This is a genomic window from Bradyrhizobium sp. 27S5, assembly GCF_037217225.1.
GTDB lineage: Bacteria > Pseudomonadota > Alphaproteobacteria > Rhizobiales > Xanthobacteraceae > Bradyrhizobium > Bradyrhizobium septentrionale.
The window spans coordinates 7,674,881-7,862,500 of record NZ_CP147714.1; the positions used below are offsets into that span (position 1 = coordinate 7,674,881).

Sequence of the window (187,620 nt, forward strand, 5' to 3'; positions counted from 1 at the left end):
TCTTATGATTTCAGGTCTTATTTATAAGCTATATCTTATTGTGTTTTGCCTTTGTAATAAGGCATACCTTATAGATTTGGCAACTAACTATATGCTATACCCTATCGTATGAAAGACGCCATCCGCCATCTCGACAGCCGCTTTACCACGCTCCGCGCGCTTTCGCATACACAGCGCCCTCCCAAGGGCTGGATTCGCGCGATCCGGGACGCGCTCGGTATGACGACAGCCCAGTATGCAAAGAGACTGGGCGTATCGCAGCCACGCATCGTGGAACTTGAAAAATCCGAGCAAGGCGGCAGTGTAACCCTCAATACGCTTCAACGCGCGGCTGAGGCCCTCGGCTGCCGGCTGGTCTATGTGCTTGTACCCGAGCGTCCCCTCGCAGAAGTTGTAGCCAAGCGAGCTGCCGAGGTCGCTGAGCGGCAATCACGAGCTATCGAGCAGACGATGCGGCTCGAGGACCAAGCTGTGGAGGACAGTCAGGCTGCCCGCGCGCTTCGGGAGCAAGCGATCGAGGATTTGTTGAAACGCCCCGCGCGTCTCTGGGATGACGAATGACTGATAGTGATCTGCACGCCGCCGACGATCACGCGACACCGCTGTCACCGGCAGAGCGTGAGGATCTCATCCCGACGCACATCACTTTGCGCAGCGAACTGAACGAACTTGAGCAGCAGAACATTGCTACGGCAAACCGGTGGGCGTTTGGACGCCGCAAGGTTGCGACGCGGGAAAGTTTTCTCAAGAGCTTGCATCGGCGCATGTTCGAACGTGTCTGGCGCTGGGCAGGCAAATTTCGAACGACGGAGCGCAATCTCGGCGTCGCGCCACACCTGATCGAAGTTTCGCTGCGCCAGGTGCTCGATGACGCGAGATTTTGGGTCGAGAACAACACCTATCCACCCGACGAACTTGCCGTTCGCTTCCATCACCGCCTGGTATCCGTACATCCGTTTCCAAACGGCAACGGCCGCTGGTCACGATTGGCTGCTGATGTGTTGATCGTGCAGCTTGGCGGCCAACGCTTCACATGGGGAGGCGCCGACTTACAGAATGCTGGCACCGCCCGTGCGACCTATATCGCTGCGCTTCGGGCTGCCGACAACCATGATCTCGGACCGCTCGTTGCTTTTGCGCGATCGTAAGGCCGTCCCGCAGGCTAGGCCGACCAGGCCCTAAAGCTTTGGATTGCGGAGCGGTCTCGCACCCCAGTCAGGCTCAAGCTCGAAAACCAGTTGATCGTCGTCCTCGTCCAGCCCTCCTTTTTCCAAGCGGGCCGTTTGAATGGTGCAGCCAGCTTTGAGCTGCTGTTCGAAACAATTGTCGCCCCGGAACGCATAATTCTGAAATTGTTCCTGGGTTATGCGACCAGCCAGTAGTTCGAGCACCATACGCGACGAGATACTGATCGACATGTTGAAACCTCCTTTTGTTGTGAAGGTAGTCCCGAGATAAATCCCCTTACCCTGCGGATCGAAGAGACCTTGCCTGTGCCAGGAACGCGCTTGGTACCCTTCAAGCTGTGGCTGCTGCAATCCTAGCGCGATGCGGTTGAGCCTCTCGTATTCGGCGTCTCGCTGCGCGGACGGCTCGCGTTCAAAGAGAGTCACTTTCCATTCAGGAGAATGGAGCCTGCTGGCATAAACGATCCCCAATTTCTGTACGGGGAGAATACGCAAACAAGGTCCACTCTGGAGCGTTGAAGAAAATAATTGATCACCTGTTCGCCGCTGACCTGAAAACCGCCAAGAGTTTCAGCTCGCGAAGCATGTAGCAACCCGCGTCACCCAAGAAAATGCACTTGAGTACACCGGCCTCTGACTTAGAAAGCTGGCGCTCCTTGGAACGCAGAGCGCTATAAACGAGATTATCTTCAATGTGATCGGCAACCGGAGGCATTGAGCAGAAGACACGTCCTTCGGGATGGACAAATTTGCGCCACTCAATAACGACGTCTATTTGTTCGTCGGTAAGCTGAAGGGTTTGAGGATGTGGCCAATCGGGTGCCGTAACCCAATCTTTCAATTTTTTCTCGAGGACGGCGGTAAGCTCAAAATCCTTTGTGACGCGACGGACACGGCGCAATTGACCTCCCTCACGTCTCCGCGCCTCCATAAAGCGGTAGTAGAGGTGAGACCCGGATTTCTTTCGCTGGCGATTACAAAAATGTCCGATCTTGTCAGCCGCTCGATTCATCAAGTCCTTTCCAGAAAACGTGTCGTCGGACACCGTCCTGATTTCAACGAGCGCAGGACCACGCGGAAATAGTGTGCGCGTGAATGCATCTGGCCGAGCGCTGGAATTTGCCAGGACCGGATCTATTTCGAGATCAGCGACCTGCTGAATGCTCCAAAGGAGGCTCAACTCAACTTCTGCCGCGAGCGCGTCCTTCGCGTTCTTGTGCTCCAACCTCGCCAGGAGATCGGCGGCCTTTTCCACGGTCAGGAGGGGCGCAAGATCGTTGAGCATCGCCTGCAAACGGCGACGTGCATAAACTGGCATGTTGTGTTCGGATCGCCTCTATAAAGCGAAAGATGTTAAGTGAGTCCTGCGTTGCGGTGAATATGCCCTCAAGGCGAGACCACTAGCTTTCTTAATTGGTCAATGAGGCGATAGACCGCGGCAAGCGCCGCGAGCGCGGTTGCCTTGTTGCAGGCCTCGCCCGACCGCAGCGCTCGGCCGGGATGGACAAGATTGCGCGCGTCTTTGGCAAGGCCTGCCTGTTGTTCCGTCGCGGCATCGATCACACCATTTGACGTAGCAAGGCTGATCAGGTCAGCGAGATGCATCTGATCGAGCGGCCGTTTTGGCGTGTTCGTAAGTGTGACCTGTTTTAACGCCCAGAGAAGAAGCGCTTCCAGGGCCGCACCGGCAAAAACGGTTGCCCCCATCCATTCGCGGGCGTTGAAGTCGGTCCACGCGGCGCGAATGCGATCCTCGATGCCAAGGCGAACATCGGTGTCCGCAATAAAGGGCAGTTCAGGCTCTGGCGGGGGCAGCTCGTCATGACAGTGCATCATGAGCCGGCGGATTCGCTCGACAGCGTCCTTGCCGCCGACATCTCGTGCAGGCCGAGTATCGCCAACGTTCCAGAGTGCAAGCGAAGTCGCAAGCACTGCGCGACATCGCGAATACTCTAGATAGTCCATCGTCGCCAGATCGACCAATTCGCTTGGAACTTGGTCGAGAAGACCTAGCAGCGCGTGGACTTCGGCGCGGTAAACATATGTGACGGCGCCGGCATCGACTTCGATTCGGCTGGCGCCGAACATGCCGTCAATGGCGCTTACGATCTGGCTCGGGACAACTTTTGGCATTGATGATCTGGAGGAGATGATCGGTTCTGCCCAACACCGCGCGAAGAAACAACGACAATCGCGTGAGCGTGCAGCAGCGGGCTTTCTATGTTATTGGCTTTATAAAGGATTCGTCTCTTCTTGGCACGAGGCCGGAAAACGACCACTAGAGTTTTGGGCGGCACGTGCGCGACGACTTCACCAAGCAAACCGTTACCCAGATTGCCAAGGGCGTCGCTTACCGCTGCTCGAATCCCGACTGCCGGCGACCGACTCTCGGCACCAATGCAGCCCAGGATGGGACAATCATCATAGGCGTGGCGGCACACATCTGCGCGGCCTCTCCCGGCGGCCCTCGCTACAATGCCGCCCAGGCGCCGGAGGCGCGGCGGAGCAAGGAAAACGGACTATGGCTTTGTCAGAATTGCGGGAGGTTGGTCGACGCCGATCCCAACCAGTTTACCGTTGAGCAATTGGTCAAATGGAAGTATGACGCGCAAGCACAGGCTTTCCGCGAGCTTGTCGCACCAAATGCAGCCGTTGCCGAGGAGGCTGCACGCGTCAGCGCGGCGATCGCGGCAGATGATCGACCTGTTGATGCCGCGTTCGACACGATATTCGAGAAGGTTCATGCTACCGCAATAACCGACCTTGCAACGCATAAGCGCGGGCCACTTTGGTCAGGTGCGACAGTTGAGCTCACTCTAAGGATAGACGGCGACAGCGCCGCACCATCTTTCAGCATCGGAAAATTGCCGCTGGCTATCGAGGTCGCGCCTGACGTGACGATCGTAGCGCCGCCTGGCACGGGCAAGACCACGACGCTCCTACAACTGGCCGGGCATGCGCTCACGGCCTATTCGATCGTCCCGCTGTATTTCAGGCTGGGTGATTGGTCCGCGGGATCAGCAGGGCTGCTTGCCAGCTTGCATCAACGCGCTGCTTTCCGGACGACGAGCGCCGACGAGATTGGCGCACTTGCCCAGCGCGGCCGACTTCTGCTGTTGCTCGACGGTTGGAACGAGCTTGCTCCCGACGCCCACAAGCGACTGCGTATCGAGATCGGGCAGATCCGTCGCGACTGGCCCGATTTGCGCATTATCGTCACGACGCGGCGGCAAGCACTCGATGTTCCGATATCCGGGCCACGGGTCGAGATCGAACCGCTGTCCGAGGATCAGCAGATTTCGATTGCGGACGCGCTTGATGGCGCTGCTGGCAGGAAGATGGTCGATAACGCATGGCGGACGCCAGGCGTTCGCGCGTTGATCGCGACGCCTTTGTACCTGTCTGCCCTGGTTAGCGGCGGCGCACAAGGCGCCATGCCGGATACCAAGGAAGCCGTGCTGCGCTCGTTCGTCCAGCAGCATGAGAAGGCGGGTGATCATGCCGAGGCCTTGCATTCGGCGCTGCTGGGATGCCACACGGAGATTCTGACGGAGCTGGCGAGTCATCTCAATGCTGTCGGCGCAACCACAATGTCCGAGGCCGATGCGCGCCGGATTGTGACCACCACGGCCGCCAGTCTGCGTGAGCAAGGTCAGATTGCCGCGCCGCTGGAGCCGGCTTCAGTTCTTGAAGCGTTGACAAGCCATCACACCTTGATGCGCTCCGGCGGCGGCATCGCGTTTCAACATCAGCAATTCCAGGAATGGTATGCCAGCCACAGGGTCACGGAGTTGATGCAGGCGGCCGCCAAGGGCGACGCCGGCGCCCGCGTGCGGCTGCGCGCCGCGATACTGGACCAGCCAACCTGGGAGGAATCCGTCTGGTTCGCGGCAGAACGGCTCTCACGCGAGAAGGGCGATGCCGAGATTGTTGCACATGCCGTGCACCTGGCCTTGCCTATTGATCCTATGTTGGCGGCCGAGATGATCTATCGCGCGGCATCAGCAGTGTGGGATCTCGTAGGCAGCGATATCATGTCGTTCGTGGCACGTTGGCACAGAGCCGAAAGGGTGGATCGTGCCGTGCGTTTCATGATCATGACGGGCCGCCCCGAATTCGCGCCGCAGATTTGGCCGCTCGCGTCGAGCAGCGACAGGCAAACACTGATCCCGACTTTACGCATCGCGCCGCGCTTTCGTCCAGGAGTCCTCGGTCCCGATGTGCAGCCGAAGGTCGCCGAGCTTCCCGAGGACACGCGGAAAGACCTGCTCGGGTTGATCGCCGGCGAGAGCGGCGTGGACGGAATGGATCTGGCGGTCGAACTGGCGAAGGTCGATCCGAGCCCAAAGGTCCAGGCGGATGTCGTCCAACATCTTCAGTTTCGGCTGGCCGAGCGCCATGTCGCGGCCTTGCTGTCAGTTGCACACGAAGAGACGTGGGAACTGGTCGCCAGGCGCGCCTACGCGGACGATATCCAGGACGCAGAGATCGCTGAGAAACTAAGCATCATTCGAATGGTGGCTCTTGAACAGGCGACTGAACCAACGGAGCGGCTGCGCCTTCTTCTTCAACAGCCCGCCGATGACTCTGGGCGCGATGCGGCGATCGCGGCCGCGATTGCCGACCCGCGGTTTCGAGTCAACGACCGGCAAAGTGGCTCACTGTATTTCGCGCAACAGCGTGCGCCGCAGGCGGTCTCGCAAGGGCTCCGTCAACGCCTGGAGGCTGGTCTTGAACTGCCATACCGCGCGACCGAGCTTCTTCTGAACTTGGATGTGACCGACGAGAGACCGATCGCCGACTCCATTCTCGATGCAAGCTGCGAGAATCGCGACCTCAATGCCGCTGCGATTATGGCTGGCCCAAAGACCATCGACGCACTGATCGAGAAATTTCTGGTGTGCGCACAAGCTTTGCGCGCGGCACCGAACGATCGCCCGCTCAGTGAGGAGCGCCGTCGTCTCGAGGATAGAATCCGCGGCACGCGCGCTCCCATTTTCGCAGCGGCCATCCTGCGGAAGGCGGATTCAGACGATCTCGGCGTCATTTTATCTCTGGCTTCGCTGGTCGCTGACCATGGGGCCGAGCACGAGGATCGCAAGGTGGCGCTGGCGATCGATCCGGTAACTAAGAACGCATGGATTAACCGTCTGCGACGCTGGGTCGACACCGTGATTGCAGCGCCGGCCGGAAGAAGACATGACCTTAACGAGGTATCGAACGCGATCGGGCGCTTGGGTTTGCCGGAACTCGTGCCCGACCTAAAGCGGCTGCTGGACGAAGATCTGTTACGCCTAAGAGTGGCGCGCGCTGGCTACATGGAAGCCAGAAGACGCGGCAATATCGAGGCGGCATCTGACGCAAGCACGCTCTATGACAATCAATATCGAGCCGCTTTTATCCGCATCGGCGGCGATGAAGTGGCCGCCGTTGCCACCCAGTATCTTGAAGACAGGGCGTTTGGTTTTTCGGCCGCGGTCGTTCTGAAATCGATTTCGGACCGGCAACTCAATGTGCCTGAGCCAGGCTGGCATCGTCGGTGGCCGTGGTTCGATGAAGTAGAGGCAGCACGCAAGGCTCGCGCGATATCGCCGAGACCGAAGCCATCGGATGCGCTCGCCAAGCCGATCTTCGCCGCGATAGATCGGTTGGCGAAGTCGGAGGCGAAAGAGGACCAAACGCTCGCAATCAGCTTGGCTCGCGTTGCGCTAAGCATGCCGCACGAGGATCATGATGAGCGCTGATCGCTCGTGTCTTGGGCTTGCCGCAGCCCTTGGCGGCCAAACAAACCCTCCTTGCCGCTATGGTTCTGGATGGACAGATCATTGATGCCGACCTCGTCATGGGCGCAATCGATCAATGGCTGGCCGCGGCGGGGAGTGATCCGACGACAGCGTGGCACAAGCGGCAAAATACTTGGGAAATCGAGCCGTGGCTTGAGCTGCTGCCATTCACGACACGTCCAGATGCCGTGTTCGATGGCTTGACAAAGGTCAAGGCATTCTACGGCCGCGACTGGACGCAACGGTGGGAACGCGTGTTAACCGCGGTAGCCGCCGTGCCGGATGCAGCGGGTATAGCTCTGCTAACGAGCCTTGCACGCGCGCACAAGGATATCGCCGACGAGCATGCGTGGATGCAGGCGATCCTCAACCGAGGCACTCTCGAGTCCGTGCTCCTCTACGTCGATCTGTTTATCGAGCGCATCTTGGGGACTGAACCTCACGGTGCCGACGCGTGGCATGTCGGCCGCCAATTGGCGAAATATGCGCAAAGCCTTCCTGAGCTGAAGCCTCATTTGAGGAGGCGGTACGAGACGGTTGGCAACGGTCTAGGCCGGACGATGCTGGAGCATTTCTTTGGCGAAGCGGCAAGCGACGAAGATCTTCTTGCCATGGTCAAGAAGTACGCTGCGAACAGCCAGGCCTATGATGGGCAGATGGCGCGTGCCGTAGAAGCCGTGGCGGTTGACAAGGTGCCTGTCGCCGAAGGCTCGAATTCGTACAGCATCTATCCTGCTCCGGTAGGAAGTTTGCGCAAGGCGCTCTTCGATCTGCTCAACGGTTCGCCGACGGAAGCGACCATCGCGAAAAGATGCCTGGAGGCCATCGACAAGCTTCGGGATGAACATGGTATCGCAGCCAACGATACGCGGCACCCCGACGTGATGTCCGAGCGGCCATGGCCGCCCGATGTAGAGATTTCTTAGCGCCGCGCTGCGTGGAGCCGCCGTGGGTGCTGGCCAGCTCAACAGCGGCCCTGCCTGCCTTCGACTGCGGTCACCGAGACCTGGATGCTTGCCACTAGACCTGCGCCATTCTTCAAATCACCCGCAAAACGCTGTGGGTTGCCGGGATAGTAGCAATGACTGCGGCGAGTGGAAACGCCAGAGACTCAAGAGTCTCGCCTGAGACTGATTTCAGATCGACAACTGCCGTTTGTGAGCCGTTCTGAGTTCCTCCGCTCCCTGACCATGTCCATTCTGCGACGCAAGTGTCAGGTTTTTTTCACGATTGTCGACGATCGAGACACTTACGGCGCGCATTGCTTCGAGCTCTACGGCGTTAGGACCTGGTTGGGGGGATTCTGGACCTACGTGATGGCGCACCAAGGTGCCCCGTCGTGGATGTCGCCGGTCGCCGTGAGCTTGGTACTCGCCGTCGTTTCCGTGCCCGCCAGCATTCTCGGCAACGAAGCCGCGCTGAAATTCGACCGCCACCGGGCCATCACGGCGGTGATGATCGCCTCCGCGTCGGGTGGCGGTGCTGATCGGTTTGAACGTCGGTGCGCCGGCGTGAGCTGTCGTTTCGAGAATGCGCTGACGTGCAGAAGTGCTTTTCCCCAGGTGGCAGCCTCGACCTGAGCCGCACTGCGATCACCGCACTGCCCGACAACCTGTCGGTCGGCGGCAACCTCTACCCGAACCAAATCGCGGTCACCTCAATTCCAAGCACGGCAAAGGTGAACGGCAAGGTCTACCGCATGAAAGCCGCCTAGCGAAATTGAAAGGCGCCTCCGGGCGCCTTTCTTCGTTGAGCAGCTTGCGGCGCAGCTAGCCGTGTCACTAGCCCGCCCAGCGGACTGACAGTCACGCACCGCGCCGCGAAGCGGGACGCAAGGCGATACGCGCCGCCCGGGCGGCTGGAGATGCTCCGGTCTTAGATTGACAAGTTAGGCGTGTACACCCATCTCCTGGAGCGACAATAGCCCTCAGGGAGCCGGGATGGCTTCGATCTATGCGCTATATTCCTGTCGTGACGGGGGAGTGCGGTACGTCGGATTGACGACCGGCACCACTGATCGGCGTTTCGACCAGCACCGCCGGGGGCCATACGACGGCATAGGCGTCGTGCGAAGCTGGATGCACGACGAATGGCGGGACGGCTTTCCGGTTCGCATCGCATTGCTGGAGCGGTGTGAATACAACGTCGTCGACGAACGCGAAACTCACTGGATCAACCTGTTCGACAATCTCTTGAACGAACGAAAATACTACCGGCCAAACCTGCCGGAGTCCTACAGAGCAAGGACGCCCAAAATCCCCAGCATCAATGCATACGTACGGAATCATAATTTCAACTCCGAGGGTAGACATGGTGTCCACTATCGGCACAGCATTGACATGTATTTTGTCCTCGTGCCGGATCGGCGCGAAGGCCTCCGCCCTTTGATTGGCGACGAGCTTCCCGGAGGGAGCCGACCGATGTGGTTTTCTGATCTGGCCCGGGCGCTCAACGCGCGCGACCGGTATCGCAGCTTTTTCCCAAAAGATCAGTGGCCGCGCGATCGACTATCCGTAGCAGCTTAGGCATTCTTAGCCGACCAAGGAACCTGTTCGCCGGTCGGCAGTAGCAGGGTTTGCTCGCCACCCAGCTCAATGTCGCGCTCATTCAACCCGGAAAACGGAGACCTTGCTTTCAGAGCTTCTATCGGCATTTGCAGTCGTGTCGTCATTAAGGAGCCCCATTTAGGTTCACGACCGCACTGTGATCGTCCTACTCTTCAGCTGCAATCGTCCAAAAGGGCAGCGCCGTCGCTACCTCTATCGCGCTTTGCCTGCGAGCCTTGTATTTTACCTTACCATCGACGAACTCGACCGGACCAAATACGGTGAACCAGTCCATGAGGGGGTGGGTGTCCATAATCGCAGGAACCGCGGCTATCAAACGATCAATGAGCCTGACATCGCCGTACTTCTCGACGTGCGCCAGCACAGAACACGCGACCTGATGCAGGTCCTGGCGCAACTCCATCAGCTCCGCGTTGAGCGCGCCAAAATCAAGCTTTTTGGGCAAGTCGCCGAGAGTGAACGGAGCGCCGAATTCCTGCTGCTGCACCCTCAGCAGACCCGTGTCTGTACGCCGGCGTTTGAAGTCGTCTATCAGCATCAGAATCGGTCGAGCATGGTTCATCTTTGTCACTTGGCTTCCCCCACCCTCACCAATCCGAGCCGGCCGCTGCTTTTTGGCGTAGTCATCGTAAAATCTTAAATGCGACAATGCGATTAACCCAGCTTTCGGAATCGATCGACCAATTGACCGTACCGAGCACCGTTTCCACCGGGAAAATGCTGACACCATGCAGCAAGGAATCGTTTTTCTAATTCCGGCCTCTTTTCACGCCGCAGAATGATGGCAATGCGCCAGGGATAGTACGGCGCGGGCACTTCACCCACCTTCAGATACCTGGCGAAGGACTCGGCAACGATGGCCGTCTGCTCGCCAAGATCGTTATCAATTGCTTTTAGATGATTTCGGAATTCGCCTTCATCCAGTGAAAGGAAGGCTGGTCCGGACGACGCTTGATTCCAGATTTCGCCGGTTGCAACCATTCGCTCGACCACAGCATGCTGGTTGGCGGACAAATCAGCGATCTCTTGACGGGACAGCGGAGGCATCTGCTCCATGCACTCGATCAGTACGAGCAGTGCATCGTAGTCGACTTCACTCGCCTTGGTTTCAGACGCGATGGAAGGCCCCTTCTCTCCTCCCAACGAGGGCACCTCTATGCTTCAAGCGCATTGATGACCCTCAGCGTCCGGCGCACATAGCCCTTGAGTTCGGTGTCGTCGATCTGATCCGGCGTGGTGTCGTTGTTATCTTCGTCGTGATGATACTCCGCCGAATAACCATTGATTTGATCGAGCTCGTCATAAAGCGCCGCAGCCGGGTGGGTTGCGCCGCCCTCCCGTATCTTGCGCACCATGTCACCCAGCCAGTCATTATCCTGAAAAGAGCTGGGGAACGTGGTCCGGCAATAGGCCTCAAGCACCACCCGCATTTTGCGCACTATATCCAGCAGATTGCCCGATCCGTTCGACACGAAGCTGCGCAGGTCGTCGGTATCGGTGAGAGTTCGGCCCTGGCATGCCCTCTCTATGTCGACCTCCGCCAGCTTCGTTCCGAGCGCCCGGTGATCCGACAGCATGAAGCAGATGCGTTCGGACGAGGGCGCCCTCGCCCAGAGCTGTTTGAGAAAGGTGGGTCGTGCGAAAGGACAATCAGCTGCTTGCAGGCGCGCGCCACCCGCATGATTTCATGGCCTGTCTGCCGGCGCCGGTACACGTCCTGGCTGGTGAAGGGATCATCGAAGACGACGATCTTGTTAGCCAAGTCGGCATCCTGCTCCAGACCGGCCAGGAAGAGCGATAGAGCCAGGGTCATCTTGTCCCCGGCACTCAGTGTATTCTTGAAGCTCGGCTGCGTTTCCGGGGTGCGGCTGCCACCAACATCAACGGGAGTACCGTTGATGACGAGCTGATACGAGGTGCTCGCTATCCCGCTTGGATAGCTATGGGTCGTTTGCGCGATCCTGAATCCGGCGTTGAACAGGTCGAGAAGCTCGTTGATGCGGTTCTGGTAAGGCGCAACGACAGTTCTTGTATGTTCGTTGAGTTCAGCCCGGATCGCGCCTCGTTCTTCATCAATGGCTGCCTTTTCCGCCACCAACCTGTTGTGTTCGTCGCACAGCGTCGAAACGGTCGGCGTATGGCGAGCCTTCACGGCCTGAAGATGACTTCGACGCTGCTTGGCCCCTTCGAGATCAGCCGTGCCGAGTTCCTGCTTCTTCGCGACGATCGTGGCATTCGCCCGCGCGATCTTTGCATTAAGTTCAGCCAGGTCCTCGAAAACCTTGCGATAGGCTTCAACGGCAGCTTCGCAAGTCGGCGGGACGTCAACCACCTCCAAGGGAGCGCGCGCCTTGCGATCAAGCAAGTCAAGCAGCTCTCGGCGAAGGTTTCGGACCGCGTCATCGAATGCCGGCGGCAGCTTGAGGCCGTCCCAGTCAAACGAAACGTATTCCTTCCAGAATTCGACGCCGGAATTGTTTCGCTCAGCCTTTGCGGCCTGGGTAGCGATGAAGCCTTCCCCAAAGTCCGACGTAATACGCTCGCGCAGAGCCGATACGTCGTTGTGCAGCCGAGCGTATTCGTCGCTGAAAACGGCGCGGAACGCTTTTACGAGCGGTAGCCCCGCGATCCCCTGCCCGCAAAAAGGACAGTCATCATTGGCGAAATTCAAGCCGGTCGACACCCAATTGCCGCCACCGTTCTTCATGTTGTGAGAGGCGAAGTGCTTTTCGATCATCCGCTCCGCATCATCAGCAATTCCATCAAGCGTTCGGCGCAGCGTTTCCCGTATTCCCGACGGAAACGTGTGAAGGTCGAACGTCGACAGTTCCGGGCGCGCAAGGATCGTGTCGATATGGGTAAGGGCTGCCACTTCGACTTCTTGCCTGTCAATCTCGGCGTCGATGTCCGCTTGAGGCTCCAGGTTCAGGAACGTCTCAAGTGACATTCCCGTGCCGAGATGAGGCTGCAAGCTCCTCGTTGAAGCAGAAATCTCGGTCGTTCGGGCGCGACTGTCTGCGGCAAGCTCGGAATCACGTTCGGCCAGCCCGACCCCGGCGCTTCCTACGATGATCCGGTAGAGGTTGCGCTTCTGGGCGACATCGACGACTTCACCGGCGTGAACGTTCTCTGCGACAAAGACGCCATCAAAGATGCTGAAGGAGGGTTTGGCTTCGCTCCAGCGCCCCCCATCGAACCGGATGACCCCGGTATCAAACAGAAGCTCGACCTTGCTGGCCTCCGTGATCCCGAGCGATTTTCGGCCGATGAGTTGATCGGGCTGCCCGGTGTGAAGGGAGCGTAGGACGGCACACAGCGTGCTTTTGCCAAACCCGTTGGCGCCCGAAATGAACGTATGCTTGAACAATTGTGGGTTTGGTGAACCCGCGGAATTACGAAACCGCCCGATATTCTTGATGGAAATAAACTTCGTCAGCATTCATGCCCCCTTGAATGCCCTGACTCTAGGTTGTAGCCGGGCGCAAATAAAGCCGAGCTATAACCTGCTCAACAATTTCCTTGAAGAGGACGAAAGGCTGAGGCCCTGCAGATGGCGAGCGGCTGCTGAACTACGTCCGCGTTTCTCCACTCAAAGCTTCGAGGCTACCCTCGACAACCTCAACCACCTTGGCTTTGGTCATCTCCTTCTGCGCCACGGCGATTCCCGCATTCATCATCGAAACCCCTAGCAGGCCCGCCGGAATGCCCTGGTTGACCATCATCGTGCCCTGCGCTGTCATGAACTGAGCGAGCACAGTCAGCGTTGCCGGATAAGCCGGGTGCCTCCGCCGCTCCTCGTCGATCAGCTGGAGCATGGCGTTCTCGGTGTAGTCTTGGATCGCTGCTCCCAACAGCGCGGCTATCAGGTTGTCGGTGGGAATCCCGCACTTTCTGAGTACATCAGCCATGTAGAGAAACTGCCGTTGCAGGGCTGCCGTCTTTTCCTGGCTGTCCAGGGCTTCCAGTTCCTTGATTGATGCAGACGTCGACATCACCGGAAACGGCACGTCTCTCAGTTCAAAATTGACACTCGGCATCGCTATCTCCTCGATGGAAACTGCAACTCGATGATCCTCGGCCAGTCCGTCATCTTTGGGCAACGCGTCTGTCCGCATACGAACGGCAGTGCCCTTTCGTCCACATGATCAAGCTCACTGAGGCGCGCAGCATCACGCCCTACAAGTGGTGGCTGCATCCGACCGAAGAACGCTAGGACTAAGCTCTTCAGAGCCGCCAGGATCTCCGCCGCCGAAAGGCTCGGCCCGACATGAAAAAAGGAGGCTGCATTATCCGCTCTTGCGCTGCTCGCAGGCGCTGGGCAAAGCCGGTCACGATATCTCGCGCAGGCAGCAATTGGGGCTGGCTGGAAGTCGCGAGCATAAAGTACTCGCGCGGCATTTGAACGACCACCGCATATCTTCCCGCGCGCCCGGGAAGCAAGCACCACGGTGCGTCTTTGGTGCCATCAGGAGCCACGTCTTCGCCGATCCCACGAAAATCGAAGATAACAGGAGCTGAGCTCTCAACCCAAAGCGGGGAAAAGCACTCTTCTGGGAAGTCCAGAAGGAAATACCCCTGATAGTCTGTGGTTCGCAGGTTGGCCTTGTTTTTCAGAAACCGGGAATAATCCCGTTGCAGGCGGGTGCCGTCGACGACCCAAACCATGTTGCCGTAAAAGCGCTCGCGCGCGGTCTGCTCTAGCGGGTTGAGGTGCGAATGTTGGAACTCGATGACCAGGCCATGCTCGGTCCGCACATCCGCGATGTGCTTCTCCCCAGATTGCCCGTCATGCTGGATGAACTCCTGCCACTCAGTGGGAAATTTGTTCTTCCAGGCCCGATGCCATTCGGTTTCGGGTTCTATCCAGGAATCGCAATTCCTAATGGCCTTATGCGCCCAATGAGGAATCCGTGCGAGGCGCACTTGGCTATCACGTAGCTTTCGCACCTTGGGCACGATCCAAGCCCTTGAGGAAAGGCCTCAACGCGTTGGCCATCTACCAGAGCGAATTTCATGTTTCACATCGCCTTTCAGTGATTGGTAGGGTGCACCTCACCGAACCTCTTTGGCTAGAGGAAACGATGACTGAAGACGGCGAAAGGCCGGAAACGAGCGAGCAATGACAGACATCTTCAAATTCTGGTCGATGATCGGCAAAGCCGACACGATCCATCCGCTGGACCGCCCGGTCTTTGCGCGCCTCAATGACTCGCACGGCTTTGATCTGAGGTGTCTGCCGGCCAAGTTCGGCGGGAAACTGCGGACGGCTCCGATTGTGCTGCTCTATCTGTCGCCCGGGTTCTCGGAAACCGACGTCAAGATCGCCAGATCGAAGGAAGGACAGGAGCGGTACGTCAAGCAGCGCACCGGTAGGCTCGGGTTCACCGACCATCACCCGGAAGCCGCCAGATGGCGCAGAGAGCGCCTGGCGTGGCTGGGCGAACCGGAAGTCATCAAGGACAGGTCGCCATCGCCAACATCGGGGCTTACCACTCGCGCACCTTCACCGATCATCATGTTCTCGCCGCCCTTCCCTCCAGCCGGGCAATGCTCGACTGGGCGCAATCAATCCTGTTTCCACAGGCAGAGCGGGGTGAGCGCATGGTCGTCTGCCTGAGGGCCGCTAATTTCTGGGGACTTGAAGCCGGGCGTCGGTATGGCAAGGCGCTGTTCGCGCCGCAGACGACGCGCAGCGGTCATATGCGACGAGGAAAACTGCGCGACGACATCGAGCGGACGGCCAGGCGCTACGTCTAGGGCCGGCACATTTCGAGCTGTTGCGTGATGGGGTTGGCGCGGAACGTGTAGTAGTGCGCCGCGTCACATACTTCGTTGCCGGTATTGTTGAGTGCCAGCGTGCCAGAGTATAGCGCGACAATCAGGATGAGAGCGGCGCGTCAATCAAGATGAGACGAGGCGGCCGAGTCAGGAGATAATTGACGCTGGCCGCCTACTTGGCAAGCGTTGATTGACGCTGCGCGACAATCAAGCGGCGCTGCCAGCGTCAATCACAGTCTTGTCGAGTTCGTTGGGGGTCGTGTGAACAGGTGGCCGGCCTGGACCGCGCTTGCGATCGAGGGCAACTTTTCGACGGTAACTTTCGACGTTCATCTCGAGGATCGTGGCGTGGTGGACCAAACGATCGATGGCAGCCAACGTCATTGCCTGGTCCGGGAAGATACGCCCCCATTCGCCAAATGGCTGATTGGCCGTGATCAGCAGCGAGCGTCGTTCGTAGCGGGCGGCGATCAACTCGAACAGCACACTGGTTTCCGCCTGATCCTTGCTCACATATGTGATGTCGTCGAGGATCAGGAGGTCATAGCGATCGAGTTTGGCGATCGCGGACTCCAGCGCCAGCTCGCGCCGCGCGACCTGCAGCCGTTGCACCAGATCAGTGGTGCGCGCGAAGAGAACGCGCCAACCGTTCTCGACGAGAGCCAGGCCGATCGCCGTGCCGAGATGGGTCTTGCCGCCGCCCGGTGGACCGAACAAGAGCAAATTGGCGCCGGCCTTCAACCAGGCGTCGCCAGCGGCGAGCGCCATCGCCTGTGCCTTTGATAGCATCGGCACGCTTTCGAAGTCGAAGGTGGCGAGCGTCTTGCCGGCGGGCAAACGCGCTTCCACCATGTGTCGCTCGATCCGACGGCGGGTGCGATCGGCCGCCTCGTGCTCGGCAAGGGCGGCGAGGAAGCGGGCGGCAGGCCACCCTTCCTTGTCCGACTGTGCGGCGAGCTTCGGCCAGATCGCCTTGACGCCCGGCAGGCGGAGCTCATTGAGAAGCAGCTCGACACGGGCAGCATCGACGGAGGTAGCGATACCGGTCATGCTGCCTCTCCCAGGTTCGAGCGGCCCGACATGACGCTGACGGAGGCGAGTTCATCGTAGACGTCGAGCGGCGCCAGCTTGACGGCGACACGCGGGATCGAGGCCGCCTCGGGTCGGAAGCGGTCGCGCAGCGCGGCAAGATCGGGTAACTGTCCGGCGTCCAGATCCATCGCGATCACCTCGGCGAGTTCTGCTTCGCAGGCGCGCTCGTGAGCCAGCGCCAGAAGCTCGACCGTCACCTTGCAGGCGCGCCGGTCATCACCATGCTCCCGCAAGGTCTCGAACAGACGTTTGTAAGCTGCACGCGGGAAGAGTTGGTCGCGATAAACGAGATTGAGGAGCGCCATCGGCTTGCGCCGCAGGGCATGGATGACGTGCCGGTAATCCACAACATGACCGCCCTGGCTCTCGGACACAGGCCGACCGCGCCGCAGCGTCACGACCGGCGTGACGCCAAGGAAGCATTCGAGCCGGTCGTCGAAGATGCGCACACGCAGGCGATGGCCGATCAATCTTGAAGGCACGGTGTAGAATACGCGCCGCAGGATGAAGCCGCCTGACGACGTCACCGGGATCACTTTCTCCTCGAAGTCGGTCGTGCGGCCTTTTGGCAGCGGCGCCAAGGCCTCCTTCTCGAGCGCGATCGGCTTGGCGAGGTTGGCGTTGCGCCGGCCGACAATCTCGTCGACAAAAGCCCGGTACGCATCGAGACTGGCGAACTCGCGCGTCCCCCGCAGCAACAGCGCATCTTCCAGTGCCCGCTTGAGATGGCCGTGCGCGCTCTCGATCGAGCCGTTCTCATGTGCGATGCCCGCATTGTTGCGCGTTGGCGCCATGCCATAGTGGCCCATCAGCCCGGCGTAGCGCTGCGTCAGATCCCCCCGTGCGTCGGCGGCCAGATTGCGGAATGCTGCCGACAGGCTGTCGCTGCGATGCTCCCGCGGCACGCCGCCAAGCGCCCACAGCGCGTTCTGCAAGCCCTCCGCCAGGGCGACGAAGCTTTCGCCGCCGAGCACGACATGGACATGCTCGAAGCCGGAGAACGCCAACCGGAAGTGATAGAGCCGGTGATCGAGCGGCTCACCCGCGATGGTAATACCGAGCGCGCTCACGTCGGTGAAGTCGGACAGACCCAGGCGGCCGGGCTCGTGCTGCTGGCGGAAGATCACGTCCTGTTCGGGGCCGTTGAGCGCCCGCCAGGCGTTGATGCGCCGCTCCAGCGTGCGGCGGATGTTCGGGTTCAAGTCATGATGCCGTCGGCGCAGCTCGTCCAGCACGCCGATCACGCGGATGCCGGGCGCAGCCTTCAGGATCGGAACGATCTCGGCGTCCCAATACTGCCCGAGCGGATCGGACCGGCGCCGGCCCCTCGGCGTCTTCTTCTGCGATGGCGGGCGACAATCGCCCTCGATTCGATACGCGCTTGCCTTCGAGAACCCCGCCTTGGCCGCGGCGGCCTCGGGGGACAGTGTCAGTCGGTACGTCATGTACAGCCTCATCTGGTGGTCGGTGATGTGGAGGCCAGGCAAGGCATCGATTCCCTCTTGTCGAGACGAACCAACAGCTTGCACCAGCCGCACCCGGCCGCCAGACGGGTCCAAAAACGCGCGACGCCGATGGGGACGGTCCTCCGGTCGGGCTGCGCCCTCCCTTCGGTCCGTCCCCATCGGCGCAGTCTCACCTTGATTGTCGCTGGAGTCTCACCCTGATCGCCGCCGCGCAGCCAGAGATTCGTACCGTCCCGCTCGTCTGCTCGGCTATCATGTTGACGCTGCCGCTGACGATGCGGTCGCCGGCGCTACCGGCGCCCGTGATGCTCACGCCGTTCACCGACTAGTAGCGCTGATGGTGCCGGAGACCTCGAGTGGGGCAGTGGGGCTGTATGTATTATTGCCAAAGCCGATGGCCGTGTAGCTGCTTAGAATACTCGTCCCAGAAACAACGAGGGTCGCCGAAGGTGAGCTGCTCGTGGTTCCCACCTCCATGCCGCCCGCAAACATGCCCAGACCGTCTGCACGGATCTTTGCTCTCAGGCTTCCAGCCGCAATACCTTCAAAGAAGACATTCGCGCTGCCAGTGGGATTATCGGTTAGTGCCTGGAACATGGCGCTTCCGTAAGAGTACCCCGCGCCGGATTGGCGGGCGGTGAAGAATGGGCCCCCGTAGGAGGAGGCGATGTGAGCAAAGCCGATGGTTGACGAGGTTGAACTCCCCAGCAGCGTAATTTGCAGCGGCGCCGCAGGAGCGGCCGTGCCGATGCCGACGTAGCCGTTCGTGCCGTTGATATAGAAAGCTGGGTTGCTCACCGAGTTGGTGTTGCTGGCCGTCGTCACCATCACGCTGCCACTGACATGAAGAGTCGCGCTGGGAATTGTATTAGAAGCAGTCCCCACGCCGAGATTACCACCCCCCGCGTTAATAACGAAGTGAGAGTTGGTGGTGCGGTTGATGTGGAAGATGCCATTTAGTCGGTCAATCCAGCCACCTTGCGAGTCGATTTTCCATATCCGTGAGTTGGTTGTATTCGCGAGAATAATTTGCGGCACTGCCACTCCATTTAAGTAAATTCCGGTAGTGCTGATAGTCCCAGTTGTGCTTATGCCGATGGTGACGAGGCCGCGGGCCGGATCAAACCAACCGGTATTGATGCCGCTCTGCGTAAGCGACACATAACCTGTGTCGCTTACGGCTAGCATCGAGGTCGTACCGCTGATGATGCGGTCGGTGCTCGCGGCGCCGACGTTGGTTAGGCCAGAGCCATCGCCAATAAACTTGCTTGCTGACAGATTGCCGCTGACGCTGACATCTCCGGCCGTGGTCAGGCTCGGCGCCCAGGTCGGGCAGCCAATGTCGCCCGGTCGCGAGTGGTCGCCAATACAAAGCCGGTTGGTATTGTTGCCTAGCGTCGAGGAGATGGTGGCTATGTTGCCCCAGTCCGCCGCCACGGCAGAGCCAGCCACAGAGGCCAGCAACAAACCGAGCAACATAGAGCGCATGCTCCACAATACGGCGTGACCGGCCAGGCTGTATCGCCAGCCGTCTAGTGACGAAACGCTGCTTCGGGGAGCGAGCCGTCTGCCAATCCGTTCGTGAAGCGATGTTCGGTGTAGGCCCGCCACTCGGCGGATGCTTCTGTCTTTAGACGCTCGAAAAAACTCACGATCTTTTCGCCTCGCTTGCCCCTCCATGAACGTCTTTGGCTCGCCGATAGCGCATTGCGAACCGGGTCCATGCGACCTTTACAGGCCGCCGCGTTCAGCCGGGGGAATTCGCTTGCCGTCAGTCGCTGGGCTGTCGGGACTGACTCGCGCCCACGTTATCACCGCCACAAATCGCGTAGGCCTCGGGAGCAAATTCGTCAGGTTGAGTGATGTCGCAAACCTATGACCCCGTCATTACGAATTTAGAACCAGACTGCGTTTCCGTCACCGCGGTAGCTACATGGTAGCTAGCAATCATGGGCTTCGGGCGAAGGCTAGGATAAGTCATTGATTTCGCTGGTACAGTTGGGTGGGCTCGAACCACCGACCTCCTGTTCCACAGACAGGCGCTCTAACCAACTGAGCTACAACTGCATCCTGACGCAACGCCCCAACCCGAAGGGGGGCGGCGATTTCGGGCGGAAACTAGGTGCAACGCCGCGCTTTGGCAAGGCTTTAACGCGGGCTTTCGGCCCGCATTTCACGCCGTTGGATAACCGATTTTCAAGCAAAAAGGCCCGGACCGCCTTGGCCCGGGCCTTTCGCTGGTCTCTTGCAAGCTAAGATCAGGCAGCCGGCTTGTAGAACTTCGAGGCGTTGGCCTTGATCGGCTCGGCGGCCTCAGCGGCGACTTTCTGGCCGAGCTCGGCCAGTTCCTTGGCCTGCGCGGTGTAGGTCTCGAACTGCTTGCGGGCTTGCGACGTCCACAGCTCGACCGCTTCGGTCGGCGACTTCACGCTGAACAGCTCCTGGGCGAAGTCGAGCGACGCGGTGGTGTTGGCCTTGAAGAACTCGATCAGCTTGGCCGAATACTCGCTGGCGCCCTTGCTCACCGAGGTGAACACGGCCTCGACGGTCGAATTGTGGGTCTCGGCGGCGTCCTTGAATTTGGCGTAGCTGTCGCGGGCCTGCAGCACGCCCTTTTCAGCGAACGCACGCATCTGCTCGGGGACCTCGAACGGGATGATCGAGGCGGAAAACGGATCGGACGGGTTGGTCATACGTGTAATCCTTCGCAACGGGTGAGTAGATGTGACCATTGCGGACGCCCCGGAGCCAAAGAGGCCGGGAGCGCTGAAATGGATCACGCTGCCTTCGATTCACGGGAGTGCCCTTTTTGTTGGGCCCGCCTAATAAACACCCATATCATGTCAATTTTGTGCAACGCAACGTAAGATCGTGTGCGACGCGTTATTTTTATGTGGCGGAATATAGGGGTACCGCGGCCGACCGAGGCTGGGTGCACCAAGGTCGGCTGCGGTCCAGCCGCCGTCAGTTCTCCGTCAGTTCTTGGGCTTGACCGCATCCATCGCGGCGCGGCTGACGGCCTGCCCCATCTCGCTGGCCTGCTCGGCGAGCGAGCGCATCTGGCCCTGCACATATTCGCTGTGCAGCCTCATGACCTCGTTGAGGTCGTTGGCCTTGAGCAGCGACTGGGCGTAGTCCAGCGACGACTGCACGTTCCTTTCCGCATAGGACAGCGCCTTGGCGGAAAGGTCCTTGGCGCCGGCCCGCATCTCCGCGTTGCGCTCCTCGATCTTGCCAGCGGTGTCCCTGGCGTTGGTCACGAACTGCTCGAACGCCTTGCGCGCCTGATCAAAGCTCGCCTCGGCCATCGATCGCATGTCCTTGGGGATTTCGAATTTGGGAATCTCGAAATGGTCACGCGCGTTGTCGCTCATGGTCGTTCTCCCTCGCTTGGTGATCGGCCCGCCGGTTGGCTCCGATGGCCTGCGGCAGGTTATATCGCGGACTGCAATCGCAGGTGTGACGCGGAGCCGCCCTGGTTCCGCAATCACGCACCGCGCAGCAGCCTCTGCCCGACAACGCCAAACGGCTGTGGATCGTTCAGCCAAGTTAACGTTATCCCGGCTTTGGCTGACGCACTCTCGCCGCGGACATGGACCTGCCGCCCCCCAGTTGCGATACTAACCTTCTGTTAAGGCTGTCGTCCTGCGGCTGCCGGCCCCTTCGGCAAAGCTAAGGAAGTAAGCCCAACCCATGCGGTCAAATCTGGCGTGATCAGCGACGCGGAATTCCAGATCCAGGCACTCGGCGATGTGAGGCTGATGGATCATGCGACGAGCGCCCAGCCGGCATGGCTGTGGTCGGCTGACGGCGCACGGATCCTGTGGGCCAATCCGGTCGGTGCGCAGGTATTCGGTGCCGCCAATGGCGCCGAATTGGCGAAGCGCGCCTTCGGCCCGGCCGATCCGCATCGTCGTCAGGTCGCCCGCCTCGGCCGCAGCCTCGCCGCGACCGGCGCTATCCGGCTGGAGCGGCTGCCTGGGTTCGGCGCAGCGCCCGGAATGCTTGCGACCTGCGGCTGCGCGCGGCTCGAGCTATCAGACGGCAGCCACGGCATCCTGGTTTCGGCGCTCAATGCCAGCGGCCGCGGCATGCCGCTCGCCGAGCGATTGCTGCGGCTGGTGCAGGGGCTCGACCGGCCGGCGGCCGCCTTCAACGGCGACGGATTGTTGATCGCAGCCAACGAGGCGGCGCGGCCTCTGCACGATCTCACCGAGGCCGGCCTCGATGCCGCGCGCGGCGAGGCGCTGGCGCAGGGCCGCGCGTCGGCCAGCGTCGCGATCGGCCGCGTCGTGCTGCAGCGGATCGGCCGCGGCGCGGATCGCGCATTGGTCGCGCTGATCAAGCCGGCGCCGCATCTCGCCGCAAAACCGGCGGCGCCGATCGTGCCCGAGCCGGTTGCGCCGGTGACAGCAGCACCGGAAACGCCAGCGCCCGCGGCGGCGACGGCGCAAGAGGCAGCGGCAGTGGAGCCGCCGCCAGCGCCGGCCGTTGTCGAACAACCTGTTGCGCAGGACGAAGCCGCCGCGCCGGCCAGCGAAGCGCCGGCCACCATCACGCTGTTCGATGCGCTGGATCCGCAGCCCGGAGAAGCAGCCACAGCCGAGCCGATCATCAGCGTGGCCGAATCCGAGCCCGCGGACGCCGCTCTATCTCTCGCCGCGCCAGAACAGGCGCACGCAGAGACAGCGCCCGTCGAGGCCGCGGCCTTCGACACAACGCCTGCTGAAACTCCCGCCGTCGAGGAGCCGCTGTCGGAAGCGCTCATCGAGATGCCCGCTGAAGCCCATGTCGAAGAGCCAGCGGATGTTGCAGCGTCTCCCGCGGCAGTAGAACAGGCGCCCGCAGAGCCCGCGCCCGACGAGACCGCGCATCCCGAGACCGCGCCGGACGAAACTCCCGCCATCGAGGAGCCACTGTCGGACGCGCTGATCGAAGTGCCCACCGGAGCGCAGATCAAACAGCCTGCGGATGTTGCGACGTCTCCCGCGCCAGCAGAACAGACGCACGTCGAGCCGGCGCCGGTCGTCGAGCCCGCGCATCTTGACACCGCGTCAGCCGACACTCCCGCCATCGAGGAGCCGCTGTCGGAAGCGCTGATCGAGGTGCCCAAGGCGCAGGTCGAAGAGCCTACGCCGGAGTCATCGCCCGATCTCGAAGCGACGGCAACTGCGCCGGCCGCCGCGATATCATCCCCGCCGGCCGATCACGCGCCCTCGCCCTATGCGATCGCGGATGCGCCCCTTCCGCCGCCCGCCGCCGAGCCGGAGCCCGCGACGCAGGCGGCGGTGAAGCCATCATGGCTCGACGAACCCTTGCCGGTACGGCGGCATCCGCTGCGCTTCATGTGGCAGATGGACCATGAGGCGCGCTTCTCGCTCGGCTCCGACGAATTCACCCGCCTGATCGGCCTGCACACTGCCGCCGGCTTCGGCCGGCTGTGGAGCGACATCGCCGCGAGCTTTGGCCTCGATCCCGAGGGCCGCGTCATGCAGGCGTTCGCCAGCCACGACACCTGGAGCGGCATCACGCTGCATTGGCCGGTCGACGGCGGCGGCCGGCTGCCGGTGGAACTGTCCGGCCTGCCGGTGTTCGACCGCAACCGGAATTTCGCCGGCTATCGCGGCTTTGGTGTGTGTCGCGACCTCGACGGGCTTGCGCGACTCGCAGCAATGCGCCGCTATGAGTTCTTCAGCGGCGCGATCGCGCCGCAATCCTTGTCGGCCGATGTCGCGCCTGCGCCGCGCACCGATGCGCCGCCCGGGCCCGCCGCCCCGCCGCATGACAATCCTCCGCCGCACGCGGAGCCGCCGCCCGACACGACCGCAGCCGCACCACCCGAGGAATTAACCGAGCCGACAGCAACAAAGACTTCACACCAAGCCGATCCGGATCACGCCGTGGAAACGAACGAGGAAACGCACGAAGTGCGTCACGACCCGCCACTGAACGTGGTGCAGTTCCGCCTCGCCGGCGACACAAGGCCGCCGTCGCTGACGCCGGTCGAGAACAACGCCTTCAACGAGCTCGCCCGCCAATTGTCGGCGCGGCTCGAGAGCGAGGCGGGGCTCACCGCGACAACGAATGAGAGCGCCGCCGCGGAGCCGGTTCCCGAGGAGCCCGACCCGACCGAGCCGCCACAGCAGGCGACGCCGCAGCAAGAGACGGTCGCGCAGCAAGCGCCGCCGACCGACCCGCAAAAGGCCAGCTGGCTCGCTGCGGCCGAGCCGGCGCCGCGCGCCGACTCCCGGCGCGACCGCGCGCTGCTCGATCTTTTGCCGGTCGGCATCCTGATCTACCGGCTCGACCGCCTGCTCTATGCCAACCACGCCTTCCTCACCCGCGTGGGCTATGACAGCCTGCATGCGCTGGAAGCAGCCGGCGGGCTCGACGCGCTCTATGTCGAGCCAGGCGTCTCGCAGGCGAGCAGCACCTCCGGCACCGGCACGCCGGTCACGATCTCGGCGAACCAGAACGGCGGCAACGACGCAGAGTCGGTATCTGCGGAAGCGCGGCTGCACACCATCACCTGGGACGATGATTCCGCGCTGGCGCTGATCTTCTCGCGCACGCTCGAGGAAGATGCCGCGGTCGCCGCCGCGCTGTCCGATCCCGAGCCGGCCGCTGCCGCGGAGCCGGTGCTGGCGCCGCCAGAGCCGCAGGCCGGCCACGCCGACGCCGAGGAGCTCGGCGCGATCCTCGACACCGCGGCCGAGGGCATCATCATGTTCGATGCCGAGGGCAACATCCATTCCTGCAACCGAAGCGCCGAGGCACTGTTCGGCTATGACGGCGACGAGTTCATCGCGCACAACCTCGCCGATTTGTTTGCGCCGGAGAGCCAGCACGGCATCCTCGACTATCTCGCCAGCGTGAAATCGGCCGGCGTCGCTAGCCTGCTCGACCACGGCCGTGAGACGCTCGGCCGCGTCCGCCAGGGCGGCATCATCCCGCTGTCGGTGACGATGGGCCGCACCCGCGCCGACGGGCCGAACTTCTTCGCCGTGTTCCGCGATCTCTCGCAGGCCAAGCGAAGCGAGGTCGAGCTGCGCGAGGCGCGACGGCTCGCCGAACGCGCGGGGAACGCCAAGACCGACATGCTGGCGCGGATCAGCCATGAGCTCCGCACCCCGCTCAACGCCATCATCGGCTTTTCCGAGGTGATGATCGGCGAACGGTTCGGCGCGCTCGGCAACGAGCGCTATGTCGAATACATGAAGGACATCCGCGCCTCCGGCGAGCGGGTGATCGCGATCGTCAACGACCTGCTCGACCTGTCGCGGATCGAGACCGGCAAGCTCGACCTCGCCTTCACCAACCAGAACCTCAACGAGATGGTGGAGAGCTGCGTCGCGGTGATGCAGCCGCAGGCCAACCGCGAACGCATCATCATCCGCACCTCGCTCGCGCACACGCTGCCGCCTGTGGTCGCCGACGCCCGCGCGCTGCGCCAGATTACGCTGAACCTGATCGGCAACTCGATCCATCTCGCCAATGCCGGCGGCCAGGTGATCGTCTCGACCGCGCTGTCGGATTTCGGCGAAGTGATGCTGCGCGTGCGCGACACCGGGCAGAGCCTCAACGACAACGAGGTCGCCGCCGCGCTCGAACCGTTCCGCGCGCCGACGCCGTCGGATCAGGCCGGCTCCGGCGGCGTCAGCCTGTCGCTGACCAAGGCGCTGGTCGAAGCCAACCGCGCCAAATTCCAGATCAAGACCGGCGGCCGCACCGGCACGCTGATCGAGATCGTGTTCTCCCACGCCACCGCAAGGGCGTGAGGGGGGCAAGTGCGTGCTGCTGAGGTCTTCAGCGCGCGTGTGACGCTTGTGTCTCTTGCCAGCTGCGTGAGGGACGCACCGACGGAAGGGTTCCCTCTCCCCTTGTGGGAGAGGGTTAGGGAGAGGGGCGCCACACGGCGTGCTCTCTCAGTTGGCAATTCAACGACACGAGCAGATTTGCGCGCGCGACGCTTCCGTCAAGCATCTCGCCCGGGGCCACCCCCCTCCCCACCCTCTCCCGCAAGGGGAGAGGGAGCCTGGCCAGCGTGCTCACCTCACTTCGTTTGAGCGGCGCGTCCGTCTGAATTCAGGTCGCGCCCGCACTCCGAGCAAGCGGCACGCACATATGACTTGCACGCCACTGCGAAGATCTGTCGCGCTTAACCGGCGCGGCACGGCATAAATCTTGCTGCAATTCAGATTGTTTGAAATTCATTGCCTTACCAATCCACCCCATTGTCCCAAGCATTTGGATTTGCCGGATGCGCTGCCTCGTCGTCGCCGACTTGCATTACTCGTTGCCGCAGTTCGACTGGCTGCTGGCGGCCGCGCCGCAATTCGATCTGGTGATCTTCGCGGGCGATGCGCTCAACCTCGGCTCGGCGGTCGATTTCCGCGCCCAGATCGTGGTCGTCACGAAATACCTGTCGCGTCTCGCCGGCCTCACGCGCGTGATCTTCTGCTCGGGCAATCATGACCTCGACGAGCGCAACGCAGAGGGCGAGAAGATCGCGCGATGGGTCGCCGGCATCAGGGAATCCGGCGTGGCCTGCGACGGCGACAATCTGACCATCGGCGATACGCTGTTCACGGTGTGCCCCTGGTGGGACGGCCCGCTGGTCAAGGCGCGGATCGACGACCAGCTGCGCGAGGCGGCCGCCATGCCGCACCGCCGCTGGGTCTGGGTGCATCATGCCCCGCCGGCGGATTCCCCGATCAGCTGGGGCGGCAAGCGCTTCTTCGGCGACGTCGAATTGCTGCGCTGGATCGAGCGCCATCACCCGGCGATGGTGATCTCGGGCCATGTGCATCAATCGCCGTTCATCCCGAGCGGCTCGTGGTTCGACCGCATCGGCACCACCTGGGTGTTCAATACCGGCCTGCAGCCCGGCCGGCCGCCGGTCTACATCGTGCTCGATCTCGCCCAGGACAAGGCTTTCTGGCTCGCCGCCGGCGACGCGCAGATCGTCGATCTCAACGCCCCCCTGCATCGGCCGGCAACGCCGCTGCACGAGGCGCCGGACTGGCTCACATCCTTGGATCGGATTGCCGATCCGAGCCTGGCGCGACCTGCATCGGCGGCAGGTTGATCATGCTCTGCAGCACCTCGCCGACCATCGCCAGATGGGTGCCGTGGTCGGCATATTGGTGCATCAGGTCGGCCAGATAGGTCGTGGCGACGTGCAGCCGTTGCGCCAGGAGCCGCGCGATCAGCAGCGCGACCGCAGGCTGCTCGCGCAGGAACGACGCCGCGTCGTCGAATTCATACAGGACGCAATCGGACGCCGTGCGCACCTTCGCGCTGTGCGGCCGGTCGAGCAGAACACTCATCTCGCCGAACACCGCGCCGGGCTCCTCGATCACGGCGACCAGACTGTCGCCCTTGACGACCTCGACCTTGCCCTCGAGCAGCACGAACAGGTGACCGGTCTTGCCGCCCTCCTCGATGAAAGCCGTGCCGGCCGGCAGGCTCCGCTGCGTTGCTCCGCTGCAGTGATCAAGGATCGCGCGCATCTGGCTTCGTCTCCGTGTCCGCCAGACTAGGCAGAGATGCCGTCGGGGTGAAACGGATTAGCTGGGCGTTCTGCCCAAATTGTCGGCAGGCCGCCGCGCGGGCGCGAGCGGCGGCGCGGTCACGCAGTGGGCGCAGCATGCTTGATCGCGAGAAAATCGCCGATCGTATCGAGGAACAGTTTTGGCGATTGCAGCTGCGGGACGTGCGCACATCCCGGAACGACCCTGAGCTCGGCCCGCGGCAGTCCGGCGGCCAATTCGTATGACATCGGCGGCGGCGTCGCCTCGTCGTATTCGCCGACCACCACAAGTGCCGGGACGGTCACGCGGCCGAGTTCGGCACGAAGATCGAGGCTCGCCAGCGCATCGCAGGCCGCGCAGAACACGTCGGGATCGGTGCGCAGGAAAGCCTCGCGGCGATCCTGCATCAGCGCCGGATGCTGTGCCTGGAAATCCGATGCGAACAGCCGGCGCATCGCAACGTCGGTGATCGCGGCGAGCCCCTTCTCGCGGGAGACCCTTGCCATGGTGCGAAACGCCTCGCGGCCCGGCTCGGAGAACGCAGCTCCGGTGTCGGCGAGGATCAGCCGGCTCACGAGCGCCGGGTGGCGGATCGCCATCTGCAGCGCGACGAACCCGCCATAGCCATTGCCAAGCACGATCGCCGGCATGCCATCAGCCGCATCGTGCACCGCCTCCGCCATCCGGTCGGCGATGGCAGCAAGGCCGCCTTCGACGGCGTCCGATCGGCCAAACCCCGGCAGTTCCGGCACGATGGTCCGAAACGACCGGGCAAGCTCCGGCACGATCGCATCGAAGCTCGCGCGGTCCGACAGCAGGGAGTGAAACAGGAGCAGCGGCGGCCCCTCGCCCGACTGGGCTGCGTTGACGGTGCGGTTGGCGAAAAGCCTGTCCATTGCCGGTCTCTTTCCAAATCGGGCCGAGGGCCTCGAGGCCCCTTTCGCGACGATTAATAAATCAAATCGGGCTGATTTCAAGCATTTTAGACTTGACGTGATATTTTACAGATTGCAATTTAATAGCAGGAGTCTTGAGAAGAATGATCCTTTTGCGCGACAATATCTACGAAAACCTGCGGTCTGATATTTTATCATGCCACTTCGCGCCGGGTGATGAAATGCGGGAGCAGGAACTGGCGGAGCGGTACGCCGTCAGCCGCCAACCGGTCCGGGACGCCCTGCTGCGGCTCGAGCGCGAGCATCTGGTGACGGTGCAGCCCCGCCAGGGCTACCGGGTCAATCCGATCTCGCTGTCCGACGCGCGAGACCTGCTGCGCTTTCGCCTAGCGCTCGAGCCGGCCTGCGTCGCCGAAGCGATCGAGAGTGCGCCAGACAGCATCCTGAAATCCCTCGATGAATTCCGCCGCTTCTCCGGCAGCCATGAGGACTTCATCGCCTACAATCGCGGCTTCCACTCCGCGCTGGCGCACGCATCGGGCAACCGCCGGATGGCGGCGACGCTCTGCGACCTGATCGGTCAGGCCGACCGGCTGGTGCGCGTCAGCGTCTCCAACCTGAAGGGCCACGATCCGGCGAAGCTCGTGGCCGAACACGTCGCCCTGATCGACGCCATGCAGCAGCGCGAGGCCCGCACCGCGGCCCGCATCATCAAGGCGCACATCGCCGCCACCGAAAAGCGGGTCCTGCCGGCGCTCAAGCGCAACGCCGTCATCGTCGAAGAGAGGTCATCATGAATATTCCGTCGAAGCCCGCGACGATCGAGGTCGAGATCCACGGCAATTTCATCGACGGACGCGAGGTCGAGGCCGGAAGCGGCGAGCTGCTGGACGTCCGTAATCCCGCGACCGGCGACGTCATCGCCCGGATCCCGAATTCGACCGCTGAAGACATCGACCGCGCGATGAAGAGCGCGCGCGCGGCGTTCGAAGGCGAGGCATGGGGCGGAATGGATACCCGCGCGCGTGCCCGGCTCGTCAACAGGCTCGCCGACGCGTTCGAAGCCAATCTCGATACGCTGTACCGGCTGGAGACGTTGAACAACGGACGGCCCGTCAACGAGACCCGCGCGCAGCTGTCGCGGCTGCCGGATTTCTTCCGCTATTTCGCTGGCGTGGCGCTGTCGCGTCGCGATTCCGTGATCCCGGTCGAAGGCTCCTATCTGAACTACACGCTGCGCACGCCGATCGGAATCGTCGCCAACTGCACGCCGTTCAATCATCCGCTGATGATCCTGTGCAAGTCGCTTGCCGTGGTGCTGGCGACCGGCTGCGTCACCGTGGTCAAACCGTCGGAATACACGCCACTGACGACGCTGAAGCTCGCCCAGATCTTCAGCGAGGCGGGCTTGCCTCCCGGCGTCTTCAACATCGTGCTTGGGTTGGGCCATAGCGCGGGCAAGATGCTGGCCGAGCACGGCGACATCAACAAGCTCGTGCTGACCGGCGGCACCGAGGCGGGCCGCATCGCGGGCAGCGCCGCGGCGAAGGTGTTCGCGCACCAGACCATGGAGCTCGGCGGCAAGACGCCGGTGATGATATTCGATGATTTCGACGTCGATCGCGCCGTCAACTACGCCGCATTCGGCGCCTTCATCGGCGCCGGACAGACCTGCGTTTGCGCGTCGCGCCACATCGTGCAGGCCTCGATCTACGACGAGTTCGTCGAAAAGCTGAAGGCCAAGACCCGCACCATCCGCATTGGCGATCCCTTCGATCCGAACACCCAGCTTGGGCCCGTGATCTCGGCGCGGCAGCGCGACCGCGTGCTCACCTATGCGCGCTATGGCCATGAAGACGGCGCGCGGCTGCTCACCGGCGGCGTCGCCGCCAAGGTCGCGGGTCACGACAACGGCTATTTCGTCGAGCCGACGGTGTTCGCAGACGTCAAATCCGACATGCGGATTTTCCAGGAGGAGGTGTTCGGTCCCTTCACCTCGGTGACGCCGTTCGAGGACGAGGCCGACGCGCTCCGGCTCGCCAACGACTCGCCGTTTGGCCTCGCCGCCGCGATTCGCACCCGCGACGTCGCGCGCGCCCATCGCGTCGCCGCCGCGGTCAAGGCCGGCATCGTCTGGATCAACGACCACCACCGGCTCGATCCGGCCTCGCCCTGGGGCGGCGTCGACGATTCCGGCATTGGCCGCGAATGCGGCACCGAGAGTTTTGACGACCATTTCAACACCAAGAGCGTGATGGTCGCGACCCACGAACAGCCGTTCGATTGGTACCGCGACACGGCCAGCCAGCGCCGTTTGAACTAGCCACAGTCAGGCAAGCGGCAACCGCCCCACAGATGGCGGGCCGCATCCACGAGGAAACAGTCAAGGGGAGAGCGTACATGTCGACATCGGTCAACGCGGGGAGCCGTCTCGATCGGCTGCCGATCGGACCATTCCATCGCCGCATCATGATCCTGATCGGGATCGGGATGTTCTTCGACGGCTTCGACATCTACATCGCCGGCACCGTGCTCGGCGTGACGCTGAAGACCGGGTTCTCGACGCTCGCCGAGAACGCCGCATTCATCTCCGCAACCTTCGTCGGCATGATGCTCGGATCGTTCGGCACCGGATTCCTCGGCGACCGTTACGGGCGGCGCTTCACCTACCAGTTCAATTTGCTGCTTTTTGGCATCGCGTCTCTGGCGGCGGCGTTTGCGCCGAGCATGGCTTTCCTGATTGCCTGCCGTTTCGTGATGGGCGTCGGTCTCGGCGCCGAGAACGTCGTCGGCTATTCCACGATGACCGAGTTCGTGCCGGCGCGCAGCCGCGGCAAATGGCTCGGCTTCACCGCCGTCTGCGTCGTGACCGGCCTGCCGGTGGCGCTGTTGGTGGCGTCCGTCGTCGTCCCGCTGTTTGGCTGGCGCGCGATGTTCGTGATGGGCGGCGTTGGCGCCTTGATCGTGTGGTACCTGCGCAAGTCGCTGCCGGAATCGCCGCGCTGGCTTGAGGCGGTGGGACGCACCGCCGAGGCCGAGGCGCTGATGCAGTCGATCGAGAAGGAGGCAGCGCAAGGCCGCCCCTTGCCGGCCCCGGCCGCGGCAACGAAGGCGCCGGTGTCGCCCGATCTCGCCACCCTGTTCACCGCGCCGCTGCTGTCGCGCATGATCGTCGGCTCGATCTGCCTGATCACCATCAATACGCTGCTCTACGGCTTCGTGACCTGGCTGCCGGTGTTCTTCATCAAGCAGGGCCTCTCGGTCGCGACCTCGTTCGGCTACTCGCTGCTGATGGCGCTCGGCGCGCCGATCGGCTCGGCGATCGGCGCCCTCACCGCCGACCGCTGGGGCCGCAAGCCCACGATCATCGGCGCGTCGCTGATCACGATCATCCTCGGCGTGATCTATCCGATGATCTCGGATCCATTCCTGCTGCCGGCGGTCGGCTTCGCGCTGACCGTGCCTATCTATGTTTTGGTCGCGCTGTTGTTCGGCATCTATATTCCCGAACTGTTCCCGACCGAGGTGCGGCTGCGGGCGTCCGGTATCGTCAATACGCTCGGCCGCGGCGCCACCATCGTGACGCCGTTCCTGGTCGTGATGCTGTTCGAAGCGCGCGGCGTCGCCGGTGTGATGGCTCTGATGATCGGGCTGCTCGTCGTGCAGATCATCACGGTGTGGGCGCTCGGCATCGAGCCGCGGCACCGCAGCCTCGAGGAGCTCAAGGGCGAGGAAGCGCCATCCGCGGTCCCGCAGGAAGCGTCGTGAAACGGTGGGTGCTCCTGCAGCCCACCGCATGATCGTCAAGCATTCCGGCGCCAGACCATGATCCGGAAAAGTGCGAAGCGGTTTTCCGAAAAGATCATGCTCAGACAAAGAGCGAAAGCGCGATGACGATTCAACCCAATCTCATCGCGCTTTAGGCCGGAATGCTTGAACCGAGATTACGCGCGACGAGCAATGCCGTATCGCTCTACGGCTTGATCTCCAGCGTTTGGCGTTTGCCGGCAGCGACGGAGAACGGCTTTTCCACCTTCTGGCCGTCGGCATAGGTCGCGACCGCGACGTTATCGCCGGCGCCGAGCGCGACATTGACGGCTGCGTCATAGGTCACCGAGACGCGCTTGCGCTCGTCATTGATGTCACGCTCGGTCGCGAGAATGCGAAGTTGCGTCCTCATCAACACCTGTCATCGCCCGGTTCGACCGGGCGATCCAGTACGCCGCGGCCTCTCGGCTCATGCAGCGGCGTCTCTGGAATACTGGATCACCCGCTTTCGCGGGTGATGACACTGAACAGGCTGTTTGACATGTGAATCGGAATCCCATTGTCGTCCTGGCGAAAGCCAGGACGACGGCGGTGTGTGTGGCCGCGCGCCGCCCCTCACATCCCGCGCGCAAATCTGCGGAAGCCCGGCGCGCCGGTCAGTGCCTCGAATGCGGTGTCGCGCTTCTCTTCGGCGAAGGAAAAACCGGCCTGGGCGTAGCAGCGCTCGGCCGCTTCGTTGCCGATCACGAACGAGATCGACGCCTGCCCAAAGCCCGCGGCCTTGCCGTCGGCGAGTGCGCGCCCGATCAAGGCCTGCACCAGGCCGCCGCCACGATGCGACGCTTCGGTTGCGACATGCTCGATCAGCCAGTCGCCCTCGTCGCCCTGAACCCAGCAATTGCGGGCATAACCGCCGCGCGCGACGATGGCGGCCGGATCGGCCCCGATCTGTGGCGCCACCTCCTCGATCGCGGCGCGGGCTGCGACGACGGTGCCGGAGGCGGGCAGCGCGCACAGCGCGGCGGCCGGCACGCCATCGACCTCGGCGATCAGGAAATGGGCGACGTGGTACCATGACCGCACCCGCGCAATGGCGAGCCGCGCCATGAAGTCGAGGCATTCCGGTTCGGGACGATCCAGCGCGATGTCGGTCCAGCCGCGCGACAACGGGCCGCGCTGCGCGGCCAGCACGATGCGGGCGATGAAGCCGGCGTCGGCGGATCGTGCGGGACGGATCGAGGATCGTCCCGCGCCGATCATCTCAGGTGTTCTTCAACGCGACGCGGAATTCGGCCTCGGTCTTGGCCTTGACCTCGTCGAGCGTGACGCCGTCGGCGAGCTCGATCAGCGCCATGCCGTCCTTGCCGTGCTTGTCGATGGTGAACACCGCAAGATCGGTGACCACCATGTCGACCACGCGCTCGCCGGTCAGCGGCAGGTTGCACTGCTTGAGCAGCTTCGCGCCGTCCTTGGCGGAATGCTCCATCACGACGACGACGCGCTTGACGCCGGCGACGAGGTCCATGGCACCGCCCATGCCCTTCACCATCTTGCCGGGGATCATCCAGTTGGCGAGGTCGCCATTCTGCGCCACCTGCATGGCGCCGAGGATCGACAAGTCGATATGGCCGCCGCGCACCATGCCGAAGGATTCGGCCGAGGAGAAATAGCTGGTCGAGGGCAGCTCGCTCACCGTCTGCTTGCCGGCGTTGATGAGGTCGGCGTCAACCTCGTCCTCATAGGGGAACGGGCCCATGCCGAGCATGCCGTTCTCGCTCTGCAGGCTGACGTCGATGCCGTCGGGGATGAAGTTCGAGACCAGCGTCGGAATGCCGATGCCGAGATTGACGTAATAGCCGTCGCGCAACTCCTTGGCGGCGCGGGCGGCCATCTGTTCACGGGTCCAGGCCATGAGGCTCTCCTGAAGAGTTATGTCTTAGTTGCGCATGATCTTGTCGGAAAACCGGTTCCCGCTTTTCCGGATCATGCGTTAGGCTGCGGGACGCGGGCGGGTGTTGCGGAATTCGATCCGCTTCTTGCCGGTCCCGACCTCGATGATGCGTTTGACGAAGATGCCGGGGGTGTGGATGTGGTCCGGGTCGATCTCGCCGGCCGGAACCAGATGCTCGACCTCGGCGACGGTGACCTTGGCGGCGGTCGCCATCATCGGGTTAAAGTTGCGCGCGGTCTTGCGGTAGACCAAATTGCCGGCGGTGTCGCCCTTCCAGGCGTGAACGATGGCGACGTCGGCGAACAGGCCGCGCTCCATGATGTACTTCTCGCCGTCGAATTCCTTCACTTCCTTGCCTTCGGCGATCAGCGTGCCGACGCCGGTCTTGGTGTAGAAGGCCGGGATGCCGGCGCCGCCGGCGCGGATGCGCTCGGCCAGCGTGCCCTGCGGATTGAACTCGAGCTCGAGCTCGCCGGCGAGATATTGCTGGGCGAACAGCTTGTTCTCGCCGACATAGGACGAGATCATCTTCTTGATCTGGCGTGTTTCCAGCAGCCGGCTGAGGCCGATGCCGTCGACGCCGGCATTGTTGGAGACGACCGTCAGCCCCTTCACGCCGGAGTCGCGGATCGCGTCCGACAGGGTTTCGGCAATGCCGCAGAGGCCGAAGCCCCCCGACATGATCATGATGCCGTCCTTGAGGAGACCATCGAGTGCCGATTTGGCGTCGGGATAAACCTTGTTCATGCAGCAAATACCTGATGGAGGGCGCGGAACGGCTGTGACCAGCGGATTATTAGGCGGAATCTTCGCAGCGCGTCAATCACGGCCCGTACGGCGACCGGCGGCCGCCCGCGGCAGCAACATGGCCTTGAAAGCGACAAGAAAACCCTTCAAGTTGCGTGGGTTGGCACCGGCTACCACTGCGCAGCCGGCAGTGTTCGACGGCGACCCGACAAAACTCAACCCGACCCGGATATGTCATTGACGATGGCCCAAGGAATTAAGCGCCTGGGGATGCCGATCGCGGCTCTTTTAGGCTTGGCGCTCGTCGGGCTGGTGGGAACGTCGTGGTTCCTCAACCGGGACGCGCTGCAGCGCGCGGTGGAAGCGCAGATTCGCGCCCTGACCGGGCTCGAACTGGTGGTCAACGGCCCGATCGATGTTTCGGTGTTTCCGGGCAGTTACGTCTCCTTTCATAATGTCGGACTGAAGGGCGCCGACACCATCGGTCCCGCCCTGCAGGTCGATGTGCTGACCGCCAATCTGCGCCTGCTGCCGCTGTTGCTGCGGCGGTTTGAGATTGCCGACGTCATGATGCTGCGCCCGCATATCCGTGTGGTCCGCGACGGCGCCGGCGAGAGCAACTGGACACCGTTCGTCGAGACCATCGCCAAGGCGATGACGCCCGGCGCCGAGAACCAGGTGTCGTTCTCCGAAATCCGGATCCAGGACGGCGAGCTGAATTACCAGGATGGGACCAACAACATCTCCGAGCAACTCGGCGATATCGATCTTTCGTTGGCTTGGCCCTCCATATCGCGATCCTTTGCCGCAACCGGCCAGTTCGACTGGCGCGGCGAGCGCGTCGACGGCTCGATCAGCGCCAGCGATTTCGTCGCGCTGCTGTCGGGCGACCGTTCCGGCCTCAAGGCCCGGCTCGCCAGCGCGCCGCTGAAGGTCGCATTCGACGGAATCGTTGCCAACCGCACCAGCCTGATGATGGAAGGCGTCGCCACCATGGACTCACCGTCGCTGCGCAACGCGTTGCGCTGGATGGGGCAGGCGCCGCCCGGCGGCGGTGGCGGGTTCGGCCGCTTCGCCCTGAAGGCCCGCGCCAATGTGGTCGGCGGCTCGGTCGCGCTCACCAATGTCAATGTCGAGCTCGACGGCAATGTCGCTGAGGGCGTGATGACCTATGCCAATAACGGCCGGCAGACGCTGCAGGCGACGCTTGCCGCCGGCAATCTCGATTTCACGCCCTACATTTCGACGTTCCGCCTTCTGGCCAGCGGCCAGCGCGACTGGAACAGGCAGCTGTTCGACCTGACCTCGCTGTCATCGACCGATCTCGACATGCGCCTGTCGGCCGCCAAGGTGACGGTCGGCCCGTCCAAGCTCGGCCGCACCGCGTTCGGCGCCAATCTGCGCGGCGGCGCGCTCGCACTCAGCGTCGGCGAGGCGCAGATGTATGGCGGCATCGCCAAGGGCTCGTTCGCGATCGCGCGCTCGGATGCGGTCGCCGACGTCAGGGCCCAGTTCCAGTTCACCGATGTCGACTTGCAGGCCTGCGCCAGCGAATTGTTCGGCATCAACAAGCTGTCCGGCCGCGGCAACCTCAACGTCTCGCTGACCGCCTCCGGCTCGAGCCCGTTCGGGCTTGCCTCATCGCTGGACGGCACCGCCACGCTGAACGGGCATGACGGCGCCATCGCCGGCTTCAATGTCGAGCAGCTGTTGAAGCGGCTGGAGAAGCGGCCGCTGTCCGGCGGCGGCAATTTCCGCTCCGGCTCGACGCCCTATGACAATCTCAGCATCTCGGTGAAATTCGCCGACGGCGTCGCCACCGCTGATGACATCCGGGTCGAGAGCCCCACCGCGAAGATCACGCTGACCGGCACCGCATCGGTGCCGTCGCGCGAATACGATCTCAAGGGCGTCGCCAGCCTGACCTCGACATCCGCCGGCGGCAACGCATTCGATCTGCCGTTCGTGATCCAGGGCCCGTGGGACGATCCGCTGATCTTCCCCGATCCGGAAAGCCTGATCCGCCGCTCGCCCGCATCCGCCCCGCTGCTCGATGCGGTGAAGGATCGCAAGACCCGCGACGCGGTGCGCTCGGTGATCGAGCGCTTCACCGGCGGTACCGCGCGGCAGCCGGCGGCGGATGCTGCGACCGGCGCGCCCGCCGGCGCACCGGCGACGGCAGCCGACAATGCGAAGTCGAACTGATCGATCCATTCACTTTCCGCATCGATGCACCGGGACTGATCCACGCCCTGCCGCGAGCCCCCTACAGAAGTCGTCGATGCGACATCTTTATCAGGTCACGGGCATGCGCTAGTGTTTTATCCAACCGGTTAAAAAACCGGCGCCATGAGGGAGAACAACGTGAGATCCAAGGTTATCGGTGCGCTATCACTCGCGGTCGCTGCGGTCGGTCTGTTCGCGGCCACGGCACCTGCTTTGGCCCAGGGCAAGACCATCACGGTCTGGTGGGGCAAGGGATTCTACAAGTCCGAAGACGACGCACTGCTCGAGACGATCAAGAAATTCGAAGCCAAGACCGGCATCAAGGTCGAACTGTCGCAATACGCGATCCAGGACATGATTCCGAAGACGGTCGCCGCGCTCGATTCTGGCACCGTGCCCGACGTCGCCTATTCCGACACTTACGATGTGCAGGCGCAGGGCAAGTGGACCTTCGAGGGCAAGCTCGAGGACCTCTCCGACATCATGCTGCCGATGAAGGACGCGTTCGCGCCGAACACGCTGGAAGCGGCCCTGCTCTACAATGACGTCACCAAGAAGAAATCCTATTACGGCTTCCCGCTGAAGCAGCAGAGCATGCACGTGCAGATCTGGGGCGACATGCTGGACAAGGCCGGCTTCAAGGCCGCCGACATCCCGACCAAGTGGGAGGATTACTGGACGTTCTGGTGCGACAAGGTGCAGCCGGCGATCCGCAAGGCGACCGGCCAGCGCACCTACGGCGTCGGCCAGCCGATGGGCGTGGAATCCACCGACTCGTTCCAGTCGTTCTACACCTTCATGGACGCCTATCACGTCAAGCTGGTCGACGACGATGGCAAGCTCCTGGTCGACGATCCCAAGGTGCGCGACGGTCTGATCCACGCGCTGAAGGATTACACCGACACCTACATCAAGGGCTGCACGCCGCCCTCCTCGACGACCTGGAAGGACCCCGACAACAACGTCGCCTTCCACAACAAGACGATCGTGATGACCCACAATTTCACGATCTCGATCGCGGCGAAGTGGTTCGAGGACTCCACCAACCCGGCGCTGACCGACGCGCAGCGCGCCGCCGGCAAGCAGGCCTATGAGCAGGACATCATCACGGCGTCCTTCCCGAAGGCGCCGGACGGCTCGACCATCAAGTACCGCTCCGACGTCAAGACCGGGCTGATCTTCGCCAACGCCAAGAACAAGGCTGAGGGCAAGCAGTTCATCGCGTTCCTGATGCAGGAAGACAATGTGCGGCCCTATGTCGAGGGCGCGCTTGGCCGCTGGTTCCCGGTGACCAAGGCAAGCCAGGCCAGCCCGTTCTGGCAGGCCGACCGGCATCGCAAGGCGGTGTGGAATCAGTTCACCGGCGGCACCGCGCCGTTCGACTTTACCAAGAACTGGAAGTTCACCATCCTGAACAACGAGAACGTTTGGGCCAAGGCCATGAATCGCGTGGTCAGCGAGAAGGTGCCGGTCGACAAGGCCGTCGACGAACTGATCGCCCGCATCAAGCAGGTCGCGGGTTGAGGCAGTGACGCCAACCGCTACCAAGCTGTCTCCGCGTCGTCCCGGCGAAAGCCGGGACCCATACGCCGAGGCAGTCATTTGGGAGCAGGCTGGTCGACGGCTTTCGCGCAACGGCTGGGCCCTGTGATTATGGGTCCCGGCTCCGTGCGCAACTGCGCACTAGGCCGGGACGACGACGTAGGCGATATCTCGTTCTTAGAGTAACCATATGGCGATCACACTCTCCGCATCCGACGTCCCCTCGCCGCCACTGTCGGCGCGGCTGTCGCCGCCGCAGATCTGGGGCATCGCGCTGCTCGCGCCCTATCTGCTCGTCTTCCTCGCCTTCGTGGTCTATCCGGTCTGCTACGGCCTGTGGCTGGCGCGCCATCCGTCGAGCTATGTCGCGCTCTATCACGACCCGATCTTCGCGCGTGCCGCCGTCAATACGCTGATCTTCCTGGTCATCGGCATCAACATCAAGATGCTGATCGCGCTGTTCCTGTCCGGTTTCTTCGCCCAGCAGCGGCCGTGGATCAGGTGGCTGTCGGTGATCTTCATCCTGCCCTGGGCGGTGCCGTCGATCCCGACCATTCTCTCCGTGCGCTTCATGCTCAATCCGGAATGGGGCGTGGTCAACCAGCTGATCTTCAAGTTCACCGGCGACGACGGCCCGAACTGGCTGAACGATCCAGCGGTCGCGCTCGCGATGGCGATCGGGGTGCACATCTGGAAGTCGCTGCCGTTCTGGACGCTGATCCTGCTGACCGGCCGGCTCGCCATCTCGCACGATCTGTACGAGGCATCCGACGTCGACGGCGCCAATTGGTGGCAGAAATTCCGCTACATCACCTGGCCCTCGATGCAGACGCTCTACATCACCTGCACGCTCCTCTCGATGATCTGGACGCTGGGCGACTTCAACAGCGTTTATCTGCTCACCGGCGGCGGGCCCGCCGACCTCACCCACGTGCTGTCGACGCTCGGCATCCGCTATCTCAGGCTCGACCAGCTCTCGCTGGCGATGGCCTCGATCGTCTGCGCGATGCCGTTCGTGCTGCCGCTGGTCTATTACATGATGAAACGGTTGTCGCGATGAAGCTGCCCACCCTCCGCGAAGTCGGCACCGAGGCCAAGCTGCTGTTGATCGGCATCCCGGTCTTCATCTGGACCATGATCCCGATCTACCACATGTTCGTGTTCGCGATCTCGCCGAAGGAGGACGCGTTCGCCGGCAAGCTGTGGCCGGCGCATCCGACGTTCCACAATTTCTCGATCGTGTTCCACCAGCAGCATTACTTCCTGCGCGACTTCTGGATCCAGTTCTGGAATTCGACCGTGATTGCGCTCGCGGTCGGCGCACTGACGCTGTTCGTCGCCACCGCCGCCGCCTTCTCGATTTCGCGGCTGCGCGTGCCGGGCGGCCGCGCGGTGATGAACCTGGCGCTGTTCACCTATTTCATCCCGGCGGCGTTCCTCGCCGTGCCGATGTACCGCACCATGGGCACCTACGGCCTGCTCAACAATCACTGGTCGCTGATTCTGGCGATGGTGACGATCGCCGCGCCCTACGCGATCTGGGTCTTGAAACAGGCCTCCGACAAGCTGCCGGTCGAGCTCGACGAGGCCGCGACGATGGACGGCGCCACCACGCTGCAGCTGTTCCGCCTGGTCTACGTGCCCTTGATGATGCCCTCGCTGGTCGCGGTCGGCACCTATGCGATCCTGCTCGCCTGGAACGAATATCTCTACGCGTTCCTCTTGCTGTCGAAGGACACCGACATCACCCTGCCGGTCGCGCTCGGCAACTTCCTCGCCGCCGACGATTCGCCGTGGGAGCTTCTGATGACCACCGGCTTCATCTACGCGCTGCCGCCGGCCGCGGTCTATTACGCCTTCAAGCGCTACATGGTGGGCGGGCTGACGGCAGGCGCCGTCAAGTCGTGACGCCTCACAGCGGCGCGGCGCTCTCGCCGCGCGCGCTCGACAGTTTCGAGGCGAACGAGGCGATCACGATGATCGCGGCAATCAGCGCGATCACCAGCGTGCAGATCGCGTTAATCTCGGGCTTCACGCCGAGCCGCACTTCCGAATAGATCCGGATCGGCAGCGTTGCCGAGCCGGGACCGGTGGTGAAGCTCGCGATCACGACGTCGTCGAGCGACAGCGTGAAGGCGAGCATCCAGCCGGCCACGATCGCCGGCACGATCAGCGGCAGCGTCACCAAGAGGAACGCGCGCACCGGATCGCAGCCGAGGTCCATCGCGGCTTCCTCCAGGCTGCGGTCGAGCGCGGTCAGGCGCGACTGTACCACGACGGTGACGAAGCACATCGTCAGCGTGGTATGGGCGATCGTGACGGTCCAGAAGCCGCGCTCGGCGTTGAGCGCCACGAACAGCAACAGCAGCGACAGGCCGGAGATCACCTCCGGCATGACCAGCGGCGAATACAGCATGCCGGAAAACAGCGCCCGGCCGCGGAACCGTTCGCCCCGCGCCAGCCCGATCGCCGCCAGCGTACCCAGCAATGTCGCCAGCGACGCCGACACCGCGGCGACCGACAGGCTCATCCAGGCCGCCTCCAGCATGGCGCGGTCGCTGAAGAACTCGTGGTACCAGCGCAGCGACCAGCCGCCCCACACCGTCACCAGCCGCGAGGCGTTGAACGAGTAGATCACGAGGATGACGATCGGCAGATAGAGGAACGCCAGCCCGAGCGCCAGCGACGTCATGTTGAACCGCGTCAGCCTGGTGACGGTGCCTGCCATCAGCGGTTGCTCTCGAGCTGGCGGCGCTGCAGGCGGTCGTAGAGCACGAGCGGTGGCACCAGCAAAAGCAGCAGCGCGACCGCCGCGGCGGAGGCCACCGGCCAGTCCTTGTTGGTGAAGAACTCGAGCCACAGCGTCTGCCCGATCATCAGCGAATTGGAACCGGCGAGCAGATCGGGGATCACGAACTCCCCAATAATGGGAATGAAGCAGAGCAGCGCGCCGGCGCCGACGCCCGGCAGCGACAGCGGGAACGTCACCAGCCAGAACGCCTGCCGCGGCGAGGCGCCGAGATCACCGGCGGCCTCCAGCAGCGACGCATCCATCTTCGACAGCGTGGCATAGAGCGGCAGGATCATGAACGGCAGATAGGAATAGACGATGCCGAGATACATCGCGCTGTCGGTCGACAGCCAGACCACCGGCGCGGACACGATATGCAGCGCCAGCAGGATCTGGTTGAGCAGACCGTCATGCTGCAGGATGTTGATCCAGGCATAGATGCGGATCAAAAACGAGGTCCAGAACGGCACGATGACCAGCATCATCGCCACGCCCTGCCAGCGCTGCGGCAGCCGCGCCATGCCATACGCGATGGGGTAGCCGATCACGAGCAGGATCAGCGTCGAGGTCACTGCGACGACGAGGCTGCGCAAATAGGACAGGATGTACAGATTGTCCTGCAGCAGCAGGCGGAAATTGTCGAACGACAATTGCGCGAACGCGGCGGCCAGCGCCGCGGGGCCCTCGGTGAAATCGAACACCGGCGTATAGGGCGGCTGCGCGATCGCGGTCTGCGACAGGCTGATCTTCAGCACGAAGCCGAACGGCACCAGGAAGAACAGCACCATCCAGAGATAGGGCGCGATTGCGGCAAGCCGCGCCGGCCGGGCGAAGATGCGGCGCGCGCTCATTGCTCGAGCACCAGGCAATCGTCGGCGGTGAACCACGCCACCACGCGCTGGCCGGCGAGATAGGCATCGACATCGAGCCGCGCTGTATTGGCCATCGACGAGCGCACCACCGCGCCCGTCTCCAGCTTCACCCGATAGCTCGTCACGCCACCGAGATAGTTGACGTCAACGACGACGCCCTCCAGCCGGTTGATCGCGTGAGAGCCGCCCTCATCCGTTGCTGGCGCGCGGCGCGACAGCTTCACCTTCTCGGGACGGATCGCGACGCTGACGGCCTCCTTGGTCACCGGCGGCCACAGCTCGCTGACCACGAGCCGGCCCGCCTCCGCGGTCGAGACCGTCAGGCGGCCATGCTCGCGGGCGGCGACCTGGCCGTCGAACAAATTGATGTCGCCGACGAACTCGGCGATCCAGCGCGAGGCCGGCGCCTCATAGAGATTGCGCGGGGTGGCGACCTGGACCAGACGGCCGGCATCCATCACGCCGATCCGGCCCGCCATCGTCATCGCCTCTTCCTGATCGTGGGTGACGATGATGAAGGTCATGCCGAGCCTGCGCTGCAGCTCCATCAGCTCTCCTTGCGTGCTTTCGCGCAGCTTCTTGTCGAGCGCGGCGAGCGGTTCGTCGAGCAGCAGCACCTGAGGGCGCCGCGCCAGCGAGCGCGCCAGCGCGACGCGCTGCCGCTGTCCGCCGGAGAGCTGGTCCGGCTTGCGCCTCTCGAGCCCCTCGAGCTTGACGAGCGCCATCATCTCCGCAACACGGGCCGCGATGTCGCGACGCGCCATGCCGGCGCGCTTCAGCCCGAACGCGATATTGTCGCGCACCGACAGATGCGGGAACAGCGCATAGTTCTGGAACATCATGTTGACGGGCCGCTCGTGCGGCAGCACCTGGGCGATGTCATTGCCGCCGAGCAGGATACGGCCCTCGTCCGGCGTCTCGAAGCCCGCGAGCATGCGGAGCAGCGTGGTCTTGCCGCAGCCGCTCGGGCCGAGCAGCGCGAAGAACTCGCCGGCGCGGATATCGAGCGAGAGCTGGTCGACCGCACGGAAATTGCCGAACGATTTGGCGACGCCCTCGATCCGCAGCAGCGGCATGTCCGAGACGGCCGGTTCAGGCAACGGCTTTGCCGCCTCCGCACTCGCTTCGCCTGATGTCACGTCCACCAGCCCCGATTCCCCGTAGGGTCCAATCCCGGCCGCAAGCTAGCGGCGGATCGCTGCCGGCTCAACCGCCTCACGGACATCTCCCGCAATATTGTCGGCTCCCATGCCTCTGCTAAACTTCGTAGTCAAATTCGGGAGGACAACCGATGATTCACGACCGTTATGGCCTGCCATTGACCACCGCTTCGGACCGCGCCGCCGCATATTATGTCGACGGCGTCGATCGCATGCTGGCGGCACTGCACGGCGCCGATGCGGCGTTCGATGCGGCGATCGCCGAGGACCCCGACTTCGCGTCGGCCCATATCGGGCGCGCCCGCGTGCACCAGCTGAACATGGAGGGGACCGCGGCCCGCGCCAAGGCCGCCGATGCAAGGCAGCTGGCCGCGGCCGCGAGCCCGCGCGAGCGCCGGCATATCGACATCATCGCCTCCGTGATCGAGGGCCAGGGCAAGAAGGCGATGACATCAGCCGAGCAGCATCTCACCGAATATCCGCGCGATGCGCAGGTGCTGTCTCTGCTGCTCGGCGCCTTCGGCCTCTATGCCTTCTCCGGCCGGCCCGACCACGACGCCGCGCGGCTTGCCATCTGCGAACGCTACGTCAGCGACTATGGCAATGACTGGTGGTTCCTGACCTATCTCGGCTGGTCGAAGACCGAGGCCGGCGATGTCGTCTCGGGCCGCGCCGTCACCGAGCGCGGCTATGCGCTGAAGCCGGAAAACGCCGGCGCCGCGCACGCCGTGGCCCATGCGCTGTTCGAACAGGGGGACGCAGCGGAAGGCCGTAGCTTCCTCTCCAGCTGGCTGCCGGCGAATGATCGCACCAGCTTCCTGCAGGGCCATCTCGCCTGGCACCTTGCCCTGATCGCGATCGAGGAAGGCGACGCCGACGGTGCGCTCGCCATCTACGAGCAGCACATCAAGCCGGCTGGCCGGCCCTATCCGCCGCTCAATATCTACACCGACACGGCCTCGCTGCTGTGGCGGCTGTCGGTCGCCGGCAAGACCGGCCTCGAGTCGCACTGGAAGGATGTCGCCGCCTATGGCGAGGGATATTTCCCGAAGGCCGGCGCGCATTTCGCCGATGTGCACCACGCGCTGGTCTCGGTCACGACCAACAATGACGCGCTCGAGGCGCGGCTGGCCGAGATGGCGGCGCGCGACGCCGACGGCAAACTGGCGCCCGGGCCTGCCGCGATCGGGCTCGGCCGGGGTGTCGCAGCCTTCGCCGCCGGCGACCATGAAAATGCCGTGCGCATCCTGGCGCCGTTGATGCCCGAGCTGGTGCGGATCGGCGGCAGCCATGCGCAACGCGAATTGTGGGAGGACACCTTCATCGTCGCGTGCCTGCGTGCCGGTCAGGGCCGGCAAGCGACAGGCCTGATCTCGGAGCGGCTGCATCGCCGCCCGTCCCAGCGCGACCTCGCATGGGCGCAGGAGGCGGCAAGGCAATAGCCGCTGTTGCGGTTGGTGACTGTCTGGTCGCCTGTTCCCGGATTTCGCTGCGCTCCATTCGGGCTACGCTGTCGCGCCGGCCGGGAGCTGTTCTCCTTCCCCCCGAAAGGGGGAAGGTCGGGATGGGGGTCGGCCACAAGCGACACCGGTTGTCACTGAGGCAGGATTCCCACCCGCTTTGCTCTGGCGAGCAAAGCGACCTCCCCTTTGCAAGGGGAGGTTTGAGAGTTGCGCTCAATCCACCTTCGCCATGAACGCCGCGAGCGCGTCGCGATCGGCTGGCGCCATGGTCAGCCCGAGCTTCGAGCGCCGCCACAGCACATCGTCGGGAAAGCGCGCCCATTCCTTGCGCATGAGGTAGCGCACCTCCGCGCCGGTGAGCTCAGCACCGAAGGCCGGGCCGAGATCGGCCTTGTCCCTGGCATCTCCGAGAACGTCCTTGACGTTCAACCCATAGGCGGCCACCAGCCGCCGCGCCTGTGCCTCGCCGAGAAAGCGCCAGCGGTCGCGGGCGATGTCGACCTCGGTCTCAAAGCGTTGCCAGACGAATTCGCCGCCCGGCAGCGGCGCGGTCGCGGTCCAGCGCGGCGTCATCGGATAGAACCGCGTGAACTCGGAGACCGCCCGCTCGGCGCGGCGCCGCGAGGTGGTGACGTCGCCGCCGAAGATCGTGAGCAGCGGCGCCTTGCCGCGCCTGAGATCGAGCGACGCGGCCCCGTCGCTGGCGCGCCGGTGCGCTGACGCGACAACGGAGTTGGCGCCGGAGACCGTTCGCAGCACATCGACCGGCGCGATCTGTTCGCGAAAGTAGCGATTGGCTGCGTCGCAGAGATAGGCCACCTCTCGCACGCCCATCGCGACAATAGCCGGATCCCCCTTGAAGGGATGGCTGACGCTGCCGATCAGGGTGAAGTCGCGCTCATAGGGACTGGCGAAGATCCGTTGCCCGTCGCTGTTCTGGAACGCATAGACGTTGTCGCAGTCGAACAGGCGGCGCACCACGATCTGGGAGATCTGCACCGTCGCAAGCGGTGGCGCCGGCACGCGCAACACGGTGTCGGCGACGGAAGCGGTCCAGGCGCCGGTCGCGTTGACCAGCGACCGCGCCGTGATCACCCGGCGATAGCCGCGGTCGATCGCGACCAGCCGCCAGGTCTCGCCACGCTCGGCCCGGGTCAGGCGCGCGCCGCTGCGGATATCGGCGCCGCGCGCCGCGGCATCGACGGCGGTGAGCACCACGAGCCGGGAATCGTCAACGACGCAATCGGAATACTCGAACGCGGTTCCGAACGGCCGCTTCAGCGCATTGCCAACCGGATGATGGGTGACGTCGAGCGTCGCCGAGCGCGGCAGGCCGCTGCGCGAGGCGAGACGCTCGTAGAGCAGCAGCAACGACCGCAATTGCCACAGCGGCCGCTCCTCGGCATGCGCCGGGATCGCGAAGCGCGCCGGCCGCACCAGATGCGGCGCAATGCGCAGCAACACGTCGCGTTCCCTGAGCGCGCGACGGACGCGGAAGAACTCGCGCCGCTCCAGCCCCGCGAGATCGCCGTGGACCAGCCGCGGCGAGGCCTGCGACGCGCCGGAGCCGAGATCGCCCTGCTCCAGCAGGATCACGCGCAGGCCGCGGCCGGCCGCATCACGCGCAATGCTCGTGCCGTTCAGGCCACCGCCGACGATCGCGAGATCATAGTCCGCCATGCGCAACGCCCATCGCACTTCAATGCGAACGGAGTATGTGCTCGCACAAAAAAGGCGTCAGCTTGCGCCGACCGAGGCGAAGAAGTGTTCGGGGCGATCGACCTCGATCAGCTTCTTGCCTTCGATCACCCAGAACCGGTTGGCGACCGTCCGCACGAACTGGCGGTCGTGCGACACTAGGAGGCAGCTGGCCTGCTGTTCCATCAGTTCGTCCTCCAGCGTCTCCTGGCCCTCGATGTCGAGGTGGCTGGTCGGCTCGTCGAGCAGATAGAAGTTCGGCTGAGTGAGCCGCAGCACCAGCATGCCGAGGCGCGCCTTCTGCCCGCCCGATAGCCGCCCGATCGGACGGCTTTGCATCTCGATCGAGAGCCCGGCGCCGGCGAGCAGACCGCGTGCACGCTGGTCGCCAACCTCGAAGCGCCGCGTCAGCATGCGCATCGGCGTGTCGCTAACGACGAGATCGGCCAGCACCTGGTCGCAATAGCCGAGCACGAGCGACTCCGTGGCACGAATCTCGGCGATTGCCACCTCGGAGGTCTCGATCGCCAGCCGCAACGCCGCGACGAACCTGGTCTTGCCCGCGCCGTTCGGTCCGAGCAGCGCGATGCGATCGCCTTTGCAGATGAACTGCTGCCCGGTCCGGAACAGCGGCCTGCCGTCGGGCGCGGCGATCATGGCGTTATTCAGCCTGATCAGCACCTTGGCATGGGTGTCGCGGTTGGCGAGCCGGATGGTTCCGGCCGACCGTTCCAGATGCGCCGGCTTCGCCGTCTCCTCCAGTCTCTCGGCGCGCTGCTTCAGTTGCTTGGTCTTTGACAGCAGAAGGTCGCTGCCCGAATTGATGCCGAGGTTGTTCAGCTTCGCGGCCTGCTGCCGCAGCTGCCGCACGGTCTTCATGTCGCGCTGAAAGCGCCGCTCGTCCGAGGCATCGAATTCGTCGAGCGCGGCGCGCGCCGGCGTGTAGGGCAACGAGAACAGCTGCGACCGCTCCGGGCGCAGGAACAGCGTCCGGTTGGTGGTCGCATCGAGAAAGGCGCGGTCGTGGCTTGCGATCACCACCGGCATCTCGCGCGGCAGCGTGTTCAGCCAAGCCTCGAGCCGGCCGATCTTGGCGAGGTCGAGATGGTTGGTCGGCTCGTCGAGCAGCAGCACATCCGGCTCGGTCACCAGCACGCGGGCGAGCAGCGCAAGCCGCAGCCAGCCGCCGCTCAGTTGCTTCAGCGGCCTCGCCCACAGCTCCTCGGGCACGTCGAGCGACTGCAAGGCGACATCGACCCGCCAGCCCTCGCCCGCGCGTTGCTCGGCGGGCAGCGCCCCAAGCACTGCGACATGGAACGGCGCATCCAATAGCCTTGCCGGCGCATCCTGCTCGACATGGCCGATGGTCAGTCCGCGCGCGCGGGTGATATCGCCCTCGTTGGGCTCCATCGTGTCAGCGATACAGCGCAGCAGCGTGGATTTGCCGCGGCCGTTGGCGGCCACCAGCCCGATCCGGTCACCGGCATTGACGACAAAATTCAGTTCGGAAAACAGCGGCGCGTTCAGCGTCACGCCGAGATTGCGTACATTGATGAGGGTCACGGTCAATTCTCTGGTCTTGCCGGCAATCACGACATCCGGAGGCATCCAGCCATCATCGGATGTGCGTGTCGAAGCGCGGCGAGGGATTCAAGTGCAGGCGCAAACGTTCAAACGTTCGACGCCGCACGGCCACGAAGGGCAGACCAGAGATTTTACGCGAGTTTCCGGTCAGCCCTGCAAACGCATTTGCAGGGCGTTGACGGGGCCACGCTTGAGGTGGGGATCGATGAATGTCGCCACGACGCAGCCCTCCTTTCTCGGCTCGAGTGTTGTGATGGCCCAAGATGTAGCCGGGCATGCATCGGATGGCAAGCAGCGCCGGCCGGTCGGGTCCGACGGTTCAGGCCCGCCTACCCGGCCTTGCGCACGGATTCCGCAAGATGGTCGCCGCCGACCAGCGCGGCAAATTGGCCGATCGGGGCCGGCCTGCCGATCAGATAGCCCTGCACCGCGTCGCAGCCTTCTTCCGACAGGAAGAGGAGCTGCGCCTCGGTCTCGACGCCTTCGGCGACGATCGACATTTCGAGGCCGTGGCCGAGATCGATGACCGCGCGGACGATCGCGGCCGATTGCGGATTGCGGCCGAGATTGATGACGAAGGCGTGGTCGATCTTGATCTTGTCGAACGGGAACGCCTGCAGGTAGCTCAGCGAGGAGTAGCCGCTGCCGAAATCGTCCATCGAGATGCGGACACCGAGCGCCTTCAGCCGCCGCAGCAGCGACAGGCCGCGGTCGAAATCCTCGATCAGCACGCCTTCCGTGATTTCGAGCTCGAGCCGGTCGGGCGTCAGCCCGGTCTCGAGCAGGATCGAATGGACGAGGCCGACGAGGTCGCCATGGGTGAATTGTGCCGGCGACAGGTTGACCGCGACCTGCAGCGGAGCCGCCCAGGAGGCCGCTTCCCGGCAGGCTTCGCGCAGGATCCATTCGCCCATCTCGACGATCAGGCCGCTTTCTTCCGCGAGCGGAATGAAGTCGCTGGGCGGCACGAAGCCGCGCACCGGATGGTGCCAGCGCGCCAGCGCCTCAAAGCCGATGATCTCGCTGCCCGCAACGCTCGCGCCAGTAGCCGCTTGCGGCTGGTAGTAGAGCGACAATTCGCCGTTCTTGATCGCGACCGACAGCTCCTGGTGCAACACCCGGCGATCGCGAATCTGCTGATCCATCTCCGGCTCGAAGATCGAGATCGTACCGCGCGATTTCGCCTTGGCGCGGAACAGCGCCGCGCCGGAATTGGCCAGCAGCGAGGCAGCGTCGGATCCGTTGTGCGGAAACACCGCGATGCCGGTGGTGAGGCCGGTGCGCACCGACTTGCCATCGATCGCAAAATCCTCCGCGAGGGCCTCGGCGGCCTGCTCGGCCAGCGCAATGCCGGCGGCAGGCTGCTTGCCGTCGATGATGAGGCCGAATTCGTCGCCGGACAGGCGTGCGACCACGCCGCCGCGCGCCGCGCTTTGCAGGCGTTGCGCGACCTCGATCAGCACCTTGTCGCCCATCGCATGGCCGTAGACGTCGTTGATCTCCTTCAGCCCGTCGAGGTCGACGCAGAGCACCGCGAACTCCTCGTCGGTGCCGGCGCAGGCCTCGATCATCTGGGTCAGCGCCTGCAGGAAGGCGGCGCGGTTCGGCAGATCGGTCAGGCCGTCGTGGTAGGCCATGTGCGCCATGCGCGACTCGGTCTGGCGCCGGTCGGTGACGTCCTCATGGGTCTTGATCAGATATTGCGGCTCGCCGACATCGTCGAGCACGGTCATGCGGCGGGTCAGGAACAGCCGCAGGCCGTCCTTGGTCGAGATCGGGTGCTCCTCGGCGATCATGCTGCGCTTCCTGATCGCGGCCTCGTCGCGGGCGACGATCAGCTTGGCTTCGCGCGCGTTGAAGATGTCGGACGCGGTCAGGCCGGCGGCGTCCTCGCGGCGGCGATTGAGGATCGTCTCGGCGCTGCGGTTGGCCAAGAGATAGCGGCCGTCGCTGACGCGCTGGACGATCAGCGAGACCGGGATGTTGTCGACCACCAGCTCGAGGAATTTCTTGTTGTTCTCGAGCTCGCGCGACAGCGAGCGGCGGTCGGTGACGTCCTCGAACAGCGCGATCAGGAATTCCGGTTCGCCGGCCTCGTTGCGGGCGATCACCCGGTTCGAGGCCAGGATGCGCTTCTCCGAACCGCGTTCCACGAAGAATTCGCTGCGGTGATAGCCTTCCGGCGCGTTCAGCGCCGCACGGTCGGCGGTGTCGATGCTGACCGCGGTCTCGGAACGGAAGATCTCGTCGGCGCGCTTGCCCACGATGTGCTCGCGCGAGAAACGCGAGAAGCGCTCGAATGCGCGGTTGGCGAAGATGTAGCGGCCGTCCTCGATGTTCTTGGCCGCAACGCAGACCGGAACGTTGTCGAGCACCGATTCCAGGAATTGCGTGGTCGAGGCGAGCTTGCGCGACAGCTTGCGCTGGTCGGTGCAATCGAGATGGGTCGCGACCGAGCCGCCGTTCGGCAGCGGAAAATATCTCACCAGCACCGACCTGCCGCCGGGCAGTTCGGTGACCAGCCCCTCCGGTGCGGCTGCCCTGGCGAAGAAATCCCCGGCGCTGATGTCGAGCACGCCGCGGCTGCGGCGCAGCTCCAGCAGCTCGGTGCCGGTCATGTTGCGGCGGATATCGGCGCGCGACAGGCCATAGATCTCCAGATAGCGGTCGTTGCAGAACACGATGCGCGCGCGCGCATCCGTCATCACGACGCCCTGGTTCAGATGGTTGAGCGCCGACGAGACGAAGGCGTTGCGCCGCAGCTGCGCGCGCTTGGCCTTGCGCAGGGCCGAGAGGATCCAGAGCCCGACCGCACCGAAGAAGGACGCGACCACCACGCTGCCGATCAAAAGCTCCCAGACCACGCCGGGGTCGAGGTCACCGAGATAGGTCAACGGCGCGAATGCGCCGGTGCCGGCTCGGGCTGAAGCGCACGGCGCGACGGCGGCAATCAGGCAAAGCACGGCCGTTGCCGGAATCGAATTCTTCCCGCCCGCCTGCCACTTCCTGTGAGCCATCATTCACCCGCGGATTTCCGGTGCGAGTGTCCGGCTCCGGCGGTTTGGATCGGGTAAACGCGTAGGGATGCAACCGGAAAATGCGACTTAATATACGGCAATTGCCCTGACATGATTAATGCTCCACTAACAGGGCATGGCTCCCCCAACTATTCGAGATGGCCCAAGCACTTGCTCAAATGCGCCGGATCGGCTGAACGATGCTGGCGCAGGGCGGCCAGCCTGCAATGCGTGGAAATATTCGGACCTGAAGGACGAGATGGACAGGGTTGATTGCGTGATTGTCGGTGCGGGGGTGGTCGGCCTCGCCGTGGCGCGCCGGCTGGCACAGGCCGGCCGCGAAGTGATTGTGATCGAGGAGGCTGAGGCGATCGGCACCGTGACCTCGTCGCGAAACAGCGAGGTGATCCACGCCGGCATCTACTACCGCGCCGGCAGCCTGATGGCGCGGATGTGCGTCAGCGGCAAGCGGGCGCTCTACCGCTACTGCGCCGAGCACGGCGTCCCGCACAAGAATTGCGGCAAGCTGATCGTCGCCACCACAGCTGCGGAGACCGAGAAGCTGCAGTCGATCCGCTCGCATGCCGAGGCCAACGGCGTCGACGACATGCAGCTGTTGTCGGGCGAGGCGGCACGTGCGCTGGAGCCGGCGCTGAATTGCGACGCCGCGCTGTTGTCGCCCTCGACCGGGATCATCGACAGCCATGCCTATATGCTGGCGCTGCGCGGCGACGCCGAGGCCGCCGGCGCAGCATTCGCGTTCCATACGCCGCTGCTGCACGCCAGGGCCACCGCCAACGGGTTCGAGATCGAGGCCGGCGGCGCGACGCCGATGACGCTCGCCTGCGACCTCCTGGTCAATGCCGCCGGCCTCGGCGCCACGGCGGTCGCCCGCGGTGTCGAGGGCATGCCGATCGAATTGATTCCAACGGCATATTTGGCCAAGGGCAATTACTTCAGCTGCAGCGCCCGTGCGCCGTTCTCGCGCCTGATCTATCCGGTGCCGGAGCCCGGCGGGCTCGGCGTGCACCTGACGCTCGACATGGCCGGACAGGCAAGGTTCGGCCCTGACGTCGAATGGATCGATCACATCGACTACGCCGTCGATCCGGCGCGGGCCGAGCGGTTCTATCCGGCGATCCGGAAATACTGGCCGACCCTGCCGGATGGCGCGCTGATGCCGAGCTATTCGGGAATCCGGCCCAAGATCGTGCCGCCCGCGGTGGCGACCCAGGATTTCCTGATCCAGGGGCCGGCCGACCACGGCGTCGCCGGCCTGATCAACCTGTTCGGGATTGAATCACCCGGACTGACGTCATCGCTCGCGGTCGCCGATCATGTCGGCGACCTGGCCGAGCTCTGAGCATACGCAGCATAGCCTGCCGGGGGATGGTCGCGCTCAAGCGTCCATCCGGCGGCAGATAAGCTTGGTTGATGTTGGTGGGGGAACTAGTGGACCGTATCGTCCGCGGAACTCTTCAACCGCTCGATTTGATCCTTGACCATCAACTTGCGGCGCTTCAGCTCGCAAATATGCAGGTCGTCGACTGAGGGGTGCACGAGCGCTTCGTGCAGTTCGTTTTCGAGTATTTTGTGCTTACGCTCCAACTCAACGAGATGGGCCTGTATTGCCATTGCGAACACTCCTCGGTGCGTTAAACCTCAGGTTCGATCCGGACTCCCGAGTGTACACAAGTGGACGGCGCTGTCGACGGGGAAAGCGAAATGCCGCATGCACGTGTTTCGGTTTATCTGTAACCAATCGTGACTATGGAACCGGTTCGGCTTGCGCGGCGCGCGCGCAGGGAGGATATTCCAGCAAGCGGCTGCTTCGGCCGCAGCAATCTCATCGTGCTTATCAGTTAATACACAACCATGAACGATCAGGATGAGCGCGAACTCCACGCCGAGCTCGCGCGTCTGCAACAAGAGCACCGCGACCTCGATGCCGCGATCGACGCGCTGCATCAGTCTCCGGCGCCGGATCTCCTGATGCTGCAACGCTTGAAGAAGCGGAAGCTGCAATTGCGCGATCGCATCGCCTTCATCGAAGACCAGATCACGCCCGACATCATCGCCTGATGCGCGCAGCGCGCGGTTCGGCGACCCGATTCAAAATCAGACGGCAGTTTTCCCCGTCATCCACAGTTCGCGTGCCGGCTTCACATTCGTGGCACCGGCGGGGAATGAGGCTAGATCAGGACGGGCCGCTTCGCGGTCGCTTCGGCCGTGGCACCACGAGCCGCAGGATCGACTTGCACCCCGGGCACTGCAGGGCCATCGCCTCGTAGTCGCTGTTCAGCATCTCGGCGCCGATCCAGCGCCTCGTGAGATCGCAGGACTCGCAGCGTTGCTCTAGGTCGTCCATACGCCGTGCTTCCGAACTGTGCGGGCGGTGTGCACGCTATCGTGCATATGAAGTCTACATCGTTAAGAAGCGATTAGGAAAGCGGCTGTCCGGGCCGTTGCGGGCGATCACTCGCGAAGGCGGAAGCATGCTTGACTCCGTAAGAACAAAATAGGAACATACTGGTCCAGCCGCCAGCCATGAGAGGGAGTTTCGCCATGTCCGCACCGCCTTCCCAGCCCGAGCACAGCCACTACGAGAAGGCCTGCGATCAGGCGATCGCGATGTGCGATGGCAACCTGCGCAGCACCATCAAGGCGCTGATCATGGCCAATGAATATCTGGAAGCCGAGCTCGAGGAATTGCAGGCCGCGATCACCGCCGGCTGCGTTCCGGCGCAGAGCCAGGCGGCGAGCGACGCCGCTTAACATCCGGAGCACCAGCGATGACCGATGTCACCTACTACGTGGCGTTGCCCTTCATGCAGGACGACGACGGCACGCCGGTCGCCGGCAATGCCGAGGAATGCCAGAGCTCGGCGATCGCACTACGCCGTGCGGAGACGATGTCGCGAATACCCGGCAGCATCGGCGCGGTCGCATTCAGCCGCACCGGCGATCCTGCGATCGGCGAATTCGGCGACGCCAAGCTGTTACGGGCCTACGGCAACGTGCCGGAGGATCTGAGCGCGCTCTAATCCCTAGGATTCGTGGCGCCGCTGCGCCTTGCGCACATACATCGCCCGGTCGGCCTCATCGAGGACGCGCTCGACATCCGAATGTGTGGTGAGGATCGCCACCCCTGCGGAGGCGCCAGCAGAAACGTGGTTGCCACGGAACATGAAGGTCAGGCGGTCGATCGCCTCCTCCAGCGCCGCGGCCTTGGCCCTCGCATCGGTCTCGCTGAGATTCCACAGCAGCACGGCAAACTCGTCGCCGCCGAGACGGCCGACCACGTCGGACGCACGCACCTGATCCGATATCGCGGCAACGATCGCCTTCAGCACCTCGTCGCCCGCTGCATGCCCGAAGCTGTCGTTGATCGGCTTGAGACGGTCGACGTCGAGCACGATCAGCGCGCCGGAGGCGTGATAGCGCTTGATGAAGGAGAGCCAACGGGCGAGCTCGCGCTCGAAGCCGCGCCGGTTCAGGATGTCGAGCAGGAAGTCGGTCTCGGACGAGGCCTGCAGCTCCTCGATCCGGGCCTGGGCCCGCGCCAGCTGTGCCCGCAGCCTGCGGATCGTCGATTTGTCGCCGGATGCGACCGCCCCGCGCGTGGACGCTTCGGTTCCAGCCCGTCTTGTTCCAGCCTTTTTGCTTCCGGCCTCTTTACGTCCAGCCTTGCCCGGCCCGGATTTGCGCGCGGCCGTCGTGCCTTTGCGTCGTTTCGATGGCCCCGAGGCGGCCGCCGTCGTCTTCTTCTTCATGCGCATCCTTGTTGAGGCCTGCTTATGAAGGCTTGCCGGGATTCACCAAGACAGGATAGTCCATTCTAACTCCCTTGCCACGCCTTGGATGACGCCCGGGCCGCCCCTATAATCGGCCTATGCTTTTGGATTCCTGCACAGAATTGAAGAGATGACCGCTCCGATCGCCATCATCATGGGAAGTCAGTCCGACTGGGAGACCATGCGCCACGCCGCCGACACGCTGGCTGCGCTCGGTATTGCCTGCGAAACGCGCATTGTTTCGGCCCACCGCACCCCCGATCGGCTCTATGCCTTCGCCAAGGGCGCCAAGGCTGCCGGCCACAAGGTGATCATCGCCGGCGCCGGCGGCGCGGCCCATCTGCCGGGCATGGCGGCCGCGCTGACGGAGCTGCCGGTGTTCGGGGTTCCCGTCGAGTCGAAGGCGCTGTCCGGCGTCGATTCGCTCTATTCGATCGTGCAGATGCCGGCGGGGATCCCGGTCGGAACGCTCGCGATCGGCAAGGCCGGCGCGATCAATGCCGCCTTGCTCGCGGCAAGCGTGCTCGCGCTCAACGATGCTGCTTTGGCGGGCCGGCTTGCGGCCTGGCGCCAGCAGCAGACCGACGCGGTCAAGGACCATCCGGAGGGCACGGCGTGACGGCTTCTGATACAGTGAAGCTGAAGCCGGGCGACACCATTGGAATCCTCGGCGGCGGACAATTGGGCCGGATGCTGGCGATGGCCGCAGCGCGCCTCGGGCTCCGCTGCCAGGTGTTTTCGCCGGACCCGGACTCGCCCGCCTTCGACGTGGTGCAGAACGCGACCTGCGCGGAATATGCCGACGTCGAGGCGCTCGAACTGTTCGCCAACGACGTCGACGTCGTCACCTATGAATTCGAGAACGTCCCGGCCGCGACCGCCATGGTGCTCGCCGCGCGACGCCCTGTGCTGCCGGCGCAGAAGATCCTCGAGACTACGCAGGACCGGCTGATCGAGAAGGATTTCGTCAGCAAGCTCGGCATCGGCACCGCTGATTATGCCGACGTCTCCTCGGTCGCGACGCTGCGCGCGGCGATCGAACGGATCGGCCTGCCCGCGGTGATCAAGACCCGCCGCTTCGGCTATGACGGCAAGGGCCAGGCGATCATCCGCGACGGCGACGACCTCGAACAGGTCTGGCAGGACCTCGGCACCAAGTCGGCGATCCTCGAGGCCTTTGTGCCGTTCGAGCGCGAGATCTCGGTGATCGCGGCGCGCTCCGCGTCCGGCGAGGTCAAGTGCTTCGACGTCACCGAGAACGAGCATCGCGACCACATCCTGAAGATGTCTCGCGCGCCCGCCGCAATCCCCGAGGAGCTAGCCGCGCAGGCGCGGGCGATCGCCGAAAAGATCGCCACGGCGCTCGACTATGTCGGCGTGCTTGCAGTGGAGATGTTTGTCGTGCCCGGCAATGGCGCGGCGACGGTGCTGGTCAACGAGATCGCGCCACGCGTGCACAATTCCGGCCATTGGACGCTCGACGGCGCCTCGATCTCACAGTTCGAGCAGCACATCCGCGCGATCGCCGGCTGGCCGCTCGGCAAGCCGGTGCGCCATGGCGAGGTCACCATGACCAACCTGATCGGCGACGATATCCTGAGCTACGAGCAGTGGCTCACCGTCCCCGGCGCCACCGTGCATCTCTATGGCAAGGGCACGCCGCGCCCCGGCCGCAAGATGGGGCACGTCATCGAAGTGACGCCGCCCCGCAAGCCTTGATCCGCCACGCTTCGCAGCGGCATTCGCGACAGATCGATGGAAACGGGATCGTGGCAGCCACGATCCCGTTTTGCCGGTCAGGTCTTGACGCCGGCGACGACACCGGTCGGCTCGTCGCTGAGCCAGCGATAGATCACGCCGCCCAAGGCACCGCCGATCAGCGGTGCGACCCAGAACATCCAGAGCTGCGCCACCGCCCAGCCGCCGACGAACAGTGCCGGCCCGGTGCTGCGCGCCGGGTTCACCGAGGTGTTGGTGACGGGAATGCTGACCAGATGGATCATCACCAGCGCAAGGCCGATCGCGAGCGGCGCGAAGCCGGCAGGCGCCTTGCCATGGGTCGATCCCATGATGATGAACAGGAACATCATGGTCATCACCACTTCGGTGATGAAGCACACCACCATGCTGTACTGGCCGGGTGAATGCGCGTCATAGCCGTTGGAGGCGAAGCCCTTGCTGACATCGAAGCCGGGCGCGCCGCTGGCGATCACATAGAGCAGCCAGGCCGCGATGATGGCACCCACGACCTGCGCGATGATGTAGGGCAGCACCTGGCCGCCCGGAAAACGCCCGCCCGCAGCCAGCCCGACCGTGACAGCCGGGTTGAGGTGGCAGCCCGAGATATGGCCAATCGCATAGGCCATGGTGACCACGCTGAGCCCGAACGCCAGTGACACGCCGACCAGGCCGATGCCGACCTGCGGAAAGCCGGCCGCGATCACCGCGCTGCCGCAGCCGGCAAATGTGAGCCAGAACGTACCGATGGCCTCGGCCGCGTATTTCTTCATCGCCATGTGGCATCTCCCCTATTTCCAATGTCCGAAGTTCTCAAAACTCCGGGAACGGCCCCCATCCCGGCGCCAAATCACCCAAATCAGGGCCGCACAAAGGCATTTTCGCCCCATTTCGTGGCTTTACTAGGCCCGAAAGTCACTCGACCGGTGGACATCTGCGCGTTTGTCTGATACATGCGCGCGCCTAGGGTTAAGAGGCAGGCCTTTTGCCGCCCCTTCACCTCGCCAGAATTCCGAACCGATCAATTCAAAAGAGGATGCCGCGTGCAGGTTCTCGTCCGCGATAACAATGTCGACCAAGCTCTCAAGGCGCTGAAGAAGAAGATGCAGCGCGAGGGCATTTTCCGCGAGATGAAGCTCCGCGGTCACTACGAAAAGCCCTCTGAGAAGAAGGCTCGCGAAAAGGCCGAAGCCGTGCGCCGTGCACGCAAGCTGGCGCGCAAGAAGCTGCAGCGCGAAGGCCTGCTGCCGATGAAGCCGAAGCCGGTGTTTGGCGCTGGTCCGGGTGGCGATCGCGGTGGCCGTCCTGGTGGTCCGGGCGCTGGTCGCGGCCCCCGCTGAACCGTTTTGCAGATCTGGAAGTCTAACAGCGCGGGCCCCGGGCCCGCGTTGTCGTTTTGAAGCGAGCCTCGTTCCGGGGTACCAATGCAAAATTACCGGCAGGAGCGTTTTGCATAATGGCTGCTTCGGCGCTCCGCCCCCTTCCCCCAGGACCAGTACATCCAGGGACTGCGCACCGCCGTCGCGCATCGCAACTCATCATCGTTGCAGTGGCTCTCGGCCTGCCGCTCGGAGGCTGCTCCTTCGACTTGGGATCATGGGGCCCGAACGACAAGCCGAAACCGGCTGCCACCGCCGACAAGCCGGCTGCCGACACGATCACGCTGCAGGACATCAACAGCGCCAAGGATCACGCCACGCGCGGCCAGATGCTGGCGCATTCCGGCAAGCTCGACGAGGCGCAGGCCGAATTTGAGCAAGCGCTGACGACCGATCCCTACAACATCCAGGCTCTGTACGGCCGTGGCCTGATCTATCAGGGCCGCGGGCAACATCAGCAGGCGATCGACGATTTCACGGCGGCCAGCGGGCTGTCGCCGCAGAAGGCCGAGCCTCTGGTCAGCCGCGCCACGAGCTACCTCGCGCTCGACAAGGCCAACCAGGCCGTCGCCGATCTCGACGAGGCCGTGCAGGCTGATCCCAACAATGTTGCGGCGTGGAGCGCGCGCGGCCAAGCCTATGAGCGTCTCGGCGACAAGGCCAAGGCGGCGGTGTCCTATAATCGCGCGCTGGCGCTGCGGCCAAGGGACGAGACCGCGCGCAGCGGGCTGGCGCGCACCGGCGGATAATTGAATTGTTCGGCTTACTTCGGCGAGTTCGGCTTACTTCGGCAAGACGGCGTGGAACATCGACTTCATGCCGGAGAACACGTCGTCGGTCACCGAGGTGCGCTCGTTGGTCCGCTCGTTCTTGGGCGCCGGCATGGCGGCGTCGGCACGCAGGTCGAGCGGGGCCTGCAGCACCGGAACAGGAATATCGGCCGGCGGCGTCAGCCGGTTCGAATCCCGGTTCGAATCTCGGTTAGAATCTTGGGCGCTGGCGGCGTAGGGCGGACGCGGCTGCGAGGATTGATCGGCATTCTCGCCGGACGGGTTCGACACCATGATCGGCGGCGGCAACGGCCGGATCGCCGACGCGGCGGCCGGACGCTGCTGGTCAGGCAGCCGGGCAAGATCGGTGCGTGCAGCGTCCTGCGGACGCTCCTTGCGCAACCGCTCGATGGCGGCGCGGGCAAGATCGTTGGCGTCGCGGTTTTCCTCAGGCGTGACCGCGGCCTCGGCCGGCGCGGCTGACGTCGCAGGAGCGGAAGGCTGCGGCGCGGCAGCTGGCGCCGCCTTCGCGACCGCCTTAGGCGCCACTGGATGATGGCGCGTATCGGCAGGGATGCTGGCGGTATCGGCCGGCGCATCAGGCTTTACGTCAGCAGCCTTGGGGTCAGCAGATTTGGGGTCGGCCGGCTTCTCGGTGACGGTGGCCTTCTCGGACGCGGAGCGCTCGATCAGCGTGCGCTCGGACATGCCCTTGGCCTTCACGCCGGCTTCCGGGAGACTGCTGACCACGGTGGACTTTTCGGCGGGCTTGGCGGCGGCCTTCGGATCGGCTTTGGGATCCACGGCGGCGGTCACGGCTGCGGCCGCCGGCGCTTCCGGCCTGGCCACGATGTAGTGATTAACGATGTACGCCCCGATGATGGTCGCTGCCACCGAGGGTAAGATGTCCATCACGAATTTCTTCAGGTAACTCAGCATGACCTGCCACTCCCCGCCCCGGTATTTCATGCTGGAACTTTGAGGCACATTCAGGGATCAACTGCGACGGATCGGTGGCAAACCCCCGTTCCGCCGTCACCTTTGGTGTCATCTTGGTTTCAGCCGGAGGCGCCCCCTGCGCAGGCCGCATCCGCCTGCTAGATCATCGTGCAGCCGTTAACGGGTTATGAATTTCCACAGCCCCGCAGGCTCGGACCTGCCATTCGGCGCGCGCAGGGTTAAGGCGCCGCGTCAGGGCTTGAGTTCGACCTCGAGGAACACGATCTCGCTGGCCGTCTCGTTGAGCACGTCGTGCTGGACCCCGGCCTTGCGGAAATAGGACTTGCCGGCGGCGAGCTGCGCCTTGGAGCGCTCGCCGTTCGGCGCCACGATCGTCATCTCGCCCGCCGTGATCGGAACGATGACGTAGTCCATCTCATGGGTGTGGTGGCCAGTGGCGCTGCCCGGCGCGAGCCGCCACTCGGTCACGCGGACCTCCGCCGCATCCACCTGAACGTCCGATTTGGCGCTGAGCATCGTCATTCTCTCCACTACGGTACGAAAACCATGAACACGAACACGGCGAACACCACCATGTGAACGAGCCCGAACAGGATGTTGGTGCGGCCGGTTCCGAAGGTGAGCATGCTGACCATGAAGGTGAGCAGCAGGATCAGCATATGCTGGTTGCTGAGCCCGAGCACCAACTGCTTGTCGAGCGCATAGGCGGCAACGGCCACGGCGGGAACGGTGAGCCCGATGGTGGCGATCGACGAGCCGAGCGCGAGGTTGATGCTCTTCTGCAGGTCGTTCTTGCGCGCCGCCGCCACCGCGGCAACGCTTTCCGGCAACAGGATCAGCGCCGCCACGACCAGGCCGGCAAAGGCCGGCGGCGCCCCGATCTTGACGGTGACGACATCGACCACCAGCGAGAACTTCTTGGCCAGCAGCACCACCGCCAGCAGGGAAGCCAGCAGCAGGACAACGCTGATCACCGTCATGCGGTCCGACATCACCTCGCCATGCGCCGCCGCCTCATTGGCGCCGCTGACGAAATAGTCGCGGTGGCGAATGGTCTGGGTGTAGAGGAACACCGCATAGAGCAGCAGGGTCACGACGCTGATGACGGCGAGCTGGGCCGTGGAATAGACCGGACCCGGCGCAGTGAGCGTGAAGTTCGGCATATCCAGCGTGATGGTCGCGAGCACGAACAGCACGCTGAGGTAAAGGTTGGCGCCGGTGATCTGGAAATCCTGCTCGCGGTAGCGCAAGCCGCCGATGAAGATGCAGAGCCCGACCAGGCCGTTGCAGACGATCATCACGACCGCGAACACGGTGTCGCGCGCCAGGGTCGGGGCCGGCGTGTCGCCCAGCATGATGGTCGAGATCAGCGCCACCTCGATGATCGTCACCGCAAGCGTCAGCAGCAGCGTGCCGAACGGCTCGCCGATCCGTTCGGCAATCATCTCGGCGTGGTGGACGGCCGCAAACACGGTGCCGAACAGGATCACGAGCAGCACGGCCGCGAACAGCCAGCCAGCCGCGGACGGCGCGAAGGCGTAGCCCGACGCCGTGACCGCGACGAACAACAGCATCGCCAGAACGGGATACAGCCAGGACGACCGTGGCATCGGTACGTGTGCGCTCATGTCGTCAGCCCCCTCAATTCGACCGGCCCGATTATGCGACAGACGATCGCCGCCGTCAGCCTTTTGCGGCGTCGATAAACCGCCTCGCCGTCTCCATCGCACCGAAATCGTCGAGATTGTCGTGCCCGCCCCCGGGCAAACGCACGAACTGCTTGGGCTCACGGGCGAGACCGAACAGGCGCTCGCCGAAGCGGATCGGGATCACCGGGTCGTTCGTACCGTGCATGATCAGGAGCGGCGCGGTGACGCCGGTGATTCGCCGGTCGGAATGGAATTGATCGCGCATCAACAGGCTGACCGGCACATACCAGAAGTGCGCGCCGGCGACGTCGGCGGTCGATGTGTAGGGCGCCTCCAGGATCAGGCTGCCGATCGGATGTTCGGCGGCGAGCGCGACCGCGACGCCGGTGCCGAGCGAGAATCCCCAGGCCACGATCTGCTCGGCGCGGTAGCGCGCGGTGGTGAACGCGTAGGCCGCCGCGGCGTCCTGCAGCAACCCCTGCTCGCTCGGAGATCCGCTCGACCCGGCGTAGCCGCGAAACGACAGCGCCACCAGCCCGGTGCCGTCGGCCGTGACGGCCTTGAAGCGCGCCACGCGGCCGGCAAGGAAATCGCCATTGCCATGAAAGAACAGCACCACAGGCCGGCCCGGCTTCGCCGGCACATGCCAGACGATGACCTTCTCGCCGTCGGCCGTGGTCAGGACATGCTCTTCGGCCTCGGGAAACCCGGCGGCGGCCGGCGCAGTGCGCCCGACCGGCGGGATCGGAAACAGCAATTCGCGCTGCTTGACGAACAGCACCACGAGCCCGCCGAGATAGACGACGACCGCGGCGATCACGAGCCATTTCAGGATTGCGAGTGCCAGCGCCATCACCGGTGGCCGCTTCTATGTCTTGCCGCGGCGCTTGCGCAGCTTCTCGACGTCCGCCTTGATGCCGTCTGGCACCGGCCGGCATGAACACGCCGCCGCATGCACGACATGCCACTTGATGCGCTGCTCGCGCGTGGCCCGGGGCGGCATGCGATGGGTTCGATGCCACTCCCGGTTCAGCACCATCGCGGGCCGCCCTACATCGCCTTGACGATGTTCTCGGTGACCTTCTTGGCGTCACCGAGCAGCATCATGGTGTTGTCGCGGTAGAACAGCGGGTTGTCGATGCCGGCATAGCCTGACGCCAGCGAGCGCTTGATGAACATCACGGTGCCGGCCTTCCAGACCTGCAGCACCGGCATGCCGTAGATCGGCGAGGTCTTGTCCTCTTCCGCCGCCGGGTTGGTGACGTCGTTGGCGCCGATCACGAAGGCGATGTCGGCCTGGGCGAACTCGGAGTTAATGTCCTCGAGCTCGAACACCTCGTCATAGGGCACGTTGGCCTCGGCCAGCAGCACGTTCATGTGGCCGGGCATGCGCCCCGCCACCGGGTGAATGGCGTATTTCACTTCGACGCCTTCCTTCTTCAGGATGTCGCCCATCTCGCGCAGCGCGTGCTGGGCCTGCGCCACCGCCATGCCGTAGCCGGGCACGATGATGACCTTGGAGGCGTTCTTCATGATGAAGGCGGCATCGTCCGCCGAGCCGAGCTTGGCGGGCTTCTGCTCGCCCGAGCCGCCGCCCGCGGCCGCGGTCTCGCCGCCGAAGCCGCCGAGGATCACCGAGATGAACGAGCGGTTCATCGCGTGGCACATGATGTAGGACAGGATCGCGCCGGAGGAGCCGACCAGCGCGCCGGTGATGATCAGCGCCGAATTGCCGAGCGTGAAGCCGATGCCGGCCGCGGCCCAGCCGGAATAGGAGTTCAGCATCGAGATCACGACCGGCATGTCGGCGCCGCCGATCGGGATGATCATCAGCACGCCGAGCGCCAGCGCGATGATGGTGATCAGCCAGAAGTCGAGCGCGCTGCCCGACAACACGAGGCCGACGATGAAGAACACCAGCGCCAGCGCCAGCACGATGTTGATGACGTGGCGGAACGGCAGGATGATCGGCGCGCCGCTCATCCGGGCCGACAGCTTCAGGAATGCGATCACCGAGCCGGTGAAGGTCAGCGCGCCGATCGCGACGCCGAGCGACATCTCGACCAGGCTCTGCGGATGGATGTTGCCGGGCGTGCCGATGTCGAAGGCTTCAGGCGCATAGAACGCGCCGGCGGCGACCAGCACGGCGGCCATGCCGACCAGCGAGTGGAACGCGGCGACGAGCTCGGGCATCGAGGTCATCGGCACGCGGCGCGCGATTACCGCGCCGATGCCACCGCCGATCGCGATCGCGACGATGACCAGCAGCCAAGCCACGCCGTCGGCCGGCGGATGGCTCGCCAGCGTGGTGGCGACCGCGATCGCCATGCCGATCATGCCGAACATGTTGCCCTGGCGCGACGACGCCGGGCTCGACAGGCCGCGCAGCGACAGGATGAACAGCACCCCCGCCACGAGATACAGAGCAGCAGCCAGATTGGCGTTCATCTCAGGTCCCCCTTTGTCTTCGTCACCCCGAGGTGCACGCCGCTCACTTTGCTTTCTTCTTGTACATCGCCAGCATGCGCTGGGTGACAAGGAAGCCGCCGAAGATGTTCACGCAGGCGAAGATCAGCGCGACGAAGCCGAAGCCGCGGGCCCAGCCCGAGCCGCTCGACACCATGCCGACGCCGACCGCGAGCAGCGCACCGACCACGATCACCGACGAGATCGCGTTGGTCACGCTCATCAGCGGCGTATGCAGCGCAGGGGTCACCGACCACACCACGAAATAGCCGACGAACACGGCGAGAACGAAAATCGACAGCCGGAACACGAACGGATCGACGGCCTGCGCGAGATGCTCCATGGCTTCTCTCCTTACTTCGGCTGGAAGTTGGGATGGATGACGGCGCCGTCCCTGGTCAGCGCGGTGGCCTTCACCAGCTCGTCGTCCCAATTGACCGCGAGCGCCTTGTTGGCCTTGTCGACCATCGTCTCGATGAACGAGAACAGATTGCGCGCATACAGGCTCGAGGCCGAAGCGGCGACGCGGCCGGCGACATTGGTGTAGCCGACGATCTTGATGCCATCGGTCTCGACGACCTCGCCGGGCCTGGCGCCCTCGACATTGCCGCCGCGCTCGACCGCGAGATCGACCAGCACCGAGCCGGGCTTCATCGATTTCACCATCTCACCGGTGACCAGCATCGGCGCCGGACGGCCCGGGATCAGCGCGGTCGTGATGACGATGTCCTGCTTCTTGATGTGCTCGGCGGTCAGCGCGGCCTGCTTGGCCTGATACTCCTTGGACATTTCCTTGGCGTAGCCGCCGGCGGTCTGCGCGTTCTTGAACTCCTCGTCCTCGACGGCGAGGAATTTGGCGCCGAGCGATTCCACCTGTTCCTTGGTGGCGGGGCGCACGTCGGTCGCGGTGACGACGGCACCGAGCCGCCGCGCGGTCGCGATCGCCTGCAGGCCGGCAACGCCGACGCCCATCACGAACACTTTCGCGGCCGGAATGGTGCCGGCGGCGGTCATCATCATCGGGAAGGCACGGCCGAAGGCTTCGGCGCCCTCGATCACAGCCCGGTAGCCGGCCAGGTTGGCCTGCGAGGACAAGACGTCCATCACCTGGGCGCGGGTGATGCGCGGCATCAATTCCATCGCGAAGGCGGCAATGCCGGCATCGGCCATCGCCTTCAGCGCAGCATCATTGCCGTAGGGATCCATGATCGCGATGACCAGCGCACCGCGCCTGTACTTCGAGAGTTCGGAGGCCTCGGGCCGCTTCACCTTGATGATGATGTCGGCGTCCTTGAGCGCATCGACGCTGACGGTGGCGCCAACCGCGGTGAACTCCGAATCGGGTAGGCCGGACTTGATGCCCGCGCCCGGCTCGACCGCGACCTCGGCGCCGATCGCCTTGAACTTCTTGATGGTGTCAGGCGAGACCGCAACCCGCGGCTCGGACGGATCAATTTCCTTGGCAACGGCAATCTTCATGGGCCCTCCGGCGGCGCGAGCCGCGCACGCGTCTTCAAACTAGCGTTATTTTCGCCAGATTGGATACCCGGTTTTTACATCCGGGTTCGATCAGGAATTCTGGCACCGCCGCGGGACGGCGATGCCGGTAGCCGATCAGGGATCAGACCAGGAAATACGCCATCAGGGCGAGAATGATGGCGACGGTGATGCTGCCGTATTTGACCAGGATGAGAAACCCCTCATAGGTCTGCTCATGCGCCACGTAGTCGTTGCCGTCGGCCGTCGTGTAGGCCACTTCGCTATGGTCTGCCATCGCTGTCCCCAGTCAGAAATTCGCGTTCTGCGAGCCATTACCGCAAACGGGTTGGCAGGGCAACGGCGCGGTCCCGATCGGGTGATTTGAAGCGCAAATCGTCCCCGGCCCGGACGGTCGAGCGACGGCCAGCGCCGCCGCGGGGGCAGGATTGATCTCCCAAACGCGGGCGTCATGGAAAGATCATGCCGTCAGGCGCAAAAACGCCGAATGACCCTGCCCGAAGCACGGCCAACCGTGCGGCGGAAGGCCGTTTGGCTTCATCCCATCGCCTCCAGCTCGTCGATCATGCCGGCGATGACGGACAGGCCGCCGTCCCAGAATTTGGGGTCCTTGGCGTCGAGCCCGAACGGCCGCAGCAGCTCGGAATAATGCTTGGTGCCGCCGGCCGCGAGCATGTCGAGATAGCGCTCGGCGAATCCGTCGGACGCATGCTCGTAGACCGCATAGAGCGAGTTCACCAGGCAATCGCCGAACGCGTAGGCATAGACGTAGAACGGCGAGTGGATGAAATGCGGGATGTACATCCAGAACGTCTCGTAGCCCGGCTTGATCTCGATCGCCGGCCCCAGGCTCTCGCCCTGCACGCTGAGCCAGATCTGGCCGATCCGCTCGGCGGTGAGCTCGCCGTTCTTGCGCTCGGTATGAACCGCGCGCTCGAACGAATAGAACGCGATCTGCCGCACCACGGTGTTGATCATGTCCTCGACCTTGCCCGCGAGCAGCGCCTGGCGCTGCTTTGCGTTCCTGGTCTGGGACAACAGCCGCCTGAAGGTCAGCATCTCGCCGAACACGCTCGCGGTTTCCGCCAGCGTCAGCGGCGTCGGCGCCATCAGCGCGCCGTTCTTCGCCGCCAGCACCTGATGCACGCCATGGCCGAGCTCATGCGCCAGCGTCATCACGTCGCGCGGCTTGCCCTGATAATTCATCAGCACATAGGGATGCGCCGACGGCGTGGTCGGATGCGAGAACGCGCCGGGCGCCTTGCCGGGACGGACCGGCGCATCGATCCAGCGATCGGCGAAGAAGCGCTCCGCGATCTCGGCCATCCGGGGCGAGAAGCCGTTATAGGCCGACAGCACCATGTTGCGCGCCTCGGGCCAGGCGATGGTGCCGGTCGCGGCAAACGGCAGCGGCGCGTTGCGGTCCCAATGCGGCAGCTTCTTCTTTTTGAACCAGCCGGCCTTCAACGCGTAATAGCGGTGCGACAGTTTCGGATAGGCCACGCGCACCGAGGCGACCAGCGCATCGACCACCTCGCGCTCGACGCGATTGTTGAGATGGCGGGAGTCCGCGACGTCCTGGAAGCCGCGCCAGCGGTCGGAAATTTCCTTGTCCTTGGCGAGCGTGTTGGTGATCAGCGCGAAGGTGCGCTCATTGTCCTTGAAGGTCTTGGCGAGCGCCTGCGCGGCGGACTTGCGCTTGTCCCCCGCCTTGTCCTGCAACAGGTTCAGCGTCGGCTCGATCGCGAGCTCCTTGCCTGAGACCTTGAAACGCAGGCCGGAGATGGTCTGGTCGAACAGCCGGTTCCAGGCGGCGTAGCCGCTCTGCGCCTTTTCGTGGAACAGCTGCTCGACGCGATCCTCGAGCTGGTACGGCTTGTCCTTGCGCAGATCCTCGATCCACGGCCGGTAATGGCCGAGCGCGGGTTCGGCCATCGCGCGCTCGATCACGTCATCGTCAACGCGATTGAGCTCCAGCGCGAAGAACAAGAGATACACCGACGCCGCCGTCAGCCGCTCGGACACATCGCCATAGAATTTCGAAATCGCGGGATCGACGCTGTCGCCGGCATGGACGAGGCCGGCATAGGAGCCGAGACGGCCGGCCAGGTCGTCGATCGCCTCGTAGCGCCTGACTGCCTCGGCAAGCCACCTCCCGCCGCCCTCTTTGGCGGTATTTTCGGCAAGCTTGCCCTTGTAATCGGTCTCAAACGCGACGCAATCTGCATCCATTTTCTGCAGGTCGCGGGCGACTTCTGGCGCGTCGATACCGGAGTAGAGATCTGCCAGATTCCATTCCGGCAGCTTGCCGGTCTTGCCGGCCGGCTGTTTCGCCGCCGGTCCGGTTGCGGCCGGCTTGCGTTGCGCGACCGTCTTGCGCAACGCGGATTCCTTGCGGAGGGCTGCCTTGCTGAGAGCAGACTTGTTCGGAGCAGATTTGGAGCGCGAGGTCATCTTGTTCGAAACCTTAGTTCAGTCGGAAAGATGTCGGCGGCGGCGGCGGAATGAAAGCGGGTTTGCAACGTTTAAGAGTGCGTTAATCGGCATCGGCGACAGTGCCCCGATTCGAGACAAATAAACGTAGCGTGCGGGGAAAACCATGGCTGCCACCATTTTGATCGCCGATGATGACGCCGTACAGCGTCGTTTGGTAGAAAACATGGTGCAGAAGTGCGGCTATGAGCCCCTCGTCGTGGACAGTGGCGACGCGGCGATAGCGGCACTGACCGCATCCGAGACGCAGGCGATCGACGCCGTCGTGCTCGACCTCGTGATGCCGGGCCTTGACGGTCTCGGAGTCCTCGCAAAAATTCGTGAAGCTGGTTTGACCATCCCGGTCATCGTGCAGACCGCGCATGGCGGGATCGACAATGTGGTATCGGCGATGCGCGCCGGCGCCCAGGATTTCGTCGTCAAGCCGGTCGGCTTCGAGCGGCTGCAGGTATCCCTGCGCAACGCGCTCAACGCCTCCGCCCTGAAGGGCGAATTGCAGCGCATCCGCCACAGCCGCGAGGGCCGGCTGACCTTTTCCGACATCATCACCCGCAGCGAGGCCATGGCCGGGGTGCTGCGCACCGCGCAGAAGGCCGCCTCCTCGACGATCCCGGTGCTGATCGAGGGTGAGTCCGGCGTCGGCAAGGAACTGTTCGCGCGCGCCATCCACGGCAGCAGCGAACGCAAGGCCAGGCCGTTCGTCGCGGTGAACTGCGGTGCGATCCCGGACAATCTCGTCGAATCGATCCTGTTCGGCCATGAGAAGGGCGCCTTCACCGGCGCCACCGAGCGCCACCAGGGCAAGTTCGTCGAAGCCCATGGCGGCACGCTGTTCCTCGACGAGGTCGGCGAATTGCCGCTGGCGACGCAGGTGAAACTGCTGCGCGCGCTGCAGGAAGGCACCGTCGAGGCGGTCGGCGGCCGCAAGCCGGTCAAGGTCGATGTCCGCATCATCTCGGCGACCAACCGCAAGCTGCTCGATCTCGTGAAGGGCGGCCAGTTCCGCGAGGACCTGTTCTATCGGCTGCACGTGCTGCCGCTGACCATTCCCGCGCTGCGGCAGCGCCGCGAGGACATTCCGCATCTGCTGCGGCATTTCCTGGCGCGGTTCTGCGCCGAGGAAAACCGCAACATCACCGGCATCAGCGGCGAGGCGATGGCGCATCTCGCCCAGCTCGATTGGCCGGGCAACATCCGCCAGCTCGAGAACACGGTGTACCGCGCCGTGGTGATGAGCGATGCCGACCAGCTCGGGCTCGCCGATTTCCCGCAGGGGTCGGCGCATCCGGTACCGGAGGGCAAATCCTTGCAGGGCGAGCCGCTGGTGGTGTCGCCGTCCACGGCACCCGCCATGATATCCGGTAACGAAATACCGGTCGCACTCCCCCTCCCGACCGCGGGTGGCCTCCCGATGCTCAATGCCGCGGGCGAGGTGCGTCCCCTGGAAGATCTCGAGAACGAGATCATCCGCTTCGCGATTTCGCATTATCGCGGACAGATGTCGGAGGTCGCGCGCCGCCTCAAGATCGGCCGCTCGACCCTCTACCGCAAGCTCGACGAAGCTGCGGCCGGCACGCGCACAAGCGACGCCAGCTAGGCGCAGGCGCCGGCAAGACCATACCAGGGAACCTTTTGAACCGTGTCCCGGCGGTGACAGACAAAGGCTGTGCCGCGTGGCAAAAACGCACGGCCCGAGCGAAATCAGCTGCTTCGAGGTCAGTTTGTCGTGAGTTGCCCCGCATGGCGCTGGCTGCATAAGAGGGGCAAATGTATCGTCTGCGTCAATTGCGTTGCAGGCGTGCGAGTCGATCGAAGAGCCGGCGCTTTCGCGCAAGCTATGAAACCAAATACTGACTTGAACTGTTCCAGAGAGCGAGGGGCAGTTCCACCCAGGGGGTGCGATAATGCGTGACTGTTCGAACCACCGTCGAGGATTTGACCGCGTATTGATGGCCGTCGCGGCGACCTTCCTCACGGTGTCCGCGACCTCAGCCTTCGCGCAGGACACGCCTCACTCCAGCGCCTCGGAACTCGCTATCGACGCCGCGATCCCGCGCCCCGAACCGGCCAATGTGCCGCCGCCCACCGCAAGCGATTTCAAGGCCGACACCACCGCCGCGCTGCCCGACTCAGCCAAGCCGGCAGATGTGAAACCGGCCGGCGTGCAGGCCACCGAGGCCAAACCTGCTGATGCCAAGCCAGTTGACGCCAAACCGGCAGAGCCCAGCACGGCCAAGGCCGCCGAGCCGAAGCCCGCCGATGTCGCCACGACGCCGGCGACGACGCCCGCCGAAGCGCCCAAGACGGATACTGCGAAGACCGATCCTGCGGTCGCGCCGCCTGCGGCAGCACCCGCCCCTGCAACCGCAACAGCGCCTTCGGCAAGCCCCGCGCCGGCGACGGCCGCGGCTCCGGCTGCCGAGCCCGCGAAGGCTGCGAGCAACGTTGCCGCCGAGGATCAGCCGGTTGCCGACAGACTGCGCGAACAGCTCGCCAGCAAGTCGCTGCGCACCTTCGATCGCAAGAACGAGCGCGCGGCGGCCGAGAAATTCTATTCGGCCCGCGACTACGCGCCGGTCTTCACCAAAGCCGGCAAGCTGACCGAAGCTGGCAAGGGCGTGATCGCTCGCCTCAAGGACGCGGCCGCCGACGGCCTCGATGTTTCAGACTATCCGGTGCCGGATTTCGCCGCGGCCACGACATCAGATGCGCTGGCCGACGCCGAGCTGAAGCTCGCGGCCAGCATGCTGGACTATGCACGCCAGGCCCAAAGCGGTCGCATGCACTGGTCGCAGGTGTCGGCTGATATCCTTTATCCGGAGCACCCGATCGATCCGGCGGAAGTGTTCGCCCATGTGACCTCCGCCAAGGACGCCTCCGCCGCGCTCGACAGCTACAACCCGCCGCAGAAGCTCTACAAGGAGCTGAAGCAGAAGCTCGCCGAGCTGCGCGGCCAGGGCGACGGTCCGGTCATCACGATCACCGACGGCCCCGCGCTGAAGTACGTGCCGGCGCGCAAGAAGCAGGCCGCGGTCGAGATGGACGATCCGCGCGTGCCGGACCTGCGCAGCAAGCTCGGCGTCACCGAGAATGCCGACAGCACCAAGTATGACGCGACGGTCGCGCGTGCCGTGGAGAAATTCCAGAACAGCGTCGACCTCAAGCCATCAGGCGTGCTCGACGAGCGCACGGTCAAGGCGCTGAACAGTCCGAAGCGCGACCGTCAGATCGACACCGTGATCGTCAATATGGAGCGCTGGCGGTGGCTACCGCGCCAGCTTGGCGCCGCCAATGTCGGCAACGCCTATGTGATCCTCAACATCCCCGACTACACGCTGAAGGTGATGCAGAACGGCGCGCAGGTCTGGACCACGCGCGTCGTGACCGGCAAGCCCGGCCAGCACGCCACGCCGCTTCTGACCGAGACGATGAAGTACATCACGGTCAACCCGACCTGGAACGTGCCGCCGTCGATCATCTACAACGAGTATCTGCCGGCCCTGCAGCAGGATCCGACGGTGCTGCAGCGCATGGGCCTGAAGCTCGAGCGCAACCGCGACGGCTCGATCCACATCTCGCAGCCGCCGGGTGAAGCCAACGCGCTCGGCCGCATCCGCTTCAACTTCCCGAACAAGTTCCTGGTCTATCAGCACGACACGCCGGACAAGAACCTGTTCGCCAGGGACGAGCGCGCCTTCAGCCACGGCTGTATGCGCGTGCAGAACCCGGATCAGTACGCTTCGGTGCTGCTCAACATCGCGATGCCGAACGACCATTACACGCCGGAGAAGATCCGCAGCATGTACGGCTCGAGCGAGATCGACCTGAAATTCGCGACGCCGATCCCGGTCAACATCACCTACCAGACTGCGTTCGTGGACGACGCCGGCAAGCTGCAAATCCGCCGGGACGTCTACGGCCGCGACGCCACCATGCTGTCGCTGCTCAAGAACAGCCGCGGCAAGGATCTCGAGACGGTGGTGGCGCACGCCCAGCCGAGCTATTCGCGTCCGCCGAGCAGCAGCCTGCCCCCGGGCGTCAACGTCGCCGGCGACAACAGCGGCTTTAATTCCTCTGGACCGAACTTCTTCGAGCGCCTGTTCGGGGGATTCGGACAGCCGGAGCCGCAGCCGGGCCGCCGCGGCCAGGCCCAGCAGCAGCGCCGGGTGATCACCCGCTAAGCTGTTTCTCCGGCCAGATTGAGATAAATTTTGAAGTAAAATCAACGATCTCGCTCAAAAGGCGGGATCGTTTATGTTAACCATTACCCACCTCTGCCGCGGAACTGGGCTATCTTTTGCCACAGTCGCCCAGTTAGTTAAGCCTAACTTGGGGGCGGGTCGGTAAACCTCGGTTAACCGTCCCGCTTTAAGAAAGCGTTCACCGTCTTTCGCGGGGGGTCTGCGAAAGGTGCCGACCGAACGCTCGTCGACTTGGGTGGGCTCATTAGTGCTGGCTGTCTTCGCACGCCGCTGCAATCTGCTGTCGCTGCCTAAGGCCGGGTACCAAGTCGGCCTGAGCGCGCTATTGCTATTGGCGGGCGCGGGATCGGTGCACGACGCGACGGCGCTGAACCAGACCCGCACCCTCTCTTTCCACCACACCCATTCCGGCGAAGACCTCACCGTCACCTTCAAGCGCGATGGCCGCTACGACGAAGCCGCGCTGAAGCAGCTCAATCACTTCCTGCGCGACTGGCGCTCCCAGGATGAGACGGTGATGGACCGTCACTTGTTCGACATCCTCTGGGAAGTCTATAGCGACGTCGGCGGCAAGCAGCCGATCCAGATCATCTCCGCCTACCGCGCCCCCGCCACCAACGCCATGCTCCGCCGCCGTTCCTCGGGCGTTGCGCGCCACAGCCAGCACATGCTGGGGCATGCGATGGACTTCTTCATCCCGGGCGTGCCGCTGGAGCAGATTCGCTTCGCCGGCCTCCGCCTGCAACGCGGCGGCGTCGGCTTCTATCCGACCTCGGGCTCCCCGTTCGTGCATCTCGACACCGGCAGCATTCGCCACTGGCCCCGCATGACCCGCGAGCAGCTGGTCAGGGTGTTCCCCGACGGCCGCACCGTCCATGTCCCGACCGACGGCACGCCGCTGAAGGGCTATGAGCTCGCCAGGGCCGACATCGAGCGCCGCGGCGATGGTGACAATGCAGCTGTTATCAGCAAGCCGAACCTGTTCGCGAAACTGTTCGGCGTCGGCAAGTCGGGCGACGACGAGGACGAAGGTTCGTCTGCTGTGAACGACAAGCCCGCGGCCAATACCGTGGTCGCAGCCGCAGCGCCCGCCAAAGCCGCCGATCCCGTTCCGATGCCGCGCGCCAAGCCGCAGCAGTTCGCCGCCGCCATCCAGCTTGCCGCCGCCGACGCGCAGCTCGTCCCGATGCCGAAGGCCAAGCCCGCAGTGCAAGTGGTTCAGACGGCCGAGAGCACCGCGCCGCAATCGCCTGCCGATATCATCAATGCCCGCGGCTTCTGGGGTGACGATTCAGCGGCGCCGAAGCAGGCATCGGCGGCGCAGATCGCCGCGCTGAAGGCCCGTGAAGCCGTCGGCGCCGCCGATCCGCAGACCACCGCCAGCGCGACCGAGAACTTCAACAAGGCGCTGGCCTACGTTCCGGCCAGCTCGCCGGTCGATCGCGCCAACATCGTCGCGGCGACAGCGCCGATCCCGCGCAATGTACGGCCGGCCCGCAATGCGGCTGCGCCGGCCACCGAAATCAACACCGTCGTTGCGAAGGGCGCGCCCGGCCAGGGCGTGATCACCACGTCGGCGCGGATCTCGGCTGCCCGGGGCAACGACGTCTGGATGCGCGTGGTGATGCTGGCGCCGAGCGCGAGCACCGGCATGCTGACCACGGTGCTGGGCGACACCGATATGAGCCTGATGCGGGCGCACTTCGTGAAGCCGCAGGCCGCCGTCGCCATGACCTTCTCGAAGATCCGATGATGGGCATGACCTGCGACCGCTTCTCGGGCTCGGCGACAAGCCTCCTGACGACCCAGTCGTTCGTGCTGCGCACCGCCTCGCTGCGCTAGCTCTTCCCACAATATCCCTTCATCGAGCCGGTCAGGCCGGCAGTCCCGCCTTGAACAGGCCGGCCTCGTAGCGCGCCCGGTCGGGCTCGCGCTTGTAGTGCTGGGTCGTCAGATGGGCGGCGACCGAGAAGGCCGGCTCGCGCTTCATCACCTCGGCGGCGTGCGCCGAGGCCGCCACCGGGTTACCCATCTGCGCCAGGGTCGCCGCGAGGAAGGCGTGATGGGTGTGGTCGGGCCGTGTGATCCGCGAGAACGCCTCGGCCGCATCGGCGTATTTCTCGGCACAATAGCAGGCGCGGCCGAGATGGCTCCAGAAGCGCTCCGGATGGAACGGATTGAGGCGCATCGCCCGCTTGATCCAGTCAATGCCCTCCTCCGGCCGCCCGAGCCAGGTCAGGAGCTCGCCCTGCTGCACGACGACGAGGTCGTAGTTCGGGTTGAGCGCGAGCGCGCGCTCCTGATGGAAGGTTGCCTTGTCATGGTCGTCGCGGTTGAGGTTCAGCGCGGCGAGGATCCGGTGCACGTCGCTGTCGTTGTCGTCGAGCTTGAGAGCGATCTCGAGCTCGGCGGCCACCTGCGCGAAGGTCGCGTCGCGATCCTCGCACCAGTTGTAGACCCAGGTCTGCCCGAGCACGCAGGCCCGCCAGGCGTGCGCGTGCGCATAGTTGGGATCCAGCACGATGGCGCGCTCGAGCAGGCGCTGCGCCTCCGCATTGTCGTCGCGCGCCGAACGATGATGCAGCACCTTGGCGGCCAGCACGCACTCATAGGCCGCCATGTTGTCGGTCGGCTTGCGCTTGACGCGGTCATGCGCGGCGGCCTCAACGCGCCCCGGCAGCGTCGCCACGATCGCGCGCGTCATCTCGTCCTGGATGGCGAAGATATCGGCCAGCTCGCGGTCGTAGCGCTCGGCCCAGACGTGCCTGTCCGCCTCGGCATCGATCAGCTGCACCGTGACGCGGATCCGGCCACCCGCCTTGCGCACGCTGCCCTCCAGCACATAGTCGACGGCGAATTCCTTCGCGACGTCCTGCACCTTCACGGCCTTGCCCTTGTACACAAAGGCCGAGTTGCGCGAGATCACGAGCAAATCGTGGAAGCGCGACAGCTCGGTGATGATGTCCTCGGTGAGCCCGTCGGCGAAGAATTCCTGCTCCGGATCGCCGCTCATGTTGACGAGCGGCAGCACCGCAATCGACGGCTTCCTGGCGATGACGGGCGCGGCCGCCGCCCCCTTCGACTGTTCGGCAACGGCCCTGGCATCTGCTCCGAGATGGACGCGGAAAACCCGGATCGGGCGCGCGATGTTCTTGACGGTCTGATCGCCGAGATCCTCGAAGCTCAGATCTTCCAGGCGATCGCCGACCTGATCGCGTACCGCGCCGGAAATGCAGATGCCGCCGGGCTCGGCCAGCACCTCGAGGCGGGACGCGACATTGACGCCGTCGCCGAAGATGTCGGCGCCGTCAACGATCACATCGCCGAGATTGATGCCGATGCGAAACTGCATCCACCGCGCCGGCGCGACGTCGGCGTTGCGTTTGGCCATCCGGCGCTGCACCTCGGCCGCGCACAGCACCGCATCGACGACGCTGTGGAACTCGACCAGCAGGCCATCGCCGGTGGTCTTGATGATGCGGCCGCGATTCTTGGTGATGGCCGGATCGATCAGTTCGATCCGATGGGTCTTGAGGCGCGCAAGGGTGCCCGTCTCGTCAGCCTCCATGAGCCGACTAAAGCCGACCATATCGGCGGCGAGCACCGCAGCGAGCCGGCGCTCTGGTCCTGGCACGTCCATTTGAACGATCTGCCCGGTTACCTCGCCGGGCAGTCTAGCAGTTCACGGGATTTCACCCAAGCCTTGTTCATCCAAGCCATGTTCGCCGAAGCCATGAACGCGCCTCGGGCGCCCGAAGGGCCGCCCGGCGCCGCTTGCCGGCCGAAAACGCCGGCCGCCTCAGAGCATCCCAAGCGCCTGCATGTAGGTCTCCAGGATGGTCTCCTGCTCCTGGCGCTCGTTGGCGTCCTGCTTGCGCAGGCGCACGATGGTGCGCAGCGCCTTGACGTCGAAGCCGTTGCCCTTGGCCTCGGCATAGACGTCACGGATGTCGTCCGAGATCGTCTTCTTTTCTTCTTCCAGCCGCTCGATGCGCTCGATGATGGACTTGAGCTGGTCCTTGGCAAATCGCGTTGCGGGCTCATCCTGAACGGCGGCAGACGTGGTGGCCATCGCGTACTCCTGAAATGGCAATGAAATGTCGCGCGAATACGCGCCACGCGCACCGCTTGCTGCGGGCGACCCTCGATTTTGGCGCACGTTCCGTCAAGGAAACATCGCGCTCATCCACAGCGCGCCCACAGGAGATGCAGGCGGCCACGGAACTGACGCCACACAGGCTGAGATTTAATGCCCGCTTTGGGCCTTCTTCATCGCCGCGAGCTGCTCCGGCGTCGCGCTGCCCTGATACTTCGCCTTCCATTCCTCATAGGGCATGCCGTAGACCGCTTCGCGGCTCTCGTCCTTGCTCACGGCAAGGCCCTTGGCGTCGGCCTCTTCCTTCATCCAGTTGGACAGGCAGTTGCGGCAGAAGCCGGCCAGGTTCATCAGGTCGATGTTCTGGACATCGGTCCGGTTGCGCAGATGATCGACGAGGCGCCGGAAGACCGCGGCCTCGAGTTCTGTTCTGGTTTTGTCGTCAATGCTCATCTTCGTGATCCCGGTGTGTCGCGCTCACCATATTGATATCAAGTGGGAATTGTCACAGATTTTGCCATATCGGCGCGCAAAACGGACCTGTCCGGCCGGATTTGCCCTGGTCCCGCAGCATGGCAGATGGCGCCCGCCCGTTGACAGTGCCTGCCGGGCACGCGAAATCGATAATGATTTGATATAGCTTCGCCGCATGAGCCCAACAGATTCTCCCGCCTCAGCTCCCCGCACCATCCGCCTGATCCTGGCCGGCATCCTGCCGGTGCTGGCGCTTGTCGCGACATGCCTGTGGACGAGCCCGGCGGCCGCCGATTTCCGGCTCTGCAACAACACGTCGAGCCGGGTCGGGATCGCGCTCGGCTACAAGGACGCCGAGGGCTGGACCACCGAAGGCTGGTGGAACGTGTCCTCGCGGACCTGCGAGACCTTGCTGCGCGGCAACCTTGTGGCGCGCTACTACTACATCTACGCTCTCGACTATGATCGCGGCGGCGAATGGTCCGGCCAGGCCTTCATGTGCTCGCGCGACAAGGAATTCACCATCAAGGGTACCGAGAATTGCCTAGCGCGCGGCTTTGACCGCACCGGCTTCTTCGAGGTCGACACCGGCGAGCAGCGTGCATGGACCGTCCAACTGACCGAAGCCAACGAACAACAGCCGCAGAAAGTACCGGGAATGCCGGGCGGCGTGGGCCCAGGAAGCCCCGGAGCGATGCCGGGCCTGCCGAACCCGCCGCCGGGCGCAGCGCCTCCGGGCGCGTCTGGTCTGCCGCCAGCCGCACCACCCGGAAACAAACAATGAGACGACTGCGTCGAATCAAGATCCTCGCAACGCTCGGCCCGGCCTCCTCAGACAGTGCGATGATCCGCAAGCTGTTCGAGGCGGGCGCCGACGTCTTCCGCATCAACATGAGCCACACCCCGCATGACAAGATGCGGGAGCTGGTCAAGACCATCCGCAATGTCGAATCGAGCTACGGCCGGCCGATCGGCATTTTGGTCGACCTACAGGGGCCGAAGCTGCGGGTCGGCGCGTTTGCGGAAGGATCGACCCAGCTGAAGAACGGCCAGAGCTTCATTCTGGATTCCGACAAGACGCCCGGCGACAACAGCCGCGTCCAGCTCCCGCATCCGGAAATCCTCGCCGCGCTCCGGCCCGGACATGCGCTGCTGCTCGACGACGGCAAGGTGCGGCTGATCGCCGAGGAAACCTCGCCCGACCGCGCGGTGACGCGCGTCGTGATCGGCGGCAAGATGTCGGACCGCAAGGGCGTCAGCCTGCCCGACACTGATCTGCCCGTCTCCGCGATGACCGCAAAGGACCGCGCCGACCTGGAGGCCGCGCTGCCGGAGGGGATCGACTGGGTCGCGCTGTCCTTCGTGCAGCGTGCCGAGGACGTGATCGAGGCCAAGAAGATGATCCGCGGCCGTGCCGCCGTGATGGCTAAGATCGAGAAGCCGCAGGCGATCGACCGCCTCGCCGACATCATAGATGCGGCGGACGCGCTGATGGTGGCGCGCGGCGATCTCGGTGTCGAACTGCCGCTGGAGCGGGTGCCGAGCCTGCAGAAGCAGATGATCCGGATGGCGCGGCGCGCCGGCCGGCCCGTGGTGGTCGCGACCCAAATGCTGGAATCGATGATTCAGGCGCCGGTGCCGACGCGCGCCGAAGTCTCCGACGTCGCCACCGCCGTCTACGAGGGCGCCGACGCCATCATGCTGTCGGCAGAATCGGCCGCCGGCAAATTCCCGGTTGAGGCGGTCTCGACGATGAACCGCATCGGCGAGGAAGTGGAGCGCGACCCGACCTATCGCAGCGTGCTCAACGCGCAGCGCGTCGATCCGGAGCCGACGGTGGGCGACGCCATTGCTGACGCCGCGCGGCAGATTGCCGAGACGCTCGATCTGTCGGCGATCATCTGCTGGACCTCTTCGGGTTCAACCGCGATCCGCGTCGCGCGCGAGCGGCCCAAGGTCCCCGTGGTCGCGATCACGCCGAACCTCGTCACCGGCCGAAAGCTCGCGGTAGTGTGGGGCGTCCATTGCGTGGTCGCCGAGGACGCCCACGATCTCGACGACATGGTCGACCGCGCCGGCTCGATTGCGTTCCGCGACGGCTTTGCCAAGGCCGGCCAGCGCGTCATCATCGTCGCCGGCGTGCCGCTGCGCGCGCCCGGCACCACCAACATGCTGCGCATCGCCTCGGTCGGCCCGAACGGCGACGCGCAGCTCTAACGTGCTCCGCCGTGCTTGAGGCGCGCGACGCTCAGCCCTGCAACGACGCGTCGAGCGTGATCTTGGTGTTGAGCAGTTTCGACACCGGACATCCGGCCTTCGCCTTGCCGGCCAGTTCCTGGAACGCCGCGTTGTCGGCACCCGGAATCTTCGCCGACAGCGTCAGGTGCACCGCGGTGATGGCAAAGCCGTCGCCGACCTTCTCCAGCGTCACATCGGCCCTGGTCTCCATGTGCTCGGCCGTGAGCTTGGCTTCGCCCAGGATCAGCGACAGCGCCATCGTGAAGCAGGCGGCGTGCGCCGCGCCGATCAGCTCCTCGGGGTTCGAACCGGGCTTGCCCTCGAAGCGGCTGGCGAAGCCATAGGGGTAATCCGAGAGCGCGCCGCTCTTGGTCGAGATCGCGCCCTTGCCGTCCTTGATGCCGCCCTGCCATTTAGCCGAGCCGTGGGTTGTCGTCATGCGTTGCTCCGTGAGGTGGTTGTGCCCAGCCCCGAAACTACAACGCCAATGCGACAGAAGCGTTCGCTGTGCTCCCGGCGCCAGAGCGTTTTCGAGCGAAGTGGACGCCGGTTCGCGTGAAGAAAACTCGTCAAAACAGCAATCCAGAGCTTCGGTTCGATCAGAACCGAAGCGCTAGGCGCCGACCAGCGCCTTCGCCGGGGTTGTCGCCTGCACCACGAGGCCGCGGGCGCGCGCATCCATGACGCCGACCGCGCGCAGCGCCAGCAGCGTCACGGTTTGCACCGCATCGCGCAGCTTGATCGGATCGTCGAGATTGGCCGGCGCCAGCGGGCCGAGCAGCGCTTCGTGCAGCGCGCCGAGCAAGGCCGTGGCGGCCAGCGCCGTATCCTGTGCCGGCAGATGCCCGGCACGCACGGCGGCGTCGATGCGCATGGCAAGCTCGCCGGAGATATCGCGGCGGCTGGCGAGGCGCGAGGCGGTGACGTCGACATCGACAGGCTCGGCCAGGATGCCCCAGGCGAGCTTGCGCTGCGACAGCACGTGGACCGCAATCGTCGTCACCGCGGTGGCCAGCGCCGACGACGGTCCGGGCGCGGCATCAGCGGCGCGCCGGATCGCGGACAATTCGTCGCGCGAGACTTCCGTGATCAATTCCGAGATCAGCTCGGCCTTGGACGGGAAATAGCGATAGACCGTCCCGGCCGCGACGTTAGCCCGCACCGCAACGGGTGCGATCTGGACCGCCGCCATGCCGCCCGCTGCCGCCGCGTCCCGCGCCGCCGACAGGATGGCGCTGCGCCGGGCGGCCAGCCGTTTCACGACCTGATGAGTTCGCCGGTAGACCATGGCGTTCCGTCCCCCACCGTGCGCCCCGGCCGGCGCCCACCGGCAGAACACACGCGTCTTCAATGTTTTGAACGATTGATCCCGCAATCGTCTGAAGAAGTGAACAACTATTCAGACTGGTTGACAAGCTGGAATTGTAGGGATTTTTTACAACCGCCGATGCCACCTCTGATTGAGCCGGCGGCGCTTCGGCCAGCGTCGGCCACGGGATGTAGTGACCCGCTGCTCGCGGTTGGCGGCTGCGATCACGTCGGAGCATGATCGAGATAGTAAATCGCGCGCTAACATGATCGCTCGAAATCGAGACGTCTGATCTCGCGCTGGTCCACGATGTCGCGGCCGCATTTACCCGAATTTATCGGTAGCCGTGGTCGAGTGCGCTTAAGCGCCACGCGTGGCGTTGTCTCTCGATGCATCGGGCCGAAACCAGAAAGCGCATGTCACTCTCCATCACCAGCAGCGTGATCAGCCGCAATGCGGCGCGAGGACTGGTGCCGCTGTGCGCCGCCGTGGGCGCCTATCTGTTTTACCTCTCGGCCGGCGAAATCCTGCTGCGCGATTCCGATACGATGTGGCAGATCAGGATCGGGCAGTGGATCCTCGAACACGGCGCGATGCCGACCACTGATGTGTTCTCGTTCACCCGCTATGGCGAGGCCTGGATCTCGAGTTCGTGGCTGTCGCAAGTGGTGTTTGCGCTGGTGTATGGCGGCGATTGGGCCGGGCCGGTGATCCTGACGTCGATCGCGATCGGCGCGACGGTTGCGATCTTTCTCAATCTCCTGAGCCCGTATTTCGATCCGGCGCGTGCCGTCCTGATCACGGCACTGGCGCTGCTGCTGTCGACGATCCACTTCTTCGCGCGGCCCCACGTGCTGGCGCTGCCGGTGCTGCTGGCGTTCATCGGCGGCCTGATGGCGGCCGCAGATCGCCGCACCTCACCGTCATGGTGGCTGCTGCCGCTGATGGCGCTCTGGGCCAATCTGCATGGCGGCTTCGTTCTCGGCCTGGCGCTGATCGGACCGATCGGACTGGAAGCCGTCTGGAGCGCGGAGCCCAGCCGCCGCCGTCAGCTCGTGGTGCGATGGGGACTGTTCGGCCTCGCCGCGCTGGCCGCGAGCTGCGTGACGCCCTACGGCTGGAATAGCCTGCTGGGCGCGACCAAGATCCTCAGCCTCGGCAAGCTGCTGACGCTGATCGGGGAGTGGAAGCCCGCGGATTTCAGCAAGCCCAGCTTCTTCGAAGCCACGCTGCTCGGCCTGATCGGCCTGATCTGCTATCGCAGGCTGACCCTGTCGGTGCCGCGGATCCTGCTGCTGCTCGGCCTGATCTGGATGGCGCTGAGCCATGTCCGCAACATCGAGGTGTTCGCGTTCATCGCCCCATTGGTGCTCGCAAAACCGATCGCCGAACAATGGGGAATGGCGCGCGCTGCCGCGTCCCGCTTCGAGGAGACCCGCGCGATCCCCGTCGTCACCATCCTGGCTGCGATCGCGATGGTGATCGGAGCATGGGTGACGACGACGATGTTCGTCGCGCAGCATCAGTTCAAGTTCCTGCCGCAGTTCTCGCCCGTGGCCGCGGTCGATGTTCTTCAGCAGCACAAGGCGCAGCGCGTCTTCAGCACCGCGCCGTTCGGCGGCTACATGGTGAGCCGCGACATGAAGGTGTTCATCGACGGCCGCGCCGAGCTCTATGGCGAGCAATTCGTGCTCGACTATTACGATGCGCTGGACGCCCGCGACGTCGGCCAACTGCTCGGCCTGCTCGACAAATACCGGATCGACACCACGTTGCTGAGCTCGGACTCTCCCGCCGGAAACGCGCTGGACCATCTGAAGGGCTGGAAGCGGCTGTACAAGGACGACATCGCCGTCATCCATGTGCGATCGGACGAGACGAAGGCTGGCGCGGTCCCGGCAGGCGAGAGCGCGAAGTAGGCTGCGCTGTCGCGTTCTCCTGAAGCGCAGTTCCGTCACCCTGAGGAGCGCGAAGCGCGTCTCGAAGGGTCGACGGCCACCGGCCGGGCCGTGCATCCTTCGAGACGCGCGCAAGAGCGCGCTCCTCAGGATGACGGGGATGGTGTGGAGCGCGAGTTCACGTGTATTCGACTCAGCCCTCAATTCCCCGTCTGAAGCTCGCCGAAGCGATCCCAGGTCTTGCCGTTGAAGCGCATCAGCTGCATCTGGTCGACCGGCACGTGGTCGGACCGCGACGTGTTGACCTTGATGCCCGGCAGCAGCATCGGCAATTCCAGGTCCTTGATCGCAAACGCCTGCCGCAGGATGTTCTCGGTCGAGAGATCGCCGCCGCAGGCCTTCAGCACCGCCTCCAGCACCATCGCGCTGTTGTAGGCGTTGACATAGTTGGTGTCGTGCTGATCGCCATCGGGCAAATATCTGGTCATGAATTCGCGCCAGCCCTTCACGCCGGAATCGTCCTTCCAGGCCGGATCGTCCGGGTCCTTCACATAGGCCGTCGAGATGATGCCGGTGCCGGCTTCGACGCCGGCCGGCTGCATCACCGTCGAAATCCACACCGCGGTGTTGGAGAGGAAGGTCATCGGCCGCCAGCCGATCTCATAGGCCTTGCGGATCGACTGCGCCGCGAATTTCGGCGTCGCGGCGATCACGAAGACGTCGGCGTTGGTCGCCTTCAGCTGAACGATCTGCGAGTCGATGGTTGGCTCAGTGATCTCGTATTTCGCAACGGTGACGACGGAATCATATTTCTCGCCGAGCACGTCCTTCAGGCCGGCGAGATAGTCGCCGCCGTAATCGTCGTTCTGCGAGATCACCGCAAATCTCGCATTCGGATTCTTCGCCAGCGCATAGCGCGCGTAGAGCCGCGCCTCGTAGCGGAACGGCGCCTGCACGCCCATCGTCGCCTGCGGGAATTGCGTGATGTCGCCGAATTTCGAGGCGCCGGAAGCCAGGAACAGCTGCGGGATGTTCTTGCCCTGCAGGTACTTTGCGATCGCGGTGTTGTGCGCGGTGCCGATCGAGGAGAAGATCAGCGCGACCTCGTCGCTCTCGACGAGGCGGCGGGTCTGCTCCACCGTCTTCGGCGTCGCGTAGGAATCGTCCAGCGAGATGAAGTTGATCTTGCGGCCATTGATGCCGCCGCGCTCGTTCAGCATCCTGAAATAGCCGGCCTCGCCCTTGCCGAGCGCGCCGAACGCCGACACTGGCCCGCTATAGGGCATGGTCTGGCCGATCCTGATTTCGGTTGATGTGACGCCGCGCATCTCGGCGGCGAATGAAACGGTGGGCAGCAGCAGGAATGAAATGGCGCCAAGCGCGCCGAATGCCTTGCGCATCGGCCTCCCCTCCCCTTTTTGTTGCCGCGCGTCTTGGAGGACGCGGCCGTGCCGTTGAATGGCTTGGCGCGAGGATGCCACGGCCCCCCGACGCAGGCCAAGCATATTCGCCGCGACGATCTCAGCGCTTGTCGCGCTCCTTGAGAGGGATCACGAATTTCAGTCCCGACCAAACCGCATCGACGGCGCAGACCTTGACGTCGACCAGGCCGGACGCGAGCCCGGCCTCGCGCACGACCGTGTCGTCGAGATCGGTCGCGACGCCGGACGTCTTCTTCGGCCACGACACCCAGATCATGCCGCGAGGTGCGATCGCCTCGCGGTAGCGCCGCAGCTTGGCGGCGAGCCCCTTGGCCTCGGCGGCGAACAGATGCACGGCATCGAGCGGCGCCCGCGCGGTCTTCGCGATCCGCAGATCGGCGGGCAGTTCGCCGATGATGTCAGGATAGGAAACAGACGGCCCGTCGACAAAAATACAAAAGCCCGGCTTGAGGCCGAGCTTTTGCACAATCGGTTTGCCGGAACTGCCGGCCATGGCAGGCGAGGCTTATGCCTGCGGCTGCGGCTCCATGCCGGTGTCCGGATCGGGACGCGGGCGCGGCTTGCCGGCGGGCGGCACTGCGGATGCGCGCGGCGTCGAGGGCTCCAGCACCGACTCGCGGTTGGGCTTCTTGCCCTTCAGCAGGTCGATGATTTCGTCGCCGGTCAGCGTCTCGAACTCGAGCAGGCCCTTGGCGAGCGCCTCGAGATCTTGCCGCTTCTCGGTGAGGATCTTGGTCGCCTCGTTGTAGCCTTCCTCGACCAGACGCCTGATCTCGGAGTCGATCTTCTGGACGGTCGCCTCGGACGCATTCTGGGTGCGCGAGACCGACATGCCCAGGAACACCTCGTCCTGGTTCTCGCCGTAGGAGACGGTGCCGAGCTCTTCCGACAGGCCCCAGCGCGTCACCATCATGCGGGCCAGGCGGGTCGCCTGCTCGATGTCGGAGGCGGCGCCCGAGGTCACCTTCTCGCGGCCGAAGATCAGCTCTTCCGCGACGCGGCCACCCATCATGATGGCAAGGCGCGACGTCATCTGCTCCAGCGACATCGACAGCTTGTCGCGCTCCGGCAGCTGCATCACCATGCCGAGCGCACGGCCGCGCGGAATGATGGTCGCCTTGTGGATCGGATCGGTCGCGACGACGTTGAGGCCGACGATGGCGTGGCCGCCCTCGTGATAGGCCGTCAGCAACTTTTCTTCCTCGGTCATGACGAGCGACTTGCGCTCGGCGCCCATCATCACCTTGTCCTTGGCCTCTTCGAACTCGGCCTGCGTCACCATCCGCTTGTTGCGGCGGGCGGCGGTCAGCGCAGCCTCGTTGACGAGGTTCATCAGGTCGGCGCCCGAGAAGCCCGGGGTGCCGCGCGCGATGGTCTTGAGGTTGATATCCGGCGCCAGCGGCACCTTGCGGACGTGAACCTTGAGGATCTGCTCGCGGCCGACGACGTCCGGATTCGGCACCACGACCTGGCGGTCGAAGCGGCCGGGACGCAGCAGCGCGGGATCGAGCACGTCGGGACGGTTGGTCGCCGCGATCAGGATCACGCCCTCGTTGGCCTCGAAGCCGTCCATCTCGACCAGCAACTGGTTCAGCGTCTGCTCGCGCTCGTCGTTGCCGCCGCCGAGGCCGGCGCCGCGATGACGGCCGACCGCGTCGATTTCGTCGATGAAGATGATGCAGGGCGCGTTCTTCTTGGCCTGCTCGAACATGTCGCGGACACGGCTCGCGCCGACGCCGACGAACATTTCGACGAAGTCAGAACCGGAGATGGTGAAGAACGGCACATTGGCCTCGCCTGCGACCGCGCGCGCGATCAGCGTCTTGCCGGTGCCGGGAGGGCCGACCAAGAGCACGCCGCGCGGAATGCGTCCGCCGAGCCGCTGGAATTTGCCGGGGTCGCGGAGGAATTCGACGATCTCCTGCAGGTCCTGCTTGGCCTCGTCGACACCCGCGACGTCCTCGAACGTCACGCGGCCATGCGCCTCGGTCAGCATCTTGGCGCGCGACTTGCCGAAGCCCATCGCCTTGCCGGCGCCGCCTTGCATCTGCCGCGACAGGAAGATCCAGACGCCGATCAGCGCGATGAACGGCAACCATGAGACGAGCAGCGAGACGAACCACGGCACGTTGTCGCCGGGCGCCTTCGCGGTGATCTGCACCTTGGCGTCATAGAGGCGCTTCACGAGCGTCGGATCGCTCGGCGCGTAGGTCTGGAAGCTCGTGCCATTGTTGAAGGTGCCGTGAATATCGGGCCCCTGGATCACGACATCACGGACATGGCCCTGATCGACTTCAGTCAGAAGCTGCGAGAACGAGATGTCCGAGGACGACGAGCGCTGGCCAGGATTCTGGAAAAGCGTGAACAACGCCAGCAACAGCAGGACAATGATGACCCAGAGGGCGAAATTCCGCAGATTGGCGTTCATGGTCTTCCTTCGTGGTCGCGCGGATCGCGGCCTCTCTCTATCCTTGGGCAGGCTCTGTTGGAATCCCCAGGGAATCCATCCCGTCGATGGCATACAATCTAGGTGCCGCTGGGGTCGATGCCAAGGGAACCACGCATGACTATTTACCGCATCCTAGCGCGATTCCCGGTCAAAAAATGGCGCTAAATCCCGTGTTTTCCGGGGGTGGTTAAGCCTCTTTGCCGGATTATGACAGCGATTGAAACAATCGAACCCGGCTCAGCGGGAACGCGCCCGGCGCGGCGGCGCCGGCCCGATCCTGATACGACCGCCGCCGACGCTGATAACGGCTCCGGCAAGCGTCTGTTTCAGCTTCGGTTCGCGCTTCCCGAGGGCCTCATCGACGGCGGCGAGCAGGGTTTCGACCTTGCCGAGTTCGGCCGGGCCCTCATGTCCGGTGCGGTCGATCGCGCGCTTGAGGAGGCGAAGCCGGATTTCCTCAGGCATCGCCGCGAACAGTGCCGCCTCGAAGCCGTTGCGCGGGTTATCCTCGCTTTTCAATGCAAGATTGTGCTCGGCGCCGTCGACCAGCACCTCCAGGGCGGTGTTGGCGCGCGCGATCCGCGCGGCAAGCCGCGCCAGGTTCCGCGCATCGCCGCCCTCCTCCGCCAGCATCGGCATCAACGCGCGCAGCCGCGGACGCGTGAACGCGGGATCGCGATTGGTCGGATCGTCGGCAAAGCCGATGCGCGCCTTCTTCAGCGTTGCGATCAGCTCTGCCTTGGAGATTTCGAGCAGTGGCCGCGTCAGCCAAACGCCGTCGCGCGCGGTCTCGCGCGCCATCGCCGAGAGGCCTGCGATGCCGCTGCCGCGCAGCAGCCGCATCAACAGCGTCTCGGCCTGATCGTCGCGGGTGTGTGCGGTCAGGATGTGCGTGGCGCCATGCTTGCGCGCAGCCTGCGCGAGCAGGCGGTAGCGGGCCTCGCGCGCGGCCGCCGGCAGGCCGGTCCCGGGTTTGGGCCCGCTCCAGCGCAGCGTTTGATGTGGCAGGTCGAGGCTGTGCGCCAGCCGCTTGACGTCGCGCGCCTCGCGCGCCGCTTCAGGACGCAGGCCGTGATCGACCGTGACCGCCACCAGCCGTGGTCCGCGCGCGAGCGCGCGGCGCCAGCGCGCGGCCAGCCACATCAGCGCAACTGAATCGGGACCGCCTGACACCGCGAGCACGATCGCCGGCGCGGACGAAAGCCCTGCGAACAGGCGCTTGGCGTCCCTTGCCGGGATGGCGGATTGATCGTCGGGCATCGCAAAACCAGCATGTCACGAGGAGGCCGGACGTGGCCTCCCGCATCTGGTTTAGCACTTCACGCGCTTCTGCTCGCGGTCAACCGCGGCTTTAACCCCGCCGGATGCGCGCGGATACTTCCGCGTCACCTCGCCGAACGCGGCGCAGGCGGCTTCCTTCTCCTTCAGCGCCGCCAGCGACTGGCCGAGCCGCAACAGGGCGTCGGGCGCCTTCGCGGACTTGTCGAACTTGGTGGTCACGCCGAGGAAGGTTTCGGCAGCGTCGCGATACTGCTGGCGCTGGAAATAGCTTTCGCCGAGCCAGTATTGCGAGTCCGCCACCAAGGGATCGCTCGGATACTTCGTGGCGAAGTTCTTCATCGTCTCTTCGGCGAGCGCATAGTCCTTGCGCTGCATGTAGCCGATGCCGAGGTCGAACTCGTCCTTCGACGTGGCCGACGGCGGCAATGTGGTCAGGGCCGCGCTCGCGCCGGGCGCCCGCGGTGGGCTGGTGTTGCCGAGATCGAGCGGCTCGCCCGCCCCGCGGCCGCCGGGAGCACCGACCGCCGCTTCGCCTTGCATCGGCATCTGACCACCGCCAAGCGCGCGCGGGGCGCCCGGGGCGTTCGGGTTCTGGCTCGGATCAAAGGCGTCACCGCGACCGCGTCGGCCGGGCGCCGCCGACGGCGCAGCCTCCTGCACGATCGGCGCGGGCGCGGCGATCTGCTGCTGGTCGTAGCCGCCCTGCGACTGCCGGCCATAGCCTGGCTGCGGCTGGCCGTATCCCTGCTGCGGCTGGGCGTAGCCGGGCTGGGCTTGCGGATAGGCCTGCGGCTGCTGCGCCGGCGGCACCGCCGCGACGCCGGGCTGGGCCGCCGGAGGCTGTCCGCCCGGGCCGGGCGGCTGGCCGCCGAGCTGGCGCAGCCGCTCCTCGAGCTGGCGGTTGCGGTACTGCAACTCCTCGTTCTGCCCGGTCAGCTGGCGCAGCTGATTCTCGAGCCGCTCGATCCGCATTTCGGCATCGGAATCGTCGGATTGGGCAAACACTGGTGAGGAAACGGCGAACAGCGCCGCGATCGCCGCGGCGGTGGAAAGGAAATGAAGCCTGGATGACATTTTGCCCTGACGACGAGATCGACGTGAAAAGCGAGCGACATTGAGGGACGGAGTACGCCAGAATTGTGACTGGCACTTCAAATCCGGGACAGCGCCGCGGACACCGGTTTAGTACGGACGCCGGAACAAGCAAGCGGCCAATTGCGCGCAGCTTCGTTCATCAAGATGACGGCGCCTCAGTGTTTCCTGCGGCCAAAACAAAACCGGCGCCCGAAGGCGCCGGCTTGGAAGAATTCATTCAGACTCGCGTCAGGAGCTGGCGTTCAGCACGGTGACGGCGCGGCGGTTCTGCGACCAGCAAGAGATGTCGTTGCAGACCGCGACCGGGCGCTCCTTGCCGTAGGAGATGGTGCGCATGCGGCTCGGATCGATGCCGCGCGAAGCGAGATAGGAGCGGACCGATTGTGCCCGGCGGGCACCGAGCGCGATGTTGTATTCGCGCGTGCCGCGCTCGTCGGCGTGACCTTCGATGGTGAAGGAATAGCGGTTATAGGTCTGCAGCCACTGCGCCTGCTTGTCCAGCGTCGCGGTCGCCTGCGGGCTCAGATCGGTCTGATCGCTCTCGAAAAACACGCGGTCGCCGACATTGACCACAAAATCCTGCTGGCTGCCCGGGGTCGCGGCGCCCCCAATTGCGCCATTGGCGTCCAGCGGGTTCTTGTTGGCGCAGGCACCCATCGACAGCGCCACCGCCAGAACCGCGGCCAGCTTCATACCCTGGAGGATACGCATCTGATATTTCATTCGGGAGCCTCCACGCTCACGCTCTTCGTACTGGTCCATTGGGTCTACAGGGCGATGGTTAAGCGAACGTTCCGTCAACCTTGACGAGACCTTGCTGGACCCCATCAAATGCCGCGCAATGCCGAAAAGCGCCGCCGATGGTTAATGGGTGGCAAATGTGGCGCGATGGTGAAGGGAAGGCAAGGTTCGCGGGAACCGGCCGCTTTTGCAGGACAATTTGGCCTGCGGCGCAACAGTCGATGGACGCCAGATCGATCAGATCGCCGGTGTGCTCAGGGATTCGGCACGATCGAGGCGCGCTCGAACGGCCGGACGATACCGTCGGGCTGCAACTGGCCTTCCCGGTCGAACAGCATCCGCCGCTCGAACGCGCTGGAGCGCAGGAACGGATAGCGGGCGAGCACACGCTCCCGCACCGACGGCAGATGCGAGGCCATCAAGCCGACCGGCTTCACGAGCCCGGGATAGAGCCGCGCCTCCGACCAGGTTTCGTGCAGGAACACCCGCCGGTAGAACGCCATGTGCTCGGGCCGGACCGGCGCCAGGCCGTAATCGGCATTGAAATGCACGCCGGCGGTCGAGCCGAGACGCACCGTGACATAGGGCAGTTCCGGATTGTTCCGCGCCTTGTCGGGATCGGCAACGAAGCGCGTTGAATCGATGAAGACCAGACCCTGATCGAGCTTCGGCTGCAATATATCGTCGAACACATCGAGCGTCGGCGAGGTGCGCCACTCCGGCGTCACCACGGTGATGCGAATCGAGCTGCAGAGTTCGCCGTGAAGATAGACGCCGAACACCCACGCGTTCGGTGCCTCATCGAACCGATCGACCACGCGCTCGTCCGCCGACGGCCGGATCGCGCCTTCGCGCAGATAGGCGCGATAGCGGAGGCGGTAGATCTCGTCTTTCTGTTCCGGGGTCTGAGCGAGACGGTAGTCGACTTGATCCAGAGGGTCCGCAAGCCTTCCTGTCGCGGGCTTGATGGCTTCGGCCGCGGACCTCATTTAGTACTCCCCTGAACAACCCAACAACTTCAACGCGAGCCAAAAGATTAACAGCTTCTTAATTTTCGTCAAAGCAATCGCGGCAATACAGTTAACCCCTGACCGCAAGGGTGCACTTCGAATCGTGCAGTCGAAGGTTCTCACAACTATCGATTGAAGGCCTTGGCGCCGGATCAAGCGATCGAGCGCGACGGAACCACGTGCAACTGCTCGTCGGGGCGGCGGCCGTGCGAAGCGTTGAGCAGCTGGCGGATGCGCACCGCGGGAACCGGCCGGCTGAACAGGTAGCCCTGTGCTTCGGTCACCGCGCCGTCGGCACTGATCAGTTCCAGCTGCTCGTTGGTCTCGATGCCCTCGACCACGACCGACATGCCGAGATCCGCCGACAGCCGCGCCACGCCGCGCAGCAAGGTGAGCGGGCGATCGCTGTCGATGCCTTCGAGGAAGGAGCGGTCGATCTTGACCTTCTGCAGCGGGAAATTGTGCAGGTAGCTGAGCGACGAGTAGCCGGTGCCGAAATCATCCAGCGAGATCCGCACGCCGAGCGAACGCAGCTGCGACAGCACGTCGTGGGTCAGCTCGGTGTTGTGCAGCAGCGAAGATTCGGTGATCTCGATCTCGAGACGGTGCGCCGGCAGGCCGGAGACCTCGAGCGCGTAGCGCACCTCGCTCAGCACATCGCGCTGATGGAACTGCTGCGGCGAGAAATTGACCGCGACGCTGACCGCCTCGGGCCACTTCATGCACTCCATGCAGGCCTTGCGCAGGATCCAGCGGCCGAGATCGACGATCAGGCCCATGTCCTCAGCGACCGGGATGATGTCGACGGGAGAGACGGTGCCGCGCGCCGGATGGTTCCAGCGCAACAGCGCCTCGCAGGTCGAGACCTTGCCGGACTTGAGGTTGATCAGCGGCTGGTAGAACAGCTCGAATTCCTCGTTGGCGAGCGCCTTGCGCAGATCGAGCTCGAGGATGCGGCGGGCCTCGACGGTTTGCGCCATCTCGTCGCGGAAGAAGCAGAAGGTGCCGCGGCCGTCGGCCTTGGCGCGGTAGAGCGCCATGTCGGCATTCTTCAATAGCGTATCGGCGCCGACACCCGGCGCGGTCATCGCGATGCCGACGCTGGCGCCGATCTCGACCAGGTGGTTGTCGATCTTGTAGCGCTCGCTGAGGCGGTCGACGATGCGCCGCGCCAGTGCGGCGGCGTCCTCGTGCGAGTGGATGTTCTGCTGGAACACCACGAACTCGTCGCCGCCGAACCGCGCCACGAAGTCTTCCGGACGCAGCATCTCGCGCAGCCGTTCGGCAACCGCGCAGAGCAGCTGGTCGCCGCAGGGATGGCCAAGCGTATCGTTGACCTGCTTGAACTGGTCGAGGTCGACGAACAGCAGCGCGGAGCGGTGGTCGCCGTGCTGCATGGTGAGCAGCCGGCCGATCTCGTCGCGGAAATTGACGCGGTTGGGCAGCGCGGTCAGCTCGTCGTAGCGCGCGAGGTGGCTGATCCGGGCCTCGGCGTCCTTGCGCTCGGTGATGTCCTCGACCAGCACGACGGTGCCGCCGCCGGCCATCGGCTGGAAGGTCCAGTCCAGCGAGCGGTTCTTGGCGGAATCGGGGTCGCTGGTGACGATATCGCCGCGCTGCGAACTCTCGATCTCGTACAGGATCTGCTGCGCGGCCGCGGCCGAGATCGAGCCGGACAGGACGCAGGCATTGCAGATGTCGGTCGCGCTGGCGCCGCGCTGCACGAAGTCGTCCGACAGCTGCATCATCTCGATGAAGCGGTGGTTCATCACCGCAAGGCGGCCGTCGGCGCTGAACATGCACAGGCCGTGCGGCATGTTGTTCAGCGCGGTATCGAACTGGCCCGCCAGCGCGGCTTCGCGCTCCTTGGCGATCCAGGCGTTGACGTAGATCCGCTGCAGGCTGGTCGTGAGGTGGCGGATGGCGCTGAAGAACACCAGGCTGAGCAGCGCAAGCGCGATGTGATAGGGACCGCCGACATACATCAGCGCCGCGATTAGGGGACCGATCGACATCAATAGATGCAGGTGGAAGATCTGCGGCCGGCCAAAGGTCCGTCCGACCCCCGCCGAGGTGTAGGCGACCACCGTGGTCACGCACAGCATGTGGGCGGCGGCATCCTTGGTCGTGAGCAGCACGGCGGAGCCCCACAGGCCGAGCGCAATGCCGTAGGCTAGGCTGCCGATCCGGTAGCGCTTCTCCCACGCCTCGGACTCTTCGACCGTGAGCCGGGAATTGCGCTGCTGGTAGCGGTACATCTGCCACGCGCGCGCCAGACCGACCACGATGAACAGCGGCACGCACAGCCAGGACAAGAGATTGCCGGTGACAAACGCAATCACGGCGCCCGCAATGGCGGGGCCGAAGGCGCCGAAGATCATGGGCGCGGGGTTCATGAACAGGGAATCGACCAGCGCCGCGGAGATCGTCGGCGACATCGATCGGTCCGGTTCTCCCGTCTGACTTGCAAACTGCATTGTGAGAGCGCGCGTCCTTTTCAGCTCGCACTCTTACTGATCGCAGGTGAAGTCTTTCTGAGGGAATATCGTTAGCAAGTCCTTGCCGCGTCCCATTGACAGTCGAAATTCGGCATAAGATTCAGTGCGCTAGGTAAGAAGTGCCGACCGGCCCCGGGGTTCCGCGGAGCAGGTCTGCGCCGGCTCACGACAACAGCGGCGACCAGGCGGGATCGGAGGCAAATCCGGGCGTCGGCACCCGCAGCTCGTTGCGGCCGGAGACGTCGATCGTGTACAGCGACGGCCCGCTGTTGCCGCCGGGATCGCGGAAGAACATCACGACGCGCCCGTTCGGCGCAAAGGTCGGGCCTTCATTGTGGAAGCCCGAGGTCAGAATGCGCTCGCCCGAGCCGTCCGGCTTCATGATGCCGATCGCGAACTGCCCGCCGCCCTGCTTGGTGAAGGCGATGTAGTCGCCGCGCGGCGACCACACCGGCGTCGAATAGGTGCCGTCGCCGAACGAAATGCGCTGGGCCGCGCCGCCGGTCGCCGGCATCACATAGATCTGCGGCTTGCCGCCGCGATCGGACTCGAAGCAGAGCCGCGTGCCATCTGGCGCATAAGACGGAGAAGTGTCGATCGCCGGCGTGTCGGTCAGCCGCGTCATCGACTTCGAGCGCAGATCCATCACGAACAGGTTGGAGTTGCCGCCCTGCTGCAGGCTCATGATGACGCGCTGGCCGTCGGGCGAGAAGCGCGGCGAGAACGACATGCCCGGGAAGTTGCCGACGATCTCGCGCTGGCCGGTCTCGATGTTGAGCAGATAGACCCGCGGGTCGCCCTGCCCAAACTCCATATAGGTGATTTCCTGGGTCGACGGCGAGAAACGCGGCGTCAGCACCAGATCCGTGCCGCGGGTCAGATAGCGCACATTGGCGCCGTCCTGATCCATCAGCGCCAGCCGCTTGACGCGGCGATCCGCCGAGCCGCTCTCGTCGACGAACACGACGCGGGTGTCGAAATAGCCCTTCTCGCCGGTCATCCGCTCATAGATCTGGTCGGAGATGATGTGGGCGATGCGGCGCCAGTATTCCGCCGAGGTGTCGTATGACTGGCCGGCGAGCTGCTGGCCGGTGCCGACGTCCCAGAGCCGAAATTCGGCTTTCACGCGGCCGTTGCCCTGGCGGGTCATGCGGCCGACCACCAGCGCCTGTGCCTTGATGCTCGTCCAGTTATTCAGGTTCGGCGGCGCGTCGATGTTGACCTGCTTCTCGAGAAAAGCCGCCTGGTCGATCGGCGCGAACAATCCGCTGCGCTTCAGGTTGTTGGTGATGACCTGCGCAACACCGACGCCGACTTCGGTATCGCCAGGCGTGCCGGCCGAAAAATTCGGAATCGCGATCGGCACCGGCGCGAACTCGCCGCCCGGGACGGGAATCTGCTTGCGGCCGCCTTCCTGCCCGATGGCTTGACGGAAGGGTGCACCCGCAAGCGCGCCAAAGGCGGCCATTCCGGAAATCATCTGTCGGCGGTTGAGGCGAAACATCATTTCACGCAAATTATTGTTGTCGGTCATTGTCGGTAGACTTTGTCTGCTATTGGCCAAACGTCGCAGCTGATCTCACGTATTATTCTCTTTGAACACCGGTGCGAATGCCTTCCATTCGTCGAACCAGCCCACGGGCAGATTATAGGGCTGACATGCGATAATCGCGCGCAAGGCACTCTCCTGATAGACGCGCATGTAGGGCGTGCTTGGCGAGCCTTCCGCCACCGGCATGCGCGCGAGCGTGCCATCGCGCTTCAGATCGACATCGATCACCACCTGGGTCCGCTGCTCCTCGATGCTACCGTAGGGCTTGTTCTTCCAGCAGCGTTCGACTTGCTGCCTGAACATCGCGCCCCAGGTCGCGGAGTTGTCGGCGGCCTTGCCCTTCGCCGTGCCGAGTGCAGCGTTGGCGTTGAGCGTATCGCCGGTCGCCGCGGCGCGCGTCGGGTCTCGCTTGTCGAGCAGCGCTGCGATCTTGCTCTGGTCGAACACGCGATCCTTCGGCTTCTGCTCCGGCGGCGGCTTCGCGGCCTGCTCAACCGGCTTCTGCGGCTTCTTCTCTTCCTTCTTGATCGCTTCCGCGATCGGGTCGGGCTTCACCGGATCGGGTTTCTTTTCGACCGGCTTCGGCTCTTCCTTCGGCTTGTTCTCGACCTTCTTCGGCGGATCCGGCTTCTTGTCTTCCGGCTTCTCCACCTTCGGCGTCGGCTGCGGCGCGGTTTCCGTCACCACCGGCGGCTTCTTATCTTCGACCTTACCGACCATGTCGTCGACCGGCTTGGCTTCGGCGACCTTGTCGACCAGCGGCTTGGGATTTTCCTTCTTGCCGTCCTTCTGGCCGGTCATGACATGCGACAGCTGATCGGCCGAGATGACGTCAACAGCGACGGACTCTTCTTCCGGCATCACGTACGCCCTGGTCGAAAACGACACGAGGCCCCACCCGATCACGAGGACGTGCAGGACAATCGATGCCGCCAGAGTCTTGTCGACCTTGACCTTCAATTCAGGCTTCCTCGTGCCGCTTGCCGCACATGGACTCATCATGTTGGAGCATGATCTGGCCGGAAAACCGGTTTCCACTTTTCCGGATCATGCTCCTAGCCACCTTCAGGGATGATGACGATATTCGCCTTGAACCCCGCGGTCCGGATCTCCCCGAGCAATTTCATCATATCCGTGTAACAGACGTCCTTGTCGCCACGCAGATAGACCACTCTTTCGGCCTCCGACCGGGCCTCGCCGATGGCCTTGATCTTGGGCAGAAGATCGGCGGCCGCGATCGACGCGTCACCGAGATAGAGCTCGATGTTCGAGTTACAGCCGCCACCGGTGCGCTTGACCGACAGCGTCAAAGGCGGCGCATTGGACGACATCGACTTGCCGCCGCTGGCGACCGGCAGGTCGATGTCGATGTTCGACGTCATCAGCGGCGCCGCCACCATGAAGATGATCAAGAGCACCAGCATCACGTCAACCATCGGCGTGACGTTGATCTCGGCCATGACAGGCTTGCGCCCGCCGCGGCGACGCCCGCCGCCACCGGACCCTGCCATGCTCATCGCCATGATCGCACACTCGCCAAAGTGACCATCATATATCCCGAACATGATGCGAGCATTCGCATCATGTTCTCATCTCTCTGTCTGAGCATGATCTTTTCGGAAAACCGGTCTCCACTTTTCCGGATCATGCTCTAGCCCCGCTCGTCGATCTGACGCGACAGGATGGCGGAGAACTCGTCGGCGAACCCCTCCAGGCGCTGGGCCTGCCGGTTCACCTCCGAAGTGAACTTATTGTAGAAAATAGTCGCCGGAATTGCGGCAATCAGGCCGATTGCGGTGGCAAATAGCGCCTCCGCGATGCCCGGCGCCACCACCGCCAGCGAGGTGTTTTTCGAGGCCGCGATCGACTGGAAGCTCGACATGATGCCCCAGACGGTGCCGAACAGGCCGACAAAGGGGCCGGCCGAGCCGACCGTGGCGAGCACCAGAAGCCGCCGTTCCAGCCGCTCCACCTCCCGGGCGATCGAGACGTTCATGACCTTGTCGATCCGGGCCTGCAGGCCGGCAAAGGACCGCGACTGGCTCTCGAAGGAGCGCTTCCACTCCCGCATCGCCGCGACGAAACAGGCCGCCATCGACTGGGTCGGCTTGGCCGAAAGCGCCCGGTAGAGCTCCTCGATCGACTGGCCGGACCAGAACGCCTGCTCGAACTTGTCCATCGCCCGCTTGGTGCGGGCATAGAGCAGGATCTTGTCGATCGCGATCGCCCAGACCCAGACCGAGCAGGATAGAAGTCCCAACATCACGCATTTGACGACCCAATGGGCCTGCCAAAACAATGCGATCAGCGACACATCGCTCGATGCCAGTGGCAGCGTTGACTGAGCCACGTCGGCGGGATTCATCGGCAATATCCTCTCAACGCAAGTGTCCCTATCAGGCGGGCCGCCAGTCGGCGGTTCCACGGCCGCGTATCAGGCGCGGCAAAACTGCGCGAGAGCCTCTTACATCTGTCGCATGGGGGGCCCGTCCAAAAGCCGGGCCCTGCTTCCCCTGCCAACATGTCAAAACGAGGGCTTTTCGCGCGGCATTCCGACCCTAACCAAACGCTAATCATGGTTAAGGCGAGGTTACCAAAGGGAAATTTGGTGGCGGGAAATGCCGCCGGACGAGGCGGTTGGCGGGTTCCCGGGATGAACGGTTTCCGCTGGAGGGGATGACCCCTTCCCCATGTCGTCCCGGCGCAGGCCGGGACCCATAACCCCAGGATTGGGCTGGTGAGGAAAGCTGTGGCCCCAGCGTCGCGCAACAATCACCTTCAGTGGTTATGGGTCCCGGCCTGCGCCGGGACGACACTGAGTTTGTTGCGCCACTTGTGAGTCAGACATCCGCGTTCTCGCGACATGATCCGCCCGAGCTTTGCTCTTCGTTCCGCCCTCCTCGAACAGAGGGCGCAGGGAAAGCCGGGTGCCGATCGCACCCATGGGCCCCGTGCAAAGGTAGAAAGCACGGGGGTAGGACCACAGGTGTAACCGGAAACGCCGGCTTTCCCTGCGCGATGGGTTACGGCTTATTTCGTGCTCTCCCCGGCGAGACTGGGCTTGCTTGTCACCGCCTTCGCAAAACGCCTTCGCGTCTTGCGACGAGACACCTGCCGCTAGGGCGTCAGGACCACACGACTTCACCGTCCGCTTCGCGTGCTCTCGTCAGTTCCACGCTCGGCGTCCACCGCATCCCACACCGCGTTCGTGACGATCGCGAAGCGCCCCTCAATCGGGTGAGACGGACGAACCATACACTGAGTTGCCCTTCCGATAAACCGAAATATTTTTGCTCCTGGGGCTTGCGCCGTCGGGCAACTCAGTGGCACGCGCGCGTGAGGGAGCCACCGGCGGCAGGGTTCCCTCCCCCTCTTGTCCGCCGAAGCCTCTTGGCGAAGGCGGATGCGGGGGAGGGAGCCTGAGAAGCGTGCTCACCTCACCGTCATTTCTGACTCACACTGTACGCGCCCCGGAATGACGGAGATATGCGCGCCTCAGCTCAAATGCCTGATGATCGCGAGGCCGGCGAACAGGCCCGCAATCGACAACACGACCGAGCCCGCGACATACAGCGCCGCAAGTCCGAGCTCGCCGCGTTCATAGAGCACCGCGGTGTCGAGCGAGAAGGCCGAGAAGGTGGTGTAGCCGCCGAGGATGCCGGTCATCAGGAACAGCCGCCAGGGCTGCGAGGCCTCGCCCTTGAAGGCGAGATAGCCGGCGATCAGGCCCATCACGGTCGAACCCGTGATGTTGATGATGAAGGTGCCGTAGGGAAACGCGGTGCCGATGCAGCGCGCGCAGGTGACGTTGATCAACTGGCGCAAGGTTGCGCCGAGACCGCCACCGAAGAAGACCAGGAGATAGCTTGCCGCGTTACCCACCAATGCCCCCGCTGGTGTGTGGTCAGGGTGGCGGCGCATTTACCGCACACTCGAATCACCCACCCCTGAAAGGGGAGGGTCGACGCGAATGAAATGAGTGGCGGGGCGGGGTCACAGTCTCTCCGGTGAGAGACCGCGTGTTGAGAGAGTTGACCCCTCCCCGTTTCGCATTTCGCTTCGCTTCATGCGAAACGACCCTCCCCTTTCAGGGGAGGGTGAAGAGTCGTGCGACGACCGAATCCGCGCTTAGCCAGCCTTGCCGAACAGCTCGTCGACGTAGTCCCAGTTGACGAGGCTGTCGACGAACGCCTTCAGATAGTCCGGGCGGCGGTTGCGGTAATCGATGTAGTAGGAGTGCTCCCAGACGTCGACACCGAGGATCGGCACCGCGCCGTGGAGCAGCGGGTTCTCGCCGTTCGGGGTCTTGGCGATCTCGAGCTTGCCGCCCTTGACCTGCAGCCAGGCCCAGCCGGAGCCGAACTGGCCGACGCCGGCGGCGGCGAAATCGGTCTTGAACTTCTCGAAGCCACCGAGGTCCTCGTTGATCTTCTTCTCGAGCCGGCCGGGCAGCTTGCTGCCGCCGCCATTCGGCTTCATCCACTTCCAGAAGTGGATGTGGTTGTAGTGCTGGCCGGCATTGTTGAAGACGGCCGCGTTCTTGCCGAACGAGCCCTTCACGATCTCCTCGAGGGACTTGCCTTCGAATTCGGTCCCCTTGATCGCGTTGTTGCCGTTGGTGACGTAGGCCTGGTGATGCTTGTCGTGGTGAAACTCCAGCGTTTCCTTGGACATGTAGGGCGCAAGGGCGTCGTGGGCGTAGGGCAGATCGGGTAGCGTGAAGGTCATGGGGTAATGTCCAACAGAGGGTGGGAGACTACACTTAACGGGTCCCCCTTATAGAAGGTTCCATCGCGGAGAAACACCGCATTTTCGGATCGTGTATGACAGATCGGCACAGCCGAGCAGCCAAGGCCCAGGACCCCCGCGATGAGCATCGAAATCGACATTCTCAACGGAGATGCGTCATGGCGGCGCGCCGAGCCGCTGCTCCGGTCGGTGTGGAGCCCAGATATCGTCGAGAAACAGCCCTGGGCCGACATCAAATGGGCTCACGCGGATTTGCGCGTGCTGCTCGACGCGCCCGACGACAGCGGGCTGGCCTGCCATGTCGGTATCTACTTCCGGACCATCACCTGGAACGGCCACAAGGTGCATGTCGGCGGCATCGGCGGGGTCTCGACCCGCGAGGACTGCCGGCGGCGCGGCTATGCGTCGCTCGCGCTCGACGCCGCCGTGCACACCATTCGTGCCAATGATGCGGTGAAATTTGCAATCTTATTCTGCGAGCCGCACAATTTCGCGTTCTACCAAGCGCGCGGCTGGCATCCCTTCACCGGCGAGGTCACTTGCGAACAGCCGTCGGGGCAGATCCGCTTCGAGGCGATGGCGCCGTTCGTCAACGACATCGTCCGCGCGCCGCGCCAAGGCAAGATCGACCTATGCGGCCTGCCGTGGTGACCCCTGCGCGCGCGGCGGTGGCGAGAGGTGCTTGCGCGCCGTAACATGTCAATCATCATTTATTGATTGCGAGCCTTCACAAGGTGACGTCGAACTGCGGCAACGAGCATACTGCGCCCCCTCTCCCGCTTGCGGGTGAGGGTTGGGGTGGGGGCTCTCTCGGCGAGTCACATCGTGGAGAGAGCCCCCACCCGCCGCGCGCTACGCGCACGTCGGCCTCCCCCGCAAGCGGGAGAGGCGAAGCGAGTTGTCGCGCATGACCATTGACGCCTCGATCGACGACGTCAGGCCCGCCGCAGTCGCGCCTGCGGTACCGGTCGATCATTTACTGACGGCGCCGATCCTGCCGACGCTGCTGAAGCTCGCGATCCCCAACACCATCGCGATGTTCGGCTCGACCCTGGTTGCGGTTGCCGAGACCTCCTATATCGGCCGGCTCGGCACCGAGCCGCTGGCGGGCATCGCGCTGGTGTTTCCGTTCGCGATGCTGACGCAGATGATGTCGGCGGGCGCGATGGGCGGCGGCGTCTCGTCGGCGATCAGCCGCGCGCTCGGCGCCGGCGACCGCGACCGTGCCGCCGATCTGGCGCTGCATGCGGCGATCATCGGCGCCTGTGCCGGACTGTTCTTCACCGTGATGATGCTGGGCTTCGGCCAAAACTTCTACGCGCTGCTTGGCGGCCGCGGCGGCGTGCTCGAGCAATCCTTGCATTACTCGCAGGTGCTGTTCTCCGGCGCGATCTCGATCTGGCTGGTCAACACGCTGGCGTCCGTGGTGCGCGGCACCGGCGACATGCGGATTCCGTCGATGACGCTGATTACCGTCTCGATCATCCAGATCGCGGTCGGCGGCGTGTTCGGTCTCGGCCTGTTCGGCATGCCCGGTCTCGGCATGCGCGGCGTCGCCGCGGGCCAGCTCACCGCCTTCACGTGTGGTGCGATCTTCCTTGCCTGGTATCTCGCCAGCGGCCGCAGCCGGCTCAAACTCGACTTCGCCGCCTTCAGCTTCCAGCGCGCGATGTTCCTCGACATCCTCAAGGTCGGCGCGATCTCCTGCCTGTCGCCGCTGCAGAGCGTGCTGACCATCCTGATCTTCACCAAAATCCTGGCGGGCTTCGGCACCGAGACGCTGGCCGGATACGGCATGGGCTCGCGGCTGGAATTCCTGCTGATCCCGATCGCGTTCGCGGTCGGCGTCGCCTCGGTGCCGATGGTCGGCATGGCGATCGGCGCGGGCCTTGTGACGCGGGCGCGCAAGGTGGCGTGGACCGCCGGCACCGTCGCCGGTCTCGTCGTCGGGCTGGTCGGGCTTGTGGTCGCAGTCAAACCGACGCTGTGGATCGCTTTGTTCACCCGCGATCCCGGCGTGACCGCGGCCGCCTCGTCCTATTTCGCGCTGGCTGGACCTGCCTTCGGCTTCTTCGGCGTCGGCGTCTGCCTCTACTTCTCCTCGCAAGGAGCGGCCAAGGTCGGCGGCCCGGTGCTGGCCGGCACCATCCGCCTGCTGCTGGTCGGTATTGGCGGCTGGTGGCTCGCTACCGTGAGCGCTCCGGCCTGGACGTTGTTCGCGCTGGTCGGCGGTGCCATGGTGGCGTTCGGCCTCGCCACCATCGTCTCGATCAAGCTGACCCGCTGGGGATAAACCGCGACGCCGCGGAGCGTTGCCTGAGCATGACCTTCCCGGAAAAGAGGAAGAAAATTTTCCAGACGACGCGCGCCTGATCGCGCAAATATGACATTGCAGAAATCTTTCGACTTGTTATGCAGGCCGGCCTTCTGGGGATCAATCATGGCCTGCCGATTCGGATTCGTGATCGCAATCGTCGCGACGGCGCTTGCCGTGCCTGCCGCGCATGCGCAGAGCGCGCCTGAGCCAGCCGGCGTCTGGCAGACCCAGGCGGGCGATGCCCGCGTCAAGATCAGCAAATGCGGCGGCGGCATCTGCGGCGTGGTGGTGAGCCTGCGCGACCCGATCGATCCGATGACCGGCAAGCCGCAGGTCGACAACAAGAATCCCAATCCGTCGCTGGCCAACCGGCCGATCATCGGGCTGCCGCTGTTCGCCGGCATGCATCCGGTCGCGGCGGGCAAATGGTCGGGCCAGATCTACAACGCCGACGATGGCGGCACCTATGCAAGCAGCGTCACGGTGACCGGCGAGAGCACGCTGCGCGTCGAAGGCTGCGTCGGCGCGCTGTGCGGCGGCGAGACCTGGACCCGGGTCGGACGGTAGAGTCTAGCTGAACAGCAACCGCAAAGGGATTGCGCCCCCTCTCCCGCTTGCGGGGGAGGTGCACCGGATTCGCGGTCAGACCGAATCTACACCGCACGCGTCTTCAGCACGGTCGCCGCCGAGGCATAACCGCCGCGGGCGCCGTCGATGAAGTGGACGTGGTCGGCGCGCATCACCGACGGCGTGAAGCAGGTCATCATCGCGGCATCCTGCTCGTGCAGGCCGTAGCGCACGACGCCCTGCGCGGCCGCGGCGACCAGGCGCTGCTCGAGCTCGGCGGCGAGCTCCGGCGTGCAATCCAGGATCATGCGCAGGCCGTCGTCAAACTTGCGGAAGTCGGAATTCTCGACCACCTGCCGCACATAGTTTTTCGGCACGAACTTGCCGACCGGGATATTGAACCGCATCAGCGTGTAGGCCCACAGCGTGAACGCGAGCACCGTGGCACGGCGCAGCGCGAGCGAGCCGCCGCGCCGCGCGCGGGCCTCGTATTCAATCCCCTGCGGCGGCCAGCGCAGCGGCGGGCCGCTTGCAGGCACCGGCCGTCCGGCCTCCGGGCTCTTCTCGACCAGCACGACGATGTCCTCGATCACCTTGCGGAAGGCGGCGGGATCGGCGTCCTTCGCCGGCAGCACCAGGACCGAGAGGATGACGCCGCGCACTGAGGGCATCACCTCGAAGCGGCAGGACAGGCCGGACAGATCGGGCTGCGTACCCGGCGGCGCCGGATCGACCGCGAACTCGCCGCGCTTCATCGCGGCATCGGCGTAGGCCAACCCGCCGCCGGAGAACATCGCATAGGACAGATTGGCCGACGGCCCGAAGCGCGCGACGCGGACATCGGCGCCCGCGGCGCGAATCGCCGTCATCGGCACCAGCGCCACCCGCAGCACCAGATCGAGGTCGTCCTGAACCCAGCGCGCGGTCGCGGCCAGCGCCTCGCGCGCTTTGTCGAGATCGGCGGGGGAGATCGCGAAGCTCGCGCCGTCGCCGCCGAACACGAAGGGGAATTCGCGGCCATCGAGCGCATTGGTGACGGAGGCGACCACCGCGGCGCCGGCCATGTTGACCGCCTTGTAGCGCTGCGCCGCGATCGCCTTGGTCGACTCGACGATATCGGCGACGCCGACCGTCCAGTCATCGGGCAACGGCGCATACAGCGCCGGATCCATCAGGCGCGCGAAGCCGCGAAACACCGGAATGCTGCCGTAAAAGATCTCGCTGCCGCCCGCCATCGCAACGCCGCGCCATTGTTCGCCACCGTAGGACTCTCTAGCAGATACGTGGCGGTTTGGGATCGGGTTTTGCCTCGCAGCCCCCGCCCTCCGCGACCGTCACCCTGAGGAGCGCGCCTTGGCGCGCGTCTCGAAGGGTCGACGGCCCGGCTGTCCGCACGAGCGGATGGTGCCCCGTGAAAACATTCGGGGCCGATTCATCCTTCGAGGCTCGCCCAGCGGCGCAAGTGCGCCGCAAGGCTCGCACCTCCAGCGACAAAGGCGGAGCCTTTGCGCGGGGATGACGGGGATAGAGGGCGCGTCCCTATCACTTCACGCCGCCTCGCCTGCCCGTCTCCACGGCGGAAACGGATCGCGCAGTTTTTTCCAGGCCTGCGGGTCCATGCCCGGCCGGCCGGTGACGAGGCAGGCATCGAGCCGGCGGCGAATGTCGTCCTCGTTCATGCCGGAGCCGATGAACACCAGCTCCTGGCGGCGATCGCCATAGAGATCGTTCCAGCTCCGCTGCATCATCAGCTGCCAATCCGGATGATCCGGCCAGCGCTCGCGCGGGATCGCCGCCCACCACGAGCCGAGGCCTTCAGTGCGGACGATCGCGCCGGCCTGGCTCATCTCGCCGCACCAATCCGGGCGCGTCGCGATCCAGAAATGGCCCTTGGCGCGGATCACGCCGCCCCAACTCTCGCGCAGGAAGCCGTGGAAGCGCGCCGGATCGAACGGCCGCCGCGCGCGATAGACGAAGCTCGTGATGCCGTATTCCTCGGTCTCCGGCACATGCTCGGCAAAGCCGTAGAGCTCCTTGTGCCAGAGCGGATGCTGCTGCGCGCGCTCATGGGCGAAGCGGCCGGTGTCGAGCACGCGGTCGAACGGGACTTTGGCAAAACTCGCCTCGACGAGGTCGGCGTCGGGATTGAGCGCGCGCACGATGGTGCGGGCTGCCTCGCGCTCGGCCGGTGTCGCGGCATCGATCTTGTTCAGCACGACGACGTCGGCGAACTCGATCTGCTCGACCAGCAAATCGACCAGCGTACGCTTGTCGCCGTCGAGCGCCTCGCCGCGCTGGCTCAGGAAATCGGTCGAGGCGTAGTCCTTCAGCAAATTGGCGGCGTCGACCACCGTGACCATGGTGTCGAGCCGCGCGACGTCGGACAGGCTCTGGCCATCTGCATCGCGAAACTCGAAGGTCGCGGCGACCGGCAGCGGCTCGGAAATGCCGGTCGATTCGATCAAGAGATAGTCGAACCGGCCACTCTCGGCCAGCGCGCGCACCTCCTTCAACAGATCGTCGCGCAGCGTGCAGCAGATGCATCCATTGCTCATCTCGACCAGTTTTTCGTCAGTCCGGGACAGGTTCGCACCGCCATCGCGAACCAGGTCGGCGTCGATGTTCAGCTCGCTCATGTCGTTCACAATCACCGCAACCTTCAGGCCGTGGCGGTTGTTCAGCACGTGGTTCAGCAAAGTGGTCTTTCCAGCCCCGAGGAAGCCGGACAAGATGGTGACGGGGAGTTTTTGCATCGAGATCAAACAGTTGCTGGAGGGATGGGCGGCGGCGGGACATGGGTCACTGGATCTATGTAATGTTATAACATAACATCATTGGGACGGCGACCTGTCAAGCGCCGGGATGCGGGGCAGTCGGTTTATGTCTCCATGAAAGCGTAGATGGGGTAACGGGCCGGCCGCCCGCTCGCTACGGCGCGATTTGGAAGCGCGCTCGCGAGCGGCCTGTTGGTTGGAAGGCGGTCGTCCCTCAAACTGATGGTGTCAATAAACGGAGTCGGGCAAGCCCGCTCCAAGCATCATTAAGGGACGACCATGTACCACTATGCAGGAATCGACGTGTCTTTGGAATGCTCGAGCGTCTGCCTTGTCGATGGGACAGGTAAGATTTTGCGCGAGGCGAGGGTTGCGAGTGAGCCGGAGGCCTTGATCACCTGGTTGCGGTCGCTGGGGTTGGTGCTGGAACGGATCGGGCTGGAGGCTGGTCCGCTGTCGCAATGGCTCTACGCAGCGATGCGGGATGCGGGCCTGGCAGTCGAACTGTTGGAGACGCGGCACGTCCGCGATGCCTTCAAGGCGATGCCGGTGAAGTCGGACCGCAACGATGCCCGCGGGATCGCGCAACTGATGCGGCTGGGCTGGTTCCGGCCGGTGCACTGCAAGTCGATCGAAGCGCAGGAGACGCGGGCGGTTCTGACGGCACGCAAGCTGCTGCAGTCCAAGCTGCGCGACATCGAGAACAGCCTGCGCGGCGTGCTCCGCGGCTTCGGTCTGAAGGTCGGCACGACCACCGAGCGCACGTTCGCCGAACGCATCCGGGAGCTCGTAGCGGGCCATCCCGGACTTGAGATCGTGGCACAGGCGCTGCTCGAAGCCCACGCCGTGCTGCGGCGCGAGTTCAATGGCCTGGATAAGCACACCCAAAAGCTCGCCAGGTCGCACCCTCAAGCCCGCCTCCTGATGACGACACCGTCCGTCGGCCCGATCGTGGCGCTTACCTACGCCGCGGCGGTCGACGACCCGAAGCGCTTCCGGTCCTCGAAGGCGACGGGAGCGCATTTTGGCCTCACCCCGAAGAAGTACCAATCGGGCGAAACCGACTATACCGGCCGCATCAGCAAGATCGGCGATGCCTCCGTGCGCGAGGCGCTCTATCAGGCGGCTCACGTCATGCTGACCAAGCCGGTCAGGAACTGCTCGGCGCTGAAAGGCTGGGCGATGCGGATCGCCCGGCGCGCAGGCCTGCGCAAGGCCAAGGTGGCGCTCGCACGCAAGCTCGCCGTCGTTCTGCATCGCATGCTCGCCGACGCCAAACCGTTCAACCCGATGGCCAAGGCCTCGGCAACCTAAGCAAGGAGCAGCAATCGGTTCTGGGCGGGCCACGACACCAGGCTCTCCCTGAGCGAGGTCCCTGCGCCGGGACGATGGATCCGGTCAGGCCGCCATCCGGGAAGTGGCTCACAACCACGCTTCCGTAGATTGGCCGGCCGGCTCCTCAATGCACCCCATCAGGCGACGGCCTTCGCGCCGATCCCGTACAGAAGCAAGTGCCCGGCGAGTGGATCACGCAAAAAGGGATTGACTTACAAAGGCCCGTTACAGAAGCCCGGATGAAGCGCAAGCGATATCCGGGGGTCAACTCGCGCCTACGGCGATGCTCCTGGTCCCGTCATGCTGAGGAGCCGCGAAGCGGCGTCTCGAAGCACGACGGCCCGGCTCTTTCCGCGTTGATGCATCGAGGCCGTGCATCCTTCGAGACGCGCGCAAGTGCGCGCTCCTCAGGATGACGGGGATAGAGAGCTACGAACCTTCCCTACTTCGCCACACCGCGCAGCACGAGCTGGTTCATGCGGCTGGCGAAGGCGGCGGGGTCGTCGGGTATCTCGCCGTCGAGGATCTGCGCCTGCTCGAACAGCAACAGCGACAGGTCCTTGGCCTGCGCGGTGTCGGTCGCGAGCGCTGCGACCAATGGGTGGCGCAGATTGATCTCGAGGATTGGTTTGGTGATCGCGCCACGGTTTTGCTGGGCGAGCAGCCGCTCCAGCGCGCGGTCGCGCGCGTCACCGCCGGCGACCAGACACGATGCGCTCGCGGTCAGCCGCTGCGAGGCGCGCACATCGGAGACGCGCTCGCCGAGCGCATCCTTGATGACAGCGATCGTGGTCGCGGCATCGGCTGCGGGCTCGTCCTTGTTGTCGTCCGTGTCATCGGCCAGCGGAATCAGGCCGAAATCGACGTCGCCCTGGCTCAGCGACTTCAGCGGCTTGCCGCCGAAATCGAGCGGCGCCGAGGTCCAGAACGCGTCAACCGGATCGGTCAAAAGCAGCACCTCGATGCCGCGGGCGCGCGCCGATTCCAGCTTCGGGTTCGACTTCAGGCGCTCGACGCTGTCGCCGACCAGATAATAGATCTCGGTCTGGTTCGGCTTGAGATCGTCGACATACTGCTTCAGCGAGCGGTTCTCGCCCGACGTCGTAGTGAAGCGCGCCAGCGCCAGCAGTTTTTCGCGGCGCTCGAAATCCTCGTACAGGCCTTCCTTGATGACCGGGCCGAACGCATCCCAGATCTTGGCAAACGTCTCCGGCTCCTTCTCGCCTATCGTTTCCAACTCGCCGATCACGCGGCTGGTGACGGCTTTGCGGATTTGCGCGAGCTGCGGATTGTTCTGCAGCATCTCGCGCGAGATGTTGAGCGGCAGGTCCTCGCTGTCGATCACGCCGCGGATGAAGCGGAGATAAGCCGGCAACAGCTCGGCATCGTCGGCGATGAAGACGCGGCGGACATAGAGCTTGACCTTGCCCTTGCGCTCGACCTGGAACAGGTCGAACGGCTTTGTCGATGGCGCAAACAGCAGCACGGCGTAGGACTGCCGGCCTTCGGCACGGTAGTGCAGCGTCATCGCCGGCTCGTCGAAGGCGCCTGCGATCTGCTTGTAGGCCTGCGCATAGTCTTCCGGCGAAAGCTCCGACTTCGAGCGCTGCCACAGCGCGCTCGCCGAGTTGATCTGGCGCGGCTCGCCCTCCTCCGGCACCAAAAGAATCGGAAACTGGATGTTGTCGGAATATTCGCGGACGATGCGCTCGATCTCGTAAGCCTCGAGATATTTGGCGGCGTCCTTTTTCAGATGCAGCACGATCTCGGTGCCGCGCACGACGCGCTTTGCCGCCTCCTCGCTGGCCGGCGCGATCTCGAAGCCGCTGCCGCCTTCCGACGACCACACCCACACTTCATCCGAGCCGGCGCGGCGGCTGGTGACGACGATCTTGTCGGCGACCATGAAGGCGGCGTAGAAGCCGACGCCGAACTGGCCGATCAGATTGGCGCCGTCCTTGGCCTCGGTCAGCTTCGACAGGAACGATTTGGTGCCGGAGCGCGCGATGGTGCCGAAATTGTCGATCAGTTCCTGACGCTCCATGCCGATGCCGGTATCGACCACGGCGAGCGTATCGGCCGCCTTGTTCGGGATAATTTTGATCTCCGGCGGCGTGCCGTCGGTGATCAGGCCGGGATTGGCGATCGCCTCGTAGCGCAGCTTGTCGCAGGCGTCAGATGCGTTCGAGATCAGTTCGCGCAGGAAGATGTCGGTCTCGGAATAGACCGAATGCACCATCAGGTGCAGCAATTCGGCAACCTCGGCCTGGAACGGCTGGGATTCGGCGGCGGCAGTTGATGTCATGCGGAAACTCGGACAATCGCAGGTGGCGGGAAAGCCCTGATATAGCGCGATCGCACCGCCTGGCAAGCCAAGCGGCGGGAACCGTCAGTCCGAGATCGCCGCGAGATAGCGCTCGACCGAACGGTCGAACGCCGCTTTGGCGTCGGAGGCGATGTTCTTGCCCCACCAGGCGCCATAGATCCGCTCAAAGGCCAGCGGCGCGACCGCGTGCGCGACGCGGCGGACCGCGGATGCATTGAGCGGGATGTAGTTCGGGTAGGAATACATGAAGCTGACCGAGCGGCGGTCCATCGCGACCATCGCGATGTCGCCGGTCAGCAGCGCACCGCGCCCGTCGGCACCCTTGCGCCAATGCAGCATGGTGGCGCCGGCAAAATGGCCGCCCGCCCGCACCAAAAGGATATCGTCGGAGATGCGATGGCTGTCGCCCTGCCACGGCACGATCGACGGATGAGGCCGCGTCACCCATTGCGCATCGTCGCCATGCAGATAGACCGGCGCATTGTCGAACGCCGCGCTCCAGTCGGCGACCGCGCCATAGTAATGCGGATGCGAGATCGCGATCGCCTTCAGCCCGCCGAGCGACCTGACATGTGCGATCGCCTCGTCCGTCGCCAGCGGCACGCAATCCCACATCACGCAGCCGCCGCGGTCAGGCACCAGGAGCGCGCGCTGCCCGATCGCAAATGCCGGCTCGAGCGCGATCCCGACCAGATCGAGATCGTCGCGCCAGACCAGCCGATGCCGCGCGGCGAACTCCGCGCGCGTCAGCCACGTCTGCCCCTTCCAGTTCACATATTGCCGCTCGTCCTCACAGATCGGGCAGGACGGCGGCGGCGCCGCGGTTTCAGGAAATTGCGCGCCGCATTGTTCGCAGGTCCAGATAGGCATTGGGAGAAGCCACGCGTTGGAATGAAGCCGGTCCCGCTCTACGTCAGCAGCGCGCCGCGTTCAATGCCTGCGCCCCAGTTCCATCTGCATCTCCGCCGGAGCTGTGCCGAACTTCCGGCGGAACGCGCGATGGAAATAAGACAGGTCGTTGAAGCCGGCCGTATAGGCGATGTCGCTGACCTTGCGGCCGGCGCCCTGCTCCTGCAGCAGCAGCCGGCGCGCCAATAGCAGACGCTGATCGAGCACGAATTCCGAGAACGTGGTCCCGGCGGAGGCAAACAGGCGCTGCGCCTGCCGCGTGCTCAGCGCATTCGCCCGCGCGACCACCTGGATCGTGAGGTTGCCGTTGTCGAGATTCTTCAGCACGTCGGCCTTCATCAGATCGAGCCGCGTCTTCGCCACGCCGTCGCCTGCAGCCAGTTCCTTCGCCTCGGCACTGCTGCCGAGCACGAGACCGACCAGATCGGCCAAATGATGCGCCGCCGCCTGCTGGCCCGGCACGTCGAGATCGCCGGCAAGGTCGGTGCAGAGCGCAGAATAGCGTTCGATCATCGCGCTCAAGGCCGGGTCGCGCCCGAGCGCGCGCGCCAATTGCGTCTCGACGGATGGCGCCACCTGAAGCAGCAGGCGCCGCGGAAACCGCGTCGTCATAAAGCTGCCGGACTGGGTGAGATCGGCGGTGCCGACGATATTCATTTGGGTCAGGCACATCTGGCCGCGCGCCAGCTCGATCGCCTTGCTGCCCTGTGTGACCTGCACCTTGCCGCGCGTCGCAAAGATCAGGACGAGGTCGTCACAGCCGTCGTCCAGCAGGGCGCGGGTTCGGGCAAAGCGGGCCGAGCCGCCGCGCGGCGTCGCGATCGCGACCGTGTGCAGCAGCGTGAACTCGTTGTGGCAATCGATGCGATTGTCGTCGGTCGGTGCGACATCGAGCCGGCAGAAGCCGCGGCAAATGCCTTCGCGCCACGCCTCATAGGCCGGCCCCCTGGCCAGCCCGTGATGGAAAATCGAGAACCGGTTGGGCACCTGCGTCTCGGACATGATCCGTGCTCCGAAAGCGCGATCGTTCGAAACCAGGCGATGAACGATCGCGTTCTGCCAGATATGCGCAGGTCGGGTGCGCTTGTCGTTCCTGTCCCTACGCTTGGCGCGACGGTCCACGACTCCGGCGGGGAGCCTGATACAACTCCGCCGATTGCTGGTAAAGCTATTCACGAGATGCAACCCTATGATGCGAAGTGCGGAAGCCGGGAATAAAACCGCGCAGCAGTTTCGTGACGCGGCACTGCCGTGCCTCGACGATGCCTATGCGTTCGCCCAGGTCCTGATGCGCAGTCAGGCGGAGGCCGAACAGGTCGTGCAGGAATGCTATCAGCGCGCACTGCGCCAGTTCGACGGCTTGCGTGGACCGGCCGTGCGGCCGTGGCTGCTCGCGATCCTCAAAGCTGTCTGTCAGGAGAAGCTCGGCGAGAAGCCCGGCCGCCGCGGCACGCCGGCGGATGCTGCCGGCACGAATGGAACTCCTGCCCCGCGTGGCACCCCGACGATCCGGCAGCTCATCGACGAGCTGCCCGCGCCGCTCGGCGAGGTCATCGCGCTGCGCGAAGTTATCGATCTCTCCTACAAGGAGATAGCCGAGGTCACCGGCGTTCCGGTGACCACCGTGATGTCGCGCCTCGCAGAGGCCCGCGCGCGGCTGCTCGCGGCGCGCCGCGCCGCAAAGGCAGCGCCGGAGGCGAGACCCGCAGGCGGCGCGTCAAAGCTGACGGTCTACCGCGCGAACGCCTGTTGAACCGCCGAGGACTCAGTGACGCCGTTGGCGATCAGGAGCTGAAGCAGTACGCGGGCCTTCTGCGGATTGAGATCGAGCGCGACCACAAAGCCGAGCTTGTCGTCCTCGACCTCGACGTTGCGGTTCACGAAGCCGGAGCCGACGCGGCTCGAGCGCACGACCACGACGCCCTGCTTCGCCGCGGCGGCCAGCGCATCGATCGCGCCTTTCGATGAATTGCCGTCGCCGACGCCGGCGAGCACGATGCCCTTGGCGCCGCGCTTGACCGCATCCTCGATCTCAGCGGCATCCATGTTGGCGTGCGAATAGATGATGTCGACCCGCGGCAGCGGCGGCGCATCCGGCAACTTCAGCCTGGCACCTTTCGCTGGAACGGCCGGCTGCAGGAAGCGCAGCGAACCGGTGTCGACATAACCGACCGGACCCGCGTCGGGCGAACGGAATGTCTCGACGCTGGTGGTATTGGTCTTCTGCACCCAGCGCGCCGCATGGATGGTGTCGTTCAGCACCACAAGCACGCCGCGGCCGCGGGATTCCGGCGCCGAGGCGACCCGCATCGCCTCATAGAGATTGGCCGGACCGTCGGCACCGATCGCGGTCGAGGGCCGCATCGACCCGACCAGTACAACCGGGATGTCGGTGTCCAGCACGTTCTGCAGGAAGAACGCCGTCTCCTCCATCGTGTCGGTACCATGCGTGATGACGACGCCATCGACCTCCTTGTTGTCGATCGCGGCGCGGATCCGCTTGACCAGATCGAACCAGACCTTGTCGTTCATGTCCTGCGAGCCGATCGACGAAATCTGCTCGGCCGAGATCTGGGCAAGATTCTCGATGCCCGGAATGGCCGCGACCAGATTCGCCGAGCTGACCTTGCCCGAGTCGTAGGCATTGCCGGCGCGTGCGCTGGCCTGGCCCGCGATGGTGCCGCCGGTGCCGAGCACGAGCACGCGGGCAAGCGTGGTGTCGGTGGCCCTTTGAGCGACCGCCGGCGCCGTAAGCCCGATGACAAGGGCGGCGGCAAGGCCGGCGATCCATCGCGCGGAATAGCTTGATTGAACCGAGTGCAGCATCATTTTCTTTCCCCAGTGACAACTTTCCTGCCCACAACTCGTGGTTTATCCCGCAACAAATCGACGAAGTTGCGGCGGAAAATGTCGTGGACGAAATCCCGGCTCTCGCCGTGTTTCTCCGCCACTCCCGCAAAATCTTGACATCTCCTGGATGACGGCGCACATTTTTCGAAGATTATTCGAATTTTGGTGAGGCCATGCATTTCGAGCTTCCCGACGATCTCCGCGTTCTGCAGAGCCGCCTGCGCGAATTCGTGCGCAGCGAGCTTAAGCCCCACGATGCCGCGATCGAGGCGACCGGCGAGGTGCCCGAGAGCGCCATGGCCGGCCTGCGCAGGATGGGATTGTTCGGAACCAACACGCCAAAACAATTCGGCGGCCTCGGCCTCTCGATGCTGGGCAGCTGCATCGCGACCGAGGAGCTCGCGAAGGCCCACACCGCCTTCTACTATCTGAGCGGGGTGAACGTTCATATCGGCTCGAAGGCGATCGAGTTCTACGCACAGCCCGCCGTTCGCGACCGATGGTTGCCCGAGCTTGCCAGCGGACGCGTGATCGGCGCCTTCGCGCTGACCGAGCCGAACGCCGGATCCGACGCCGCCCGCATCCAGACCCGGGCGCGGCGGGACGGCGATCATTACGTGCTCGACGGAAGCAAGACCTACATCACCAATGCGCCGGTCGCCGGCGTCTTCACCGTGTTCGCCACGCTCGACCCGTCCGCCGGCGCGAAGGGCATCGCTGCCTTTGTCGTCGATGCGAGGACGCCGGGCCTGAGCATCGGCCGCCTGGTCGAGATGGCCGCCGGGCGCGGCTCTGATCATGCCGAGGTGATCTTCGAGGGCTGCCGCGTGCCGCGCGAGAATCTGCTTGGCCAGGAGGGCGAAGGCTTTGCCATCGCGATGCGGTGCCTGGATGCCGGACGCACGCATTGGGGCGCCTATTGCGTCGGCGCGGCGAGCCAGCTGCTGGACTATGCGCTCGATCATGTTTCCGAGCGGGAAACATTCGGACGCAAACTGCGCGACCATCAGGGCATCGAGTGGCAGATCGCCGACATGGCGAGTTCGCTGCACGCCGCGCGCCTCGTCGCCTATGAGGCGGCCTGGCGTTACGACCAGGGCGACGCGGCCGCGCGCAGCGCCGCGGCGGCGCTCTCCAAATATACCGGCGCCGACATGGTGCAGCGCGTCGCCGACACAACCATGCAGCTGTTCGGCGGTGCCGGTTATTCCAAGGACCTGCCGCTCGAACGTATCTGGCGGGAAACACGGGTGGTGCGGATTCTGGATGGCACATCCGAGATCATGCGCCAGATCATCGCCCGCAATGCGTTCCGCAGCCATGAACGGCGCAACACAACCATCTGACAACGGCCTCTTCCCACTTTATGTTGCAATTGTCCTTGGTGATCCACTTCCGCTGTCTTAGTGTTTTGCGGGGATGGGAGATTCTTGTTCTGACGCGTTTTCTTTGCGCGAACCGGTATCCATCCCGGATCAAGTCCGGGACAGGCTTCGCTCGAAAGCGCTCTTGGAGAAGGAAGTGGCTTCGGGGACGACACTCAAGCTCAAGCAACAACGCAGCCGCGACCGGCGCGAGCAGATTCTCTCGGCAGCCACCAGGCTGTTTGGCGAGAGAGGCATCGACGGCACCTCGCTCACCGACATCGCTGCGGCGGCCAAGGTGCCGCTCTCCAGCCTCTATGATTATTTCGAGGACAAGCGCGCGCTGGTGCTCGATGTGCCCGCGGGCAATTTCGAGGCGCTGTATCAGAAGACCGAACCGCTGCTGGTCAAGGGTGGCGACCCCGTCGAACAGCTCCGCATCATCTTCCTGACCAACTTCCAGTACATCAAGGACAACCCGGGCTGGGGCCGCGTGTTCTTCCTGGAGATATGGCCGAGCGTGCTTGCCGCCGAGCCGCGGGTGAAGAAGGCCGTCGACAAATACGCACTGCTCTATGTGCAGCTGCTGAAGCAGGCGAGCCGCGCCGGCACCTATCGCAGGAATCTCGACCCCTACACGGCGATGTCGCTGATGATGGGCGGGATGTGCCACCTCACCGCGGTCTGGCTGCTCTACGGCCGCAAATACGATCTGGTGAAGAAGGGCAAGGCACTGTTCACCACGCTGCACAACGGGTTCGTTCGGCGTTAGCGGCTGCCCTGTCCCGGCTCTCGTAGCAACCATTAGCTCTTTCGGTTGTGTGCGATTGAATTGTCCGATCGCCGTTGATGCTGACGCCGTGCTCGCGGCCATCAAGGCGTGGCCTGTTGAGGGTGAGGATGTGGTGGCATTTGAGCGACGGCCATCCTTGACGGCCGCTGTGCGCGACGTCCTGGTGACGGCAGGTCGGGACGAAGAAACGGCGCCCCGGTCGAACAAAGAAACGCTTCAGGCTGCTGGAACAGCTGACATGTCAGCTTGCCAAGGGGTGCCTCGGGCCACTACGGCGTTGATGAAGACGAGCAGCTTCCTGGCGCAGGCGATTAGCGCGCGCTTGTGACCCTTACCGGCGGCGATCAGTCGCTTGTAAAGGGCGATGAGCTGCGGATTCCAGCGGAACGACGCCGCCAGCGCTGCAGCATAGAGCGCCTCTCGCAGGCGCTTGCGTCCACCGATGATGTGACGAGCGCCAATATGCTCTCCGCTGTCGTCATCATAAGGCGCAAGGCCCGCAAGAGCTGCGGCCTGCTCGCGGCTGATTTGGCCGATCTCCGGCATGCGCACCAGAATGGCGACCGCAGTCGGCAGCCCGGCCCCGCCGACGCTGTAGATCAGATCGAGCCGGGCAGCGAGATCGTGATGTTCGCGGATCGCTGCCACCAAAGCCTTGAACTCGACGCGTTCGCGCTTGGCCAGGCGGACGATATCTTCCTTCCAGAGCTTTTGGATACGCGCATCGCGACAGCTCTCGAGCCGGTTCTTGAACCGCGTGATATCCTCTCCGATCTGATCGATCAGTGTCAGCTGCCCGGCCAAGGGCGATAATCTTGCGTCAGGGGCCGGGTGGATCTTGTTGACCGCAGCGGCGCAGGCGGCGATCAGAGCCGCGTCGATCCGATCGTTCTTGGCACGTTGCCCGCGGTATTTGGCATAGGCACGCACTTGCGCCGGCTGGAACACCACGACGACAAACCGCATGCGCCGTAACTCGGCGACGACGGCTTGCTCATAGCCACCGCTCGCCTCGATCCCAACCCGCTTGACCTTGCGCCGCCCAAGCCACTCCAGCAGCGCCTTGTGACCTTCTGCCGTGTTCTCCACCTGCAGCTGCTCCGAGTTGCCGTCGAGCGCCACGTCGAGCTTGCGCTTGCCGGTATCGATCCCGGCACAGATTGTGGTACGCTTGGCCATCTTCCTCGACCCTCCCTTGTGATGCGAACCTAAAGTTCGTTCAACCATGCGGGTCCCGATGAAGTGCCGATCGCGATCTTGCTACGAACGACAGCCCTCAAGGCTTCGATGGGTAACGATCCGATCGATCAGCGGCCCAGCCCGGGCGGCTACCCGAGCTGGGCCATTCCTCACGGAACGAGGCCAGTCTAACCCAGCGCGCTAATACAAGGATGGGTGGAGCGAAGCGATAGCCATCGAACTGGTGGCGAAATGATGCGTATCGCTGCGCTCCACCCATCCTACGCGCTACGCACAGAACGAACCGGCATGGCGGTTCTCATCCGAGCATGATCTTTCTAAAACCGTTACACAACTATGCTGATCCTGCTCTACTATGACGCTGTGTGCGCGCGCTGTGCGGAATGCGCGGGGTTGGGGAAGGGAACGAACCGATGGACGTCAAGGCTGTCCTGCCGCCGCGTGGCCGCGACTATCGCCTGGATCTCTTGCGTGGCTTCGCCAACTGGGCGATCTATCTCGATCATATCCCGAACAACGCGGTGAACTGGGTCACCCAGAAGAATTTCGGCTTCAGCGACGCCGCCGACCTGTTCGTGTTCATCTCCGGCTACACCGCATCATTCGTCTACGCGCGGATGATGCTCGAGCGCGGCACCGTGATCGGCGCCACCCGCCTGATCAAGCGGGCCTGGCAGATCTATGTCGCGCACGTCCTCTTGTTCGTGATCTATATCGCCGAGATCGGCTATCTCTCCCAGCGCTACCACGACCCCAATCTGGAGAACGAATTCAACGTCGCGGGCTTCATGCACAACCCGGCAGAGACGCTCTATCAGGGCCTGCTGCTGGCGTTCAAGCCGGTCAACATGGACGTGCTGCCGCTCTACATCGCGCTGATGGTTTGCTATCCGCTGGTGCTGTGGGCGATGCTGCGCAAGCTCAATCTGACGCTGCTGGCCTCGTTCCTGCTCTATCTCGCCGCACGGCAGTTCGGCTGGAACCTGCCGGCCTATCCGTCCGGTACATGGTATTTCAACCCGTTCTGCTGGCAGTTCCTGTTCGTGTTCGGCGGATGGTTTGCGCTCGGCGGCGCCAGCGAGTCGATCTCGTTCATCCGCTCGCGCGCCTTCCTTTGGCTCGGCGGCGCCTATCTGTTGTTCGCGCTGGTGATGACGCTGGCGGGCCGCTTCCCGGAGCTCGGCCAGGCGATGCCGGCCTGGCTCTATGACGCGTTCAACCCGAACGACAAGACCAACCTCGCGCCGTATCGCGTGCTGCACTTCATCGTGCTCGCCTTCTTCGTCACGCGCTTCCTGCCGCGCGAATGGCCCGGATACGAATGGCCGATGTTCCAGCCGATGCTCAAATGTGGCCAGCAATCGCTCGAGGTGTTCTGCTCCGGCGTCTTCCTCGCCGTCATCGCGCATGTCTTGCTGGTCGAGGTCTCCGGCAGCATCTGGATGCAGATCCTGGTCAGCATTGTCGGCATCGTGCTGATGACCGCGCTGGCCTACTACCGCTCGTGGTCGAAGAAGGTCGACAAGGCGCCGGCGAAAGCGCCGGCCGCCGCCAAGCCGGCGGAATAGCCCCTTCGGGTGTTACAGAGCTCAGCCGAGCTGGCCGCGTCCGAGATCCGACGCGTTCGCCAGGCGATGCCGATGACAGCTGGCTGAGTTGCTGACGTCGATTTTGCGAGCGCCCTCGCGCTGGGAGAAACGCGAAGCAATTGACAGCAAAAGACCTCGCCGCTGGCGCGTCTGGCGCGACAACGGATTCGCATCTGCGCTGCGAGACTGCCCATCCGGAATATTCAGGTCGCGAGACCATTGAAATGGGCACTCGCAAGAGTAGTATCACTATTATTAATCGCCCTTCTTTGCAATTATTTTCGATTGGGAGATTTCAATGCTTCGCGTCTTCAGAGCTTGCGTCATAGCAATACTGCTGACGGTCTGCGTTCAAGGCGGCGAAGCGGCACCGGATTTCCTGGTCGATGGATGGACGCTTGGGACGCCCGTTTCGGCCACAGATTCCAGGCTGAAATCATTCACCTGCAATTCGAGTCCGGACTTTGCGCGTCTTACATCCTGCAATCGCACTCAGACCAGAAACAGAGGCTACAGTTACACTGCTGACAGCATATTGCTGTTCGGCGAAGATCGGAATCTTCTGCTCGTCGCAATCAAGGTAGCTCCTGTCCAACTGACCAAGAAGGAGATCGCACGAGAGATTGAAGAGCTCTCGCGCGAACGCGGCGGCGCACCGGAGTCAACGGAGTGGACTAACGATGGTCAATCCGTAATCGTAAAATGGGGAGATCTGAAGTTCGAGCAACTCACGCTTGCCTCTCTTGAATACGGCGCGCTGGGAGAAGGACGAGACATACACTCCGGCGTACTCGTCGACCCTCTCGGCGACGCTCAGGCGTCTGCAAACAAGGGCCTATCTGTCTATCGTGCGGGCGGCGGCAAAGGCTATGTTTATACGGCGAGCTTCGACAAGAAGGGACAAGGACACCGGCAATATATCGCGATCAACGGCACGGAAATCAGCCAAAGGCTGCTGGAAACAGCCGTATCTTCGGCGCTCGACAAGGACCGGCGCCTATCAGGCAACGACTATTCTCTTTGGCCTGAGGTCGCGTTGGCATTCCGACGATTTGCGCGGGATACTTCGGTCGAAACAGCCATTGCGAGCGTCGACACCGTTTTCGATCGATATCCGTCAAAAAAGTATCGCACGCACGTTTGGCCGATGCTTCCGTCCGGTGCCATCGGGCACCTTGCCGATCATATGCACTATGCGTTGGACATCTACGGACCGAAAACCGACTTCCCGGAAGTCCGGAAATCGATCGAAGCCTTTCTTGCGAAAAATCCTTCAGATCGCTTCGTCGAGTGTCTTCACTATGTGGTCGGCGATCTCGACGAAGCACTCAAGAAGAGCTCCGACGACTCTCCGATAAGAGCGGTTTTGCACTATGCAATCGGCTTGAGAGAATTGGGCAATGTACTGCACGATGTTTATGCGACCCTGAAGAAAAAGCAGACCGATATTGAGGAGCCGGATACGGTGGTCGAGCGGGTAAGCGATCTGATACGAGATACCGATCTCATGAACGGCAAGTACATAGTCGACGTATTACCTGACTACTCCGCGCGCGTCAGCCGGATCTACCCCCATTTTGAAGCCGTTCTCGCCGATCCAAAAACACCTCACGCCGATGATTCCGCCTTCATGCTGGGTTGGCTGAAAATCAACGAAGGGAAGCTCGATCAAGCACTGCCCTATCTATCCAAGGCGATGATTGTCGGAAACGGAGACTATAAGGATCCGGGCGCAAGGAGGGCGGTCCTTCGCGCCGTCTCGGGTCTTCCAACGACCGAAATGCGATCAATCGTCGACAAGGATGCCAACTTCCCGAAGCAGCCGATCCTCGCTTACGTCGCCGCCAGATCGGCATATCGAGAGTTCAATTACCCGCTCGCCATTACGCTGGCCAACCGATACCTGAAGCTGATGGGCATCACGCCTGAAAGCTTACCGTCAACGACAAGCCCGGAACGGATAGACGCGGCCCTTCAGAAGTTCGACACCGAGGAGCGAGACGATCCGAATCTTGTTGAATTGCCATACTTGCTTCAGGCGTCGAGAGAATTTATCGACTTCATCAATTTCACCACGACGATTCAGAGCAAACAACCGGCCGAGGTAATACAGCGGACCCGAACCATAGTCATAAAGTACTCAACGATCATCGACGATGAGAATCCCAAGCGGAAGAATCTGAAGAAGTATCGCTTGTTGGAATTCACGCATCGCGACCTGCGGCAAGCAATCCATATGGCCGATATTGCTCTCTCCATCACACCGAAGGCTCCTTCATACAACAAGCTGCGCGAATGGCTTTACTATCGGAAGGTGCGCTTGTCGGCCACTTTTGCCCCGGACAGCGTCGCGGCGACCGTTAATAGCATGCAGGCCGAATTCCCGAACTCCAACCTGTTGGACGATGCGTTAGCGGAGCAGCTTTATGCCGAGGGTCTTGGCAAGAAGGACTTGGCGGCGGCGCAAGCGACCTTCAAGCGAATCCTCGAAGTCTCACCGAATGGAAACGCCGTCGACAACGCCTACTCGATCATGGCCCAAACACTTGCATGCGCCGGCAAGGGTGAGGAAGCAAAGAAGATGGACCAGGAAATCGTCAGGCGATTTACTTTCACACGCCACGCGGACGATGCGCGAGGACGGTTAGCGGGAGACTACAGCGTGCGCACCTGCGACGATGACGAATGACAGGACGCATCGAAAGCAGAAGAAATACGCTTCAATCGGCCAGATCACGCGCGACACGCATCCCGCGATCGTCATCGAATGTATCGATCCCTGCGGAATCACGTGCCGCCGACCTTAGCGCAAACGGTCCGTAGCGCCAGGATCCTCCGCGTATCACCCGCTTGCCACAATTCGCCGCCACCCATGGCGAGCCGTCCCGCTCTTTCGTGGAGTATTCATAGAAGGCACAATCCTCGACCCATTCGGCGACATTTCCATGCATGTCGTGCAGGCCGAAGGCATTGGCCTTTTTGCTGCCCACGGGATTGGTGCGCCCATCCGAATTGGCATCGTACCAGGCATATAGCTTCAGAAGCGCGTCATCGTCGTTGCCAAAGGAAAAGAGGCCTTGCCCCCCGGCGCGCGCGCTGTATTCCCATTCGGCCTCCGAGAGCAGTCGATATCGCTGCCTGGTAACCCGCGAAAGCCAGCTCACGTATCGTTTCGCGTCATTCCAGGTGATGTTGATGACCGGCCGGTTGCCGTCCTCCCATGCGCCATGACGCGGCTCGCAGTCGCCATTCGCAACACAGAGATTCCATTCATCAAAGCTGATCTCGTTTCTGGAGACGGCGAACGGCCTTGTAAGGGATACCTTGTGCTGGGGATGCTCGCGAGCAAGGCCTTGCGTTCCGGGCGCCCCCATCAAGAATGACTCGACCGGTATCGCGACCATCTCCGGACAACCGGCACAGTCCGCAAATGGCTGCCCTCGGTCCAGCGAGAGGACTTGCTGATCGGTCTTTGCCGATGCCTTCGCAAATCGAAAGTAAGCCTCCCTTATGGTCGTCAGGTATTCGCTCCTGCCGTATTCCCACAAGCCAACGGCCGAAAGTATCAACGCCACCGTCCCGACGAGTGCCGCTTGCGCACGAAGCCTTCGTGATCTCAGGGAGTTTCGGCTGCGCGTGATGAACTCGCGATCCTTGACGGGAATATCCTCCGAGCGGCTAGCCAACCAGGTGAGAGCCTGCTTCAGCGCCAGGCCAAGGAGCAAAGCCTCATCCTTGGAGTCGGAAGGCGCGGAATCCCACGCGCGACGCGCCAGCTCAAGTCCCGTCCGCCATGTCAAGAACTCTCGTTCCGATGAAATCCACGAGCGAAGCTTGTCCCATCTCCGAAAGATCGCTTCGTGAGCGACCTCGGCGTAGAAACTTCTGCCGAGAACGCGCTCCCCGTCCTGCGGCTCGGACGCAGTGGTCGTCATTTCCGGGGTAAAGGTACTCAACAGCCGATATGGATCGTTTGCAAGTTGAGTAACCAAGCGCCATTCGGCATCCAAGAATTCCGAGCGGGACGCGCGCCTGCGCGTCGGCTCGCCGTCTTCGCGAACCGTTGCAAGCCGGAGTGTAAAGATTCGACGGAGGTCGTCTTCCGACCCCGGATTGGACGAAATGAACAGATTGGCTCGATCCACCAAGACACGTCCCAGATCGATCGACTGGTGCGGAAGCCGGAGGATCCCGTCGCCGCGCTCAACCATCTGCTTCCACATTCCGTCGAGCAGGTATGACAGGAGCGGCAAGGCGCCGGCATCCTTTATCGAATCATCGGCAGCGCGCTTTGCAAGATCATCAGGCAGGGTATCGCTCTCGAAGCGGGCGGAGAGCAATTTGGCCGGCCCGCCGACCACCTGAAGAAGCTGATCTTCCCGAAGAGGAGGAACGTTGATCTGAATATGAGCCCTATACAGAGAAGCGTCGCTCTGCAGTTCGCCCAGGAAATCCGATCTCATGCTCATGAGGGCACGGATACGTCCGTCGACAACTCCCCTTTCCAGCAATTTCGAGAAACATTGACGTTGCTTGGGGTCCGAACGCGAATACAACTCTTCACCTTGATCGACGTAGAGAAAGAAGGACGCAGGTGGGGCCTGGTTCAATTCGACATATCGACGGCAGGTCTGGTCGATCAGGTCTTGCAGATCGAGCTTCTCCTCAAGCAGCTTCTCGATCCATAGCTTCCGACGATCGGGCCAATCGGTCGTTGTGCCATCCAGTTGCCAGGTCGCCAGGAATGCTTCGACCAGCGATTTGATCGGCGTGGCGCCCGGCCGAAGCGACAAGACGCACCAGCGCCGGCTGTTGTTGAAGCTGGCTGGCCATGCTTCAGCGCTCTCTTCCGGCCACCGCTGCCTGACCATCGCAGCGAGCACCCCCGCCTGGGCTACAGACGACTTTCCAACTCCAGAGTTACCGAGCAGAATTGGCACCTTGTCCGGATGATTGTGCAAGGATCGAAGGACCTGAGTTGTTTCCTTGGCACGGCCAAAGAAATAGTCGCTGTCCTTTTGCTCCATCGCGGAAAGGCCTCGATATGGAGACGTGTAGCGCCAGAGGGCTTCCGGGGTTTCGGCGGAGTTTGCGGCTGCTCCAAACAACAGTGCTATGGTTGCTTGCGACGATAGATCCGCACTCACAATCCAATGCAGTCTTCGCAGGAACGGCAGTCCCGGCGCGGTCTGTCCCTCCTGCAACAGAACGATAATCGGCAAATCGTCATGCGTTACCTTTCTATCGAGCGCTTCACCGTATTCCAGCACTTGCCATGGCCCGATTCCGCACTCTCCCAAGACCAGAACGAAAACGGTTGCAGTAGCGATTTCCTGCGCAAGCTGGTTGGTCCAGAATCCTCCGGCCCGCATACTTGCCGGGGCAAAAAAAATGCTGGCACTCGCATCGTGCCTTTCAATCCCCTCCTTGATGCGTTCGGCAAGCGGGCGTTCCGGTGAGTGATAACTGATGAACCAGCGCTGCACCTGCACCTCCTTGGAGCGACTGCTCTGGGTGTATTCGCTATATAGTTGTACCTCTAAAACAGTGTGCGTAAAGACTGTGATTTCCCCGATCAGTGGCGACGTCTGAGGCTCCCTGTTGTCTCGCCGACCGACAAAGGTGCCTGCGTACAATTGATTTCGGACTTCTGCTCGCGACCTGCGAGCTCATATCGTCGGCTTCGACCTGGCGGCGGCATCCGAGCGCAACCCTTTCGAAGATGGGTCGACGTCCCGGCCGCGCCTGGGGATGATGTCGCGGTTCGCTCGACGGGGCGCGATCGGCTTGTTAAGCCGCGTCTCCGCAAGGATGATTTGAGTCGGGGCAGATGACCGTAGCGATCGAGATGGGACAAACGACGGCCGGCGCTTCGGCGGCCATCGACCTCGAGGAGCTGTTGGCCACGCGCCTCCTGGTGCAGGGCAATTCGGGTTCCGGCAAATCCCATCTGCTGCGCCGGCTGCTGGAACAGAGCGCGCCCTGGGTGCAGCAGACCATCATCGACCCCGAAGGCGACTTCGTCACCTTGGCCGAGCGCTTCGGCCACCTCGTCATCGACGCCGAAGACCATACCGAGCGCAGCCTGCAGGTCGCCGGCGAGCGCGTGCGCATCCACCGCGTCTCCACCGTGCTCAATCTCGAAGGGCTCGACGCCGAGAACCAGATGCGGCGGGCGGCGGCTTTCCTCGGCGGAATGTTCGAGGTCCCCCGCGACCACTGGTATCCGATGCTGGTGGTGGTGGACGAGGCGCAGCTGTTCGCGCCGGCGGTTGCGGGCGAAGTGACCGACGAGGCGCGCAAGCTCTCGCTCGGCGCGATGACCAACCTGATGTGCCGCGGCCGCAAGCGCGGCCTTGCCGGGATCATCGCAACCCAGCGGCTCGCCAAGCTCGCCAAGAATGTGGCGGCCGAGGCGTCCAACTTCCTGATGGGCCGCACCTTCCTCGATATCGACATGGCGCGCGCCGCCGACCTGCTCGGCATGGAGCGGCGGCAGGCGGAAGCCTTCCGCGACCTCGAGCGCGGCCAATTCATGGCGCTCGGGCCTGCGCTCTCGCGCCGTCCGCTCGGCTTGCGCATCGGTCCAACGGATACGCAGCCGCGCAACGCGGCACCGCGGCTGATACCGCTGCCGGAAGCCGCACTGGAGGACGCGCGCGCCATCATCCTGGCAGCGCCGCCACCCGAGACGGTGCGGCCACAGCGCCGTGCGCCGTCGCCGGACCTGCTCAGCCAGCTGATGGCCGCCAAGCAGCCGGCACCGGAGCCAAACTCCGAAGCCGCGGAGCAACCACTCAGCGCCGAGCAATTGGCCGAGCGGCGGGAACGGCTGGACCGCATCCTGCGCGCCATCCTCGCCGAACCCGATGCCGGCTTCCGCGCCATCGGCGTGCTCTATCAGGAGTTCGTGGTCCGCTGCCGCATCGAAGGGCTCGGTGCTGTCGTGCCGGAGCTGACCGATTTCCGCCGCATGCTGACGCGCGCCCGCGCCGGGCTCGGCACCGAGATGGCGGAAGACGACGCGTGGCAGGATGTCTCGATGCGCGCCGCGCTGCTGCCCGAGGACATGCAGGGCGTCTTCATGATGATCGCCCGCGCCGCGAAGGAAGGCTGGCCCTGCCCGAGCGATGCCGCGATCGCCCGCGCCTACGGCACCCACTCGCTGCGCCGCGCCCGGCATCTTTTGACCTATATCGAGGAACAGGGCCTGATCGTCTGCCAGCTCGACGGCGCCGGCCGACGGACCGTGACCCTCGTCGAACTCGCCTGGGCGACGGCGGCGGCCGATCCGAATGCGGATGAGGCGACGGCGGAAGCGGCTGCGAGCTGCTCAACTCCATGATCTGAGGTTTGAGCAGCGAAGCGCACGATCCAAGGTGCAGCTGTCGCTAACCCAGGATCGCCCACCCATGCGGTGGCAGCGTAAGCTCGGTCCTGACGCCCGTCCTGCGCACCGCGCCTGATCCTGCGAGCCTGTCGACGCCGGAATCGACGGTACGACCGACCGCCGCGTCGGCCAGGTTCAGAGCAACCCATAGCCGATTGCCTTCATCGAATGCTTCGAAGACAATGTCGGTGTTGCGGAGATCGACCATACGGGTTCTTGCCCGATGGAGCCATGGATGCTTCCGCCGCAGTCCAATCAGCTCCTGATGCAGCCGGTATGTTGGCCAGCCGAATGGCGCCAGTTCGGCTGGCGCCGCCGGAAAGCTTGGGCGGATCGCGTCGTCACCTCCGGCACGACGCTCCTTGATCCCGCGGAACGCCTGTTCGTCACCGGCGTAGATCGAGGGCGTGCCGCCACAGGTCATGAGAATGACCAGCGCGTGCGGGATATGCCGTTCGTCCAGAACCTGGCTCGCGATCCGCGTGACATCGTGATTGCCGATGAACGTCTGCGGCACGAACCGGTCGATCATCGCATTGTGCCGCGCGAGCGCCCATGCGAGCTCATGGAAGTTGCGATCGTTCAGGGCGCTCCAGATCGCCTTCCAAAGCTCGTATTGCGTGACCGCATCGACACCGGTCTCGTCGACGAAGCCGGCGTAGTCACCGTGGATCACCTCGCCGAAGATATAGGCGTCGGCATGCCGCGCGCGAACCGCGGGCAAGACGTGCCTCCAGAATTGCCGCGGGACAGCATAGGCCGCGTCGAGGCGCCAGCCATCGGCACCGCGATCAAGCCAGTGATTCATCACGCGGATGACATAGTCGACGACCGCAGGTTCACCATGGTTGAGCGTCACAAGCTGATGGTGACCTTCGAAGGTCGCGCAATCAGGCTCCTTTCCGTCCGCCGGCCAGGTCAGTCGAAACCACGACGCCTCCGGCGATAGCGGACCGCCGGTGACGGCGCGCTGAAAGCGCGGCGATTCGCGGCTGACATGGTTGAAAACACCATCCAGGATGATGCGCAGGCCGCGGCGACGGGCTGCGGCGACCAATGCATCGAAGTCCGCGTCGTCCCCAAGCCGCCTGTCGATCAGGAGGTGGTCGATCGTATCGTATCCATGGGTCGACGAGGCAAAGATCGGTCCCAGCAGGATACCGGATGCACCGAGCTCCACGGCGTAATCGAGCCACCGGACAAGGTGGTCGAGGCGATGCACGACACCGGCACACGCGCCGGCCTCGCGTTCGGCGCCAACGAAGCCGAGCGGATACACATGCCACCAGACGGCGTGCTTGATCCAGTTGCTCACCCGACCACCCGCGCCACATTCACTCCTCAAGCCGGTCGCCACCCTTGACGAACAGCATGCCGATCGCGCCGAGGGTCAACAGCACGGCGATCGGAGCGAGACCGACGGCTTGGGACTGAAAGCGCGCCGTCAGAATACCGACCAGCATCGGGGCGATCCAGACCGTTGTGCTGGCGGTCAGGCCGAACAGCCCGAAATAGGAGCCGACGCGCGTCGGTGGCACGATCTGAATGATCATGGCGCGCCCCGACGCGATCGAGGCCACCGCAAACGCCGTCATCGATCCTGACAGCAGCATGAAGGCGACCTCGGGCAGGGTTCGAAACACCGGGCCATTCCACAGCGGCTGCGCGGCCGGGTCATGGGGCCAGAAAAAGATCATCCGGTCCGGCGTTGTGCCGAGGACCATGACCAACAGAACGACCGTAATCGATATCTGAAGGATGATGGCGCGGCGCGTGCCAAGTCGCGCGTTCAGGCTTGCCGCCAGCAAGCCACCGAGCGCGGCGAATGCGATCTTGACGACGGCAAAACTCAGCAGCTTGAAGCCGTGCCATCCCATCACACCCGAGGCATAGATACCTTCGAAGATGATAAGGGTGTGAAAGCCGTCGGCATAGAGGGTCCGGGCGATCAGGAACTTCAGCAGATCCGGCTGCTTTCGCAGACCGGCGACCAGGGCGAACACGTCCCTCGAGCCGAGGCGGACCGCCCTCAGAAAGGTCTCGCCCGATGCCGGCGCGTCGATGGTGAAGCGAAGCAGCATGAACAGACCGGCGCAGGCGAGCGCTGCGATCAGGGGCCCGATCAATCGCTCCATCTCGTGGCTTGCCTGCGACAAGCCAAGCAGCGGCGCGTCAGGTACCCCGAACCAATGCAACTGCCCGGGAAGGGCAAATCCCCACAACAGGAACGTCATGATGGCGACGGACACGAGATTTGCGACGCCCAGGCTGACACCAGAGTAGCGGCCAACCCGCGACATCCCGACCGCCGGTCCCAGCATCGCGTTATGCAGGATCTCGGAATAGACGAACAGCAGATTGAGCGCCATCACGATCACCAGCACGGCATGGACCGACAGTCCGCTGCGGTCCGGCTTCGCCCACCACAGGCTGACCAGCAGCGGCAGCGAGATCAGGATGCAGGCGGTGATCCACGGCTTTCGCGGGCCCATCCGGTCGAGCGAGGCGCCGAGAAACGGCACTGTCACGGCTCCGACCAGACCTGCAACAAAGCCGTATCGGGCAAACAGCGTCTGCCCGAGCACGGGATCGCCGATCATGACTTTGCTGACATAGGGCGCAAAGATGTAGATCTTGAGCAGAACGAGATACGGGATCCGCGTCGCCTCGTAGCCGATCCAGGACCACGCGCTGAGCGTCAGGGCGCGAGAGCCAGAGCTCGCGGCCGTGGCAGGTCGCGATACGGCGATAACATCTTCAGACATCCGGTGCGTTTCCCTGTGGCGTGACTGCTACGATCACGCGCAGTTGTTACGACGGGCTCATTGCGATCAGGCACCACAAACCAGGTGACCAATGCCGGCCACTGCATCGATCCTATCGTCACTGATCGCGAACCGCCTCATCTGCGCGGGACGTACGCGCACTTCCATGGATGTGGAAATACCCGTCGGCCCGGAGATCTTGCGCAGTCCGGTCATGGCTGCTGCCGTGCGAGCCGCGTCGCGATCCGCTCGCCGGCAAGGTTTGCAACAATGACGAGGCCACCGCCGATCAGCGTCGCGATCGTCCGGTCCACCAGCACCGATGCTTCGAGCGGCTGCTCGAAATCCATCATCAGCACGATCAGGGTCGTCATCATCGCCGAATAGGAGAGGTAGTGGCGCATCTTCAGCAGCGGGCGTGTGCCGGCGATCAATCCAATGCCGGCAATCAGGAGCCCCACGGGCGGATGGGCCGCGACGCCGAGGCCGGCGACGATCCCTCCGAGCGCGGCGCCCAGCGCACGCTGGGTGATCTTGACCGGCATGAGGTCGGTGCGCCGCTGCGCAAGAAGGACGACGGTCAACGAAATCCAGTGCAGGTGATGGCCGGGATAGGCGATATCGAACAGCGCGGCCGCCGCGAGACAGAACACAAGCTTCAACGCATATTGCAGACCGGAGAATTGCCGGATCGACGCCGACCAGCGCGCGAACTTCTCCGCCCTTGTCGAAGACGGCCGGACTTCCTCCACCACCTGACTGCCCCGCATCGTCCGCGCGAACATGCCGAACAGCAGCCAGAGCAGCGCCGTCCAGACCGCGCCACCGGTGAGCAGCAGCATCAGGAGCAGGCGGTGGGACATCGTCGCGGCAAGGCTCAGCGTGATGATGAGAAACAGGGTGAAGCGCGTGGTGACGATGGCGGCGGTGCGGCTGTAACCGCCGACGATCGCCGCGCCACCCGCCAGCAGAACCACCAGGATCCGTCCTGCACAGCCTGCGTCGGTCAGGGCGACGGCAAGGCCCGCCGCACCGATCGTTGGCAACAGCGCGAGCGCAATGCCGCGGGCCTGTTCGCCCGCACGGCGTCCGGCCGCCTGCGGTGCGATCGGCAGGCTGCCGGCGGAGGCGGCAAGACCAAGCGACAGGTTTCCGAGCATGGCTGCGAGTATGATCGGTCCGACGAAGCCGAGGCCGGCAACGATACCCTCACCGAATTCGATCTCGGTCTCCGGATTCCAGCGAAGCGCCTCGCCGAGGTGAGCCTTTGCGCGGGCCTTGTAACTGTCATTCAACATGGCAATCCGCTTGGCTTCACCCGGCCACGATGATGCTCCGGGGATCAGTTCGCTTGCCCATCCGACGCCGCGATGCGTGCGAGCCGCTGCGACAGCGCGCCATCCGGGCCGAGCTTGCCGGCATAGGACTGAAGACGCGTAGCGATGCGGCCGAGCCCGACGCCCTCCGCCCAGAACATCGGGCCTCCCGTGCGCGCAGGCCAACCGTAGCCATTGAGCCAGACCACATCGATGTCAGAGGCGCGCTGCGCGATACCTTCATCGAGGATCTTCATGCCTTCGTCGATCATCGGATAGAGCAGCCGCTCCAGGATCTCATCGTCCGTGACCTGACGCGAACGATAGCCGCGGCTCCTTGCAAACTCGGCAATGAGCGCCTCGACTTCCGGCGAGGGCGTCGCGACACGCTCGGCGTCGTAGTCGTAGTAGCCCTTCGACGTCTTCTGTCCGCGGCGGTCACGTTCACACAACAGATCGCGAATGCTTTCGCCCTTCGAGGTCTCGCGCCGCCAGCCGAGATCGAGGCCCGCCAGATCGCTCATCTGGAACGGCCCCATCGGGAACCCGAATTCGGTCAGCACGCGATCGACATCCCAGGGTCTTGCGCCTTCGAGGATCAGCCTTTGCGCCTGCGCCTGTCGTCGGCCCAGCATGCGGTTGCCGATGAAGCCCGGGCAGACGCCCGAGACGACGGCGATCTTGCCGATCCGCCCGGCGAGGTCCATGGCCGTCGCAAGCTGCGACGGCCCGGTCTTCGCCCCACGCACGATCTCGAGCAAGCGCATGACGTTCGCCGGCGAGGAGAAGTGCAGGCCGATCACCGCCTCGGGCCGGCGTGTCTCCGCGGCAATCGCGTCGATGTCGAGCCGGCTGGTGTTCGACGCCAGGATCGCGCCCGGCTTGGCGATCGCGTCGAGCTTGCGAAACACATCCTTCTTGACAGCCATGTTCTCGAATACGGCCTCGATGATGAGATCGCTTTCGGCAACGTCGTCGATGACGAGGCCCGGCGTCAGCAATGCCAGCGCGCGCTCGGCGTCTTCCGCGGCGAGGCGGCCGCGGTTTACGGCGCGCTCGTAGTTTCGCCGGATCGTGGCGATGCCCCGCTCCAGCGGAGCCCGGTCACGCTCGACGATCGTCACGGGAATGCCGATCGACAGGAAGTTCATGGCGATGCCGCCGCCCATCGTACCGGCGCCGAGGATGCCGACGCGTTCGATCGGGATCCGCGGCGTACCGGCATTCACACCATCGATCCTCGCCGCATCGCGCTCGGCGGCGAGGATGTGCTGCTGCGCCTCCGGCAGATCGGCCTCGCGCTTGCTCATGCAGTCCCTCCATGAAAAATCTCGAACAGGCCGGCGGCACCGATGCCGCCTGCGCAGCACATCGTCACCACGCCGTAGCGGGCCCTGCGGCGTCTCCCCTCCCGCATCAGATGTCCGACGCAGCGCGCGCCCGTCATGCCATAGGGATGACCGATCGCGATCGCGCCGCCCGAGACGTTGAGCCGCTCGTCGGGAATGCCGAGCCGGTCGCGGCAATACAGCAGCTGCGACGCGAACGCCTCATTCAGCTCCCAGAGGTCGATATCGTCGATGCGCAGTCCGTTGCGCTCGAGCAGCTTGGGCACCGCGAAAACCGGACCGATGCCCATCTCCTCCGGCGCACAGCCCGCAACCGCCATGCCGCGATAGGCGCCGAGCGGCTCGAGACCGCGCCGCTCCGCCTCCGCGGCCTCCATCAGGAGCACCGCCGCGGCGCCGTCAGACAGCTGCGAGGCGTTTCCGGCGGTGACAAATCGTCCCTGCTTGACAAAGCGCCCGCCTGCGAACACGGGCTTGAGCTTCGCGAGATCCTCCAGGGTGGTTTGCGGACGATTGCCCTCGTCCCGCGTCAGCGTAACCTCCCTGACGGTGGTTTCGCCGCTGGCGTGATCTGTGACCGCCATCTCGGTCTTGAGCGGCGCGATTTCCCGGTCGAAGCGGCCTTCGGCCTGCGCTATCGCCGTCCGTTGCTGCGATCGCAGGGCATAGTCGTCCTGCGCTTCGCGACTGATGCCGTAACGCTCCGCGACGAGCTCGGCCGTCTCGATCATCGAGCTCGTGAGACCCGTCGCATGGCGGAGAATCCAATCGTCCCACACCCGATAACGATTGACCTTGTCGTTCTGCACCAGGCTGATCGATTCCAGGCCGCCGCCGATCGCGACCGGTGCACCGTCATTGATGATGTACTTCGCGGCGGTCGCGATCGCCATCAGACCGGACGAGCATTTGCGATCGATCGACATCGCGGCTACGCTGTCGGGAAGTCCGGCGCGCAGCGCGGCGTGACGAGCTACGTTGTTGCCCGAGGTCCCCTGTTGCTGGGCGGCGCCCATCACCACGTCGTCGACCTCGGCCGTATCGAGCCCGGCGCGCTCGACGACCGCGCGAATGACGTGGCCGCCCAGCGTCGGCGCCGTCGTGTTGTTGAACGCGCCTCGATAGGCCTTGCCGATCGGCGTCCGCGCCGTCGAAACGATCACAGCTTCGCGCATCAAAACTTCTCCTGTCGGGAACTTCCCGTCGATCAACCGCCCTGGGCTTTGGCCTGTGTCCTGCGTTCAACTAAGCTCGGCCGACGAATATCCGAGGATGGCGCGCGCGATGACGAGCCGCTGGATCTGGCCGGTACCCTCATAAATGTCGGTGATGCGGCCATCGCGCAGGAATTGCTCGACCGGATGATCGTGGCTGAGGCTCATTGCCCCCAGCAGCTCCATCGCGCGCTGCGGACCGCTGCGGCAGAGCTCGCCGCCCTTCGCCTTTGCGACCGATGCCTCAAGATTGTTGGGTTCGCCGCGCGCCGCGAGCCAGGCTGCGCGCAGCACCGTCAGCGTCGCGGCCTCGATGTCGGCCTCGAGTTCCAGCAGCGTCTGCTCCGTGGCGGTCCGATCGTGCGGCCCCTTGTGCCAGTCGACCGCGATCCCTTCCGCGGCCAGGTGATCCCGCGCATACCGGAAAGCGCCGAGCGCCTTTCCGATGCCGCCGGCGGCGACGGTCGGACGGGTGATGTTGAACGTCTTGAGGACACCTTTGTAGGAGGCAGAGCCCTCGTCCGCGCGTTGCGGCACGCGCTCGTCGCCACCGATCAGATGGTCACGCGGGATGCGGCAATCGCGAAACGCGTAGGCTGCGGTATCGCTGCTGCGAATTCCGAGCTTCTTTTCCTTGCGGACCAGTTCGAACCCGGCCGTACCCTTCAGCACCAGGAACGATTTGATGCCGCCGCGACCCGCCGCCTTGCTGACGGTCGCCCAGACGATCGTGCCGTGGCACCGCACGCCATTGGTGACGAAGATCTTGTCGCCATTCAGCACCCACTCGTCGCCATCGAGCACAGCGGTCGTCTGGATCGCCTTGGTATCGGATCCGGCACCCGGCTCGGTGATCGACATCGCCAGCATCAGATGCCCCCACCGTTTCTGCTGCGCGGGCGTGCCGGCCGCGCCCAGCGCCGCATTGCCTAGCGCCGATGGCGCCTGGCGCAACGGCACGCCGTTGTGTGCCTCGCGCTCGATCTTGATCAGCATCTGCATGATCACGGATGGCGTGTCGTCGCTCGGCCGACGTCGCATCCGTTCGAGCAGCGAGGGGAACGCCGCGGCCTCGGCGAACGCCTTGGGCAGGATTTCGTCCTCGTGCGCGTCGTAGTGCCGCGCGTATTTCTCGCTGGCCTTTGCCTCTTCGGCTACTCCCGAAAGAATTTCCCGATCAGTGTCGGAAAGCGTGAAATCCACCATGCTCTGCTCCTTCACGCCGCCGCAAGCGCGCCGTGGATGGTCAGCATCCGCGCGTTGCGCAGCCACATCTCGAGCGGAAGGTCGCGGATATAGCCGTGACCGCCGAATATCTGCAGCCCGTCATCGGCGATCCTGATCGCGCGGCGGTTGACGTAGTTCTGCGCAAGGACGGCCGTTTTCGAAACATCGACTCCCCGATCGAACGCGGCAGCCGCCTTCCAGACCAGCCAGCGCATGGCGTCGCACTCGATATGCATGTCGGCGAGCGTGAAGGCGATCGACTGCTTCTTCGCGATCGGCTCACCGAATGCGACACGTTCCCTGGCGTATGGAATCGCGAAATCGGTCACCGCGCGCGCCAGCCCCACGGCGAGTGCCGCACCGCCGATACGCAGGCTGGCCAGCAGGGGACGGATATCCGCGCCACCGCCTTCGCCGAGGATCGCGTCAGCCGGAAGCGGCACGCCGGCAAGCTCAACCCGGGCAAATCCCATCGGCGTCAGGCCGATGGTGCCGCTCTCGCGGGCGATCGTGACGCCCGGGGCACGCGGAGGGACGATGAAGGCCTTGATCCCGTCGATCCCCGGCGCGTCGGATGCCCGCGCGAGCACGAGCATGTCCTCGGCCTGCTCGCCCAGAGGGACCAGCCGCTTGACGCCGGTGATCCGCCAACCGTCCTGATCCGGTTCGGCGCGAGTGACGATCCGCGACGGATCGAACGCAAGCGCGTCCTCATGCAGCGCGAGCGTTGCCACGCGGCGTTGGCTCCCGCAGAATTTCGGCAGGTCACGCTTCCTCTGCTCTTCCGTCCCGAGGTCAATCAGCGGGTTGACAAACAGCGACGACGCAACGGCGGTGCCGCCGAGCCCGGCGCATCCGGAGCCCATCGCTTCCAGCATCAACGCGCCCGTCAGGGCCGAGCGCGGCGCACCGCCGCCGCCATAGGCCTCCGGAATCGCAAGTGAGGCCAGCCCCAGGGACCACGCTTCGTCGAGCACGTCAGCCGGCGCGGCGCACGCTTCGTCGGCCCGCCGTGCCCGCGGCGCCAGCTCTTTGTTCGAGAACGCGAGGAGCATGTCGCGAATCTGGCGTTGTTCGTCAGTGACATCAAAGCTGATCATGACGCCACGGCTTCGCCGCCGAATGCGCGCGTATGGTCGTCGCCGCCGACCGTGCTCAGTGCGCGCATGGCGACGACAAGGTCCCGGGCTCGCTCGAACACCGCAAATCCCGCAGCCGTGAGCGCTTCGCGCGCGAAGGGCGACAGCAAGGTGTAGCTGTAGATCAGAACGGGCTTCGATCGGCGCGCGCGGAGCGCGCTGAGCGCCTCCACGTCCAGCGAGATGCTGCGGTCGTTCGACAAGGACAGGGCAAGCACGACGGAATCGACCTCCTCGCCGTCGAGCAGCACTTCGAGCGACTGAAGGACGCCACCCGTGAAGATGCCCTGCGCGGTGACGTCAATCGGGTTCGCGGCGGAGCCATAGGAGGGGAACGTCGGCCGAAGCCGCGCCTGCAGCTTCTGATCCAATACGGGAACGTTAAACCCTGCTTCCGTGAGGCATTCGCTCAGGACAGCTCCGGCGCCGCCCGCCGTCGTGACAATGCCGACGCGACGACCCGCAGCAATCGGGTTGGTCAAGCGTCCGAGCGCTGCCGCAACCGCATCGTCGGGATCAGCGACCGCGATCACGCCGGTGGCCGCGAACATCGTATCAAAATCCGCAGCCACGCCGGTATCGCTTGCGGTGTGTGCGACAGCCGCCCGACGGCCAGCTTCGGATCGGCCAATCTTGATCACGATCACCGACCTGCCCGCCGCACGCGCCTTACCCGCCGCGACAGCGAACCGTTCGAAGTCACGAACCTCCTCAAGGTAGGCAATGATGGCCGCGCAGTCGGGATCGCCTGCAAAATGCGTGATGAAGTCGACTGCGGTGAGATCGCACTCATTGCCCGTCGTGACGACATGGCCGATCTTCAGGCCGGCGGCGCGCCCGCGACTGAACAACGAGAAGCCGAGGCCCCCGCTCTGCGCCACGATCGCCACGCGACCGGCAGCCGCATTTTGCGTCGGGTCCGGATGCAAGGGCTCCGCCGCCGCGCTGAATGTCGCCGCGACGCGTCCGCCGACATTATAGAATCCCTCGCAATTCGGACCGCAGATACGAATCCCGGTGCGTCGCGCGATCTCCGACAACCGCGACTGGCGCTCGGCCTTCGCAACGCTTTCTTCGGCAAATCCCGAGGAAATAATGATCGCCACACGAACGCCAGCCGCGGCGCATTGCCCAACGACGTCGCAGACCAACTCCGCCGGGAGGGCGATGATGGCGAGATCGATCGGGAACTCGACCGCGGCAATGGCGGGATAGCAGGGCAAGCCGTTGACCTCGCGGTAGCTCGGATTGACCGGTGCAATCGGTCCGGTGAATCCGGCGCGGCGCAGCACCCGCAGCAACATGCCGCGGATCGAGCGCTGTTCGGCGGGCGCGGCGCCGATGACTGCGATCGAGCGGGGTGCCAGAAAGGCGGCGATCGACGCCGCGTCCGATGGGCGAAGGATTTTGTTCAAGGGACCATCCATGCAAATGTTTCGGATCGCGTCAGCGCGGCAGTCCGACGAGATTTCTCGCCATGATGATGCGCTGGATCTGCCCGGTGCCCTCGACGATGTTGAGCGCCTTCGCATCGCGAAACAGCTTCTCGACGAGGTGATGACCGGCCCCCGCCTCGAGCCCGACGATCTCCATGCCCGCACTGGCGAGATCCTGGGCGGTCTCCGCGGCAAACACCTTGGCCATCGAGGCGTCCACGATGTTGGGAATCCTGTTGTCGGCCTTCCAGGCCGCGCGCAGTGTCATGAGCCAGGCTGCGCGAAGCTGCCGGTACATCGCCTCCAGCCGGTCGCGCACCCGTATCGACCTGAACGCGCCCGACTGCGTCGCAAAATTCAACGCCTCGTCATAGGCGGAGCGCGCCAAGCCGACGGCGCTCGCCGCGACGCCGACGCGCGTGGTGTTGAGCGTCCCCATCGTTGCGCCGTAGGCGCTCGACTTCGACGTCCGTTCGGGCCGCTCGCCGCCCAGGATGTTGTCGTGCGGGACCTCGCAATCCTCGAGGATAAACGAGACCGACTCATAGGCGCGAAGCCCCATCTTCTTCTCGATCTTGATCCCGGTCATGCCGCGGTTGCCACGCTCGACGAAAAACGACCGCTGCCCGGCCCGCCCCTTGTCGGGATCGAGATTGGCCTGCACCAGCACCCAGTCGGCGCGCGCGGCATTGCCGATGAAGCACTTGGCGCCATTGAGCAGATAACCGCGATCGGTGCGCGTCGCGCGGGTGCGGAACGCCGCCGTGTCGGAGCCTCCGCTCGGCTCCGTCAGCGCGAAGCTGCCCCAGCGCGGAATGTCAGTGCCGCGGAATGGCCCAAGGAAGCGCTCGCGCTGCTCCGGCGTGCCGGCGGCGGTGACGATCGGCGCCGGCAGTCCCGGTCCTGGCGCAGCGACGCCCATGCCGCGATCCCAATAGGCATTCTCCTCATTGATTGCGGCCATTCGGACCGCGGAACCTTCAGGCACCGCGCCGTCGTCGGCCGGCACGGGATGCCTCCTCCGGAAATCGACATGCGCGGCAAAATAGGGATGATCAGGCGGCAATGGCGCGCCGTTGCGATCGGCCTCGAGTCCGGCGCGCCGTACCTCGCGCAGCCCCCATTCCCGAACCTGTTCGATATACGCATTGAGCGCGGCGCTGAAATTGTTCACGCGGCGATCCTCTCCGAGATGGTAGCCGCGAGCGCCGCGCCGGCCTGCTCGCGCGCGGCATCGCATCCACCCGCGAGAAGGCCGAGCGCACGACAGTCCCGCATCGCCTTCTCGACAGGGAAGTCACGCATGAAGCCGTGCCCGCCGAGGATCTGAACGCCATTCGGACCGACGAAGCGGCTCGCCTCAATGGCATCGACGAAAGCCGCCGCCGCCGCACCGACGGCGCGTCCTTCGCCGGCATCGATCGCCAGCGCCGCATCTTCGATCAGAAGCCCCAACCGCTCGACGGCGACGTACATATCGACGATCAGGAATGCGAGCGCCTGGTGATGGGCAATCGGCTTGCCGAACGCGACGCGGTCGAGCGCGTAGCTGCGCGAAAACCCGGCAGCATCGGAGAGCACACCCCAGATCAGCGACGCGTAGTAGACCCTGATCCTGGCCAGCGCGCGCGCCGCACGCGCCGGATCATGCCATGCCAGAATGGGCGTGCCGTCAAACGTCACGCTGCTTGCGCCTGCGGTGTGCAGGGCCGAGCCACCGACGGGCTCGAACGCAAAACCTTGCCTCAACAGCCACGCGCCCTGCGGACCAAGGCCGACGAGCACGTCCGTTCCTGCGGCAGGTATCCAGGCCACCCGGCCTGCAACGCGGGCACCGGCAACATCCCCGGCACCAGGATCCATCACCAGGGCGAAGCGAACGTCAGGCTGCCCGAGGTTCAGCTGAAGCGACTTCAGGGCTTCAACCCCGCCGAAGGCCTCGATCACGTAGATCGCCGGCGCGAACCGGTCCAGCGCAAGCGCGGCGCCGGCGTCGGCTTCAGCGAGCAAACGGTTGGTCCTGACACGATGGAGCAGACCGAGGCCGGCACCACCGGCTTCCTCGGCGACATCCAGCGCCTCGAAGCCCAGCGCGGCGAAGCGCTCCCGCACGCTTTCGCTGACCGTGCGCGCACTTTCGAACTCGCGAAGACGGGGACGCAACTCGTCAGCCGCGAATCGCCCGATCGTCCCGACGATGATCTCGTCGCCTTCTCCCCGCGCAAAGTCCACGCCTAACCTCCCGTGCCGATTGTGCCGGGCGATCTGCAAGCCGGCTCGTCATTCGCCGGCAAGTTAGATCGGGGAGGTCGCGCCTCGCAATCCGTTACAGGGATATGCCTTGCACTTCCATATCCATGGAAATGAAAGGCGATCAGCTTCTCGCAATCCTTGGCAGGAACCGACGGATCGCGCCGTGCAGCGCCGCGACGTTCTGATCGAGCTGCCGCTCGAGGCGGTACGCCGGCCCGCCAAGCGCTATGACGAAGCTGCGGGTGAACGGCGCTTGCGGCAGCGGCATCGCGATCACGCCGATGCCTTCACTGTAGATGCCGCGGGAGAAGAAGTAGCCCTGCTTGCGGATGCGCTCGATGTTCGCCATCACGTCTTTCAGCGCCACGCGGTGGCTGCGCGTCGGCTCCGCATGATTGCTGCGGTAGACAAGCGTGTCGATCTCCTCATCCGACTTGCTGCTGAGCAATGTCAAACCGACACCGCAGCGTGCCAGCGGGCGCAGCGATCCCGGCTCGGCCGAATAGGCGAGCGCCTGGTTTGAGCGCAGCACGTGGACATATTGGGCGCTGATGTCGCTCTGGGTCCCCACGATCACCGTTTCGCGGGTGCGGTCGCGCAATTCCTCCATCAGCGGCAGCATCCTGATTTCGCCGAACAGCTGCTCCGACACCCATCGCCCCAATACCGCGATCCGCATGGTCGGCAGATAGGTCTGCGTCTTGCGGTCGTACTCCAGATAGCCCAGCGTCACGAGGCTCTTCAGCATCGCCGCGCCACTCGATACGGGGTAGCGGAGTTCGTCGCAGATCGCCTTGAGGCCGAGCGGACGACGCGCGCGATCGAAGAATTCCATGATCTCGAACACGCGCCGTGCCGACTTGATCGCGGCATCCGCCATCGCACCCTCCAGGACGTCGATCCGTGTATGTGGAAGAGGCTTTCATATACGTGTTTGCAAACGAACGCCACTCCCTGGCGCCTGTGAGGCCGGCTCGTCGGCAGGGATGCCGATGCTGCGGGGAACGGATCTCCCCTCACGCGCTCGGATTCGAACGATCGGAAACAGTGGAGAACAGTGCAGCGGCGGTTTCAAACCAATCGTGGCTCGCCCGAGTTAGCAGGGCGACGCCGGAGTGCTTTCGCTTTTCCAGGCCTATCGTCAGCGACAGGCCGAATACAGCTTGAGTTCACCGCAGCGAAATGGTGAGCCCGCCGAGGTTTGCGGCAAATTCCAGTCCTGCTTTCGGCCCTTTGAGCGTAAGCAGAACACCGCGTTCATTTCGCATACTCACGCCGCCCACGCCGGCAGCCCATGCGCCACCTCCTCCGACCAGCGTATAGCTCCCGGCGAAATCGTTGACCTCCCTGATGCCAGAGGCGGAGCCTTCCAGCCAGGTCACCGACGCGCCCGCGCTTAAGCCGAGGCTGAAGCCGGACACGATGAACCGATAGTGCCGCCCACGGTAGGTGAGCGTGCCGCTCCCGCCGCCACCACCCACGACGAGAGCCGCCTTCACGAACTTTACCGCGACATGGCCGGTCGCCTGTGCGGAGCATGGCGTGACCGACAGGATCATCGCCACAAGCGCCAGTATGACGGGACGGACCGTGCATCGCATCGCTGCAGCCCCCTCTGAGCTCAGGGATTTGTGAGGTCGACTTTCTTCCAGGTGTGATCCGGATCGAAAACGATCATGCGCTTGGCTAGAAAATCGGTACGTGAGCCGAGATCCTTTTGATAGACAGTGCCTGCGTGGTTGACCAGGAACGTCATGACGCCGGAATTGGCGTATTCGGCGGGATAGGCGACCAGTGCAAATCCACCGATCATCTTGCCCCTCACGACATAGTTCAGCGCGCCGCCCGGGGCGTCGGAGCCCTGCGCTTTCAGGATCCGATAGTAGTATCCGTGGTACGGCGCGCTCTGCTCGCCGACCTTGTAGCCCTCCGCCGCGGCCTGGGCCGCCAGCTCACCGAGCGGACTCGGGTCCTTGTCGTCGCGCCAGAACAATCCGTCGGTCTTGCCTGGCCTGCTGACGATGCGCTGGGCATAGGCGCCCACACCCTCGCCGCGATCCTTCTCGGCATATTCATTCTGAGCGTCGACATAGGCGAGACAGGTCTGGATCGCAGCAAGCTCGTTATTGCCAATCCTGCGGTAGAGGATTTCGCGACGTCCCGCAGCCGCGTCAAAACTCCAGCCGTCATGGTTGTTGACGAGGGGAATCGGAAACGGGAAGTCGTCGGGCCCCAGAATCAGGGTGGCCTTCTTGTTGTCGTCGGCCCTGATCGAATGCTTGGCGTCGTAGGCCGAAAGGAAGCGCTGTCGCGCATTGGCGTCGGCGACATCGTCGCCCGACTCAATGATATCGGCTGCATCGCGGCCCAGCACCTTCAGCACGGCCCGGCTGGCGCCGGTCTTGACGGCGGTCGCCAAGGCGGACGCTGCGTCTTCGGGATTGGGGAAGCCCTGCTGGGCGCGAGCCGGAGACAGCAGCAGAGCGAGTGCTGCTGCCGCAGCGATGCTGACGGAAGCAATGCGATTCAATCGCAAGGACGAAAAGCCTGTCATCGTGATGCCTCCGACCGAGATGGAATCTTCGCACCAGTGGCACGCCATTCGTCGTAGCTGCGAAGCTTGAGACCGAGCCTGTCGTAATAGACCCTGAGATAGCCGTCGGCGCCGCGCGTCACCGCCGCTGGCATGACGTGCTCGACTTCCTGCGCCATCACGCCGACATAGGATTTGCTGCTGCCGAGATAGCTGAAGCGGTAATAGCCGAGGCCGTTGGCGAGATATCCAAGCAGTTCGATATCGTGCTTGAGCGCGATGTCGGAACGCCGTCCGCCGCCACCGCCGCCGCGGAAGCCGCCGCCTCCTCCTCCACCACGGAAGCCGCCTCCGCCGCCACCCTGGAATCCACCGCCGCCACGACCCGCGAAGCTTGCTCCGCCGCCGCCGCCGCGCGGCATGCTGGCCATGCTCGATCGCCCCCGCGCCGATGCCGCCGCAGCTGCCCGTCCGGACGACACGTTCATGGCGCCGCCGCGATTGCCGCCGCCACCGCGATTGGCCGCAGCTGCGCGGTTACCGGCATTGCCGCGGTTGGCGGCCTTTGCGCGATCGCCGCTCCCCTTTGCTCCGGCTCGATCGCCGCCCTTTGCTCCAGCTCGATCGCCGCCGCCCTTTGCACGATCTGAAGCACCTGCGCGATCACCGCCGCCGGGCCGATCGCGCGTGCCGGCACGATCTCCGCCGCGGTCACCACCACGGTCACCCGCACGATCCGCCGCACGATCTCCTGCTCGGTCGCCCGCCCGATCTCCGGCGCCCTGGTCAGGACGCAGCACTTGCTGTCCGTCACGGCCGCGGAAATCCATCCGGTCCGAGACGCCGGCCTTCACATTGTTGCCGCCGAACCGCTGCTGGACGTTGGTGTTGCTATAGCGGACGCCCTGGCGATGCGCCGGGTTGTGCTGCCAGCTGTTGCCGATGTTGTTCACCCGGTTGTAGTGGTTGACGTAGACGTTGCGGTTGCCCCAGTTGCACCCGCCGCCCCAGTAGTTGCCCCAACGGCCGATTGCCCATCCCGCGCCGAACGCCAGGCCGGTCGCGATGACGCCCGCGCCGATATAGGACGGATACCCGAAGTAGTCAGGCGGATATTCCGCGTATGGCCAGGTGCCGTAGACTGTAGCCGGTTCATAATAGGGCACGTACATCGTATTCGGATCTGCCGACTCGATTACGACCACCTGCTTGTTCTCTTGTGTTTGAACGCTGACCTTCTGCTGCTTGGTCGTCACCAGCTTCTTGTTGTCATAGGCCTTCGAGCGCAACCGCTGAATCGCATCCATCACATCCGGTTGTTGCGCGAGCACCGCATCGCCCAGATTTTTGGTCCAATCGATCTTTTCGCTCATCATCGAAATAACGTCGGGCGTGCTCGCAAGCGCCTTCACACTGTCGTCCCAGGCCTGCTTCTCGACCTCGGTCTTCAACGCATCGCCTTTTAGATTCTTGTGCTCCTTCAGCCAGCGATCGGCCTGCACAACTTCCAGCGGGTATGTCGACGCCGCCAGCACGTTGGCCAGCAGCTCGTCGGGATAGAGCGCAATCGGCGCGACCAGCGCTTCGAGCTGCTCGGGCTTCAACAACTTGTCAGCCGGCTGCGCTGTCGGCGCAGCTGCCTGTGGCTGACTACTCTGCGCAGGCGGCTTGTCGGCGGTTTGCGCCACCGCAGCGACGGGGATGGCCGATACCAGCGCAATCGCAACCAGAGTCTTGCCCCAACGGAACATCGCGACCTCCATCGACACCGACGGTCGACAGCATCGGCCACGGCCGCGTCTGTCCTTTGATCGAGATCAAGGAAAGCGTCGCTCAGCTTCCGGCCGGACCCGGCTGCTGCGATGCAAGATAGGCACGGCGATCATGGATCAGGTTCTCGAGCCGATGGGCTGCAACGTTCACCGCGGTGACGGCACGCTCGGCCTGGTCGTCCGCGACCGGCTGCTTGCGCTGCGTCCGCAGCACCTGGTCGATTTCGCGCTCGATCTCTTCCAGCTCCGGCATTTGCTCAGCCGCCCGGATCCGAGGCCCCAGCGTATAAAGCATGTCGAGCGCCTCCTGTCGGCTCTGGGTCTCGACCGGCCGGAGAAATTTCCAGGCCGCGGCGAGCACCGATGCGAGGCCGCCCGCGATCATCGGCGCCAGGAAAATCGCATTTCCCCATTGATCGAGAAAGCTCTCCCGGGTCCCCTCGTAGAATGCGGCGGCGCCCGGATGCACGGGGATGTAGGCATCTGCATCGGTGTCGGGCGTCGCGATCTGCGCCAGTCCCGGCAACTCAGCGAGCAAATCGTGGCGCGCGGTCATAATCGACTGGGTCAAGTCGCCAATCAGGTCGTTGCCAAGCTTCTTCTGCGCCACCAGGTAGAATGAGGTCCGCAGCGTCGTCAGGTCGTCGGGGGGAATTGGTGGCGAGCCCCGCAATGTTCCCTTGGGCACGTCGAAGGTTTCGTAGGCCCGCTCCCTTTCGGCGATCGCGCCCGCCGACTCGATGGCAATCATCAGGGGGCCGGTTCGCGCGGTGTGCGGGAGAACGCCGCGCAGCAGGGACAGATATTTCTCGGTCAGAGGCATCACGACCAGGATGGCGCGGACCTCCTTGGCCTCCAGCGCCCGGCGCGCGTCCGAGGGCAACAGCGGCTTGAACGTCACGCCCGCGCGCGCGAGATCGTATTCGTCCGACAACACCTTGATCAGCTTCTGATTGGCCTCGAACCCGATCACGCCGAGCGTGGCGCGCTTCAGCTCCGTCACGTCAGATATCGAAGTACCGGGCGGAGCAATGATCAGTGCGACGGCGTGGGCCAGCACGATCACGGCCTGGGCCTGCGACAGGTCGCCGACATCGCCGCGCACCACCGCGAGATCGACCTTTCCGGACGCGAACGCAGCGGCAGACTCGAGCGGCCCCGTGGTCTGGACCAGGCGCAGCCGGACCGTCGCTTTCGACTCCGTGAGCTTGCCCGCGATCGCCGAAATGAGCTTGTTCGCTTCGCCATCGAGCGAACCGACGGCGACGGTGAGCGTTGTCGGCCGAAGATACCAGCGATAGACCAATAAGCTGGCACCCCCGAGCATCAGAACGAGCCCGGCCACCAGGGCGATGCGCAACGACCTCGGTAAACTGCTAGGATCCACGGAGCGTCACTCGGTCAATCCGGCGTTGACCGGATTCTGCTTCACAACGCTCAATATATCGGGCCGCAGAAATTGGTCAAAGGCTGCATTCCGCTAGAGCTTGCAGCGATGATAGGAAACCTGCATCCCTTCGACGCCCGGAAACTCGCGCGTGATGGTGTCGTCGTCGACAACCTTGAGGAAAAACTGCACGTTGGACACCATGATCCCCGAAGCGCAACTCACAATGATATTGAGGTCCTTGCCATCATCCTTGCGCGACTTGATCTTGCAGTTCTCGAACTTGCCCCTGAGGCGATCGGACTCGGCGATGAACCCGCCGCCATAGATCCCGGAGAAATTCGTGAATGTGACCTGGTTCGCCCTGCCCTTGCGGGCGAACACCCTGCCGCATTGGTCCGCGCTGGTGGCCCAGGCGCCGGCGAGATCGAACGCGTGCGCGGAGTCCGGCAATCCGAGGATCATGCCCGCCACCACGATTGCGCGAAGCTTGCCGTCCGGTTTCATCTGCCGTCTCCCTGTTCGCGCCCGTCAGTGACCACTCAACACCAGCGTCTGGATCGGCAGCAGCAGCGCCTGGATCCGAAGCAGCAATGCATGAACGAGTGCGGTCGCGTCGACGACGTGCAGGGCAAAACCCTTCAACGCGCCGGTTTTCGGATCGGCGATCACGTCATGGTTGCTGGTGTAGGCATTGACGATGCAACTGCTGCCCGGTGTCACGCCGTCAAGGCCGCCCTTGTAGAGCGGCTCAAGGAACACGAGGATCGAGCCGGGCTTTTGCAGGCTCTGCGGGTCGATCAACAGCTCGGTGGCCCGAAACTGGCCGGCGGCGATGAAATCCTGCACGCTGGTGACGACCAGCGGAATGATCACCCAGGGTTTCGACATACACGCGGCTTCCGCGACCATGCCGGGCTTCATGACCTGCGCCTCGATCTGCCCGAACCCCGCCTGCAAACTGTTCCGGCCGGCTTGGTCGGGTATCAGGATTCCGGCCGGCCGCATGATCTGGGCCACAAGATCTCCGGGGCGAACGAGGAATTGCTCGACGCGGCCATCGACGCCGGCACGGATGAAAGTCTTGTCGAGATCCACTTGCGCCTGCGCCTGCGCGGCCTCGGCACTTGCCTTCTCGGCCGGCAGAAGCGTAGTGACGCGCAACGTCGCCGATTGCTTGACGGCGCTAGCGGCATCGACGCCGGACTGCCGCTGATCAACCAGCACCTGCAGCTTCTCGATGTCGCGTTGGGGCACAATGCCGGGATTGCGGCGTTGCAATTCGCTCTTCACATCCAGCTCGTCCTTGGCTTGCTGCAAGGAAGCTTTCGCCTCCCCGATCTGAGCGTCCGCCTTGACGACATCGGCCTGCGCCGAGATCAGCGACGCATCCACCTCGGCGATCTTTCGCCTGGCTGTCTCGAGCGCAGCTTCTTGCCTCGAACTATCGAGCCGGAACAGGACGTCCCCCTTTTTCACCGATTCGGTGAAGCCGACATTGACCTCTACGACGCGGCCGGAGCCCTCAGGCAGGATCGGCACAGTCCTGAAGTAGATCGCCGCGGAGGTTGTCGAGGGATGAAAGTAGAAGATCATCGTGATCAGCGAGATCGTGAGCATCAGGCAGCCGGTGATACCCCACCTTAGTTCGTACCAGACGGAGAAGAACGTGATCTCCTTGCCGAACCGCTTGCCTTGCCGATAGCGGCGGTAGAGGTAATCCGGCAGGATCGTCACCAGCGAGCAGATCATCAGCTCAAGCATGGTTGTGCACCTCTTGCTTCGCGGGCGTCCGGACGTCCGGACTGCCGCCAGATACGGATTCGTCCTCCGGTTCGGCAGCGGGCGCGCCCGGCGTAGCGTCGGCAATGCGCTCGACGGAATCGGCAATGCTGCGCATCGGCGTGCCGAAATCCGGCAGGTCGATGAGTGCCAGCAGCAGGCCGGCGACCCAGAAGATATGCATGTGGGTGAAAAGTGATATCAGGCCGAGGACGGCGACGATCTCAAACTGCAGCTTCTGCGACTTGTGCGCCATGCGCTCCGGCAGGCTGTGCAGCTTCCAGTAGAGGGTACCAACCCAGAAGACTGTAGCTACAAGGAAAATGCCCATCACCACCATCAGGGTGTCCGACCCGTCGACGCCGGGAATGAAGAACGGCAGATGATGGGGGGCTGCCGGATGCATCTGTTCGCTCAAATTTTATCTCCGTTCCGGGCGCTGGCGCTTCGCAGCCGTGCCTCGCACCGTGCCTTTCTTCCGTGCGGCTTGCTTGATTTGGATCAAAGAAGACGGTCGGCTTGCTCCTACCGTTCTCGGGCAAGGCTCAAGATCGATCCCAGGAGTCCCGGCCATGCGAGACAAAATCGATGACCTGATCCCGAAGGCGCATGAAATCCAGAAGCAGGCGGCGTTCAAGGAAGCGGAGAAGGCCGAGGAACATGCCAAGCGTGCGGCTGCTGTGGAGGCCGAGAAGCGCGCCTTGATCGAGCGGTTGAGCAAGCCGTCCGGTCTCAGCGAAGACGAGAAAGTCAAACTGGCCTCGACAGTGATTCAGCGTGCGGTGCGCAACGGGCTGACCGAAGTGCAGGTCTATCGCTTCCCCAACACGCTGTGCACCGACAAGGGGCGGGCCATCAATCAGATGGAGGCGGGATGGGAGAAGACGCTGACAGGCATACCCAAGGAAATATACCAGCTCTGGGCGGACTATCTGCAACCGCGTGGCTACCGCATCCGCTACCAGGTCGTTGAATACCCCGGCGGCATGCCCGGCGACATCGGCATCGTCATTGCCTGGGGCTGACAGCTCAAACGATGGACGGGGATCGATGGCGAAGGAAAACTCCTCCGGAAAGATGAAGCGCAAGCAGTATGAGGAAGAGCTGCACAAGCTGCAGATACAGCTCTGCCATCTCCAGGAATGGGTGGTAGCGAACAAGCTCAGGGTCATCGTCCTGTTCGAGGGGCGCGATGCGGCCGGCAAGGGCGGAACCATCAAGGCCTTGACCGAGAAGGTCAGCCCGCGTGTATTTCGGGTGGTCGCCCTGCCCGCGCCATCCGATCGTGAGAAGTCCCAGCTCTTCATCCAGCGCTACATGCAGCAGTTTCCTGCCGCCGGCGAAATCGTCATCTTCGATCGCAGCTGGTACAATCGCGCTGGCGTCGAATATGTGATGGGATTCTGCACACCGGCGGAGCACAAGCGGTTTCTCTCGCTCTGTCCGCAGATGGAGCAGTACATCATCGAGGGCGGCATCATCCTGATCAAGCTGTGGCTCGAGGTCGGAATGGACGAGCAGGAACGCCGCTTCAGGGCCCGGATCGACGATCCGCTGCGGCAGTGGAAACTGAGCCCGATGGACACGGAGTCGTACCGGCGCTGGTACGACTACTCCCGGGCACGCGACCTGATGTTCAAGGCGACGAGCTCGAAGCACGCGCCCTGGCACATCATCCGCTCCGATGACAAGCGGCGGGCGCGACTGAACTGCATTTCGCACCTCCTGAAGACGATCCCCTACGGACGGGTGAAGCGCGACAAGGTGAAACTGCCCAGGCGCTCCGACAAAGGGCGCTACAACGATCAGGCCGGTCTGCGGGGAATGAAGTTCGTCGAGGAACGCTACTGAAAGACCAGGCCGCACCGGATGCGCGGCCTGGGCCCTTCCGGCCTATTTCAGGCGGATCGTGACACCGCCCACGGCGGCCGAGACTTCGGCGCCGACCTTCGGACCGCTGAGCTGCAGGATCACGCCATTGGCGTTCTGCAGCTGCACGCCTCCGGCGCCCGCGGCGATCGCACCTCCAGCGCCTGCGGCGCTGTAGGAACCTTCGATTGAGCCGGGCCCCCTCAGGTTGATCGCGCGCCCGACAAGCTTGGTGGTCGAGGCGCCGATCGTGAAGCCGACGCTCATGCCCGACACGGTGAACGGATAATGCTTGCCGCGCAGGGTCAATACGCCCTCGCCGCCTCCGACACCAACGATGAAGCCACCCTTGGTGAAGATGACGGCGACCGCGCCGGTTTCGGCCAGCGACGGCGTGCCGAAGCCAGCCAATCCGATTGCCAGCGCGGCAAGAGCTCCAAGCAAATCCACTTTCCTCATGATTTCCCTCCAGGGATCGGTTGCGCTAACGGATCTATGATGCAGCCTTGAGCTTCGGCGCTGACGCCTTCGGCTTGCCCATCCTAGCGAGAGCCTCGGTCGTCACGAGCTTCAGGCCCTCGGCCGCGTCGTAGCCATGGATCTCCTTCACATCGAGCTTGCGCATGAAGTCGATCGTCTCCTGCGTGATGACCTGGCCAGGGACCATGATCGGGAAGCCCGGCGGATACGGGATCACGAAGCTCGCGGAGACGAGAGCGGGCCCGTTCTTCAGGCGCCTGTCGATCTCGGGGTCGTTCAGGCGAATGTATTCGCATCCAGCGGGGTCATAGGCCGAATAGAACCCGCTGCGGATGTCGCCTTCGTTCGTCCTGGTGCCGGCATCGCCGCGATAGGTCTCGTGGAAATGCGAGAAGTTCGGCAGGTCGGGCACGTCCTTCATCAGGCTGTTGACCCGCACGTCGAAAGCGACCTTGGCGTTCGCTCCGCCTTTGGCCAGGGTCTGATCGATTTCACCGGAGATTTCGGCCAACACCCGGACAAGATGCGCGACATCGCTGCGCGTATTGTTGATGTTGGACTGGATCAGGACCGAGTTGCGCGACGTCTTGTTGACCTGGATGTTGTAGCGGTTGGCGAGCAGACCCTTGAATTGCGTTCCGTCGTACCCGGCCGTGCCGCAGACCAGCGTCATGCGGGTCGGATCGAGGCAGAACTCGTCGTCGTTCAGGCTCTTCAGGGCGCTCGCCCAGTTGGTACCGGCCGCCAGATAGTCGGTGAAGCCGCTCTGGCGATATTCCTTGGGGACCATCGCATCCGCACCCAGGACGCGGAAATACCGGGAGATCAGCGGATTGGTGTTGACCGCATTGCGGATGGCGAACGCAATCTCCATTGCATTGGCCACCAGTCCATAACCCTCGAGCTCCATCTGGCGGCGCGAGACGTCGAGGCTTGCGATCAGCTGCTGGTTCGGGCTGGTCGAAGCGTGCGTGAATACGGCCTCCTTGAACTGCGCTTCGACCGTGTGAAATTCGATGTCCTTGACGGACAGCATCGAGCCCTGCCGGATTGCCGACATCGACTTGTGCGTCGAGTTGGTCTGGTAGACCCGCAACCGGATCTGACGCGGATCGGGGATGAGCCGGGTCTTGAGCAGCACCTCCTCCGACGGGTTCTTGCCGAGTTCGGCCTGCTGCTTCTCGTAGGCCGCAACCGATTTGGGATCGCGCATCCAGGCTTCGATCTCGTTCGCCGCGCCCATCGCGGTTCGTCGCCTCAGGAATGGCGAGAACCGCGCGAAGCCGAACCAGGCCTCGTCCCAGAGGAAGATCAGGTCAGGCTTGATCGCGAGGCATTCCTCCATCACCCGCCGCGTGTTGTAGATGTGACCATCGAAGGTACAATTGGTCAGGTCGATCATCTTGACCCGGTCGAGCCGGCCATCCGCCTTCGCGTTCAGAAGCGCCTGCTTGATCGTCTTCAGCGGCACCGCGCCGTACATCGAGTATTCCGTCATCGGGAATGCCTCGACGTAGAGCGGCTGCGCGCCCGCCAGCACCATGCCGTAATGGTGCGACTTGTGGCAGTTGCGATCGACGATCGCGATGTCGCCGGGACCCAGCAGCGCCTGCACCGCCATCTTGTTGGAGGTCGAGGTGCCGTTGGTCACGAAGTAGACGCGGTCGGCACCGAGTGCGCGCGCGGCCTTCTCCTGCGCCTTCTTGATGTTGCCGGTCGGCTCCAGCATGCTGTCGAGGCCGCCGGTGGTGGCGCTGCTCTCGGCAAGGAACAGGTTCAGCCCGTAGAATTCGCCCATGTCGCGGATCCAGTCCGACTTGAACACGGACTTGCCGCGCGCGATCGGCAGCGCGTGGAAGGTCCCGATCGGCCGCTGCGCGTATTTCTTCAGATTGTCGAAAAACGGCGTGTCGAAGCGGTCCTGCACGCCTTCCAGAATTGAAAGGTGCAGTTCGAGGATATCCTCGACCGAGTAGAACACCCGTCGCACCACGTCGGCCTCAGGATTGCCGGCCAACTCCTCGACGTCGCGATTGGACATCAGGTAGAGATCAAGCTCGGGACGGATCCGCTTCAGGATATGGGCCAGCCGTAGCGCGGAAGCATCGGACTCTTCGTTGAGCCCCATGGCGCCAGTCATGGCCCGAAGCACAGGCGCATCGTGGCGCGAGCGCAACCCGAAGCCTTCATTGATCACCACCGCCGCAATGTTGGGGTTTAGCATTGCCGCACAGAAGGCGTCCTCGAGACTGCCCACCATCACGGGCTCATAGATGAAGGCGTCGACCGGACGCCGCAGCCTGCGCCATTCCGCCAGGAGTCCCGGCCAGTTGCTGGCTGGCACCCCGGTCACGATCAGGGTCTCGAAGTAAGGACGGCGCGCCGCCGATTGTCCGAGGGTTGGCGGCAGCAGATCAGGAACGTCGCCATTGCCATCGTCCTGCGTGCTCCAGTCACCGGCATGCTGGCGGAAGGATTTTGTCTGAAGCGCCTGCACGATCCGCGTCGCAAGCAGCTGCGAGGTGGCGGCGTCGCCCGCCGCCGCGGCTTCCTTCAGCGCCGCCATCAAACGAAGGCCCGGATAGCCGTGAAACTCCTCGGTGACCGCAAGCGCCGACAGCGCCTTGTCGTACGGCGCACGGTCACCGCCCCGGCTCCACGCCTTTGCCGCCTCGACCAGATCTCGCCAATTGTCGGCGCGTCCGCCGGGTCCGGAGAAGAATTGGTCGATACGCTGCTGGGCCTGCTTCGCGTCGTTGGCCATGAATGTCTCCCGATCTTAGCGGTGTTCCGATCTTGACGGTGTTCCCCGTCCGAGCGTACGAACCGTGCACACCGCTCCCTTTGATCCAAGTCAATCCGCAGCGGTTGAGAGAAACCTTGTCGCCACCGAGCGATCGCGACGTCTTGCGATGCAACAAGGCTCGAATGTTAGGGAACGGTCCGCGGGACAGCGCACGTCAGTCGTTTGCCTGCGGCTTCCTGCTGCTCAATACGCTGTCGAGCGTCCGCATCCAGTCGCCGCTGTCGGTCTTGTCGGCGAGACCATCCGCCTGAAGCAGATTCCGCAACTGCGCGTGCGCGCCGACGATGCAGAATTTGATGCCGCGCGAGGCGAGTTCCTGGTGCAGATCGTGCAGCATGCGCGACCCCGCCAGGTCGATGAACGGCGAGGCCGACAGGTCGCAGGCCACCAGCTTGACGTCGGGGGACGTCTGCAGTGCAGCCAGCACAGTTTCGAAAATCGTCTCGGCATTGACATAAAGCAGCGAGGTTTCCGGGCGGAAGGCGATGATCCCGGTCAGCGGTTCCACGTCGTCATGGCGCGCCCGGTCGGAATAGCGGCCGCTGCCAGGAAGGCGGCCAAGAAATGCGACATTGGGCTGCGACGCACGCAACAGCAGCAGGAAGATAGAGGCGGCGGCCGCCAGCAGTACGCCCTGCAGGATCCCGAGGAACAGCACGGAGACCAGCGCGATGACCGCCGCATAGAAGTCGATCCGGCTGATCCGCCACATTCGGGCAAGCGCCGGAATATCGACCAATTTGTAGACGGCCGAAAAGACGATCGCGGCAAGCACGGTCTTCGGCAGATTGGTCAGGAGACCCGTGAAAAACAGCAGGCAGAGCGCAAGGGTTGCCGAACAGAACACGAGGGCCAGCGGCGTTCGCGCACCGGCCGCGTCATTCACAGCCGACTGCGACAGCCCGCCGGCGACGGGATAGCCATGCCCGAAGGCTGCGGCGAGATTGGCCGCGCCGAGCCCCAGAAACTCCTGCCGGACATCCAGTGCATAGCCGTGCTTTGCCGCGAAGCTTCGCGCAGCCGACACGCCTTCCACATAAGCCAGCACGAGACATCCGGCGGCGATGGGAAACAGATCGTCAAATTCGAGCAGGCCGAACGTCGGTAGCGCAAGGGTCGGCAATCCGGTCGGGATCTTTCCGGTCACGGGCAATCCCATTTCCGCAAGCCCAAGGGCGGAGACCGTGAGGATAGACAGCGCGACCACGGCGAGGCCAACAGGCTTTCCGGGCAGCCTGCGCTCGCCGAGCAGAAGCAGCACGGTCGCAGCCACGCCAATGCCGAGCACCAGCGGCCTGGTATCGCCCAACTGGCCGGCAAGCTTGACCGCACGGTCGAAAAAATTGTGGCCGCCGCCTGCCACGCCGAACAGGCTTGGCAGCTGGCTCATGATGATGGTGAGCCCTGCCCCGGCCTTGAAGCCCACCAGAATGCTGTCGCTGATCAACCGCACCAGCAGGCTGAGCCTGAACAGCCAGGCAATCAGGCAGAGCAGCGCCACGCTGAAGGCAACGAGGCTGACGATCTGCCCGTAACGTGTGGCGTCGCCGCCGGCCAGCACGCCGACGGCGCCGGCGATCATCAGCGAGATCGCCGAGGTCGGTCCCACCGCGAGTTGCCGCGACGAGCCGAGCAAGGCGTAACCCACGCCGCCAAGCAGGTAACCGTAGACGCCGACCTGCGGCGGCAGCCCGGCGAGCCCCGCATAGGCCAGCGACACCGGGATCGCGTAGGCGGCCAGCGTGACCCCGGCGATTGCGTCCGCACCAAGCCAGGATGCGCGATAGTCGGCAAGCCAACTCGCCGGCGGAAACCGTCGGACCCAACTCGTCTCGCTCAGGATTGACATCAAGCCCGCCGTATCAAGCCGCATTGGACGCATGTGGTTGCGCCGGGGCGGACCGATCCACGTTGATTCAGATCAAGCGTCGCCCTCGCAGATCAGCACTAGGATTGCCATGACCTGCACATTTGTCCGCGGACCGCCGGAGGGCATGACATGCGTCAGCACGGCTTACGAGCCCTCGCAGCTGCAACACTTCTGTTGCTCGGTCTGGCCACCCCGGCACGCGCCGACGACAACGGCGCGCCCCAGCGCATCCAGGAAGAAATCTGGGCCTTGCCGCTCCCGCTACCCATGTTCGCTTATCTGGTTCGACCGCTCGGCGACGGCCCCTTCCCGCTGGTCATCATGAACCACGGCGTGTCGCTGAACGCCCGGGATCGCAGCTTCTTCCCGCTGGTCGAATTTCGCGACGCCGCAATGTGGTTTGCACGGCGCGGTTATCTCGTGGTCGCGCCCGTCGGCACCGGCTATGGCGCAGCGGCCATCGATATTCCCGAACGCGGTCTTTATGGCCCGTTCTTCTCCAAGATCGGGAAATGCACCAATCCCAATTTCCTCGATCCCGGCCTCGCCGTCGCGCAGGTCGATCTCTGGATCATTGACTACATGGCCGCCGAAAAACGCACCCTGCCGGACGGCGTCATCGTCGTCGGGCAGTCGGCCGGCGGCTGGGCCGCGATCGCCCTGTCGAGCCTCAACCCGCCGCAGGTCAAGGCCATCATCACCTTCGCGGCAGGCCGCGGCGGCCGCGTCGATGGCAAGCCCAACAACAATTGTGGCCCGGACAAACTGGTCGAAGCGACCGGCGTGTTCGGCCACACGTCGCGGGTGCCCATGCTGTGGCTCTACATCGAGAACGACACATTCTTCGGCCCGGCCCTGTCGAAGCGAATGTACGAGGCTTTCACGCGCGCCGGCGGCAGGACCGAGTACCATCTACTGCCACCGTTCGGGGACGAAGGGCATTTCCTGATCGGCTCTCCCGATTCCATTCCTATTTGGTCGCCACTGGTCGAACGATTTCTGGACAAGGTTCGCTAGGCGCATCTCGCTGGAGGAGTATCCATGGTCCGATATGGTCCCTTGTATGGTCCTTTGGCGACGTTGGTGCTGTTTGCGGTCAGCATCGGTGCTGCGCGCAGTCAACAGACGCCTTCGCCCGCTGCGGTCAAGGACGGCGCCGAGGTAGCCACGCGAGGGGCACGCACGGCGCGGGACGTCAAGTATGGCGAATGGCGAAAGGTCTGCTTCACCCCTGCCGGCGCCAGGACACTATGCCGAACGACGATCACCGGCACCCTCGGGACCGGCCAGACGGCCGTTCGCGTCGATCTGATCGAGCGCGAAGACGGGACCTCCCGCCTCCAGCTATTCCTGCCGGTCGGGATGTACCTGCAAGCCGGCGTCAAGCTGTCGGTCGACCAGCAGAAGGTCCATCGCCTGCCCTATACCTGGTGCGTGACCAACATGTGCATCGCGGCCGATGTTGCCGATCCCAAGCTGCTCGAGGAAATGGATGGCGGAAAGGCGCTCTCGGTCGACGTCGTCGACACCAGCATTTTGACGGTGACGACGTCGGTGCCGCTCGACCGCTTTGCAACCGTCCGCAAGGGAGCACCCGCACTGACGCTCGACCAAGCCATTGACGAATGATTGAGACCCGCGATCGCTAGACTGCGCCCGCCAACAATTGTTCGATCGGCTGCATCAGCGATTTTGCCGTGAACGGCTTGGTCAGATAGGCCACGCAGCCCGATGCCATTGCGGCCATCCGTGTCGCCGGGTTGTCATTTCCGGTGATGTAGATGACCGGGACGTCGATGCCCTGATCCGCCAGGCGGTGCCGCAGTTCGATCCCTGAACCATCGCTGAGATTGATGTCCAGGATCAGACACAGCGCGCCATCGAAGCTGCCATCTCTCAGCAAGGCATTTCCGGTCTCGAATAATCTGGATGCAAATCCATATTCCCGCAGCAGCCGTCCGATTCCACGGAGCATGGAGGGGTTGTCATCCACGACGAAAACTAGTTTCGCGGTCGGCAAATCCTGCGGGCCTCTACCCTATCGAGAAGCAAAATCTCGACTTGTTGCCCAACGTCCGTGCCTGGACGAAGGACACATTGAAATCTCACCGGCGCGCGACATCGCCGTGGCCAATATCGGAGATACGCGCCGTCACAGAGCTTTCATATTGTACCATGGGACAGGAGGCCACAGCTGCCTCCGGGCGGATTAACCCTTAACTTCGCCATCAAGCTCGCGCATGCCGAGCCGCTCCGCGATCGAGACGAGCTCGGCAAGTGACTGCACCTGCATCTTCTCCATGACCTGGTGACGATGCGCCTTGATCGTGCGTTCCGTCGTGCCGAGTTCATAGCCGACCTGCTTGTTGATCCGACCGCGGACAATCAGATCGAACACCTGCCGCTCGCGTGGGGTCAACTTCGCCAGCAGCGCGCGGAGGGAGTCGAGCCTGGTCCGCTGGCTGCGGGCCAATTCGTGCCGCGCAACGGCGCGATTGATTGCCTCGATCAGCTGCTCTGATGCAATCGGCTTGGTCAGAAAATCCTCGGCTCCGGCCTTGATCGCCTGCACGGTCGTCGCTGTGTCCGCATGTCCGGTGAGGAATACGATCGGAAGCGTCGACTCCAGCTCGTTGAGACGAATCTGCAGCTCCGGACCGCTCATTCCGGGAATGCGCACGTCCAGCAGGATACAGCCGGCGTCTTCGTCGCCTGGCAATTGATCGAGCAGTTGCCGGGCCGATGCATACGTCGCCACACGGTAGCCGGCGAGCTTGAGCCTGCGCTCAAGTGCAGTGCGAAACGAGGCGTCGTCGTCGACAATATGCACGTAAGCGTGCATTACGCTCCCTCCTTCGCGACCGACGGCAAATCCTGCGTTCGTTAAATTAGCACTGCCTGCTGCCAAAGTAAGACCCAAACGCGCTATGCCGCCAGCGGCAATGAAAGATGGAAAACCGCTCCACCACCGGACTGGTTCTCGGCCCAGATCTGACCGCTATGCGCCAGAACGATGGTCCGCGCGATTGACAGGCCAATGCCCATTCCCTGCTCCTTTGTGGTGAAGAACGGATCGAAAATCTCGTTCAGCCTGTCCTGGGGAATTCCCGGACCGGAATCGCAGATCGAAATCACAGCCGACGCCCCTCCATTGACTTCGGTACGGCCGATGATCGTGCGTCCGTAGGGCATCCTGGCCATCGCGTCCATGCTGTTGACCACGAGGTTGAGAATGACCTGCTGCAACTGAACCGGATCACCTTCCACCAGCAGGGTCTGCGGCGACGTCTGCAGGTAGATCGCGACGTTGCGCGTCGAGGCCTGCAGCTTGAGGAAATCGAATGCCTCCCGCATGGTTTGGTTGAGGTCGATCTCCTTTTTCTCAAATGGCGCACGCTTCAGCAGGCTGCGCATCCGGCGGATCACCTCGCTCGCACGCAAATCATCGCGCTTGATGTCGGAAATGATCTCCCGCACCTCCTGGAGGTCAGGCGTCGGCGAACCGAGGATCAACTCCGCCGTCTCGGCATTGGTCAGGATCGAGCCAAGCGGCTGATTGAGCTCATGGGCTATCGAGGACGACAGCTCTCCGGCGGTCGCCTGCCGATTGCTGTGAGCAAGCTGGGACAGGCGATTGCGGGCCTCGACCTCGGCCTTTCGTCGCATGTACCGCTCGTGCAGCAGGAACGCGATCAGCATGGTCTGAAGCAGCAACGCCGCAGTGAACGCAACGGCCGGCCAGCGATATTTTTCCAGGAAGGTCGGCTCCTCGAAGCGGATTTCGCTGCCTTGCGGCAGACTGGCTTCGCTGACATTCCAGCGCTGCATCTGCCGCCAATTGAAGATCGGCTTCACGGCATTGATGACCGACGGCGGCAGGTTTTCCGGCGCCTCTCCATCCAGGATCCGCAGCGCCCTATGTGCTGCTTCGGCACCGATCAAGGACGGTACGATCGTGAATCCGCCTATGCCACCCGGCTCGAGGAAGGTTTCCGCCGCGACCACGATGGGACGATTGGCCTTCGCCGCGACAAATGCGAGGGCATCCGAGGGCGGATAGTAGTTGCCCTTGCCGTCGCTATAGAGGCCCGTGTAGATGATCGCGCTGTGGTCGGGAAGCGCGGTAACCCGCTCGACGACCTCAGGCATCGGACGTCCGATAATCTCGATAATGTCGAGGCCCGGAATGCCGGCCGCAGCCTGGTCTTTCCAGTTGCGAAACAGAACTTGCCGTTCCCAATCCGCACCGACAAGCACAACGGTTTTGAGGTCTGGTACCACGGCGCGGGCGGCCGAGACGGCATCCTTGAACTTCAAGGTCACGATGCCGCCGGTGACATAGGCAGGCGGTCGCATTCGCTTGAAATCATTCTCTTCGACCAGCGCAAACACGATTGGCGTGTCGGGCCAAAGTTGGGGGCGCCAGCGGAGCACAAGCTCGAGCGCAGCCGCTCCAACGGCAACCACGACACCGATCGGTCGATCGCGATATTTCGTCTCGAGAAACCGCCGAAAGCCCTCCTGATAGGCCTCACCGCCGAAGCGATTGAGATCGAGACTTTCCGAGTAGATTGTCGTCGGAGCGTGACCGTGCGCGCTCACGGCATCCCGCAATCCAACAAAGACCTGATAGAAGAACGGGCCGCGTCGATCGGACTGGTCCAGCACCAGCATGGAATGCGGACGCATCTCTTGCGCCCGGAGACCGGCCGGCCACAGCAAGCTAGCCAGCAGAACGATCAATCCAGAGAGCCGAATTGCCTTGCCCATAGCGCTCGGAGCCGGAGACCAACGGGTTCAAGAAAAACTAGCACGGTTATCGTCGTAAATGCTGAAAAGTAATCCAACACTCGCGTACCAATTGCGAACAAATTGCCGCATTTCCGGGCCCCCTGTCCTTTGGGACAATGGCCTCAAGACCAATAGAGCCTGGTCGGGCCGTGTCGTAGTCATTGCACGCGGACAAGCATTTTCGAACCGCTACGGACGCCGCAAGGTCATAGTGAAGAGGGTTGGTCCATGTTCGCTCGCGTCAATGTCAGACCGGCCAATGTACCGAGCGTCCTCGGTGGGCTGACCGCCCCGCATGCCAACTTCATCACCAGCGAATTCCACTACAGAAGGGGCGCCGAGATCTACGGCGAGGCGGAGCCCGCGGAGTACGTCTACCAGGTCGTTTCAGGGGCTGTCCGCAGCTACAAGCTCCTCTCCGACGGACGACGTCAGATCGGTGCTTTTCACCTCGTCGGGGACATTTTCGGCCTTGAGAACGCCGAAACCCATCGCTTCACAGCCGAAGCCGTCGTCGACACGGACGTGCGCCTGATCAAGCGGATGAGCCTCGAACGGGTGGCCCATTCCGATTCCGTCCTGGCTCGCAACCTGCTGGTCATGACCACCAGCAACCTGCAGCATGCCGAAGATCACATGCTGCTGCTCGGCCGCAAGACTGCGTTGGAGCGGGTGGCCGCGTTTCTGCTCGAAATGGATCGCCGGCTGACCGGCGTCGGCGTCGTCGCCCTGCCGATGTGCCGGCGCGATATCGCCGACTATCTCGGGCTGACCCTCGAGACCGTATCGCGTGCGCTATCCAAGCTGCACGCCTACGGAGCCCTCGACTTCCTCGGCTCGAACCAGCGCGAAATCATGCTGGTAGACCGCGACCAGCTCTCCAGGCTGGACAACTGACCGCCACATTACGAGGATTTCGTGAGCGTACCCTGGCGTTCGATGGTCTTTTGCAGCACTTCAAACAGGACCGCCGTCGACCAGCCGAACATCAGAATACCGTTCATGGCGGCCATCGGGCCGACCAGCAGCCACTGCTTGACCGGAACGACGTCGCCATAGCCGAGCGTGGTATAGTTCACAAAGGCGAAATAGAGCAGATTGCTGGCCGTGGGCGCTGCACCAATCACAAGATAGGCCAGTGACCACACCACGATCTCCAAGGTATGAGCCACCATCAGGATCAAGGCGGTCGCTACCATCACGCCGCTGAGCTGCAGCTCAAACCGGCCGGTGGCGCTCAGGGCGATATTCCGCATCAGTCCGATCACCACGACGGTGAACAACGAATGCAGCGCAATATTGATCGCACTCACCGCCAATCCCGCGAGGAGCTGAAACAGTATCATCGCTCACCCGCCAGCCGGGCACGGTCGTCCCGGATCCACGCGGTGATCAACTCCCAGGCGACCGCGAGAATGATTGGGCCGATGAACAGGCCCACGATGCCGTGGGCAAGCGTGCCTCCGATCACGCCGACGAAGATGACGAGCGCCGGCGTGGTCAGGCCCCGCCCCATGACCAGCGGCTTCAGCACATTGTCGAGGACGCCGACCACCAGGAAGAACAACGTCAGCGCGAGTGCCGTCGTGAAGTCCTTGGCCAACCAGAGCCAGATGATGACGGGGAACAGCACGATCGCCGCCCCAATCTGCACGATCGCCAACAGCATCACGACAAACGCCAGCAGGCCCGCGTTCGAGATCCCCGCCAGCTTGAACCCAATGCCGGCGAGCAGCGATTGCAGGACGGCAACGCCGATGACGCCCTGGGAGACCGCCCGAATTGTCGCGCCTGCGAGGTCGAGGAAGTGCTCGCTCTGCTCCGGCACGATACGGGACAGGAAACCCCTGCATGCCGCGGCAAGCTGCCGGCCGTGGGGAAACAGGAACCCCGCGAGCACGACCGCCAGCAGAAACTTCAGCATCCCGACGCCGGCATTGCCGGCAAACGCAAACAGGACCCCGGCCAGCGGCTTCAGATGCGGCACGACCTCACGCAGCACGGCGCGCAGATTGGTCGACGCCCGATCCCAGAAGTCATAGAGCGGGCCGCCGATCAGCGGCCAATCCTTGATCTCCGGCATCGGCGATGGCACGACAACGTTACCGGCGCTCAGTTGTCCAGCGAGCTCTCTCACCCCCTCCACCGCCCCGATCCCGAGCCAGGCCGCCGGTCCGATGACGACAGCCAATGCGATCAGGGTCAGGACCAGGGCGGCGATGCCCGCATGGCCGCCGAGCATCCCTGTGAGCCAGTTGAAGACTGGATAGAGCGCGACCGCGAGCACGACGCTCCAGGCCAGGATCGGCACGAACGGGCGAACCAGGACGAACGACCAGTAGATCAGCAGCGCCAGCAATCCGAGACGAATTGCGAGCTGGATGAATTCGTCTCCGGCCACGAGCTGGCGAAGGGTTTTCAAGAACGTGCTCTCGATTGAGCGTCAACAGGCACGCAGAAAGCGGTGCCATCGCCCTGGCACGCATCGCTTGATCCAGATCAAGCGTCACGCGTCCGCCACGCCAAAGACGCCCTCATGGTCACATTGATTCAAATCAAGCATCAGCCGCTGGCAGCTGACAGGCTTGGCTGCACCTGATCCGGAAGTCGGCCGTGATTTGTCTGTCGTTGGATCACGACTGCCCTGTCACCCCGCTGTGGAGGACGTGATGAAGAACACCAAAACCCTGCTGGCCTTGATCCTGCTTGCGAGCACGGTGGACGCGGGTCATGCAGCCCCGCAGCCGACCAACATCGCTGCCATGAAAGGCATGGTCGACAATGGCGCCGTTCAAGTCCGTTGGGGCGGCTGGGGCGGCGGCTATCGCGGTGGCTGGGGCTATCGCGGTTGGAGAGGAGGCTACGGCGGTTGGGGTTATCGAGGATGGGGCGCCGCCGCTACTGGTGCGATCGTTGGCGGAGCCATCGCAAGCGCGGCCTATGGCGGGTATCCCTACTACGGCGGCGGATATGGCTATGGCTCCGGATACGGCTACGGCTCCGCATACGGCTATTGCCCGCCTGGCGGAGGTTACGGCTATTCGCCGGCCTACTACGCCCAGCCGCGCTATTACGGTTGGTAGGTCGGCCGTGGAACTGGCCTTCAGTGACGTCACCGGAGGCCGAGCAACGAACGCCGATAGCCGCTATCGCGCGCTTCGTTCCTGCACACGAAACTGCCGTCAAAGCCCCTGCCATAGCGGCTCTGGCCTTTGAGATAATAGCGTCCGCGGCGGAAATCGAGCCAGACCACGGCATCGCTAGGGCAATGCCGCTAAGCCTGGGCTTCATAACGGAAGGACGTTAGCGGCAGCGCGACCGTTTGTTGTGCAGAGCAGAACAGGACAATCGTGGCCGAGAGCCCGATTCCGAACCTTTCTGCCAGATGGCCTCGACGTCCGGTCGAATTTGCAACTAGTTTGAAGCGCATTTCTTGCCGCCCGGACTGGTGCTTCCGGTTGCAGGCGCCTGAACTCGTCGCCGACATAAATTCAGCCAGCTTCAGATGAGGGGCTCGCTCAGAGCGACAGCAATCCAAAGGCAAACGCGACAGTCGACAGCATCCCGGCCGTCATGACCGTCAACCTGAAGGCAAAATCGCCGTCGATCGCTTCAAGCCAGCGATGAAGCGCTCGCCGAAATATGTCGCTGCCGTTCCCCATGATGGTCATGGTAGATCACGGAGAAAATCGAGTGACCAGTGCAGCTTGTGCCAGACAATTGGAATTGCGTGCGACAAGCTGGCTCACCCAATCGGACTATAATAGCCCGGTTGACCGCGCGGCGCCCTGAATGGCGAATGACCTGGCAGCCTTGTCAGCGACAGCTCGCGCGCCGGAGATCAAAGTTCCAACCGCGTGGAAAGCTCAGCGCTTTGCGCCTCCCTTATTCCCGGTCGCCGCTTCGTAGGCATCGCGATAGCCTCTGGCGATGGCCCGGACACCTCGTCCGATATCGTCGTAGACATCGTCGGGGAGGTTCGCGAGCGATACCCGAAGCGACCATTCCGGTGCATCGAAGCCGCCTCCGTTCAGCAGCACGATTCCGTGGGCTTCGGCCAGCCTGAACGCGAGATCCAACGGGTGGACATTCTTCTTCAGGTGTTCAACGGCATCGTCGCCGATGTTCTTTCGAGCCCAGAACTCGAAATCGATAAGGCCGTAATAGGCATCGTAGTTCGGGTTGGGGGTTAGCTTATCAGCAAGCCCGAGCCCGTCGAGCAGCGACCACAGGCGTTTGTTGACGATTTCCATGCAGGCCGCCTGATAGGCCTTTTTCACGTCCAGCATCTCCGAGAGCGAGAACAGGCTCATCATCACCTGCTGCGGCAACGATAGTCCCGCGGTGTGATTGAGTGCCACGTCGCGGCTGTCGGCCACGATGCGGTCGATCAGCTTGAGCTTGCGCGGCTCCAGCGTCAGCGGCCCGTAGCGCTTGTCGAGCGCTTTCACGGCGGCATCTGGAAGCTTGGCGATCATCTTGTCGAAGATGTTGTCTTCGTGGATGGCAATGGCCCCGAGCCGCCATCCCGTGCAGCCGAAATACTTCGAATAGGAGTAGACGCCGATGGTGTTGTGCGGCAGCTCGCCCAGCAGCGAACGGAAGTTGTGCACGAAGGTTCCGTAGACGTCGTCGGTGAGGATCATCAGGTCGGGGCGCTTGGTCTTGACCAAATTGGCCAACTTGGCAATCGTCTCCTTGCTCAACGCCATCCCCGGAGGATTGGACGGATTGACGACGAAGAAGGCCTTAACCTTCGGATCTTCCAGCTTCTTGATTTCCTCGTCGGTGAACTGGAATTTGTTTTCCTGCGGAGCCCTGATCTGAACGACCTTCAGATCGTAGTCTTCCAGGTGCGTCATCTCGATGTAGGGCGTGAAAATCGGCGTCGCCAGCGCAATCGTATTACCAGGCACGAGCAGCCGGTTCGCTTTCAACGACTTGAAGAGGTAGCACATCGCCGCCGTGCCGCCCTCGACCGCATAGATGTCGAATTTTCCGGCCGGCCGGGGCTCGCCGCAGACGGCCCACATCAGATATTCGTGCACGATCTTTTCGTTATGCACCAACATGCGGTCCGGCACCGGGTAATTGTCGCCGATGATCGAATCGACGAGTTCGTGGACGAAGGCGTCGGGATCGAAGCCGAATTTCTTGACCGCGAAGGGCAACATCTCGGTCAGGAAGCTCGCGCCCGGCATGTCCTTGTGCTGGGCGAGCCAGGCCTCGAACCGCCCGGCAATCCCCTTGGCCTGCGGCATGCCGCCGATGCCCGCCGGGTGCTCCATCACCCGCTTGCTCTCGGTGATGGCGAATTGTCCGAGCAGGAAGAAGCCCTCGCGCGGCGTGGTGGCGATCCAGTTGGGATTGCCCCGCCCGGCGTTCAGAAAGGCCATCTGACTCTGCTTCGAAGCACTCTTCGCGAGGTTGATCAGCTCATCCTTGATCTCGAAGGGGCTCAACGCCTCGAATTTCTTTAGGGTCAGAAGATCGGCCATTTGACACTCCCGGGGACGGTGCGAGCGGTTGGAACGCAGGCGGACTGGCGCCTTGCCTGCGCGATCGCGGTCAGCTTGATCCGCAACCGGTGACGAGCCTTGATCTATGTCAACGGTCTCGTGCAGGCGGTGCGATCGCAGCGCCGGTGGGCCCGTCACGACGCAAATCGCGAACCGCGCGTGAGTTGTCGGCAAGACGATGAAACCGCAGCGCTCTCGCAGTTGCGATTGACATAGATCAACATCCTTCTCGCCAGCCGCCGCCTGATGTCGATCGACACAGTTGCTCGCCCTTTTCGGCCCGCCGCGCGAGATCGAAGCGAGCGCATGCCGAAGCCCCGGGACAGCATGAACGGGTGACATCATGATCGATTGGTTCTTCCAGACGCTCCGCACCTATCCCGAAATCGCGATCTTCCTCTCTTTGGCCCTGGGCTACTATTTCGGATCCTTCACCTATAAGGGTCTCGGTCTCGGCGCGGTCACTGCGACGCTGGTCGCCGCGGTCATCATCGGCCAGATCGGAATCACGATTTCGGGGCCGCTCAAGCCGTTCTTCTTTCTGATGTTCCTGTTCGCAATCGGTTATGGCGTCGGACCGCAATTCGTGCGTGGCATCGCGCAGGACGGCATTCCGCAGGCGATTTTCGCGGCCGTGGTCTGTGTGTTCTGTCTTCTCTCGGCGTATTTCGGCGCGAAGATCGCCGGCTATGACGTCGGATCGGCTATCGGGCTCTATGCCGGCTCGCAGACGATTTCCGCGTCGATGGGACTTGCGACCGACGCCATCAACCGCCTTGGCCTGCCCGCAGACGAAGCCAAGAAGCTGCTCGATGCCATGCCGGTCGCCTATGCCGTGACCTATATTTTCGGCACGGTTGGATCGGCGATCGTCCTGGCCCTGCTCGGGCCCGCGCTGCTCGGCATCGATCTCGAGACGGCATGCAAGAACTACGAGGAAGAGCATGGCGGCAAGAAGCAGCTGGGCGGCCCGGGGACGGCCTGGCACCAGTTCGATTTGCGCGCCTACCGGGTTCGCGAGCGCGGGCCTGTCGTCGGCAAGACGGTCGAGCAGGCAGAGGCACTGATTCCCGATCAGCGCATCTTCGTCCTCCGGCTGCGGCAAGGCGGAAAGATCGTGGAGGCAACCTCCGACACCGTGATTCACGCCGGCGATGTCGTCGCCGTAGCCGGCCGCCGCGACGTGCTCGTGCAGCTGATCGGCGAGCAGGCGGAGGAAGTGGACGATCGTGAGCTGCTGGCGGTGCCGATCGAGGGCGTCGATGTTTACGTGACCAGCAAGGACGTCGATGGCAAGACGCTGGAGGAACTGGCGAAAGCGCCGGGCGCTCGCGGCGTTTTCCTGCGCAAGATCACCCGGGGCGCGATCGCCACCGAGATCCCGATCCTGCCGAACACGAAGATAAACCGGGGTGACATCGTCACCCTGGTCGGCCGCACGGCCGATGTCGCCGCCGCGACGACCATGCTGGGCCGGCCGGATCGTGCGACCGACATTGCCGACGTCGCGTTCATCGGCGCAGCCATTGCGATCGGCGCCCTTGTCGGCGCCTTCGTCTACAAGATCGGAAGCGTGCCGCTCACTCTGTCCACCTCCGGCGGCGCGCTGATCTCCGGTCTGTTTTTTGGCTGGCTGCGATCCGTGCACCCGACCTTTGGCCGCATCCCGTCACCCACGGTGTGGTTCATGAACTCGGTCGGCCTGAACGTCTTCATTGCCGTGGTCGGCATCTCCTCGGGACCGGGATTTGTCGCCGGATTGCAAAAGCTCGGCTTCAGCCTGTTTCTCTGGGGCGTCGTCGTGACCACGGTGCCGCTGATCCTGGCGATGTTCGTCGGCAAATACCTGTTCCGCTTCCACGACGCGATCCTGCTCGGATGCTGCTCCGGCGCGCGTACGACCACCGCCTCGCTGGGCATGATCAATGACCGCGCGAAGAGCCAGATTCCCGGCCTTGGCTATACCGTCACCTACGCGGTCGGAAACACGCTGCTGACGATCTGGGGCATGGTGCTGGTGATGATGATGACGTAGCCGCGGCGAGCGACGATGTTGAAACGATGGTGATTTGGCTGCAGCAGTTTCTCGTCCGTTATCCGGAGCTCGCACTGTTCCTGGTGATCGCGGCGGGCTACTGGATCGGAAGCTTCAGGATCGGCGCCTTCAGCCTTGGCCCGGTGACGGGCTCGCTGTTCGCCGGCCTCGCGGTCGGCGATTTCGCGCATGTGCCGGTCTCCAGCATGACCAAATCGTTCCTGTTCCTGCTGTTCCTGTTCGGGGTGGGCTATTCGGTCGGTCCGCAATTCGTGCTGGCGATGAAGCGTGACGGGCTGAAGCCGATGCTGATGGCCATTGTCGTCAGCTTCACCGGTCTTGCGGCGGCGATCGTCGTGGCACGCGTGCTGAAACTTGACCCCGGCCTCGCGGCCGGACTTATGTCGGGAGCCCTGAGCCAGAGCGCCGCAATGGGAACGGCGACCGACGCAATCAATGGGCTGCCCGTGTCCGAGGCACAGCGCGCATTGCTTGTCTCGCACATCGCGGTGGCCGATGCGGTCTGCTACATCTTCGGCTATGCCGGCGTGATCACATTCTGCACGATCATTGTTCCGGCGCTGCTGAAGATCGATCTGAAGACGGAAGCGCTCAAGCTGGAGCAAACCCTGGGCATCACGCGCGCCAAGCCCGGCCTGGCGTCCGCCTGGCGCAAGTTCGAGTTGCGCGCCTATCGGCTGGATGATCACGCGGCGATCGCCGGACTGACGGTTGCCGCCGCCGAAGCTCGCGTGCCCGGGCAGCGCGTGTTCATCCATCGCATTCGCCGCGGAGAGCGCATCATCGAGGCGGAGCCTGGAACGATGCTGGCGGCAGGCGATATCGTCGCGCTGTCCGCACCGCGCCAGATCATCGTGGAACAGGTCGAACCGCGCGGCGAGGAGGTCGAAGACCAGGAGCTGCTCGATATCCCTCTGATCTCGGCCGACGTGTTTCTGATCAACCCGAAGCTCGCGGGCAGCAATCTCCAGCAGGCCTCGGAACAGACTTGGGCGCGCGGCCTCTATTTGCGCTCGCTGAGCCGGGGTGGCGAGGCACTTCCCATTGCTGCCGGCGTCGTCCTGCAGCGCGGCGATCTGCTTCGCGTCGTGGGTCCTGAACCGGTGGTGCAAAATGCAGCCAAGAGCATCGGCGTCATCGTTGCGCCGAGCACCACCATCGATTTCGTGGTGCTGGGACTCGCGATTTTCCTCGGCGGCCTCGTTGGCGTTCTCCTGAGCTTTTCGGTTGGTGGTGTCACGATCTCGCTGAGCACCAGCGTCGGCACCTTGCTCGCCGGACTTCTGGTCGGCTATCTCCGCACCCGTCTGCCGTATTTCGGCCGGATCCCCGACGGCGCGATCAGCCTGATGACGTCGCTCGGACTGGCGGCGTTTGTCGGCCTTACCGGGATTCATGCCGGACCGATCTTCCTTTCCGCGATACGGGAGTCGGGCATCGGCCTGCTTCTGGGCGGCATGATCGTAACCCTGCTGCCCCAGATCGTCGGCTTCTGCTTTGGCCATTTCATCTTGCGCATGAATCCGATCCTCTTGCTGGGGGCGTTGACTGGAGCACAGACGGTCACGGCGGCGATGGCTGCCATTCAGGAGCGCTCGGGTAGCTCTGTGGTGGTGCTCGGCTATACGCCCGCCTATCCGATCTCGAACATTCTGCTGACGACTTGGGGATCGGTGATGGTGGTCGTTTTCGCCGGATGAGCCGTGAGAGCCCAGCCCTCCGCGCCATTGACCTTGTCGGGGCGACCGTTCGACTCAAAAACAAAAACCCAGCAATCCATTGAGATTGCTGGGTTTCCATTGTCGATCTTGGTTGCGGGGATAGGATTTGAACCTATGACCTTCAGGTTATGAGCCTGACGAGCTACCGGGCTGCTCCACCCCGCGTTAAACCGTTGCGTGCCTTGCTGAAAGAGAGCCTGAGCCGGTCGGCCAACGCATCAGATGGCGCCGATCGATCCGTCCGGAGGCTTCCTGAGAAGGCGACCCGGGCCGAAGCCGTCGGGTGCGAGGGGTATGTATCAACGTGAGTGCGGTTTGGAAAGCCCCGGATGCGGGTTTTTGAGGTTTTTGTGACGCCGAAATCTGTGGTTTTCCTAGCAAATTTACCGCCCGGAACCCGCTCTTGCCAGATCACGCGCAAAAGCGGAGCTTGGCGCCCAACAAGATCCGTCAAGGAAACGTCGTCCGAGGGGGAACGCCGAGGGGAACGCCATGGACCGGCCATTGAAGAGCCCGGGGCTGCATGCGCTTGAGGAAGCCTTTCACCGCCAGATCGAGCTGTCACGGAGCGAGCCGGCGCCGACATTGCAGGCGCGGCTCGACCGGTTGCGCCGCCTGCGCGCCGCGCTGACCGAGAACGAGGCGCGATTCGGGGCGGCAATCTCGGCCGATTTCGGCCACCGCTCCACCGTCGAGACCGCGATCGCCGAGACCATGCTGGTGCTCGGCGAGATCAAGCATGCGGCCAAGCACCTCAAGGGCTGGATGGCGCCCGAAAGGATCCCGACCACGGTGCAGTTCGCGCCGGCCAAGAACCGGTTGATCCCGCAGCCGCTCGGCGTGGTCGGCATCATCGCGCCCTGGAATTATCCGCTGCAGCTGACCTTGGCGCCCGCAGTCGCCGCGATCGCGGCCGGCAACCGCGCCATCATCAAGCCGAGCGAATTGGTACCGCGGTTCGCCGAGCTGCTGGCCGAGGTGATCGAGAAGAAGTTCGACACCACCGAGCTCGCGGTCACCGATATCGACGACGACATCGCAAAGGCCTTTGCCGCGTTGCCGTTCGATCATCTGATCTTCACCGGCTCGACCCGGGTCGGCCGGCTGGTCGCGGAAGCCTGTGGCCGCAACCTGACGCCGGTGACGCTCGAGCTCGGCGGCAAGTCGCCGGTGATCGTCGACGGCTCTGCCGATATCGACGAAGCCGCGCAACGTATCGCCTATGGCAAGCTGCTCAATGCCGGCCAGACCTGCATCGCGCCCGACTACGCGCTGGTGCCGCAGGCCGCGGTGCAGCCCTTTGCGATGCGGCTGCAGGGCCACATGCAGCACATGTTCGGCACCGACCCCGCCAACGCCGACTACAGCTCGATCGTCTCGAACCGGCATTACACGCGGCTGGAGGGCCTGGTTGCCGACGCCGCCGCGAAGGGCGCGACCATCATGCAGCCGGCGACGCCGAACGATCCCGAGTGGAAGGCGAGGCGCAAATTCCCGCCCACCGTGATCGTCGACGCCACGCCTGAGATGACCGTGATGCAGGAGGAGATTTTTGGACCGCTGCTGCCGGTCATGGGCATGCGCGACGCGACCGAGGCGATCGCCTTCATCAACAAGCGCGACCGCCCGTTGGCGCTGTACTGGTTCGGCACCGACAACGCCGCCCGCGACGCGGTGCTGGCGCGCACGGTGTCGGGCGGCGTCACCGTCAACGATTGCCTGTTCCATTTCGCCCAGGCCTACCAGCCGATGGGCGGCGTCGGCGCGTCCGGCACCGGCGCCTATCACGGCGAATGGGGATTCAAGACGCTGACCAAGCAGAAGCCGGTGTTCTACCGCTCGCGCTTCAACCGGCTCGCCGATCTCTATCCGCCCTATGGCGCGAAGATCGCGCGGCTGGAGAAGCTGATGCGGTTGTTGTCGTAGCGCGTACGCCGTCATTCCGGAATGGTCCGAAGGACCAGACCCGGAATCTCGAGATTCCGGGTTCGATGCTAGCGCATCGCCCCGGAATGACGAACAAGAACAAGCAAGGGGGAAACGTGACTGACACACTCGATTTCGTGGTGGTGGGCGCAGGCTCGGGCGGCTGCGCGGTGGCAGGACGGTTGTCGGAGGATGCGGCGACTTCGGTGGCGCTGCTCGATGCCGGCGGCAAGAACGACAATTGGGTCGTCACCGCGCCCGGCGCCATCATTCTCATGCTCTCCGGCAAGATCAACAACTGGGCATTCGACACGGTGCCGCAGAAGGGCCTGAACGGCCGCATCGGCTATCAGCCGCGCGGCAAAGGGCTCGGCGGCTCAAGCGCCATCAATGCCATGGTCTATATCCGCGGGCATCGCGCCGACTACGATCACTGGGCTTCGCTCGGCAATACGGGCTGGAGCTACGACGACGTCCTGCCCTACTTCAAGCGTTTGGAGCACAACACCGAGCTCGACGGCGAATATCACGGCAAGGGCGGGCCGCTCAACGTCACGGGCCTGCAGTCCGACAATCCGGTCAAGGAGATGTTCTTGCAGGGCGCGCGCGAGGCGCAGTTCCGGATCCGCGACGATTTCAACGGCGCCGAACAGGAAGGCCTCGGCATCTACCAGGTGACCCAGAGGAATGGCGAGCGCTGGAGCGCAGCGCGCGGCTACATCCATCCCCACATGGGCCGCCGGCCCAACCTGCGCATCGAGACCCAGGCGCAGGCGACGCGCATCATCTTCGAGGGCAAGCGTGCCGTCGGCGTCGAATACATGCAAGGCAAGCAGAAGAAGGTGCTGCGGGCGCGGCGCGAGGTCATCCTCTCGGCCGGTGCGTTCCAGTCGCCGCAATTGATGATGCTGTCGGGCATAGGCGACGCCGCGGCGCTCGGCAAGCACGGCATCGCCAGCGTGCATCATCTGCCGGGTGTCGGGCAGAACCTGCAGGATCACCCCGATTTTGTGTTCGGCTTCGCGTCCGACGCGCCTTATTTCTCGGGGCTGTCGTGGAGCGGCATCGGGCGGATCATCAAGGGCATCGGGCAATACCGACGCGAGCGGCGCGGCCCGATGACCTCGAACGTCGCCGAATGTGGCGGCTTCCTGAAGACGCAGCCTGAGCTCGACGTCCCCGACATCCAGCTGCATTTCTGCATGGCCATGGTGGAAGACCACGGCCGCAAGCCGCGCTGGGGCACCGGCTTCTCCTGCCATGTCTGCCTGCTGCGCCCGGCAAGCCGCGGCAGCGTGTGGCTGAACAGCGCCGACCCGCTGGCAGCCCCCGCGATCGATCCGAATTTCTTCGGCGAGGACAGCGACGTCGAGACCATGGTCGCAGGCTTCAAGATGACGAAGCGGCTGCTCGACACGCCGGCGCTGCGCGCCCTGCAGCAGAAGGACATGTTCACATCAGATGTCCGCACCGATGACGACATCCGCAGCATCCTGCGGGCGCGCTCCGACACGGTCTATCACCCGGTCGGCACCTGCAGGATGGGCACCGACGATCCGCTTGCGGTGGTCGATCCGAAGTTGCGCGTGCACGGGCTCGAAGCGCTGCGCGTGGTCGATGCCTCGATCATGCCGACCCTGATCGGCGGCAACACCAATGCGCCGACCATCATGATCGGCGAGAAGGCCGCCGACATGATCAAGGCGGAGATGCGGGCGGGGTAGCCACTTTGTCATTCCGGGGCGCGACGAAGTCGCGAACCCGGAATCCATTGAGCCGCAGGCTCGGTGGATGAATGGATTCCGGGTTCGCGCTGACGCGCGCCCCGGAATGACGACTGTGGAAGGGCCGAGTCAAGCCCGGCAATGACGCCCCCGCGAAGCGCCGGCGATGAGGATGATTTCTTTACCGACATCGAATAGGCCGGACATCCATAGGTTGCCGGATTGAAGCGGACGATTGATCACTACAATTGTCCCTGATGTAAGCCGGTTTCATCAACCGGGGGACCGGGAATACCTTTCCATGAACCTCTTCGACATTGTCGTGACCCTCGGATTGCTGTTCGCGGTGGTCACCGGCTTCACGACGGGCCTGCTGCGCAGCGCGGTCACGATCCTGGCCTATCTCGTCGCGATGCCGCTCGCGGTCGCCGCGATGGCGATGATCGGGCCGCACATCGCGACGCTTCCGTCGTCGCCGTTTCCGCCCAACGGCGTTCTGCTGTTCGGCCTGTTCCTGCTGATCGGCGTCATCCTCGGGAAAATGGCGCGGACGATGCTCGATGACACCATCGGTGCGGAGATCGGGATCGGCGACCGGCTCGGCGGCGCGCTGCTCGGCGCGATCAGGGTCGGCCTCGTCGTGACCACGCTGGTGGTGGTGTTCGATCAGCTGGTGCCGGTTGCCAGGCAGCCGCAATTCCTCAACGGATCGCAGTTGCGGCCGTTGTTCTCCGCGGCCGGACAGGCCGGATTCCGCTCATTGCCGCCCGAAGCCGCCATGGCGATCGAGCGGTTGCGGCGGGAGCAACACATCTAACCCACGGTGCTCGCCCGCCTGTTCCGGTCCGGCATGCACTTATGCATTGCACCTCCCTTACCGGCGCCGCCGGGCTTGGCTAGACTGGCGCCATCAAAACCTTACAAACCGACCCGACATCACAGGGAGTGGAACTCGTGGATCTTGGAATCAAAGGCCGCCGCGCCATCGTCTGCGCATCGAGCAAGGGACTGGGCCGCGCCTGCGCGATCGCGCTCGCCAATGAGGGCGTGCATGTCACGCTGACGGCGCGCGGCGCCGAGGCGCTGAAGCAGACCGCCGACGAGATCCGCAAAGGCCATCCCGCCGTCACCGTCACCGAGATCGTCGGCGACATCACGACCCCGGCAGGACGCGAGGCCGTGCTCAAGGCCTGCCCCGATCCGGACATCCTGATCAACAATGCCGGCGGCCCGCCGCCCGGCGATTTCCGCAACTGGACCCGCGACGACTGGATCAAGGCGATCGACGCCAACATGCTGACGCCGATCGAGCTGATCAAGGCGACCGTCGACGGCATGATGGCGCGCAAGTTCGGTCGCATCGTCAACATCACCTCGGCGGCGGTGAAGGCGCCGATCGAGATTCTCGGCCTGTCCAACGGCGCCCGCGCCGGCCTCACCGGCTTCGTCGCCGGCCTGTCGCGCAAGACCGTGATCAACAACGTCACCATCAACGGCCTGCTGCCGGGCCCGTTCGACACCGACCGTCTGCGTGGCACCGGCAAGGCGGAAGCCGAAAAGCGCGGCCTTTCGATCGAGGCTGTCATGACCGAGCGCGCCAAGCTGAACCCCGCCGGCCGCTTCGGTCACCCCGATGAATTCGGCTACGCCTGCGCCTTCCTGTGCGGTGACAAGGCGGGCTTCATCACCGGGCAGAATATCCTGCTCGATGGCGGTGCCTTCCCGGGCACGCTGTGAGGGCAGTCTGGTACGAGCGGACAGGCGCGGCGCCGACGGTGCTTACCGTCGGCGAGATGCCGACACCTGAGGCCGGCCCCGGCGAGGTCCGCGTTCGCCTCGAGGCTTCAGGCGTCAATCCGGCCGATGTCGGCCGCCGCAGCGGCAACTATCGCGCGATGGAATTTCCGCGCGTGATCCCGAACAGCGACGGCGCCGGGATCGTCGACCAGGTCGGTGAAGGCGTCACCCGCTTTGCGGTCGGCGACCGGGTCTGGCTGTTCAATGGCCAGCGCAATGGCCGCGCCTTCGGCACCGCGGCCGAATACATCACGCTTGCCGATTATCTGGTGACGCCGCTGCCGCAGAACGTGTCGTTCGCGGCCGGTGCTACGCTCGGCATCCCCTGCATGACCGCGTGGTGCGCGCTGTATGCGGACGGTCCGATCGCCGGGCAGACGGTGCTGGTCACCGGCGGCGCCGGCGCGGTCGGCCACTATGCCGTGCAGCTCGCGAAATGGGGCGGCGCGCGGGTGATCGCGACCGTGAGCTCGCAGGTCAAGGACGTCGAAGCGCGGCTCGCCGGCGCCGACACGGTCGTCAACTACCGGACCGAGGACGTCGTCTCGAAGGTGATGGCGTTCACCGAGAACAGCGGCGTCGACCGCGTGATCGACGTCGATTTCGGCGGCAATCTCGCGACCACGCTGAAGATCATGGCGATGAACTCGACGATCGCGGTCTACGCCACCAACGGCAACCGCACGCCGACCCTGCCGGTGCGCGAATTGATGGAGAAATGCATCACGGTGCGCGCGCTGGTGCTGTTCGCACTGCCGCCGCCACTGCTCGCGGCCGCGCAGGCCGATATCACGAAATGGCTGGAGTCGGGCACCCGGGTGCACAACATCGCCGCGCAATTCGCACTGGTCGAGACGGCAGAAGCCCATCTCGCCGTCGAGAAGGGCGACAAGGTCGGCACCGTGATCGTCGACTGCGCGCGGTAGTCGCTGGGCTGATGCAGGAAGCGCCGACTTGATCCATTGCGCCGCCACGCGGAAGCAAGCATGGTCCGGCGACAGAGCAACAAAAAAACCGAGGACACGCCGCATGCAATGGACGATCGGCAAGGTCAGGATCACAAAAGTCGTCGAGCTCGAGACCGTCGGCAGCACGCGCTTCATCCTGCCGCTCGCCCTCCGGGAAGAGATCCTGAGCCTGCCGTGGCTGATTCCGCATTTCGCCAACGAGGAGGGCCGGCTGAAAATGTCGATCCATTCGCTGCTGGTTGAGACGCCGGAGCACCGCATCATCGTCGACACCGGGCTCGGCAACGACAAGCAGGGCCGCAATGTACCGACCTGGAACAACCGCAGCGATCCGTTCCTGGAGAAGCTGACCGCGGCCGGATTCGCCCCTGACAGCATCGACACCGTGCTGTGCACGCATCTGCATGTCGACCATGTCGGCTGGAACACCAAGCTCGTCGACGGCAAATGGGTGCCGACCTTCGGCAAGGCGCGTTACGTGTTCGGCAAGACCGAATACGAGCACTGGCGCGACCACAGCGATGATCCCGCCCACGCCGCCGTGTTCGCGGACTCCGTGAAACCAATCGCGGATGTCGGCAAGGCCGAGCTGGTGCCGAGCGACCACCGGCTGACCGAGGAGATCACGCTGATCCCGACGCCGGGTCACAGCCCCGGCCACATGAGCATCCACATCAAGTCCGGCGGCGAGCAAGCGCTGCTGACCGGCGATGCCGCGCATCATCCCTGCCAGATGTATCACCTCGACTGGTCTGCGACCGTGGATTCCGATCCGAAGCAGTCGGCCGCGACGCGGCGCGACTTGTTCTCGCGCTTTGCCGATACGCCGACGCTGGTGATCGGCGGGCATTTCAGCGCCGGCCACATCCAGCGCGACGGCGACGCGTTCCGCTTCATCGCGCTGGGCTGATCGGCCCGAACTGGCCTTGAAATAAGGCTTGGCAGCAATGCAGCGCGCTCATGGCGGTTGAATTTCCCGGCGCGCTGTTCCATGAAGCGTGTCGAGGTATACCAGTAACAATCCTCAGGACATCGTAGGGAGTGATCAACATGAAGCTTGTTCGTTATGGCGAAAAGGGTGCGGAAAAGCCCGGTCTGATCGACAAATCCGGCCAGCTGCGCGACCTCTCGGCCCACCTGAAGGACCTGACCGGCGACGCCTATTCGCCGGACTCGCTGAAGAAGCTTGCCGCCCTCGATGCCGCCTCCCTGCCCGCCGTCTCCGGCAAGCCGCGCTTCGGCGCCCCGGTCACCGGCATCTCCAAATTCGTCGCGATCGGCCTGAACTATTCCGACCACGCCAAGGAAACCGGCAACCCGATCCCGTCCGAGCCGATCTTCTTCCTGAAGGCCAACACCGCGCTGTCAGGCCCGAATGACGCGGTCGAGAAGCCGCGCGGCTCGACCAAGCTCGACTGGGAAGTCGAGATCGCCGCGATCATCGGCACCCGCGCCAAGTATGTCTCGGAAACCGACGCGCTGAACCACGTCGCCGGCTACTGCATCTGCAACGACGTCTCCGAGCGCAATTTCCAGATCGAGCGCCTTGGACAGTGGACCAAGGGCAAGTCGCACGACACGTTCGGTCCGGTCGGCCCGTGGCTCGCCACCAAGGACGAAATCGCCGACGTGCAGAAGCTGTCAATGTGGCTCGACGTCAACGGCCAGCGCCGCCAGACGGGCTCGACCTCGACCATGATCTTCACCATGGCGAAGTGCATTTCCTACGTCTCGCAGTTCATGACGCTGCTGCCCGGCGACATCGTCACCACGGGCACCCCGCCCGGCGTCGGCACCGGCATGAAGCCGCCGCAATATCTCAATGTCGGCGACGTCGTGACGCTCGGCATCGAAGGTCTCGGCGAACAGCGCCAGGAAATCGTCGCTGCGTGAGTGCGGCGGGAAACCGCACCACCAATGCGTCATGGCCGGGCTTGACCCGGCCATCCACGTCTCAGTCGCCTCGCAACAGTAAGACGTGGATGCCCGGGTCAAGCCCGAGCATGACGGCGGAAAGAATCTTCGCAGGAGTTCTCCATGAAACTCACCTTCTCTCCCGCCTCCCCGTTCGCCCGCAAGGTGCGCATCGCGGCGATCGAGCTTGGCCTGATCGACAAGATCGAGCTGGTGCCGGCCAGCGTCGCGCCGGGACAGGCCAACGATGAATATTCGAAGATCTCGCCGCTGAAGAAACTGCCGGTGCTGATCCTCGACCATGGCGATGTGATTCTCGATTCCTACGTGATCGTCGAATATCTCAACGAGATCGGCGGCGGCCGGCTGATCCCGGGCTACGGCCCGCGGCGCTGGAAGCTGAAGACCGATCACTCGCTGATCAACGGCATGCTCGATTCCATGCTGCTGTGCCGCTACGAGAAGATGGTGCGGCCACAGGGCTCGCTGTGGCAGGCCTGGTACGACGATCACTGGAACAGGGCCTGGGCCGGCATGGCGCGGTTCGAGAACCGGCCGGACGTGCTGGACGGTTCGTCGTTCGACATCGCGCAGATCGGCCTCGTTTGCGTGCTCGGCTATGCGGATTTCCGCTTCGCCGATTGCGGATGGCGCAAGGCCTATCCCAAGCTCGACGCCTTCTACCAGAGAATGCTGGAGCGGCCGTCGGTGAAGATCTCGGCGCCGCCTGCGGCGTAGCGGAGGAAGCCGGGGAGAAATGACGATGCGCCATCGCTTCCCCCGCCTCTCACGTCTCGGCGCGAGCCTCGCGCTCGCGTTGACGGCCTCAATCGCCAATCTGAGGGCCGACGATATGACACCAGGACAACGCCAGCCTTGCGGATCGCCGGCCGCGCTCGACGACGGTTGGGTGATTGCCTCGCCGGAAAGCGTCGGCATGGATGGTGAGCGTCTGTGCGGCATCGCCGCGCGGCTCAGTCTGCGCAGCAGCGAGGTGCATTCCGTTGTCGTGGCACGTCACGGCAAACTTGTATTCGAGCAGTATTTTGCCGGCATCGACCAGCCGTGGGGCCAGCCCGAAGGTCGCATCGAATTCACCGCGACGACCAAGCACGACATGCGCTCGGCAACCAAGAGCGTGACGGCGCTGCTGGTCGGCATCGCCATCGACCGCAAGCTGATCGCCAGCGCCAATGAGCCCGTGGTGAAATTCTTTCCCGAGCATCATCAGGTGAAATCGGCCGGCTGGGACGCAATCACGCTGCACCATTTGCTGACGATGTCATCGGGCATCAAATGGGACGAGACGCTGCCGTGGATCGATCCCAACAACGACGAACCGCATCTCGCTTTCGATGTCGATCCGATCGGCTACGTGCTGGCCAAGCCGATCGCAGCACCCCCGGACACGCTATGGACCTACAATGGCGGCGGCACCGATCTGCTCGGCAACATCCTCGAGCAGGTCTCCGGCAAATCGCTTGAGGCGTTCGCGCGCGAGGTGCTGTTCGCGCCGCTCGGCACCACCGATTTCGAATGGAAGACCTACAAGAACGGCAAGATCGCTGCTGCGTCCGGCCTCAGGCTGCGGCCGCGCGACGCTGCAAAGATCGGCCAGCTCGTGCTCGACCACGGGCGATGGAAGGGGCAGCAGATCGTCCCGGCCGAGTGGATGGACCAGTCGATCGCACCGCACTTCCAGGCGGTCGGCTATTTCGGCGGCACGCTGTTCTATGGCCATCACTGGTGGGTGGGGCGATCATTTTCCGCGGGGAAGGAAGTCAAGTGGGCCGGCGCCTTCGGTTGGGGCGGCCAGCGCATCATCGCCGTGCCCGATCTTGACCTTGTGATGATGACGACGGCAGCCCAGTACGGCCAACCGAAGGAAGGCCTTGCGGCAATGGATATCCTCACCAACATCATCATTCCCGCCGTACGTGACGCGCACTGATATTTTCAAGGAATCACCATGAGCCTGAAATTTGCCGCCGGCGACCTTACTATTCATCGCATCGTCGAGCAGGAGACCACATTCCTGCCCGCGCACGAGATGCTGCCCGGGCTGACGCCGGAGCTGCTTGCCGAGAATAGCGGCTGGATGAAGGAAGCGGGCGCGCTCGACGACAACGACACGCTGATCCTGGCGTTCCAGTCCTACATCGTGAAGACGCCGCACCACACCATCCTGATCGACAGCTGCATCGGCAACGACAAGCCGCGGCCGGCGCGGCCGAAATGGAACATGAAGACCGACGACAGCTATCTGCGCGGCCTCGCGGCGGCCGGCTTTTCGGTCGGCGACATCGATTACGTGATGTGCACCCATCTGCATGTCGATCATGTCGGCTGGAACACGCGGCTGGAGAACGGCCGCTGGGTGCCGACCTTCCCGAACGCGCGTTACGTGTTCGACAAGACCGAGTTCGACTACTGGACCGAGACCAACGCGAAAGCCGAGGTGCCACCATTCGTGGACAGCGTGCTGCCGGTGGTCGAGGCCAAGCGTGCCGCGATCGTCGGCAATGATTTTGCGATCGGCGACCACGCGCGCATCCTGCCGACGCCCGGCCACACGCCGGGCCACGTCGCCTTCACCTTCGGCCGCGGCAAGGACGATGCAGTGTTCGCCGGCGATTTGATGCACTCGCCGATCCAGACGCATTATCCGGAGCTGTCGGCGAAGTTCGACGTCGACCAGGCGCAGGCCGCGACGACGCGGCGGAGTTTCCTGGAGCGCTATTGCGACACCGACACGCTGTGCTGCCCCGCGCATTTCCCCTCGCCCTCGGTCGGCAAGATCAGGCGGAAGGGGAACGGGTTTGTGTGTGAGACGATGACGTAGTATCGCCGCTTGCTCGGCTCACCTCTCCCGGTGAAGAACGGGGAGAGGGAGCAGATAGAGCCTTCGCTCAATCAAACAAACTCGGCGTGTGGTTCACGACCGCGCCTTCGATCTGCAACATCTTCAGCTTGGTCACCACGCCGCCATTGGCCGAGAAGCCGCCCGGCTTGTTGCCGGCCGCCAGCACGCGGTGGCAGGGCACCACGATCGGGCACGGGTTGCGGCCCAATGCCTGGCCGACGTCGCGCGACAGCTCGACGCCGCCGAGCTGCTTGGCGATATCGCCATAGGTCACGGTCTTGCCCGGCGGAATCTTCCGCGCGATGTCGTAGACACCGCGGTTGAATTCCGGCACGCCGTCGAGATCGAGCACGATGTCGGCGAGGTCGTTCGGCTTGCCGGCGAGCAGCTCGATCATGCCGTCGATCGCGTGCTGCACCTCGGCCGGCGGCGCCGCCTCGGTGACGTCGCCGTTGCGCTGAAAAATCCGCTTGCGGGTCTTCTCCTCGGTGCCCATCGGCAGCTGCACGCCGGTGACGCCGTGCTCGCCCCAGACGACGCCGCAGGCGCCGATCATGGTCTCGAAGATCGCAAAATGCTGGCCGGTCATGGCTCGCTCCAGATATTCCTTCGGCTCACGCGCTTGAGCCTGCTGCTGACCTGAAATCTAGGCTTGGAGAATGTTGCTATCCACCCGAATTCCGTGGGAACTTGGGTCAAATCAACAACATCTGCTGCCCCTGCGCGAGTCCAAATGCAAAGCCTCCACGTCAACGGTTTCGACATGCCCTATCTCGATATCGGAGAGGGCCCACCGCTGGTCTGCGTGCATGGCTCGCTATGCGACTTCCGGATCTGGTCGGCGGTGCTCGGCCCGTTGACGCGCCGGCATCGCGTGATCGCAGTCAGCCTGAGGCATTTCTTCCCGGCGCACTGGGACGGCGTTGGCGACACCTATTCGATCGCCCAGCATGTCGACGACGTGATCGCCTTCATCGAGCAATTCGACACCAGACCCGTCGACCTGATGGGGCATTCCCGCGGCGGCCACATCTGCTTCCGCGTCGCACAGCGGCGGCCGGATTTGTTGCGCAAGCTCGTCCTGGCCGAGCCCGGCGGTGAGCTCGACGGCACGCTCGATCCCGACTTCCAGCCCGGCCCCTCGCCGCTTGCGGCGCGGATCGCGGCCTCAGCCGACGTGATAGCCGGAGGCGACATCGATGGCGGCTTGCAGATCTTCATGGACGCGCTCGAAGGCCCCGGCGCCTGGAAGCGGCTTCCGGCAACCTCCAAGCAACTCTTGCGCGACAACGCGACGACGCTGATCGGCCAGACCCGCGACCAGCGCCCGCCGTTCTCGAAGGCAGATGCGGAGGCGATCAAGACACCGACGCTGTTCATCGGCGGCGCCAACACCAAGGGCGGGCTGCCGAAGGTGCTGCACGCCCTCGCCGCCAATGTGAAGGGTGCACGCACCGAGATGATCCCGGGCACCACGCATCCGATGTTCGAGCAGGCGCCGCAACGATACTGCGAGATCGTGCTGGAGTTTTTGGCAGCATAGGCAGTGCACCTCTCCCCTTGTGGGAGAGGCATGGGCCGCCTCCGGCGGCCGTCTTCAAGAACGCCGAAGCGAAGCTTCGGCTATGTCGCATCGATAGATGCGATCCGGGTGAGGGGTCTGTCTCCGCGGAGAGAACCCCTCACCCGGCGCGATGCCGCTGCGCTTTATCGCGCCACCCTCTCCCACAAGGGGAGAGGGTCTACCACCTGCTTGGCGAGAAGGCGGCTCACACCTTCCAAACACCGACCGGCTGGCGCACGGCGACGTTCAGCCGGTTCCAGACGTTGATCGCTGCGATCCCCAGCACCAGGGATGCCAGCTGCTGCTCGTTGAAATGCTTCGCTGCCTCGTCCCATACCGCATCCGTCACCGGATCCTCGCGGTCGCTGAGCCGGGTCACCGCTTCCGTCAGCGCCAAAGCGGCGCGCTCGGCGTCGGTGAAATAGGGCGTGTCGCGCCAGGCGCCGACCGCGAACAACCGCTCATCGGTCTCGCCGGCGCGGCGCGCGAGTTTTGGGTGCATATCGACGCAGACACTGCAACCATTGATCTGGCTGGCGCGCAGATGGACCAGTTCGAGCAGCTTTTCCGGCAAAGCCTGTTTGGTGCTCTCGCTGAGCGCCTGCAGCGCCTTCATGGCATCGGGAACAACCATCACCGGGTGGTTCATGCGGGCTTTCATCATGTCACTCTCCTGATTTGCTTTTTGACGTCGCCGCGCCGATCTGCTGTCACATCGGCCCACTTTCGTTCGTCATGGCCATGACGGAGCGGACAAAGGGAATGTGACCGATGGACGAGAAAAATTCTCTCACCGAGAAGTTCGAGGCCAACCGGCCGCGCTTGCGGGCCGTGGCCTACCGCATGCTCGGCTCGACCGCCGAGGTCGACGATGCCGTGCAGGAAGCCTGGCTGCGGCTCGGCCGCACCGACACTGCTGCGGTCGACAATCTCGGGGGATGGCTGACCACGGTGATCGCGCGCATCTGCCTCGACATGCTCCGCTCGCGCAAATCACGCCGCGAGGAGCCGATCGGCCCGCATGTGCCGGAATCGGTCGCAGACAATCCATCCGAACGCGAGACCGAGATGGCTGACGCCGTCGGCGCGGCGCTGCTCGTGGTGCTGGAAACGCTGGCACCGGCGGAGCGGCTGGCTTTCGTGCTGCACGACATGTTCGCGGTGCCGTTCGAGGAGATCGCGCCGATCGTCGGGCGCACGCCGGCCGCCGCGCGGCAACTCGCCAGCCGCGCCCGGCGCCGCGTGCAGGGCGCGCCACCCGCACCGGATGCCGATCTCGACCGGCAGCGCGGCATCGTCGAGGCTTTCCTCGCCGCGTCCCGCAACGGAGATTTCGAAGCGCTGCTCGCCGTGCTCGCGCCTGATGTCGTGGTACATGCCGATCAGGCCGCGCAGCGGCTCGGCTCGCTGCCGGTGATCCGCGGCGCCGCAGCGGTCGCCGCAAGCTTCAAGGGACGCGCGCAGGCGGCGCGGCCCGCGCTGGTCGACGGCGAGATCGGCGTTGCCGTCATCTTCGGCGGCGCGCTGCGCGTCGTGCTGCGGGTCACGATTTCAGGCGACAGGATCGCGGCGATCGATGCGACCGCCGATACCGCCGCGATCGAAACACTCGATGTCGAAGTGCTCGACCGCGCCTGACGCGGCTGGAGGCTGAAGGGTCGCGATGCTATCGTTCTCCCGCGCCATCAAGGGAGGACGATCATGAAACTATCCATCAAATTGCTCGCGTCGGCCGGCCTGTTCGCCCTCGCCCTCGCCTCGTCCCCCGCCTTTGCGGCCGCAGACGAAAAGCTGCGCGCGGCTGCCGAGCAAGCGCAGCCGGCCGTGATCGAGAGCCTGCACGACATGGTGCTGATCGAGTCGGGCTCCAGCGATGTCGAGGGCCTGAAGAAGATGGCCGACTATACCGAAGCGCGGCTGAAGGCGCTCGGCGCCAAGATCGAGCGGCGCAAGACCACGCGCGGCGCCGGCGCCGACTTGGTGATCGGCACCTTTGAAGGCAGCGGCAGCAAGAAGCTGATGCTGATTGCGCATATGGACACCGTCTATGAGCACGGCATCCTCGACACCCAGCCCTACAAGGTCGACGGCAACAGGATCTACGGGCCCGGCATTGCCGACGACAAGGGCGGCATCGCCGTCATCCTGCATTCGCTCAAGATCCTGAACGATGCGGGCTGGCGCGACTACGCCAAGCTCACCGTGTCGTTCAATCCGGATGAAGAGGTCGGCTCGATCGGTTCCGGCGAGATCATCGCCGAGCTCGCCGATCAGCACGATGTGGTGTTGTCCTGCGAGCCGACGGTTGCGCCGCCGGTCGCCAGGAATGAAAGTCTGCTGCTCGGCGCCAGCGGCACCGCGACCGGCACGATCGATGTCAAGGGCAAGGCCTCGCATGCCGGCGCCGCGCCGCAGCTCGGCCGCAACGCGCTGATCGAGCTCGCGCATCAATTGCTGCAGACCCAGGACGTCGCGAAATCAATCCCGGGCACGCAGCTGAACTGGACCACCGCGAAGGCCGGCACCGTGCGCAACCAGATCCCCGACCACGCCAGCGCCGGCGCCGACATCCGCCTCACCATTCCTGATGGAGTCGAGAAGCTGCAAGCCGCGCTCGACGAGAAGGTAAAGAACAAGCTGATCGCCGACACCGAAGTGACGGTGAAGGTCGCGGCGGGCCGTCCGCCCTTCGTGGCAAACGATCGCGGCCGCGCGCTCGCGAAAGAGGGACAGACGATCTATGCTGAGCTCGGGCGCACGCTGGACATTGCGGAAATGACCGGCGGCGCAACCGACGCCGGCTACGCCGCGCGCAGCGGCAAGGCTGTCGTCGTCGAAAGCTTCGGCCTCGCCGGCTGGGGCTATCACGCGCGCGACGAATACATCGACACCAACTCGATCGTGCCGCGGCTCTATCTGATGACACGGATATTGATGGAGCTGGGCAAGGCAAAGTAGCGGAACGAGAGCGCACAACGGTATCGCGCTGAGACAGCAGCGCCAATCTTTCGCGCCGGCAGCCGGGGCCACTCGTCTCCCGCAAGCATCCCTTGCGGGGAGGCGTTGCCAAAATATCGAAAACAACCCCATGCAAAGTAGCCGGTGGCCGGCGTTCGACCAGGCACCTTGACGCGTCGGGCAACTCACGGGCATTCTTCCAATATTCCGAAATCAGGCAGACGTACGCTCGCCCCCAACCGCGAGAGCGAGCTTCGCTGAGCGATTGAGGCTGGCTGATCACTGGAGCCGATGCGAACGCTGGACTCGTTCAAGTCTCATAAAACTGTCGAACTCTCAATCGCTTAGCTCCGCCGCGAATTGGAGCCTTGACCACTCGCACAACCGGCAGTAGCCTCCTTTTCGAATACGGAATTCCGTATTCCAAATGGACTGATGGCATGATCCCGTTGGACCCGCTTCCGAACCTCATCGACCAGGTCTACGGGCGGTTGCTCGAAGCGATCATCGACCGCACGCTGCTGCCCGGCCAGCGCATCACCCAGAACGAGCTTGCCGAGAAGCTCGGCGTCTCGCGCCAGCCGATCTCGCATGCGCTGCATCTGTTGCATCGCCAGGGCCTCGTCGCAGAGAGCGGCAAGCGCGGCTTCGAGGTGACGCAGCTCGATCCACGGCGCATCCGCGAGCTATATGAGGTCCGCGGCGCCATCGATGCGCTGGCGGCGCGGCTCGCCGCGAGGCGAGTGAAGGAGGATTCCGTTGCACGCACCCAGCTCGAAGCCGCGCTCGAAGCCGGACGCACGATCGACGACAACGTGCCGCTGGCACGCCTGATCGCGCTCGATGTCGACTTCCACAGCGCGATCTATCGGCTCGCCGGCAATTCCGCGATCGAGGAAATGATCGCGCCGCAATGGCCGCATATGCGCCGCTCGATGGCGACCGTGCTCGCCGAGCTGGATTACCGCGGCAGCGCCTGGACCGAACACGAGACCATCGCCGCGCATGTTTTCTCCGGCAATGCCGCAGCCGCGGAAGCCGCAGCGCTGGCACATGCGCAGACTGCCGGACGGATGACGGAAGAGAAGCTGAGAGCGATCGACGTGGCGGCGTGAAACATGCGCTGTCATTCCGGGATGGTGCGCCAGCACCAGACCCGGAATCTCGAGATTCCGGGTTCGATGCTGTCGCATCGCCCCGGAACGACAACAACAAGCAAGGAGGAAAGCACCATGAAACTGACCCAAGAGCAGGTCGAATTTTTCCATCACGAAGGCTGGCTGTTCCTGCCCGAACTGTTCAGCCAGGAAGAGGTCGACTTCCTCGCGCGCGAGGCGGTCTCGATCTATGACGCCAACCGTCCCGAGGTGTGGCGCGAGAAGAGCGGCGCGCCGCGCACCGCCTTCGCCGCGCATCTCTACAACGAGGCGTTCGGCCTCCTCGGCGCGCATCCGCGCATGATCGACCCGATCGAGCAGCTTTTCGGCGAGAAGGTCTACATGCACCAGTTCAAGATCAACGCGAAGGCGGCCTTCACCGGCGACGTCTGGCAGTGGCACCAGGATTACGGCACCTGGAAGCGCGATGACGGCATGCCGGAGCCGCGCGCGATGAACATCGCGATCTTCCTCGACGAGGTGATGCCGATCAACGGCCCCTTGATGCTGGTGCCGCAGAGCCAGACCGCGGGCGACCTGAAGGCGTCGCACGATCTCGAGACCACGTCCTACCCGCTGTGGACGCTGGACGAAGAGACGGTGACCCGCCTCGTGAAGCAGGGCGGCATCGTTGCCCCGACCGGCAAGCCCGGCGGCATGCTGATGTTCCACGGCAATCTGGTGCACGGCTCGAGCGGCAACATCACGCCCTACCCGCGCAAGATCGTGTACCTGACGCTGAACGCGGTCTCGAACTACATCCGCACCCCGACGCGGCCGGAGTACATCGCGCACCGCGACTTCACGCCGATCCAGACCGTGGCCGACGACGCGCTGCTGCGGCTCGCCCGTGCGCCGCGGCAGGCGGCGGAGTAAACTCTCTCGTGCCCCGGACGCAGCGCAGCGCGAAGCAATGCGCTGCTGAGCCCCACTCTAGTTCAACTTCCTCCATGGTTCCCGGCTCTGCGGAGCAGCACTTCGTGCCACACCGCGTCCGGGACACGGCAATGATCCCGGATACCCATCATGAACCTGCATCACCTCCTCAAAACCCGCGCCGCCGCCGGCAAGCCGGTTCGTGTCGTCCTGATCGGCGCCGGAAAGTTCGGCTCGATGTTCCTGTCGCAGGTGCCGCACACGCCGGGGCTTGAGGTACCCGTCATCGTCGATCTCGACCGCAACCGCGCCCGCGAGGCGTGCCGTACGGTCGGCTGGGACGACGCGCGGATCGGCGCGACCACCTTCACCGACGACGGCGCGCGCGCCATCGCCGGCGGCGCATTCGATGTCGTGGTGGAAGCGACCGGCAATCCTGCCGTCGGCATCCGCCATGCCCGCGCGGCGATATCAGCCGGCAAGCATGTCGTGATGGTCAATGTCGAGGCCGATGTGCTGGCCGGGCCGCTGCTCGCCGAGGAAGCGCGCAAGGCCGGCGTGGTCTATTCACTTGCCTATGGCGACCAGCCGGCGCTGACGGCGGAGATGGTCGATTGGGCGCGTGCCACCGGCTTTCGCGTCGTCGCCGCCGGCAAGGGCACCAAATACCTGCCCGCCTATCATGACGTGACGCCGGAAGGCGTGTGGCAGCATTACGGGCTCACCGCCGGCGAGGCGCAATCGGCCGGCATGAACCCGCAGATGTTCAACTCCTTCCTCGACGGCACCAAATCGGCGATCGAGATGGCTGCGATCGCCAATGCCTGCACGCTCGACGTTCCCTCGGAGGGATTGCTGTTTCCGCCCTGCGGCGTCGACGACCTGCCGCATGTGATGCGGCCGCGCGACAAGGGCGGCGTGCTGGAGAAATCCGGCATCGTCGAAGTGGTGTCGTCGCTGGAGCGCGACGGCCGTCCGGTGTTCCGCGATCTGCGCTGGGGCGTCTATGTGGTGCTGGAGGCGCCGAACGACTATGCCGCGGACTGCTTCAGGCAGTATGGCCTCAAGACCGATTCGTCCGGCCGCTATGCCGCGATGTACAAGCCGTATCATCTGATCGGGCTCGAGTTAAATATTTCCGTGCTGTCGGCGGCGCTGCGCAACGAGCCGACCGGACAGCCGCGCGGCTTCCGCGGCGACGTCGCAGCGGTGGCCAAGCGCAACCTGCGCGCCGGCGAGATGCTGGACGGCGAAGGCGGCTACACGGTGTGGGGCAAATTGATGCCCGCCTCCGCCAGCCTCGCCGCCGGCGCACTGCCGATCGGGCTCGCCCATCGCGTCAAGCTGAAGAACGACGTCGCACACGGCGCTGTGGTGCGCTGGAGCGATGTCGAGGTCGACGAGGCCAACGACACGATCAAGACGCGCAAGGCGATGGAGAAGGTGTTCTCGCGCTAGCGTCTTCGTCCACTCAGCTCATAGCGAGGCTGCTCTTCACCTCTCCCCGCGCTTTGCGGGGAGAGGTCGGATCGCATCGCAAGATGCGATCCGGGTGAGGGGCAAGGCACACTGCGCAACGAGCCGCGAAGTGCTCACCGGATGGAGCCCCTCACCCCGCCCTCTCCCCGCAAGAGCGGGGCGAGGGAGACGAGAGAGTGCGGGGGGCTGAGCTCACGGCAGCAGCCGGCTCGCCTTCGCCAGCTTGAACCATTTGCGGAACATCGCCTCGGTATCCATCATCTCGGTGAAGCCGGCCTGGTTGATCTTCACCGTCGAGACGATCGAGGGCGGGCCGGACTCGGTCTGACCGTAGCGCATGCTGTAATCGGCATATTGGAACGACAGGCCGACGAACTCTTCGAGACCAGGTGCGATCAGATCGTGCTTGTTCCGCATCTCGTCCCATACTGCGATCCATTTTGGAGATTCCTGCGCCAGCGACAAAGGCACGTGGCGGCCCGGTGCCATCTCGAGCGCATCTGATACCGCCGGCCAGATATTCTCCCAGGTGAAGACGTCGCCATTGGTGACGTTGAAGGCTTCGTTGCGCGCAGCCTCCGCATCGCCCGACCAGGCGATCGCCCGCGCCAGGAGATCGACGTCGACCGCCTGCGCGACCCGCGGCGCGCCGCCGGGATAATCCAGCGGCCTGCCCTGCTCGCGCAGCACCGCGGCATAGACGCCGAGCGGCGGGATCAGGTCCATCGCGCCGCCCATGGCTTCGCCGATGATCAAGACCGGGCGCAGGATGCTCCAGTACCAGTTCTTGCCCCGCTGCAGCTCGCGCAAGAAATTCTCCTGCGCCCAATAGAAGTTCGGCTGCTCGTACATCTCCGAGCGGCCCTCACGCGCCGGCACCGTGAGCGGCCGGACGTGCACGCCATAGGCCTTGGTGCCCTGCAGCAGCGCGACATGCTTGAGATCGGGCGCGACGGGCTCGAGCACGCCCATCAGATTGCGCAGCATCCGGTCGTTGGTTGCGATCTGCTCCGGATCGCGCCAGCCATCGACCAGGCTCGGGGCTTCATAAAGCGCGGCATAGATCAGGTGGGTCGCGCCGCCGAGCTCGGCCGCGGCGCGGCGGCAATCCTCCGCGCTGGAGAGATCGATCGGCACGTGCCGCGCGCCGTGGAGATCGCGCGGCTTGCGGCGCGACAGCGCAATGCGCTCGCAATCTCCGGATGCGCCGAAGTGTCGCAAGGCGGCGCTGCCCACGAGGCCGGTCGCGCCGGCGACCACGACTTTCTTGGCCATGTCTTCGAACTCCCATCAATCCACCTGTCCTGCGTAGCAGATCGCAGCATGGGCGGCAGCGTCCGTCGCGGCGCCTGCCGGACGAAATCCGTCTGCGTCCGATTTCCTTCGCACCTGCGATGAAGGCAGGCGCTTGATTTCCTCCGGCAAACGATCATCCTGACCGGTGGAACCAGAGACTCGGATTTCCACGGACAAGAGCCCGTCGAGGGTCGCCGGACACACTCACCACAGCAACGTCGATCGATCGGCGAAGAAAAGACGGCACCAAGATCGTTCCCTTGTCGAGCTATCGGCAAACAGGAGGGAATTGCATGAAGCGTCGTGAATTCTTGAAAGCAGGCGGCGTCGGCCTGGCTGCGACGGCGGTCGCGGCACCGGCGGTCGCACAATCGATGCCCGAAGTCAGATGGCGGCTCGCGGCAAGCTGGCCGAAAGCGCTCGATACGCTCTATGGCGGTTGTGAATTCTTCTGCAAGCGCGTCGCCGAGATCACCGACAACCGTTTCCAGATCCAGTCCTTTGCCTCCGGCGAGATCGTGCCGGGCCTGCAGGTCCTGGACGCCGTCTCCAACGGCACGGTCGAGATGGGCAACACTGCCCTGTATTATTACTGGGGCAAGAATCCCGCCTTCACGTTCGGCACGTCGCTGCCGTTCGGCCTCAACACGCGCCAGCATATTTCGTGGCTGCAGTGGGGCGGCGGCACCGATCTGCTCAACGACCTGCTCAAGGAATACAACTGCATCGGCATTCCGACCGGTTCGACCGGCGCCCAGATGGGCGGCTGGTTCCGGAAGGAAATCAAGTCGATGGCGGATTTCCAGGGGCTGAAATTCCGGGTCGGCGGCTTCGCCGGCACCATCATTGCCAAGGTCGGCGGCGTGCCGCAGCAGATCGCAGGCGGCGACATCTATCCGGCGCTGGAGAAGGGCACCATCGACGCCGCCGAATGGGTCGGGCCGTATGACGATGAGAAGCTCGGCTTCGTCAAGGTCGCCAAGTTCTACTACTATCCCGGCTGGTGGGAAGGCACCGGCCAGGGCCACAATGTGATAAACAAGGACAAGTGGAACGCGCTGCCGAAGCACTATCAGGCGGCGGTGCAAGCCGCGTCCGAGGACACCTTCACCTGGGTGACCGGCAAGTATGACGCGGTCAATCCGCCGGCGCTGAAACGCCTGATCGTGGCCGGCGCGCAGCTGCGCCCGTTCCCGCAGGAAGTGCTGGAAGCCTGCTACGGCGCGGCCAACGAGATATATGCCGATCTTGCCAAGAGCAATCCGCATTTCGGCAAGATGTACTCGAGCCTCGCCGCCTATCGCAACGAATCGCTGGCCTGGATGCAGGTCGCCGAGCTCTCGTTCGACAGCTTCATGATGCGGATGCGCACGCGGACCTGAGCCGAACGTGGTTTGAGATACAAAAAAAGCCCCGGAGAATTTCTCCGGGGCTCATTTTTGGTTCCAGTGACAGCTCAGTTGTCGTCGCTGCCGCCGAACTCTTCCATCAGCTTGTCG

At 64.0% G+C, this 187,620-nt stretch carries 164 protein-coding genes, 2 tRNA genes and 4 pseudogenes (1 of these 170 running past the window's edge); 67 read left to right on the plus strand and 103 right to left on the minus strand.

The window, feature by feature from the left end:
* Positions 1-108: 108 nt before the first annotated feature.
* Together WDM24_RS36210 and WDM24_RS36215 are read left to right on the plus strand one after the other, a co-directional pair.
* A complete protein-coding gene (locus tag WDM24_RS36210; RefSeq protein WP_338692214.1) occupies positions 109-561 on the plus strand; it encodes a mobile mystery protein A in 453 nt (150 codons plus the stop codon).
* Positions 558-1,148, plus strand: a complete 591-nt coding sequence (locus WDM24_RS36215) for a mobile mystery protein B (protein WP_338692215.1) — start codon at positions 558-560, stop codon at positions 1,146-1,148. The genes WDM24_RS36210 and WDM24_RS36215 overlap by 4 nt, the downstream gene beginning before the upstream one ends.
* Before the next feature lie 30 nt (positions 1,149-1,178).
* On the opposite strand, the gene WDM24_RS36220 is transcribed toward WDM24_RS36215, so the two are convergent.
* The 3 genes from WDM24_RS36220 to WDM24_RS36230 all read right to left on the minus strand — a co-directional run bounded on the left by WDM24_RS36220 (position 1,179) and on the right by WDM24_RS36230 (position 3,320).
* Positions 1,179-1,682, minus strand: coding sequence for a hypothetical protein (locus WDM24_RS36220; RefSeq protein WP_338829133.1), 504 nt, complete (start codon positions 1,680-1,682; stop codon positions 1,179-1,181).
* 37 nt (positions 1,683-1,719) lie between these two features.
* On the minus strand, positions 1,720-2,505 hold the full coding sequence (locus WDM24_RS36225; RefSeq protein ID WP_338692217.1) for a hypothetical protein: 786 nt from the start codon (positions 2,503-2,505) through the stop codon (positions 1,720-1,722).
* Between the two features lie 68 nt (positions 2,506-2,573).
* Positions 2,574-3,320 (minus strand): hypothetical protein, encoded by a 747-nt coding sequence (locus WDM24_RS36230; RefSeq protein ID WP_338692218.1) that lies wholly within the window; start codon positions 3,318-3,320, stop codon positions 2,574-2,576.
* Positions 3,321-3,484: 164 nt separating this feature from the next.
* On the opposite strand from WDM24_RS36230, the gene WDM24_RS36235 reads away from it, so the two are divergent.
* From WDM24_RS36235 to WDM24_RS36255, 5 genes and pseudogenes are all read left to right on the plus strand, one after another.
* Positions 3,485-6,931 (plus strand): hypothetical protein, encoded by a 3,447-nt coding sequence (locus tag WDM24_RS36235; protein WP_338829134.1) that lies wholly within the window; start codon positions 3,485-3,487, stop codon positions 6,929-6,931.
* Positions 6,932-6,948: 17 nt separating this feature from the next.
* Positions 6,949-7,896: a hypothetical protein gene (locus WDM24_RS36240; RefSeq protein ID WP_338829135.1), complete on the plus strand. Its 948-nt coding sequence runs from the start codon at positions 6,949-6,951 to the stop codon at positions 7,894-7,896.
* Between the two features lie 324 nt (positions 7,897-8,220).
* Positions 8,221-8,482, plus strand: a pseudogene (locus tag WDM24_RS36245) (MFS transporter); the annotation flags it as partial.
* A 28-nt stretch (positions 8,483-8,510) separates the two neighbouring features.
* On the plus strand, positions 8,511-8,684 hold the full coding sequence (locus WDM24_RS36250; RefSeq protein ID WP_338692221.1) for a hypothetical protein: 174 nt from the start codon (positions 8,511-8,513) through the stop codon (positions 8,682-8,684).
* Between the two features lie 226 nt (positions 8,685-8,910).
* Positions 8,911-9,495 (plus strand): GIY-YIG nuclease family protein, encoded by a 585-nt coding sequence (locus WDM24_RS36255; protein WP_338692222.1) that lies wholly within the window; start codon positions 8,911-8,913, stop codon positions 9,493-9,495.
* 187 nt (positions 9,496-9,682) lie between these two features.
* Here the strand turns inward: WDM24_RS36255 and WDM24_RS36260 are convergent, their stop codons facing one another.
* The 6 genes from WDM24_RS36260 to WDM24_RS36285 all read right to left on the minus strand — a co-directional run bounded on the left by WDM24_RS36260 (position 9,683) and on the right by WDM24_RS36285 (position 14,493).
* Positions 9,683-10,108, minus strand: coding sequence for a hypothetical protein (locus WDM24_RS36260; RefSeq protein ID WP_338692223.1), 426 nt, complete (start codon positions 10,106-10,108; stop codon positions 9,683-9,685).
* Between the two features lie 83 nt (positions 10,109-10,191).
* Positions 10,192-10,680, minus strand: coding sequence for a hypothetical protein (locus tag WDM24_RS36265; RefSeq protein ID WP_338829136.1), 489 nt, complete (start codon positions 10,678-10,680; stop codon positions 10,192-10,194).
* 11 nt (positions 10,681-10,691) lie between these two features.
* Entirely contained in the window at positions 10,692-11,114 is a 423-nt protein-coding gene (locus tag WDM24_RS36270) for a hypothetical protein (protein ID WP_338829137.1), read from the minus strand.
* Complete coding sequence (locus WDM24_RS36275; RefSeq protein WP_338829138.1) at positions 11,063-12,976, minus strand: AAA family ATPase; 1,914 nt, start codon at positions 12,974-12,976, stop codon at positions 11,063-11,065. The genes WDM24_RS36270 and WDM24_RS36275 overlap by 52 nt, the downstream gene beginning before the upstream one ends.
* A gap of 130 nt (positions 12,977-13,106) precedes the next feature.
* Positions 13,107-13,637 carry a hypothetical protein gene (locus WDM24_RS36280; RefSeq protein ID WP_338829139.1) on the minus strand — a complete coding sequence of 177 codons (531 nt, stop codon included), beginning with the start codon at positions 13,635-13,637 and terminating at the stop codon, positions 13,107-13,109.
* 124 nt (positions 13,638-13,761) lie between these two features.
* The gene (locus WDM24_RS36285; protein ID WP_338829140.1) at positions 13,762-14,493 is read right to left on the minus strand and encodes a competence protein; all 732 of its coding nucleotides are present in this window, start codon (positions 14,491-14,493) and stop codon (positions 13,762-13,764) included.
* 163 nt (positions 14,494-14,656) lie between these two features.
* Here WDM24_RS36285 and WDM24_RS36290 point away from each other — a divergent pair, with 163 nt between their 5' ends.
* On the plus strand, positions 14,657-15,154 hold the full coding sequence (locus tag WDM24_RS36290; RefSeq protein WP_338829141.1) for a hypothetical protein: 498 nt from the start codon (positions 14,657-14,659) through the stop codon (positions 15,152-15,154).
* A 368-nt stretch (positions 15,155-15,522) separates the two neighbouring features.
* Here the strand turns inward: WDM24_RS36290 and istB are convergent, their stop codons facing one another.
* From istB to WDM24_RS36325, 7 genes and pseudogenes are all read right to left on the minus strand, one after another.
* The gene (gene istB / locus WDM24_RS36295) at positions 15,523-16,365 is read right to left on the minus strand and encodes an IS21-like element helper ATPase IstB (RefSeq protein WP_176535476.1); all 843 of its coding nucleotides are present in this window, start codon (positions 16,363-16,365) and stop codon (positions 15,523-15,525) included.
* Complete coding sequence (gene istA / locus WDM24_RS36300; protein WP_422389058.1) at positions 16,362-17,894, minus strand: IS21 family transposase; 1,533 nt, start codon at positions 17,892-17,894, stop codon at positions 16,362-16,364. Before istA ends, istB begins: the two co-directional genes overlap by 4 nt.
* A 297-nt stretch (positions 17,895-18,191) precedes the next feature.
* Positions 18,192-19,352: a hypothetical protein gene (locus tag WDM24_RS36305; RefSeq protein WP_338692233.1), complete on the minus strand. Its 1,161-nt coding sequence runs from the start codon at positions 19,350-19,352 to the stop codon at positions 18,192-18,194.
* Positions 19,353-19,408: 56 nt separating this feature from the next.
* Positions 19,409-19,525, minus strand: a pseudogene (locus WDM24_RS36310) (thiaminase II); the annotation flags it as partial.
* A 338-nt stretch (positions 19,526-19,863) separates the two neighbouring features.
* Positions 19,864-19,940: transfer RNA gene (locus tag WDM24_RS36315), tRNA-His, on the minus strand.
* 191 nt (positions 19,941-20,131) lie between these two features.
* Positions 20,132-20,566, minus strand: a complete 435-nt coding sequence (locus WDM24_RS36320) for a phasin (RefSeq protein ID WP_338829142.1) — start codon at positions 20,564-20,566, stop codon at positions 20,132-20,134.
* A gap of 282 nt (positions 20,567-20,848) precedes the next feature.
* Positions 20,849-21,247 (minus strand): phasin family protein, encoded by a 399-nt coding sequence (locus WDM24_RS36325; protein WP_166302807.1) that lies wholly within the window; start codon positions 21,245-21,247, stop codon positions 20,849-20,851.
* A gap of 339 nt (positions 21,248-21,586) precedes the next feature.
* Here WDM24_RS36325 and WDM24_RS36330 point away from each other — a divergent pair, with 339 nt between their 5' ends.
* Both WDM24_RS36330 and WDM24_RS36335 read left to right on the plus strand, forming a co-directional pair.
* Positions 21,587-25,651 carry a PAS domain-containing protein gene (locus WDM24_RS36330; protein WP_338832509.1) on the plus strand — a complete coding sequence of 1,355 codons (4,065 nt, stop codon included), beginning with the start codon at positions 21,587-21,589 and terminating at the stop codon, positions 25,649-25,651.
* A 482-nt stretch (positions 25,652-26,133) separates the two neighbouring features.
* Complete coding sequence (locus WDM24_RS36335; RefSeq protein WP_338829143.1) at positions 26,134-26,961, plus strand: metallophosphoesterase; 828 nt, start codon at positions 26,134-26,136, stop codon at positions 26,959-26,961.
* Here WDM24_RS36335 and WDM24_RS36340 read toward each other — a convergent pair.
* Complete coding sequence (locus WDM24_RS36340; protein ID WP_338829144.1) at positions 26,900-27,385, minus strand: cyclic nucleotide-binding domain-containing protein; 486 nt, start codon at positions 27,383-27,385, stop codon at positions 26,900-26,902. The two genes, WDM24_RS36335 and WDM24_RS36340, sit on opposite strands and share 62 nt — an antisense overlap.
* A gap of 119 nt (positions 27,386-27,504) precedes the next feature.
* Positions 27,505-28,302 carry an alpha/beta fold hydrolase gene (locus WDM24_RS36345; protein WP_338829145.1) on the minus strand — a complete coding sequence of 266 codons (798 nt, stop codon included), beginning with the start codon at positions 28,300-28,302 and terminating at the stop codon, positions 27,505-27,507.
* Positions 28,303-28,445: 143 nt separating this feature from the next.
* Between WDM24_RS36345 and WDM24_RS36350 the strand changes: the two genes are divergently transcribed.
* The 3 genes from WDM24_RS36350 (at position 28,446) to WDM24_RS36360 (ending at position 32,070) form a co-directional block, all read left to right on the plus strand.
* On the plus strand, positions 28,446-29,099 hold the full coding sequence (locus WDM24_RS36350; protein WP_338829146.1) for a GntR family transcriptional regulator: 654 nt from the start codon (positions 28,446-28,448) through the stop codon (positions 29,097-29,099).
* A complete protein-coding gene (locus WDM24_RS36355) occupies positions 29,096-30,625 on the plus strand; it encodes an aldehyde dehydrogenase (protein WP_338829147.1) in 1,530 nt (509 codons plus the stop codon). The genes WDM24_RS36350 and WDM24_RS36355 overlap by 4 nt, the downstream gene beginning before the upstream one ends.
* Positions 30,626-30,702: 77 nt before the next feature.
* Entirely contained in the window at positions 30,703-32,070 is a 1,368-nt protein-coding gene (locus tag WDM24_RS36360) for an MFS transporter (protein WP_338829148.1), read from the plus strand.
* Positions 32,071-32,275: 205 nt separating this feature from the next.
* Here WDM24_RS36360 and WDM24_RS36365 read toward each other — a convergent pair whose 3' ends face one another.
* The 4 genes from WDM24_RS36365 to WDM24_RS36380 form a co-directional block, all read right to left on the minus strand.
* Positions 32,276-32,482 carry a hypothetical protein gene (locus WDM24_RS36365; protein ID WP_338692240.1) on the minus strand — a complete coding sequence of 69 codons (207 nt, stop codon included), beginning with the start codon at positions 32,480-32,482 and terminating at the stop codon, positions 32,276-32,278.
* A 203-nt stretch (positions 32,483-32,685) separates the two neighbouring features.
* Positions 32,686-33,330 carry a GNAT family N-acetyltransferase gene (locus WDM24_RS36370; protein WP_338829149.1) on the minus strand — a complete coding sequence of 215 codons (645 nt, stop codon included), beginning with the start codon at positions 33,328-33,330 and terminating at the stop codon, positions 32,686-32,688.
* Position 33,331: 1 nt separating this feature from the next.
* Complete coding sequence (locus WDM24_RS36375; protein WP_029085538.1) at positions 33,332-33,982, minus strand: 3-oxoacid CoA-transferase subunit B; 651 nt, start codon at positions 33,980-33,982, stop codon at positions 33,332-33,334.
* 78 nt (positions 33,983-34,060) lie between these two features.
* Entirely contained in the window at positions 34,061-34,768 is a 708-nt protein-coding gene (locus tag WDM24_RS36380) for a CoA transferase subunit A (protein WP_021078522.1), read from the minus strand.
* 243 nt (positions 34,769-35,011) lie between these two features.
* On the opposite strand from WDM24_RS36380, the gene WDM24_RS36385 reads away from it, so the two are divergent.
* The 4 genes from WDM24_RS36385 (at position 35,012) to WDM24_RS36400 (ending at position 40,444) form a co-directional block, all read left to right on the plus strand.
* Positions 35,012-36,973 (plus strand): AsmA family protein, encoded by a 1,962-nt coding sequence (locus WDM24_RS36385; protein WP_338829150.1) that lies wholly within the window; start codon positions 35,012-35,014, stop codon positions 36,971-36,973.
* Between the two features lie 159 nt (positions 36,974-37,132).
* Entirely contained in the window at positions 37,133-38,518 is a 1,386-nt protein-coding gene (locus tag WDM24_RS36390; RefSeq protein ID WP_338829151.1) for an ABC transporter substrate-binding protein, read from the plus strand.
* Between the two features lie 208 nt (positions 38,519-38,726).
* Positions 38,727-39,596 carry a sugar ABC transporter permease gene (locus WDM24_RS36395; protein WP_338692244.1) on the plus strand — a complete coding sequence of 290 codons (870 nt, stop codon included), beginning with the start codon at positions 38,727-38,729 and terminating at the stop codon, positions 39,594-39,596.
* Positions 39,593-40,444: a carbohydrate ABC transporter permease gene (locus tag WDM24_RS36400; RefSeq protein ID WP_029085533.1), complete on the plus strand. Its 852-nt coding sequence runs from the start codon at positions 39,593-39,595 to the stop codon at positions 40,442-40,444. The genes WDM24_RS36395 and WDM24_RS36400 overlap by 4 nt, the downstream gene beginning before the upstream one ends.
* Positions 40,445-40,448: 4 nt before the next feature.
* Here the strand turns inward: WDM24_RS36400 and WDM24_RS36405 are convergent, their stop codons facing one another.
* The 3 genes from WDM24_RS36405 to WDM24_RS36415 are packed head-to-tail and all read right to left on the minus strand — an operon-like array spanning position 40,449 to position 43,275.
* Positions 40,449-41,264 (minus strand): ABC transporter permease, encoded by an 816-nt coding sequence (locus WDM24_RS36405; RefSeq protein WP_338692245.1) that lies wholly within the window; start codon positions 41,262-41,264, stop codon positions 40,449-40,451.
* Complete coding sequence (locus tag WDM24_RS36410) at positions 41,264-42,178, minus strand: ABC transporter permease (protein ID WP_166302768.1); 915 nt, start codon at positions 42,176-42,178, stop codon at positions 41,264-41,266. The genes WDM24_RS36405 and WDM24_RS36410 overlap by 1 nt, the downstream gene beginning before the upstream one ends.
* Positions 42,175-43,275 (minus strand): ABC transporter ATP-binding protein, encoded by a 1,101-nt coding sequence (locus WDM24_RS36415; protein ID WP_224742060.1) that lies wholly within the window; start codon positions 43,273-43,275, stop codon positions 42,175-42,177. The genes WDM24_RS36410 and WDM24_RS36415 overlap by 4 nt, the downstream gene beginning before the upstream one ends.
* 296 nt (positions 43,276-43,571) lie before the next feature.
* On the opposite strand from WDM24_RS36415, the gene WDM24_RS36420 reads away from it, so the two are divergent.
* On the plus strand, positions 43,572-44,801 hold the full coding sequence (locus tag WDM24_RS36420; protein ID WP_338832510.1) for a tetratricopeptide repeat protein: 1,230 nt from the start codon (positions 43,572-43,574) through the stop codon (positions 44,799-44,801).
* A gap of 234 nt (positions 44,802-45,035) precedes the next feature.
* On the opposite strand, the gene WDM24_RS36425 is transcribed toward WDM24_RS36420, so the two are convergent.
* From WDM24_RS36425 to WDM24_RS36435, 3 genes are all read right to left on the minus strand, one after another.
* Positions 45,036-46,502, minus strand: a complete 1,467-nt coding sequence (locus WDM24_RS36425; protein ID WP_338829152.1) for a glycerol-3-phosphate dehydrogenase — start codon at positions 46,500-46,502, stop codon at positions 45,036-45,038.
* Positions 46,503-46,559: 57 nt separating this feature from the next.
* Positions 46,560-48,128 carry an ABC-F family ATP-binding cassette domain-containing protein gene (locus WDM24_RS36430; RefSeq protein ID WP_338829153.1) on the minus strand — a complete coding sequence of 523 codons (1,569 nt, stop codon included), beginning with the start codon at positions 48,126-48,128 and terminating at the stop codon, positions 46,560-46,562.
* Positions 48,129-48,433: 305 nt separating this feature from the next.
* Entirely contained in the window at positions 48,434-51,121 is a 2,688-nt protein-coding gene (locus WDM24_RS36435; protein WP_338832511.1) for a sensor domain-containing protein, read from the minus strand.
* 259 nt (positions 51,122-51,380) lie between these two features.
* On the opposite strand from WDM24_RS36435, the gene WDM24_RS36440 reads away from it, so the two are divergent.
* Complete coding sequence (locus WDM24_RS36440; protein WP_338829154.1) at positions 51,381-52,484, plus strand: NAD(P)/FAD-dependent oxidoreductase; 1,104 nt, start codon at positions 51,381-51,383, stop codon at positions 52,482-52,484.
* An 86-nt stretch (positions 52,485-52,570) separates the two neighbouring features.
* Here the strand turns inward: WDM24_RS36440 and WDM24_RS36445 are convergent, their stop codons facing one another.
* On the minus strand, positions 52,571-52,756 hold the full coding sequence (locus WDM24_RS36445) for a YdcH family protein (protein ID WP_029085524.1): 186 nt from the start codon (positions 52,754-52,756) through the stop codon (positions 52,571-52,573).
* A gap of 240 nt (positions 52,757-52,996) precedes the next feature.
* Between WDM24_RS36445 and WDM24_RS36450 the strand changes: the two genes are divergently transcribed.
* A complete protein-coding gene (locus tag WDM24_RS36450) occupies positions 52,997-53,203 on the plus strand; it encodes a YdcH family protein (protein WP_029085523.1) in 207 nt (68 codons plus the stop codon).
* 115 nt (positions 53,204-53,318) lie between these two features.
* Here WDM24_RS36450 and WDM24_RS36455 read toward each other — a convergent pair whose 3' ends face one another.
* Positions 53,319-53,489: a hypothetical protein gene (locus WDM24_RS36455; protein ID WP_224741866.1), complete on the minus strand. Its 171-nt coding sequence runs from the start codon at positions 53,487-53,489 to the stop codon at positions 53,319-53,321.
* Between the two features lie 197 nt (positions 53,490-53,686).
* Between WDM24_RS36455 and WDM24_RS36460 the strand changes: the two genes are divergently transcribed.
* Both WDM24_RS36460 and WDM24_RS36465 read left to right on the plus strand, forming a co-directional pair.
* The gene (locus WDM24_RS36460) at positions 53,687-53,896 is read left to right on the plus strand and encodes a hypothetical protein (RefSeq protein WP_338829155.1); all 210 of its coding nucleotides are present in this window, start codon (positions 53,687-53,689) and stop codon (positions 53,894-53,896) included.
* A 17-nt stretch (positions 53,897-53,913) separates the two neighbouring features.
* Positions 53,914-54,165 carry a hypothetical protein gene (locus WDM24_RS36465; RefSeq protein ID WP_338829156.1) on the plus strand — a complete coding sequence of 84 codons (252 nt, stop codon included), beginning with the start codon at positions 53,914-53,916 and terminating at the stop codon, positions 54,163-54,165.
* Between the two features lie 3 nt (positions 54,166-54,168).
* Here the strand turns inward: WDM24_RS36465 and WDM24_RS36470 are convergent, their stop codons facing one another.
* Entirely contained in the window at positions 54,169-54,900 is a 732-nt protein-coding gene (locus WDM24_RS36470) for a GGDEF domain-containing protein (RefSeq protein ID WP_338829157.1), read from the minus strand.
* A 145-nt stretch (positions 54,901-55,045) separates the two neighbouring features.
* Between WDM24_RS36470 and purE the strand changes: the two genes are divergently transcribed.
* Together purE and WDM24_RS36480 are read left to right on the plus strand one after the other, a co-directional pair.
* Positions 55,046-55,534: a 5-(carboxyamino)imidazole ribonucleotide mutase gene (gene purE, locus WDM24_RS36475; protein ID WP_029085519.1), complete on the plus strand. Its 489-nt coding sequence runs from the start codon at positions 55,046-55,048 to the stop codon at positions 55,532-55,534.
* Positions 55,531-56,634 carry a 5-(carboxyamino)imidazole ribonucleotide synthase gene (locus tag WDM24_RS36480; protein ID WP_338829158.1) on the plus strand — a complete coding sequence of 368 codons (1,104 nt, stop codon included), beginning with the start codon at positions 55,531-55,533 and terminating at the stop codon, positions 56,632-56,634. Before purE ends, WDM24_RS36480 begins: the two co-directional genes overlap by 4 nt.
* 77 nt (positions 56,635-56,711) lie before the next feature.
* Here WDM24_RS36480 and aqpZ read toward each other — a convergent pair whose 3' ends face one another.
* Positions 56,712-57,431: an aquaporin Z gene (gene aqpZ / locus WDM24_RS36485; protein WP_166214015.1), complete on the minus strand. Its 720-nt coding sequence runs from the start codon at positions 57,429-57,431 to the stop codon at positions 56,712-56,714.
* A 264-nt stretch (positions 57,432-57,695) separates the two neighbouring features.
* Here aqpZ and rpsU point away from each other — a divergent pair, with 264 nt between their 5' ends.
* The gene (gene rpsU / locus WDM24_RS36490; protein WP_029085516.1) at positions 57,696-57,992 is read left to right on the plus strand and encodes a 30S ribosomal protein S21; all 297 of its coding nucleotides are present in this window, start codon (positions 57,696-57,698) and stop codon (positions 57,990-57,992) included.
* A gap of 248 nt (positions 57,993-58,240) precedes the next feature.
* Positions 58,241-58,780 carry a tetratricopeptide repeat protein gene (locus tag WDM24_RS36495; protein ID WP_338829159.1) on the plus strand — a complete coding sequence of 180 codons (540 nt, stop codon included), beginning with the start codon at positions 58,241-58,243 and terminating at the stop codon, positions 58,778-58,780.
* A gap of 33 nt (positions 58,781-58,813) precedes the next feature.
* On the opposite strand, the gene WDM24_RS36500 is transcribed toward WDM24_RS36495, so the two are convergent.
* From WDM24_RS36500 to WDM24_RS36545, 10 genes are all read right to left on the minus strand, one after another.
* Positions 58,814-59,740 carry a hypothetical protein gene (locus WDM24_RS36500; RefSeq protein WP_338829160.1) on the minus strand — a complete coding sequence of 309 codons (927 nt, stop codon included), beginning with the start codon at positions 59,738-59,740 and terminating at the stop codon, positions 58,814-58,816.
* Positions 59,741-59,992: 252 nt separating this feature from the next.
* Positions 59,993-60,277, minus strand: a complete 285-nt coding sequence (locus tag WDM24_RS36505; RefSeq protein WP_338832512.1) for a cupin domain-containing protein — start codon at positions 60,275-60,277, stop codon at positions 59,993-59,995.
* A gap of 14 nt (positions 60,278-60,291) precedes the next feature.
* Positions 60,292-61,389, minus strand: coding sequence for an ionic transporter y4hA (locus WDM24_RS36510; protein WP_338829161.1), 1,098 nt, complete (start codon positions 61,387-61,389; stop codon positions 60,292-60,294).
* 55 nt (positions 61,390-61,444) lie between these two features.
* The gene (locus WDM24_RS36515) at positions 61,445-62,263 is read right to left on the minus strand and encodes an alpha/beta hydrolase (protein WP_338829162.1); all 819 of its coding nucleotides are present in this window, start codon (positions 62,261-62,263) and stop codon (positions 61,445-61,447) included.
* A gap of 15 nt (positions 62,264-62,278) precedes the next feature.
* Complete coding sequence (locus tag WDM24_RS36520; protein ID WP_338829163.1) at positions 62,279-62,413, minus strand: hypothetical protein; 135 nt, start codon at positions 62,411-62,413, stop codon at positions 62,279-62,281.
* A 47-nt stretch (positions 62,414-62,460) separates the two neighbouring features.
* Positions 62,461-63,858 (minus strand): NAD(P)(+) transhydrogenase (Re/Si-specific) subunit beta, encoded by a 1,398-nt coding sequence (locus WDM24_RS36525; RefSeq protein WP_166214012.1) that lies wholly within the window; start codon positions 63,856-63,858, stop codon positions 62,461-62,463.
* A 43-nt stretch (positions 63,859-63,901) separates the two neighbouring features.
* Positions 63,902-64,219 carry a proton-translocating transhydrogenase family protein gene (locus WDM24_RS36530; protein WP_016841609.1) on the minus strand — a complete coding sequence of 106 codons (318 nt, stop codon included), beginning with the start codon at positions 64,217-64,219 and terminating at the stop codon, positions 63,902-63,904.
* An 11-nt stretch (positions 64,220-64,230) separates the two neighbouring features.
* Entirely contained in the window at positions 64,231-65,355 is a 1,125-nt protein-coding gene (locus tag WDM24_RS36535; RefSeq protein WP_338829164.1) for a Re/Si-specific NAD(P)(+) transhydrogenase subunit alpha, read from the minus strand.
* Positions 65,356-65,497: 142 nt separating this feature from the next.
* Entirely contained in the window at positions 65,498-65,650 is a 153-nt protein-coding gene (locus tag WDM24_RS36540; RefSeq protein WP_029085508.1) for an aa3-type cytochrome c oxidase subunit IV, read from the minus strand.
* Positions 65,651-65,910: 260 nt separating this feature from the next.
* Positions 65,911-67,827, minus strand: a complete 1,917-nt coding sequence (locus tag WDM24_RS36545) for a M3 family oligoendopeptidase (protein WP_338829165.1) — start codon at positions 67,825-67,827, stop codon at positions 65,911-65,913.
* 145 nt (positions 67,828-67,972) lie between these two features.
* Between WDM24_RS36545 and WDM24_RS36550 the strand changes: the two genes are divergently transcribed.
* From WDM24_RS36550 to WDM24_RS36560, 3 genes and pseudogenes are all read left to right on the plus strand, one after another.
* Complete coding sequence (locus WDM24_RS36550; RefSeq protein WP_338829166.1) at positions 67,973-69,463, plus strand: sigma-54 dependent transcriptional regulator; 1,491 nt, start codon at positions 67,973-67,975, stop codon at positions 69,461-69,463.
* Positions 69,464-69,770: 307 nt separating this feature from the next.
* Positions 69,771-72,047, plus strand: a complete 2,277-nt coding sequence (locus WDM24_RS36555) for a L,D-transpeptidase family protein (protein ID WP_338829167.1) — start codon at positions 69,771-69,773, stop codon at positions 72,045-72,047.
* Positions 72,048-72,315: 268 nt separating this feature from the next.
* Positions 72,316-73,910: pseudogene (locus WDM24_RS36560) on the plus strand (DUF882 domain-containing protein).
* Positions 73,911-73,941: 31 nt separating this feature from the next.
* On the opposite strand, the gene WDM24_RS36565 reads toward WDM24_RS36560, so the two are convergent.
* The 3 genes from WDM24_RS36565 to WDM24_RS36575 form a co-directional block, all read right to left on the minus strand.
* Positions 73,942-75,708: an adenylate/guanylate cyclase domain-containing protein gene (locus WDM24_RS36565; RefSeq protein WP_338829168.1), complete on the minus strand. Its 1,767-nt coding sequence runs from the start codon at positions 75,706-75,708 to the stop codon at positions 73,942-73,944.
* Positions 75,709-75,867: 159 nt separating this feature from the next.
* Entirely contained in the window at positions 75,868-76,140 is a 273-nt protein-coding gene (locus WDM24_RS36570; protein ID WP_029085502.1) for a DUF2312 domain-containing protein, read from the minus strand.
* 174 nt (positions 76,141-76,314) lie between these two features.
* Complete coding sequence (locus tag WDM24_RS36575) at positions 76,315-76,617, minus strand: DUF1244 domain-containing protein (protein ID WP_076862154.1); 303 nt, start codon at positions 76,615-76,617, stop codon at positions 76,315-76,317.
* Positions 76,618-76,813: 196 nt separating this feature from the next.
* Here WDM24_RS36575 and WDM24_RS36580 point away from each other — a divergent pair, with 196 nt between their 5' ends.
* Together WDM24_RS36580 and pyk are read left to right on the plus strand one after the other, a co-directional pair.
* On the plus strand, positions 76,814-77,422 hold the full coding sequence (locus tag WDM24_RS36580) for a DUF1036 domain-containing protein (protein WP_338829170.1): 609 nt from the start codon (positions 76,814-76,816) through the stop codon (positions 77,420-77,422).
* Complete coding sequence (gene pyk, locus WDM24_RS36585; protein ID WP_338829171.1) at positions 77,419-78,855, plus strand: pyruvate kinase; 1,437 nt, start codon at positions 77,419-77,421, stop codon at positions 78,853-78,855. Before WDM24_RS36580 ends, pyk begins: the two co-directional genes overlap by 4 nt.
* A gap of 31 nt (positions 78,856-78,886) precedes the next feature.
* On the opposite strand, the gene WDM24_RS36590 is transcribed toward pyk, so the two are convergent.
* Both WDM24_RS36590 and WDM24_RS36595 read right to left on the minus strand, forming a co-directional pair.
* On the minus strand, positions 78,887-79,315 hold the full coding sequence (locus tag WDM24_RS36590) for an OsmC family protein (RefSeq protein ID WP_029085498.1): 429 nt from the start codon (positions 79,313-79,315) through the stop codon (positions 78,887-78,889).
* Between the two features lie 174 nt (positions 79,316-79,489).
* The gene (locus tag WDM24_RS36595) at positions 79,490-80,164 is read right to left on the minus strand and encodes a TetR/AcrR family transcriptional regulator (RefSeq protein WP_029085497.1); all 675 of its coding nucleotides are present in this window, start codon (positions 80,162-80,164) and stop codon (positions 79,490-79,492) included.
* A 437-nt stretch (positions 80,165-80,601) separates the two neighbouring features.
* Here WDM24_RS36595 and WDM24_RS36600 point away from each other — a divergent pair, with 437 nt between their 5' ends.
* Complete coding sequence (locus WDM24_RS36600; protein ID WP_338829172.1) at positions 80,602-82,104, plus strand: hypothetical protein; 1,503 nt, start codon at positions 80,602-80,604, stop codon at positions 82,102-82,104.
* 179 nt (positions 82,105-82,283) lie between these two features.
* Here WDM24_RS36600 and WDM24_RS36605 read toward each other — a convergent pair whose 3' ends face one another.
* From WDM24_RS36605 to WDM24_RS36670, 14 genes are all read right to left on the minus strand, one after another.
* Entirely contained in the window at positions 82,284-83,483 is a 1,200-nt protein-coding gene (locus WDM24_RS36605; protein WP_338829173.1) for an ABC transporter substrate-binding protein, read from the minus strand.
* A gap of 121 nt (positions 83,484-83,604) precedes the next feature.
* On the minus strand, positions 83,605-84,018 hold the full coding sequence (locus tag WDM24_RS36610) for a DUF3052 domain-containing protein (RefSeq protein WP_338829174.1): 414 nt from the start codon (positions 84,016-84,018) through the stop codon (positions 83,605-83,607).
* Positions 84,019-84,030: 12 nt separating this feature from the next.
* Positions 84,031-85,953 carry an ATP-dependent zinc metalloprotease FtsH gene (gene ftsH / locus WDM24_RS36615; protein ID WP_029085493.1) on the minus strand — a complete coding sequence of 641 codons (1,923 nt, stop codon included), beginning with the start codon at positions 85,951-85,953 and terminating at the stop codon, positions 84,031-84,033.
* 258 nt (positions 85,954-86,211) lie between these two features.
* Complete coding sequence (gene tilS / locus WDM24_RS36620; RefSeq protein ID WP_338829175.1) at positions 86,212-87,234, minus strand: tRNA lysidine(34) synthetase TilS; 1,023 nt, start codon at positions 87,232-87,234, stop codon at positions 86,212-86,214.
* Positions 87,235-87,285: 51 nt separating this feature from the next.
* A complete protein-coding gene (gene ybgF / locus WDM24_RS36625; RefSeq protein WP_338829176.1) occupies positions 87,286-88,329 on the minus strand; it encodes a tol-pal system protein YbgF in 1,044 nt (347 codons plus the stop codon).
* Between the two features lie 249 nt (positions 88,330-88,578).
* On the minus strand, positions 88,579-89,073 hold the full coding sequence (gene pal / locus WDM24_RS36630) for a peptidoglycan-associated lipoprotein Pal (protein ID WP_029085490.1): 495 nt from the start codon (positions 89,071-89,073) through the stop codon (positions 88,579-88,581).
* 272 nt (positions 89,074-89,345) lie between these two features.
* A complete protein-coding gene (locus WDM24_RS36635; RefSeq protein ID WP_338829177.1) occupies positions 89,346-90,080 on the minus strand; it encodes an N-acyl amino acid synthase FeeM domain-containing protein in 735 nt (244 codons plus the stop codon).
* 173 nt (positions 90,081-90,253) lie between these two features.
* On the minus strand, positions 90,254-92,578 hold the full coding sequence (locus WDM24_RS36640; protein ID WP_338829178.1) for an EAL domain-containing protein: 2,325 nt from the start codon (positions 92,576-92,578) through the stop codon (positions 90,254-90,256).
* Positions 92,579-92,762: 184 nt separating this feature from the next.
* Positions 92,763-94,106, minus strand: coding sequence for a Tol-Pal system beta propeller repeat protein TolB (tolB, locus tag WDM24_RS36645; RefSeq protein ID WP_029085487.1), 1,344 nt, complete (start codon positions 94,104-94,106; stop codon positions 92,763-92,765).
* A 72-nt stretch (positions 94,107-94,178) separates the two neighbouring features.
* Entirely contained in the window at positions 94,179-95,111 is a 933-nt protein-coding gene (locus WDM24_RS36650; protein ID WP_338692271.1) for a cell envelope integrity protein TolA, read from the minus strand.
* Between the two features lie 95 nt (positions 95,112-95,206).
* Positions 95,207-95,674 carry a biopolymer transporter ExbD gene (locus tag WDM24_RS36655; RefSeq protein ID WP_338692272.1) on the minus strand — a complete coding sequence of 156 codons (468 nt, stop codon included), beginning with the start codon at positions 95,672-95,674 and terminating at the stop codon, positions 95,207-95,209.
* Between the two features lie 128 nt (positions 95,675-95,802).
* Positions 95,803-96,516, minus strand: coding sequence for a protein TolQ (tolQ, locus tag WDM24_RS36660; RefSeq protein WP_029085484.1), 714 nt, complete (start codon positions 96,514-96,516; stop codon positions 95,803-95,805).
* A 1,130-nt stretch (positions 96,517-97,646) separates the two neighbouring features.
* On the minus strand, positions 97,647-98,033 hold the full coding sequence (gene crcB, locus WDM24_RS36665; protein ID WP_224741870.1) for a fluoride efflux transporter CrcB: 387 nt from the start codon (positions 98,031-98,033) through the stop codon (positions 97,647-97,649).
* 246 nt (positions 98,034-98,279) lie between these two features.
* Positions 98,280-98,879 carry a superoxide dismutase gene (locus tag WDM24_RS36670; protein ID WP_338829179.1) on the minus strand — a complete coding sequence of 200 codons (600 nt, stop codon included), beginning with the start codon at positions 98,877-98,879 and terminating at the stop codon, positions 98,280-98,282.
* Positions 98,880-99,020: 141 nt separating this feature from the next.
* Here WDM24_RS36670 and WDM24_RS36675 point away from each other — a divergent pair, with 141 nt between their 5' ends.
* The 3 genes from WDM24_RS36675 to WDM24_RS36685 all read left to right on the plus strand — a co-directional run bounded on the left by WDM24_RS36675 (position 99,021) and on the right by WDM24_RS36685 (position 101,784).
* Positions 99,021-99,551: a GNAT family N-acetyltransferase gene (locus WDM24_RS36675; protein WP_166302693.1), complete on the plus strand. Its 531-nt coding sequence runs from the start codon at positions 99,021-99,023 to the stop codon at positions 99,549-99,551.
* Between the two features lie 256 nt (positions 99,552-99,807).
* Positions 99,808-101,193: an MATE family efflux transporter gene (locus WDM24_RS36680; RefSeq protein WP_338829180.1), complete on the plus strand. Its 1,386-nt coding sequence runs from the start codon at positions 99,808-99,810 to the stop codon at positions 101,191-101,193.
* Positions 101,194-101,340: 147 nt separating this feature from the next.
* The gene (locus WDM24_RS36685) at positions 101,341-101,784 is read left to right on the plus strand and encodes a DUF2147 domain-containing protein (protein ID WP_338692276.1); all 444 of its coding nucleotides are present in this window, start codon (positions 101,341-101,343) and stop codon (positions 101,782-101,784) included.
* Between the two features lie 86 nt (positions 101,785-101,870).
* Here the strand turns inward: WDM24_RS36685 and WDM24_RS36690 are convergent, their stop codons facing one another.
* The gene (locus tag WDM24_RS36690) at positions 101,871-103,019 is read right to left on the minus strand and encodes a DUF3095 domain-containing protein (RefSeq protein WP_338829182.1); all 1,149 of its coding nucleotides are present in this window, start codon (positions 103,017-103,019) and stop codon (positions 101,871-101,873) included.
* A 312-nt stretch (positions 103,020-103,331) separates the two neighbouring features.
* The gene (gene zigA / locus WDM24_RS36695; RefSeq protein WP_338829183.1) at positions 103,332-104,537 is read right to left on the minus strand and encodes a zinc metallochaperone GTPase ZigA; all 1,206 of its coding nucleotides are present in this window, start codon (positions 104,535-104,537) and stop codon (positions 103,332-103,334) included.
* A gap of 300 nt (positions 104,538-104,837) precedes the next feature.
* On the opposite strand from zigA, the gene WDM24_RS36700 reads away from it, so the two are divergent.
* A complete protein-coding gene (locus WDM24_RS36700) occupies positions 104,838-105,872 on the plus strand; it encodes an IS110 family transposase (RefSeq protein WP_338826979.1) in 1,035 nt (344 codons plus the stop codon).
* 463 nt (positions 105,873-106,335) lie between these two features.
* On the opposite strand, the gene htpG is transcribed toward WDM24_RS36700, so the two are convergent.
* The 3 genes from htpG to WDM24_RS36715 all read right to left on the minus strand — a co-directional run bounded on the left by htpG (position 106,336) and on the right by WDM24_RS36715 (position 110,130).
* Positions 106,336-108,198, minus strand: coding sequence for a molecular chaperone HtpG (gene htpG / locus WDM24_RS36705; protein WP_338829184.1), 1,863 nt, complete (start codon positions 108,196-108,198; stop codon positions 106,336-106,338).
* 84 nt (positions 108,199-108,282) lie between these two features.
* The gene (locus WDM24_RS36710) at positions 108,283-109,089 is read right to left on the minus strand and encodes an MBL fold metallo-hydrolase (RefSeq protein ID WP_338692280.1); all 807 of its coding nucleotides are present in this window, start codon (positions 109,087-109,089) and stop codon (positions 108,283-108,285) included.
* 60 nt (positions 109,090-109,149) lie between these two features.
* Entirely contained in the window at positions 109,150-110,130 is a 981-nt protein-coding gene (locus WDM24_RS36715) for an AraC family transcriptional regulator (protein ID WP_338829185.1), read from the minus strand.
* A 187-nt stretch (positions 110,131-110,317) separates the two neighbouring features.
* Here WDM24_RS36715 and WDM24_RS36720 point away from each other — a divergent pair, with 187 nt between their 5' ends.
* Positions 110,318-110,881 carry a sigma factor-like helix-turn-helix DNA-binding protein gene (locus tag WDM24_RS36720; protein WP_338829186.1) on the plus strand — a complete coding sequence of 188 codons (564 nt, stop codon included), beginning with the start codon at positions 110,318-110,320 and terminating at the stop codon, positions 110,879-110,881.
* On the opposite strand, the gene WDM24_RS36725 is transcribed toward WDM24_RS36720, so the two are convergent.
* Positions 110,860-111,954 (minus strand): asparaginase, encoded by a 1,095-nt coding sequence (locus WDM24_RS36725; RefSeq protein WP_338829187.1) that lies wholly within the window; start codon positions 111,952-111,954, stop codon positions 110,860-110,862. The two genes, WDM24_RS36720 and WDM24_RS36725, sit on opposite strands and share 22 nt — an antisense overlap.
* Positions 111,955-112,151: 197 nt before the next feature.
* Between WDM24_RS36725 and WDM24_RS36730 the strand changes: the two genes are divergently transcribed.
* Both WDM24_RS36730 and WDM24_RS36735 read left to right on the plus strand, forming a co-directional pair.
* Positions 112,152-113,324: an acyl-CoA dehydrogenase family protein gene (locus WDM24_RS36730; RefSeq protein WP_338829188.1), complete on the plus strand. Its 1,173-nt coding sequence runs from the start codon at positions 112,152-112,154 to the stop codon at positions 113,322-113,324.
* 175 nt (positions 113,325-113,499) lie between these two features.
* Entirely contained in the window at positions 113,500-114,114 is a 615-nt protein-coding gene (locus WDM24_RS36735; protein WP_338829189.1) for a TetR/AcrR family transcriptional regulator, read from the plus strand.
* A 237-nt stretch (positions 114,115-114,351) separates the two neighbouring features.
* Here the strand turns inward: WDM24_RS36735 and WDM24_RS36740 are convergent, their stop codons facing one another.
* Positions 114,352-115,314 carry an IS110 family transposase gene (locus WDM24_RS36740; RefSeq protein ID WP_338829190.1) on the minus strand — a complete coding sequence of 321 codons (963 nt, stop codon included), beginning with the start codon at positions 115,312-115,314 and terminating at the stop codon, positions 114,352-114,354.
* Between the two features lie 434 nt (positions 115,315-115,748).
* Between WDM24_RS36740 and WDM24_RS36745 the strand changes: the two genes are divergently transcribed.
* Both WDM24_RS36745 and WDM24_RS36750 read left to right on the plus strand, forming a co-directional pair.
* Positions 115,749-116,903 carry an OpgC domain-containing protein gene (locus WDM24_RS36745; RefSeq protein WP_338829191.1) on the plus strand — a complete coding sequence of 385 codons (1,155 nt, stop codon included), beginning with the start codon at positions 115,749-115,751 and terminating at the stop codon, positions 116,901-116,903.
* A gap of 319 nt (positions 116,904-117,222) precedes the next feature.
* Complete coding sequence (locus tag WDM24_RS36750) at positions 117,223-119,613, plus strand: hypothetical protein (RefSeq protein WP_338829192.1); 2,391 nt, start codon at positions 117,223-117,225, stop codon at positions 119,611-119,613.
* 31 nt (positions 119,614-119,644) lie between these two features.
* Here the strand turns inward: WDM24_RS36750 and WDM24_RS36755 are convergent, their stop codons facing one another.
* Positions 119,645-122,410 (minus strand): SUMF1/EgtB/PvdO family nonheme iron enzyme, encoded by a 2,766-nt coding sequence (locus WDM24_RS36755; RefSeq protein WP_338829193.1) that lies wholly within the window; start codon positions 122,408-122,410, stop codon positions 119,645-119,647.
* Between the two features lie 344 nt (positions 122,411-122,754).
* On the opposite strand from WDM24_RS36755, the gene WDM24_RS36760 reads away from it, so the two are divergent.
* Complete coding sequence (locus tag WDM24_RS36760) at positions 122,755-124,269, plus strand: ATP-binding protein (protein ID WP_338829194.1); 1,515 nt, start codon at positions 122,755-122,757, stop codon at positions 124,267-124,269.
* Positions 124,270-124,315: 46 nt separating this feature from the next.
* Here WDM24_RS36760 and WDM24_RS36765 read toward each other — a convergent pair whose 3' ends face one another.
* The 18 genes from WDM24_RS36765 to WDM24_RS36850 all read right to left on the minus strand — a co-directional run bounded on the left by WDM24_RS36765 (position 124,316) and on the right by WDM24_RS36850 (position 144,905).
* On the minus strand, positions 124,316-125,629 hold the full coding sequence (locus tag WDM24_RS36765; protein ID WP_338829195.1) for an alpha-amylase family glycosyl hydrolase: 1,314 nt from the start codon (positions 125,627-125,629) through the stop codon (positions 124,316-124,318).
* A 19-nt stretch (positions 125,630-125,648) separates the two neighbouring features.
* Entirely contained in the window at positions 125,649-127,079 is a 1,431-nt protein-coding gene (locus WDM24_RS36770; protein ID WP_338829197.1) for an MFS transporter, read from the minus strand.
* Between the two features lie 212 nt (positions 127,080-127,291).
* Complete coding sequence (locus WDM24_RS36775; protein ID WP_166302627.1) at positions 127,292-128,377, minus strand: FUSC family protein; 1,086 nt, start codon at positions 128,375-128,377, stop codon at positions 127,292-127,294.
* 44 nt (positions 128,378-128,421) lie between these two features.
* Positions 128,422-129,705: a 3-hydroxyacyl-CoA dehydrogenase gene (locus tag WDM24_RS36780; protein WP_338829198.1), complete on the minus strand. Its 1,284-nt coding sequence runs from the start codon at positions 129,703-129,705 to the stop codon at positions 128,422-128,424.
* On the minus strand, positions 129,702-130,919 hold the full coding sequence (locus WDM24_RS36785) for an acetyl-CoA C-acyltransferase (RefSeq protein ID WP_338829199.1): 1,218 nt from the start codon (positions 130,917-130,919) through the stop codon (positions 129,702-129,704). Before WDM24_RS36785 ends, WDM24_RS36780 begins: the two co-directional genes overlap by 4 nt.
* A gap of 66 nt (positions 130,920-130,985) precedes the next feature.
* The gene (locus WDM24_RS36790) at positions 130,986-132,164 is read right to left on the minus strand and encodes an acyl-CoA dehydrogenase family protein (RefSeq protein ID WP_338829200.1); all 1,179 of its coding nucleotides are present in this window, start codon (positions 132,162-132,164) and stop codon (positions 130,986-130,988) included.
* Positions 132,165-132,175: 11 nt separating this feature from the next.
* Positions 132,176-133,285: an acyl-CoA dehydrogenase family protein gene (locus WDM24_RS36795; RefSeq protein ID WP_338829201.1), complete on the minus strand. Its 1,110-nt coding sequence runs from the start codon at positions 133,283-133,285 to the stop codon at positions 132,176-132,178.
* A complete protein-coding gene (locus WDM24_RS36800; RefSeq protein ID WP_338829202.1) occupies positions 133,282-134,739 on the minus strand; it encodes a CoA-binding protein in 1,458 nt (485 codons plus the stop codon). Before WDM24_RS36800 ends, WDM24_RS36795 begins: the two co-directional genes overlap by 4 nt.
* Positions 134,740-134,770: 31 nt before the next feature.
* On the minus strand, positions 134,771-135,934 hold the full coding sequence (locus WDM24_RS36805) for an acyl-CoA dehydrogenase family protein (protein WP_338829203.1): 1,164 nt from the start codon (positions 135,932-135,934) through the stop codon (positions 134,771-134,773).
* Entirely contained in the window at positions 135,931-136,992 is a 1,062-nt protein-coding gene (locus tag WDM24_RS36810) for an acyl-CoA dehydrogenase family protein (RefSeq protein ID WP_338829204.1), read from the minus strand. The genes WDM24_RS36805 and WDM24_RS36810 overlap by 4 nt, the downstream gene beginning before the upstream one ends.
* A 142-nt stretch (positions 136,993-137,134) precedes the next feature.
* The gene (locus tag WDM24_RS36815; protein WP_338829205.1) at positions 137,135-137,893 is read right to left on the minus strand and encodes an IclR family transcriptional regulator; all 759 of its coding nucleotides are present in this window, start codon (positions 137,891-137,893) and stop codon (positions 137,135-137,137) included.
* A gap of 289 nt (positions 137,894-138,182) precedes the next feature.
* Positions 138,183-138,572 carry a hypothetical protein gene (locus tag WDM24_RS36820; protein WP_338829206.1) on the minus strand — a complete coding sequence of 130 codons (390 nt, stop codon included), beginning with the start codon at positions 138,570-138,572 and terminating at the stop codon, positions 138,183-138,185.
* A gap of 62 nt (positions 138,573-138,634) precedes the next feature.
* Positions 138,635-139,567: a DUF2950 domain-containing protein gene (locus tag WDM24_RS36825; protein WP_338829207.1), complete on the minus strand. Its 933-nt coding sequence runs from the start codon at positions 139,565-139,567 to the stop codon at positions 138,635-138,637.
* Positions 139,564-141,297, minus strand: a complete 1,734-nt coding sequence (locus WDM24_RS36830; protein WP_338829208.1) for a DUF3300 domain-containing protein — start codon at positions 141,295-141,297, stop codon at positions 139,564-139,566. The genes WDM24_RS36825 and WDM24_RS36830 overlap by 4 nt, the downstream gene beginning before the upstream one ends.
* Positions 141,298-141,379: 82 nt before the next feature.
* Positions 141,380-142,678, minus strand: coding sequence for a TAXI family TRAP transporter solute-binding subunit (locus WDM24_RS36835; protein ID WP_338829209.1), 1,299 nt, complete (start codon positions 142,676-142,678; stop codon positions 141,380-141,382).
* Positions 142,679-142,798: 120 nt separating this feature from the next.
* Complete coding sequence (locus tag WDM24_RS36840) at positions 142,799-143,212, minus strand: hypothetical protein (protein ID WP_338829210.1); 414 nt, start codon at positions 143,210-143,212, stop codon at positions 142,799-142,801.
* Between the two features lie 24 nt (positions 143,213-143,236).
* Positions 143,237-144,469, minus strand: a complete 1,233-nt coding sequence (locus WDM24_RS36845; protein ID WP_166302602.1) for an HlyD family secretion protein — start codon at positions 144,467-144,469, stop codon at positions 143,237-143,239.
* On the minus strand, positions 144,462-144,905 hold the full coding sequence (locus WDM24_RS36850; protein ID WP_338829211.1) for a hypothetical protein: 444 nt from the start codon (positions 144,903-144,905) through the stop codon (positions 144,462-144,464). Before WDM24_RS36850 ends, WDM24_RS36845 begins: the two co-directional genes overlap by 8 nt.
* Before the next feature lie 154 nt (positions 144,906-145,059).
* Between WDM24_RS36850 and WDM24_RS36855 the strand changes: the two genes are divergently transcribed.
* Both WDM24_RS36855 and ppk2 read left to right on the plus strand, forming a co-directional pair.
* Positions 145,060-145,512, plus strand: coding sequence for a hypothetical protein (locus tag WDM24_RS36855; protein WP_166302599.1), 453 nt, complete (start codon positions 145,060-145,062; stop codon positions 145,510-145,512).
* 25 nt (positions 145,513-145,537) lie between these two features.
* Positions 145,538-146,338: a polyphosphate kinase 2 gene (gene ppk2 / locus WDM24_RS36860; protein WP_166302597.1), complete on the plus strand. Its 801-nt coding sequence runs from the start codon at positions 145,538-145,540 to the stop codon at positions 146,336-146,338.
* A gap of 42 nt (positions 146,339-146,380) precedes the next feature.
* Here ppk2 and WDM24_RS36865 read toward each other — a convergent pair whose 3' ends face one another.
* From WDM24_RS36865 to WDM24_RS36875, 3 genes are all read right to left on the minus strand, one after another.
* A complete protein-coding gene (locus WDM24_RS36865; RefSeq protein WP_338692313.1) occupies positions 146,381-146,815 on the minus strand; it encodes a hypothetical protein in 435 nt (144 codons plus the stop codon).
* Between the two features lie 34 nt (positions 146,816-146,849).
* Complete coding sequence (locus WDM24_RS36870; RefSeq protein WP_338829212.1) at positions 146,850-149,600, minus strand: decarboxylase; 2,751 nt, start codon at positions 149,598-149,600, stop codon at positions 146,850-146,852.
* Positions 149,601-149,796: 196 nt separating this feature from the next.
* Positions 149,797-151,491: a SulP family inorganic anion transporter gene (locus tag WDM24_RS36875; protein ID WP_338829213.1), complete on the minus strand. Its 1,695-nt coding sequence runs from the start codon at positions 151,489-151,491 to the stop codon at positions 149,797-149,799.
* A gap of 150 nt (positions 151,492-151,641) precedes the next feature.
* On the opposite strand from WDM24_RS36875, the gene WDM24_RS36880 reads away from it, so the two are divergent.
* Both WDM24_RS36880 and WDM24_RS36885 read left to right on the plus strand, forming a co-directional pair.
* On the plus strand, positions 151,642-152,529 hold the full coding sequence (locus WDM24_RS36880) for a dienelactone hydrolase (RefSeq protein ID WP_338829214.1): 888 nt from the start codon (positions 151,642-151,644) through the stop codon (positions 152,527-152,529).
* A 66-nt stretch (positions 152,530-152,595) separates the two neighbouring features.
* A complete protein-coding gene (locus WDM24_RS36885) occupies positions 152,596-153,141 on the plus strand; it encodes an invasion associated locus B family protein (protein ID WP_338829215.1) in 546 nt (181 codons plus the stop codon).
* Positions 153,142-153,157: 16 nt separating this feature from the next.
* On the opposite strand, the gene WDM24_RS36890 is transcribed toward WDM24_RS36885, so the two are convergent.
* The 3 genes from WDM24_RS36890 to WDM24_RS36900 all read right to left on the minus strand — a co-directional run bounded on the left by WDM24_RS36890 (position 153,158) and on the right by WDM24_RS36900 (position 156,201).
* Positions 153,158-153,505, minus strand: coding sequence for a response regulator transcription factor (locus WDM24_RS36890; protein ID WP_312022829.1), 348 nt, complete (start codon positions 153,503-153,505; stop codon positions 153,158-153,160).
* Between the two features lie 216 nt (positions 153,506-153,721).
* Positions 153,722-154,354 carry a response regulator transcription factor gene (locus tag WDM24_RS36895; protein ID WP_338832513.1) on the minus strand — a complete coding sequence of 211 codons (633 nt, stop codon included), beginning with the start codon at positions 154,352-154,354 and terminating at the stop codon, positions 153,722-153,724.
* Positions 154,355-154,437: 83 nt separating this feature from the next.
* Complete coding sequence (locus tag WDM24_RS36900; RefSeq protein ID WP_338692315.1) at positions 154,438-156,201, minus strand: sensor histidine kinase; 1,764 nt, start codon at positions 156,199-156,201, stop codon at positions 154,438-154,440.
* 330 nt (positions 156,202-156,531) lie between these two features.
* Here WDM24_RS36900 and WDM24_RS36905 point away from each other — a divergent pair, with 330 nt between their 5' ends.
* On the plus strand, positions 156,532-157,200 hold the full coding sequence (locus WDM24_RS36905; RefSeq protein ID WP_338829216.1) for a helix-turn-helix domain-containing protein: 669 nt from the start codon (positions 156,532-156,534) through the stop codon (positions 157,198-157,200).
* A gap of 8 nt (positions 157,201-157,208) precedes the next feature.
* Here WDM24_RS36905 and WDM24_RS36910 read toward each other — a convergent pair whose 3' ends face one another.
* The gene (locus WDM24_RS36910) at positions 157,209-157,646 is read right to left on the minus strand and encodes an ion channel (RefSeq protein ID WP_414645785.1); all 438 of its coding nucleotides are present in this window, start codon (positions 157,644-157,646) and stop codon (positions 157,209-157,211) included.
* Positions 157,646-158,725, minus strand: a complete 1,080-nt coding sequence (locus WDM24_RS36915; RefSeq protein WP_166302568.1) for an AI-2E family transporter — start codon at positions 158,723-158,725, stop codon at positions 157,646-157,648. The genes WDM24_RS36910 and WDM24_RS36915 overlap by 1 nt, the downstream gene beginning before the upstream one ends.
* 247 nt (positions 158,726-158,972) lie before the next feature.
* On the opposite strand from WDM24_RS36915, the gene WDM24_RS36920 reads away from it, so the two are divergent.
* Positions 158,973-159,386, plus strand: coding sequence for a hypothetical protein (locus WDM24_RS36920; protein ID WP_338829218.1), 414 nt, complete (start codon positions 158,973-158,975; stop codon positions 159,384-159,386).
* Between the two features lie 29 nt (positions 159,387-159,415).
* On the opposite strand, the pseudogene WDM24_RS36925 reads toward WDM24_RS36920, so the two are convergent.
* The 3 genes and pseudogenes from WDM24_RS36925 to aspD form a co-directional block, all read right to left on the minus strand.
* Positions 159,416-159,733 (minus strand): annotated as a pseudogene (locus tag WDM24_RS36925) (hypothetical protein).
* An 88-nt stretch (positions 159,734-159,821) separates the two neighbouring features.
* Complete coding sequence (locus WDM24_RS36930; protein ID WP_338829220.1) at positions 159,822-159,974, minus strand: hypothetical protein; 153 nt, start codon at positions 159,972-159,974, stop codon at positions 159,822-159,824.
* 195 nt (positions 159,975-160,169) lie between these two features.
* Positions 160,170-161,801, minus strand: a complete 1,632-nt coding sequence (aspD, locus tag WDM24_RS36935) for an aspartate 4-decarboxylase (protein WP_338832514.1) — start codon at positions 161,799-161,801, stop codon at positions 160,170-160,172.
* Positions 161,802-162,165: 364 nt separating this feature from the next.
* On the opposite strand from aspD, the gene aspT (WDM24_RS36940) reads away from it, so the two are divergent.
* Both aspT (WDM24_RS36940) and aspT (WDM24_RS36945) read left to right on the plus strand, forming a co-directional pair.
* The gene (gene aspT / locus WDM24_RS36940; RefSeq protein ID WP_338692321.1) at positions 162,166-163,857 is read left to right on the plus strand and encodes an aspartate-alanine antiporter; all 1,692 of its coding nucleotides are present in this window, start codon (positions 162,166-162,168) and stop codon (positions 163,855-163,857) included.
* Positions 163,858-163,883: 26 nt separating this feature from the next.
* Entirely contained in the window at positions 163,884-165,578 is a 1,695-nt protein-coding gene (gene aspT, locus WDM24_RS36945) for an aspartate-alanine antiporter (protein WP_338829221.1), read from the plus strand.
* Positions 165,579-165,687: 109 nt separating this feature from the next.
* Here the strand turns inward: aspT (WDM24_RS36945) and WDM24_RS36950 are convergent.
* Positions 165,688-165,764, minus strand: a tRNA-Met gene (locus tag WDM24_RS36950).
* 327 nt (positions 165,765-166,091) lie between these two features.
* On the opposite strand from WDM24_RS36950, the gene WDM24_RS36955 reads away from it, so the two are divergent.
* The 10 genes from WDM24_RS36955 (at position 166,092) to WDM24_RS37000 (ending at position 176,770) form a co-directional block, all read left to right on the plus strand.
* A complete protein-coding gene (locus tag WDM24_RS36955; RefSeq protein WP_338829222.1) occupies positions 166,092-167,525 on the plus strand; it encodes a coniferyl aldehyde dehydrogenase in 1,434 nt (477 codons plus the stop codon).
* 116 nt (positions 167,526-167,641) lie between these two features.
* Positions 167,642-169,249 (plus strand): choline dehydrogenase, encoded by a 1,608-nt coding sequence (locus WDM24_RS36960; RefSeq protein ID WP_338829223.1) that lies wholly within the window; start codon positions 167,642-167,644, stop codon positions 169,247-169,249.
* A gap of 301 nt (positions 169,250-169,550) precedes the next feature.
* Complete coding sequence (locus WDM24_RS36965) at positions 169,551-170,066, plus strand: CvpA family protein (protein WP_338829224.1); 516 nt, start codon at positions 169,551-169,553, stop codon at positions 170,064-170,066.
* Positions 170,067-170,203: 137 nt separating this feature from the next.
* Positions 170,204-170,986 (plus strand): SDR family oxidoreductase, encoded by a 783-nt coding sequence (locus tag WDM24_RS36970; RefSeq protein WP_029079681.1) that lies wholly within the window; start codon positions 170,204-170,206, stop codon positions 170,984-170,986.
* Entirely contained in the window at positions 170,983-171,972 is a 990-nt protein-coding gene (locus WDM24_RS36975) for an NADPH:quinone reductase (protein WP_338829225.1), read from the plus strand. Before WDM24_RS36970 ends, WDM24_RS36975 begins: the two co-directional genes overlap by 4 nt.
* Positions 171,973-172,075: 103 nt before the next feature.
* Positions 172,076-172,924: an MBL fold metallo-hydrolase gene (locus WDM24_RS36980; RefSeq protein ID WP_338829226.1), complete on the plus strand. Its 849-nt coding sequence runs from the start codon at positions 172,076-172,078 to the stop codon at positions 172,922-172,924.
* A 140-nt stretch (positions 172,925-173,064) separates the two neighbouring features.
* Positions 173,065-173,907, plus strand: a complete 843-nt coding sequence (locus tag WDM24_RS36985; protein ID WP_338829227.1) for a fumarylacetoacetate hydrolase family protein — start codon at positions 173,065-173,067, stop codon at positions 173,905-173,907.
* Between the two features lie 144 nt (positions 173,908-174,051).
* Entirely contained in the window at positions 174,052-174,666 is a 615-nt protein-coding gene (locus tag WDM24_RS36990) for a glutathione S-transferase family protein (RefSeq protein ID WP_338692327.1), read from the plus strand.
* 25 nt (positions 174,667-174,691) lie between these two features.
* Positions 174,692-175,879, plus strand: coding sequence for a serine hydrolase (locus tag WDM24_RS36995; RefSeq protein ID WP_338829228.1), 1,188 nt, complete (start codon positions 174,692-174,694; stop codon positions 175,877-175,879).
* A gap of 18 nt (positions 175,880-175,897) precedes the next feature.
* Positions 175,898-176,770, plus strand: a complete 873-nt coding sequence (locus WDM24_RS37000; RefSeq protein ID WP_338829229.1) for an MBL fold metallo-hydrolase — start codon at positions 175,898-175,900, stop codon at positions 176,768-176,770.
* Between the two features lie 67 nt (positions 176,771-176,837).
* On the opposite strand, the gene WDM24_RS37005 is transcribed toward WDM24_RS37000, so the two are convergent.
* On the minus strand, positions 176,838-177,380 hold the full coding sequence (locus WDM24_RS37005) for a methylated-DNA--[protein]-cysteine S-methyltransferase (RefSeq protein WP_166299336.1): 543 nt from the start codon (positions 177,378-177,380) through the stop codon (positions 176,838-176,840).
* Positions 177,381-177,524: 144 nt separating this feature from the next.
* Here WDM24_RS37005 and WDM24_RS37010 point away from each other — a divergent pair, with 144 nt between their 5' ends.
* Positions 177,525-178,334 carry an alpha/beta hydrolase gene (locus WDM24_RS37010; protein ID WP_338829230.1) on the plus strand — a complete coding sequence of 270 codons (810 nt, stop codon included), beginning with the start codon at positions 177,525-177,527 and terminating at the stop codon, positions 178,332-178,334.
* Between the two features lie 226 nt (positions 178,335-178,560).
* Here WDM24_RS37010 and WDM24_RS37015 read toward each other — a convergent pair whose 3' ends face one another.
* The gene (locus WDM24_RS37015) at positions 178,561-179,016 is read right to left on the minus strand and encodes a carboxymuconolactone decarboxylase family protein (protein WP_166216634.1); all 456 of its coding nucleotides are present in this window, start codon (positions 179,014-179,016) and stop codon (positions 178,561-178,563) included.
* A 110-nt stretch (positions 179,017-179,126) separates the two neighbouring features.
* Between WDM24_RS37015 and WDM24_RS37020 the strand changes: the two genes are divergently transcribed.
* The 5 genes from WDM24_RS37020 (at position 179,127) to WDM24_RS37040 (ending at position 184,804) form a co-directional block, all read left to right on the plus strand.
* Complete coding sequence (locus WDM24_RS37020; RefSeq protein WP_338829231.1) at positions 179,127-179,993, plus strand: sigma-70 family RNA polymerase sigma factor; 867 nt, start codon at positions 179,127-179,129, stop codon at positions 179,991-179,993.
* 63 nt (positions 179,994-180,056) lie between these two features.
* Positions 180,057-181,313 carry a M20/M25/M40 family metallo-hydrolase gene (locus tag WDM24_RS37025; protein WP_338829232.1) on the plus strand — a complete coding sequence of 419 codons (1,257 nt, stop codon included), beginning with the start codon at positions 180,057-180,059 and terminating at the stop codon, positions 181,311-181,313.
* 440 nt (positions 181,314-181,753) lie between these two features.
* Positions 181,754-182,428, plus strand: coding sequence for a GntR family transcriptional regulator (locus WDM24_RS37030; protein ID WP_338829233.1), 675 nt, complete (start codon positions 181,754-181,756; stop codon positions 182,426-182,428).
* Between the two features lie 117 nt (positions 182,429-182,545).
* The gene (locus WDM24_RS37035) at positions 182,546-183,346 is read left to right on the plus strand and encodes a phytanoyl-CoA dioxygenase family protein (RefSeq protein ID WP_338829234.1); all 801 of its coding nucleotides are present in this window, start codon (positions 182,546-182,548) and stop codon (positions 183,344-183,346) included.
* Positions 183,347-183,496: 150 nt separating this feature from the next.
* Positions 183,497-184,804 carry an NAD(P)H-dependent oxidoreductase gene (locus WDM24_RS37040; protein ID WP_338829235.1) on the plus strand — a complete coding sequence of 436 codons (1,308 nt, stop codon included), beginning with the start codon at positions 183,497-183,499 and terminating at the stop codon, positions 184,802-184,804.
* A gap of 213 nt (positions 184,805-185,017) precedes the next feature.
* Here WDM24_RS37040 and WDM24_RS37045 read toward each other — a convergent pair whose 3' ends face one another.
* Complete coding sequence (locus tag WDM24_RS37045) at positions 185,018-186,100, minus strand: NAD-dependent epimerase/dehydratase family protein (RefSeq protein WP_338829236.1); 1,083 nt, start codon at positions 186,098-186,100, stop codon at positions 185,018-185,020.
* A 314-nt stretch (positions 186,101-186,414) separates the two neighbouring features.
* On the opposite strand from WDM24_RS37045, the gene WDM24_RS37050 reads away from it, so the two are divergent.
* Positions 186,415-187,503: a TRAP transporter substrate-binding protein DctP gene (locus WDM24_RS37050; RefSeq protein WP_338829237.1), complete on the plus strand. Its 1,089-nt coding sequence runs from the start codon at positions 186,415-186,417 to the stop codon at positions 187,501-187,503.
* A gap of 74 nt (positions 187,504-187,577) precedes the next feature.
* On the opposite strand, the gene WDM24_RS37055 is transcribed toward WDM24_RS37050, so the two are convergent.
* Positions 187,578-187,620 carry the end of a hypothetical protein gene (locus WDM24_RS37055; RefSeq protein ID WP_338829238.1) on the minus strand. Its footprint extends 566 nt past the window's final position, so 43 of the gene's 609 nt are visible here — the last part of the coding sequence; the start codon falls outside the window, past its right edge; its stop codon occupies positions 187,578-187,580.

Excerpts from the sequence above, each read along its gene's own strand:
- WDM24_RS37050 (WP_338829237.1), top strand. The coding sequence starts at position 186,415 with ATGAAGCGTCGTGAATTCTTGAAAGCAGGCGGCGTCGGCCTGGCTGCG.
- WDM24_RS37045 (WP_338829236.1), bottom strand. The coding sequence starts at position 186,100 with ATGGCCAAGAAAGTCGTGGTCGCCGGCGCGACCGGCCTCGTGGGCAGC.
- WDM24_RS37015 (WP_166216634.1), bottom strand. The coding sequence starts at position 179,016 with ATGAAAGCCCGCATGAACCACCCGGTGATGGTTGTTCCCGATGCCATG.
- WDM24_RS36500 (WP_338829160.1), bottom strand. The coding sequence starts at position 59,740 with ATGCTGAGTTACCTGAAGAAATTCGTGATGGACATCTTACCCTCGGTG.
- WDM24_RS36715 (WP_338829185.1), bottom strand. The coding sequence starts at position 110,130 with ATGTCCGAGACGCAGGTGCCCAACCGGTTCTCGATTTTCCATCACGGG.
- WDM24_RS36685 (WP_338692276.1), top strand. The coding sequence starts at position 101,341 with ATGGCCTGCCGATTCGGATTCGTGATCGCAATCGTCGCGACGGCGCTT.
- WDM24_RS36595 (WP_029085497.1), bottom strand. The coding sequence starts at position 80,164 with ATGGTCTACCGGCGAACTCATCAGGTCGTGAAACGGCTGGCCGCCCGG.
- WDM24_RS36355 (WP_338829147.1), top strand. The coding sequence starts at position 29,096 with ATGAATATTCCGTCGAAGCCCGCGACGATCGAGGTCGAGATCCACGGC.
- WDM24_RS36545 (WP_338829165.1), bottom strand. The coding sequence starts at position 67,827 with ATGACCTCGCGCTCCAAATCTGCTCCGAACAAGTCTGCTCTCAGCAAG.
- istB (WP_176535476.1), bottom strand. The coding sequence starts at position 16,365 with ATGACCGGTATCGCTACCTCCGTCGATGCTGCCCGTGTCGAGCTGCTT.
- aspD (WP_338832514.1), bottom strand. The coding sequence starts at position 161,801 with ATGGCCGATCTTCTGACCCTAAAGAAATTCGAGGCGTTGAGCCCCTTC.
- WDM24_RS36740 (WP_338829190.1), bottom strand. The coding sequence starts at position 115,314 with ATGGCCAAGCGTACCACAATCTGTGCCGGGATCGATACCGGCAAGCGC.
- WDM24_RS36565 (WP_338829168.1), bottom strand. The coding sequence starts at position 75,708 with ATGGACGTGCCAGGACCAGAGCGCCGGCTCGCTGCGGTGCTCGCCGCC.
- WDM24_RS36580 (WP_338829170.1), top strand. The coding sequence starts at position 76,814 with ATGAGCCCAACAGATTCTCCCGCCTCAGCTCCCCGCACCATCCGCCTG.
- WDM24_RS36510 (WP_338829161.1), bottom strand. The coding sequence starts at position 61,389 with ATGAGCGCACACGTACCGATGCCACGGTCGTCCTGGCTGTATCCCGTT.
- WDM24_RS37040 (WP_338829235.1), top strand. The coding sequence starts at position 183,497 with ATGAACCTGCATCACCTCCTCAAAACCCGCGCCGCCGCCGGCAAGCCG.
- WDM24_RS36530 (WP_016841609.1), bottom strand. The coding sequence starts at position 64,219 with ATGGAGCATCTCGCGCAGGCCGTCGATCCGTTCGTGTTCCGGCTGTCG.
- WDM24_RS36570 (WP_029085502.1), bottom strand. The coding sequence starts at position 76,140 with ATGGCCACCACGTCTGCCGCCGTTCAGGATGAGCCCGCAACGCGATTT.
- ftsH (WP_029085493.1), bottom strand. The coding sequence starts at position 85,953 with ATGAACGCCAATCTGCGGAATTTCGCCCTCTGGGTCATCATTGTCCTG.
- WDM24_RS37005 (WP_166299336.1), bottom strand. The coding sequence starts at position 177,380 with ATGACCGGCCAGCATTTTGCGATCTTCGAGACCATGATCGGCGCCTGC.
- WDM24_RS36955 (WP_338829222.1), top strand. The coding sequence starts at position 166,092 with ATGGACCGGCCATTGAAGAGCCCGGGGCTGCATGCGCTTGAGGAAGCC.
- WDM24_RS36920 (WP_338829218.1), top strand. The coding sequence starts at position 158,973 with ATGAAGAACACCAAAACCCTGCTGGCCTTGATCCTGCTTGCGAGCACG.
- WDM24_RS36290 (WP_338829141.1), top strand. The coding sequence starts at position 14,657 with ATGACAGACATCTTCAAATTCTGGTCGATGATCGGCAAAGCCGACACG.
- WDM24_RS36880 (WP_338829214.1), top strand. The coding sequence starts at position 151,642 with ATGCGTCAGCACGGCTTACGAGCCCTCGCAGCTGCAACACTTCTGTTG.
- WDM24_RS36455 (WP_224741866.1), bottom strand. The coding sequence starts at position 53,489 with ATGGACGACCTAGAGCAACGCTGCGAGTCCTGCGATCTCACGAGGCGC.
- WDM24_RS36385 (WP_338829150.1), top strand. The coding sequence starts at position 35,012 with ATGGCCCAAGGAATTAAGCGCCTGGGGATGCCGATCGCGGCTCTTTTA.
- WDM24_RS36655 (WP_338692272.1), bottom strand. The coding sequence starts at position 95,674 with ATGGCGATGAGCATGGCAGGGTCCGGTGGCGGCGGGCGTCGCCGCGGC.
- WDM24_RS36980 (WP_338829226.1), top strand. The coding sequence starts at position 172,076 with ATGCAATGGACGATCGGCAAGGTCAGGATCACAAAAGTCGTCGAGCTC.
- WDM24_RS36505 (WP_338832512.1), bottom strand. The coding sequence starts at position 60,277 with ATGCTCAGCGCCAAATCGGACGTTCAGGTGGATGCGGCGGAGGTCCGC.
- aspT (WP_338829221.1), top strand. The coding sequence starts at position 163,884 with ATGGTGATTTGGCTGCAGCAGTTTCTCGTCCGTTATCCGGAGCTCGCA.
- WDM24_RS36895 (WP_338832513.1), bottom strand. The coding sequence starts at position 154,354 with ATGCACGCTTACGTGCATATTGTCGACGACGACGCCTCGTTTCGCACT.
- WDM24_RS36820 (WP_338829206.1), bottom strand. The coding sequence starts at position 138,572 with ATGATCCTGTCGGTCACGCCATGCTCCGCACAGGCGACCGGCCATGTC.
- WDM24_RS36410 (WP_166302768.1), bottom strand. The coding sequence starts at position 42,178 with ATGAGCGCGCGCCGCATCTTCGCCCGGCCGGCGCGGCTTGCCGCAATC.
- WDM24_RS36370 (WP_338829149.1), bottom strand. The coding sequence starts at position 33,330 with ATGATCGGCGCGGGACGATCCTCGATCCGTCCCGCACGATCCGCCGAC.
- WDM24_RS36865 (WP_338692313.1), bottom strand. The coding sequence starts at position 146,815 with ATGAGGAAAGTGGATTTGCTTGGAGCTCTTGCCGCGCTGGCAATCGGA.
- WDM24_RS36400 (WP_029085533.1), top strand. The coding sequence starts at position 39,593 with ATGAAGCTGCCCACCCTCCGCGAAGTCGGCACCGAGGCCAAGCTGCTG.
- WDM24_RS37000 (WP_338829229.1), top strand. The coding sequence starts at position 175,898 with ATGAGCCTGAAATTTGCCGCCGGCGACCTTACTATTCATCGCATCGTC.
- WDM24_RS37025 (WP_338829232.1), top strand. The coding sequence starts at position 180,057 with ATGAAACTATCCATCAAATTGCTCGCGTCGGCCGGCCTGTTCGCCCTC.
- WDM24_RS36470 (WP_338829157.1), bottom strand. The coding sequence starts at position 54,900 with ATGCGCATGAAGAAGAAGACGACGGCGGCCGCCTCGGGGCCATCGAAA.
- WDM24_RS36575 (WP_076862154.1), bottom strand. The coding sequence starts at position 76,617 with ATGAGCATTGACGACAAAACCAGAACAGAACTCGAGGCCGCGGTCTTC.
- WDM24_RS36360 (WP_338829148.1), top strand. The coding sequence starts at position 30,703 with ATGTCGACATCGGTCAACGCGGGGAGCCGTCTCGATCGGCTGCCGATC.
- WDM24_RS36710 (WP_338692280.1), bottom strand. The coding sequence starts at position 109,089 with ATGCCTATCTGGACCTGCGAACAATGCGGCGCGCAATTTCCTGAAACC.
- WDM24_RS36345 (WP_338829145.1), bottom strand. The coding sequence starts at position 28,302 with ATGGACAGGCTTTTCGCCAACCGCACCGTCAACGCAGCCCAGTCGGGC.
- WDM24_RS36445 (WP_029085524.1), bottom strand. The coding sequence starts at position 52,756 with ATGGCAATACAGGCCCATCTCGTTGAGTTGGAGCGTAAGCACAAAATA.
- WDM24_RS36670 (WP_338829179.1), bottom strand. The coding sequence starts at position 98,879 with ATGACCTTCACGCTACCCGATCTGCCCTACGCCCACGACGCCCTTGCG.
- WDM24_RS36795 (WP_338829201.1), bottom strand. The coding sequence starts at position 133,285 with ATGATCAGCTTTGATGTCACTGACGAACAACGCCAGATTCGCGACATG.
- WDM24_RS36420 (WP_338832510.1), top strand. The coding sequence starts at position 43,572 with ATGCTGGCGGCACTGCACGGCGCCGATGCGGCGTTCGATGCGGCGATC.
- WDM24_RS36350 (WP_338829146.1), top strand. The coding sequence starts at position 28,446 with ATGATCCTTTTGCGCGACAATATCTACGAAAACCTGCGGTCTGATATT.
- WDM24_RS36790 (WP_338829200.1), bottom strand. The coding sequence starts at position 132,164 with ATGGTGGATTTCACGCTTTCCGACACTGATCGGGAAATTCTTTCGGGA.
- WDM24_RS36365 (WP_338692240.1), bottom strand. The coding sequence starts at position 32,482 with ATGAGGACGCAACTTCGCATTCTCGCGACCGAGCGTGACATCAATGAC.
- pal (WP_029085490.1), bottom strand. The coding sequence starts at position 89,073 with ATGAAATATCAGATGCGTATCCTCCAGGGTATGAAGCTGGCCGCGGTT.
- WDM24_RS36750 (WP_338829192.1), top strand. The coding sequence starts at position 117,223 with ATGCTTCGCGTCTTCAGAGCTTGCGTCATAGCAATACTGCTGACGGTC.
- WDM24_RS36405 (WP_338692245.1), bottom strand. The coding sequence starts at position 41,264 with ATGGCAGGCACCGTCACCAGGCTGACGCGGTTCAACATGACGTCGCTG.
- tolQ (WP_029085484.1), bottom strand. The coding sequence starts at position 96,516 with ATGAATCCCGCCGACGTGGCTCAGTCAACGCTGCCACTGGCATCGAGC.
- WDM24_RS36535 (WP_338829164.1), bottom strand. The coding sequence starts at position 65,355 with ATGAAGATTGCCGTTGCCAAGGAAATTGATCCGTCCGAGCCGCGGGTT.
- WDM24_RS37010 (WP_338829230.1), top strand. The coding sequence starts at position 177,525 with ATGCAAAGCCTCCACGTCAACGGTTTCGACATGCCCTATCTCGATATC.
- WDM24_RS36780 (WP_338829198.1), bottom strand. The coding sequence starts at position 129,705 with ATGAGCAAGCGCGAGGCCGATCTGCCGGAGGCGCAGCAGCACATCCTC.
- WDM24_RS36785 (WP_338829199.1), bottom strand. The coding sequence starts at position 130,919 with ATGCGCGAAGCTGTGATCGTTTCGACGGCGCGGACGCCGATCGGCAAG.
- WDM24_RS36460 (WP_338829155.1), top strand. The coding sequence starts at position 53,687 with ATGTCCGCACCGCCTTCCCAGCCCGAGCACAGCCACTACGAGAAGGCC.
- zigA (WP_338829183.1), bottom strand. The coding sequence starts at position 104,537 with ATGCAAAAACTCCCCGTCACCATCTTGTCCGGCTTCCTCGGGGCTGGA.
- WDM24_RS36830 (WP_338829208.1), bottom strand. The coding sequence starts at position 141,297 with ATGTTCCGTTGGGGCAAGACTCTGGTTGCGATTGCGCTGGTATCGGCC.
- WDM24_RS36900 (WP_338692315.1), bottom strand. The coding sequence starts at position 156,201 with ATGCGTCCGCATTCCATGCTGGTGCTGGACCAGTCCGATCGACGCGGC.
- WDM24_RS36320 (WP_338829142.1), bottom strand. The coding sequence starts at position 20,566 with ATGACCAACCCGTCCGATCCGTTTTCCGCCTCGATCATCCCGTTCGAG.
- ybgF (WP_338829176.1), bottom strand. The coding sequence starts at position 88,329 with ATGTCATCCAGGCTTCATTTCCTTTCCACCGCCGCGGCGATCGCGGCG.
- WDM24_RS36525 (WP_166214012.1), bottom strand. The coding sequence starts at position 63,858 with ATGAACGCCAATCTGGCTGCTGCTCTGTATCTCGTGGCGGGGGTGCTG.
- WDM24_RS36375 (WP_029085538.1), bottom strand. The coding sequence starts at position 33,982 with ATGGCCTGGACCCGTGAACAGATGGCCGCCCGCGCCGCCAAGGAGTTG.
- WDM24_RS36440 (WP_338829154.1), top strand. The coding sequence starts at position 51,381 with ATGGACAGGGTTGATTGCGTGATTGTCGGTGCGGGGGTGGTCGGCCTC.
- WDM24_RS36450 (WP_029085523.1), top strand. The coding sequence starts at position 52,997 with ATGAACGATCAGGATGAGCGCGAACTCCACGCCGAGCTCGCGCGTCTG.
- WDM24_RS36520 (WP_338829163.1), bottom strand. The coding sequence starts at position 62,413 with ATGCCGCCCCGGGCCACGCGCGAGCAGCGCATCAAGTGGCATGTCGTG.
- WDM24_RS36775 (WP_166302627.1), bottom strand. The coding sequence starts at position 128,377 with ATGTTGAATGACAGTTACAAGGCCCGCGCAAAGGCTCACCTCGGCGAG.
- WDM24_RS36610 (WP_338829174.1), bottom strand. The coding sequence starts at position 84,018 with ATGGCCGGCAGTTCCGGCAAACCGATTGTGCAAAAGCTCGGCCTCAAG.
- WDM24_RS36555 (WP_338829167.1), top strand. The coding sequence starts at position 69,771 with ATGCGTGACTGTTCGAACCACCGTCGAGGATTTGACCGCGTATTGATG.
- purE (WP_029085519.1), top strand. The coding sequence starts at position 55,046 with ATGACCGCTCCGATCGCCATCATCATGGGAAGTCAGTCCGACTGGGAG.
- pyk (WP_338829171.1), top strand. The coding sequence starts at position 77,419 with ATGAGACGACTGCGTCGAATCAAGATCCTCGCAACGCTCGGCCCGGCC.
- WDM24_RS36725 (WP_338829187.1), bottom strand. The coding sequence starts at position 111,954 with ATGCTGCACTCGGTTCAATCAAGCTATTCCGCGCGATGGATCGCCGGC.
- WDM24_RS36640 (WP_338829178.1), bottom strand. The coding sequence starts at position 92,578 with ATGCAGTTTGCAAGTCAGACGGGAGAACCGGACCGATCGATGTCGCCG.
- WDM24_RS36600 (WP_338829172.1), top strand. The coding sequence starts at position 80,602 with ATGTCACTCTCCATCACCAGCAGCGTGATCAGCCGCAATGCGGCGCGA.
- WDM24_RS36305 (WP_338692233.1), bottom strand. The coding sequence starts at position 19,352 with ATGTTGCTCGGTTTGTTGCTGGCCTCTGTGGCTGGCTCTGCCGTGGCG.
- WDM24_RS36275 (WP_338829138.1), bottom strand. The coding sequence starts at position 12,976 with ATGCTGACGAAGTTTATTTCCATCAAGAATATCGGGCGGTTTCGTAAT.
- WDM24_RS36605 (WP_338829173.1), bottom strand. The coding sequence starts at position 83,483 with ATGCGCAAGGCATTCGGCGCGCTTGGCGCCATTTCATTCCTGCTGCTG.
- WDM24_RS36840 (WP_338829210.1), bottom strand. The coding sequence starts at position 143,212 with ATGAAACCGGACGGCAAGCTTCGCGCAATCGTGGTGGCGGGCATGATC.
- WDM24_RS36965 (WP_338829224.1), top strand. The coding sequence starts at position 169,551 with ATGAACCTCTTCGACATTGTCGTGACCCTCGGATTGCTGTTCGCGGTG.
- WDM24_RS36325 (WP_166302807.1), bottom strand. The coding sequence starts at position 21,247 with ATGAGCGACAACGCGCGTGACCATTTCGAGATTCCCAAATTCGAAATC.
- WDM24_RS36380 (WP_021078522.1), bottom strand. The coding sequence starts at position 34,768 with ATGAACAAGGTTTATCCCGACGCCAAATCGGCACTCGATGGTCTCCTC.
- tolB (WP_029085487.1), bottom strand. The coding sequence starts at position 94,106 with ATGATGTTTCGCCTCAACCGCCGACAGATGATTTCCGGAATGGCCGCC.
- WDM24_RS37030 (WP_338829233.1), top strand. The coding sequence starts at position 181,754 with ATGATCCCGTTGGACCCGCTTCCGAACCTCATCGACCAGGTCTACGGG.
- WDM24_RS36730 (WP_338829188.1), top strand. The coding sequence starts at position 112,152 with ATGCATTTCGAGCTTCCCGACGATCTCCGCGTTCTGCAGAGCCGCCTG.
- WDM24_RS36430 (WP_338829153.1), bottom strand. The coding sequence starts at position 48,128 with ATGCCTCCGGATGTCGTGATTGCCGGCAAGACCAGAGAATTGACCGTG.
- WDM24_RS36635 (WP_338829177.1), bottom strand. The coding sequence starts at position 90,080 with ATGAGGTCCGCGGCCGAAGCCATCAAGCCCGCGACAGGAAGGCTTGCG.
- WDM24_RS36985 (WP_338829227.1), top strand. The coding sequence starts at position 173,065 with ATGAAGCTTGTTCGTTATGGCGAAAAGGGTGCGGAAAAGCCCGGTCTG.
- WDM24_RS36930 (WP_338829220.1), bottom strand. The coding sequence starts at position 159,974 with ATGACCATCATGGGGAACGGCAGCGACATATTTCGGCGAGCGCTTCAT.
- WDM24_RS36210 (WP_338692214.1), top strand. The coding sequence starts at position 109 with ATGAAAGACGCCATCCGCCATCTCGACAGCCGCTTTACCACGCTCCGC.
- WDM24_RS36870 (WP_338829212.1), bottom strand. The coding sequence starts at position 149,600 with ATGGCCAACGACGCGAAGCAGGCCCAGCAGCGTATCGACCAATTCTTC.
- WDM24_RS36425 (WP_338829152.1), bottom strand. The coding sequence starts at position 46,502 with ATGGCGGACTATGATCTCGCGATCGTCGGCGGTGGCCTGAACGGCACG.
- WDM24_RS37035 (WP_338829234.1), top strand. The coding sequence starts at position 182,546 with ATGAAACTGACCCAAGAGCAGGTCGAATTTTTCCATCACGAAGGCTGG.
- aspT (WP_338692321.1), top strand. The coding sequence starts at position 162,166 with ATGATCGATTGGTTCTTCCAGACGCTCCGCACCTATCCCGAAATCGCG.
- WDM24_RS36255 (WP_338692222.1), top strand. The coding sequence starts at position 8,911 with ATGGCTTCGATCTATGCGCTATATTCCTGTCGTGACGGGGGAGTGCGG.
- WDM24_RS36690 (WP_338829182.1), bottom strand. The coding sequence starts at position 103,019 with ATGGCGGGCGGCAGCGAGATCTTTTACGGCAGCATTCCGGTGTTTCGC.
- WDM24_RS36515 (WP_338829162.1), bottom strand. The coding sequence starts at position 62,263 with ATGGCGCTGGCACTCGCAATCCTGAAATGGCTCGTGATCGCCGCGGTC.
- aqpZ (WP_166214015.1), bottom strand. The coding sequence starts at position 57,431 with ATGGCGATGAAGAAATACGCGGCCGAGGCCATCGGTACGTTCTGGCTC.
- WDM24_RS36815 (WP_338829205.1), bottom strand. The coding sequence starts at position 137,893 with ATGGCGGATGCCGCGATCAAGTCGGCACGGCGCGTGTTCGAGATCATG.
- htpG (WP_338829184.1), bottom strand. The coding sequence starts at position 108,198 with ATGACATCAACTGCCGCCGCCGAATCCCAGCCGTTCCAGGCCGAGGTT.
- WDM24_RS36905 (WP_338829216.1), top strand. The coding sequence starts at position 156,532 with ATGTTCGCTCGCGTCAATGTCAGACCGGCCAATGTACCGAGCGTCCTC.
- WDM24_RS36720 (WP_338829186.1), top strand. The coding sequence starts at position 110,318 with ATGATGCGAAGTGCGGAAGCCGGGAATAAAACCGCGCAGCAGTTTCGT.
- WDM24_RS36680 (WP_338829180.1), top strand. The coding sequence starts at position 99,808 with ATGACCATTGACGCCTCGATCGACGACGTCAGGCCCGCCGCAGTCGCG.
- WDM24_RS36225 (WP_338692217.1), bottom strand. The coding sequence starts at position 2,505 with ATGCCAGTTTATGCACGTCGCCGTTTGCAGGCGATGCTCAACGATCTT.
- WDM24_RS36875 (WP_338829213.1), bottom strand. The coding sequence starts at position 151,491 with ATGTCAATCCTGAGCGAGACGAGTTGGGTCCGACGGTTTCCGCCGGCG.
- WDM24_RS36550 (WP_338829166.1), top strand. The coding sequence starts at position 67,973 with ATGGCTGCCACCATTTTGATCGCCGATGATGACGCCGTACAGCGTCGT.
- WDM24_RS36855 (WP_166302599.1), top strand. The coding sequence starts at position 145,060 with ATGCGAGACAAAATCGATGACCTGATCCCGAAGGCGCATGAAATCCAG.
- WDM24_RS36760 (WP_338829194.1), top strand. The coding sequence starts at position 122,755 with ATGACCGTAGCGATCGAGATGGGACAAACGACGGCCGGCGCTTCGGCG.
- WDM24_RS36335 (WP_338829143.1), top strand. The coding sequence starts at position 26,134 with ATGCGCTGCCTCGTCGTCGCCGACTTGCATTACTCGTTGCCGCAGTTC.
- WDM24_RS36395 (WP_338692244.1), top strand. The coding sequence starts at position 38,727 with ATGGCGATCACACTCTCCGCATCCGACGTCCCCTCGCCGCCACTGTCG.
- WDM24_RS36745 (WP_338829191.1), top strand. The coding sequence starts at position 115,749 with ATGGACGTCAAGGCTGTCCTGCCGCCGCGTGGCCGCGACTATCGCCTG.
- WDM24_RS36215 (WP_338692215.1), top strand. The coding sequence starts at position 558 with ATGACTGATAGTGATCTGCACGCCGCCGACGATCACGCGACACCGCTG.
- ppk2 (WP_166302597.1), top strand. The coding sequence starts at position 145,538 with ATGGCGAAGGAAAACTCCTCCGGAAAGATGAAGCGCAAGCAGTATGAG.
- WDM24_RS36435 (WP_338832511.1), bottom strand. The coding sequence starts at position 51,121 with ATGGCTCACAGGAAGTGGCAGGCGGGCGGGAAGAATTCGATTCCGGCA.
- WDM24_RS36415 (WP_224742060.1), bottom strand. The coding sequence starts at position 43,275 with ATGCCGCTGCTGCGGATCGAGGGCGTCGCCAAATCGTTCGGCAATTTC.
- tilS (WP_338829175.1), bottom strand. The coding sequence starts at position 87,234 with ATGCCCGACGATCAATCCGCCATCCCGGCAAGGGACGCCAAGCGCCTG.
- WDM24_RS36270 (WP_338829137.1), bottom strand. The coding sequence starts at position 11,114 with ATGCTGTCGGATCACCGGGCGCTCGGAACGAAGCTGGCGGAGGTCGAC.
- WDM24_RS36825 (WP_338829207.1), bottom strand. The coding sequence starts at position 139,567 with ATGACAGGCTTTTCGTCCTTGCGATTGAATCGCATTGCTTCCGTCAGC.
- WDM24_RS36700 (WP_338826979.1), top strand. The coding sequence starts at position 104,838 with ATGTACCACTATGCAGGAATCGACGTGTCTTTGGAATGCTCGAGCGTC.
- WDM24_RS36230 (WP_338692218.1), bottom strand. The coding sequence starts at position 3,320 with ATGCCAAAAGTTGTCCCGAGCCAGATCGTAAGCGCCATTGACGGCATG.
- WDM24_RS36340 (WP_338829144.1), bottom strand. The coding sequence starts at position 27,385 with ATGCGCGCGATCCTTGATCACTGCAGCGGAGCAACGCAGCGGAGCCTG.
- WDM24_RS37020 (WP_338829231.1), top strand. The coding sequence starts at position 179,127 with ATGGACGAGAAAAATTCTCTCACCGAGAAGTTCGAGGCCAACCGGCCG.
- WDM24_RS36990 (WP_338692327.1), top strand. The coding sequence starts at position 174,052 with ATGAAACTCACCTTCTCTCCCGCCTCCCCGTTCGCCCGCAAGGTGCGC.
- WDM24_RS36845 (WP_166302602.1), bottom strand. The coding sequence starts at position 144,469 with ATGCTTGAGCTGATGATCTGCTCGCTGGTGACGATCCTGCCGGATTAC.
- WDM24_RS36995 (WP_338829228.1), top strand. The coding sequence starts at position 174,692 with ATGCGCCATCGCTTCCCCCGCCTCTCACGTCTCGGCGCGAGCCTCGCG.
- WDM24_RS36540 (WP_029085508.1), bottom strand. The coding sequence starts at position 65,650 with ATGGCAGACCATAGCGAAGTGGCCTACACGACGGCCGACGGCAACGAC.
- WDM24_RS36465 (WP_338829156.1), top strand. The coding sequence starts at position 53,914 with ATGACCGATGTCACCTACTACGTGGCGTTGCCCTTCATGCAGGACGAC.
- WDM24_RS36770 (WP_338829197.1), bottom strand. The coding sequence starts at position 127,079 with ATGTCTGAAGATGTTATCGCCGTATCGCGACCTGCCACGGCCGCGAGC.
- WDM24_RS36675 (WP_166302693.1), top strand. The coding sequence starts at position 99,021 with ATGAGCATCGAAATCGACATTCTCAACGGAGATGCGTCATGGCGGCGC.
- WDM24_RS36590 (WP_029085498.1), bottom strand. The coding sequence starts at position 79,315 with ATGACGACAACCCACGGCTCGGCTAAATGGCAGGGCGGCATCAAGGAC.